Here is a 218,284-nt window from a genome sequence, read left to right as displayed (position 1 = left end):
GGCCCACGGAACGGCGGCGTTCGCCATCCTCGTCACCCTGGTCGTGTGGCAGTCGGTGCCGTTCGCCGCCATCACGCTGTACTCGGCGCTGACCACCGTGCCCAACGAGCTCTACGAGGCCGCGCGCATCGACGGTGCGTCCGGGTTCCGGATCTTCCACTCCGTCACCCTGCCGATCGTACGGCCGATCTTCATGCTCGTGCTCTCCCTCGAAGTCATCTGGACGTTCAAGGCGTTCGTGCAGATCTGGGTGATGACCCGCGGGGGCCCCGGCGACGCCACGACGATCCTGCCGGTCTACGCCGTGCAGACCGCACTGGCCCAGCAGCGCTACGACCTCGGATCGGCCGCGTCGATGCTGACCGTGCTGCTCATGTCCGGCGTCCTTGTCGCCTACTTCCGCCAGATGTTCCGACAGGAGAACGAGCTGTGACGACCTCGCACGTACGCGCACTGCGCCGCCTGCCGCTCAACATCGCCGCAACCGTGACGGTCGTCGTCTGCCTCTTCCCCGTCTACTGGATGGTCACCACCGCCTTCAAACCGTCACGTGACATCCAGTCCGACAACCCTCAACTGCTCCCGCAGAGCTGGACGTTCGACCACTTCCGGCGGGCCGTCGACGCGGACGGATTCGCCCTGTTCTGGCGCAACAGCGTGCTCGTCACCCTGGCTGCCGTCGCCCTCGCCCTGCTCGTCGCGCTCGGCGCCTCGTTCGCGGTGGCCCGGATGCGCTGGCGCGGACGCCGTCAGTTCATGCTCATGGTGTTCATCGCGCAGATGGCACCGTGGGAGTCCCTGATCATCCCCGTCTACATCATCTCCCGGGACACCGGGATGCTCGACCGGCTGCCGACACTGACCCTCGTCTACTTCATGATGACGCTTCCCTTCACCGTGGTCGTGCTGCGCGGATTCATCGCGACGATCCCGGCGGAGCTCGAGGAGTCGGCCCAGGTCGACGGCTGCACCCGGTTCGGCGCGTTCCGGCATGTGGCGTTCCCGCTGCTCGCGCCCGGTCTCATGGCGACGTCGCTGTTCGGCTACATCACGGCGTGGAACGAGTTCGCCTACGCCAACTTCCTGATCATCAAGCAGCAGGACCACCGGACGCTTCCGGTGTGGCTGTCCTCGTTCCACAACACGTTCGGCACCGACTGGGGCGCCACCATGGCCGCCTCGACCCTGTTCGCGCTGCCCGCGCTGGCGATCTTCCTGCTGCTGCAGCGACACGTGACATCCGGGTTCGCCGCCGGCGCCGTCAAGGGCTGACCCGCCACCGCGCCCGTCCCGCATCCCCACGCCCGCACCGGAGGTCCGCCGTGCCCGCGTCCCGCCCCGCACTCGTACCCGCTCCCACCCAACTGACTTGCCGCCCAGGCCACTTCACCCTCGACCGGGACACCTCGCTTCGCATCACACCGGGCGCCGAACCCGCCGCCGGCTTGCTGCGCAGCCTCATGGCACCCGCCACCGGACTCCCGCTCCCCGCCGCTCCCGACGGGCCGTTCGTCCTCGCGCACGACCCAGGTCTCAGCGGTCTCGGCACGGAAGGCTACGGCCTGACGATCTCGCCCGACGCCGTGCTGCTGCGAGCCGCCCACCCCACCGGCCTGCTGCGCGGCATCCAGACGATACGGCAGCTGCTCCCCGCCCAGGCCCTGGCGAACGGTCCGCGGCCGGGCGTGCCCTGGCAACTGCCCTGCGTCGAGATCACCGACGTACCGCGGCGCGCCTGGCGCGGCTTCATGCTCGACGTGGCACGCCACTTCCAGCCCGCGTCGTTCCTGCGCCGCTACGTCGATCTGCTGGCCCTGCACAAACTGAACGTGCTGCATCTGCACCTCACCGACGACCAGGGCTGGCGCCTGCCGGTCGCCGACTATCCGCTGCTGACCGAGGTGGGCGGACGGCGTGCACAGTCGATGGTGGGCCCCGCCGGGTCCGAGGTCTTCGACGGGATCCCGCACCAAGGGGCCTACACAGGCAGGGAATTGTGCGACCTGGTCACCTACGCCGCCGCCCGCGGCGTCACGATCGTGCCCGAAGTGGAGATGCCCGGCCACACCCGCGCGGCCCTGGCCGCCTACCCCGAACTCGGCACAGTCCCGGGCCGCCGGCTCGACGTGTGGACCCGCTGGGGCGTGTGCGACACGGTCCTCGGCGTCCACGAGCCCGTCCTCGACTTCTGCCGCACCGTACTCGACACCGTCCTGGACATCTTCCCCTCCCCGCATGTGCACGTCGGCGGTGACGAATGCCCCATGACCGAGTGGGCCACAAACCCTGCCGCCCGGCAGCGCATCGAGGCCGAAGGCCTTTCAGGACCAGGCGAGTTACGAGGCTGGTTCCTCGGCCGGATGGGCGCCCACCTTCTGGAGCGCGGCCGGATCCCGACCGCGTGGGCCGAGACGGGGGAGGGCCTGCCGCCCGAGTTCACCGTCATGACCTGGCGCGATCCCGAGCACACCCGCATCGCCCTCAAACGCGGCCACAACGTGGTCAGCAGCCACCACAGCGCCACGTACTTCGACTACGCCCAGTCCACATCCCCGGCTGAACCGCTCGCACAGCCCGGCACCGTGGTCGATCTGCGGACCGTCCACGACCACGACCCACCCGCGGGCTCCACCACCGAAGGCGGCGAACTCCTCGGCGTACAAGCCCAGTTGTGGACCGAGTTCGCCCCCACCGCCGGCCACGTCGACTACCTGGCCTTCCCGCGGCTCGCCGCGCTCGCCGACCGAGCGTGGCACGGCGCCTCGCCCTGGCCCCAGGCACGCGCACGCCTGATCGCACACGGCGCCAGGCTCGCCGCACTCGGCGTGCGGCACGGACCGTTCGACCCGTACGTCCCCGTCCCCCACCGTTTCGGAGAGGAATCGAGATGAGTCCTGCACGAAAGCACTCACGCACCGCGCTCACGAGATCGGCACGCTACGCTCTCGCCGCCCTGCTGGGCTGCACAAGTCTCGCCGCGCTGCCCGGCACCGAGGCAGGCGCCGCCTCGGGCTCTGCCGCGGGTGACGTGTCGGTGCAGTACCACACCGGATCCACCGGCAGCGACCAGGCCGAACCGTGGCTGAAGGTGAAGAACACCGGCACGTCCGCCGTGGCACTCAGCGGCGTGAAGCTGCGCTACTACTTCAAGGCCGACTCCGCGAGCGCCACCTATCGCTTCGCCTGTTCGTGGGCCGTGAAGGGCTGCGGCAACATCACCGGTACCTTCGGCACGCTCGCTCACCCGACCGCCACCGCCGACCGCTACCTGGAGATCGGCTTCACGTCGGGCGCCGGTTCTCTCGCCGCCGGGGCTGACAGCGGCGACCTCCAGCTCCGCTTCCACCGCTCCGACTGGCAGTCGCTGAACCAGAGCGATGACTACTCCTTCGGCGCCGCGCAGAACTCGTACGCGAACTGGACGAAGGTCACCGCCCAGCTGGACGGAGCGACGGTCTGGGGCACCGCCCCCGAAGGCAAAGACCCCACGGACCCGACGGATCCCACCGACCCGCCCGGCTCTGGGGCGAGCCTCTTCGACGACTTCAACTACACGAAGTACGACGACCCGGCCATCTCAGCCCACGGCTGGAACGTGCGCTCCAACTCCGGAGGCCCCGGGGTGCCGGGCGCGACCTGGGCGCCGCAGAACGTCACGTTCTCCGCCTCCGGCGGTAACTCCGTGATGAACCTGGAGACGTCGACGGCGGGCACGGGCGCTAGCACCAAGCAGACCGAAGTGCTCACCAAGGCAATGAAGTTCAAGAACGGGACGTACGCGGCGCGCGTGAAGTTCAGCGACGCGCCGAAGAGCGGTCCGGACGGGGACCACCTGGTGCAGACGTTCTTCACCATCAACGACCTCAAGGCGCCGATGGCGGACGACTACGCCGAGTACGACTTCGAGTACCTGCCCAACGGAGGCTGGGGCGAGCCGTCGAACATCCTGTACACGACGTCCTGGGAGACCTACAACCCTGACCCCTGGCAGGCAGTCAACCAGCACACCGAGAGCCGGCAGAGTTACGCGGGCTGGCACGACCTGGTCGTGACGATCGACAACAACTCCATCAAGTACTACGTCGACGGGCAGCCGTTCGGCACGCACGACGCCGCGTATCTGCCGGAGCGGCCCATGTCGATCAACTTCAACCAGTGGCTGATCGACCTTGCCGGACAGACCAGCACGAGTCCGCGCGCGTACGACCAGCAGGTGGACTACGTCCTGCACGTCAAGGATCAGGTCCTGACCCCCGCACAGGTGGCCGCCAAGGTGGCCGCGTACCGCAGCGCGGGTACCGCCTTCGAGGACACGGTGCCCTCCTCGTGAGGTGAAGGACCGGACGCGAACGGCCGGTGCCCCGCACACCCGTATCGGCGTGCGGGCACCGGCACGCGGCGCTGCACTTTGGCGACTTGACGTGGTGGGTCTATGAGGCAGAAGTCAGATCCGTCCATGCGTCAGCCGAGTCAGCGGTCCGCCCTGGATCTTCGCTGTCCGGCGCCCGGCGGTGAAGGAAAGACCGGCCACACTGACCATACCCGCGGCAGCACCTGCGGCGATGGCCTTGCGGTTCTTCACCAGGGTCCAGCCGGCGACTGCCGTTGAAGCGACCTTTCCGGTGGCCGATGCGACCGTCTTGCCGCCACTCTCGATGCCTGCGGCTGCCGCCTGCTTCGCGCGCTGTGTCGCGACACCGAAGGAACGCACACCACTACCGGCGGCGTCGGCTGCCTCCTCGGCGGATCCCTTGGCCTTGTCGGCAGCCTCAGCCGACTCCTGCTTGGCCTCAGCCGCTTCCTGCTTGGCCTTCTGTGCAGTGGTGTTCACCTTGTGCGCCCCTGTATTCGCAGTGGACCGCCCCTTGGCGGCTGCCGTCTTCGTGCTGTGCCGAGTCTTTCCGGCGCTGTCATCAGAGGTTCTTCTCTCGTCAGCCATGCAGTCCGTGTTGCCACACAACGCCATGTGAAACGCGTGGCGTTCAGCTGCCGACGTGAGACTGAAGCGGGCGCGCTGCCTCCTGCGCGCCCCCGGGCTCCCCTGAGGAGGACTGAAATGGCCGTGTGGACATCGCCAGGGCCTGTTAACGTCTCGCGCATGAAGCGCGCTGCTATGACGACGACGCCGGAGAGTGTCCCGGCGCGCTGACAGATGATCTGATCCGAAGCCCCGGGGCGAGTGCCCCGGGGCTTCGCCTTGCGGTCACTCGCCCGATGTCCGCGAGGAGACCGCCATGCATGACCACCGCAAGCTCGGCCGGGAACTGGGCCTGTTCGACACCGACCCGCTGATCGGCGCGGGTCTGCCGTACTGGCTGCCCGACGGCGCAGCCGTACGGCACACCCTGGAGGAGTACATCCGCGCCGCCGAGCGGCGAGCGGGATACCGCCACGTGTACTCACCGGTCCTCGGCAAGCGGGAGCTGTACGAGATCTCGGGGCACTGGGCGCACTACAGCGACGACATGTTCCCCCCGATGGACCTCGGAGGGGAGCAGGTCGTGCTGCGGCCGAGCCTGTGTCCTCATCACGCGGTGATCTACCGCTCCCGCTCCCACAGCTACCGCGAACTGCCCCTGCGTATGGCCGAGTTGGGAGGCATGTACCGCTCGGAACTCTCCGGAGTGCTCGGTGGGCTGACCCGGGTGCGGGCCATCCAGCTCAACGACGCGCACATCTTCTGCACCCTGGATCAGGTCGCCGATGAGGCGCAGGGCGCGCTGGAGATGATCCGCCGGGCGTACGAGGCGCTCGGCATCACCCCGACCCGCTACCGGCTCTCCCTCCCGGGCCCCGGGGGCAAGTACGTTGCCGACCCCGATAAGTGGCAACGGTCCACCGCCATGCTGACCGAGGTCCTCGACCGCTCCGGCCTGCCCTACGACGCGGCCGAGGGCGAAGCCGCGTTCTACGGCCCCAAGATCGACGTCCAGGTCACCGACGGCGCAGGCCGGGAGTCCACCCTGTCCACCGTCCAGGTCGACTTCCACCAGCCCGAGCAGTTCGACCTGCACTACATCGGCGCGGACGGCGCCAAACACCGCCCGGTCATGGTCCACCGCAGCATCATCGGCAGTGTGGAGCGAGCCGTAGCCCACCTCATCGAACAGCACGGCGGCGCCTTCCCCGCCTGGCTCGCCCCCACTCAACTGGTGATCCTCCCGATCTCCGACACCGAACTGCCGAACGCGTTGGCCCTCGCCCAACGCTGCGCCACCCTCGGTCTGCGAGCCGAGATCGCAGGACCCGACCGCGGCACTCTGGGCGCCCGCATCCGAGAGGCCCGCGTGGTTCCCTACCAGGCCGTCATCGGCGCCAAGGAAGCAGCTGACGACCATGTCGCACTACGCCTGCGAGACGGCCGCCGACTCGCCCCGCAGCCGGCCAGTGACGTACTCACCCACATCAGCGCACTCGTGGATGCCCATAGCACTGACTTGTGGGGCAGCGCTGCTGCATAGGCGGCGGTGCGATTAGCGCCTGACCGAGCTAGGGCGTCTGTCGGAAGTGCTCTAGGTTGGCTGGTGTGAGTGGGCGGGGGCGGGGTTACAAGTACGTCGGACCGGTTGAGCTGAAGGCTGCGGTCCGGCCTGGTGACGGCGGGTGTCGGATTGGCTCGGCGGCTGACTTCGGTGGCTGGATCGTAGAGCGATCGGCGGCGGAGCTGGCTGAACCGTTCACCTTCGTGATCGGTATGGATGGTGTGCTTCGGCTGGCGCCGCGGCGAAGCGAGCACGTCGCCTGTGCCGGCGGAGACATGGTTCTGAGTGCCGGAGAGATCAGCTTCATGCGCGAGGCAGACCGGTGGGCCGTGAGAGAGATCAGCAACCAGTCCACCGGGTACTGCCCGGACGTCAGCTCCTGGTCGGCAGTCGCCCGTGCCCTGGATGACGTAGCACTTGGGCGGCCCTCCGGCTTCACCCACGAGGTGGTGTTCCGGCGGTGCCCCGACTGCCAGGAGCACAACATCGTGCGCGAGGACGACTTCGTCTGCGTCTTCTGCGATAGCGATCTGCCCGCAGCGTGGAACGTGGATCCCACCGCGTGACGGCCGAGAGTCACAGCCACTCGTTGATGGCCGCTACGAGGACAGTCGCCTCGTAGCGAACGGCGAGCTTGTCGTAGCGGGTGGCCGACGCGGGAGCCAAGCTCTTGGCGGTTGCGCGCCTGGTCGGCCTTGTCAGGGATGGTGCAGCGGATCCCGCGTCGGCGCAGGTGGGCGCGGTTCTTGCGGGAGGCCAGGCCCTGTCCGCCCGCACGCGATCGGGGCGGACGCGTGGCCGGCCCACCCCGAGGCGGGGCACGCGCACCTTCTTCAGTACGGGTTCGAACTGCAGCGAGTCTCCGCGCTGTCCGGCCGTCACCACGATCGACATGGGCTTCTGACCCTGCTCGACGGGCAGGTGCAGGTTGGTGGTGAACCCGCCGCGCGATCTTCCCAGCCCGTGATCACCAGGCTCGGTGACCAGGCTTGAACAGGCCACCTGGTGGATCCGGTGCCAGGAGGCGTTCCGCTGCTACCGGCGGAACAGGTCGTAGACCCGGCCCCATGGCCCGTACTCGTCGGGCACGTCCCGCCACGGAACACCGGTTCGGACCCGGAACCGTATGCCGTCGATCAGCTGCCGAGGCCGCCGGTCCAAGGGCCCCCGAAGTCGCCTGCGGTGAGGGTGAGGCCAGTCAGGACGCGTATGGCGAGGATGAGGCAGCCTTCGGGCTCTTCGGTGGCGGCTTCGCCGGTGGGTTCACAGTCATCGGAGGCGTCGAAGCCGGCCGCGGTGAGGGAGCCGATGACGGGGTGGGTGGTGTCCACGCTGCCGGAGGGGCCGCCGAAGTAGCCGCCGGACAGTTCGAGGCGGCCGAGGATGGCGCCGTCGTGCGCGATGGTGGCCGTCTTCGTGTCGGGGTCGCGGTAGGCGCTGATGGCGGTGCGGCCGTCGGCGGTGAGGGTGCGCAGGACATCGTCGTCGAAGCCGATCCAGCTTTCGAATTCGATGGTGAGGGTCCAGCCGCCAGGCATTTCGCGGCCGAGGATGAAGGCGCCTTCACCCTGGCGCTCTTGGAGGAAGTCCGCGGCTTGGTCCAGGCCCTCGGGGCAGGGGAGGGGGCTGGTGACGCCCATGAGGTGGAGGGTTTCGATGAGTGGGTGCGGGGCGAGGGTTACGCACCAGCCTTCGCCGAACATCTCGTCCAAGTCCACGTGGGGGGCTTTCTTGTCGGGTCCGCGAGGTCCGCGAGGTCTGCGGGCCGCTGGGTTCGTGGTCATTGTGTCTAGGTGACTGAGCCCAAAGGGTAGGCGGCGCACATGAGATGAGGTGAGGAAGTTCAAGGATCGGTCGTGGCGCTCTCGCGCGCCCGCCCGGCGCAGCGCGCGTCCCTCGCTTACACACCCGTAAGTAACTACGCACTTTTTTGTGCTTACTTGAGAGATAGCAGTGCGGGCACGAAGGTGAGCGGCAGGGAGCATCTGATCACGCGAGCACGCCAACGGGAGCCCTTGTGGACAACACAGCAGTCACAGTCATCGGTCTCGGCGAGATGGGACGGGCACTCGCGGACGCCCTGATCACCTCGGGGCGCCCCACGACCGTATGGAACCGCAGCGCTGCCAAAGCCGATGACCTGGTGGCGCGGGGTGCTGTGCGAGCCGCGACGGTCGAGGCAGCCGTCCTCGCCAGTCCGCTGACGCTCGTCTGTCTGCTGGACTATGACGTCACGGACGCGATCCTTCGGCCCGTTGCCGGCGCTCTGCGCGGCCGGACTCTGGTCAACCTCACCAATGGCACGCCGACCCAGGCGCGAGAGGCGGAGGCCTGGGCAGTGGGCCATGGGGCGGCCTACCTGGACGGCGGGATCATGGCGATTCCGTCGACGGTCGCGACGTCGCAGGCGTTCGTCCTCTACAGCGGTCAGAAGGCGCACTTCGACGCGCACAAGGAGACCTTGGGGGCGTTGGGGGCAGCAAAGTACCTCGGCGCCGACGCGGGCATCGCCGCCCTGTATGACCTGGCGCTGCTCAGCGCGATGAGCGTGATGTTCGATGGCTTCTTTCACGCGGTCGCCATGGCCACCTCGCACAAGGAAGGCAACGCGGCTGGATTCACGGAGCTCCTTGTGCCCTGGCTGACGAACATGACCCAAGTGATGCCTGCGTTCGCCGCCGACGTGGACTCGGACGCGAAGCCAGTGCTTGCCCAGGGTCTCGATGTGGTGCTGGCCAGTGTGCGCAATATGGCGCAGGCGTCCCAGGACGCGGGAGTGCGCGCCGACTACTTCGAGCGCTCAGTCGCGACACTGGAGAGGCAGCTCGCCGATGGGTTGACCGTCTACACCGCTCCTGGGGTGGTGCAGCGCCTCAGGTCTTCAGGCTGAGCGTCTCCGGCCTGCGGCGCAAGCGTCACTGACCCTGCCGACCCTCCTCGGCGTAGCGGGCCAGCCCTTCCGCCATGCCCTGCATGAACTTCTGGAGGTAGCGCGGCATGACCCAGCGCAGCAGCCCGCTCGTCTCGTACTCTCCGGACCAGTGGATTACCGTCCCTGAACTGGCGGTCGGCTGCAGCTCGATGCGTGCGCGATAGTTGCGCATCGATGCGTTGAACGCGCCTTCGTAGGCCAAGAGGCGTGGCTCGACCTTCTCGGTCAGCCGCTCCCCGGTCACCGTGCGTCCCGTCCGGAAAGCCCGGACGGCACCGACACCGTCGTCCCCTCCGAGGTCCAGGTCGACCGACCGTGTCGTGTCCAGGCTGTCCACCTTGGACCACAGCGGCCAGCTCGCGGCGTCGACCAGTAGCTTCCAGACGACTTCCGGCGGGGCGCCAGTGGTCACTGTGACCTCGTATTTAGGCATGGTGTCAGGCTCCTGTGAGTGGTGATTGCCGGTGGGATCCGATCCCCGGCCCAGTAGACGCGGTTGATGCGGTAGCGGGTGGCCGGGGTTGTCCGGGCAGACGCTGATGCGGTGGCCTGATGTCCAGCCGGTCGTCACTGGGCGGCGGTGAACCTGAGGATCTCGCGCGCCACGGCGTCGGGGTTCTCTTCAGCGAGCCAGTGCCCCGACTTCGGAATCTCGACCGCGCGCGTGACATTGCGCAGCATCGGCGTCAGGGTCGGCCGGGTGGCGGCGAGTGAACCGGTCGCCGTGAGGAGGAGGGTGGGGGTGTCCGTGGGCGTGGCGGCGGCGTTGTCACGCTCGTCCTTGTCCAGGCTCCGGTAGAGCTCGAATCCCGCGTGCCGCGCGTCCGGTCGGCTGTAGGTGCGGACGTACTCGTCGGTCTCCGCCTCGGCGAAGGGGGGCTCGGTCCTCGTGCCGCCGAAAGCCGTTCCACCGTAGGCGACTTGGGTGGAGAACGCCGTGACGTACTCGCGCATGTCGTTGCGGTCGTCGACAAGCTTTTCGGGGATCGCCTGCTGGCTGTTGAAGGCCATGTGCCAGGAGAACGTCCGGTACTGGGCAGCGGGGAGCTTACGCCCGGGGAGCGGATAATCCATGTGTACGTAGGAGTTGACCTGCCGGGGGAACTGCGAGACGTACTGGGCCCCGACTCCGGCGCCCAGGTCGTGCGCCACCAGGTCGAAGTTGTCGAGGCCGATGCGATCACGCAGCAGTCCGTGGACGTAGCGGGCCAGCGTCTTCTTGTCGAAGCTCGCCGGGTTTCCCTTGCTGTCGCCGAGGCCGGGAAGGTCGAGCGCGTACACGGTGTGATGCCGGGCGAGCGCAGGCATGACCTTTCGCCACTCGTACCAGGTCTGCGGCCAGCCGTGCAGCAGCACCAGCGCCGGACCCTTGCCGCCCGTGACGTAGTGCATGCGCACGTCGCGAACCTTCGCGAACTTGTGCTTGAACGTCGCGTTGAACGCCGCGTCGTGCTTCGTCGCGGCGTCGTACGCCGTGGCCTTCCCGGTGGCGGGGGAAGACGCCGCGACGGCTCCGTCGAGCGCGTGCCACCCGACCGAGCTGCCCACGGCGAGTGAGAAGGCCAGTGCACCGGTTTGGAGGATCAGGCGTCGTCGGCCGGGACGCCTCGTGCTTCGAGTGAGTGTCATGGTGCGATCTTCAAAGACACACTTGCGGAACTGCACACCCTTTTGCAGACTTGCAAAAAGTGGTCAGCGGCCCGGAGTGGGGTCGCGAGGATCTGAGCGGACTTGTGTGAGCCCCGCCGCGGACTCGTATGAGCCCCGGCGCCTGGGCGCGGCGGGCCTGGTGAATCAGGGTGGAGGTGTCGGCCGGTGACGGAAGATCAGGCGGTACTGCAGAACGTCGGCCCGAGGCTGCGGGGCTTCCGCAAGGCCCTTGGCCTGACGCTCGCCACTCTGGCGGAGCGCACAGGGCTCACGCAGAGCACCATCTCGCGGCTCGAACGCGGACACATCCGCCCGACTCTGGAACAACTCCTGCCCCTTGCACGTGCCTACGCGGTGCCGCTCGACGAACTCGTGGCCGCGCCGTCCACCGGCGACCCGCGGGTCCACTTCCGCCCCTTCCACAAGGACGGGCTGACCTTCGTGCCGCTGGGCGTGAAGACGGGTGGCATGCGTGCGTACAAGGTGATCTACCCGCCGATGTCGAGACTCCCGGCACCGCGATTCCACATGCATCCTGGCCGGGAGTGGTTCTACGTGCTCCACGGGACGGTTCAACTCGTCCTGACCGACACCCGAACAGAACTGACGGAGGGTGAAGCCGCGGAGTTCGACACAGCCGCCCCGCACTGGATCGGCAACGCCCAGGACGACATACCGGCGGAGACCATCGCCATTTACGGGCAGCAAGGCGAGCGAGTGCACGTCACCGACGTCTGACACGCCCGCCCGGCGCGCAGTCCCGAATTCCGCAGGCTCAAGAGAGCAGAGCAACAACTACTTTGCTACTGATCCGGGGTTCTCGTTCTTATAGGCATTGAAGCGCGCCTTCTTATGGCGATTCCCGCACGTGTTCATTTCGCACCATTTGCGGGTGCGGCTTTGACTGGTGTCGAAGAAGGCTGCTTGGCAGGTCGGCGATGCACACAAGGCCAACTTTCCGTCTCGTTCGCCTGTGATGATGCTGATCGCGTCGGCGGCGATGACGCCTAGGGCGTCTTCCACGGGAGAAGCCGAGCTGAGTCGCCACTGCCGATTGCCCTCGGGCAGCGTCAAGATGGCCGCGGCCCGACCTTCAGTGCTGCAGTCATTGATGACCTGGACAGCGGAAGCAGGGAGAGGGTCTCGGCGCGCGGCCGCTGTCGCGGCGGCGTGAATTGATTCCCTCAGCTCCCGAGCGCGTTCGAGCTGGGCGGGGGTGCAGGACTCCACGGCGAGGCCGCTCACCGCTAGCCAGTCGACGAGTCGGTTCGGCGTGGGGATGCGCTCCACTGGGTCGCCCTGACGCTCCGACAGAGTCCCGGTGAAGCTGGTCGCCAGCACCTTGCCGAGACGGAATTCAGGGAATCGAGCACTCATGGAACCACCTTAGCTGGTTGCGCGCCAACATCGAAGCCTGCTAGAACCGTCTTAGCCGGTTCCAGTAGGTCCCGGGCCGGTTCCACCGATGACCAGGGGGTCTCATGACCACACACCGGTGCGTCACCGACGCTGCGACTGCCATCGATCGAGGCGTCGTCACCACGTCAGCTCACGTCGGCGGGGGCATCTCATGAACCGTCGAACCAGCGACGTGCAAGCAGAGGCGCAAGCAGGTGTGCATGCAGACGTGCATGCATTCGAAGCCCACGCAACCGACTCTGACCTCGACGACTTGCGCGCGCGACTGGCCGCAGCACGGCTGCCGGAAGCTGAGACGGTCTATCGCGCCGGGCCCGACCCGCGCCGATGGGATCAGGGTGTTCCTCTCGCCGACCTCGTCGATGTCGTGAACTACTGGCGCACCGGATACAACTGGCGGTCGTTCGAAGCGCGCCTCAGCCAGATCGGCCAGTTCCGCACCACCATTGACGATCTGGGAATCCACTTCCTGCACCGCCGATCCACCCGCGCGGACGCCACCCCTCTGATCTTGACGCACGGCTGGCCAGGCAGCATTGCTGAATTCGCCCACGTAGTAGACGAACTGGCAGATCCGAAAAACGCAGACGCGCCGGCGTTCCACGTCGTAGTCCCGTCGTTGCCAGGTTTTGGTTACAGCGACAAGCCGGCCACCACCGGGTGGGGAATCGAAAAGATCGCGGCCGCCTGGGTGGAACTGATGGGAAGGCTCGGCTACGGCAAGTTTGTAGCCCATGGCGGCGACTGGGGAGGTGTGATCACCACGGTCCTGGGCGGCAGGTTCCCGGAGCACGTTCTCGGTATCCACACAACGACCGCGCAGGCGCCGCCCGGATTGACGACGGACGGACTGACGGCGGCCGAGCGCAAATGGACCGAGGAAACCCGCGATTTCTGGAGCCACCACGCGGCGTACGCGAAGCAGCAGGCGACCCGACCGCAGACCATCGGGTACTCGCTCGTCGACTCACCAGTCGGGCTTCTCGCCTGGATCCTTGACAAGTTCGCTGAGTGGACGGACACCGAAGACAGCCCGTTCGAGAGGATCTCCAGAGACCGCGTTCTTGACGACGTCACCCTGTACTGGCTGACGCGGACCGGCGCATCGGCAGCCCGTATCTATTACGAAAGCCACGCCTCGCTCGACCCCGAACTTCGGGTCGACGTCCCGTCAGCAATCACTGTGTATCCGCGCGACGTCGAGAAGTGTCCGCGCGCCTGGGCACAGGAGCGGTTCCGGCGGATCGTCCGTTGGAACTCGCCCGAAACCGGGGGACATTTCCCGTCGCTGGAGGTTCCCGAGTATTTCGTCAAGGACCTACAAGAAGGCCTCGCGGCAGTGCTGGCCGCTAGCGGTAGCCGGTCATGACGCGGGGCGCGGCTATCCCTTGCTCGCCAGGGTTACAGCGGTCCTCCGAGGGGCCCGCCGGCTCCCGGCAGGCTCATCGAGCAGGGACCTGCGGCCCCCATCCACGGGGGTAAGTCCCCCACTCTCGCTGAATACCAACTGGCCTGTCGGTGGCTGCAGTTCATGGCCACGCTCGCCTGCGACGGGGGGCTCTGCGCCGCGAGGAGCTCGACCAACTCAACCTCACCGACGACGAGCGCGAAGCCCTCGCAGGAGACCGCGAAGCGGTCACCGCCCTTGCCGAACGCCTCGCGCACACTTCCACCCCCGCCGGCCCAACCCCGAGGGACCCCGGAACGACCAGCGCCTTCGTCCCTCGGGCTCAACTCATGAGCACCGTTTCTGTGAAGGCGCCGGGTCAGCACGACAAGCGAGATACCGAGCGAAAACCTCCTGGCTATCGGGAGTGAAGGTCCACTGCTGCAGAGTCCGCCGCAGCTCGGACTCGGTCATCCAGCCGTGCCAGGCCACCTCACCCGGGTCGGGGGCGACGACCTCCGGAAGCACGGCATCGCACACCCCAAGCCAGTGAGGACTGAGCCCGCCCCGGTTGAGGAACTTGAACCGAAGGCAGATTGTCGCCCGCGTTCCCAACTCCTCACTGAGCTCGCGGGCAGCTGCCTGCTCATAGGACTCGCCGACTCCTGCAGCGCCCCCGACCCCGAGTTCGTAATGACCGGGGAAACGGGACAGCTGATGGGCGCGTCGGTGGACGAGAAAGCGGCCTTGCTCATCACGGCACATCACCGAAGCGACTCGGTGCAGCCAGCCCTCCCGGACGGCCTCCCACCGACTGACTACCCCCAGCACACGGTCCTGAGTGTCAACGCGTTCCACGAGTTCATCCACGACGCACACGATCGCAGGCCCCACTGACACCCGCCCGGAATGCCCGGACCATCACGCAGGCAGCGGGCCCTCAGAGCAACGTCATCCCATCGAACGACGGACACAGCCCTGTCTCAATTCTCAATAACTTGCCGCCGACGTCGCCTGGCGCTATCTACCGCACGACATCCCGCGTTGGCCCACGACCTATCACTACTTCGCCTGCTGCTGACCCTGCTGGTCGCCGACGCGAGGGTGTCCGATACCGCGACCGGGGTCACCTTGCTGTTCGCGGACCGCCGCAGCCCATCCGCAGGTGCGTAAGGCCTGGGTGGAAACCGGCTACCGCACCATCGGCTGGCTCGTGCACCACCGCCGGCTCCCCCGCGACTACGAGACCCATCCGCACCGCCCACCGCACTTGGCGCGGAACCTGACCTGGGATCAGGTATCGGTCCCTAACGCCCGCCGTGCGGCGACCTGGAAGGCGGCCTCCAGCGGCTTCTTGGAAAGTTGCTTCGCGCAGGTGACAAAGCCTGTATAGGTCTCGCGGCGCACATCCGCGAGCCAACGTTTCTCCTCTGCGCGATGCTGAGCGTCGAGACTCCGGAGCTGCGTGCTGAGGGTCAGCAGCCCGCCGCCCACACCGCCGAAAGCACCGATCGCTGCGCCAAGTATCGCTGCAACGCTGGCGTCCACTCGGCGGCCCCCCTCGTTGGTTTTCAAACGTCCTACCCCTCATCCCGACCCCTCGGGCGGATGCGGCGGCAGATGAACCCTTTGGGTATCCGTAGACCCGCATCGTGCCGCGGCACACCGGTCGGTACTCCACGGAAGAACCGAGCTCTGCTCACCGCTCATCGAGGGGTGGCTGTCGGGCGAGGAATTCCTCGAACGCCGCCCTCTGCTTCGGATCCATGAAACCTTGGCGGACAGCGCGGGCCTGCTCTTCGAGCCAGTGCGCCTCGCCTGGGTCCAGGAGCTCAGCGACTACCACGCCGCCGCGGGCGACCGCCGTGCGCCCTCCCACGCGACGACGAAAGAGCGTGAACGCGCCGAATTCCACTGGGTGGGCCAGGTCCGGCACTTCCGCGTCAGCCTGGCTCTCGTCACTGGCGTCACCCTTAGGGCGGACAGTGGGCGCCCAGTGCTCCCAGAGCGCCAGCGTGGCTGCGGGCACGAGCACGGCGCGCTCCGGATCCTCACGCCCCTCCCACATGAACGTGACAGTGACGGGCTCGCCGACCGCCTCGGCCAGCCCGAGCACCCTCTCCATCTCATCGTTGATCGGGTAACCCGCCACCACATCTATCTGAATCCCCATGGTGCTTGAGGCTACTGGCTGCCTCCGACAAGCCAATTTCCACGCCTGGTACGAGCTCGCGGTTCGGCTCCGGGCCCGGGCGGTGGGCGGGAGGTGGTTCTGTGCGTACCCGAACCTTAGAAAATGGCGATGTGGGTAGCTGAGATGTGGGTAGCTGGACTGCATCGCGCAGCGCTGCTGGAAGCAAGGCGGACCGTATGGATCAGACGACAGGACGCAGTGCGCTGTTCAGCGGGTTGCTGTCGGTTTCCGAGGTGTTCGAGGGCAGTGAGGAGATCGCCGCGGCACGGTCTCTGGCCCGAACGTTCCTGACAGATGTGCAAACCGTTCATGGGCTTCCCGTGTCCGGCCGTGCGATGGGCATGGTCCAGCTGGTGGTCAGCGAGTTGGTGACCAACGTCATCAGATACGCGCCCGGGCCGTGTCTGCTGACGCTGGAGGTTCAGGGCGGCGCAGTCGAGGTCACCGTGTGGGACAGCAGCACCGCCCTCCCCGCGGTCCTGGCGCCGGATGCAGGCAGGATCGGCCAGCACGGGTTGGAGATCGTGATGGCTGTTTGCCAGAGCTTCCAGGTGCACCGGGAACCAGTGGGCAAGCGGATCACCGCGGCAATCGGTCTTGCCGACGACCCAGGCGGCGACAGGGCCGGCCGCCAGCTATGACCGGCGGCGCTCGGTCAGGCGCCGGGCTCCAACGGGCGTGAGGGTCACGAAGGGCCCGGCGCATCATGGCCCCGCCCCCCAGCCGCGGAAGGCGTCGATCGTCTGCCCTCGGGCCCTTGGGGGCGCAGCGGTTCAGCCGACAGTTGCCGCTGATCCACTTGTGTGAGGCGACCTTGTACGTGTTCTGCAGATAGCCGCTCTTCTGCTGACGGGTGCAGCCGACCCGGTTCTTGTAGTCGGCGTTGAGGTAGTAGGCGACCCCTGAGGCGTTGGACGTGCCGTTGTTCCACACGTAGTACACGTTGCGGGTCTTGGCCCAGGAGCACTGCAGGACGCCCGTGGACCAGTTGACGTCCGCCACTGGCCAACTGCAGTGCTTCCAGTCGCTGTTGTAGAAGCAGACGTCGCCCTTGTCGCAGGTGATGGCCCTGGGACTGCCGTCCCGGGTCTGGATGACCTTGCTGGTCGTTATGGAAGACGTCGTGTCGGCGGCGCCGGCCGAGGGCAGGAAGGCCACCCCGGTGAGGGCAGCTGCTGAGGTGATGACGGCGGCGCGTTTGGTGAGAGACATGCCGGTTCTCCATTCGGAGTTGGGGCTCGGAACTGGTGCTTTCAGCAGGGCCCTCGTCTCCACCCGAGGGTGTAGAGCACCGTCAACCCGCCACGGACGGACGCGGCCCGGTATGGCAGCGTCTGCCGAGGCCTGGGAGATCAAGCGGGCGCGTCGGGAACAGTTGGTCCGGTCGGCACTGTTGCATCGACCGGGGCACCGGCACCGCACGGCCGGGGAACGGAGACCACAAGGTCATCCGCCCCGCCAGGGTTCGAGCCTCAGGGTCGCGGTGCGCCCGCAGCCCGCTGGGACCAAGAGATATTTCTGCAGGAGGACTGATTCATGACTGACCGGCCTTTGACGCTCATGGCAGTACACGCCCACCCCGACGACGAGGCCACCGGAACCGGAGGGGTCCTCGCGCGGTACGCGGCGGAGGGCATCCGCACGGTTCTGGTGACGTGTACCGACGGCGGTTGCGGTGACGGACCGGGGGGTGTCAAGCCGGGCGATCCCGGACACGATCCGGCGGCCGTCGCCTTGATGCGTCGTCAAGAACTCGAGGCAAGCTGTGAGGTCCTGAAGATCAGCGATCTGGAGATGCTGGACTATGCCGACTCCGGGATGATGGGCTGGCCGAGCAACGACGCCCCCGGGTCCTTCTGGCAGACCTCCGTGGAGGAAGGCGCCGCCCGGCTCGCCGAACTCATGCGGCACTACCGGCCCGATGTGGTCGTCACCTACGACGAGAACGGCTTCTACGGCCACCCCGACCACATCCAGGCCCACCGCATCACGATGGCGGCGCTGGAGATGACGGCGCTGACACCGAAGGTGTACTGGACGACGATGCCCCGCTCGATGATGCAGCGGTTCGGGGAGATCATGCGCGAGTTCAATGAGGACATGCCGGAGCCGGATCCTGCCGAGGCCGCCGAGATGGCCAAGATCGGCCTCCCCGACGATGAGATCACCACGTGGGTGGACACCGTCGCGTTCAGCGGTCAGAAGTTCGATGCGCTGGCCGCGCACGCGAGTCAGGGCGAGAACATCTTCTTCCTCAGGATGGGCAAGGAGAGGTTCGGCGAGTTGATGGGCATGGAGACCTTCGTACGTGTCCAGGACGCCACCGGGGCGGCCGTACCCGAGAATGATCTCTTCTCCGGACTGCGCTAATCCGTCCGCCCGCTGTCCGACGGTGCGACCGACGACTGTGCCGCCCGGGAAAGCTCATCGGCCGCGCAGCGTGATTGACCTGCGACGTGCGCGAACTGTCGGGGCTGTACGTGGTCCGGTTTCCCGTGAAGCCGGGCCATCCGCACATCCCTGAGACGTGTCGTCAGTCCCTGCCAAAGTCCCTGCCAAGCGCGACTGTGGGTGCCGTGGTGGTACTGGCCGGTGGATGAGCGATGTTGGTGTCAGCCCCTGACTCCCAGGTGCGTACAACTGAGCGTCCTCAGCCGCGTAATTCATACGACATGGGGTGATGTCTCTGGAATCCTGCGGTCCCGACCTGCGGGCCTGGAGCGAAACACGGTCTGGAGCGAAACAATCTGTGCTGACAGTGGAGTGCGACGAATGAGTTTCACGCTTGAGGGGCCGGTTCTGGAGGGCACACTCGTCCGCTTGGAGCCGCTGGACCACTGCCATGCGGAGGGCTTGGCAGCGGCGGCGGATGAGGACCGTAGCTCGTACGGATTCACGTGGGTGCCTACGGCGGCCGAGGTAGAGGGGTACATCGACACTCAGCTCGCACGCGCCGCTGCCGGGAAGCTGGCTCCGTACGCGCAGGTGGAGCGTGCCTCGGGGAGGGTGCTCGGGGCCACGGCCTACTGGGATCCGCGGCCGTGGCCGACCGGAGAGGGCCTGTGCGCGGTCGAGGTCGGTTACACCTGGCTTGCGGCGTCGGCTCAGGGCACGGGGACGAACACCGAGGCCAAGTACTTGTTGTTCAGGCACGCGTTTGAGAACTGGGGGGTGGCACGCCTCGACTTGAAGACGGACGCACGTAACAGCCGTTGTCGGGCTGCGATTGAAGGGGTGGGCGCCCGTTTCGAAGGCGTACTGCGGAACTGGTCCCGGTCGTGGGCCCCCGGCGAGGAAGGTTCGCTCCGTGACTCTGCGATCTTTTCGATCACCGCAGCGGAGTGGCCGGACTGCCGGGCCAGGCTGGAAAAGCGAATCGCTCGGGACCTCGAACGCGGGTGACTGGGGCATGCCGTAGCGGATCCTCGTCGAGATCATCTGCTGACCTGCCGTTGGTCGCGCCCCCGGTTCTGGCCCTCTTTTCCCTCTTTGCGCTGACCGCCTAGCAGGGCACCTGACCGAGTAACGAACGGGGGTGGGCGGAGGAGACTCGATGGTTGCACTCCCACCTGCAACCGCTGCCATGTCCGGCAGATCCAGTCCACCCCGCTCCAGCAGGGACTCCGCGACGTGGACGGCCATCTGCGTGTCGTCAGTGGCCTCGCCGGGATCCCAGCCACCGCCTCCACACATCTCGCCACCGGCACCAGACGCGGAGAACCGCGCCGAGAAGACTCCCTGGGGGCCGAACTCGAAAGGGCGCCGCCCAAGGCGGCACCCACCGCTGAGCCGACGACCGCGCGGCCATATTCCTCCTTCGACTCCCCACCCTGGGTCTGAGACGCTCGCTACGGCTGATCGTCTTCATGGGGGCGGCCACCTGCGCCGCACCCACGCTCGGTGGTGGCGCCTGGCTTGCGCTCGCGGGTCTGCTGCAGCGGTGCTGAGGCGCGATCCGGATTCGTCGGAGTTCGGTCGTCGGAGTTCGGCGGGCTGAGAATGTCGAGAACGTGCAAGCAGTTTCGTCCCAGGCACATCAGCGGCCGCCGGCCGCACGAGGAAGAAGGAGAAGCCAGCATGGCGATTCAGCGGATGGACAACGTCGGCATCGTCGTCGAGGACATGGATGCCGCCATCGCGTTCTTCGTGGAACTCGGTATGGAGCTGGAGGGCAGGGCGGAGGTCGAGGGCCGCGTCGCCGACCAGTGCACCGGACTCGACGGCGTCCGCTGTGACATCGCGATGGTCCGGACCCCGGATGGACACAGTCGGCTCGAGCTGGCGAAGTACCGCAGCCCCACGGCGATCAGCGCCGGCCCGCGCAACCGGCCGCACAACGTTCTGGGCACGCACCGCGTCATGTTCGCCGTCGACGACCTCGAGGACACCGTTGCCCGCCTGCGCCCTCACGGCGCCGAACTCGTCGGCGAGATCGCCCGGTTCGAGGACAGCTATCTGCTCTGCTACGTCCGCGGCCCGGAGGGCATCATCGTCGGACTGGCCGAGCAACTGAGTTGAGAAGGAGGAACCCCAGGGGCTACCGCCGGAAGTCGCCGAGGAGATACTGCCGGACCTGTTCGACAAGACCGCGACCCGTCTGCTCACAGAGGCCGGAGGCACGTGGAGCCGATACGCCCTGACGATCAAGAACGGCGCCGATGACGGACAATGTCGAGATGACCCGACCTCGAATCCGTATCGCCGCATACGTGATCCGGCATCGAACAGGCCCCGAGCTGCTGGTGTTCGACCACGTCGGTAGGCCTGAGGCCGGCACCCAAGTCCCGGCTGGAGGAGCCAAATCGGGCGAAGGACTGGAAGAAGCAGCCCTTCGAGAAGTCGCCGAGGAAACCGGCCTGCTGACAGCCGCAGTGGCCCGGCAGATCGCTGTGGAGGACAAGCCTCACCCTGGCACGGGACAGCCACGACGAACCAGCTTCTTCTACCTCCAGGCACCCGCAGACACCGCCGATGCCTGGGAACACCACGTTCACGGCGACGGAGACGACGCCGGTCTAACCTTCGCCTGCCGGTTCCTCCAGCTTCCGCTGAAGCAACCATTGGCCGACGGTCAAGACGCATGGCTGGGCCGTATCGACCCGCACTGGGCCACCGATACCGGCAACGGTCGGTAATCAGCTGTCGTACCTGCATGCTGAATACGCGACACCTCAACATGCGAGCCCACCAGTCCCGGGGCCGGAGAATACCCATCCACGGGCGCGGCGCCCACCACAAGCAGGCAACAAAACCTCGGCGAGGCGGCTGGAGAGCTGGCATGCTCAGTCGCATGCATCGTTATCGAAAGGGCAATGCCGCGTAGGCCGCCGTCTCAGCTCCGCATCACCGGTCGCCGTGCATCGGGGGGTGTCAACGGAGCTTCAGAGCGTGGTCTCGCGCGTGGCTCCGGCAGGCTCGCGGCCGCCGTGGCCTGCCTGGAACGCGATCGCCTCTGGCCAGGTGCCGTGGCCAGTGCTCTCCGGGCATGGACTCGCACAGCCCACCAGCCGAAACGGCTCTCGGGCGGCTGCGGCTGCCCGCTGTGCAACCCCTTCTACACGACCGATGAGCGCGCGGTCCTCGAACTCGCTCTCCACGCCCTTCCGCCACGAGCTGCCCGCGAGCTGAGAAGTATGGTGCAGCCTCTCGATGACCTCTATGCCAGCCGCAGTTGGCCCGATCCATACGCTTCGCCGGACGACGCCTGGTGGGCGCGCCGTTGCTGGGGGTGAGCTCCGCAGACGTCAAGTGACTGGACCAGCCCGGCAGCTGAGCAACCAGGCCCGCGCGTGCCAGCTATAGGAGTCGTCCCCTCCAGTTGCGTCCTCGGCCGTCCGGGAAGTCTCTCCCATCCGGTGTCGCCCGGGGCGGTGGCCCACTTGTCCGTGGAGGGCAACGGGAACGCGTCGTTCAAGACCGGCAAGCACGACGAGGCTCACCCTGAGAACCTCGGCGTGAGGCTGCGGGCTTCGTCAGCGAGTGGGTGGGCCAGAGGGAGCAGAGCCTGACGGCGTTAAGGCCCGAGTTACGTGTCAGGACCCGGGCGTTTGCCGGTTTCCGCGAGCAGGATCGCGCACATGATCAAGGCGGCGCCGCCGAGGTTGAGGGCGGTGAAAGTGTCTCCCGAGAGCCAGTAGCCACAGATCCCGGCGAACACGGGTTCCATTGCCATGATCAGTGCGATGCGGCCGGGCGAAGAGGTGGTGAACGCCTTGGTCTTGATGAAGAACGCGAGGGCTGAGCCCGGGACCGCGGTCACGGCCAGAGCGAGCCAGACGCTCTGCGCGGCGGGGGCGGTGAGGGCGCCGGTGACGACGGTCCACAGGAGTCCCGACAGGCCCACCACTGACAGCTGTACGAAGGTGAGGAGCCCTGTGTGGGTGCCGGGGCCCACGCGCGCGAGGATCACGTTCTGCACCGTGAAAGAGAGGGCGCAGCCCAGCATCAGGATGTCGCCGCGGTTCACCGAAAGGCCGGTGAGGGTAAGCAGCGAAAGACCGATCAGGGCCAGTACGGCGCCCGCGGTTTGGCGCGGGCGGGGCGGTGTACGCAGCACGAGCGCCGCGAGCAGCGGGGTGAGGATCACGGCGAGACCGGTGATGAAGGCGGCGTTAGACACCGTGGTGTGTTCGAGACCAGCGGTCTGCAACGCGTATCCCGCGAAGAGCACGCCTCCGGCCACGGCGCCGCCCCGCACCTCGCACGCTGTCATGCGGCGCATCTCGCGGGCCTCGAGGAGGCCGACGATGGCTGCCGCGCCGAGGAAGCGGTAGGCGAGGAACGCCTGGACGGATATGAGGACGACGGCGTCCTGGACGACCACATACGTCCAGCCCCACAGCGCCGTGACTCCCAGCATGGCCAGCGCCCATCTGCCGGAGCCGCCGGCTTCCGGGCGGCGCGGAGGCCCGGAGGGAGTCGGGGTTCCGGCGGGCCGGACGGCGCCGAGGCCCATCTGAGAGCTTCTCCGGCAATTCCCATCGAAAGTTGACGAGTGAAATAGGGGGTGCTTATTTGGTAATTCTTCGTCTGTCACACTGGGCCTCATTTGTCACGCTGGACACCATGTGGTTGGCCGAAATGGCCGCCGAGAATTGCCGTACAAGGAAGCTACCATGGGCCGACGTGCCGGCCTCCGGACAGCTTTTGATTGGAATTACCGGACGCCGGAAGAGCATGCAGATATGTCATGGGAGGAAGGAAGTGAACCACGTAAGCAGTACAGATTTGGCCATACCGTCGGTTGATCTCTCATCGGTGAAATCTGTTGCTGAAATCAGTGAAGCATGCCGTCAGCATGGATTCTTCTTCGTGCGAAATCATGGAGTGCCGATCGACCTTGTTGCTTCGGCGTTCGAAGAAACTCGAAAGTTCTACCTCCAGCCACTCAGCGAGAAGATCAAATTCAACGCCAGTGTGGCTTCGCAGTTCCTGGGCTACCGGAGCCTGGGCCGGGAGAAGAGCACCTCGCACACGGGTGGCGAGGCCTGTGAGCAGTACCGGATCGGCAGGACGACCGGCGCTCTGGCATCGGGCCGGACGGCCGACTTCTACCATGAGCCCTTCAGGCAGTGCGCCGCTCTCTTCGAACGCATGACGGTTCTGGGCGACAGGATCTTCTCGGTCTGTGTCGAAGGACTTGCCCTGGGCGGCGATTCCTTCGCCCCCTACATGAAGTCGCCGATGCACCGGCTGGGCCTCAACTACTACAAGGTCGGATACGGCGCGGAGATCGCCAATACGGTCGACTATGCGATGTCACCGCACGTCGATCACGCCATCTTTACCGTTATCGCCCAGGACGAACCGGGCCTGGAAGTGCAGAGTTCCGGCGGTTCCTGGATTCACGTTCCGGTGACTCCGGACGCGCTATTCGTGTTCCTCGGCGATTACGCGCAGCGGTGGACGAACGGGGCGTACCGATCGGCATTACATCGCGTTGGATCTGTGCCCGTCGACAGAATATCCATTCAGTACAAACACCGGCCGTCCTACAGTACGGTGGTCGCGCCTCTGGATCCCTTCGTCGATGAGGAGAATCCGCCCCGCTACGACCCGTTCGACACGGGGAGTTTGTACGAGTCCCTGTTGGAATCCCTGCTCGGGGGGCCCGAGGCCGCACCCCGTTGATCTATCTCGATCTCGGAACAACTCAGTCCCGCCCGCCCCGGTCGAACTCGCCGTCAGCTCAGCACCATCCACGCCCACAGCCGCGAGCACGACACTGAGGGCCGTCTGCGCTGAGCGCGTCTCCGTCGGATTGGATGAACGCTGGTCGAACGTGCCCTGCTCGCGCGTTAGGACGTCGTTGGCTGCCGAACGCCTGTCATCCGGCCGGGCGTTTGGCAGGCGCCCCAGCCGTTTCGGCGGTCTATGAATCCGTGCGGTGCTTGTGTTGAACTGCGCAATACAATCCGTACGCGACGGTGGGTGGACACGATGCCTCTTGAGGGCGAGTACGAGCCGAGCCCGGCGCAGTGGATACGCGATCAGGTCGAGCTGTATGAGAATTCGGGTGGCACACAGGGGACGACGCTCTGGGACACGGGTCTGCCCGTGGTCATCGTCACGATGCGTGGCGCGAAGAGCGGCAAGATCCGCAAGATTCCTCTGATGCGCGTGGAGCACGAGGGGCGGTATGCGGCCGTGGCCTCGAAGGGCGGCTTCCCGCGTCACCCGGTCTGGTACTTCAACATCAAGCTAGACCCGCACGTGGTGCTCCAAGACGGGTCCGTACGCCGGGACATGACGGCCCGTGAGATCAGCGGGGCTGAGAAGGCCGAGTGGTGGAAGCGCGCGGTCGCCGCATATCCGCCGTACGCCGAGTACCAGGAGAAGACCGACCGTGTGATCCCCGTCTTCGTGCTCGAGCCCGCGCCTGTGGCGGAGTCGGCGGACGCCCCACCGTCATCTACGAAGAGCTGATCCGCGCGACCCGCGACATGCTGCGCAACCCGAAGGCGGGCGGTCGTAGCGTGGTGCGGGCGGGGGTGGCCCCGGCTCAGGCTTCGTCTAGGGACGCAGGGCACGAGCCTGTCACCCCCCGCCGTGCTGGGCGCCAGATAGTCCTCGTGCAAAGACTCCAGCAGAATCCGTGGCAGCGGCCGGGTGAGCCCGGCGCGGCGGCAGTCGCCCGCTGCCGCGATGAGGGCCGCTGTTCGTGTGTGGCCGAACTCCCTGCGTTCTCCCAGTCGTTGAGGAGTTCGGGGCCTGCAGCCAGGTGCTCGGCGAGGCCGTACTCGTCGGCGTGGCCGATCGCATCGGCAATCCGTTGGTCCCAGGCGCGGTGGGTGCTCGCTCGCCATGCTCCCCAGCCGTACGGCGGCGGTTGAGCCGCAACTGGGTGGGGGTTACATGTCCTTGAGACGCAGGTTCAGGGCTGCCGTGAGTCCCGCCATCGCCACAGCGGCCAAGGCGAAACAGCCACAGACGAGGCTCACGGTTTCAAGCCATGCGGGGGTCGTGCCAAACAGAGAGACGGAGAACTGGGACCCTGCACCGAGCGCACCGGACCCCGCGGCGAGCAACCATGTGCCAGGGGTGAACGCCGTCCAGGCATTACCCGCAGCCGCAGACCGCGCGATACGCAGGACGACTCGCCCGGCAAGGACCGCGCAGGCGATCGGCGAGATAGCGGCCGCGCCCACCAAGAACACCACGGGCAGAATCCAGAAACTGGCATCTTCGGATGAGAGGATCATGAGTGCATGACCGCCCGAGCAGTAGGAAAGTTGCCCTGCACAGGACGAGGCTCACGGGCAATGCAGCGAGTGATCACCGTAGGACGTCTCATTAACCCTCGATGATAGGACGGCAGGTGCCAGCCCACGCCTTGGGTGGGCGACCGATGTCCAGGCCCTTGCCTCTGGGACCGGCCCGCCACGTGATGAGGGCGGGTCCAAGCTGGGGTCGAAGATCCACGTCATCTGTGACCGTAACGGGCTGCCGGTCTCGGTGGGCATCTCCGGCGCCAGCCTGCACGAGAGTCAGGCCACTCATCCCGCTCAAGCGTGGTATCCCGCCGATCCTCTCCCCGCTACGGGCCCAGACGACGCCGACCGGCCAAGCTGCACGCGGACAAGGGCTACGCCTTCAGAGGTCGTTAAGTCCATTTGTGGTAGAGGCCACCTCGCGCCACCCGGTAGGGGCTTCTAGCGGAAACGGACTCAACGCCATACAAGAAGAGACTCGGTCACCGATCAGCGGTTCTGGGCGGTGATGTTGAACATCCAGCTGATCCCGAACTGGTCAACCAGCGAGCCCGCCTCGTCGCCCCACACCTGCTTTTCCAGAGGCAGCGTTACGGTGCCGCCGACGGACAGCTTCTCGAAGTAGTCGCGAAGCCCCCGGTCGTAGCCGTCGATGAAGATCGCGACATTGTTGCCTGGCTGGTAGGGCGGGTGGCCGGGCCTGTCATCGGGATAGTCCCATGCCATCAGCGTGTAGCCGGCGGGAGTGTCTAAACGAGAGTGCATGACCTTGTCGGCGTTGGGCGAGTCCGGTGAACCGAAACCCGCCACAGTTCCCAACTCCAACTCGCCACCGAACACATCCCGGTAAAACTCCATTGCCTGGCGCGCGTTGCCGTTGAACGTGATGCACGGGTTTACCTGCGACCCCACTCGTTGCTCCTTCGTGAACTGGCCGATCGGGATGTCCGATCACCGCGACGCCAAGGTACCGACGAACCATGACACCCCCTGTCGTGATTCTGTTCGCGGAACCTGGCAACTTAGCGGTGGGCATGCCGAGGAGTTCGTGTAGCTCGCGGGCTCGGAACTCCTGGTCGGGGTGCTGGTTGAAGGCGTTCACGATGGCCTGGTAGGCGGTGTCCGTGTCGGTTGGTTGGGGTTCGCCTCCAGTTGGTGCGAGTTCGGCGATGACCTGACAGGGACGGGTCCTCTAATCGGCGGGCCTTCCCCCGGTACTTGGCAGCGCAGGAGTTCCGGGATCCGCTGGTCGAGCCCGTCCTCGCGCCACAGCGTGAAGTAGTAGAACACCGCCGACCACGCCGGGAAGTCGTGAGGCAGGTAGCGCCACTGACATCCCGTCCGGTTCTGATAGAAGATCGCGTTCACAACTTCCGGAGGTCGCAGGACCCGGGTCACCGGACGCCGACCGTGCCATCCGGTCCTGCTTCCAGGCCGTGATCAACGGACGCGACGCGGTCTCCTTCGCGGATCCGTGGCGATGAATTTTCCGGCGGCGAGGTCATCGTTTCACTGTGTGCTGTGCTGGTGACGCGAGCGTGCCGAGTTTCCCGGATCCGGGTGGGGCGACTCGCCGGGTGCGAAGTAGGCACACAGGCAGACAGGCAGCCTCTCGCGACGTGCCAACCGCCAAGGTCTGGCCCCAGCCCTCGAGCAGGACGGATGGCGACGCTTCCGGCTTTCCAGCGAGTTGGAGGAGGGTAGGGGGGCTTAACGATCTTTTGATGCCGGTCGGGGGAACGGGAGTTGGGAAGGCTTCATCTGTCTCCGTGACCGGTAGGAGCTCACCGGAGATGTTGCGGTGAGCATGAATGAACGGGGAGCTGTCAATGCCTCAGAAGAGGCAGCACTCGCTGCTGATCTGTTCCGTGCTCGGAGCCTCTCTCCTCGCAGGAGGATCAATTCCCGCGCACGCGGCTGAGTCGCACCGCGAGACGAATGTGGGGGAGCTGATCAGCATTGCGGACGGTGAAGCTCCGGCTGCCACCTACGCGCGCGTCCAACAGCGTGCCGAGGAGATACATGCCCGCACCGCGGCGGACAAGAAGTGCACCGGGGTGTGGAAGCACAGCGTCGCCAACGTCGACTGGGACCGGACCTCCGCGGGTACTGTCCGCTGGAACTTCAAACTGACGGCGCGGACGCGTAGCAAGCTTGGCCCGGCCGTGACGGTGTCCATGCCCAACGCCTGGGTGAACAACCACGCCATCAATGCGCCGTACGGTCCTCATCCCCGGGCGAGCACGTACAACTTCCACGGCAGCATGAAGAAGTACAACCGCAAGGGGAGCAGCACGAAGCACACCATCCGCACCAAGAACAAGATCACTTTCTACTGGCTCATCAAGAGCCACAGCAACCCGCGAGCCGGCGCCACGCGTTACATCACCTGCCAGGTGCCGCCCAAGGGGTCGGGATGAGCCGTAGGCACCGGTGCACCGTTGGGAGTGGGCATGGGTATGGGCATGGGCAAAGGTAAGCGCAAGAGCGGAGGCGGGGCAGGCAGGACGTTCGCTGTCCTGGGCGGCCACCACGTACTGGAGGTACGGCGCCTCACCTGGACCTCTGAGCAGATCGAACTCTTCTACCGCATCACGCCTGCGCTTCCCGAGCGGTGGGCGGACGAGCCAGACGGTTCGATGACGGAGGCCGGGCCGCCGATCTTTCTGTCGTTGGAAGCGAAGGATGATCTTGGCGGGGAGTACACGGACGGTGGTGGTGCGTTCGGTACCGACCCCGAAGGCCGGTTCACCGAAGGCTCGGTCTCGCTGCAGCCCGGGCCGGCGCCCGGAGCAGGATCGCTTGCCCTCGCTCTCTCGCTGACGTGCGGCGAACAGCAAAGCACTCATCGGATCGACGTGCCGTTGTGAAGCCCAACGCCAGGCGCTTTCCATGAAGCGCCCCACCGATGTGAACGATCGCGCCGTTGTCTTCGGTGTGCCTCAGTTCACCCCGGAAATGTTGTCTGCCTGGAACATCCGTGCATGGCGCATCGTTCTTCTGGGTGTGGCTGCGGAGGGGACAGTGTCCCCGGGCCTCACCTATAGCCCATGGGGACGATCGTTCGGCTGAAGCCCCATGGAGCCTTCCGCCGAGAGGCGACCGCCCTCCGCCTGTCACGCTCTACGGCCCCGGCTGGTCTCCCCCGTCCAGTCGGGGCCTCTTGTATATCGCCAGGGCGGGGGCGCGCCCCCGCTCGTGTGGTCAGGAATCGTGGGCGGAGATGACGAGTTTCCAGCCGCTGCCGGTGCATCCCTCGTGCGGCGGGGGGAAGCGGTGGCCGCGTACGTCGGCGCTGTACCGGTGGTGCTGTCCGCACTCACACTCGTAGATCCCCGACTCAGGGACGATCTCGCCGGGGTGATGGACCTGCTTTTCACTCTCGCTCATATGTCCGGTCTAAGGCGCCGCGCGCTTTCGCGCGACTTGAGGGCTGAACTTGAGGGCTGAAGTGCTGCGTGCTGTCCGCGTCGCTGCGGTGCATACCAGCGACGGCTAGTACTCCAGTAATCGTGTCCGGAGTCAGGCGTCCATTCGTTCCTCCAGGCGAATGGTCACGGTGTCCCCTTCCTCCTTACCGATCGCCTTGCGCACGTCCGCCTTCACAGGCAGCTTGTGCGTGCCGTTCCCGAGAGCCATGAACGAACTTTGGAACGGATGACCGTCGATCGTGCCCCGGACCTTCACCAGGCCGCGGGTGCCGAAGAACTCCGCCGACCCGGGCCACACGACGTAGGTCCAGCCGCCCTTGTTCGGGCTTTTCTGCAGGGTTGCCGTGAACTGCTTGTTCATCATGGATACCACCTGTTCAGGAGTTTTCGATCAGAAAGAGGTTGTTGCCGTCCGGGTCACGCACAGCGAACATGGGCGGCGCTGCGGGCCCTACCCGCATGACTTCCGCATCCGCATCGATGCCGCGTGCGCGCAGGTCCGCGTGGTCGGCGTCGGCGTCCCGGGTCGTGAGGCGGATGCCGGCCGGGAGCCCTTCGGGAACGAGCGCGATCGTCGTCGTCGCCCCAGGCGGTGCCACCTCGATCCAGCGTCCGGCGCCGAAGGGCACGTCCCGGCGTACTTCGAAACCGAGCTCACCGACGTAGAACTCGATCGCTTTCTGCTGATCAGTGACGTGAATCCCGACTGTGGCGACCTGTGTGATGCGGGTGGTGGTCCTGTTCATGGCCTGCCTCCGCTTCTTTGGCGTTCACCAGGTCAGACGGAGGCAGGTGAGGAAACTCATCGCTGGTCACGAAAGACGTCGACGATGACCAGAACGTAGAGGACCCTCTTGCCGGGGTCGAGCAGGCCTTTCACACTGCGGATCACAGGCGTGGGGAGCGGGGGAGTGATGGCAGCACGACGACGGCGTCGGCGGATGAGGAAGCGTACGCGCAGGCAGTTACAGGGCTGGGGCGCGGTGGCGGCGGTTGTCGCCGCGGTGTGGGTGGCTGGGAACTGGGCGATGGTGTGGCCCGTCCTGGTGGCGGTGTTCGCCATCGCGGTGGTGGGCGGGGCCGGATGGGGTTTGTGGCGTGCGCACCGGCTCGCGGTCGGGCGGGACCGGCAGTGGCGGGCGCAGGAGGAGGCGAGGGCGCGGGAGTTGTCGATGACGGAGGTCGACGCGCTGTCCTGGCAGGAGTTCGAGACGTACGTCGCCGATCTGTGCCGACGGGATGGCTGCACGGAGGTCGTCGTGAGCGGCAAAAGCGGCGACCTGGGGGCCGATGTCATCGGCTATCTCCCCGACGGCCGGAAACTCGTGGTCCAGTGCAAGAAGTACGCGCCGGAGCGCAGCGTGTCCTCGCAAGACATGCAGAAGTTCGTCGGCACCGCCCGCCTCGAGCACGGCGCGGATGTCGCCCTGTTCGTCACCACCTGCCGCTCGTTCACGAGGGCCGCCCTCGGGTTGGCGCTGCGCCAGGACATCGTGGCCCTCCACCGCGACCTGCTGGGCTCATGGGTCAAGGGCGCTCACCTGGACACCCTGATCCCGCTGAACGGAAGCGGCGGCGGCACGACGCGGCGCCCGCCTGCCTGACGGGTAGCCGTGTGCAGAGCGGAACGGCGCCTGTGGCGTGGGGAGTTGGCCTGGCCGAGGGAGGTCAGGGCGAGTGAAGGGGGGCGCTGTCATCGTCCCAGTCACGGTTCATCGTCGCCTCTGGTTCGTGCTGTACGGGGCGGAGCACGGCTTCAAGGGTCTGACGAGCGCCGACTTCACCCCCACGACGGCCGGTTTCCTCGCCCTGGTCCCGATCCTTCTCTTCGCCTACGTCGGGTTCGAGGCGCCGAACGCGGCCGGCGAGGAGATGCACGACGCGCAGCGCGATGTCCCCGCCGCTCTCGGCCGCTCGGCGACGATCGCGGCCGCCTGCTACCTGCTGCCGATCCTCGCCCTCCTGGCCGTGGTCCCCGCCTCGAAGGTCACCGGCATCGGCGGCTTCATGGAGGGCGTCCGTCTGGTCTTCGGCGTCTACGGCAGCGCGGCAGGACCGCTCCTCACGCTCACCGCGGTGATGTTCGTCTTCGCGCTCCTCACCCAGGGCAGTGCCTGGATGATCGTCAGCGACCGTATGCAGGCGATGGCGGCCGCCGACGGCGGTTTCTTCAGCCGCGCTCTCGGCGCCTTCCATCCCAGGCTCGGCACGCCGGTCCGCACGAACCTGCTCTCCGGCGCGGTGGCCACGGTGTTCATGCTCGCGGCGATGCAACTGGTGCGCGGCGACACGGGCGCGATCTTCAGCGTCGTCCTGACGGTGGCGGTCACCACGCTGCTGCTGTCCTACCTGGCGGTCGTCCCGGCATTGATCGTGCTGCGCCTGCGCCGCCCGGAAGTCACCCGCCCCTACCAAGTCCCCTTCGGCGACCGGGGCTTCCTCGCGTGCGCGATCCTCGTCTACGCCTGGATCCTGATCGGCTCCTGGTCGGCGCTCTTCCCCGGCATCCTGGAGAACCTCTTCGGCATCGACTACGTCTTCCAGGACGTCTGGGGCGTCTCGCGCCTCACCTTCGAAACCTTCACCCTCGGCACGATCGCGGTACTGCTGCTCGTGGGGGCGTTGGGTCTGACGGTGGCCCGGCGCGAGGGGACGAAGGCGGACTGGGTGCGGGGCTGACACGGGGGCTCGACCGGATGCTGCACTGAGTTGACCGGCAGGCGCCCCTGGGCAGTAGTCCGGGAGCGCCCGCCGCCGTGTTCAGATGCCGCAGCTCGACGCAGACCAGAAGCGGCTGGCGCGGTGATCGAGGTGGGTGTGGTCGCTGTGACCTGGGTAGCCGGGGCCGAGGATTCCGTTGAAGCCGTGGTTACGGGCCTGCTGGGCGAGTCGGCACAGTGAGTGCGGGCCCGAGCCGAGGTCGGCCGCGTCGCCGTACAGGTGGCGGCTGCCGGCTGCTCCGCCGACCGCGTCGTTGCAGGCATGTGAGCGGAAGCCGCTGGTCACGCGAATGGGCTGGTCGCCGAGTGCGTGCCGCAACGCCTCGAGCTTCCACATGGTGCGCAACGCGTTCGACTTCGCGGTGCTCGCGCTCACCGCGCCGCCTGCCCAGGTGGAGTTGCAGGTGTTGAGTTCGGCGTAGGTGAAGTGGATCGGTGTGCAGTCGCTGTCCTGGAGGGCGTAGATCTTGCTGAATGTCGCCGAACCGGCAACGCCGTCGGCGGCCAGTCCATAAGCCGTCTGGAAGCGTTTGACCGCGGCAGTCGTCGCCGGTCCGTAGGCGCCGTCGATGGCGAGCACGCCACCGTTGCCGGCGTGACCCGCTATCCGGATCTGCAACTGCGTCACGTCGGCGCCCGATGCCCCTTGGGACAAGGTGCGCGACCACGTGTAGCAGCCGTCCGCCTGAGCAGTACCGGCGGTAGCGACGACACCGCCCAGAGTGGCGGCAATGAGCATGACAAGCGAGAGGACGAGTCGTGCGGTGCGTCTGGGCATCAGAGCACTCCATGAGGGGCGGGGGGAATGGGGGATGCGCACGTGCGTTCCGAGCCTGGCGGGCTGGACGGCGCACGTCAACGGGACGTGAACGTCCGTCATTTGTCGGCCCATTGGCAGTTAGGTCGAGCTCGGTGGCGGAGGCGACGCTGAAGCGGCACTGCGGGTGCAGGCGGCGCGCATTGCCGATCATGCGGGGGGAGAGAGGTCCACCCCGGATACGTCGAGTCCGCGTCGCGCCCTCATGGAGGTGGAACTCGCCCTCAGGCAAGTCATGTTCACCGGGCCGCTACCTTCGCACAACCCTTCGTACGCCTCGTGAGTCACATTCCCGCAAGCCCTTTCCCCGCATTTCCTCTTTGACCAACGGAGTTCCACCGTGCGTGTACGTACCCTGGCCGCCACCGCCGTCGTAGCGGCACTCACCGCCACTGGTCTGACCCTGCCGCTCGCCGGGAGCGCCGCGGCGGCTGTCGCGACCCCGCGGTTCGACTTCAACGGGGACGGATACGCGGACATCGCCGTCGGCATGCCCAATGCCACGGTGGATGGCAAGGCCAAGGCCGGCTACGTGAGCGTGATCTTTGGCGGGCCGCAGAGCCCGAGCCAGTCCACCGGCGTCATCAGCCAGGCGGAGGCCGGCATACCCGGCACGCCCGAGGCGGGCGACCGCTTCGGCTCCTCCGTGGCACCCGTCGACGTGAACGGCGACGGCGTCTTCGAGCTCGCCGTCGGGGCGAGCGGCGAGTCGCTCACCTCCGAGCAGCTCAGGGACGAGGGCACCATCACCGTCCTGGACAACTCGGAGTGGAACATCAAGGGCACCACCGTGGCCCGTGGGGCGGGCGAGTTCAGCAGCATCGGCGACTCCATCGCCACGGGCGACTACGACGGCGACGGCGACACCGACCTCGCGTACGGCCAGAACGGCGAGGAGCGCGGCTCGCTCCAGTTCCGCCCCGGCCCGCTCACCGCCGACCCGGTGACCACCACCACCCTGCGCAGCTACAGCATGGGCGGCCGCACCCACGACCTGGCCACCGGCGACTTCGACGGCGACGGCCGGGACGACCTCGCCACCACCTGGAAGGCCATGGAGGACTCCGGGACGTTCATCACGCGATGGGACGACCAGGCCAAGCCCGCCCAGTGGTGGGCCGACGCCGACCGCGGCAGCGCGCTCGCCGCCGCCGACTTCGACCGGGACGGCACGGACGACCTTGCGGTCGGCCTCGTGCAGCCCAACCCAGAGTCGGAGACCACGCATTGCGAGGACCGGCTCGGCGGTGCGGTGCTCCTGCTCAAGGGCTCGAAGACCGCGAACTTCGGCACGGAGAACGAGTGCATCACGCAGTCCAACCCGGAGGTCGGCGGCACCGCCGAGGAGGGCGACGACTTCGGCGCCGCGCTGTCCGCCGGTGACCTGAACGGCGACAGCCGTCCGGAACTGGTGGTCGGCGTGCCCGGCGAGGATGTGGGCACCGTGAAGGACGCGGGCGGGTACGTCACCATGAACGGCACGGAGCACGGCCTCTACGGCGGCCTGGCCCGCAGCCAGAGCACCACGAACATGCCCGGCACGGCCGAGGCCGGCGACCGCTTCGGCGCCCGGGTCGCCGTCGGCGACTACAACCGCGACGGACTGTGGGACACCGCGGTGAGCGCGCCCGGGGAGAACGCCGGTGAGCCCAGGTCGGGTGGCGTCTGGTTCGCGCCGAGCAGCACCGAGGAGACGTACCCGGTGGGCAAGTCGCTGACCCCGTTCGGCTTCGCGCTGCCCCACGGCGCCATCAAGTACGGCGAAGTGATGGGGTCTTGAGCCTTCGCTTGCCCTCCCTCATGTGAACTCATCCGGGGGGGGCTCGGAGGCTGGTCAGTAGGGCGAGCCGGCGCGATGCTCGGGGGCAGCAGCATCCCCACCAGGAGGGCCCATGAAGGCCATTGCACAGGACGCCTACGGCACTGCCGACGGTCTGGAACTACGCGACATCGACCGTCCCGTTCCCCGGGACAATGAAGTGCTGGTCCAGGTGCGTGCCGCTGGGGTGGACCCGAGCATCCTGCACCTCATGACGGGCAAGCCCTACATCGCCCGCCTCGCCTTGGGACTGCGCAAGCCCAAGAACCCGGTTCGCGGCTGGGACCTCGCCGGAGTCGTCGAGACGGTCGGTGCGAAGGTGACGCGTTTCAAGCCGGGGCAGGAGGTCTTCGGAGTCGGCGACGGCTCGCTGGCCCAATACGCCTGCGCCAGGGCCGACAAGCTCGCGCCCAAGCCCGCCAACCTCACCTTCGAACAAGCCGCGGTTCTCCCGGTCTCCGGCGTCACCGCCTGCCAGGCCCTCAGCGGCAAGGCGCGCCCGAAACCAGGGCAGAAGGTCCTGGTCATCGGCGCCTCCGGCGGCGTCGGGACCTATGCCATCCAGCTCGCCGTGTCCTGCGAAGCCGGCGTCACCGCTGTCTGCGGCCCTGGCAAGGCGGACTTCGTGCGGTCCCTGGGCGCCACCGACGTCATCGACTACACCAGCGCGGAAATCACCGACGCCGAGCAGCTGTTCGACATCATCCTCGACGCCGCCGGCAACCGCCCGCTGTCCCTGCTGCGCCGGGCCCTGGCTCCCACAGGCGTCCTGGTGATGGTCGGAGGCGAAGGCGGCGGCGACTGGATGGGCGGCATGGGCCGTCAGCTTGGCGGCTACGCGCTCTCACCGTTCCTCGGGCAGACACTGCACAGCCTCGTAGCGAGGGTGCGCCACAAGGACCTGCTGGCCCTCAAGGATCTCGCTGAGACCGGCACCATCGCACCGGCCATCGACCGCACCTACCCGCTCGTTGAAGCCGTCGCCGCGATCAAACACCTGGAGACGGGCCGTCCCCGGGGCAAGATCGTCGTGACCATTTGAGCTGAAGGGCCGGTGCCCCGGGCTGCGGGGCACCGGCAGGTGGTGTGGCGTCAGGCTGTCAGTCCCTGCGGTACTGCGCGGGCGAGTCCTTGGTGTCCTTGTCCTCGTAGGAGCCGGCCTTGCCCCGGTCCACGTGGAACGTCGTCAGCGTGCTGACGGGCGAGTGCGGGTCGCGGCGGTCACCGATGACCCGCATGTGCGCACTGAACCGCTCCGGTGTCACCTCGTACACGTCGTAGCCGTACCGGTTGCCCTCGAAGTACTTCAGGTGTGGATTGGCCTTGCCCATCAGAGGACCGTTGGCCGCGTTCCAGTCCGCGGAGTACGCGCCGGAGGTCACCGAGTGCGCGGTGAACTCCGTTCCCACCAGAGGGGATTGCGGCTCGTCGAAATCGGTGCGGATGTCGTCGACGAACGCCGAGTGCCAGTCGCCGGTGATGACGACCAGGTCCTCCAGGCCGCTCTTGTGCACATGCCCGAGGACCTCCTTGCGCTCGGCGAGGAAGCCGTCCCACTGGTCGGTGAACATGTACGAGCCGCCAGGACGGCCCCTCAGCTGGCTCAGCATGATCGAGTTGGCCCACACGTGCCAGGCGTCGGGGGCGCGGTCCACGGTCTTCTTCAGCCACGCCTTCTGCTCGGCGCCCAGGATCGTGCCGTCGGGGAGGTTCTGCGCCGAGCGGTACGAGCGCAGGTCGAGGACGGCCAGCTCAAGGAGGTCGCCCCAGCGCCGCACCCGGTGGATCTCCGGGTCGGGCAGCGCCGAACCGCCGAAGGAGTCACGGTGCGGCATGTGCTCGAACCACGCCTGGTACGCGGCCGCCCTTCGCCGCATGAACGGGGCGCCGCCGCCGGTACCGCTGTAGTCGTTGACGACCTCGTGGTCGTCCCACGTCAGGAACCACGGGTGGGCGGCGTGCGCCTCACGCAGTGATTTGTCGCCCTTGTAGAGGGCATGCCGCTTCCGGTAGTCGGCGAGGGTGAGGATCTCCGGCCCGTCGTGATCGCGTACGTGCGCCTCGGGTACGCCGCCGACCTGGCCGTGCTCGTAGATGTAGTCGCCGAGATGGACGACGAAGTCGACGTTCTCGCGGGCTATGCCGCGGTGGGCGGCGTAGAAACCGTCGTGAAACGCCTGGCAGTTGGCGGCCGCGAAGGTGACCTTGGAGACGCGGCCGCCCGGCGCCGTCTTCGTACGGCCCACGCGGGATGTCTTGCCGAGCGCCTTGAACGCGTACCAGTAGTGGCGGCCGGGGGCGAGGCCGCTCACCGGCACGTGCACGCTGTGGCCGAGCGTCGCCGAAGCCGGGGCGGTGCCGCGGGCGACGACGTGGCGCAGTCGGGCGTCCTCGGCGACGACCCACTCGACCTCGACGACCTCGGGAAGTCTCTGCTCGGCGGCGAGGGGTTCGGGCGCGAGTCTGGTCCACAGCACCACGGAGTGCTGCTGCGGATCGCCGGAGGCGACGCCGAGCGTGAAGGGCGCGCGGTCGTACTCGGCCCCCAGATTCTCGGCGGCCTCGCGGGCCTGCGCCGGGGTGAGGCCCGGGGCGAGCGGCCAGGCGAGGCTGAGCGCGCCGGCGGCCGCGGCGGACTTGAGCAGGTCACGGCGGTTGACGGTCATCGGCGTTCTCCGGTGGCGCTGAGGGTGAGGGAAAGGGCGTCCGCGTAGCCGTCGTTGGAGGTGCCGCTGCCGCTGCGCGTGAAGACGAGCAGGACCCGCGCCGAGCGGGCGGTGGGCGGCACGGCGGCTTCGGCCGTGCGCTCCAGGAGCCCGGTCTTGCTCTGCCGGTCGGCCGCGCTGACGGGGCCGAGGACGCTGAGGGCGATCGGGGTGCCCTTGGCGTCGCGGAACTCCACGGACAGGCGCGCGCCGTCCTCCTGTCCGGCGAAGCCGCCGAGCCAGCCGGCCAGCGTGTAGCGGACGTTGCCCGCGTCGACGGCGCGGCGTCCGGTGGAACCGCTCCTGGGCAGGTCGATGTCCTGCATCAGCACGGTGCGTGGGCTGTTGCCGCCCGAGTAGAAGCGGCTGCCGCGGCGGGCGGGGCCGGGGTCCGACGCGGTCGGGTAGCCGCCGCCCAGACGGTAGTCGATGAGCGCCGGGGCTCCCTGGGTGACTTTCCAGCCGTGGACCTTCGAGACGGGGTCGGCGGTGCCGCCGACCCCGCTCTCCGCGTCGCCGTTGACGACGAGATTCACGCGCGCCTCCTGTGATCGGTGAGTTGAGCGCGGTCATCCCACCAGCCCCGCATGAATCAGGAGAAGCATTCCGGCGAATTCTGTTACCACCACCTGCTTGTGGCCGTGCGCCGTGGTGGCGAGTCCCACCGCTCTGGCGTCCGGAGTGTGGTGTGCGTAGATCCGTGTCGGCCCGGCCCTCCCCGGTTGACGGGACCGAGAAGAAAGCCTGCGGACGGAGTACCGTCCACAGGCTTTCGGTGTGAGCTGCGTGTTGTCGCGTTGCGTCAGTTCTGGACTGCCTAGTAGGGCTTTCTTCTGCCGCGTCGGTTCTGCGCTTCGGCGTGACCACGTTGTTTTTCGTGTTCGCCTTCGGTGCGCAGGCGCTCATTGCGTAGCGCGATGCCGTCGGTCTCCTTCTTCCGCCCCAAAAGCTCCGTGAGCTTTGCCTTCAGCCAAGTCATCCTGCTTCACCTCTCGCGTCCTGGGCCGGGCGGATGGTCAGCGCGTCGTCATCGACGTCCACCAGGACCCGGCTGCCGGCGGGCAGTTGCCCGTCCAGGAGCAGTCGCGAGAGGCGGTTGTCCACCTCGCGCTGGATGGTGCGGCGCAGCGGACGGGCGCCGTACTCGGGCTGGTGACCGCGCTGTGCGAGCCAGTCCACCGCCGCGGGGGAGAAGTCGATGGTGATGTCCTGGGCGCGCAGCCGGCGCCGGGTCTCCTCCAGGAGCAGATCGGTGACCTGTCGCAACTGCTCCCCGCTGAGCCGCCGGAAGATGACGACCTCGTCGATGCGATTGAGGAACTCCGGCCTGAAATGCTCGCGCAGCGGCCGCATCACCTGCTCGCGCCGGGCCTCCTCGTCGGAGTCGGAGCCGTCCGCCCGGAAGCCGAGTGCCGCGCCTCGCCCGGTGATCGCCTCGGAGCCCAGGTTGCTGGTCATCACGATGACCGTGTTGGTGAAGTTCACCGTGCGGCCCTGGGCGTCGGTCAGCCGCCCGTCGTCCAGTACCTGCAGAAGGATGTTGAAGACGTCGGGGTGGGCCTTTTCCACCTCGTCGAGCAGCAGCAGCGAGTACGGGTGGCGTCGTACGGCCTCGGTGAGCTGGCCCGCCTCCTCGTGGCCCACGTAACCGGGAGGCGCTCCGACGAGGCGGCTGACCGTGTGCCGTTCCTGGAACTCGCTCATGTCGAGCCGGACCATTCGCTCCTCGCTGCCGAACAGTGCCTCGGCCAGGGCCCGTGCGAGCTCCGTCTTGCCCACCCCGGTGGGGCCGAGGAAGAGGAAGCTGCCGATGGGCCGGTCGGGGCTCGACAGACCGGAGCGTGAGCGGAGGACCGCCTCGGCCACGGCGCTGACGGCCTCGTCCTGTCCGACGACGCGCTCGTGCAGATGCTGTTCCAGGCCGAGCAGGCGTTCCTTCTCCTCCTGGGTCAGGGTGCTGACGGGGATGCCCGTCTGGCGGGACACCACCCCGGCGATGTCGTCGGGGGTCACCTCGACAATCTGGCCGTCGCCCGGTTCGCGGGTCTGCCCCGCCTCGATCTTGCGGGCCAACTCGCTGATGCGGTCCCGCAGTTCGGTGGCACGTTCGTAGTTCTCCGCCGCTACCGCCTGGTCCTTGTCGCGGACCGCCTGCTCCATCTCGCGTTCCAGCGCGCGTACGTCCGTGCCCTTCGTGCGGGAGCGCAGACGCACCCGCGCTCCGGCCTGGTCCATGAGGTCGATGGCCTTGTCCGGCAGGAATCGCTCGGTCAGGTAGCGGTCGGACAGTTCCACGGCGGCGAGGAGGGCCTGGTCGGAGTAGCGCACCTGGTGGTGCGCCTCGTAGCGGTCGCGAAGCCCGCGCAGGATCTCCACCGCGTCCGCGGCGGTCGGCTCCGAGACGAGGATCGGCTGGAAGCGGCGGGCGAGGGCGGCGTCCTTCTCGATGTACCGCCGGTACTCCTCCAGGGTGGTCGCGCCGATCACGTGCAGTTCGCCCCGGGCCAGCGCGGGTTTGAGCATGTTGCCCGCGTCCATGGATCCGCCTTCGGAACCGCCGCCGCCGGCTCCGACCACCGTGTGCAGTTCGTCGATGAAGACGATCACCTCGTCGGAGTGCGCGCGTACTTCGTTGATGATGCCGTTCAGCCGCTCCTCGAAGTCGCCGCGGTAGCGCGTGCCGGCCACGACGCCCGCCAGGTCGAGGGCGATGACACGGCGGTCGGCGAGGGTCTCCGGTACGTCACCGTCCGCGATCCGCTGGGCAAGGCCTTCCACCACGGCGGTCTTGCCCACGCCCGCGTCGCCGATGAGCACCGGATTGTTCTTGCCGCGGCGCGAGAGCACCTCGATGGTCTGCTCGATCTCTTCCTCGCGGCCGATGACCGGGTCCACTCGGCCCTCCCCGGCCAGTGCGGTCAGGTCCCGCCCGTACTGGTCAAGGGTGGGCGTGGCGCCGCCTGAACCCTGTTGCCGCGGCTCGGCGGTGCCCGGCTGCCCCTGCGGGGTCTGTGGCGTGGAGCCGGGGTCGAAGCGCGCCGCGTTGAGGATGTGTCCGGCGGCGCTGTCGGGATTGGCGGCGAGCGCCATGACGATGTGCTCGGGGCCGATGTAGCCGGCCCCGACGGCTCGCGCCACGTCATGTGCGTCGAGCAGTGCCCGCTTGACGGCGGGCGTGAGCGCCACCGCCTGCGGGGCCGTGACGCCCCCGGTCTCGCCGGCGTGCCGGTCGATCTCGTCGGCGATGGTCTCGGGGTCGGCTCCCGAGCGTTCGATCAGGCCGCGCGTCGGTTCGAGGGTGAGGGCTGCCCGCAGCAGGTGTTCGGTGTCGAGGTTGCTCTGGCCATGGTCGGCGGCGTACGAGGCTGCCGTGGTCACCAGCTGTCGGGCGGGCCCGCTCATGAGCCTGCCGATGTCGATCTGCCGTCGGCCGTTGCCGAAGAAGCGTGCGAAGAGCTCTCCGAAGGGATCCTGTCCAAATCCCTCGGGGCCCGGGAAACCGCTGCTCATGCTCGTCCATTCCGACGCCCCGGCCGGCCGGGACGCGCTCGTGCGTCGTCGTGTGGAGTGCCTGTTGCCGGACACCGTCAGTCCGGGTCGCCCCGGGCCGGTGGGAGGTCCTCGTCGGGCACGACGTGGACCGCCGCTTCCTCGGCACCGGCAGCGCCGCCGTCTATGCCCTCGTCCGTGGCAACGGTCTGCGCGGCGGTGTCGGCGTGAGCGCCTTCGTCGGGGGCCGCGTCGGGCATCTCCTGTCGGAGCCGCTCGTCGAGCGTCTCGCCCTCGTGCTGTTCCGTAGCGGTGGTGCCAGTTCTGGTGACGCCCAGCGGCTTCTCGGGCGGCGAGTAGCCTTCGTCGAGCATGTCGTCGTACGTACGCTCGTCCACCGCGTTGTCGAGGTCCAGCGGCGCCGCGTCCTCCTGCTCCTCGTTGTCACCGGTGGGCTGGTAGGCGTCGTCCGCCCTGTTCTGGTCGCTCATGACCACCTCGCGCTTCGGGGGGTGCGGAATGTCGCGCTTCGCCCTCTGATCGTCGCGCGTCGGTGCTCGAAGTGCCCGCGAAGCACAGCGCCAAACGCGCGGGTCTCAGGTGGCCGGTCGGGCTATCAGGACGTGGCCTTGTGCTGCCGCGTGCCGCGAAGAGACGCGAGAAGTTCCTCTCGGCTCATGGAGGAGCGGCCTTGGACCGAGGCGTCCGCGGCCCGCTGGTAGAGCTCGTCCTTGGTCAGTTCGTCGAGCGAGGCAGGCTTGTGGCTCGCTTTTCGCTTTCCGCCACCTGAGGTCCGGCGCTTGGCGGCGGCGTCGCGAATCTGACTCGGAGGCGAAGCCTTGTTGTCGGCGTTGTCGGCGCGCTTCTTGCTGCCGCCTTTCGTGGGCTTCTTCGCCCGGTCGACGCTCGCCTTCAAAGCGTCCATGAGGTCGATGACGTTGGTGGACTCCGCGGGCGGCTCCGCCTTCTCGACCGCCTCGCCCTTGCGCTTGGCCTCGATGAGGGCGGCCACCTGTTCCTGGTAGGTGTCGTGGAAGTCGTCGGGGTTCCAGTCGATGCGGAGCGTGTCCACGAGCTGGCGTGCCATCTTCAGCTCGCGGTCGGCGATCTTCGTCTTCCCGGGCAGATTGTCGATCTCTTCGCGGGAGTCACGGATCTCGTCGGACCAGTGGAGGGTGTGCAGCGTCAGGAGGCCACCCTCGGCCTTCACCGCGACCAGATACTGGTGATTGCGCATCACGAAGGTGGCGATCCCGGCGCTGTCCGCCTCGGCGAGCGCCTTTTCGAGCAGGGCGTAGACCTTGGTGTACTCCTTGCCCTTGGGGCCGAGGTAGTACGTCTTGTCGAAGAAGACCGGCTCGATCTCCTCCAGGTCCACGAAGCCGGTGATCTCCAGAGCTTTGGAGCGCCCCGGCGCGATGTCGTCCAGTTCGTCCGGCTCGATCAGCACGTACTCGTCACCGGCGTCGAAGGCCTTGACGATGTCGTCGAGAGGGACTTCCTCGCCGGTGCGTTCGTTCACCCGTTTGTTGCGCACCCGGTCGGAGGTGCCGCGCTGCAACTGGTGGAAGCGGATGGTGTGGCTGTCCGTGGCGGTGAACATCTGGACGGGCAGGGACACGAGACCAAAGGTCAACGTTCCGCTCCACACTGGACGTGCCATGTCGTGACGCCCCTTTCTGCCTCTCCCATGGCACCCCGGTGGAGGGCTCGTCGCATCCGGGGAGGAGCCGCTGCCGCATGTTTCTTCGGGCGCCCGCGCGGATACCCGGCGTGCGCACAGGGGCTGAGCGGCCGCGCGCCGGTGCCGCTGCCCAGCGGGGCGCGGGTGTGCTCGCCGAGTTCCGGTTGTCGGACCACGCGGCAAGGGAGTGAATGAATTCATGAAAACGTCGCCAGGTCCCGGCGCCGACGCGGGAGGCACAGGGTGAAGGATGCGTCCCTGGATGCCGCCGGTCTGGAGCGAGCGCTGCGGGAGCGGGTCGACGGCGAGGTGCGCTTCGACGCGGGGAGCCGTGGCGCGTATGTCACGGACGGTTCCAACTACCGGCAGGTGCCGATCGGGGTAGTGGTACCCGTTCGGTCGATGCCGGTGCCATCGCCGTCTGCGCCCGCTTCGGCGCTGCGGTCCTGTCCCGGGGCGGCACCAGCCTGGGCGGCCAGAGCGGTTCCACGACCATGTGCGCATCGAGCCTGACAGCCCCCAACTCGGGCCAGGACTTCGACCAACTCAGGCTCAGGACTCCGACCGGAGAGGACGCCACGTGATGTTCACGCCGGACACCGGCGACGCCGGCCCCGTTTTCGCTCCGCACGTGCTGCGGGAGTACGCGCTGCTGGCCGACGGCGAACGGGGCGCTCTGATCGGCCCGCACGGGGACATCGCGTGGATGTGCGCGCCCCGGTGGGACTCCGACGCCGTGTTCTCGGCGCTCGTGGGAGGCAGCGGCAGCTACGCCGTCACGCCGATCGACCCGCGGCACGTGTGGGGCGGCTTCTACGAGACGGGCAGCCTGATCTGGCACAGCCGCTTCATCACCGGCGAAGGGCCCGTCGAATGCCGGGAGGCTCTCGCCTTCCCCGGCGAGAGCGACCGCGCGGTGCTGCTGCGCCGCATCATGGCGACGGACTGCCCCGCACGGGTACGGATTGTGCTCGAGCCCCGCGGCGCGTTCGGCGGCGACAGCAGCCACGACGTCCGACAGCACCATGATCTGTGGAGCGGAAAGACCGGCCCGCTGAACTGGCGCTGGAGCGGTGCTGCGGAGGCGCGGGCGACTCACACCCCGGACGGCGGCGGCGAAATGCTCACCCTCGAACTGACCGTGCCTCCGGGCCGACACCACGACCTCGTCCTGGAGCTGTCGCCCAACGCGCTGCCCGACGAACCGGTGCAGCCCGACGCGGCATGGGCTGCCACCGAGGCCTCCTGGGCGCGGGACTGTTCCAAGCCCCCCGAGACGATCGCGACACGAGATGCCCACCATGCCCTCGCCGTCCTGCGCGGCCTGACCAGCAGGAGCGGCGGCATGGTCGCCGCCGCCACGATGTGCCTGCCCGAACGCGCGGGCGCGGGCCGCAACTACGACTACCGCTATGCGTGGATCCGCGACCAGTGCTACGCGGGCATCGCAGCCGCCGGCGTCGGTGCCCCCGGCCTTGTCGACTCAGCGGTCGGCTTCGTCTCGGCCAGACTTCTCCAGGACGGACCGGAGCTCAAACCCGCCTACACCGTCACCGGCCGTGCGGTGCCCTCCGAGCAGACTCTGGACCTGCCCGGCTACCCCGGAGGAACCGACAAGATCGGCAACTGGGTCAACCAGCAGTTCCAACTCGACACGTACGGCGAGGCCCTGCAACTGCTCGCCACCGCGGGCCATTCAGGCCGCCTGGATCCCGACGGCCGGCGCGCCGTGCAGATTGCCGTCGCCGCGGTCGAACAGCTGTGGAACCGGCCTGACGCCGGCATCTGGGAGATCGACGACCGGCACTGGACTCACTCCAAGCTGAGCTGTGTGGCCGGCCTGCGCGCGGTCGCCGCCCTCCCCGGCGCCGGCAGGGAAGTCGGTCGCCTCACGTCACTCGCCGACACGATCCTCGCCGACACGTCACGTACCAGCCTGCACCCCGACGGCCACTGGAAGCGGGCGCCGGACATGCCGGGTGTCGACGCGTCGCTTCTGATGCCGCCCGTCCGCGGCGCATTGCCGGGCGACGATCCCCGTACCCGTGCCACCTTGCGCGCCGTACGGCGGGAACTGGCCCGTGACGAGTACGTCTACCGCTTCCGCCATGACGACGGGCCGCTGGCCGAGGCCGAGGGCGCGTTCCTGCTGTGCGGTTTCCTGATGGCGCTGGCCGAGCACCAGCAAGGCAACTCGGCGCGTGCTCTGCGCTTCTTCGAACGCAATCGGGCGGCCTGCGGCCCGCCCGGTCTGTTCGCCGAGGAATACGACATCATCCAGCGCCAGCTGCGCGGCAACCTCCCGCAGGCCTTCGTGCACGCTCTGCTCCTGGAGTGCGCCGCGCGTCTCAGCGAGGACCCGCCGCCACCGGCACAGCGCGAGCGAGGGTAGCCCGAGGACCAGAAGGCAGGCGCCGCCCAGGATTTGCCCCCACCCCGTCGGCGGTATCAACGCATGCGCGCGTTATGTCCAAATGTCGGTGGGTACCGGAAGTGGGACGAAAACAGCGCTGACATGCGAGGAGACGAGAAGCACATGAAGATCGGCTACAAGCTGGCCGCCGAGGCGTTCGGCCCGTCGGAACTGGTGCGGCAGGCGGTTCTCGCAGAGCAGGCGGGGTTCGACTTCGTAGAGATCAGCGACCACTACCATCCCTGGCTCGACGTTCAGGGGCATTCACCGTTCGCCTGGACGGTCCTCGGCAGCATCGCGGCCAAGACCGAACGGATCGAGCTGGCGACCGGCGTGACGTGCCCGACGGTGCGCTACCACCCGGCGATCATCGCCCAGGCCGCCGCCACTCTCGCCCTGCTGTCGGAGGGGCGTTTCGTGCTCGGCCTGGGCTCGGGCGAACGGCTCAACGAGCACGTGACCGGTGTCGGTTTTCCGGACGCCGTCTCCACTCGGCACGAGATGCTCAAGGAGGCCCTGGAAATCATCCGGCTGCTGTGGAGCGGCGGATACCGCTCCTACGAGGGAAAGCACCTGCGGCTGGAGGACGCCCGGGTCTTCGACCTCCCCAATGAGCTGCCGCTGATCGCGGTCGCCGCCAGCGGCAAGCCGTCGACGCGGCTCGCCGCGGAGTTGGGTGACGGCCTGTTCGCCACGGAGGACAAGCCGGAGATCGTCCAGGGGTATCGGGACGCCGGCGGTGACGGTCCGCGGTACGCGGAGGTGCCGATGGCGTGGGCGCCCGATGCGCACACCGGAGCGAAGGCCGCCCTGGAGACGTCGCGTTGGGCCCTGACCGGCTGGAAGGTCATGAGCGAGCTGCCCAATCCGGTCAACTTCGACGCCGCGACCTCGACCGTGCGCGAGGAGGACATCCTGCAGAAGTTCGCCTGTGGGACGGATCCCGCACGGTACGTCGAGGTGGCGCAGAAGTTCGTGGACGCGGGCTTCGACAGGCTGGTCATGCAGAACGCCGGACCCGACCCCGACGGTTTCATCGATTTCTACCAGCGAGAACTCGACGCGCGCATGCGGCAGCTCCGGCCGAGCCACAGCCCGGGCTGACATCGGCCCCCGGGACCTACTGCTTCTCGCCGCGTGCTGCCGGAGACCGCGGGAAAGGATCAATGTGTGCGCACAGAGCAACAGCCCGGTCCTGGTGGCCGATGCGGGCTCGTCGAGCCTGCGCTTGACCGTGTTCGGTGCGGACGGCAAGGTGCTCGCTGAACACCACAGTGACTCTCCGCCCGGCGACGACGCTTCGGGCGCGTTGAGGGAGCTGTTGGACGCAGCGCCCGCCCCCACGGCCGTCGGACATCGCATCGTCCACGGTGGACCGGAACTGTGCGGCCACACCGTGGTCGACGCCGAGGTCCGCGCCGTCCTGGAGCAGGTGGCCGATCTCGCGCCGTTGCACGTCCCGCCCGCCCTCACGGTTCTGGACGCGGCCCGGGAGCTGTTGCCCGACGTCCCGCACGTCGCCTGCTTCGACACCGTCTTCCACAGCGGTCTGCCCGCTGCCGCGCGGGAATACGCGGTGCCCGCCACCTGGCGCGAGGACTACGGGCTGCGCCGCTACGGCTTCCACGGGCTTTCCTATGCCTGGGCGCTGGGTCAGGCTGCCGGTCTTCTGGGCCGTAGGCCCGAGCAGCTTCACCTGGTGATCGCTCACCTCGGCGGGGGCTGCTCCGCATGCGCGGTGCGCGATGGGCGCAGCGTCGACACGACGATGGGGTTCACCCCGCTGGAGGGGCTGGTGATGAGCCGTCGCAGTGGCAGCGTCGACCCCGGCGCCCTGACATGGCTGCAGACCCGGCACCACCTGCCCGCGCAGGACGTGGAGAACGCGCTGAACCACGAGTCCGGGCTGCTCGCCCTTTCCGGCACATCGGACGACACGCGAGACCTGGTACGCAGCCGAGCGGCGGGGGATGAGCGTGCCGCGCTCGCCCTGGACGTCTTCACTCATCACTGCCGTCGTGGCATCGCCGAAATGACCGCGTCCCTGGACCGGCTCGATGCCCTGGTCTTCACCGGGGAAATCGGCGAGGACCAGCCCGAGGTGCGTGAGGAGGTGTGCGCCCGGCTCGCCACGCTCGGCCTCAAGGGTGATCTGCGGGCGCTGGTCGCCGAACGCCCCGAGATCGTCAGCAAATCCGGGGTGCGGGTCCCGGTCATCGTCGTACCCACCGGAGAGGCTCAACAGGTCGACAGAGAGACCCGATCCCTGTTGGCCCGCCGCTGAGACGGAGCCGCCCTCACCCGCCGTGCGAAGAAGTACCTACTCGCCGCCCCGGCAGCCGTCGTACTCGACCTCGACTGGGACGACGTACGGCGTGGTCTGTGATCAGCCTGCGGTATCGGCCTGTGACAGCTGATGAAGCGCTTCGTCCCTGCCCGGTTCCTGAGTGAAGAGGTGTGCGGTTCCGGTGGCTTCCAACAGTTGCCGCACGGCAGGGTGCAGCGCGGCCAGGATCAGGTCCCCGCTCCGTTCGTGCAGTGTGGTGCGCAGGGCGAGGAGATGGTCGAGGCCGTGCGAGTCGCACGAGGCCAGGCGCCCGCAGTCCAGGATGACGTTGCGGTGACCGCTGCTCACGGCCGCGGTGACCGCGTCGCTGAGAACTTGCGCCGTAGCCACGTCGAGTTCGCCGCTCACGGCCAGCACCGCCGCGTCTCCGCGGCGGTGTGCGATCTGCCGCACCTGAAACTGTGCCGTCACATCCCCTCCCGCTCGGAGGGACCCCTCCGAAGTCGTCGACTGGCCAAGGAAAGCTACCACGGCCGCGATAGATATAAGCATTGTGGCCTGGTAGCTTTCCTGGTGCTGCCAGTGGCGGAACGGTGGGCGTTCCGCTTCTCCCTTACCGCTGGAGGAGCGTGCGAGCTGCCTGGGCGATGTGAGTGCGGGAGATGCCTGCCGCGTCGAGGAGTTCGGCGGTGGTGCCGGACCCTGGCAGGTTGGTGACGGCGAGGTGAGCGAAGGCGGGGCGGGCGGGGGTGGAGGCGAGGGCCGAGAGGACGGCTTCCCCGAGGCCGCCTTCGGGGTGATGGTCCTCGGCGACGACGAAGGCGCCGGTGTCCCGCGCGGCGTCTGCGAGGGTAGCGGCATCGATGGGCTTGACGGAGTACGCGTCAATGACGCGGGCCCGCACGCCCGCGGCGGCGAGGTCATCAGCGGCGGCGAGGCATTCGTGGAGGGTGACGCCCGCTCCGATGAGGGTGACTTGATCGTCATCGCCGCGGCGCAGGGTCTTCGAGCCCCCTACGGGAAAGCTCTCGTCGCCGGCGTACAGGACGGGGTAGGCGCCACGAGTGGTACGCAGATAGGAGATGCCGTCGAGATCTGCCATGGCCGCGGTCAGTGCCGTGGCGGAGGTGGCGTCGCTGGGGTACAGGACGGTGGACCCGCGCACGGCGCGCATCATGGCGAGGTCTTCGACGCCCATCTGGGAGGGGCCGTCGGCGCCGATCTCCACTCCGCAGTGAGTTCCGCACAGAGCCATGGTGATCTCTGAAACGGCGGCCATGCGGATGAAGTCGTGCGCACGCGTCAGGAACGCGGCGAAGGTGGTCGCGTAGGGGCGATATCCGCAGACCGCCATGCCCACGGCATCGGCGATCATCTGCTGCTCGGCGATAAAGGTCTGGAAGTAGCGCTCGGGGTGTGCCTTCTTGAAGTCCTCGACGTGCGTGGAGTTGCCGACCTCAGCGTCCAGGGCGACGACATCGGGATGGGCTCCAAGGGCGGCCAGCGCCTTGCCGAATGCGACACGGGTGGCCACCTCCTCGCCCACTTCGAAGCGGGGCAGCTCCACGGCGGCCGCTGCCGGAGCGGGAACGGGGGCGGCGTCAGGGGGCTGCGGGCCGCGTACCCGCAGATCACGGATCCCGCCCAGCTCCGCAATGGCGCGGTCGGCCAGATCCTCGGGCAGGGGCTTGCCGTGCCACCCTTCCTTGTCGGCGACTTCGCTCACGCCTTGGCCCTTGACGGTTTTGGCGACGATGACGGTGGGGGCCTGGCCGTCGGCGGCGGTGGTCAGGGCTCGGTCGATCGCGTCGAGGTCGTGGCCGTCGATGACCAGGGCGCGGCAGCCGAAGGCCTCGGCGCGGCGGGCGTAGGTGTCGGTGTCCCACTCGAGCTCGGTGGGGCCGCTCTGCCCCAGCCGATTGACGTCGATGACGGCGGTGAAGTTGGCGAGCTGATGATGCCCGGCCTTGTCCAGGGCTTCCCACACGGAGCCTTCGGCCATCTCACTGTCCCCGCACAACACCCAGACCCGGTAGGGCTGCTTTGCCAGGTCCCGTCCGGCCAACGCGATGCCGACGCCGTATCCGATGCCCTGGCCCAGCGAACCGGTGGCCACATCCACCCACGGCAGTTCCGGAGTGGGGTGTCCCTGCAAACGGTGCCCGAATCGGCGGTAGGTGGACATCAGCTCCTTGTCGCTGACGACGCCGGCTGCTTTGAACATGGCGTACAGCAGGGGCGAGGCATGCCCCTTGGAGAAGACCAGGTGGTCGCCGGCCCGGTGGCCCGGGCTCTGCCAGTCGTAGCGAAGGTGGCGCGTCATCAGTACGGCCATCAGATCGGCGGCGGAGAGGCTCGATGTGGGATGCCCGGAGCCGGCCGAAGTGCTGGCACGCACCGAGTCCACTCGCAGTTGCTGCGCGAGTTCGAAGACCTGGGACAGGTCGCTTTCGGCGTCGAGCGTGCTTTTCTGGTCGGTGCTCATGACGGGGCCTTTCCGGGGACGAGGCGGCGTATTAGTGGTTCCCGTTCCGGTTGCCGGGTCACGGCAGGACTGAACTTTGCCCTCATTCGGCGGGCCGCCCTGAGAGCAGGACCGCGTACGGCGTCGGCCTCGGCCTCTGTTCAGGAGCCCTGTCGGTTGCTCACATGCTCCTGCATTTCGGTGAAGGACCGCGCGTCGTGGGACGGGTAATTCAATCTGTCCGGTGCTGGGCCTACGTTTCCTCCGCAGTGCGGAGTTCCGGGCTTCGCTCGGGGCCCGACCGCCTCAAAGGAGAAGGAAATGATGGTTCGCAAGGCGATGAGCGGTTGCACGGCGGTAGTTCTCGTCTCCGCGGCGATGACCGGACTCGCTCATGCAGATGCTCCCACCGCGCCGGACCCTGGTGCGGCGGCAGCACCGCGGGTCACGGTCACCCCGACGACGGCCAAGCAGAAGACGACGGTCACGGTGAAGGTCGTGGGCGCTCCGAAAACGTGCCGTTCGGTGCAGGCGCGTTCGAATGCCTTCGTCAAGGCAGTGGCGCTGGCGAAGAAGGGCAACCCGCCGGTGTATTCGGGCAAAGCAGGGGTGAAGGCGAATGCCGCCCCCGGTGCTCACCAGGTCGTGGTCGGGGGAGTCGGCTGCGGAAAGTGGACGGCCAAGGCCAACCTCACTCTCCTCGCACCGGCCCCGAAGCGGGTGAAGGGCAAGGTCATCTCAAAGACCGGTGTCAACGTACGCCAGAAGCCCACCTCCAACTCGCGCATCACCGGGGCCTATCGCAGCGGACAGACCATCGACCTGATCTGCCGTAAGGCCGGTCAGCCCGTCGCCGGCAACCGCACCTGGTACCGGGTCAAGACGCCTCAGGGATGGGTCACCGCTCGCTACGTGAAGGCCATCGGCGCGGTACCGCTCTGCAAGTGAACGAACTGTCTTGATCCGTTCCCCGCTCCGCCCTGTGACGACCGCGGCATGGGGCGGAGCGGAACGCCGTTGGAACGGTGGCGGGCCTTCGCTCTAGTCGAGGCGGTGGGTGTCGAGGACCTGTTCAGCCGTGTGCAGCAGGGGCTGGCTGTGGCTGAACGCGTGGGCGCGGAGGCGGGCCAGGGCGTCGTCGGGGGTGAGTCCGTGTTTGGCGGCGAGGACTCCGGCGGCCATGTGGACGGTGGGCGGGTAGCCCTGCGGTCCGCGCTGGGTGGGGCGGGCTTGGTTGGTGAGCAGGTGAGGGTGCTCCTCCAGGGCGAGCAGGCCCAGGATGCGGGCGTAGGCACTGGCCCGCTCCCTCCGCGCGGGGGTGAAGGGGGCGGGCTCGCAGCGGTAGAGGTCCATGGCACCGATGGCGAGGTTGCCGATGGCCAGGGGCAGGGCCAGGACGCTGCGGGCTCCCTGTTCGCTCGCCAGGGGCGCGTAGGCGGGCCAGCGGTCGGCCGCGTGGTGCAGGTCCACGGCGTCGACCGTCGCGCCTTGGGTGAAGGCGTCGGTGCAGGGTCCCTCGCCGGTGACCAGCTGGGCGTCTTCCACGACGCGGGCGCGCTCGTCGGTGGCAGTGGCCAGCAGGCGCAGTTCTCCGGCGACGACGAGCGTGGCTCCGGCGAAGTCTGCGTCCACATCCTCGGCGCAGGCCCGGCAGGCGATGGTGAGCGTGACGCCGCCGGTGTGAGCCGCGGTGCTGATGCGTTGCCAGGCTGCGGCGTGGTGGTCGTGGTTCACGAGGTGTCCCTGTGACGGGGTGGCGGGAGGGACACGTCCTTCCGCCGGGGTCTGGGGCGGGTTCCTGGCCGGGGTGCGCGGTCAGGGGCGTTGTATGGCAGAGGAGTCGATGGAGCCGTCGATGAGTTGCTTGCAGAGTCCGGCCAGGGTCTGCCGGTGAGAGCGGGCGTGTTGGCGCAGGGCGTCAAATGCCTCGTCGAGAGTGGATTGCCAGCGTTCGGCGAGGATGCCCTTGGCCTGCTCGATGACGATGCGGCTGGAGAGGGCGGCCCGCAGTTGGGCGCGCTCGATGTTGCCGTGCACGACGGTGCGGTGCTGCAGGATGGCGATGGTCGCCACGTCGGCCAGCGCTTGCGCCACCCGCGCGTCACCGTCGCTGAGTTTCTGTTCACGGGAGTCGAAGAGGTTCATCGCGCCCACGACCTGCTGGCGCAAGCGCATCGGCAGAGCGTGGGTGGTGACGAACCCGGCCTGGCGGGCACGCTCGGCGAAGAGCGGGAACGCGGCGGTCTCCGCGGGGGACTTCAGGTTGATGTTGAGGTGCGTGTCGCCGCTGCGGTGGCACTCGACGCAGGGTCCCTGGTCGGTCTGGAGGGCGAAAAGTTCCAGCAGCCTGGTGTGCTCGTCCGATGCGGCGATCAGCTGCAGACCCCCCTTGGGGTCGGCGAGCATGACGCCCACGGCGGAGACGTCGAGCAGCTCGTTGCAGCGGTCGCACAACGCGTGCAGGAAGTCGATCAGGTCGAAGTCGTCGACGAGGGTGTCCACAGCTTCGACCATGGCTGCCAGCAGGTGTTCTTCGCGGTTCATGGCCCTTCAGTCCCTTCACCGGCAGGAATGTCCGGCCCGTTTTCATCATCGTGGAAGGCCAGTCGCCTGGCTACCACGTCCTTGGCTACCTCGAGCACGGGCCTCCCGTGCCGGTATGCGTGGGCGCGCAGCAGGAGCAGGGCCTGGGCGAGCGTGACCTCGGCCTGGACACTGACCATGCCACTGGCTTGGTGGACGGCGGCTCGGTAGAAGTCCGCGGAGTCGTCGGCGGTGGCGAATGCCTCTTGTTGCGGGCTGGTCTCCAGCAAGATGGGGATCAAGGCGTTGGCCACCAGCCAGGCGTCGGTCATCCCGGCGTCCGGGAGTGGGCCCGGTGCCCTGCGTTGCAGTGTCATCGTGCCCAGGCAGGCGGACCCGACGGTTAGCGGAAAGCAGAAGATCGCGCCGATGTCCAGCGCCGTGGCCTCGGGCAGCAGCGCGGGCCATCGATCAGCAGGCAGACGTGACAGGTCCGCCACCAGGACGGGTTTGCACGACGCTGCGGCCTCGAGTGCAGGCCCTTGCCCCAGGGTGAACTGCAGGTCCTCCAGCCACGCGCTGGTGCCTGCCGTGGACCACAGCAGTTCGCTCAGATCGCTGTCGGTGGTCGCTGAGACGGCGATGCCATCCACGCGCAGAGCCTGGGCGCACAGCTTCGGGTCGGCGCCGACCAGGCTCGCATCACCGGGGGAGGGCTGCAGGCTTTGCAGCACGTAAACCAGGTCACTGTCCGTGCCCACCGCTCTCACCTCCCGTTACAGCTACCTCAGGAAGGACCCCCGCGGGCGCAGAGGAAAGGCACTGAAGACGCCCTCCCCAGTCTACGGAGTTTTCTGCGGCGCAGAGCTCATCTCGCCGTCTGGCGTCGAGAAGGGCGAGGCTTCCGGCTGCCCTCGCAGACTCCCACCCCGGCTGAAGTGGGCCGCCGGATGTCTGCGGAGCCTGGTAGGTGCGGGGTGAGGCGTAGTGTGGACGTACAGGCTGCCCGCAGGCGACTGCGCTCGCCCACCACATACCTGACATTGGCTTCCGATCGGGGCAGCATCGGCGGTGAATGCCGGAGTTCGGACGCCACGATGAAGCCGCACCGCACGGTCGCTCGCCTGCCCGCTTCCGCCCCGAGTTCACGATGACGGGCGCCCGGGCGCAAGCCGTGGCCCTCGCCGCCTACTACACCGGCCAGACCCAACCCGGACTGCGCATCGGCGAGGCCTGCCGCACGGCCCTGCACAGCGCGTACTCCGTGGGACTCACCCTGGCCGCCGACGCCGCCCTGGCCCAACGCGTGTCGCTGTGCGCCGCCGGCCCGCTGGCCCCCAAGGGCGAGGAACTGCAGATCAGCCTCGGAGAAGGCCCCTGCGTACAAGCCCTCAGCCAGCGCGCCCCGGTCCTGGTCGCCGACATCGAGGACTCCGCCGCCACGCGGCACTGGCCCGTCTACGCCCAGCAGGCCAAGGCGCACCACATCCGCGCCGCCTTCGCCCTGCCCGTCCTCAACGGCACCGACCCGGCCCGGCAGGCCGGCCTCATCCTCACCCTCTACCGCCACACCCCCGGCCCCATCTCCGACACCGACCTGCAAACCGCACAGGACCACGCCGACGCCGCCGACCTCCTGCTCCTCGCCGCACCCGTATCAACCGAAGACGACCTCATCCACGCCTGGCTCCTGCCCGCGGACGCCGTCGTCCACCACGCCATCGGCATGATCAGCTACCGCCACTCCCTCACCACCGGCCAAGCCCTCGCCCTGCTGCGCGCCCACGCCCACAGCCAGGCAACACCCCTGACCGACCTCGCCCGCGCCATCGTCGACGACCACCTCACACTCCATGACCCGCCGCCCTCCGATGCCGCGGACAGCTGACAGAGCGCCAAATCGCGAGTACGAACGCGTACGTCGCTCCTTCGGCCGGCGCAAGGCAATGGCTGCGTGTCGTCGCGGAAGTCAGCAAGGCAGGCGGGTCACTTCGGTTGATGGTCCTCCGGCAGTGAGCGGGCGTGGCGGCTCATCCGGATACGGATCGTGGTGCCTTGACCGGTTGCCCTCATGTCGGCGGAGTCACTGAGCTGGCGGATGATCCACAGGCCGCGGCCGTCCAGGTGGGCGGTGTTCGGCGGCAGGTAACCGGCGAGAGCAGTGTTCAAGTTCCCTTTGGGGTCGTTGACTTCGCAGAGGACTTCGTTGGCGGTGGTCCAGATCCTGCAGCGGCCGGCGCCTCCTCCGTGGCGTATCGCGTTGGCCGCGGCCTCGTCGACGCAGACCAGCAGGCTGTCGATGCGGTCCGCCGCGAGCCCGGCCTGGCCGGCCAGGCGGGAGGTGAACTCCCGCATCTCGGCCATCTGTTGGGGCCCGTTGAACTGGAACTCCGGGCTCCCGGCAGGCGGGGCCGGCAGCGGCACCGTGTCACAGGCGGCGCTGAATTGCTCTGGGGCGACGTGCACCGGGTTGGTGCTGCGCTCGCCTTCCGTCATCAAGCCGGGGTGGGTGAGTTGCGCGGTGTGCAGGACCGACTCCGGGAGGCTGCGGGTGTCGTAGGGGCACAGGTGCCAGGCACCGGTGGAGGCCAACGCAAGGGTGAGCAATGCCTCGTAGCGGCTCCACTCCCGTACCTGCTCGCGCGACAGTCCCTCCCACGGCGTCTCGCCCAACACCCGCGAGCGGCCCAGCACGCTGCGTGCCTGGTCGTGGTAGGCGAGGAGCACCTGCGCAGGAGTCCGGTACCAGTGGGCCGGGGCGAAGGCGATCTCGTCGGCCCTCTTGCCCAGGTTGCGACGCAGCAGATCGGTGTTGTGTCGGCTGGTGGCGATGAAGACCGGCTCCCCTGCCGTCAGACCGTCGCGGGCAAAGGGGAGCGCGGAGGCAAGGAATTGTTCGTCGCCGCCGTAGAACAGCAGATGGTGCGCGTGGGGTGCCGGGCCGGCCCGGGACGGCGCGCGCGGCTCACTCATCGGAGATCTCCTCCAGGACAGTCAACGGGAGTTCCGGTCGGTCCCAGCCGCAGGCCGCGATGATCTCGAAAACCACCGGGCTCTTGGTGTGCAGGACCAGTCGGCGGCCCGGCTCCAACATCGAGGCGAAGGCGGCCAGCGCGTGCAGCGAGGCAAAGTTCAGGAACGTCACCCGGGTCAGGTCCACCGTCACGTCGGCGGGGTCGGTGGGGGGCCCGTTCACGGAGAGCAGGTGCCCCATGAAAGCGGCCTGGTTGGTCAGATCGACCTCACCGGCCAGCCGCAGCCCCGGGGGAGAATGGGTACGCCAGATGCGCAGCCGCGCATCTGCATAGTCAGCGGACACGAGGGACCTCTTCCCTGGCCAACGCAGGGCGCTCCGCCAGGCGGCCCGGCCGCTGCTGATGATCACCGGGTCGTGGAATCGGCCGTGTCGTGGGCCTGTCGGCCGGTCGCATGGGGCCGGGGGAATGTCCGTTGGCGGCATAACGCCTCCCCTCAACGGGGCCGCCGAATGCCGTCGTCAGACTCGCGCTCACGCCGGTGGTGGCATCCACGGATACCCTTCGACAGTACGCCCGTCGGCTGCCGCAAAGCGGACATGGGCACGGGCAGTTGGAGCGCGGACGTCACCGTGCTGCTGATCGCGGTGGCCGCGTTCACCACCCCGCTGGTGGCCCGCCGCACCGACACCTCCAGTGCGTCCTTGCACCACGGCTGGCCGTCCAGGCAGGCCACCCTCACGGAGCCGTGGCCGCCTCAACCCGGGCTGCTTGACCCCGGCTATGGAGATGCCCCGCGCCTGGTGAGGTACGGGGCTGGTGGGCGGGCGGTCACCGGAGGGGCGGCAAAGCCTTCGCTGCGTGATCGATGACGTTGCCGTTGGAGCAGTTGTTCGTGTGGTCAGAGACGTCATCGCCCAGGACCGGCACGACTGCCACCTCTTGCAGGCAGACAGCGGCATCGGTGAAGCCATCGAAATCTTCGTTGAGACCACCGTGCCGCGTGCGGCTGGGCGTATGCGCAGGGAGTGGTCGGTGACGTGGCGGCTCCTTGCGGACAATTCGCTGGTATGCCTTCTTCCGCCGCTGGTCTTCGCGCTCGGCGCCTGCTATCGGTCTGAGCTGCCACTCGCCGAGACGCTCTGGCACATGGGGCAGGTCGTCGTCCTGTTCGTGATCTACACCCTCCTCGGCTGGCAATTCGGCGTTCTGGAATGGGTTCTGCTGTGGCAGGCGGTCGTGCTGTTTCTCAATCTCGTGTCCAAGCCCGGGCACTATCTCTGGTGCAAGACGCCGTGCATGATTGTGGGCACCATGGCGGAGCTGGCCGCCGCCTGGCAGATTGTCCGTCCCCTCGACACGACGGCCGTGTTGTGGATCGCGGTGATTTCACCTTCTTCACTCTGGCGCTGGGTGCAAGGACGATCCGCATCTGGTTCGCCATGCTGACGGCTGTCATCCCCGTACTTCTGCACTTCGTGCTCTTCGCCCCTACCAGCGCCCCGCCCTGGCGGATCGCTGCGTGCGACATTGCCGTCGCCACGATGTGCTGGACCTGTGGAGTGCGCGCGCTCGCCCCTGCGTCATGCCACCGCGGACCGCTTCACCTACCAGTTGTTCATCGCGGCTTACGCGACTGCCCTGCTCGCAGGGCCCATCCTGTGGTTTTGACGACAGCGAGGGTGGTGCCGGGTGGGTGCGGTCATGCCGCCAGGCGGGTGCCGCGGCGCCAGATGGCACGGGTGTTGAGGGTGTCACTGATGTTGCTGATCGGGTCGCCGTCAACCAGCAGAAGGTCGGCGCGGAGCCCCTCGGCGATGCGGCCACGGTCGCTGAGGCGGAAGCGGCGGGCTGTGGTCGCTGTGGCGGCGCGCAGGGCCCGTGCGGGCGTGAGGCCGGCTGCCACGAGGTACTGCAGTTCGTGGTGCAGGCTCGCTCCGTGCGCCAGACCACCGAAGAACGTCTCGGGCATGGAGACGTCGGTGCCCGCCAGCACGTCGACGCCGGCGGCGTCCAGGGCGCGCACGGTGTCGTACACGTCGTCGAGCTTGCCCTGCGGGTAGCGGTTGTAGCTGGAGCGCAGGGTCTGGTCCCACTTGCTGTCGAGGCGTGCGGCGACCCGGGGGTCGTCGGCGAGTTCGCCGCCGGTGATCCCCATCATCGAGGCGTTGAGGGTGACGCAGGGAATGACGAACATGCCCGCGTCCTTGATGAGGGCGATGATTTCGGCGGTGTGCGGCTGGTCCATGAACACGTGGGTGACGCCGTCGACGCCGGCTTCGGCGGCCGTTCTGGTGGCCTCGACGGTCAGAGCGTGGGCCACGGTGAGGGCGCCGTACTTCTTGGCTTCGGCCACACCGGCGGTCACGGTGGCCTGGTCGAGCGCGGGCAGTCCAGGGTGTCCCTCCACGCTGCCGTCATCGATCATGAACTTGATGAAGTCGGAGCCCCGGGCGAGGAGTTGGGGCACGAAGGCGGCCGCTTCCTCGGGAGTGGTGGAGAACGGCATCAGGGGCATCACCGGGGGCAGATCCCACTTCGGCCGGAACCCTTCGGGCATCAGCTCGCTCGGATGCCCACCGGGCGGAGTGATGGCGAAGCCGGAAGAGCGCACGTCGGCCAGGGTGTCGTCGTCGGTGATGGGCCCCCGGTTCTCCCGTGTGTTCATCCCCTGCATCTCCAGCTCGGTCGTCACCCCGAACCGCAGGGCGAGCGCCAGGGAACCCGGGGCGGAGTGAACATGGGCGTCGATGAGTCCCGGCAGCAGTGTGGCGCCGCTGCCTTCGACGATCTCGCTGTCCTGAGGAGCGTCGCCACCGATGCGGGCGATCCTCCCGTCGTCGATGACCACGGTCCGTACGCCGACCGTCTTCTCCCCGTCGAAGACCTGCGCGTTGGTGATCGCGGTGAGCGCCATGGCAGTCCGCCTCATTTCCTCGCTCGTTCAAAATTTACATACCCGATGCTATGTACTTAGCCAGTGGTATGCAAATGTGTGGACCGGGCCTAGACTCGGTCGCATGAGCAGCGCGTCTTCCTCCGAGCAGTCTTCCGACGACCTGGCGCTGGACCAGATCGGTCCGGCGCTGTCACGTCTGCGACGACGCGCACCGGCATCGAGCAAGGACCTCTCCCGCAACCTCGTACTCAATGTGATCGCCGATGCGCCGGGCGAGACGACCGTCGGTGGCCTCGCTGCCGAGATGGGCGTCGCCCAGCCGGTGGCCAGCCGGACCGTCGCCGTCTGCATCGAGGAGGGGCTGCTGCGCCGGGCGGCGTCCCAGTCCGACGGACGCCGCACCGTGCTCGAACTCACCGAGCACGGCGAGGCCGAACGCAACCGCTTCGCCGCTGAACAGCGCAAAGCGTTCCAGGAGATCACCGCGGCCTGGTCGCAGGAGGAGCGAATCCAGTTCGCACACCTCTTGGCTCGATACGGAGCTGACGCCACCGCATGGTCCAGGAATCATGCCACCCGCCGCGACTGAACGAGCGGCGCCTCGACTTGGCGCCGCCATGGGCCGTGTACCCGCCGTCCACGGGGATCTTGGCGCCGGTGATGAACCACCATCCACCCCGGCTTCATCGAGACGAAGGCTGGCCGTGTACGCGATCGGGTAGTGCGCGGTCAGTGCGGCGGACGAGCCGATGTTGACGATCGAGGCGCCGGGCGGCATCAACGGGGCGAGATGCTGGATGCCGAGGAGCGGGCCGGTGACGTAGACGGCGTGGACGCGGGTGAAGTCTTCGGGGTGTACCTCGCCGAGCCGGGCACGCCAGGTGATGCCCGCGTTGTTGACCAGGCCGTGGACCTCCCCGTACGACTCCTGTAGTTCTTTGGCGAGTTGGGACCACTGTGCCGCGTCGGTGACGTCGAGGGGGCGGATGCCGAGGGCCTCGGCCTCGGCGGCGCCCTGCCCGCGGGCGGCGCCGGTGGCGACGACCACCTTGCCCAGCAGGCGTTTTGGATTCATGGACGCTCCCGGTCGCGGCGGCGGCCCGCCGGGAGCACGACCGGGTCCGCACCGGCGACGACGGTGTTGGAGAGCGTCCCGATGCCCTCGACGGTGAGGGTGACGGTGTCGCCGGGCTGGAGCGGCGGCAAGGTCTGTTCGCCCCGCAGGCCCCACAGCTCGGCGAGGCAGCCGCCGTTGCCGCAGGTTCCTGAGCCCAGGACGTCGCCGGGCACGACACGGGTGCCGCGCGACGCGTAGGCGGCCATCTCCTCGAAGGTCCAGCTCATGTTGGACAGCAGGTCTTCGCCGATCACTTGGCCGTTGACCTCGGCGGTGAGGGCGAGGCGCAGGAAGCCGTCGCCGTCGCGGTACGGGTCGAGTTCGTCGGCGGTGACCAGGTAGGGGCCGAGAGTGGTGGCGGTGTCCTTGCCCTTGCACGGGCCCAGGCCCACCTTCATCTCGGCGGACTGGAGGTCGCGGGCCGACCAGTCGTTGAAGATGGTGTAGCCGATGATGTGGTCGCGGGCCTGGTCAGGAGTGAGGTCGCTGCCCTCGCGGCCGATGACGGCGGCGACTTCGAGTTCGTAGTCGAGCCGGGCCGAACCGGGCGGCATCGGGATGTCGTCGCCCGGTCCGTAGATCGCGTGCGGGTTGGTGAAGTAGAAGGTGGGCGCCGCGTACCACTGTTCGGGGACGCCGCCGACGCCGTCCACCGAACGGCGCACGCCCTCGACGTGCTCCTCGAAGGTGACGAAGTCCCGTACGGAGGACGGCTGGAGCGGAGGCAGCAGCCGCACCTGCGAGACGTGCGGGCCGGGCGGCATGTCGAGCGCGGCGGCACCGGTATCAAGGAGGGCGGCCAGGCCGCCGCCGGAACGGATCAACTCGGTCAGCGACGCGGCGCCCGGCAGCGGGTAGAGAGTGCCGTCCTCCTCGACGACGGCTACGCGGGTACGGTGCTGGTGGTCGTAGGTGGCGAATCGCATAGGGTCTCCTGGCGCGAACAGGGGCCGGGGGTGGGGGAGATCAGACCGGCGGGGCGATGAACACGCCGCGGTCGGGGTCGTTGAACGACTCCTTGGCGACGAGCTCGTTCATCGCGTTGGCCGTGCCCCACTGGTCGGTGACCTCGGGCTGCGAGAAGTCGTAGACGTGCGGGTGCCAGGTGTCCTCGTCCAGGAGCTCCAACTCCGTGGTGTACTCGACCGTGTTGCCGTGCGGGTCGAGGAAGTACGTGAAGGTGTTGTCGCCCGCCATGTGCCGGCCCGGGCCCCAGATCTTCCGGAATCCGGCGCGCATGACACGGCCGGAGCCGCGCATGTACTCGTCGAGGCCTCGCATCTCGAAGGAGACGTGGTGCAGGGCGGTGTGCGGGCCCTGCGCGACGGCCATGGAGTGGTGCTGGTTGCTGATCCGCATGAAGTGCATGACCTCGCCCATGTGCGGCGAGCTGAGCGTGTCGGAGAGGGCGAAGCCGAGGTGGCGCTCGTACCACTCCCGAGTGCGGTTCAGGTCGGGGGAGTTGAGGACGACGTGGGAGAGCTTGACCGGGATGGCCTCTTTCTCCTCGATCTTGCGGTGCTGCCTCACCTCGACCTCGGCGGAGACCTCGATGGTGCGCCCGTCGACGTCGAAGAAGCGGAAGCCGTAGCCGCCGCCCGGGGTGTCGACGGTGCCGGGTTGCGAGATCAACTGCACGCCGTCCGTGAGGAGTTGCTCAGCCAAAGTGTCCACGTCCGCCGCGGAAGCCGCTCCGTAGGAGACGAGGTCGAGCCGCTTCTCTTCGGCCTTGCGCAGGCGTACGACGTACTGCTCGGGGGAGCCCTCGGCGGCGAGGAAGGAGATGCCGGAGTCCTCGGCGACCTGGGTCAGGCCCCAGACGCCCGAGTAGAAGTCGAGCTGCTTGTCGTAGTCGGGCACGGCCAGGTCGACGTGCCGCAGGTGGGTCAGCAGGCGGTTGCTCATGAGTCAGTCCTTCCGGAGGAGTGCGGCCGCGTTGCCGCCGCGCACCGCGTCGAAGTCGGCGTCGGGCAGGCGAGCGGCGCGCAGCGCGCCGAGCGGGTCCTCGGTGCCCATGTCGAAGGGGAAGTCGGAGCCCAGCAGTACTCGGTCCGCCCCGGCCACGCGCACCAACTCCCGCAGCACGTGCGGGTCGTGGACGAGCGAGTCGAAGTAGAGGCGCTTGAGGTAGCTGCTGGGCAGGTGGGCGCAACCGGACCCGGCGTCGGAGCGGGTCGTCCAGGCGTGGTCGGAGCGGCCGATGTGAGTGGGGAGGTAGCCGCCGCCGTGCGCCGCGATGATCTTCAGGCCGGGGTGGCGGTCCAGGACGCCGGAGAAGATCAGGTGGGAGAGGGCGACGGCGTTCTCGGTGGGCTGTCCCACGGTGTTGGACAGGTACCACTGGTCGAGGCGTTCGTCGAGCGTGCAGCCGAAGGGGTGCAGGAACACGATCGCGCCGGTCTCCTGCGCCCGGGCCCAGAACGGTTCGTAGGCCGGGTCGGACAGTTCACGCCCCGGGGCGTGGCTGGAGATCTCCACTCCGGACAGGCCCTGTTCGAGCGCGTGGTCGAGGGCGCGCACCGCCTGGCCCGGGTGCTGCAGAGGTACGAGTCCGAGCCCGCGCAGTCGGTCCGGCGCGGCCGAACAGTGCGCCGCAGTCGCCTCGTTGGCGAGCCGGTACACCTTCTCGGCCGTCTCCTCGTCCGTCCAGTAGTGGTAGTGCGAGGGGGAGGGGCTGACCACCTGGACGTCCACGCCCTGGGCGTCCATCGCGGCGAGCCGGACCGCAGGATCGGTGAGGCGGGGGATGCGTGCGCCGATCATCGGGCCGTTGGCCTTCAGCGCGTCCGGTCCGTTGCGCCGGGCGTCCAGGGCCTTCGCGTCGGCAAGGCCCGGTAGGCCCTCCACCAGCGCCTCGATCTCTGGGAGCAGGACGTGGGCGTGCACGTCGACGGTGGGCGGGATCGTCACGGCAGCTCCCGCAGTGCGGTCATGGTGCGGCCCATCAAGCCGGGCACGTCGGCGTCGCGTACTCCGTCGAGCTGCCACCGGCCGATCTGGACGGAGGCCTCCACGACGGGACGTACGCGGGCGACGCGTCGCTCGTAGTACGCCTGGAGGAGCGCGTCGTCCCAGATATCGGTGGCGGTCAGCATCTGGGTGAGCACCCAGGCGTCCTCCATCGACAGGGCGGCGCCCTGGGCGAGGGTGGGCGGGCAGCAGTGGGCCGCGTCACCGACGAGGACCACGCGCCCGCGGTGCCAGGAGCCCTCGACCAACATCCGGTCGAACCAGGTGTAGTTGACCTGGGACGCGTCGGTGATGTGCGCGGTGATCTCGGGCCAGTGGCCGCCGTAGTGCTGTGCCAGGAAGCGCATTTCGTCCGCGTACGAGGCGGGCGGTATGGAGGCCCGGTCACGCTTGGCCTCGACGACGAACGCGTAGAGCGTGCTCTCGCTGGTCGGGCAGTAACCGGCGATGTAGGCGGGACCACCGTAGGCGAGGTCGGCGCGGGTCATGCCGGCCGGACGGGGCGCCGCGACGCGCCAGATGGCCATGCCGGTGGGTTCGGGCCGGTCCGTGATGCCGATGGCCGCGCGGGTGGCGGAGCCGAGACCGTCGGCGGCGATCACCAGGTCGTAGCGGGACGTGGTGCCGTCGGTGAAGCGGACGGTGACGCCGGTCCCGTCGACGGACTGGTCCAGCGACGTGGCTCGGACGCCCAGCCGTACGGTGGCGCCGCTCGCGCGGACCGCGTCGATCAGAATGCTCTGGAGCTGCGGGCGCTGCATGCCGACGGTGGCGGGCAGGTCGTCGCCGCCCGTGCGCAGATCCTCGGCGACGTGCAGCACGGTGCCGTCGGGGGCGGTGATGCCGACCGCGCCGAATCCGAACCCGGACTTCTCCACCTGTTCCCACACACCCAGTTCGCGCAGGACGCGCAGGGCGTTGCCCTGGAGGGTGATGCCGGATCCCGCGGTGGCGTTCCAGTCGTCCTTCGCCTCGATCAGGTCGACCGCGATCCCGGCGCGGCGCAGCAGGATCGTCGCGGTGTTGCCGGCCGCGCCGCCGCCGATGACGAGGACCGCAGGGGGTGTGCTCATGGGGGAACTCCTTCGTTCCGCTGGTGTCGTGTGGTGCCGTCTCATGGCGTGGCGGACTACTTGACGGCGACCGGGTTGACCGGGGAGCCGACTGCGCCGGTGATGGGCAGGGGAGCGGCGGTGAGCCAGAACTCGTACACGCCGTCCGTCGCGCAGTCGGCGGCCAGCGACTCCAGGTCCCACATCTCGCCGATGAGCAGGCCCATGTTGGGGATGACGACTTGGTGCAGGGGTTGGAAGGCGTGCTCGAACTCGTTCGGGCGGACCTCGAAGCCCCAGGTGTCGGTGGCGATCGCGGCGATCTCGTTACGGTGCAGCCAGCCCGCGGTGGTGAACGAGAGGCCGGGAGCCGGGCCTCCGGCGTACTCGCCCCACCCCTCGCGCCGTGCCCGTGCGAGCTGTCCGGTGCGTACGAGCACGATGTCGCCCCGGCCGACGCTCACGCCGTGAGCCTGGGCGGTGGCGGTCAGGTGCTGCTCGGTGATGGCGAAACCGTCGGGCAGTTCACCGTCCTCGCCGCCCTCGCCGATCACGAGGCCCACGTCGAGCAGGACGCCGCGCCCGGCGACGTGCGGGGCCATGTGCTCGATGCCGGTGACGAGGTCGCCCTCGGAGGTCACGACCTGGTCCGCGGCTCGCCCGTTCCAGGCCTTGCCGTGGTCGAAGATGTGGCCGAGGCCGTCCCACTGCGTGGAGCACTGGAGCGGCATGGCTATCACGTCGTCGGCGCCGCCGAGTCCGTGCGGGAATCCCTGCCTGCCGAGCGCCGCGTCGGTGCCGGTGTCCAGCATGGTGTGCACCGGGTTGGTGCGGCGCCGCCAGCCCTTTTGCGGGCCGTCCATGTCGAAGCGCTGCGACAGCGAGAAACTGACGCCTCGTCGTACGAGTGCCGCGCCTTCCCGGCGCTTGGCCTCGTCGAGGAAGTTCAGGGTGCCGATGCGGTCGTCCTCACCCCAACGTCCCCAGTTCGAGTACGCCTTGGCGGCCTCGACGATCGCTCCCTCGGGGTCGTGCCGGTCCAGGGACGGGGTGGTCACGATGCAACCTCCGCCGTACAGCGGGTGCGCTGCGCGCCGAGTCCGGTGATCGAGGCGTCCATGACGTCGCCGTCGCGCAGCAGTCGCCCCCAGTGCATGCCGTTCCCGGCCGGGGAGCCGGTCAACACCAGGTCACCGGGCAGGAGTTGGGCGGACTGTGAGGCGTAGGACACCATGCGGGCCACGTTGAAGATCATGTCCTTGGTGGACTCGTCCTGCACGGTCTCGCCGTTCAGCTTCAGCACCAGCCGCAGGTCGTCGGGGTCGGTGATCGACTCGGTGGGCACGATCCACGGGCCGAGCGGGGTGAAGCCGGGGGCGTTCTTGCTGCGCAGCCAGTCCGTGCCGATCTGCGGCATGTCCCGGCGAAAGACGGTGGCGCGGTCGGTGAGGTCGTTGGCGATCGTGTACCCGGCGACGTACTCCAGCGCCTCCCCGACGGTGACGCGGTGCGCCGGGCGGCTGATCACGGCCACCAACTCCAGCTCCCAGTCCGGCTTTTCGGCCCAGCCCGGCAGTACGACATCGTCGTACGGGCCGGTGATCGCGCTCGGCAGCCCGATGAACACGTAGGGCAGGTCCTCCACGGCCCGCCGGTCCATGATCTCCGCCGCCTCGGCACGCCGCTCGTCCTCGGGCCGGTCGTCCCCCGGAGCCTTGTGGGCGACGTGCAGATCGATGACGTGCTGCCGGTAGTTGGCGCCGGACTGGAACACCTGGCGCGGCTCGACCGGCGCGTGCACCTGGAACTCCGCCAGCGGCCTGTGCCGCGCGGAACCGTCACCGGCCAGGGACCGCAACCGCGGTAGCACCGTCGGCCAGTTCTCCAGGAGACGGCGGACGGTCAGCCGCTCGTCGCCGAGGGCTTCGCGCAGATCGACGACGCGCTCATCGGGCGTGAGCAGGGCGGGGAACGCCGGGCCGTCCGGGGCCGAGAGCGTCGCGAGGGCGAAGGGGCCGGCGAACGGCGCGGATGCGGGAGCGGGATTCACTGACATGTCCTCCTGATTGCGGTGGGACTAATCTGGACCCGCTACCGGGGATCAGGGAAATAGATTGTGTGGATGGCAGTCATCTGCCAGACAGATTTCTCCTGGTCAGCGCCGCACGACGCCGCACGGCGCCGTAGAAGCAAGGGAAAGTCCGTGAATCTGGCCCGTCTGGACCTCAACCTCGTCGTAGCCCTGCGCGCCCTGCTCGAGGAGCGCAACGTCACCCGCGCCGGGCAGCGCGTCGGGCTCAGCCAGCCCGCCATGAGCGCCGCGCTGTCCCGGTTGCGCCGCCACTTCGACGACGACCTGCTCGCCCGTGTCGGCGGCCACTACGAACTCACCGCGCTCGGCCAGGTCCTGCTCGACCGCACCTCGACCGCGTACGACGTCCTCGAACGGCTCTTCTCCAGCCAGGCCGATTTCGACCCGGCCGCGGAGAGCCGCGAGTTCAAGCTGGTGGCCTCCGACTACGCCGTCTCCGTCTTCGGCACCGCACTCGCCCGCGTCGTGCACGAGGAGGCCCCCGGCATCCGGCTGCGCTTCGCGCAGACCCCGCCCACCGTGGTCGACGACACCGCCACCCTGCTCAGCGCCGTCGACGGACTGCTCATGCCGCACGGCGTCATCAGCGACTTCCCCGCCACCGACCTCTACGAGGACCGGTGGGTCTTCGTGGTCGCCGACGACCACCCCAGCGTCACGGGCGTCACGGACGGGCTCACCCTTCAGGACCTGGCGGACCTGCCGTGGGTCACCTACCAGCGGACCTACGACGCACCGGCCGTGCGGCAGCTCGGGATGCTCGGCGTGGAGCCGCGCGTGGAAGTGTCGGTCGACAGCTTCCAGCTGCTGCCGCTGCTGGTGGTCGGCACCCGGCGCATCGCCATGGTCCAGGCCCGGCTCGCCCGGCTGCTGGCGCCGATCGCCCCGGTGCGGGTCGTGGAACCTCCCTACGAGGCGGTTCCCTTGCAAGAGGCCCTGTGGTGGCATCCGGTGCACACGCACGACGCCGCCCACATCTGGCTGCGGGAGACGGCGGCGCGGGTCGGGGCGACGCTGTCTTCACCGCACGGGGTGTGACGCGGGCGCCTGACGGCGACGTTGGCCGGACGTTGGCCGGACGTAGGACGGACGTCTCCGAGAACCGGCGCGCGGCTGGCGGGCGCGGTGCCGATCATCGCCGTCGACAAATCGATGACCGCAAGCTGCGCACCGCCCGCGAGCTGGGGCGACCCGTACCGTCCATGCGCGCGTGAGCAGCCCGGTCGACGACCCGGTCGAGGCGATCCGTGAGGCGCCAGGGCCGCGGCGTTCACTCATCCTGATGGCACGGCGGCTGCCACCTCGCTCCGGGGTCAGCCGAGCTTGAGCAGCAATTCCGCGAGTTGGGCCGGCTCGGTGATCATGCAGTCGTGGCCGGTCTCCAACTCCCATACCAGGGACGGGGTTCCGTTGGGCTGCGTCGCGGGGACGGGCTTCCGGGCGAAGCCCTCGGGCAGACCGACGGTGCAGTGAATGTGCGCCTGCGGGATCGCGTTCATGGCGGGGTTGTCGAGGCGGACGCTCTGCTGGAGGCAGCGCACCGGTTGATCGGACAGCATCGTGCGCAGCCAGGCGAGGTCCGCCGGGTCGGTGACTCCGAACAGGCCCGCGGGGGGTGGCATCTCCGGAGGCGGCGGGATCCGCCAGCCGCTCTCGGACGCCAGGGCGCGGTCGATCAACTGCTGTGTCACCGGGAGCACATCGGTAGCGCTCTCGCCGTCCGCGGGGAACATGGCGTCGAGATACACCAGACCCGCGATGCGGTCCGGGAGCCGGTTGGCCACGCCCGAGACGACGAGCCCCGCATAGCTGTGGCCCACAAGGACGGCATCAGTGAGGTTCTCCGCGGTGATCACCTTGGCGATGTCGTCGATGTGTGTGTCGAGTCCGATCTCGGGACCGGCCAGCTGCGCCGTATCGCCGTAGCCGGTCAGCGTCGGCGTGACCACCCGGTGTCCGCCCGCGGCGAGTAGCGGAGCCACCCGCTCCCAGCATTCCCCACTGTGCCAAGCGCCGTGCACCAACAGATATGTCGCCATCGTTCGCCCACCCTCACTGAAACGGGACACTGTCCCACTTACGATATGGGACACTGTCCCGGTTAACAAGTTCACTGATGGAGGAGGCGTGGTGAACGACAACAACCGTCGGGGGGCGGGCGCGGGCGCGGGTTCGGGCCCGGTCGTCGTCCGGGCCAAGCGGGCTGACGCACGACGCAACGAGGAGGCGCTCCTCGACGCGGCCGCCACCGTCTTCGTCACGTCGGGAGTGGAGGCGCCGATCCGCGACATCGCGGCAGAGGCCGGCGTCGGGACGGCGACAATCTACCGCCACTTCCCCACCCGCGCGGATCTGATCGTCGCCGTCTACCGGCACCAGGTCGAGGCGCTCGCGCAGGCCGGTCCCGCGCTGCTCGCGGACAGCGCGACCGCATACGCCGCGCTGGAGCGCTGGATCGACCTCTTCGTCGACTTCGTGGTCACCAAGCAGGGACTCGCCGCCGTACTGCAGTCCGACGACCCCTGCTTCGATCCGCTGCACGACTACTTCGTCGAGCGGCTGGTGCCGGTGTGCACCGAACTGCTCGCCGCCGCGAGCGAATCGGGCGAGATCCGCTCCGGCCAGGACGCCCAGGAACTCATGCGAGGCATCGGTGGGCTTTGCGCGAGCGCGGGCACCCACGACCGAAGCGCGGGCACCCACCACCGATACGACGCGCGCCACATGGTCGCGCTGCTCGTCGCGGGGTTGCGCACCATCCGGTGACGCGACTTCCGGGGACCGTGTGCGGCCCGGTCGGGTTGGGTACGCGCTGGAGCCGCCGTCGGGCGGTGTGTTCGCTCATGCCCGTCGCGGCGCCCAAGTCGGTGTAGCCGAGGCGTCCGTCGCGGCCGAGGGCATCCAGGAGGGCCTGGTCCTCGGGCGGCGGCCCGTGGTGCATGTGTGCGCCGTACGCGCTCGGGCCTGAGGTGCGCGGAGCGGAGAGTTCCGCGTGGCCGGAGGGCTCCATGACCCGCATCCGCCAGTCGCCGCCTTCGCTGTACAGCGTGATGCCGAGGCGCGTACGCGTGGACGTACGGCCCTGCAGACCGCCTATCAGGCCGTGGACCGAGCGGCCGAGGGCGGGCAGGTCGGCCAGGGCGGCGCCGACGGATTCCACGGCCCGGGGGCCGGTTCGATGTGGGCGACGGTCGCCGACTTCGCGGAGTCGTACACGCTGATCCAGGCCAGGCCGTTGGCGCGCAGCCGTTCCCAGCGGTGGGCCGCCGTAGTCGCGTCCACGCCGAGTGCCCGGCCGATCCGGGACCACGGTGCCCGGGGAGCGGCCTGGAGCGCGTAGCGCACCGTGCACTGTCCGCATCTGCCCGAAGCCGTCCGGAGCTGATGAAACCGTTGGCCGCAATGTCACCGCGGCCAGGGACGGTTTTCAGGCAATCGAAATGTCCACTGAACGCACGACTGCACCCCGCCGTATGAACTCAGTGACACACCGCGGCCTCGATTCGGTCGCCCCCGCCGCGCGTCCTGGCACGTCGAGTGAAGGGAATCCGAGGACCCATGCCTCCTGAGATTGTCAGCCATCAAGGCGCCTTGACCGGAGAGCGGTTCGGCATCGGCACGAAGCCCCTGACGTTCGGCCGCAAGCCGGCCAACGACGTGGTGATCCGCGACGCGAGCATCTCGCGGTTCCATGCCGAGGTACGCCGTGAGGGGCACGGCTTCATGCTGTACGACCTGGGAAGCAGCAACGGCACGTACGTCAACGGAGAACGCGCGACCTCTCACGTGCTCCAGCCCGGCGACCTGATCACCATCGGCGAGGAGACATTCCGCTTCGAGGCGGCGGATCCGATGGAGACCATCATGGACCTCTCCGTGCTGCAGGCGCTCACACCTCCTCCCGTCGAGCAGCCGGTGCCGGTGCTCAAGGTCACGGTGTCGGGCGGCGGCCCCGTAGGGCTGGCCTTCGCCCTGCTGCTCGAATCCCTTCTCGGCCCCCGGGTCGCCATCACGGTCTACGACGGTCGCTGGACCCGGACCGGAGGCAGAGTCGTCTGGAAAGACGCGAAGCAGGGCAACGTCCGGCGGCAGCAGGTCGTCACGGTCCAGAGCCGCCAGTATCTGGGCCTGCCCCAGGAGGTACAGGCGAGGCTGTTCAGGGACGGCGCGTACAGCGAGATGTGGCCGGCGGGCCCGGACTCCATCGACGGTCACAACCCCCGGAACATTCGCATCGCCTACGTCGAGGACACCCTCCTTGAGATGGCCAACGAGAAGCCGGACCGCATCCGCCTGATACCGGAGCGGTTCGACGCGGTCCAGCACGAGAAGACCGCGGCCGCGGACCACGTGCTCGCCATCTGCGAGGGAGGCCGCTCCCGGACGCGTGAGCACTTCGCCGAGAAGTTCGGCCAGGCCGACAAGTCCATCTACTCCCTGGAAGGCGCGCATCTCCAGGACGTGGTGCTCGGCCTGAAGGTGAAGTCGCGGCTCCCGGACCCGATGTCCGTGCTGCTGACCGTGGCGCAGAACCGCTTCCTCCTCAACTCCCTGCGCGGTGAGGGCTTCCTCAACATGCGGCTGACCGACGAGGAGGCGAAGGAGGTCGTGGGCATCGACCCCGTACGGCAGGTGTTCGAGGAGTGCATCGCCTCACGCCCGTGCGTGATGAACCGGAGCGAGGACGGCGACTTCTGCTGCGACACCCACAGCACCCTCTTCCTGCCCGCCCTGATCAAGGGGTCGGCGCTGTGGAAGCGGGTCAAGGAGGGCCTGGCGCTGTTCGACGTGCCCGAGTCGGACCTGACTGCCGTCACCGCGTTCCGGCTCGACATGGTGCAGCGGCCGCGGTTCACCGCACGGCTGCATCCCAGGACGGCCGCAGGACCCGGCACGTACGGATTCCTGCTCGGGGACGCCGCCAACGCCATCCACTTCTGGCCGGGGCGCGGCCTCAACAGCGGCTGGGGCTCGGTCATCTCGCTCGCCCGGTCGCTCAGCGGCACCTGGCGGGGGCGGCCGTTCCGCGACGCGGACTTCGTCCGCCATGAGGCGGCCATGTCGATGCTCCAGTACCGGCACAAGAGCCGCGCCTGGAACTCCATGATCACCACGGATGAGCACGGGGTGACCCGGGCCATCAAGGACAAGATCCAGCAGAGCGTCTCGGAGTCCATGGAGCAGGGCCGGAACCTGGACCTGGGCCGCGAGTCCGACCTTGAATCACTCATGAAGCAACTCCGCACGATCCGCGGCCGCTTGGCGCCCCGGGTCCCCGGTATGCCGGACGACGCGACGCTCCTGAAGCACCTGGACACGCTGGACAGCCGGACCCTGTACACCTTGGTCCGCAGCGGTGCGTGGGACACGCAGATCGTCGGCGGCGAGGAGGTCGACATCGACATCTTCTATCCCGCGGAGCGATTGGACTCGCCTGCCGGGCGGTTGGACTCGTCTCCGGCGAGGTTGTCCTCGCCGCCGGAGGGATTGGACTCGTCTGCGGGGCGTTTGGACCTGTCGTACGACGGTCTCGCGCGAAACGCTGTCTGAGTTGCCGTATCGGGGGAAGCCGGGGGGCATGGCTGTTCTCAGGAAATTCGCACGCCCCTTGCTCGCCTCCGTCTTCGTGTCGGGAGGCCTCAGTACCCTCCGTGACCCCAAGCGCGTGGCTTCCGCCGCGGAGCCCGTCGCGGTTCCGCTGGGTTCCCGGATTCCCCTCCTCACGGAGGATCCCGAACGCCTGGTCCGCGTCAACGGTGCGGTGCAGGTGGGGGCCGGGGTGATGCTTGCCACCGGGCGGGTTCCGCGCTTCGCCGCGCTCGCGCTGGCCGGTTCCCTTGTGCCGACGACCCTGGCAGGCCACGCCTGGTGGAAGGAGGAGGACCCGGACCGCCGAGCCGCGCAGCGCACCCAGTTCATCAAGAATCTCTCGCTGTTCGGCGGCCTGCTCATCGCGGCGGCCGACACGCACGGCAAGCCGTCCCTGGCCTACCGCGGCCGCACCACCGCCACCCGCGGACGTGCCGCCGCCAAGTCCGGTGCCACTCGCGGTCGTTCCGCCGTGAAGTCCGGCGCTCACCGCGGTCGTAGTGCCGCGAAGTCCGGCGGCCGGGCAGCCCGCCTTGCGGGGCGTGACGCAGCGGGCGCACTGAGCAAAGCGGCAGGGTCGGTCCGGTAGCTGCGGGTCTCGGTGAGTCCACAGGGCCTGGTCGGCGCCGGGTCGGAACACGCGGCACCGCGCGGGTGCACGCCCACCGCGGAACGTCCGGAGAGCCGCTCGATGTAGCGGCGTCAGCGGACGACTTTGATGCCGAAGTGGGTGCCGAAGCCGAGGGCGAAGCCGATGGCGCCGTGCATGTGGGCGTACATCTCCATGCCGCGGGCGGCGACGATGTCGCCGAGGTCGAGGATGTCGTTCCAGCCGTAGGACTTCAGCAGGTTGGAGACGGTCTGCTTGGCGTCGGCGTCCTGTCCGGCGAGGAACATGGTGTGGTCGCCGCCGCCGATGGCCTTGGGGTCGACGACGGTGGCCTGTTCCTGGGTGACGAACGCCTTGACGACCTTGGTGGCGGGCAGGGCACGCTGGATCTGCTCGCCGAGGCTGTCGCTGTCGCAGGGGTCGAGGATCGGGTTGACGCCCCAGGGGGTGGGCCAGGGGCGCTCGATGTCCGGGTTGTAGATGTAGGGGCAGGCGTAGTCGACGAGGACCTTGCTTTTCAGCTGCTCGGCGATGGCGGTCAGGGCGGCGACGGCATTGTGGCCGTCGATGCCGCTGATGACGAGGTCGGCATCGGCCGCGGCCTCGCCGAAGGTGACCAGCGGGATGTCGGGGTGGTGCTCGGCGAGCCACTGGCCGTACGGCGGGTTCTGCATCATGTCGGGCTCGGTGCGGGCCAGGGTGGTTTTGGGGTCGCGGGTGCCGACGACCACCTCGTGGCCGAGTGCGGTGAGCTTGGCGATGTGGCAGCGGGCGCCGCCGCCGGTGCCGAGGACTGCGATCTTCATGACGTAACTCCTGTCGTTCTCAGGGTTGTTGGGGTGTGTGGGCCGGGGTCAGGCGTCAGCCTGGTCCCAGCCGGCGCTGATGCAGAACGGCTGGCCGGAGGGGTCCAGCAGGACGGTCCAGTGTTCGCCGCCGGGCTGGTGGGCGGGTTTGGTGGCGCCCAGTTCGAGCAGCCGCTGCTCGCCGGCCGCGACGTCGTCGAAGGCCAGGTCGAGGTGAAAGGGGAGTTCGTCCTCTGGCCAGTTGGGGGCCTTGAACTCCTTGGCCGTGTAGAAGACGTAGGTCGTCGAGCTGTCGGTGACGAGGAAGGCGGTGGGGATGCCGTTCTCGTCCGGGAATTCCTGGGTGAGTTGCCAGCCCAGGGCGGCGGCGTAGAACTTGGCGAGTTCCTTGCCGTCGTGGCCCCAGAAGGCGTACGAGGACACCTTGGCGACGGGGCGGGAGGACGTACCGGTCATGAGGATCACTCCTGGAGTGAGAGGGGGAGGCGGAGGGGGCTGTGAAGGTGTGTGGCGGTGACGTCTTGCCGCCGCTCAGCTGCAGGGCTGTGCAGAAGCCGGCCTTGACTGGCTCTCCTGCCGGGGGCAGGCCTGGGTGCGTCCCGGAGCTGGTGCCGGGGAAGTCGTATTCGACGGCGATGGGAAGTCCTGGTCGTTGTAGGCGTCCGCCCACCCCTGAACGAGCTTGATGCTGGTCATGACTGCTGGCCTTTCGCCTTTCGCGGCTGGGGAAGTGCTGAGGAGAGAGTGGCGCGGATATAGGCCAATCGAAGTCCTATATGTCACGGTCGCGCCACTTGGCGCGCGCCAGTGGTGCTGGGTGCCGGGGAGGACAGTTCCGCCCTCCCGGGCGCCGGGGGTGTGAGCTGCAGGTGCGCGCCCAGCGGGGACGGCCGGGGGTTCTGGCCTGTCGGCTCGTCGCGCTATTGGTGCGGCTGGAGGATCTCGTGGCAGGTGCCGGAGTCGTCGCGGAAGGTCGCGGAGATGCCCCACGGCTTGGGCTCCAGACGCGCCGCACCTGGACCGGCGACGAACTCGCCGACCGCCTCGGCGTCACCCTCCGCACCATCCGCCGCGACATCGACCGGCTGCGCACCCTGGGCTATCCGGTCGAGGGCACCACCGGCACCGCGGGCGGATACCGCCTGGCCGCCGGCGCCGATCTGCCACCCCTGCTCCTGGACGACGACGAGGCCGTGGCCATCGCGGTCCCTCTGCGCACCGCCGCCGCAGGCGTCGCCGGGATCGAGGAGACCGCGGTGCGCGCCCTGGCCAAGCCGGAACAGGTGCTGCCCATCCGGTTGCGCCACCAGGTCGCCACCATCCAGGCCGCTGCCTCACCGCTCCCGGTGCCCTGGAGCACCGGCCCGAGGGCCGATCCCTCCACCCTGGCCCTGCTGGCCGCTGCCTGCCGTGACCACGAGGTCGTCACCTTCACCTACCGCCGTGGCAGCGGCGAGACGGGACCGCGTCGCGTCGAACCGTGCGCGCTGGTCGCCGCCGGCAACGCCCAGCGCATCGCCGAACAGCTTCTTGGCATCGACCTGGGCCCCACCGACACGATCCACGGCACGCCCGGCCTCGCCCCCCCCCCATCTGGAGAAGGCGGCACAGCGCCTGCTGCGTGCCGCCCGAGCCCTCACTCGGCACGACGAGAGTCGCAGCAGCGACGGGGGCAACAGCAACAGCGCCGGGGACCGGTGAGCACTGGCCCCGGCGCCGCAGGCGGATGGGCAGGCCGGACTATTTCTTGGACTGCTTGGGCTTCTTGGGCGGAAGCTCCTCGGTGACCTCCATGGCCCACTTCAGCCAGCCGTCCAGGACCTCGTCATCCAGGGTCTCCTCCGCAAGGATCACCCAGCCGTTCTGCTCCTTGCCGCGGAAGACGAGCTGCTTGGTGCCAGGGCGGGACAGGGCCTCCTCCATCCCGTCCGACCCGACGCGCACCATCAAGCCCTCTTCGTACAGATTGGCCAGCGCATTGCCGTTCACGAGGAAGGTGATCCCGCCGAACATCTTCTTCGCACTTACGCCCTCCGGCTCAAGCCGTTCCTTGATCCGCTCCGCGAGCACTTCGTCGAAAGCCATAACCTCACGCTAATCACCCGCACCGACACCCGCGCACGGCTGTGGTCTCGACAGGCCCGCTACCGGAGCGCGTACATGCGAATGACGACCGCGTCCTCGCCATCGGGACGGGCGAGTCCCACGAAGACGGTCTCGGCGAGCCAGCGGTGGGCGGGGGCATCGGTGCGAAAGACGGGTGAAGTGCGGTAGTAGTGACCGGCGTGGGTGACCTGTACGCCGTCGTCGTACTGGTCGGGGCCCTCGGGGTCGGGGTGGTAGTAGCCGCGGTTGACGATGTCGATGACGGCGCCGTCGTCGGCCTGGAGCAGGTAGCGGGCGTCCAGTTGGCAGATGTCACCGCGCGTGCTGCTCCAGTCGCCTCCGCCCGCGAGGACCTTGCCGCGCAGCAGCGGGCCGTCCACGCTGCCTCCGGTGATCGGGGTGAACTCGGTGACCTCGCCGTCGCCGTGGCCGATGTGCAGGGACGGCGAGAGGTCGGCCCGGATCTCGAAGGCGTAGGTCAGGGCGGGGCATGGGGGCGTGGCGGGGTTGGTGGTGGTGGGCATGGCGGATCTCCGTTCTGTGTGCGTGGTGCGTGGTGCGTGGGGTTCAGGGACGTTCGGCAAGGCCCGAGCCGGACCGGCCGCCGCCCGGGGCGGCCGTAGACCGGCCGTCCGGTGCAGCCGTAGACCGGCCGCCCGGAGCAGCCGTGGACCGGCGGCGCGGGGTCCAGCCTCTGCGGGGCACGGATTCGAGCAGCTCGATGGTGTAGGGGTGCTGGGGCGTTTCGAGTACGGCAGTGGTGGTGCCGCGCTCGACGACCCGCCCCCGGCGCATGACCACGATGTCGTCGCATAGGTGGTGCACGATGCCCAGGTCGTGGGTGATGAACAGGTAGGAGATGGCGGTCTGTTCGCGGATCTCGCGCAGCAGGTTGATGATCTGTGCCTGTACGGAGACGTCGAGGGCGGCCACCGCCTCGTCGAGGATCAGGACGCGGGGCCGTACGGCCAGCGCCCGTGCGATGGCCACCCGTTGGCGTTGTCCGCCCGACAGGGCGCGCGGCAGGGATCGTGCCTGCTGGGCACCGAGCCCGACCTGGTCGAGCAGTTCGCTGACGCGCTCGGCGAGTGCGGGCCCCCGCAGGCCGGTGTGCAGGGTGAGGACCTCGCCGACACAGTCGCCCACGCGTTGGTGCGGGTCGAGTGAGGCATAGGGGTCCTGGAAGACCATCTGGACGTGACGGGCGAACTTGCGGCGCCCGGCCGCCCGCGCGCGCCGCCCCGCCCCGGGCCGACCCTGGCCCGCCCAGCGGATCGTGCCGCCGGTGGGTGTCTCAAGGCCGGCGAGCATACGGGCGGTGGTGGTCTTGCCCGATCCGGACTCGCCGACCACCGCCAGACAGGCGCCGGGGGCGAGCGTCAGGCTGACGTCATCGACCGCCACGAAGTCGGCGAAGGACTTGCACAGGCCGACCGCTTCCAGAGCGGGTGGGGCGGAGGTGTCAGCCATGAGGGGTGCTCCTGTCCGGGCTGTGCGTCACCGGGTCGAGAGTGTGCGGGTAGTGGCAGGCGACGGAGCCGTCGCCGAGTCGTTCCAGATGCGGCCGTTCGCTCTCACAGCGGGCCCGGGCGGCCGGGCAGCGCGGCGCGAAGGCGCAGCCGGGCCCGGCCTCGTACGCCGTCAGGGGGTTGCCTCCGATCGCCCGCAGGGGCCGGGCACCGTCTTTCGGGGTGGGCCGGGACGCCAGCAGGGCGCGTGTGTAGGGGTGGCGGGCGTCGTCGTACAGCCGGGCCGCCGGGAGCTGTTCGGCCACCGACCCGGCGTACAGGACGGCGATCTGGTCGCAGACGGCCGCGGCCAGGGCGAGGTCGTGGGTGATGAACAGCATCGCCAGACCCCGCTGGGTGCGGGCCTCGTCGATGAGGGCCATCACCTCGGCCTGGGTGGTGACGTCCAGGGCGGTGGTGGGTTCGTCGGCGAGCAGGAGCCTGGGTCCGCCGAGCAGAGCCGCCGCGATCATCACCCGTTGCAGCAGCCCGCCGGAGAGTTCGGCCGGGCGCTGGCGCAGTCTGCGTGCCGCGTCGGCGATGCCCACCTCGCGCAGCAGTGCCGCGGCCTTGTCCCCGGCGGCCGCGCGGCGCTCGCCGCGCGTGGTGACGAGGCCTTCGGTGAGGAAGTCCCCGATGGTCCGCAGGGGGTTGATGTGGGCCCGCGGGTCCTGGAAGATCATGGCCGCCTCGCGGCTGCGCAGCGTGCGCAGGGCGGCCGGGCCCATGGCGGGGACGGACACCCCGTCGTAGCGGACGTCGCCGCTGACGCGGGCGCCCGGGGGCAGCAGGCGCAGCACCGTCCGGGCGGTGAGTGATTTGCCGGAACCGGACTCGCCCACGAGCCCGACGGCGCCGCCGGCCGCGATGGACAAGTCGACGCGGTGGACGAGTGTCCGGTGCTCGCCCTTGACCGGCAGGTCGATGCGCAACTGGTCGAACTCCAGCAGAGGAGCGCTGTCGAACTCCAGCAGAGGAGTGCTCTCGTGTGGTGGGGGAGTGGGAGTGGCGCTCATCGGTCTTCTCCCAACAGGCGGCGGGACAGGCCGCTGCCGAGCAGATTGCAGGCGATGACGAAGACGACGATGACCAGCCCGGCGTAGAGCGACTGTTCGGGCCGTCCGGAGAGGATGCCGGGGGCGCCGTTGGCCACCATCAATCCCCACTCGGCGGTGGGTGGTTGGGCGCCGAGGCCGATGAAGGAGAAGGCCGCCACGTCGAGGAGCGCGTAGCCGAAGGAGGTGGTCGTCTGCACCACGACGAGGGGCAGCAGATTGGGCAGCAGATGACGCAGGCAGATCCGCCGCCCCGACATGCCGAGCATGCCGAGTGCGACGACGTAGGGCAGCGAGCGCTCCCGCAGAGCCGCGGCGCGCACGGCGCGGGCCGTGTAGGGAAGGAAGGCGAGCGAGAGGGTGGCGACCGCGATGTGCAGTCCGGCGCCGAAGACCGCCGCACCGACCACGGCGAGGACGAGGCCCGGAAACCCGAAGATCAGGTCGAGGGCGCCGGAGATCAGCCGGTCCCACCAGCCGCCGAGCCACGCGGCCGTGACCGCGAGGCCGGTGCCGAGAATCCCGGCGATCAACGTGACGAGCGCCGGGGCGAGGAGACTGAGCCGTGCCCCGTGCAGGAGGCGGGAGAGGATGTCCCGGCCGGTGTCGTCGGTGCCCAGCCAGTGTGCCGCCGAGCTGCCCTGGGAGACGGCGAGCGGGTCCACGGCGTTCGGGTCGTACGGTGCGATCAGCGGGGCCAGCACAGCGGCGAGGACCACCAGGGCGACGACGCAGCCGGCGGCGATCGACACCTTCTGACCGCGGATGAGGCGGCGGGTCCGGCCGATCGGGGCCTGACGGGGCGTCAGGGCGGCGGGCTGGTAGGTGCTCATGGGCGTCCTCCCAGCGGAACGCGGTGGTCGAGGGCGGCGGTGAGCAGATCCACGGCGGTGTTGATCAGGGCGAAGGCCACCACCGTGATCAGGGCGACGGCCTGGACCACGGCCAGGTCCTGCTTGGCGGCGCTCTGGATGAGCAGGGCGCCGACGCCGTTGAGCCCGAAGGCCTGTTCCACGATCGAGGAACCGGCGATCAGGCCCGCGACGGCCACACCGGAGATGGAGGTGATCGGCGCGGAGGCATTGCGCAGGATGTGCTTGCGGATGATGAAGCGTTGCCCGATGCCGCGGCTGCGGGCCGTCTGGACGTGCTCGGACAGCAGCTCGGCCCGGACCGCCGAGCGGGTCACCTGTGCCACATAGGCGAGCCAGGAAGCGGCGAGGGCCACGGCGGGCAGGGTGAGGTGTTCGAGCCTGCCGGTGAAACCGTCGCCGCTGCCGTAGGCGGGCAGCCACTCCAGGCGGACCGCGAGGAACCAGGTAAGCACCACGGACATGACGAACACGGGTACGGCCATCAGCGTGGTGGCCACCACGGTCACCGCGGTGTCGATCCAGCCGCCGCGCAGTCCGGCCAGCGTCCCCAGGGTGATCCCGGCGGTCACGATGAGCAGGGCCGCGTAGGCGATGAGGAACAGGGTGTTGCCCGCGCGGTCGGCCAGCAGACCGGTGACGGAGTCCTGGTAGCTGAGGGACTGCCCGGCGTCCCCGCGCAGCATGTGGGTGAGCCAGCGCCAGTAGCCCTCCAGGAACGGGTCGTCGAGGTGGTACTCGCGGTGGATCTGCGCCAGGACGCCGGGGCTGGGTTCCTTGCCCCCGCCGACGAGCAGCGTCGCGGGATCGCCGGGGGCCAGGAACAGTGCCCCGTAGATCGCGATGCTGGCGGCGAGCAGGGTCATGGCCAGCGTCGCCGCGCGGCGGGCGACGAAGCGGCCGATCACGAGGCGCCCTTGCCGGTGCCGCCGAGGTGGGCCGCCCACGGCATGTGGATGTAGGCGAACGACGCGGGCGCGCCGCTCAGACGCTTGTTGAGGAACATGCGCTCGTACGGGGAGACCAGCGGCACCACCGGGAGGTCCTTGGTGTAGAGCGCCTGGGCCCGGTTGAACAGCCGCGCCGACTTCTTGGGCTCCAGGGTGGCCTGGGCGCGGGCGAGCAGGGAGGTGACCTCGGGGTTGCGGTAGTCGGTCCAGTTGAACAGGGCCTTGGGCGTGGTCATGAGCTGGGCGTAGGAGCCGGGGTCGGGGAGTTCGACGTAGCCGAGGACCATGGTCGCGTCCAGGCCCTTGCGCAGGGAGGGGTCGTAGAACAGGCCGGACATCTGGGTGGGTTGCAGCTGTTTGATGCGGACGTCGAGGCCGATCTTCTTGGCGCCCGCCTGGAGGAACGTGAGGATCTGCTGGGACTGCTGGTCGCCCGCGGCCATGGCGACGGTGAGTGTGCGTTGCGGGGAATCGGCCTGCTGGACGAGCTTCTTGGCGCGTTCCAGGTCGGGCTCGGGAACGGCGGGCAGGCTCTCGTAGGCCTTGGTGTAGAGGTCCGCGGCTTCGCTGTTGCGCCAGACCAGGGGCGGGACGAACGTCTTGAGCTTCTGCGCCGCGCCGTCGTAGACGTTCTTGATCAGTACGTCGCGGTCCACCACCAGGGAGAGAGCTCGGGCGATCTTGGGGTCGGTGAGCGGGGATACGGGGCTGGTGGCGGTGATGAAGTTGGTCTGCGCCGAGGGGCCGTAGTAGACGGTGCCGGCGTCGGAGGAGCCAAGGGCCCGTGCGGTGGCGGAGCTGATCTCGTAGCTGCCGTCGACCTGGCCGGACAGCAGGGCGCTGGTGAGGGTGGAGCTGTCGGTGATGAACTTGAACGTCAGCTTCTTGACCTTGGGCCGCAACGAGGTGTCCCAGTAAGCGGGGTTGCGCCGCGCGGTGAGGGAATCGCCGGGCTTCCAGCGGTCCAGCTCGAAGGGGCCTGTGCACATCAGGCCGCCCTTGGCGCTGCCGTAGGAGCGTCCCGCCTTCTTCACGTACGCGGCTTCGTTGACCGCGCCGAAGCCTCCCGTAAGACCTTTCAGGAACAGCGCGTCGGGCTTCTTGAACCGCACCGTCACCTGGTGCGGTCCGGTCGCGGTGATCGTCTTGACGTGGGCGAGCAGGCTGGCGTTGACACTGCGTGTGGCGGGACGGCCCTGGCGCCGCAGGCCGGCGACCACGTCGTCCGCGGTCATGGGGTGGCCGTTCCAGAACTTCACGCGCTTGCGGAGGTTCAGGATCAGGGTGGTGTCGTCCGGCTGGTCCCACGAGGTGGCGAGGCCAGGGCCGACGGAGTAGTCGGCCTTCTGCCGCAGCAGCGGATCACAGAGGTTGGCCGCCACGGTGCTCGGCGCGTAGTCGCCGACCCTGGCGGGATCGAGGGTGGTGGGCTCGCCCGTGGGCAGGTTCCAGGTGACGTGGTCCAGGGGGCCGTGGGCCGCGGGGGTGGTCGTGGTGAGCTTCGGGGCGTGCGGCGCTTCTTCTTCGGTGCCGCCGCCCGCCGAACAGGCGCCGGCGGTGAGCAGCACGCACAGGGCGCCGGCGGTGGTGGCGGTGGTTCTGGGAGCCTGCATGAGGAGCTCCTCGGGGGAGGGGTCGCGGTGGTGGGTTCCTTGGGCTGTGGTGCTGTGCGTGGGGCTGTGGTGCTGCGCGTGCTGCTCGGTGGGGCCTGGGCACGCGGGAGCGGGCCGGGGCGGCGCGGGGCCGGGGCCGGCTCAGTGGTGGTCGTGCGGGGCGACCGTGATGGTCAGGCGTGACGGGTGTGCGCCGCCGGTGCGCAGGCTCTGGGTGCTGGGCTTGGCCGTCAGCGCCGTCCAGGGGTTCTCCCCGGTGCCGGGGGCGGGCAGGAACAGGGGGAAGTCGCTGCTGGTGAGCAGGAGCGCGAGCCGGTGCCCGGGGCGTAGCCGGTAGCCGGTGTGGCCGAGATCGAGGTGGGTCACGCTCGACGTGTCGTCGGCGAGGACCGTGACCTGGCTCCGCAGGATCAGGTGGGCCCGGCCGTCCGGGGCGAGGTCCATGACCTTGGCGAAGATGTCGAACTCCGGTGCGGTACTGGTGACATGGAGGTCGAGGCCGACGGGGCCTGCCAGGTCCAGGGCCTCGGTGAGCGAGGGTCCGGAGAACACCAGAGCGTCGTTCCGCCCGGCGACCGGTGCCAGGTCGGGGTAGGAGTGGAGCAGGGCGAAGGAATCGCCGGCCAGGGACGGCACCGGGGTGTCCGGGTCGTGGGTCCACCGCGTGGTCGCCTCGTCGTCGGCGGGGGAGTCGGCGAGCTCCGCGCCGGGCAGCGGACCGACGGCCGCCGTGCCCTTGGGGTCGGTGAGCCAGAAGGTCCTGGCGCAGCTGCCGCGCGGTGGCCAGACGTCGGAGGTTCGCCTGTCGCCGTGGCTCAGCTCCCAGGTCACCTTGGGCAGGGTGGAGGCGGGGCGGACGCCTTTGAGGAAGACGTCGAAGAAGTCGAGCGCGGGGTTCACGTAGTCCGGCAGCATGCGGGCGAGAGCGTCGTCGTTGGTGTTGTGGTCGTCGTGTTCGCCGATGGGCGCCCGCGCGAGGTGGTAGTTCTCGTGGTCGACCGCGCCCGCCCACAGATACTGCACGGCGTCCCAGCCCGGCCGTGCGGCGAGTTCCGCGTAGTCGCGCATGTGCGCGCCGACGATGTTGTCGAACCAGCCGACGCAGTGCAGCACCGGGACAGGCCGCGCGTCGAAGGGATGCAGGCCCGTCTGGGTCGGCAGTCCCGCGAGCCGGGGGGCCAGCAGGTCGAACCACAGGGAGCGGGCGCCGATGGCCGCGAAGGCCTGCTCGAACTGCTCGATGGCGGGCCGGTGGGAGGCGTCGACGTCGTACTCGTACAGGTCGTGGTCGACCCAGTGGTGCGCGAAGTACTTGATGCCTTCCAGCCACACGGGCTGTCGCTGCCCTTCGGGCTGCCAGATCGTGTTGAAGTCCGCGGCCGTCATGCGCGGCACGATGGCCCGCAGTGCGGGGTGCTGGGTGGCGACGGCCGCCCACTGGGTGAAGCCGTAGTAGGAGTCGCCGAACATGCCCACGCGCCCGTCCGACCAACTCTGGTGCACGACCCAGTCGATGGTGTCGTAGCCGTCCTGCGATTCGCGCAGGAACGGGAGGGTGCTGCCGCCGGAGCGGAACTTGCCGCGTACGTCCTGCACGACCACGGCGTAGCCACGGTCGGTGAACAGGCGGGCGAAGCGGTCGCAGTACACGTAGCGGCTGTTCTTGTCGTAGGGCAGGCGCACGAGCACCGCGGGGAACGCTGTGTCGGTGTCCGTCTCGGCTGCGGGGAGGTAGACGTCGGTGGCGAGGTGAACACCGTCGCGCATGCGGGCCGTGCACTGCCGGGCGTTCCCGGCTACCGGAGCCGCGGTGACTCGCTCGAAGGCGAAGGGCATGGGTGATCTCCAGCCAGATGTCATACAACGAGGTTGTGTAACGGCATTGTATGACAACATTGCAGCTGCCCGTCACCCCCGTCAACACCCTGAAGAGGATGCCGAGATGCCCATCGAGGTAGACGCAGCCCACCGGCTCGACGAGATCGCCGCCGCCACCATCGAGGTCGCCCGCGAGCGGGGGGTGCGCGCCGTGACCATCCGCGCCGTCGCCGAACGGCTCGGCGGCTCGACCGCCGTGGTCACCAACTACGTTCCGAGCCGCGCCGACCTCATGGTCAACGCGCTGCGCCACGCCGAGCGGGAGTGGGCGCGCGAGGCGGACGGCGTGCTGAGCGGCGTGCAAGGCATCGAGCGGCTGTCGGCGCTCGCGCGCTGGATGTGCTCCACCGTCGATGACGACGAGGTCATGCGCCGGCTGCTGATGGAGATCATCGCCGCGGGCCCGGCCGCGGGGCGTGAGGCGGAGCAGGTCAGGGAGCTCGCGCGGGACCAGCGTGAGGAGTTGCGGGGTGTGGTCACCGAGGCGGACGTCCCCGGCCCGGACCTTGCCGCCGACGTCCTGCACCTGCTGTTCCGTGGCTACTGGCTGTCCGCCCTCGAAGATCCCGAGGGGTGGCCGGCGGAGCGCGGGGAACGGGCCGCCCAGGCGGTGGTCGGGATGCTCCGGGATGGCGCATCCGCGAAGGGCACGAGCGGCGGGGCGTCCGGGTCTTGACAGGCCGCGCGCGGACGGTGAGGCTGTGCGGCACATAAAACGACGTTGTATTACGTCGTTGCTTTTCCGTAGCTTTCCCGTAGCGGAGCGGCTCTCCGACGCCCTCGCCGCATGCCCGAGCCGCTGCTCGGCGCTGTCGGCCTCCCCTCATCGAGGCGAAGATGGAACCCCAGAATCCGCCTGCCGCGCTGTGGCAGCGCACCGCGAGTGACCTGGCCGCCGCCATCCGGACACGCGAGATCTCGTCCGCCGATGTCGTACGGTCCTGTCTCGCGCGGATCGAAGAGACCAACCCCCGCTTGGCGGCGCTGACCGACGTCCGCCCCGACGAGGCGCTGGCTGCCGCCCGCCGCGCCGACCAGGCCGTCATCGCGGGCGAAGAGCTCGGCCCGCTCCACGGCGTACCCGTATCAACCAAGATCAATACGGACCAGGAGGGTTACGCCACCAGCCACGGCGTGGCCGCCCTCGCCGCCGCACAGGCCCAGGGCGACGCGGCCTGTGTCACGGCACTGCGCGAATCCGGCGCCGTACTGCTGGGCCGGAGCAACGCGCCCGCCTTCTCCTACCGCTGGTTCTCGACCAACGACCTGCACGGCCGCACCCTCAACCCCTGGGACCCCGCCCGCACCCCCGGCGGCTCCAGCGGCGGTGCGTCCAGCAGCCTGGCCGCCGGGATGACCCCGATCGCGCAGGGCAACGACATCGGCGGCTCCATCCGCTATCCCGCGGCCTGCTGCGGGGTGGTCGGCATCCGCCCCACCGTCGGCCGGATCTCGAACTGGACGCCGCCCGCCTACGTCGACGCACCCGACGGCAAGGCCCGGCTCGAACTGCCGCCCACCGTGCAGGCCTGCGCGGTCGAGGGACCGCTGGCCCGCACCGTGGCCGACGCCAGACTCGCCCTGCGGGTCATGACCACCCCGGACCTGCGCGACCCCTACGGCATCCCTGCCGAGCCCGGCCCCCTGCCGTGGGGCACGGCGCGGCGCGTGAGCATCGTCCGCGGCATCGGCACCGTCAAGAACCAGCCCGCCGTCGACCTGGCCGTCGACGCCGCCGCCGCGCACCTGGCCGACGCCGGGTACGAGGTCGAGGAACTTGACGACCTGCCCTTGATCGCCGAGGCCGCGCGCCTGTGGTCGCTGCTGATCTACGAGGACTTCCGCCCCACACTCCCCGTGGTGGACCGGATCGGGGACGAGGGCATCCGCACCTCCCTGAAGTACTCCTTCGCCGCCGCCGCGGCCGTGTGGGGTGAGCAGCCCTCACTGGAGACCTACATCAACGGCTGGTCCCGCCGTGCCTCCCTCATCACCGATCTGCAACAACTCCTGGGAAGCGCAAGGATGTTGCTCACCCCGGTCTGCGTGGAACTGCCCTTCGAGCAGGACGCCGACATCTCCTCCCCGCAGCGCGCCGCCGAACTCGTCGCCGCCATGTGGCCGATGACCGCCGTGCCCATCCTGGGCTTCCCCGCCGTCACCGTGCCGTCGCTCCTCGCGGAAGGGCTGCCGGTCAGTGTGCAGATCATCGGGGGACGTTTCACCGAGGAACGCATCCTCGACGCCGCCCAGACCATCGAGGACCGCACTCCCGGCTATTGGCCCCCGCTCGGCCACCTCTAGGACCAGCCACGCGGGTCGGCCACTGGCCGCGGCAGTGCGGTGGAGGCATAGTTCGGTTCGGGGCTCGATCGCCGATGCGACCGAGCCCCGAACGTCCATCCTTGCCGGTATCGACGCTGATTGACCTGGGGGTAGTGGTCCCCGCGCGGTGCCAGCGGAGTTACGGGGTCGCCGCGGCCGACCCGTAGCGGTACTCGGATGCGATGTTGCCGTCGGTGTCACGCAGCTTGGCGGCATCACCACGGTCGTTCCAGATCGGCCGTCCGCTGCCGTAGGTGTAGCCGCCCCACTCGGCGTGGATCTGGTTGGTGTAGATCCGTATGCGTTGGCCGGGCAGGAGCACGGTGCCCGGCGGGAAGGTGAAGTTCTGCCCCGCGTCGTCGGCGCCGAGGACCCAGCCGGAGATGTCGGCCGGGGCGGTCCCCCGGTTGACGACCTCCACGAACTCGTCGGCCTGTGTGCGCTTGACGTCACCTTTGAAACGCACCGTGGTGATGTGCACATCAGGCTGACCGGTGCGCGCGAGTACCGCGACCAGGTCGGCGTTGTTGGCGGCGTTCTCCGGGCTGAGGAAGCGGGTGACGATCTGGCCGCCCTGCTTGAACCCGGTGATCACCACGGCGTATTCGGTGTTGTCGATCGTGACCGTCTCGGGCGAGACCCGTGTGGGCAGATCGACGATGTCCTCGGGGTTCGGCCCGACATTCGGTGTCTCGTTGTGCTGGAAGCGGAAGCTGAAGTCGTGTGACACCTGGTCTTCGAACACGACGTGGGCCGCGAGGTCGACCCAGAACTGGCTTTGCGGCATGGCCTGGATCGGGAAGTTCTGATGAGTGATCGTCCCGAGGGTGAACTCGGTGCCGTCGAGCAGCACGTCGACCGTGCCCCCGGAGAACATGTACCCGCTCTTGCCCGACCCCGCGGGGACACCCCACTTGACGTTGTCGGTGGTGAGACCTTCGAGTCCGGGCGGGCTGACGCTGATGGCCGTCCAGACGCCCGATGTATCGACTTTGGACATGATCCCATCCCCTCTTCTCCGTCTGCTTCGGCCTGACTGGGGGTCAGGCAGCATGAAGTTAGCCGCCGCAACGACCCGATGTAAGAGAGATTCCTTGTCTATCTGAGGAGTTATCGGAAATGGCCAAATTGTGCTTCGGCGGGAAGGCGACGTGACCTGACGGCTGTGCGTGACCTGACGGCTGTGCGTGGCCGGGCAGATGGATCCGGACAGCGGAAACTGCCCCGTTGCGGCGTCCGCGCCGCGGACTTCGCGTACGGCGTGGCGGGCCACTGAGGTGGGCAGTCTCGGGCTGCCTTGAACACCCCCACCACCGCAAGGAGATGCCCGTGCGGGTAGCCCTGCTGATCGGCACGCTGACGGAACTCGACACCTGCCACGCCCTGTACGCCAACGCTCTGACCGCGGCCGGTCACGAGGTGTGGTGCGGCTCGGTCAACAGCCTCAGCTCCCACGACGCCGAGGTGCGCACCTCGGCGTGCCGGGTGGAGAGCGTCCTGAAGGCGCACGCTCCCGTCCCCGGACGGCCCGTACCGCGTGGCCTGGCGGACATGGACGCCGTCTGGGTTCTCAACTACCCGCAGCCCTCCGTGCAGACGGAAGCCTGGCAGCTGCTGTGGCGGCTCAACCGGCAGGTGCCGTTCGTAAATGACGTCACCGGCATCCTGATGCTGGGCAACAAGACCAACCTCCCGGTGATCGTGGACCCGCAGCACCTGCCGCACACCGTCATCACCAGCAACTACGAGGAACTGTCCACCATCTGCGGCACGGACGCCGATGCCACCTGGCTGGTCAAGCCGACCGACGACGACGCGGGCGCCGACGTGTACGTACTGGAGCCGGGCTCGACGAACAACCAGGTGCTGCTGCAGTCCATGACCGGCAACGCGGCGGTGACCGAACTGCTCACCAAGGGCAGCCTGGCCGGTTTCCGCGGCCGCTACTGCGCGCTGCAGGAGTTCGTGCGGCACGCCGAGGAGAAGCGGGTGATCATCGCCGCGGGTCGGCCGGTGGCCCAGCAGGCGCATCACCTGGCACCCGGCGAGCACCGCGGCAACACCGCCCACCGGGCCCGCTGCGCCGAAACCGAACTCACCGCGGACGAGCACGAGTTGTGCACGCGCATCGGGGCCCGGCTGCGCGAGCACGGCATCCGCTTCGCCGGGATCGACCTGGCCTACCCCTACGTCTTCGAGTTCAACGTCGTCAACCCGGGCGGCCTGGACGAACGTATCGACGCCCTCGGCCTGGACGACATCACCGGCGACGTCACCCAGGCGCTGCTTGCCGACACGGTGGCGAGTCGGTCGGCGGCTCGGCCATAGACCTTCTCGTCGGGATCAGGAGGGAGCCCCTGCCGAGATTGTTCCGCACCTGTCGGTATGAGGCAGAGGAGCCGCGCGTGCATGGGCGGCGGGGAGCAGGGCACTCGGAGGCGGCACGACAGGATCCCCCCGTCGTGCATCACGCGACGTGCCGGGATTTCACCGGGCCGGGATTACGCAGAGGGTGCTGTGTGCCTGACGAGGTGAGGACCGCACGCACCGAAGAGACTTGAGGATCGGAACCCACATGATTGTTCTTGGCGTCATTCTGCTCATCATCGGCCTGCTGGCCGGCATCTCATTGCTGACGACCGTCGGAGGTGTACTTGTCGTGGTCGGTGCGGTCTTGTGGGTGTTCGGCGCGACCGGGCGCAAGGTCGCCGGGCGCAAGCACTACTTCTGACGAGCTGTCCCAGGACATGACGTGCTGTCCCAGGACATGCGCGCAGTCAGTGGCGGGACGCGCCGTGTTGGCGGGAGACAGCTTGTCTCAATGCGGTACGGATCTCGCTCGACGGCGGGCCCGCAAATCGGCATGAGCTGACGCCAGGAACCGGACAACGTCCGGACAGTGGTGCATCCGGCGTGATGAAGCCGCCGGATGCACCGTGCCACCCACATGTCATGGGCTCAAGCGGTGGTTTGCGTTCCGTGAATGCCCGGGCCTGAGCGTGATCTCGGCTGCCGTCCGCGGCAGGCAAGAGGGACGCCCATGGCTTGTTCACTCGCCGTTCGCACAGTCCCTTACGCCAGTCTGACAGGCAGCGGTTAGGATCACGGCGTGATTACGGCCTGGTCCACTTCCGGCGCACTTCGGAGTCGCTCAACTGCGATTCCGCTGCGTCTGCTGGGCCTTGGCCTGATCCTCTTCGCCCTTCTTTATGCGCACGCGGCCAGCCCCGAGAGCACTGCGGGTCACCTCGCATCGGGCAGCGCGACCCCGACTGCGAACGCCGGCCAGGTTGAATCCGGGCCGGGGCAACCTGTTGCGACCGCCACGCACGACCCGGCCGAAGCGCCGGTCGATCACCATGGCGGCGACAGCCACGGCCAGCAGCACACCCTCGATGAATGCGCGCTGGGCCAGCCGTCACAGGCCCCCGCCCTCGGGCTGCCGTGCCTCACTTCGCTGAGTTCGGCGGCGGAAGCCGCGGTGCCGCCGCTCGCGCACGTCCGCCCATCAGCCGTGCGGGGCTTCGTGGTTCCGATACCGCATGCGGCGGAGTCTCCAGTTCTACGTATCTAGGTCAGCGCCCGTACTCCATCGGTCGACGCCTCGCTGAGGCCTGCCGACACGGCCCGCGGCCGTTGTCGTGCCGCCTCCCGTCGGCCGGTGCCCGGCGTCTGGCCTTCCCTTGCCTGCCCTCCTGCGGGTGTTCGGGGATGGTTCGACGGCTCGTCACCCCCCCCACCCATCGCTGCCCTGCCGTGGACGACCCGGCAGGAGCAGCCGCCGCACGGAGGATCTGTGCCGCCCTGCTCTGCTGAGCTGATGCCCCCTGCCGCGTGGGCGAGTTCGCCCCCGGGGCGTTGGGCCCTGCCGCGCGCCCAGGCGCTGTGGAAGCGCCGACTCGTATGGACCGCCTTGACCGTTCTCCTGCTCACACTGGTGCCGTGCGCCGCCGGGACGGCGCACGGCGGTGAGCAGCCGACGGGCCCCATCGGTGCGGTGTCGCGCACACTGCCCCCGCCCGAGGAACGGCCCACGACGGAGGTGCTCGACGGATCCGATTCGCCGGCACACTGCTCCGTCTCCGATCCCGGGCCCGCCGGAACCTCTCCCGCATCCGTACGCGGGCTGCCGTCCGCGAGCGCGGTCACGGACCCGACGACCCCCGTCACACCCCTCACCGCTGACCACCTCGGAGCTGCGCGCAGCCGGATACCGGACGACGACAGCCGTACCGCGCCGGCCCTCCTGTGCAGGTGGCTGATCTAGGAGCCGCCTTCGCGGTCGGCCGCAGTCGATCCGCCGCGCCGCTCGCCTGACAGGCGTGCCGCGCGAGACGAGCACCCGCGCAGCTTCTACAGCGAATGAGAGCGAATCAGAAATGCACTCTCTGACCACGAGTGACTTCACTCCTGCCGGATCCAGCCTTCCAGGGCTTGTCGGCAACACACCCGTCCTTCGGGTGGCCCAGCCGTTCACCCCGCCCGACCGCGGCTTCTGGGCCAAGCTGGAGGGCTTCAACCCGGGTGGCATCAAAGACCGTCCGGCCCTGCACATGGTCGAACGGGCCCGTGCGCGCGGCGAGTTGCTGCCGGGCAGCACGATCGTCGAGTCGACCAGTGGCACCTTGGGGCTCGGCCTCGCCCTGGCCGGGATGGTCTACGGGCATCCCGTCACCCTTGTCACCGATCCGGGTCTGGAACCGTCCATGACCCGTCTCCTTGCGGCGTACGGCGCCACGGTCGACATGGTGCCCCAAGCGCACCCCAGTGGAGGCTGGCAGCAGGCTCGCCGGGACCGGGTCGTCGAGCTGCTCGCCCGGGAGCCAGGGGCTTGGTGCCCCGACCAGTACGGCAACCCCGACAACGTCTCCGCCTACACTCCGCTCGGCCTCGAACTCGCCTCCCAGATCGGCCACATCGACGTGCTCGTCTGCAGTGTCGGCACCGGGGGCCACTCCGCGGGCATCTCCAGGGCGCTGCGTCAGCTCTACCCGGACCTGTGCCTTGTGGGTGTGGACACCGTCGGCTCGACCATCTTCGGGCAGCCCGCCCGGCCCAGGCTCATGCGGGGGCTCGGGTCCAGCATCTACCCGCGCAATGTCGCGTACGAGAACTTCAGCGAGGTGCACTGGGTGGCGCCGGCTGAATCCGTCTGGGCCTGTCGGCAGTTGGCGACGTCCCACTACGCCACCGGCGGCTGGAGTGTCGGCGCGGTCGCGCTCGTGGCCGGGTGGCTGGCTCGTACGCAGTCTCGGGATACGCGCATCGTCGCGATCTTCCCTGACGGGCCTCAGCGCTATCTGGAAACTGTCTACGACGATCATTACTGCGCCGAGAAAGGGCTGTTGGGAGTGGTCCCAGCGTCCGAACCGGAGGTGGTGGGCCGCCCCGACGAGAAGGAAGTGACCCGCTGGACCCGCTGCACCGAGGTCGCGGATCCGCTCTCCCTGTCGGCCAGGACCGACGAGCTCGAAGGAGGAGACCGGTGAAGGGCACCATCGCGCAGGTGCGCTCCTACGACCGGAGCGTGCAGCTCCTGTTCGCCAACCAGTTCACGATCAATCTCGGCTTCTACATGCTGATGCCGTACCTGGCGCAGCACCTGTCGGGCTCGCTCGGCCTCGCGGGCTGGATGGTCGGGCTCGTGCTGGGGGTGCGCAACTTCAGCCAGCAGGGCATGTTCCTCGTCGGAGGCACCCTCGCCGACCGGTTCGGCTACAAGCCGCTGATCGTCGCCGGTTGTGTCCTGCGTACGGTCGGTTTCGCGACGCTCGGTCTGGTCGATTCGGTCGCGGCGTTGATCGCGGCTTCGGCTGCGACCGGCTTCGCGGGCGCGCTGTTCAACCCCGCCGTGCGGGCCTACCTCGCGGCGGACGCGGGTGAGCGCAGGGTCGAGGCGTTCGCCCTGTTCAACGTCTTCTACCAGGCGGGCATCCTGCTCGGCCCGCTCGTCGGGATGCTGCTCACCGGAGTCGACTTCCGCGTCACCTGCCTGACTTCGGCGGCGATCTTCGGCTTGCTGAGCGTGGTGCAGATCCGCGCGCTGCCCGCTCGCAGGGGCGATGGTCCCGCAGGTGGCGGCGACGGTGACGGCGCCGGTGAGCGGGGGAGTGTGCTGGCGCAGTGGCGCGGCGTGATCGCCAACCGGGCGTTCCTGCTCTTCTCCACCGCGATGATCGGCTCGTACGTCCTCTCCTTCCAGGTCTATCTCGCGCTGCCGCTCGAAGTGCGGCGCCTGGGCGGCGACGGCGAGTTCGGCACCGTGGCCGTGGCGCTGCTCTTCGCGGCTTCCGGTCTGACCACGATCCTCTGTCAGACCCGGGTGACGGCCTGGTGCAAGGAGCATCTGGAATCCGGCCGCGCCTTGGCCTGGGGCCTGCTGATCATGGGGGCGGCGTTCATTCCGCTCCTGGCCGCAACCGCCGTGCCGGTGCCGGACGAAGGCATCGGCCTGTGGCTGCTCGCCGCCGTACCGCCCATGCTGGCCGCACTCATGCTGGCGCTGGGCACGATGATCGCGTACCCCTTCGAGATGGACACCATCGTCCGGCTCTCGGGTGACCGCCTCGTCGCCACCCACTACGGCCTCTACAACACCATCTGCGGCATCGGCATCACCCTCGGCAACCTGCTCACCGGAGCAGCCCTCGACGCCGCCCGGGCCGCCGGAATGTCCGCGCTGCCCTGGCTCGCGCTGCTCGGCCTCGGCCTGGCCTGCTCAGCGTCGCTCTATGGCCTGCACCGGACGGGACGCCTGACACGCCCCGAGCCCGAGCCCGCGCCCACGACGGCCTGAGCGACCCCGGGTGCGACCTGGTGGGGGGGGTGGGGACGGGCGGCAACGAGCCGCCCGTCCCCACCTCGAGTGCGCGGCGTAGCTCGACGGCCTCCTGCGCGTCGTCCGTTCACGCCTTCGTGCATGCCTCTGTGTACGCCTCCGGGCAAGGCCTGGACGCGCCCCTCGGGCAACTCGTCGAGCGCGCCCAGCAGTTGATGACCTTGATGACCGCCAAGGCGAGCGTCTTCACTGCGGCGCGTCCTGCCGTCCGCCGTCCTGAGGTGACGGTTGTGCAGGAGTTCTTCAGCTGCCGTCGCACGGGTCGTCGTCCGCGGGTATCGGCTTCGTGTCCGCCGCCAGGCAGGAGGAGTACACCCGCGGGGGCGTGGGTTGTGGCTCTGGTTCCGACGTGGCGTACTCGGTGATGACCGCCCCGGCAGCGACGAGGGCGAGGGATAGCCCTGCCATCGCCGCGAGCCAGGTTCCGCGGCTCACTGATCGCCGCCGAAGTGGTCGCGGAGTTCGTCGCCGCAGTCGTCCTTGGTACCGACCCGGACTCGCGAGAAGCCCAGCACTCCGTCTTCCTTGCCTTCCTGCTTGGCCTGGGCCAGCTGCCTCTCGATGTCCGCGATGTACTCGCCGCACTCGGCGCTGACGGGCTTCTTGGGCTGCGGGCCGCGGGCCGAGGAGGAGTTCAGTTCGGCGGTGGCGGCGATGCCGGCCGCGCACAGGGCCGCCCACGCGGCAACCCACATGCGGCGGCTCATCGGTATCGGCTTAAGCATCCCGGCATCCTACGAGCGCAGACGCGGGCACTCACAGGCGACTCTTGAAACACTTGCCGATATAGGCATATGTTTGTCTCATGGCACGAGCAGCGACGACGTCAGACGTCTTCAACGCCATCGCCGAGCCACAGCGCCGGGACATCCTGGCACTGCTGCGGGCAGGCGAACGGCCGGTGACGGAGGTCGCCGAGGAGCTGGGAATGACGCAGCCCGGAGCGTCCAAGCACCTGCGGGTGCTCCGCGAAGTCGGTCTGGTGCGGGACCGCAAGGCGGGCAAGCAGCGCCTGTACGACCTGGATGCACGTGGGCTGCGAGCGGTTCACGAGTGGACCGGTGGGTTCGAACAATTCTGGAACGAGAGCTTCGACCGGCTGGACGCATACGTACAAGAACTCAAGCAGGAAGAGCCACAGGAGTAGCTGATGAATTCGACTGGGCGAGAAGCGCCGACGCAGTCCGCGACGGCCGACCGCGAGATCGTCATTTCCCGGGACATCGACGCCCCACCGGAACTGGTGTTCAAAGCGTTCACCGAGGTGCGGCACCTGTCGCGCTGGTGGGGGCCAGAGGGGTTCACCACCACTACGCGAGCCTTCGAGTTCCGCGTCGGCGGGGTGTGGCAATTCGTGATGCACGGGCCGGACGGGACCGATTACAGCGAGTGGATCACCTGGACCGAGATCGTCCCGCCGGAGCGGATCGCGATGCTCCATGGCGAGTACCGCGACGACCCGAATGCGTTCGAGTCGGTCCTCACGTTCACGCCCGACGGGGAGAAGACCCGGATCGAGATGCTCACGGTGTTCCCCACCAAGGAGTTGCGCGACGAGGCGGTCAAGAAGCACGGCGCGATCGAGGGTGGTCAGCAGACGCTCGGAAACCTGGCTGCCTACGTCGCGGAGATCGCTCGGAAGGGAGTTGAGGACTGATGGCCGGCAAAGTGTTCTTCAGCGTGTCGATGTCGCTCGACGGGTTCATCGCGCCCGAGTCCCCCGAAGAACTGATGGGGCAGCAGTGGATGGAATTGCAGCGGTGGGTCTTCCCGCAGCGGTTCTTCCGAGAGAACCTGAAGCTCGGGAAGGGTGGTGAGGAAGGGCGCGACAACGACATCGTGCGGGAGACGTTCGAGCGCACCGGCGCAAGCGTGATGGGCAAGCGGATGTTCGATGCCGGTGAGCATGCGTGGCCCGAGGATCCACCGTTCCACACGCCGGTGTTCGTCGTGACGCACGAGAAGCGTGACCCCTGGGTGCGGCGGGGCGGGACCACCTTCTACTTCGTCAACGACGGCATCGAGTCCGCACTCGATCAGGCCCGCAAGGCCGCCGACGACCGAGACGTACGCATCGCGGGCGGCGGCGCGACGATCCTGGAGTACTTGAACGCCGGCCTGATCGACGAGTTCACGATCGCACTCTCGCCCGTGCTGTTCGGCTCCGGAATCCGCCTGTTCGAGGGCGTCGACGCGGGGCGCCTGGCTCTTGACCTGGTTCGTGCGGAGCCTTCGCCGAGGACGACGCATCTCAGCTACACCGTGCGTGCGCGGTAGGGGCGGAGGGCTCGCTCGCGCCCAGCGGTCAGGATGCGTGCTGCAATGCATTGGCGTACTGCTCGTCGGTGACAGGTTCGAGCCAGGTGGTGCCGTCGCCCTCGCCGTCGCCGACGACCATGGCGATGTGCGCCATGAGCGTGGTGTCGGTGCCGCCGTGCCAGTGCTCCTCACCGGCCGGGCACTTGACGATCTGTCCGGCGCTGACCCGCACGACGCCGCCGTCGCGGGTGCCGACCAGTCCGATGCCGTCGGTGATGTAGAGGCTCTGGCCGTTGGCGTGGCTGTGCCAGTTGGTGCGGGCGCCGGGGGTGAAGCGGACCAGGGCGCTGGCGAGGCGGGCAGGTTCGGTCGGGGGCTCGATCATGTTGAGGTAGACGTCGCCGGTGAACCGCTCGGCGGGTGCCTTGGACGTCGGGGTCGAGGTGATGTGCTCCATGGTCTTCATCCTTGTCAGGTGGGGGAGTTGGGGCGCTGCGGGGAGAGGGGGCAGGTTCAGGATGAGTCGCGCTCGTCGGCGATCCTCTTGAGCCGGTAGAGGGCGGCCAGTGTGCTCACGGTGACCAGGCTCCGGTCGCGGGGCGAGAGACCGGGGCGGTTCCAGATGCCACCGAAGAGGACGTTGTTGGTGACCTCGACGAGCTTGGGAGCGATGTCCCTCAGTTCCTCGGGGGCGGACTGCTCGGGCATGGCAGGTCTCCCTTGTTCTGCGTTCTGCAACGGTCTGTGTTCTGCAACGGTCTGATGGTGTGGTGGAATCCGAACGGCTACTGGGCGGTGTAGCCGCCGTCGACGGGCAGGGCAATTCCGGTGACGTAACCGGCGCCGGGGCTGGACAGCCACAGGACGGCCTGGGCGACTTCCTCAGCGGTGCCGAGCCGGTGGATGGCCTGGCCGGTCTCGGCTTGGGTGCGGTCGAGTTCTCCGCCGTCGACCATGGCGTCGACCATGGGGGTGCTGATGGTGCCGGGGCACACCGCGTTGATACGGACGCCGCGCGCGCCGTATTCGAGGGCAGCGCTCTTGGTCAGGCCGATGACGCCATGCTTGGAGGCGTGGTAGGCGGCGCGACCCGGGTTGCCGACGAGGCCGCCGAGGCTGGAGCAGTTGACGACTGAGCCGCTTCCCTGGGTGCGCATGTGGCGCAGTTCGTGCTTCATGGCTGCCCAGACGCCGCGCAGGTTGATGTCCTGGACGCGGTCGAACTGGTCGGCGCTTTCGTCGGCGGCGTCGGTGGGCGGAGGCATGATGCCGGCGTTGTTGTAGGCCATGTCGAGCCGTCCGAAGGTGTCCACGGTGCGGTCGACGGCGGCGGCCACCTGGCCCTCGTCGGTGACGTCGCAGACCAGAGCGATGGCCTGGAGCCCGGCGTCGGTGAGTTCCTCCACGGCGGCGTTGACGGCCTTCTCGTCGATGTCGGCGAGAGCGACGGCGGCGCCGGAGGCGGCGAACGCCCGCGCGGCGGCCAGGCCCATGCCGGAGCTGGCGCCGGTGATGAAGGCGACCTGCCCGGTGAAGTCGTAGGTGGGGTTCCTGGGGTTCTCAGGGATCTTGGGGTTCATGGGGGGGGTGCTCCAGGGAGGTGGTGGGGTGCGGGACGGTCGCGGACCGGTTCAGCTCCGCGCCGACTCCGCTTCAGCTGCCTTGCGCGCTGCCGGGACAGGCAGTCGGACCGCCGACGATCATGCCGACGGCGAAGGCGGTGATCAGCAGTCCGGCGTGGGAGACGCTGGCGCCGAGGTCGGGGGCGATGTCCGGGAGGATGCCGGCGATGACGAACTCGGTGGTGCCCATCAGGAAGGTGCCGGCGGCGAGCACCCACACGACGAAGGGCAGCTTGCCCGAGTGCAGGGCTTGCTGCATGGCCTCGCCGGTGCCGACGCACTCCAGCACGCTGTCGGCGCCGATCCCGCCGGTCAGCTCCTTGATCCGCTCGACGCCTTCGTCGCCGCGCTCGGTGACGATGTCGGTGGCGCCGTACTCGCGGGCGAGCTTCTGACGGGAGGCGTGGCGGGACATGGCGATGATGCGCTCCGCGCCCATCTCCTTGGCGGCGATGACCGCGCACAGGCCGACCGCACCGTCACCGACCACCACGGCGGTCGCCCCGGACTTCACCTCGGCGGCGTCCGCGGCCCACCAGCCGGTGCCCATGACGTCAGAGACGGCCAGCAGGCTCGGCCACAGCTCCTCGCCCGGGATGCCGTCGGTGGCGACCAGGGTGCCCTGGGCGTTGGGGATGCGCACGTAGTCGGCCTGGCAGGTGGACATGAACTCGCGGTGCAGGCAACTGGACTGGAAGCCGTTACGGCAGTTCGCGCAGGTGTTGTCCGAGGTGGCGAACGAGCCGATCACGAACTGGCCCGGCTTGACCGAGGTGACCTCGGAGCCGACCTCCTCGACGAAGCCGACGTACTCGTGGCCCATCGGATGCGGCTCGTCCGTCGGCTCCAGGCCGCGGTAGGGCCACAGGTCCGAGCCGCACACGCAGGTCACCGCGGTGCGGATGATCGCGTCGGTCGGATGGAGGATTTTCGGGTCGTCCAGTGTCTCGAAGCGGATGTCGCCGGGAGCGTGGATCATTGCGCCGCGCATGAGAGGGGTTCCTTCGCGTGCCGAGGCGACGTACCGGGGGAGTGGCCGTCGCCGAGTGCAGGGCCCGTGGCTGTCGCCCGCCCGGTCCACGACCCGGCGACAAGCACCACGTCACCCAGGTAACCCGCTCTTGGCGCGCGCAGCGAGGCACGGTCAAGGGGTGTACTGCCAGTACATCGCTGTGACCGCCGGCGGGACGTACCGTCGAAGGCGTGGACAACCAAGCAGAGGTCCGCGAGTTCCTGACCTCGCGGCGAGCCAAGATCAGCCCCGAGCAGGCGGGGCTGCCCTCCGGCAGCCGGCGCCGGGTGCCCGGTCTGCGCAGGAGCGAGGTCGCCGCCTTGGCGGACATGAGCGTGGAGTACTACTCCAAACTGGAGCGCGGCAACCTCGCCGGCGCTTCCCCGGCTGTCCTGGAGGCCCTTGCCCGCGCCCTGCAGCTCGACGACGCGGAACGCGCCCACCTGCTGAACCTCGCGCACGCGGCGGACGGCTCCGACGCCCTCACCCGCCCCCGGCGGCGTACCCCGCAGTGGAAGGCGCACCGCAGCCTGCAATGGGTCCTGGACGCCGTGACCGCAGGCCCGGCCTTCGTCCGCAACGGCCGCATGGACATCCTCGCCACCAACCAGCTCGCCCGCGCCTTCTACGACGACATCTACGCCGCGCCCCACAACCAGGCCAACCTGGCCCGCTTCAACTTCCTGGACCCCGCTTCCCGGCGCTTCTACCCCGACTGGGAGCAGGCCGCCGACGTCGCTGTGTCGATCCTGCGCACCGAAGCCGGCCGAAACCCCCATGACAAGGGCCTGCACGACCTCGTCGGCGAACTCTCCACCCGAAGCGACGACTTCCGTACCCGCTGGGGCGCCCACAACGTCCGCCACCACGGCACCGGCACCAAACGCTTCCACCACCAGGCCGTGGGCGAGCTGACCCTCGCCTACGAAGGACTGGAGATGGCCGCCGAACCCGGCCTCACCCTCACCATCTACACAGCCGAACCCGGCTCACCCTCCGAAGAGGGCCTACGCCTGCTCGCATCCTGGGCCGCCACCCAAGACGTCGACGCGACGGAACCCTCTACGACGAGCTGACCAGCGCTTAGGGGCTAGGAAAGCGCGGTTGCACCTCTGGGGGGAGGGGCTGGGCTTATCTGGCCCTGAGTCGGTGGTCAACGCAGCCTTAAAGATCACGGTCTGGGGCCTGCAGCGAGTGATGGACGGCGCGTCGACGCCTAGGTTCGGTCTCGTGAGTTCCGAAGCACCCGCCCCAGACCCGTCCACCTACCCCGCGTTTTCTTCCTACCTGACGCAGACATCAAGTCGGCGTCCGCATAAGGCGGTCGGGGTGTCGCGCCCGGTGGACGGCCCGACGTACACCACGCCCTCAAGCCTCGCGCCCTCTCACCCCAGGCAGGGGCGCCATCGTGCGACTGCCGGTATGCCTCGACAACGCCGCTCTCCCACTCGTCCCCGCCCGGTCGCGGCCGGGCCCCGACGGGGCACCCCGCGCTCCTTCTACGGATACGCCTCCGCAGCCCTGCTAGCCCTCACCGCCGCGCTCCTGGCGCAGGCCCACGATCCTGTCAGTCCGCATGCCGGGCCCGCGCAGCAACCGGATGCTCCCAGTCGGCCGTCTCCCCCTGTGCACGATGAGGCAGCCTCCAGGCCTGATCCGCCAGGCACGAGCACGCCACAGCCGAGTTCCCCGGCGAACACCGACGCCCCTCCCCGGTCGAGGCCCTCAGCCGGAAGCGCATCGAGCGTGCTCCGCTTTGGCAGCACGGGCAGCTCAGTTCGGCAGTTGCAGGAGCGGCTACGACAACTACGGCTCTACACGGGCCCGCTGGACGGCTACTACAGTCACGACGTCGCAGCCGCGGTAGCGCGCATGCAACAGGCACGCGCCATCCCTGAACCGCTCGGCGTCTACGGCCCGGACACCCGCACCGCCATCAGGACCGCAGCCACAAATCCTGACATCACCCGTCATAGCCTTTAGACCGGCGCGAGAGCGGTTCGGTAGCAGTTCGGTCGCGGCGATGTCGCGGGTGATGCTTACGCCCTCGACGAGGACGTCCGGGTCCGCCGCCGGGTCGGTGAGGCAGGCGGGGCCGATCAGTGGATGGGTCAGGGCGGGGGAGGCCAACGTGAGCCTGCCGCGGCTGCGCGGGCGGGTGACACCCGGGCCGATGGTGAATCAGTGGCCGAGCCGCGAGGCGCTGTTGAGGTCCTTCATCGCGCCGCTGCTGTTCATCGCCGGCGAGAGAACGACCACCTGATGCCACCGAAGATCCAGCGGTCCAGCGCCAAGCACTACAAGTCGAACACCCTGACCGAGATCGTCGAATATCCAGGACGCTCCCACCTGATGCCGGCACAGGACGGCTGGGAAGAAGTCGCCGACTACGCCCTCGACTGGGCGCTCAGCCACTCCTGACCCACCACCTGCCAGTCGTGGGCCCGGGACACAACCGCCCGTCCCGGGCCCCTGATCGCCTCGACCGCGCTCAGCACCCGGCTGCGCGCTGCGCGCCGCGCCGACCGCGCCCCGTTCGACAACGTCGTAGTACACCAGCCAGCCGCGAATCCCGAGCAACTCCTCTGATCCGCCTATGCATCGGAGGGTTCTGGTTCTCGCGCCCGCATGGCACCATCCGTTGGCGTGGAGTGGTCGAGTCTGGTCGGGACGGGGCTTGGAGCCGTACTGGGAGTGGGAGCTACCTTGGCCGGCGAGCATGTGCGCTGGCGGCGTACCGCCAGGGACAACAGGCTGCAGGATCGCCGGAACATGTACGCGGACTGTCTTGTCTCCTTTCGGAGGGCACACGAAGCCATGCGGCTGGCCGCCGACGAAGAGCATGCGAGTCCGCAGGCCAGAGCGGCCAGGATTCGTCAGGTACACCAGGAGTCGGGATGCGATGAGGCACGGGAACGGCTGATCCTCACAGCACCCCAGGAGGTGGTGACGGCGATCGACGCGTCGTACACCTCGCTGCGAAAGATCCGCGAGGTACTCGCCTCCGGTGCCACCGTGCCGACACGGGACTATCAAGCAGCCAGGCAAGCACACAGAGAGGCGACCGAAGCGGCTCGCAACGTCCTACGTCGCGATCTGAGCTCCCTGGACATCTGAGCAACTGTGTCCCCTGGACGGCTGCTCCGAAGGCCGCCGGTGAACCCCCACCCCGGGGCGAAGGTCTTTGTCTCTGCGCGCCATCACTGTTCGGGCCCGATTACCTCACTGTCGAACACGCGGAAATCTGTGATGGCGGGAGTAGACATTGGGTGGTGGTGTGGTTATGGTTTCTCTCGTAGCCGAGATCGGCAGGGCCCGGCAGAAATGAACTGCCGGGCAGCGGTACCCGCAAGTGCAGTTCGCAGTACTAGCAGTACGCAGTCCCCTTCGGTAAGCAGTTGATCAAGAGGGAAGTACGGAGGAGCTTCGCGCCATCAGGATCGCCCGGGCCGAGTCACGGAGTCCGGGTACCGCAGGACATCGATAGTGAGGTGGTCTCCGGTCACGCAACCGCGATCCCCGCATCTCCACTCACCCCCGGGCGGGCGTGCGGACACAGAAGGCCGGTGCAGCATCAGGGCCGGCAGATGGTGTAGCAGTTCGTTCGGGGCTCGGGTGCCCGTGCGGCACCCGGGCCCCTCAACATGCGTCACAGACAGGCGCGATGGCAGCAGACGACCCCTTCGGCCGTCTCGATGATGATGACTATCCCGCCTGATCACCCTGTTGTGTTCCGCGGGCGGCCACCGCCGCTACTCCGGCTACCAGCTGCGCATCGCTTCTCGCGCCCGGGAAGTCGTCGACTCACCGCCGTGCCGCCGGATCGACCAACTCGACGACCGTGCCGTTGGAACGGTCGTCGCGGCGGTGACGTCGATTTGGTGAGAGTGAGGCTCTACTGCCGCAGATGGCATGGCATGGAGAATACGCCGCATTTGCGGACAGGTCGTGTGCCTGGTGGGAGGCTAGGAGTGTCCGGCCGCCGCCGCGCGGGTGCGGCGGCGGCCGGGGCGCGAGGGACCGGGGCTCCCCTCGATCGGTCCTCGCGCGAGGTGCCCTCCGGGGTGACCAGGGGCTGCGGGAATAGCCCTGTTGGCCGCCACGCCCGGGCGGGCGGCGGCTGGAGCTGTGTCGTCGGCGATGTGGCTCCAGCCGGTCTCGTGAAAAACGTGTGAGTTTGTCACGGCTCGGGGACTGGGAGCCTGCGGTGTGGGCCAGAGCCCAACTGCACCTGGTCTGAGAGTAGAAGGAAGCCGGGGCAATCGGAAGCGGGCGTCCATCACGCTGTTTGCGTGCCTGTGCTCGGCCGGGTCTGACATATCGGTCGGAGTTCGGTCATTCGGCCCCGCTGACCGGACCCTCATTCCTCCTGCGGCTCTTTGACAAGCTGGCCGTTGGGACGCACGCGACCGGCTCGGCGACCACGCGCCGCTCGGCGCATGCGCGTCCGGCCGACCCGTTCGGGGAAGTACCGGCCGTTGCGCCGGACGAGTTGATGCAGATCGACTCCAGTCCGCTGGATGTCCTGGTGCGGCGGCTGACGACGAAGGCGGCCGACGTCTCTGCCCGCGCGTCTCTGCCGTTGATCATTCCGGAGGCGATCGTCTGCGACTACGGAAAGGTGTTCATCTCGCACAACTTCCGCGCCTCCTGCCGCTTCTTGGGCGTCTCGCTGCAGCCGACACGCAAGGCGGCGCCCTCCGAGAAGGGAGTGACCGAGAAGACCCTACCGCCGAGGCCGGCGCCAGGAGGATGGGCCGTTGTGGTCGCTGCCCGAGCTGCCCCAGCCGCAGGAACTGCTGGACGAGTGGATCGTCGCCGTCTGGCAGAACCGGCCTCACGATGCCCTGCGAGATCCAAACGCACCGAAGCGGGCCTTCGCGCCGAACGAGAAGTACACGATGCTGCTGAAGTCGAGCGGCTACGTTCCAGCCCTACTGAGCGGTGAGGACTACGTCGAGTTGCTGCCGGAACGGTGGCAGGCGATCAACGCCCACGGCATCAAGGTCCGCACGCTCGCGAAGCGCCACAACCTCCGCTGCTGGGCCGTCCGCTTCGCCCTGGAGGCCCCACGCCTGACCACCGCAGAGACGAGTCAGCTGACCGACCCCATCACGGGGGAACTCGCCGACCTGGTCGAGGGCCTGATCGACAGTAAGCTCAACGCTCAACGGAAGGCAGATCTGGCCAGAACTCATGGACCACCACGACTACTTGGTCACCTACGACAGCATCCGCCATTACATCCGGCACACACGAACCGAACAGCGTCAGCACGAGCAGAATCGCTGACATCCAACCAAGTCGTGCGGGGTGAGTACACCGGCGTGGGGTGAAAGACGCCGTGTGGCTGGTTCGCGCTCCGGCCGGGGAGTAGCGTGTCTGCGGTCAGCCCTTGTCCGGGTGGTATTCCACCCAATCCCAGTAGTGTGCTTCCGGCCCCGGTAGCTGACCCTTCATCGACCGGAGGCCACCATGCCGAGTCCGCCTTTTCCCCCGCCGGAACCGCCATCGCCGAACGGGCCGCCCAGGCTACCGCGCGAGGCCCGGATCACCGCCGCGCTGATCGACCTGGCCGACACCCTGGTCGACGACTTCGACCCCGCCGAGTTCTTCTACCGCGTCGCCGAACACTGCATGGACCTGCTCGACATCGGTGACGCCGGCGTCATGCTTGCCCTGCCCGACGGTCCCCTGCGCCTGGTCGCCGCCTCTTCCGAACGCGTCCGCCTGGTCGAACTCTTCGAACTAGACGCCAGCGAAGGCCCCTGCTGCAGCGCCTTCCACAAGGCTGCTCCTGTCGACCACGCCATCGACGACATGACCTCACCGCGCTGGCCACGCTTCACCTCACGCGCTCACCACGCCGGCTACACCTCCGTCCACGCCACCCCGATCCGGTTGCGCAGGGAAACCATCGGCGTACTGAACCTCTTCCGCCGCATCCCCGGCACACTTCTGGAAGCCGACCGGCACCTGGCCCGGGCCCTGGCCGACAGCACCGCCATCTCCCTGCTCCAGCAGACCATCCTCGACCAACACCGCACCGTACGCGCCCAGCTCGAAACGGCCCTGGTCACCCGCACCATCATCGAACAGGCCAAAGGCTTCCTCACTGCCCGCCACGGAAGCGACCCCGACACCGCCTTCCGCCGACTGCGCGCCTACGCCCGGCACCACCACCTACGCCTGGCCGACCTTGCCCGCGACATCGTCGACGGCACCATCAGCCTGCCCCCCCCGGACACCGACAAGGCTTCCACTTTCTGAAACCTGGGTGTCGGCATGGGTCCCGGCCGCACGAGTCCGGGCTGCCCGCACCGGTCACAACGGATCGCCGCATACAGCTCGGTCCCGCTCGCCGATATGCGCATTCAGAACCCCAACTGCCTGCGGGAGCCGCCCACGGAGCCGCGGGGGGTTGGTCCTCGCCACCGCCATCCTCAGCCGCCTTCTCCATCACTGCGAAGTGATCTCCATCAACGGCTCCAGCTACCGGGGCTCAAGAACCACCTCAAGGCGATCGAGCGGGACAACCACGTGGCCTGACGCCTCACGTCGTTTCCGGCCGCCGAGCGCTTGATCATTTGTTGCTCACCCGCTGAAAGATCTCGGAGAACTCGCCGGTCTCGATCAGTCCGGCGATCACCTCGGCCATGTTGTCGATGCCGGGATCCCTGACGATCAGGCTGTCCGAGACCCAGAAGTACCGGCCCCCGAACGCCTCGTCGGTCCCTGCCCAGAGTTTCATCAGGCGCTCGACTTCGGCGACGGTGAACACCGTCGCGGTCCAACGTGATCCATCCTCCAGAGCCACGACGACATCGACGTTGCAGACTTCGTCCAAGTCCTCGCCGTCGCTGGGCAGGAACGACGCCTCGAAGCCGTCCATGCGGATCCGATACCAGGGCTCGTCCCACCCTCGCTCGATCGGTTCAGACGATGCGCTGTGGCTCATCGCGCGAGTGTCCCTGGTCGGGGCATCGATCTCAACCAAGATCCCCTGCCGTGCTGCCGCTGCCCGCGGTCAGGCTGGGGACGTTGGTGGTACGTACATAACTGGGGAGAAAAGTCCGTACGCCGACATGGGTGTTTGCCTAGTCGAGAGAATGGTGTGCCGTGGTCACTGGATCAGAGGCAGGCGCTGTAGTCCGAGCCAGCAGCCTCGTTGTTCGCGGAGTGAAGGGCACCAAGGATCAGGCGAGCGCGGTTCCCGCCTGGCCCAACATGCATGAGGCGTTGATGGAACTTCACCACCTCTTGGATGAGTGGTGGACCCTCGCCGGCGCGACCCGGTCCAGCGCGGCAACGCTGCGGCACCGCCGGGCGCTTGTGAGGGAAGGCCGCAGGCGATATTTCACTGAGGACGAATATCGGGACCTGATGCGCAACTCGGGGTTGCAAATGTCCTCGAAGCCGGACTGGCTCGGCAGCTTCCAGAAGGACGTTGACGACCTGATGGCTCCGCCCGCCCCGTTGATGCAGAGGTGGAGCGGGACCAGGCGACGTCAAGCAGCCCGGCGGACGCTGCGCAGCATGATGAGGATCTACTGCCCAGATGTCTTGGCTGTCGTAGAGACGGCGATGGAAGAACGCGGCACTTGGATCATCGAACACCGAGCGGCCTTCAAACAGGCATTTGAGGACGAGAAGACAGATGACGAGATCACCGAAATGATTCGCGAGATGCACCGGACAGAGCACGCACTGCGAGACGCCTCCAAAGAACTGGCGGCTCTGATCCGGGAGAAGTTCCCTCTAGGAGAGGAACCGGGGCCTGGCGTCCGCTGATGCCTCGACCCGCGCAGGAGGCGATCGCGCTGTGGCATTATCCGCCCCGGTGACGGCTCGCTCCGGTGCCTGGAGTCGAAGGTGAGTTCCCCCAGAACCTGTACCCCTGCCTGCGTATGTGGCCGCTATGGGGGTAGGCGGCGGTCATCAGACCGGGTGTCGGGCCAAAGGTGCGGGGTGACGCGGTGGTGCCTGGAGGCGTAGTTCAGCTGCTCTTTGGCCGGCCGATCCTGTCTACCGTGGCGTTCCAGGGATGGGAGCCGGTGTCGGTTGCCCGCGATGCCGCCCGCGAGTTCCTGACCGAGGTACAGGCCGTGCACGGCATCCCGGTCTCCGCGCGCGTGATGGGCACGGTGCAGCTCGTGGTGAGTGAGCTGGTCATCAATGCCTACAAGTACGCGCCCGGGCCGTGTCTGATGGACCTGGAGGTCAGCGGCGGTGGTGTGGAAATCCGTGTGTGGGATGCCGATCCGGTCCTGCCGACGGTCTATCCCGCAGATGCTGAGCGCGTGGGTCAGCACGGTCTGGAGATCGTGACGGGGGTGTGCCGGAGTCTGGAGATGCGTCGTGAGCCGGTGGGCAAACGGGTCACAGCCGTAGTCATGCTCGCCGACGGCCAGGGTGGATATCTGGGCAGTGGCTCGGTGTAACCCGCTTGTGCGATGGTCCCCTTTGCCCCGGTGCAGGAAGCTGTCACCTACGACGGTGCTGGGTGCTGACATCACCGACTGTCCCGGCGCCGTCAGTAGCCGGAAAACCGACGTGCCGCACTCGCCCGTGCTGCTGGCGATGCCCGCTCGGTCAAGGCGTGCGGGGTTTCGGAGGCGGCCAACTGGCCTCAAACGTGGATGGCCGCCGACATGCGGCCGTCACGTGACGGCGGGGTGCGTGCCCGCCGACCTGGCACAGGGTGAGCCGATCGACGGGCCGTGCGGTGGGGTGCGGTGCGTTGTGCGGTAGCTGCGCGCGATACGGCTTGGCGCGTTCGGTCAGCCCGCGGCGGCCAGTTTGATCAGGTAGGAGACGGCGACGGCGGCGGGCTGTGAGACGTAGACGGCGTGTCTGGCGGGCACCTCGACCGTCTTGGCGCCGATCCGTTCGGCCATCGCGCGCTGGGCGGGCGGCGGGATCATCTTGTCGTCGTTCGCCACGAGGGACCACAACACGAGGGCTTGGCCCGCCAGGCGGGGGCGAAGCCGCGCCGCCTGCCGCGTCCAGGCTCCAGGGGACCTGCGAGTCGGCCAGGAACCCGGCCTGGGCAAGCGAGAGGTCGCCAGCGAACTGGTCGCGGTCCAGGAGCAGGTAGCCATCGACCGGCGGCAGGACCGGTGGCACCGCCGCTCCCGGCGGCGGGGCGGCGATCAACGTGTTCACCGACTCGCCCTTGTCGGGCGCGAACGCGGCGATGTACACCAGCGCCGTGACCTTCTCGTGGTTGCCGGCCTCGGTGACCACCACCCCGCCGTAGGAGTGGCCGACCAGGGTGACCGGGGCCCCGGCTGGGCGTCGATGACCTTCCGGGTGGCGGCCACGTCGACGTCCAGCGAGAGCGTGGGGTTCTGCACGACGGCCACCGTGTAGCCGTCGTCCTTGAGGGCCTCGTAGACCCCCGGCCAGCCGGAGCCGTCCACGAATCCGCCGTGGACGAGCACGACAGTCCCGCGCGGAGCGTTCTCGCTCATCATTCCTCCAGGGTTCGTCGGTCCCGTAGATGCGGCCCTTGGTCCGAACCGTAGGAATGACGCCGCCTCGACCGCCCCCGTCAGATGACTCAATTCCGGGGGATGTTCGGTTGCGCGGGCAGACCCGATAGACGTGAGCGCTTGGGACGTGATGGAGGCGGCGAACGGGTCAGATGACTTGCTTCGGCAGGCCGGGCGGACTCGCGACGTGCCGGGGTGGATGTGGGGCAGACGACTCGTAGGGCGTGCGCGCGAGTTGGGCATACTGCACGGCTTCGCCGATGGTTGCCTTGCCGTTGCCGTCATTCCGTATCCGCGGACAAGGACCGTGACGGCGTCGACGTTCACGTCGGCATGCTCGGCGATCCACTTGAACGTGCGGCAGACGCCATGGCAGGTCAGGTCATTGTTCCAGGCAAGTTGAAGCGACCGCACATCAAATGCCAGCGGGCTGCGCTGCGTTGAGCATCCTCGCAGGCGCTTCTGAGTACGCGTACTCAGGGCTCGGCAGTTACCCGGCACTCAAGATGGAGAGCAGACCAGACGACTGGAGACAATCGTGACCATGCCTCGCAGGACAAGCCGAACCGCCGTCGCCTTTCTGCCCGGAAGGACCCGTGTCGGTGCTGCGGCGCTCGCGAGCGCGGCGGTAATCGTGGCACTCACCGGATGCGCCGGCCTCGAATACCAGGAGGACATCTGCAACAGCGGCGAGTACCCGGTCATGACCGTGGGCGATACCGGCTCCGCATGTGTCTCGGACGGGAAAGAGCCACCGGCAGGCTTTGTACGCTATCCGGAAGGCAAGGTGCCACAGGAGGTCGACGACAAGTGGGACGTGTACTGGCGTACTCACTCGCTCGACAAGGATGGCAACATCATCGATGCACCGGACGCAGGCTGACGGACAGCCCGCATCCGGTGGCGTCCTACTACGTGGCGTAGAAGTTTTGATGCGGCTGCAATCTCTGCTTGTACCACCTCAGCGGACCGTTCCTTTGGGCAACAACGGCTCCAGCACTGCCCACCGTGAAGCTAGGAGCCCGCTGATGAAGTCAGCATGCCAACTGTCGGGGCAGCCGGACCGGTCCGGCCTCGCGTGGGCGGAAGATTTGTCGAGCGACGGACTGTGTGCCGAGATCGCCCCGTCGGAGGCGTTGTTGGCAGTTGCTGGGGGCGGTCGCGGGGCGGGGCTAGTGGTGCTTCGTTAGGGCCCGCCACCTTCTTCGAGCTGACGGACGACGAACTGCGCCCGCCGGGCGCTGCGGCGACCTGCCGCCGGGTCGATCAAATGTCGCGGGTACAGGTACGAACCGCCGCGCATCACGCGATTCTTCGGCAGCTCCGGGGACCAAAGGTCGGCACACCACTCCCACATGTTGCCGGAGACGTTATAGAGCCCGTGGCCTCTGCCGCAGCCGCGGCGGACAGCGGCGGCTGCGGGAGCTCTCCTGGGGGTGCGGTTACGCGGCGCCCGCCGCGGCCAGCGCCGCGACCGGCAGGAGCAGGATCCACTGCGGCAGGCGGAGTAGGGGTCTGGGCCAGCCGACGGAGAGGGTGACGACCAGGAAGGCTGCCGCGTACGCGATGAAGTGCGCGGCCACGAACCACGCCACCAGACCGGTCCCCGGCGTACGGTCCGTCAGGGAGAGGTAGAGCAGAGCGAGTCCGGAGAGCACCAGGTCGACGCTCACCATGTGCCACACGGCGTGCAGGACCCGCTTGGGTTCGTCCGCGAGCCCGCCGGACAGCAGCGGCCGCACCACATCGCGATGCCCGCCGACGACGTGCACTGCTGCCACGCCGACAGCGGTGATCCCTGCCGCCAGAAGCCAGCCGTTCACCGGACTTCGATTCCTTTGGCCACGACACTGGCCAGCTGTGCGGCCAACTGCTGGTCAGGCTGCTCCCCGATCAGCCCTACGTGAAAGAACACGGCTCCTGCAAGCGTGTCCAGGACCAGGTCCACGGGCGTTTCGGCCGCGATCTCGCCGCGCAGCATGGCGCGTTCGAAGACAACCAGCAGTCGTTCCTTCGACGGGGCCAGGAAGTCGCCGCGGATGCGCGCCTTCAGTTCCGGATCGGCGGCGAAGTCGGCGAGCAGCCCCGGGAGTGCCGCCGCGGCGGCGGGCGCGCGGAACTCGTCGACCAGGCCCTGCAGCAGTACGGCCAGATCCCCGGCCAGCGTTCCGGTGTCCGGGGGCGGAGTGTCATCGGTCGTCGTGAAGACGGCCTCGAAGACCAACTCCGGCTTGCCCGACCACCGCCGGTAGATCGTGTCCTTGCCGACACCGGCCCGCGCGGCCACCGCCCCGATCGATGTCGCGGGGTAGCCGACCTCGACGACCAGCTCTGCCGCCGCGCCGATGATCGCCTCGTGCGATCGGGGATCCCTGGGACGCCCCCTGGAGGGCGGAGAGGAACTCATGTCATTTACCGTACGGGTCGACCCGTAAGGTAAACAAGAGGCTGTTGGCGTCAGGTGCGGCGGGAGCCGGTGAGGCAAGCGGCGAGTCAGTAGATGATGGACACGATCTGGCACGCGGCTTCGGCGAGCTGACGATCTCCTTGCACATGAGCATGGGCTAGGGCATCCGCAGGATCGATGTTCCGGGTGGCCAAGCGCCACAGGGTGTCTGCATCCAGCAGCACTGCTGCGGTCGGTCGGCCGCTCGGTGCTTCGGCCAACGACCATCGGTCCGCAGTGGCAGTGGCAGTCGCCGTCCAAGTGCCGCCGGCGGGGCCCTCGGCGATCACCTGGACCTGCGCCCCTACTGGTGCTGACGTGCGTCGGAGTGTGTGAGGCAGGGCCCGCATGAAGGTATCGAGGACCATGGCCAGGGCACGCGGCTCAGGGTCGGTGTCGCGGCCGATGGCGTGGCGGATCTGCTGGCGGTGAGTCCAGTGCTCGGTGAACTCCCGGGCGATGTCCAGCCAGGCCGGCGCAGGGTCGACACCTGCCCACGACACGCCCAGGGCGGCCGCGTCAAGGTCGGCTGTGGCGAATCGCTGGGCCAGCTGGGTGCCTGCCGCTTCCAGGGCGTCGATGAGCGAAGCAGGGGTGTCGTGCGCGTGCAGGTCGACCCATTCCTGGTTCGTGCGGTGGATGAACGCCTCGAGCGTTTCGCCGTCGGCGAGGTTGTTCCGGAAGTTGTGGCCGAGGCGGCCGTAGTAGTCGCCGAGGAGATGGGCGGCAACGTCGTGCACCGTCCAGTGCCCGGCTGCCGTCCTGGTCCAGTCGGCGGGTGTCAGGCCACGCAGGGTATCGAGCAGCGACCTGAGCTCCTGACCGAACAGCGCACGTGCGTCGATCGGGTTGCCCAGCCAAGAAATGCCGGAAACGCCGTTGGACTCGGGACTCATGGCCACAGCCTGGCAGTTGGGGGCCGTGGCCTGCCATCGAATACTCCTTGTCGTAGCTCCTCCGTGGATGCTGGCGGTCGTGATCTGTTGGTAGTGGTGGGGCGGATCATTTTCCGTACGCGCGCAGGAAGACGTCCACGGTGGGGTCCGCGGCGGTGTCCAGGGTGGCGGCGGAGCGGTACTCCAGCGAGCCGGTGATCAGGGAGAGGAAGTGGTCGGCGGCGAGCTCCGGGTCGCATCTGCTCAGGCGGCGGCCATCGAGGGCCAGGCGGGCCAGGCGGTCACCGAGGGCGGAGCGCACCCGCAGGGTTGTGCGCTCGCGTACGTTCGCCGCCAGGTCGGGGAATTGCGCCGCCTGCGCACAGGCCAACTGCCGTACGGCGATGGCGTCTTCGTCACCAAACGCTTTCAGTGGGCCGTGGGGCCACGGCCGTGAGCGCGGTGCGCGGATCGGCGTCTGTGGCGGTTTCGCGCAGTTGGTCGACGGCAGCGAGGCTGCGTGCGCTGACCCGGTCAGCGGCGGCCTCGACGGCCTCGCGGTAGAGGCTCTCCTTGTCGTTCAGATGGCTGTCGACGGTCGGTTTGGCCACGCCCGCCTCCTGGGCGATCTCCTTCACGCGTGCCTGGGCGCAGCCGCGCCGTGCGAACACCGCGAACGTTCCGTCCAGGATCGCCTGCCGCCGCCCGCTCAGCCCACGAGCCGTACGCCTGCCGTCGGTTGACACTTCCTCGGTCGCGGTCTCCTTGAACGCAAAAGGAGCGCGAGCGTGTGCTCGCGGTGATGCGGCGGACGGCCTCTGTCGAGTCGGTGTCGTTCCCGACGGTGGGTCAGGTACTCGGCGATCCCGACGGCTTCACCCATGCCTGCTGCGTCGGCATCGCCGAACTGCCGGTTCTGCGGCGGTACAGGCATGATCCGGTCCATCTGGCCGGCGACCCGCAGATCATGCCCTATCTGGCCAGGATCGCCATTGGCCCGGACCTGTCCGACGGCATGACGCCCACCCTGGCCCGGGACCCCTTGCCCTGCACGAGGAGAAGGTCGCGCTCTACCCGCAGTGGGCCGCCGAACTCGGCCCACTGTTGGCATCCTCGTGACGTGAACTGGTAGTTCGTGTCGCATGACAGTTCCGGACCGGTGGGCGGTGGCGGAATGCGCCGACTGAGATCGGCGCCTGGTCGGGACCGGTCCAGCCTGTCCTTCGAGCGCAGCTTCTCCAGCAGCAGCACATGAAGGTGGTCCCAGACGTCGGCCTCGTCGCAATGACCGATGCGATGCCCGGGTGGCCCCAGGCGTTGGGCCGGGTGGGTCGCAGATGTGGTCCGTTGTGCCGAACCGGGGGCGTGGGGGGATTTCCTGAGTCTGTGTCGGCAAGGTCTAGGTTCCGACGTCTTTCTGTCTCCACCCCGCCGAACTGGATCTTCCGAGGACGAGGAATCACTCATGGTCGACAGACATGCCGCCCGACCCGGCCGCCACCCCCTCCTGCCTGCCCGACTTCCCTGGTTCGTGGTGAGCGTGCTGGGTGCGTTCGTACTGACGGGGTTGCCGGTGGCTGCGGCTGTCGTGCCGCCCGCGCCGACTCCGCCTGTGCCGGCCCCGCAGTCCTCCGCGGTGCCGGCGCCCCCGTCGGCTGCGCAGACGCTGGCCGCTGACAAGCCGTCAGGGGGTTTGCTGCGGGCACTGCAGCGTGACCTGGGGCTGTCGGACGTGCAGGCGCGGGCCCGGTTGGTGAACGAGGCTGAGGCGGGGACGCGGGCGGGTCGGCTTCAGAACACGCTGGGCAAGAACTTCGCCGGCGCCTGGGTGCAGGGCACGACCTCCGCCCGCCTCGTGGTAGCCACCACGAACGCCGCGAATGTGGCCGCGATCAAGGCGGAGGGGGCGCAGGCCAGGGTCGTCAAGCACGGTCTGGGTGAGTTGGCGGCGCTCACGGCGAAGCTGAATTCCGCCGCCGCGGCGGGTGCGGGTCTGGATACGCCGGTGCGGTATGTCGATGTGCGGGCCAACAAGGCGACGGTGCAGGCGACGAGCAGCGCGTCAGCCGACAAGCTGATCGCGGCGGCCGGAGTCGACCGGCGGCTCCTGGACGTCAAGGTGTCGGCCGACCGCCCGCGCGCGCTGCACGACGTCCGCGGGGGCGACGCGTACTACATCGACGAGAAGGCTCGATGTTCGGTCGGGTTCTCGGTGACCAAGGGCACCCAGCAGGGGTTCGCCAGCGCCGGGCACTGCGGCAAGCCGGGCGCGAAGACCACCGGCTTCAACAAGGTCTCCCAGGGTGCCTTCGAGGCGTCGGTCTTTCCGCAGAAGGACATGTCCTGGGTGGGCGTGAACAGCCAGTGGGTTGCCACGCCGCGGGTGAAGAGTCAGGGGGCGGCGGACGTGCAGGTCACCGGCTCCGTGCAGGCGCTGGTGGGCGCGGCGGTCTGCCGGTCCGGTTCCACCACCGGCTGGCACTGCGGGACCATCGAGCAGCACGGCGCCAGCGTGGACTACGCGGAGGGCTCCATCCAGGGGGTGACCCGCACCACGGTGTGTGCGGAGCCGGGGGACTCGGGTGGCTCCTACATCTCCGGCAGCCAGGCCCAGGGTGTGACGTCCGGGGGCAGCGGTGACTGCAAGAGCGGCGGGATCACTTTCCATCAGCCGTTGAACCCGCTGCTCAATGAGTTCGGACTCACGTTGAAGACCGCCCTCGCCCAGCGGGATCCCAGTACGCAGGGGACCTCGGGTAGTTGGGGTGCGGGCAAGGTCTATCAGACCGGGTCACGCGTGACCTCCGACGGCGTCACCTACGTGTGCCTGCAGCCGCATCAGGCGCAGGGCGGGTGGCAGCCTGCCCGCACACCGGCCCTGTGGCAGCGCGTCTGACGGGCAGTTCGTTCACCCACAACCCTTGCCACATCCCTTGCCGAACCAGCGACGACAGGGGGCTGGTGTCTCAGGGGTTGGTGTCTCAGGTCTCCGCGAGCAGTGCGTAGGCCGTCGTCACGAAAGTCTCGCGGGCGCGGTAGCGGCGGGTGCAGACGGCGGCCAGCGCAGTTGCGGTGTCGGGCCTGTAGCCCAGGAAGGCCTGTTGGCCGAGGGTGGCTCCGCAGTGGAAGTAGAGCGGTCCGTACTGGGCGGGGTGCTGGAACCAGGACATGGTGTGCGTGTGCCGGTGCCCCAAGCCCCGCCGCAGGACCGGGCGGCCTGCTGCCCGCAGGGCCGCGGCCAGGGGGTGGCCCGTGGGGTCGATGTGGGCTTCGAGGAAGGTCAGCAGGTCGTGCGGGGTAGCACGGATCGCGCCGGCTGCCTTGAATCCGCCGATGGTCAGCGGGGGCGTGGGCGTGCTGCCGTCCTTGCGGTGACCGGTGGCGTCGGTGGCGTCGCTCTCCGGGCCCGCGGGGTGCAGGGCCGTGCCACCCAGTCGCAGTGGCCGCAGCACCTGTTCGGTGAGCAGGTCGTCCCAGGGGGTGGCGGTGGCGGCGGCCAAGGCGTGACCGAGCACGGAGACACCGAAGTTGGAGTAGTGCCACCGGGAGCCGGGCTGCCGATGCGGTCGTCGGCGTACGAAGGCGTCGATGACGTGCCGGTCCTCGTAGCCGGCGTAGGGGTTGGTGCGCCAGGTGGGCAGGGCCCGGGGGTAGAAGTCGGGGGGCAGGCCGGGCAGTCCGGAGGTGTGGGTGATCAGGTGGGCGAGGGTGATGGGGTGCGCGCCGATGCGCCGCGTGGGGGCGAGGAAGGACAGGGCCGGCTCGCCCCCGGAGAGAGTTCCGGACTGCGTCAGGTGGGCCAGCAGCAGTGCGGTGAACGTCTTGGAGGCCGAGCCGATCTCGTAACGCAGCTGGTCACGGGGGACGGGCGGCGGCGGTCCGGTCCCGCCGCTGCGCACCGTGCGCCGGCCGTCGCGGGACAGTGCGAAGACGACATCGGGCGCCTCCACCGCGGCGATGGCCTCATCCAGCCGCCGGTACGTCGTCTCGTCGTCCGGGCGGTCCTGCGCCGGGGGGAGGCGGGGCGGAGGCTCGTCCTCGGTGGCGTCGTGCGGTTCGCCGCCTGGCCAGGGTGTGCGCGGGGGCGTCATCAGGATGTGGTGTGGGTGAGTTGTGTCAGGGCGCGAGAGGTGGCCATGACGGAGGCGAACGCGGCGACGAGCGTGGGGTGGTAGATGAGGTCGAAGAGTTCCTCGGGATCGCCCTCGGGGATGGTGCGTACGGCGGGCATGGCCCCGTCGTCCTGTTGGGCGGCGGCGAAACCATCCCAGGCGCGTTCGTCCAGCGTGGGACGGGGCAGGCAGGCGTCTACGACGAGGAGTTCGCCGAGGAGGTCCCAGCGCTCCAGGTCCAGCCAGTCGTCCAGCCAGGCGGGCAGCCAGGTGGCCAGGTAGTCGGCGAGCGGGGGCGGGATGCCGTCGGGGTTCTTGCCCCAGTCGGTGAGGTGGAAGACGGTGTGGGTGATGTCGTAGGCGGTGTGCCCTTCCACCGTCCAGGGTTCGGGGGTGCGTCCCAGCCATGTCCGGCCGATGACCTCGGCCTCCGGCGGCCGGGGCTCAAGGCCGCAGCGGCGTTGGAACGCGGAGAGCCCGAGGCGGCGTACGGGCGGCATCTCGTGGGCGGCGAAACTCTCCAGGCGCTGGTTGAGCCGGAAGATCTGCTCGAACGCGGGATGGCTGTAGCCCAGCTCCTTGAAGGGGAGGTAGACCTCGAAGGGAATGGGGGAGATGGGTTCGATGCGCTGGCCGCGCACCAGCATCTGACCGCCGTCCAGCGTGTTGCGCCAGGCGTGGTCGAGCAGTTGCCGTGCCAGCTGCGCCTGCCGGGAGCCGGCCACCCCTTCGCGGAACAACACTGAGCAGATGAGGGCCAGTTCGCCGATGGGTTTGAAGCGCTCCAGAAAGCCCACTTCGGGGTCGACGTCCGGTTCCAGGCGGAACCCGTCGCGGTGGGAGTGCAGCCATTCGAGCGCCTGGCTGCCGACGGTGTGCATGAGGCGGGTATTGGTCATCTCGACGCTCCTCGTCCCCGCTGTCCAGCCTGCCTCTGCCCCTGCCGCGCGGCTCCCGGATGCGCGGCTCCCGGATGTGCCGGCTGCGCGAAGGCGGCTGCCTTCCCGGTCGCCGCAGCGGCGGTATCGGTGTCCTCGTGCAGTGCGTCGGTGGTCAGTGCGTCGGCAGCCAGCGCGGGGGCGGTCAGCGCTGCGGCGAAGACCGTCATCAGCGTCGAGTGATAGCAGCCGGTGAAATCGTCCGCGGGCGCCCTCCCGTCCCGCTTGGAGCCGATCTCCGGAACGGCTCCGGACGCGCCCTGTGCTCCGGCGAGTCGCGTCCAGGCGTCTTGCAGCATCGTGCGGTCGGGCGCGCCGGGCAGGCTGCCTGCCACGGCCAGCAGCTCACAGCTCAGGTCCCACCGCTCATCCTCCAGGCAGGTGTCCAGCCACGGCGGGAGCCACTGCGCGAGGTAGTCGGCGACCTGCGGAGGAACGCGGTGCGGTGCCGCGCCCCAGTCGGCGAGGTGGAAGATCACATGGGTGAGTGTGTAGCCGGCGTCCCCTTCGAACATCCAGGGTTCCGGCAGGCCGCCCAGCCAGGTGCGCTCCAGCGCCCGCTCCATGTCCTCGTGCGGCGGCATGCCGCTGTGGTGTTCGGAGTTGAGGATGCCGAGGCGCCGGTTGGGCTGCTGCTCGGTCACCTGCCACGAGCGGGTGCGGGTCACCGTCGCAGCGGCCTTCTCGAAGCCGTGGTGGCGCAGCCCGGCCGAGGCGAACGCCGCGTAGATCTCCAACGGGTACGTCGCGAAGGGCTCCAGGCGCTGCAACTGGCACAGGAGGTCGCCCTGCCCGGTCTGCTGCCAGGCGAAGTCCAGCAGGTCACATGCCCTTTGGTGCAGCGGCGCGGTCGATTCGGTGTGGCGGCGTACGGTGACGCACACATGCGCCAGTTCTCCCAGCGGCTTCCAGGTGAAGTTCACGTCGCCGTACTCGGCCAGCGCATCATCCCCGAGTACGAAGTCGTCACGGTGTTCGGACACCCAGGTCAGCGCCACCTCGGCGACCCCCCGGACATCGCGCGCCCTCACCCCGGCACTCCGGCCCGCATCAGCTGTGCCGCCTCCACCTGCAGCAGCACACGGGGATCTTCGGACCCCATCTGCGCCACGAACTCCAGTCCGGCCTCCAGGCCAAGGGTGTGTGGCACGCCGTCCAGCAGGACCAGCCAGCGGCCGGCCCCGGCGGCTTGGAGCCAGTCGCGTCGGCGGACCGCACGCACGAAGCCGCGGGCGACATCCACGGGTCGGCTGCGTGCCACCCGGGCCACCGCGCAGTCGGCGCCGGGCAGCGCGAGGGGGGCCAGCACGGCGAGTTGATGGGTCAGCACCTGCCACGAGGTGTCCTCAAGCCAGGCCGCCGGCGGCTCTGTTCCTTGCGGCGCGCCGTTGAAGGACGCGTCAAGATCCGCCAGAGTTCGTTGCATCGCCCAGTGGCTCCATACCGACGCGGGCGAGGCATCGGCGGGGGGCGGATACGCCTGCACGGCTTTGCTGAACACGGCGAGGTCGTCGGGTTCGAGCGGTGTGCGGCGCAGGACCCCCGGCAGGACGGCGTCGGCACCCACCACACGCACGGCGGCGAGGGCGAGGCCGTCCACGGCCGCCGCGTCGGATCCGGTCACGCTGCCGGCCAACCGAAACCGGCCCCCGTTCCGAAGAGCGGAGACCAGTTCCGACGTGAGGCCCTGCACCGCGCCCGCCAAAGGCGACGTAGTGCCTGACTCCTCCATGCCGGCGCCCGTCAACCCTTCTTCGGGCGCGGGGTCGGAGGCGACAACAGCAGGGAGATCGCCCCGCCAGTCAGGGCCAGCGCCGCACATTCGCGGCTGTCGCGGTAGGAACCGTCGGCCTCAACCGGGTCGAGAGCCGCCTCAACGTCCAGCGTTTCGGCTACGTCCTGATCCGTGAATTCGGTGGAAGCCATACCTCTGCCTCTTCCGTCATATCACGCTGAGTTTCACGTAATGCCAGCACGATTCCTGCACACTCCTGTACGTACTGTCATCAGCGAAATTCAGCGCATGGGTTTCCTTTACCTCACGCGCATTAGAGAATTACGCGACCGAGGTCAGGCGGTACATGCTGCACGCCTCTAAATCGTTCTCTTCGAGGCGCCCTTATAAGCCTAGACGAACCCAGCCGGTGCAGCATCCGCAGGCAATATTCCATATTCGAACTATTGCAACCTGTAAGGGGTTTGGTCGCGCGGCGCCACCGGGCGAGGAGGCCGTCTCCGACGAGGACGAGCGCGCCCGCCAGCTGTGTCATAGCCCAGCCGCCTCGGGCAGTGGAATCGGCGGTCGCTAGGGTCTGCCTATGTCCAGTCCTGGAGATGTGCCGCCGGAGATCCTGTATCGGTTGCGGTCGTTCTGTCGGCAGCTGCCCGAGTCGTACGAGGAGCCGGCCTGGATCGGCGTGCGCTGGCGGATCCGTACGCGGACGTTCGCCCACGTCTACACGCCGGACGTGGATCGCTACCCGGTCTACGCCTCGCACGTAACCGCAGATCAGGAACCCGTCGTGATGACTTTTCGGGTGCCCGTCGACGATCTGCTCGGCCTGACCGCCGGTGGGTTCCCGTTCCTCCGTGCCGACTGGGGGCATAACGTCGTCGCCGCCGTTCTCGGCGACCACACCGACTGGACCGAACTTGCCGAACTGATCACCGACAGCTACCGCGAAATGGCCCCGAAGTTCCTCGCCGCTCAGGTCCCCCTCCTGCCACCGATCAGCTGACCGGCGGCGGGCCCCGCGCCCGGCCCTGCCTCGGGTGATGGCCATCGCCTCGGGCAGCATTGACGCCGTACCTCCACGCGGAGTCGTGCAGGAGAGCGACTGCGGAGGGCAGGTTGTGTACGACCCAGGTGGTAGTGCACCGCCACGGCGTGGCTCTGCTCAGGCTCCCTGATGTGGGCGCCTGGTCTCAGCCGCCCGCGCCTGCGCCCATGCCCACCACGCGCCGCGCCAGTTCGTCGATCAACTTGTCGACGGAATGCGGCGCGAGCAGGTCCGGCACGGTCAGGTCATCCACGATCAGGCCGGTCATGGCGAGATACATCAGGACGACGCCCGTCCGGTCGCCCGGCAGGCCGCCGTCCAGATGGAATCTGATGTTGGCATCGAGCTGGGCGGTGAAGAACCGGGTGAGCTCGGCGTGCAGTTCGGGCCGACGGGTTGCCTCCAGACGCAGCTCCATCAGGGCGAGCCAGCTGCTGCGATCCTCGCGCATGCGGCCGAGGAGCTGCTTGAGAAGGGTGACGACCAGTTCGACGGAGGGCTTTTCGCTCATGGTGTCGGCGAGTTGGGACTCCTCGGGCGTCAGACGCTCCTGGATGCGCGTCATGACCTGGGCCAGCAACTCGGCGCGGTTGGCGAAGTAGTTGGTGGTGGTGCCCTTGGGGACCTCGGCCTGGGTGTCGACCGCGCGCAGGGTGAGGCCGCGCGAGCCCTCGCGGGCCAGGACCTCGATCGCGCCATCGAGCAGGGCGGCCCGCCGTGCGGGGTTCTGACGCATGGCATGTTCCTTCCGGAAATCTGTTGACACCACTGCGGGTGCAGTACTACGGTCTAACCACTTCACTCAGAGTACATCACTCGACGTGCCAATGACGCTGTCAGAGGAGCGAGATGCGAAACCAGCTGAAGTCCCTGAAGTCCCAGCAGAGCACCCGATTCCCGGTGCCCGCCAAGCCACGCTCACTGCCCCGCCCCCGCCCGCTGCCCAAGCCGGGCACCCGCCGCTGAAAGGCCAAATGACAGACCCCATCGCGCACTTCACCGAAGATCACCGCGTCGAAGCGGACCACGGCCCCGGATCCGACCACGAGGAGACCCCCATGCGAAAGCTCACCTACTTCATCGCTGTCAGCCTCGACGGATACATCTCGGGCCCCGACGGCTCCGACCCCACCTCGGGACCGGACGCCTTCTGGCCGATCGGGCAGGACTACATCGAGCACCTCGTCACCGAGTACCCCGAGACACTGCCGGGCCCGGCGCGGGACGCGTTCGGGATCAGCGGGGACGGTGCGCACTTCGACACCGTCATCGAGGGCCGCAGGACGTATCAGAACGGCGTGGACGCCGGAATCACCAACGCCTGGCCCCACCTGAGACACCTCGTCTTCTCCCGCTCCCTCACCGAGTCTCCCGACCCGGGCGTCGAGCTCGTCGCCGGCGACCCCGTGGCCAAGGTGCGCGAGCTCAAGCAGGAGGACGGCAAGGACATCTGGCTGTGCGGGGGCGGCGAGCTGGCCGGGGTGCTCTTCTCGGAGATCGACCAACTGGTCATCAAGCTGGCACCGATGACGATCGGCTCGGGGACGCCACTGTTCGGGCAGAAGAGGCCGTTCGACCCGACGTTCTTCGCCCTGGCCGACAGCAAGATCATGGAGAGCGGCACCATCTTCCTCACGTACGCGAAGAAATGAGTACGCACGCGTGAGCGGGGTCGGCGGCCGGGCGGCAGAGCACCGTGCGCGCTCGGCTTGGAGCCGTTCCTCGTCCGTGATCCAGGCCCGGGTGCGTGCCAGGTCGCGGAGCTGCACCGTGGTCGGCGATGTGGACGCGTATGCAGGCCAGGACGGACCGCTGCCGGCCGGTGGCCTCCCACGGGCGGGGGCTCATGGCGAGCCCCCGGCGCGGCGCCGCAAGTCGGCGAGCTCGGTGCGCGGCACGTCCTGCACCAGGCGGCGGGACAGCTCGATGAGCCGCCGCCTCAGCGCGGTGTTGCCGGCGGCTGGGCCCGCAGCCAGAGCTTTGTAGGTGCGGTTCCAGTCGCGCTGGGTCTGCACGAGCTCGGGGGAGTGTTGTGTCTGCACCATGACGCCAGTAGAGCACATGTTCGAATTTCTAAGCGAGCGCCGCTGGCGTGACTGTTGCCCCGGCCCCGGCCGCGGCCACGCTCGCGAAAGCCCGGCTGCACCAGTGGCCGCGGAAGTTCCGCCGATGAGTTTGTGGCGGTTGCACGGTCCACCCCTCGAGGAAGGGAGCACACCATGCGCAAGATCATCGTTTGTACGTTCCTGACGCTCGACGGCGTCATGCAGGCGCCGGGCGGTCCGGACGAGGACGCGGAGGACGGCTTCCAGCACGGCGGCTGGCAGAAACCGGTGGATGACGACGAGGTCGGGGCGGCCATCGCCGGTTGGTACGAGCGCTCGGACGCGATGCTGCTCGGCCGCAAGACGTATGAGATTTTCGCGTCGTACTGGCCAACCGCCGATCCCGGAAACCCGTTCACCGATCGGATGAACAGCATGCGCAAGTACGTGGCGTCTCGGACCCTGACGTCCGTCGAGTGGCAGAACTCCACACTGCTGGAGGGCGACGTCTCCGATGCCGTACGCAAGCTGAAGGCGTCCGACGGTGGCAACATCAACGTCGTCGGCAGCGGCGACCTCGCCCAGACCCTCATGCGGCACGACCTCGTCGACGAGTACCGGCTGACCATCCACCCGGTGATCGTCGGCACCGGCAAGCGGCTGTTCGCCGACGGGGCGATCCCCACCGCACTGGAGCCGGTCAGCGTCTCGACGACGAAGGGCGGCACCGTCGTCGGCGTCTACCGGCCGAACGGTAAGCCCAGCTACGACAGTTACTAGTGTGACGTGCGCCGCGGAAGTTCCGCGGCGCAGCACAGCGAACACCACGGTCAGTCAGCAATTGCGTGTCACCGGCTCGACCGCGCCCCCGGACCACAGGTAGCCAGCGCCCGCACGCCGCGGTGTCCTCCCGGATCGCCGCAGCCACGCCCACCCGCAGCGCATACGCCACTGACGCTGGTAGCCGCGAGGCGGGCTGCTCCAGTCGACCCAGCCCCGCAACGGGCGGACCCTGGAGGTATGAACGGCATACGCACATCCGCGGTCGCCCGCCTCACGGTCGCCGCGATGGCCGCGTGCCTCCTGGGAGCTGGAAGCAGCATGGCCGCGGCAGCACCCTCGCTGCCAGTAGCTGAAGAAGCTGGCAAATGGGGAGACACCAAGAAGTGGGACGACCTGGCCGTCACCACGTCGAAGCCCACCAAGTTCACGCCGTCGAGCACGGCTGCCGGACACGAGACGAAGAACCAGGCGGTGAAGTGGCGCATCAAGGTCCAGAACAACACAGACGAGACCTTCGAACCCGCGCTGATGACGGTGCACGTGAAGTCCGGTGAGGACGGCGAGTCATGTACTCAGATCTTCGACGTGGAGAAGAAGATCAGCCTCGGGATACAGGGCAGCGTGTCACCGGGCTCATCCGGCACTGCTGAGTGGGGCTTCGATATCCCGCGTGATCAGCTGAACAAGGTTGACCTGGAAGTCCGCCCCTACTTCGACGAAGACGGGAAGCACTGGGTTGGCGAGGTGAAGTAGACGAGCTGAGTGATGCCAAGCATGGGGACATGGGGAACCGGGCCGTTCGACAGCGATCTCGCCGGCGACTTCGTTGACGGACTCGAAGGAATCGCACCCGACCAGGTCGTCATAGTGCTGCAGACGGCTCTGCAGCGGGTCGTTGCTTCTGGCGCCAGGGTGGAAGGCGAGGAAGGCGGGGACGGCGCGGAGCACTTGCTGCGGCTGCTCTGATCGCCGCCGATCGCCGCCCTGGTTCCTGGCAGCGCATTTGTGCTCGATCCGGAGGACGTACCGCTGAACTGCTGGTTGGATTCGCCGCATTGTTCGATGAGGCATCTCCGAGACCGAGTAAGTGGCGGCCCGCGGTGGGAGACTTGTGGCATGCCAGTCGGTGAGGCTGGGATTGGGGTTCGCCGTCAGTGCGTGACGGCGAACCCCAAGGGGTGAGGATGCGGGGCTCCCCGCCGTATCCCCACCGGGGCCCTACCGGAGCCGGGGGCGCGGGAGTACCCCCGCTTGCCGGGAGGGCGGAGGCTGGAGCCGTCTTGTCGGTGATACGGCTCCAGCCGGGCCTTCGTGTCGTTCTGGCTCGGGGGCTGGGAGCCTGATGGAGTCACGCGCATAGTGATGGCACGTGAACTCTTCGTCCGAGGTCAGGGTATGGCTCCATGGGCATCCGCGATAGAGCCGCGATAGAGGGCTCTCAAGCAGCACGTCAGCAGGCATGCCAGTTGATTGAAGCCGCTACTTACCCATCTTGACCAGAAGAACGCCTGAGTAACTCGGCATGTCAAGCCTCTCTCAGGTCAATCACCCGAACAGGTTGCCTGTCGGGCGCATGGACGTTTCTGCACCGCCTTTTCTCCGTACGGTAGTGGGGCGTTGCCCCAGCCCCTGGTGACGGTCCGCAGGCCGCCCACCCCCGTTCTCTAGGGGTCTCACTTTCAGGAAGTGTCATGGGCATCAACGACGCACGCTCGAGCTCAAATCTGCGCGGGAATGACAGGCCGCCGGATCTACCGGATCCGTGTCGGTGCGCACGCAGTTATCGTCAGAGCGGGGTCACCGTGGTCGAGTTCTGCGGGGCGATCGACGTGAGTAGCGCCCCGGGTGTTCAGGTCCATATCGACGCCGCCACCGCCCCCAGGTACGCCCAAGTGGTCGTGGACCTGCGGCCGGTGGAATTCTTCGACTGTTCCGCCCTCTCCCTGCTCTGCCGGGCACGACGCAGGGCCTTCGAACATGATGGTCACCTGGCACTGGTCTGCACCCGGCTGTGGCACCTGCGGATCCTCAAGGCAGCCGGGCTCAACGCGCGCTTCGAACCCTTCTCCACGATGCAGGACGCGCTCGACTCCGGATGATTGGCCTGTCAGCTGTCCGCGGCATCGGAGGGCGGCGGGTCATGGAGTGTGAGGTGGTCGTCGACGATGGCGCGGGCGAGGTCGGTCAGGGGTGTTGCCTGGCTGTGGGCGTGGGCGCGCAGCAGGGCGAGGGCTTGGCCGGTGGTGAGGGAGTGGCGGTAGCTGATCATGCCGATGGCGTGGTGGACGACGGCGTCCGCGGGCAGGAGCCAGGCGTGGATGAGGTCGTCTTCGGTTGATACGGGTGCGGCGAGGAGCAGGAGGTCGGCGGCGTCGGCGTGGTCCTGTGCGGTTTGCAGGTCGGTGTCGGAGATGGGGCCGGGGGTGTGGCGGTAGAGGGTGAGGATGAGGCCGGCCTGCTGGGCCGGGTCGGTGCCGTTGAGGACGGGCAGGGCGAAGGCGGCGCGGATGTGGTGCGCCTTGGCCTGCTGGGCGTAGACGGGCCAGTGCCGCGTGGCGGCGGAGTCCTCGATGTCGGCGACCAGGACCGGGGCGCGCTGGCTGAGGGCTTGTACGCAGGGGCCTTCTCCGAGGCTGATCTGCAGTTCCTCGCCCCTGGGGGCCAGCGGGCCGGCGGCGCACAGCGACACCCGTTGGGCCAGGGCGGCGTCGGCGGCCAGGGTGAGTCCCACAGAGTACGCGCTGTGCAGGGCCGTGCGGCAGGCCTCGCCGATGCGCAGTCCGGGTTGGGTCTGGCCGGTGTAGTAGGCGGCGAGGGCCACGGCTTGTGCCCGGGCGCCCGTCATCGTGAACTCGGGGCGAAAGCGGGCAGGCGAGCGACCGTGCGGTGCGGCTTCATCGTGGCGTCCGAACTCCGGCATTCACCGCCGATGCTGCCCCTGATCGGAAGCCAATGTCAGGTATGTGGTGGGCGAGCGGCGTCGCCTGCGGGCAGCCTGTACGTCCACACTACGCCTCACCCCGCACTAACCGGCGTCGTACCGCGAGGTGAGCTCTGCACCGTAGAAAACTCACTACTGGGGGGCGTCTTCAGTGTGTCCTTTGCGCCGCGGAGGTCCCTCCTGGGGCAGCTGTAACGGGAGGTGAGAGCAGTGGGCATGGACGTGGGCATGGACAGTGACCTGGTTTACGTGCTGCAGAGCCTGCGCCCCTCCTATGGGGATACGGGACTCTGCACCGCACGGCGCCGGGTCCGCTCCCGGGCATGGCGGTGACCGAAGCCTGGCTGGTGGGCAACGCTTGGCTCGCCGTCGTGCTGGATTGCAGCCCGCAGCAAGAGGCCTTCGCCGCCGCCGACGACTCGCGCCAGCGGCCGGCGAGCAGGGCGTCAACCGTCAACCCCGCAGCGTCCTCGGCTGGTCGACGGTCCAGGTCCGCCCACACCAGCTCCGTCGGCACGCCGCGACTACGTCGGATGACGGATATGCATCCGGCGGCGACAGAGAGACCGTTGCTCTCGACGTTCCTCAAGCCGGGAGGGCCGTAAAGCCCGTAAAGACCATCAAGCAGGCCGGCCGCGGGTGATCCCCCGGGTGGGAGGGCAGTGCCGGGCCCTGCGTCTTCCGCGATGGACTGTCCAATGCTCCACTGCACCGCCACTCAACTCGGTCCGCACAGCCACCCGATGGGAGTCACGCAATGGCGCACCACGTCTCCGGCCTGGGCATCAGCCCCACGAGCCTGGATCCCAGGAGCCACATCACCGACCTCTACGTATTCCAGAAGCCAGGCGATGCGAGCAAGACGATCCTGGTGCTCAACATCAATCCGACCTCGCCGATCACCGACGACGCCGTCGACCATGAATCGGTCTACGAACTCGGCGTGGACACCGACGCCGACGCGGTCACCGACATCGCCTTCCGCATACGCTTCTCACCGGTGCGGGACAACGCGCAGAGCGCAAGCCTGCAGCTGGCGACCGGCCGGGAGGCCGCGGCCGCCCCCGACGCGGGGGACACGGTCCTTCGCGCCGCGCCAGTGACCTTCGGCTCCGAGCCGCAGATCACCGAGGCTGGTGACTTCAGGCTCTTCGCAGGGCTCCGCAGTGACCCGTTCTTCGCCGACCCGGTCGGCGCGAGCGACAAATTCCAGTGGACCGGCAAGGACTTCTTCGCTGACAAGAACGTGTTCGGCATCGTGCTGGAAGTCCCCAACAGTGCGCTCGGCCCGAACCCTCAGGTGGGTGTCTGGGCCAGAGTCCTGGTTCCGCACGAGGGCCGACTGGTCCAGGGCGACCGGGCCGGGCGCCCGGGGATCGACGCCAACTTCAACCAGGACGACGACGACAAGCGAGTCTGGAATCAGCAGGGGCCGTCTGACGACCGTGAGGGCTTCCTCGACAAGTTCGTGCACGTCTTCGAGCACGCGGGCCACCCCAAGGACCGGGCTACCGCTCTCGCGGAAAGCTTGCTCCCCGACCTTTTGACGTACGACTACGCAAGCGCTGAAGGATTCCCCAACGGCCGCAACCTCACCGACGATGTCATCAACATGGGGATCGCCCAACTGAGCAACGGCGCTGTACCCCATGACGGGCTGCGGCCTCACACTGACCTTCGCACCGACTTCCCATTCCTGGGGAACCCGCACGAGCGTGGCTGACACGTACAAAGCTGGCCCCTGCTCTGCGAGCGGGGGCCGTCGCGTCGCCTCTGCGCCGGCCATCCGAGTCGTTCACTCGACGTTGTGCAGCTCGCCCGGGTCGCTCTCCAGGTCGTAGAGCTCGTCGTCGGACAGGAGATTGACGGCGAGTTTGTGCCGACTGTCGAAGATGCCGCGCATCGGCTGGAAGCCGCCGCCGAAGCCGTCGTGGTCGACTTCGTGGCAGCCGTGCGCTGCGTGGCGGCATCAGCCCGGAAGCTCTCACCGGCCACGGCGAAAGATTGAACTGCGGCGGGGATTGCGGCGGGCGTGCCCCAGCCGACCGTGAAGTCCTGGATACGTTCTCGGCGACTTTCGGCGACGCCTGGACCGGTACTGCCGCTCCTACAGCTCGGCACAGATGGCGTTCAGAAGGCGTCGCTCCCGTTCCTCCTCATGGTCCTTCCCGCCCAGCATGTAGCCGCCGAACTTCATATGGCTTCCTTGCTTGCCGAGGGTGATGACGCCTCGCCCGACCTCGGCGATGGCTGCCTCCACGTCGGCGAGCTCCACCTCGGTATTCAGGTGCACGTACCGCTCTGTCAGCCGTCGCGCGGGGATGATCTCACCGTGCGCGGCGCGCACCGCCGGGTCCGATCGGTAGGAGTCGTAGTACATCCGCGAGCCGGGGATCACGCCGGGGGAGGAGACGGAGATGGTCGTGATGCAGTCGCGGTACGTCTCGGCCAGCGCGAGCCAGTGGTCGACCTCGGTGCGCAACATCTTCAGTGTGGTGCCGGGCAGGCCCATGATGCCGGAGATGTAGAGCCTGTAGTCCAGCCGCTGTGCCAGGTCCAAAGCCTCCGTCACGCGCTCCGGTCCCTTGTTGATGCCTTTGGAGTCGCCGCGCAGCAGCTTGGGGTCGAAGGCTTCCAGGCCGACATTCCAGGTGCGGATGAAGCCTTGGCACAGCTCGGCGGACTGCAGGAACTCGTAGACGAGCCCGTAGGCGAGCATGAACCGGCGGCCGCGAAGCACCGGCGAGCCGGCGCACGCCTCGGCCAGTTCGTCGAGGTAACTGATCTCGCCCGACCATTGTTCGCGGGAGAAGCCGAAGGTGGAATCGCCGGCCGCGTAGACGTTGGCGCCGAGGCGGCCCACGACGGTCTCCAGCACAGGGATGATGTTCTGTGGATTGGTGGTCTTGGGGGTGAGTCCCTGGATGGAACAGTGCCTGCAGCGCCGGCTGGCTCTGCTGCCCCAGGTGCAGCCACCGTCCAGCGGCATCGTGACCATTCGCTTCAGCTCGTAATGCTGGGCGTACCAGACCTCGAAGGCCTGGTCGTAATGCGTTGCCAGCTGATCCTCGATCAGCCGGTAGTCGGGCAGCTCGCGGCGGTCGAGGGGGTAGCTGGAGGCGCTCTGGTTTATCACCTGCCCCCTGTTGTCGCGGTAGGCGAGAGACGGCACTCGACTCAGATCCAACTGTCCTTGCAGGGAATACAGCAGACCCATCATGGTGAACGGGCCGTTGTTGCCGGTACAGATGTAGTCGACGATACGGCTGCCGTAGGTGCCGGTGAGGATTTCCCGGTGCAGGATTCCCGCATGGTCGTTGCCGAACACCACGACGGCGTCCGGGTTCACCCGCTTGACCTCGGCGGCCACGATGAACGCCCACAGCGCGGTGGCCGTGTAAGCGGTGAACGCGGCGACCTCCGGCGGATCCGCCGCAATCATGGCTTGAACTTCGGGCCACTGGACGTGACTCATATCGATGTAGCGTGCGCTGAGGCCGGGAAAGCAGCGATGTTGGTACGTCATCATCTCCACAAGGGCCGCATGCGGGTAGACACAGCCCTCATTGCGGTACCGCTCCTGCCCGTCCACCCCCTCAATTTCGGCACCGCCGCCGGAAGCGCCCCCGCGGTGCGCCGAAGTCAAAGGCAGAGCGAAGTACCAGACCGAGCGCAACCGCCGCGCAGGCCGAGGCGCTGAAGGCAGCGGCAGCGCCCACTGGTACCGTCCGTCGATCCCCACGGTTTCCTCGGAGGGATGCAGACTCATCTCCACAGCCTCGACCTCCCGATGGCGCGAACCGATCCCGGATCTTCAACCCTGCGACACCGACACCGACACAGCCCAGCTCGACGTGTTCAGCCCATCACCGCATGCTGGGCTTCCGATTCCCGTCACGCCAGGTGGCGTGGCCGAATCCGGCCACGGCCAGCCGAGTTCAGCCCGCTGAGGGGGTGGCAGGTGTTCGACGCTCGGCGCTGCAGTTACCGGTCAGCTACCGCCGATCAAGCTCATCGTTGTGTCTGCGCGAGAGGGCGAGAGGTCAGGCCCGAGTGCGCAGTCCCGCCAGGAGTCGGTCGAGCGCCTGCTCCCCGGCCTGCGGGTCTCCGCCTCGCGCGATCCAGAGCGCGGCCTCGTTCATCGCTCCCGAGAGCAGCCGGGCCAGGGGCTCCACCGGCTGTTCGTCGATGATCCCGGCTGCGGCGAGCGCTGTCAGGGCCTCTTCGAGGTGCCGCGCGGATGACTCTTCGTCCAGGGCCCGCCACTCATCCCAGCCCAGTACGGTCGGGGCGTCGACCAGCAGGATCAGCCGCACCGCCGGGTCGGTCCCCGCGGCCAGGAAGGCCCGGCAGCCGGCCCGGAGTTGCTCCCAGAGATCCTGATGCCGCTCGGCTGCGGCCGCGACCCGCTCACCCAGTTCCTGTTGGACCTCGGAGACGACAGCCCTGAAGAGCCCCGCTTTGCTGTCGAAGTGGTGGTAGGCGGCTCCCTTGGTGACCCCGGCTGCCCGCGCCACCTCCGCCAGCACCACGTGGTGGTACCCGTCAGCGGCGAACTGCCGCCGTCCTTCGGCCAGCAGCGCCTGCCGCGTGGCCGCCCGCTGCTCCGCCCGGTTGACCGCCATCGTGCGCACCGCCCTTTCCATTTCGCGTACCCGAGGTATGCTAACTCCACGGTTCGCATACCCAGGGTATGCGAAATGGAAGTGAAAGGACTTCTGCCATGACGAACGTGCCCACGGCCAAACTCGGCGGCTTCTACCCGGTGCTCGCCACCCAAGACGTGGCGGCCTCCCGCGACTTCTACACCCGCCACTTCGGGTTCGAGGTGACCTTCGAGGCGGCCTGGTACGTCAGTCTGCGCCGCCCCGACGCCCCGCAGTACGAGCTGGCCCTCCTGGACCACGCCCACCCGACCGTCCCCGATGGCCACCGGGGCGCGCTCCAGGGAGGCTTGCTGCTGAACTTCGAGGTGGACGACGTGGACTCCGAACACCAGCGGCTCGTGGTGAAGGCCGGTCTGGACGAGCTACTGCCGCTGCGTACGGAGGAGTTCGGCCAGCGCCACTTCATCGTCGCCGCCCCTGACGGTGTCCTGATCGATGTCATCACCGTCGTCCCGCCCAGTCAGGAGTACGCCGCCCAGTACACCGGCGCCTGATCCTGCCGTTTCTCCCCGCTGGTCCCCCGGGGCATCCGAGGCGCGCCAACGAGAAGTTAGATACTTGGTCTAGAGCTAGAAAAGTAGTCTAATGTGGGGGTGGCGGGGTGTCCACCGGGCCGCGCCCCCCCCAGCGGCAGCACGTCGAGCGAGGAGAAGCCGGAACCGTCCATGAATGCCGAACAGCACTCAGCCGTCACTGCTCCGTACCTGTACGACCGGTCGGGAAAGCGCTACTCCCTGGACGACCCCCGCTGGCGGGGCGAGGACGGCAGCCCCCTCGCCGTCAGTGCGCTGCCGGGTCTGCGTCCCGATCAGATCGACACCGCCGAACGGTCCCTGTGGCGCTACCGCGCGGCTCTGCCCGTCCCGGCCGCCCGCAAGGTGAGCCTGGGCGAAGGATGTACGCCGATGGTCCCGGTCGACTGGGCCGGTCGGCGCGTCCACTTCAAGCTGGAGTGGTTCAACCCGACCTCCAGCTTCAAGGACCGGGGCGTATCGGTGATGATGTCCCACCTCGCGGCACACGGCGCCGACCGGGTGCTCGAGGACAGTTCGGGCAACGGCGGTTCTGCGGTGGCCGCTTACGCCGCTGCCGCAGGCATCCGCGCCAAGATCATCGTTCCCGCCGCCACTTCGGCGGCCAAGATCCTCCAGGCCCGCGCCTACGGAGCCGAGATCGAGCTCGTGGGCGGCACCCGCGAGGAGGTCTCGGACGAGGCGATCCGCCAGTCTGAGCAGATCCAATACGCCAGCCACAACTGGCACCCCATGTTCATCCAGGGCACCAAGACCATCGCCTACGAGATGTGGGAGTCGCTCGGCTTCACCGCGCCCGACAACGTCGTCCTGGTGGCCGGGGCGGGCAGCAACATCATCGGGTGCGACCTCGCCTTCGGCGAGCTGCTCGATGCCGGTCAGATCGACAGGCGCCCGCGCCTGTTCGTCGGGCAGCCCGAGCACTGGGCGACCATCGCCGACACGTTCAACGGCATCGCCCCGGCCCGCCGTGGCGAGCGAATACCGACGATCGCTGAGGGCGCTTCCATCGCCCACCCGGTCCGGCTGCCCGAGGCGGTGGAGGCCATTCGCCGCTCCGGCGGCGCCGCCTGCGCCGTCCCCGAGGCGAAGATCCGCGCCGCGGTCCGCGCACTGAGCGCGCGAGGCTTGTACGCCGAGCCGACCAGCAGCGTCGCCGCGGCGACCCTCGACCACTTCATCGCGACGAGGGACATCGCTCCGGGCGAGACGACCGTGGTCGTGCTCACCGGTGCGGGGTTGAAGTCCGCCGAGAAGATGGCCTCGGTGTTCGCCGGGGCATCCGACTGAGACCGTACGAGGAAAGGAGAGCGCGATGGCACACCCCTCCGAAGACGATCTCACCGACGAACACCCCGTACGGGAGGACGAACACCCCGTAGGGGAGGACGAGCACGGCGCACTGGAGGACGAACACCTCGTACGGGAAGCCGAGCGCATCGCCATTGCCATCGGGCGCATGTTCCCGGGCCTGTGTGAAGTCGTCCTGCACGATCTGCGCCGGCCCGACAGCGCCATCCGCGCCATCGAGAACAACCTGTCCGGGCGGCAGGTCGGCGACTCCGCCACCGAGCTGGGGCTGCGCCGCATCGCGGACCCCGAGTACCCCAGCGTCATCCAGAACTACAGCAACCAGTTCCCCGACGGACGCCCGGCCAAGAGCACCTCGATCGGCATCAAGAACGCCGACGGGCGTTACGTCGCGGCCCTCTGCCTGAACCTGGACGTCAGCACGCTGTCCCCGCTGGCACTGACCCTGGCCAACCTCGTCGCCACGGACGTCGACCACCGGGGCGAGGCCCTGGAGACGCTGCGTGACCGCACCGGACGCGAACTCCGGTCGCTCATCGATTCCTTCGCCGCCGAACGCTCCAGCTCCCCCCGCGGCCTCAACCGCGATCAGAAGCGCGAACTGGTCCAGCAGCTGCATCGCGAGGGATTCTTCGAGACCCGGAGTTCCGCACAGCTCATTGCCGACCAGCTCGGCGTCTCCCGGGCGACTGTCTACAACTACACGAAGTAGCCACCCCGCTCACCCGCAAGAACACCCCTGTCGCGACCGAGGAAGTAAGGCCACGACCAACTCTCCGACCCAATGGACGACCGGCTCCAGCAGCATCCGCCTGGCCAACAGCACCGCGACGTGCGGGTAGCAGCCGAGAGGGGCGCGCCGTTCGCGACCCAGGCGCAGAAGGTCCTGCGCAACTTGCGGATCGGGTCTCAATGCCGCGCGTGGCGGATCTTCAGCCGTCCATACTCCATGACGCCGGAGATCCGGATCCTCGGCCCTCCCAGGCAGGAGCTGCGCGGGGGCTTATAGCGCGTGTCCTTCCATACGGTGCGCAGATCCTCGAACTCGACGACGGCGTCACGGGGCACGGTGATCCTGGCCCTGCCAAAGGGGAGTTGCAACTCGATGTCGACGACAGGGTGCTCGAAGACCGCCCGCGACAGGTCCAGATTCACCTTTCCGTATGCGGACTCGACCTTGAGGATCCGCGGTACCTGCCACGCGCCGCGTCGCCGGATCCATCCGCTGGCAGCTCCGATCGTGGACGTGGTGGCCGGTTTCTCCGCCGGGAGCAAGGCCATGGCCGATACGAGCTCGCCGCGCGTCTTGACGGTGAGTGCCTGGTGGAGGCCGTCGTCCATCTCCTCGTGCGAGATGTGCCCTTCGGCGTACGCCTCCTGCAAGCGCTGCACGGCCGTGTCACGGTCGTCTTCGCTGATCAGCGACGGCGGGTCTTCCGGCAGAGAGGTCACCGTCTCACTGTAGTGCCGTGTCGACAATGCGCACACGCCAACGTCCCTAGCGGGCCGCGTAGTTGAGGGGGAGGCCGATCGCTCGTCTTCATGACTTCGAGCGGAAGTCATTTCGCGATGCCAGCGGGAGCCGCTTCCGTTCCTGAGACAACGACCTGCGTGCGCTGTCTCCCGGACCTTGGAGAGGAAGGCGTCGGGGAGCACTTCGGTCAGGCGAGGTTCTCGGTGGAGAACTGTCGAGCGTGTCGAAGGGGATTCAGGACCTTGCGGTCTGCCCGCCGAACCGTCCAGCTGGGTCGCGGGCCGGAACCGCTCCCTGGCAGATCTCTTCGACGGCCGCGCGAACGCGCAGGTCAGACGCTGTGCGTGTGCGGCGTCGAGTGGCGCAATACTCCGGCAACACCATCACCGCGGCCACGTCGGTATGGTCCCTCGCATGCCAGCCGAACGTATCCGCGAGCACACTGTGCCGGTCGCCGCCGCACGACGGCGTCGGCTGCGCGCGGACCAGGCGCGGCAGCTCGCCGATCTCCTGCGCCACCAGGTGCGCACAGGGGGCTTTCCCAGTGGTGTCCTGCCGCTGGAGGGCACGATCGGCAGTGATTACCACGTCTCCCGGAACACCGTCCGGCAGGCGTTGGATCTGCTCCGTACAGAAGGGTTGCTGGAACGGCAGCCCGGAGTCGGCACCGTCGTGTTGTCCGAGAAGTATTCGCACGGCCTGGACCGGCTGCAGGGTCTCGCCGAGACCCTGCACGAACACGGCGACGTCACCAACGAAGTCCGTACGGTCGGTCCCGTCCCCGCGCCCGCACCCGTGGCGCGGCGGCTAGGCCTCGTGGAGCACGCCGACGTGCTCTACATCGAGCGGCTGCGTCGGCTCAACGGCCTGCCGCTCTCCCTCGATCTCACCTATATCCCGATGGACATCGGCGCCGGTCTCATCGGCTGCGACCTGGAGAACACGGACGTGTTCCGGCTGCTCGAGACCCTGACCGGTCAACGGCTCGGCACGGCCGAGATCACCCTGGAGGCCGTCAACGCCGACGTGCACTCCGCCGCCGTTCTCGAGGCCCCGCGCGGCGTCGCCGTACTCATGCTCGAACGTCTCACCTCACTGTCCGACGGGCGCCCTGTGGACCTGGAGTTCATCCGCTTCCGCGGTGACCGCATCGCCATGAGCGGGTTGCTCCACCGCGCGCTCTGACCACCGGCCCTTCCGGCCCTTCCGGCCCCTCCGGGCCATTGGACCCGTCGGCCCGCCTGCCCGCCGGTTCTTCTGACTTCTCATCCCTCCACCTCTCTCCGGGAGAAAGCCATGCCTCTGGCCACCCAGCGTGCCGACGTGCCCGTGACCATCGACGAGTCGAAGTGCATCGACGGCTGCACGCTCTGTGTCGACATGTGCCCGCTCGACTCGCTCGCGATCAACCCGGACAGCGGCAAGGCCTTCATGCACGTCGACGAGTGCTGGTACTGCGGGCCGTGCGCCGCCCGCTGCCCCACGGGCGCGGTCACGGTCAACATGCCCTATCTGCTCCGGTGAAGGCGGCGAAGGAAGGCTTCGAAGGTCGAGAGGCTCCCACTCCCATGAAACGCACAGCTCCCATGGAGCGCATAACTCCTGTGAAACGTATAACTCCCGTGACACGTACGGCTCTTGCCGCTGCTTCGGCCGCCCTGCTGGCCTTCCCCCTGGCGGGCTGCGGCGGGGCGAGCGCGGACGACTCCGGTACCGTCACCGTGACCATCGGCTACCAGTCCAAGACCATCAACACCGTCACCGCAGGCACGCTGCTGCGGTCGCTCGGCTACTTCGAGCGCGAACTCGCCGCGCGCGGCAAGCGCGAGGGCGTCACCTACAAGGTCAAGTGGCAGGACTACGCCACCGGCGCCCCGATCACCGCGCAGATGACGGCCGGGAAGATCGACATCGGGTCGATGGGCGACTTCCCCCTCTTGATCAACGCCGCCCGTGGCACCCAGTTGAACCGGCCGACGAAGCTCGTCTCCGTCACCGGCTACAACCTCCGCGGCGGCCTCAACACCATTGTCACCGGCACCGATTCGAAGCTCTCGGCGCTGAAGGATCTGCGCGGCAAGAAGATCTCGACGAGCGTTGGCTCGGCTGCCGACGGCACGCTGATACGGGCGCTGCGGCAGGCGGACATCGACCCCGAGAACGACATCCGCAAGCTCAACCAGCAGCCCGCGGTGGGTGCTTCGGCCCTCCAGGCGGGCAGCGCTGACGCGCTCTCGCAGTTCGTGGCGTGGCCCGGGCTGCTCGCCTTCCAGGATCGGGCCCGAGCACTGTACGACGGCGCGGAACTGGACCTGCCTACCTTCCACGGGGTGACCGCGCGGGAGGACTTCGCGAAGAAGCGGCCTGGAGTCCTGGAGGACTTTCTGCGCGCCCAGGCCAAGGCGACCGACCATCTCAACAAGCGACCGGTCGCGGCCGCCGAGTCGGTGGCGAAGGCCACCGGTCTTCCGCCCGAAGTTGTCTACCTCTACAACGGCGCGCACGGCATCGCCACCTTCGACACCACGATCAAACCCGCGCTGGTGGCCGCGTTGAAGAAGGACGTGCCTGTCCTGAAGTCGGCGAAACTGGTGGGCGATGTCGATGTCGACGCCTTCGTCGACGAGCGGTACGTGAAGAAGGCGTACGGAGACGGATACGCCAGCGCCCTGACAACTACTCCGAAGCCCCCGCGAAGTGAGCTGTGGCTGAAGGGCGAGAACAAGACCCGGTCCTTCGCCGAACCGGCCGAAATGCTGCGCCAAGCAGCCGCGCACCGGGGCGAGGTGCGTGCCGCGTACGTCCCCGACGCCACGACCGGGACGCCGTGGTTCGCCGACAAGGCGGTGTGGGTGGCGGACGGCGAGAAGTTGCTGCCCTTCGTCACACCCTCCACCGCCACCGCCTACACCAAGGCGCATCCGGGCGCGCGCACCATCTCGTACAAGCAGGCCCTTAAGTACAACCAGTCTCAGAAGCAGGCGTCATGACAGGGCGTCATTTCCTGCGCGCCTTGTCGCTCGCCGCCGCGCTCGGCCTGTGGCAGCTCCTGACCGCGCTCGACGTCGAACTGTGGCTGCGCTTCGAGCAGTTCCCCACGGTCGTCGACGTCACGCGGGAGTTCGGGCAGCGCATCGGCAGCGAAGCGTACTGGCAGGACCTCACCGACAGCCTCAGCCGCATCCTGACCGGCTTCGCCCTCGCCGCGGTCGCGGGCGTGGCAGTCGGCACGGCGATCGCCCGTTCGCGCCTGGCCGCCGACCTGCTCGGTCCCGTCCTCGAAGTGCTGCGGCCCATACCGGCGATCGCCTTGGTGCCGGTGGCGATCCTGCTCTTCCCCAGCAACGAGCAGGGCATCGTCTTCATCACCTTCGCCGCGGCGTTCTTCCCCGTCATGGTCTCCACCCGGCACGCGGTGCGCGCCTTGACCCCGGTCTGGGAGGAAGCGGTCCTCACGATGGGCGGCGGCCGGTGGCGCGTCCTCGGCTCGGTGGTCCTGCCGGGAGCGTTGCCCGGCATCCTCGGCGGGCTCTCCGTGGGCATCGGCGTCTCGTGGATCTGTGTGATCTCGGCGGAGATGATCTCCGGTGAGTACGGGGTGGGCTACCGCACTTGGCAGGACTACACGGTGGTCGACTACCCCGGCGTCTTCGTCGGCATGGTGACGATCGGAGCGCTCGGGTGGATGACATCGACGGCGGTGGAGGTGCTGGGCCGCAGGGTGACGCGGTGGCTGCCACGGGCGGAGTCCCGCATGGAGGCGCCGGTGCTGCCGCGCCGGTCCCGGCCGAGGACCCCGCGACCGGAACCCCGCATCTCTACGGGAGACGATGCGGGGCTGCGTGCCTCCGTACATGCGCCGGACCACCTGCCCAAGGAGAGGCAAGGAAACCCGGACGACCTGCCCAAGGAGACGCAAGGACACAAGGAGACGCAAGGAGGCCTGACCCCGTGAGCACACCCCCCGAGACCACCCTCGCTCCCGTCCTCGCCCCGCCCCGAGGAACCCGGCTCACCCTGGGCGGCGCTTCGATCGGACGGGCGGGGGCCGCCGTCCTCGACGGGCTCGACCTGGACATCGCGCCCGGCGAGGTCCTCACCGTCGTCGGCCCTTCCGGATGCGGAAAGTCCACCCTGCTTCGCACCCTCGCCGGGCTGCTGCCTCCCCTCGGCGGGCAGGTCACCCAGGACGGGAACCCCATCACCGCACCCCACGCCGAGCGGGCACTGATCTTCCAGGACGACGCGCTGCTGCCGTGGCGCACTCTGCGGGCCAATGTCGAACTGCCTCTGGCCATCCAGGGGTTGAGGCGCTCCGGGCGCCGCGCACAGGCAGAGGAATGGCTGCAGCGTGTCGGCCTCGGCGGGCATGGCGCCAAACTCCCGCACCGCGTCTCGGGCGGCCAGCGGCAGCGTGTCCAGCTCGCCCGCGCACTCGCGGGAGAGCCGCGGGCCGTCCTCATGGACGAGCCGTTCGGCGCGCTCGACGCGCAGACGAGGGCCGGGATGCAGCAGCTCCTGGCCGAGGTGTTGCGCGGCACGGGCGCGACCGTCGTCTTCGTCACCCATGACGTGGACGAGGCGCTCTTCCTCGGCGACCGCGTCGCGCTCCTCGGCAGCGGCCGCACCTCGGGGTCCCTCGCCGTTCTCGACGTGCCGCGCCCCCGCGACCGCAGGGCCCACGGCGACCCCGCCACCGTCGAGCTGCGCCGCACCGTTCTGACGTCGCTCGGCTCCTGACTCCTCGGCTCCTGACTCCTCGGCACCAGACTCCTCGGCACCTGAGAGGCCCTTTTCCCATGCAGATCCCCGCAGTCACCGACGCCCAGGAGCTCTCCTGTGACGTCCTCGTCATCGGCGGCGGCACGGCCGGCACGATGGCGGCGCTCACCGCGGCCGAGCAGGGCCGCAGCGTCCTCCTCCTGGAGAAGGCGCACGTCCGCCACTCCGGCGCCCTCGCCATGGGGATGGACGGCGTCAACAACGCGGTGATCCCCGGCCGCGCCGAACCCGACGACTACGTCGCCGAGATCACCCGCGCCAACGACGGCATCGTCGACCAGTCCACCGTCCGCCAGACCGCGACCCGCGGCTTCTCGATGGTGCAGCGCCTGGAGTCGTACGGGGTGAAGTTCGAGAAGGACGAGCACGGCGAGTACGCGGTGCGCCAGGTGCACCGCTCCGGCTCGTACGTCCTGCCCATGCCCGAGGGCAAGGACGTCAAGAAGGTCCTCTACCGGCAGTTGCGGCGTCGCGAGATGCGGGAGCGCATTCGCATCGAGAACCGCGTGATGCCGGTCCGGGTGCTCACGGCGGAGGGCAGGGCCGTCGGCGCGGCCGGATTCAACACGCGTACAGGCGAGTTCGTGACCGTGCGCGCCGGCGCCGTGATCCTCGCGACCGGCCCGTGCGGCCGCCTCGGCCTGCCCGCGAGCGGCTACCTCTACGGCACGTACGAGAACCCCACCAACGCGGGCGACGGTTACTCCATGGCCTACCACGCCGGTGCCGAGCTCACCGGCATCGAGTGCTTCCAGATCAACCCGCTGATGAAGGACTACAACGGCCCCGCCTGCGCCTACGTCGCCAACCCCTTCGGCGGCTACCAGGTCAACCGGCACGGTGAGCGCTTCGTCGACTCCGACTACTGGTCGGGCCAGATGATGTCGGAGTTCGCGGCCGAACTCGCCTCCGACCGCGGGCCGGTGTATCTCAAGCTCAGCCATCTGCCGGAAGAGTCGATCAGCGCCCTCGAGAACATTCTGCACTCCACGGAGCGGCCGACACGGGGCACCTTCCACGCGAACCGCGGCCACGATTACCGCACCCACGACGTCGAGATGCACATCTCCGAGATCGGCCTGTGCGGCGGTCACTCGGCTTCGGGTGTCCGGGTGGACGACCATGCCCGCACCACGGTGCCCGGTCTGTACGCCGCGGGGGACCTCGCCTGCGTGCCGCACAACTACATGATCGGCGCGTTCGTCTTCGGCGACCTGGCGGGCGCGGACGCCGCTCAATTCCGCGCGTACGAGGGCGAGTTGCCGACCGACCAGGTGAGGGACGCCCACGAACTGATCTACCGCCCGCTGCGCAACCCGGACGGTCCTCCGCAACCGCAGGTCGAGTACAAACTGCGCCGCTTCGTGAACGACTACGTCGCACCGCCCAAGTCGGGCGCGCGCCTGTCGCTGGCCGTGGACCACTTCGAGCGGATGCGCGGCGAGATCGACGAGATGGGCGCGCAGACGCCGCACGAGCTGATGCGCTGCGCCGAGGTGCACTTCATCCGGGACTGCGCGGAGATGGCGGCACGTTCCTCCCTGGCCCGGACGGAATCCCGCTGGGGCCTCTACCACGAGCGTACGGACCACCCCAAGCGCGACGACGACCGCTGGCTGCACCACCTGGACCTCCGCAAGTCCCCCGCCGGAGCAATGGAGTTCACCGCACGCCCAGTCGAGCCGTACCTGATCCCGGTCGAGGAATTCACGCCGACCGGCGGCGCGTCACACCATCTGGGCGAGGTGCACCCGGAGCAGGTCGCCACGGCGGGACAACGCGACCTGGCCCCGGTCGGCTCGGGCACCCGAACGAGCACCACGGAGTCGCGAGAGACGACTACCGCTTCCACCCACTCGCCACGCATCCTGGAACTACTCACCCTCACCGAGGAGGAGCCCGAACTCCCCCTCCTGCGGCCCTTCTTGACCGACCCGGACCCCGCCGTACGCCGCGCGGCCGTGGCCGCGCTCACCGAGACCGTCCCCACGGGTACGGGCCCGGCGCTGGCCGGGGCACTCGCGGACCCGGATCCGGGCGTCCGCCACGCCGCTGCGGCTTCCCTGCGTGAACTGGTCGAAGTCCTGCCCCCAGAGCCAGAGTTGGGCAGGGAGCTGCACGACGCCCTCGCCCATGGGGACGCCCTGGTCCGGTCGACAGCACTGGACGTCCTGCGCGCCCTGCGCCTGGGCGACGCCGCCGCCTACGCCCCTGCCCTCACCGACCCGGACATCGAGGTCCGTATCGCATCGGTCCGCGCCCTGGTCTCCGTCGGCGCCCTCGACGCCGTCGCCCGCGCCGTAGCCGACCCGGCCCGCGAGGTCCGCGTCACGGTGGCCCGCGCCCTGGACACCCCGCAGGCGCTGGCGCCCCTGCTCGACGACGCGGACATCCTGGTCCGCGCGGCAGCCTTCGCCACCCTGGCCTCCGTGGGCTGCCCCACCCCGTACGACCTCACGGCGGTGGACGCGCTGGCCGCCCCGTCCTGGCAGGTACGCACAGGTGCGGCCACAGCCCTGGGCGCTGCCGACCCCCGCCGCGCCGTACCTGCCCTGTCCAAGGCACTCGCCGACCCCAACGCCGACGTCCGCAAGGCCGCGGTCCTGGCTCTGCTCCAGCACCCGGCGAACGGGGAGGCCCGCACGGCACTCGCCACGGCAGTCCTTGACCCGGACGCGGACGTCCGCGCCTACGCGGCTCGGGCGGCTGCGCCTGCCTGAGGCCTCGGCTGATCAGCGGTGGGACCGAGGGGTGGGCTCGCGGCGGGTGGCGTGGATGGAACCGAGCAGACTGAGGGCCTGGGCACTGGGGCTGCCTGGTTCGGCGTGGTAGATGACGAGCTGCTGGCCGGGGGAGTCGCGTACGTCGAAAGCCTGGTATGTGAGGGTGAGGCGGCCGACGTCCGGGTGGAGGAACTGTTTGGCGTCCTGGGTCTTGCCACGCACGGTGTGGGCGTTCCAGAGACGGTTGAAGTCCGCGTCGTCCTCGGTGAGGGTGCGGACGAGTTCGCGCAGCCGCGGGTTGTCCGGGTCGAATCCGGTTGCCTCGCGAAGGTTGGCGACGGTGGCCTGCGCTGCCCGGTCCCAGTCCGTGTAGAAGGTGCGGCCTGCGGGGTCGAGGAAGGTCATGCGAGCCAAGTTGTCCGCCGGATCGAACGGGGCGTAGAGGGCATCGGCCATGGCGTTGGCGGCGAGGAGGTCCAGGGTCCGGTTCATGACGAACGCTGGAGTGTTCGGGTAGCCGTCCATCAGCTGTCGCAGCGCTGGGCTCACCTGCTCGGTGGCATGGGCGAAGGGCCGGTCGTTCGGCGTGGCCCCGGCCAGCCGGTACAAGTGCGCGCGGGCCTCTGTGTCGAGGTGCAGTGCGCGGCTGAGTGCGTCGATCACCTGGGGTGAGGGGTTGCGCTCGCGGCCTTGTTCCAGGCGGGTGTAGTAGTCGGCGTTGACTCCGGCCAGGACGGCGACCTCTTCACGGCGCAGTCCGGCAACTCTGCGGGGCCCGTAACTCGCCATGCCGACGTCCTGCGGCCGCAGGTCGGCGCGGCGTGCGCGCAGGAAGTCTCCCAGGTGGTTGTCGTCCATGTGTTCAGGCTAGGCGGCGGCCCGCTGTGCTGCCTGGGTGTGGCACGTCCAGGCAGCAGGCGTCCTGGTTGATGGCCGCTGACCTGCCCAGACTCGGTGGAGCGGGGAGGACCGCACCGTTTGAGGAGAGGAGTCCGCCATGACCGGGACCGTTGAGGGCGACCAGGGCGACCAGGCCGACGTGGTCGGGGTGTGGGTGACCGCGGATGGTCACATCCGGCAGGAGCTGCTGCCGGACGGCCGGTACGACGAAGCCCGCGGCGAGCGGGCCGGCGCGTACACCGGCCGGTACACGGTGACCGGCAGCCACCTGGACTACGTCGACGACACCGGCTTTACCGCCACGGGCGACATCCGGGAGGGAGTGCTCCATCACGAGCACCTCGTGCTCTACCGGGAGCAGAAGCAGTCGTAGAGAAGGCCGGGCTCGTGACTGCCCTGGTACCGGGGGGCGACTCCGCCGTCGGCGGGGCGGACCAGGAAATCCCGAAACCACAGTCAGTCAACATCAACCAGAATCAAGGACCACATCCATGACAGGACAACGACTTGACGGCAAGGTCGCGCTGATCACAGGCGCGACTGGCGGCCTCGGCACAGCGACCGCCGAGCTCTTCGCCAACGAAGGCGCCCGGCTGGTGATCACCGATGTCGCCGAAGGCCCCCTGCGGGAGCTGTCCCACCGGATCGAGGCACGCGGTGCGGAGGTCGTCGCTGCACGCCTCGATGTCTCCTCCGCGCGGGAGTGGGACGAAGTGATCACCGTCGTACGCGACCGGTTCGGAACGCTGGACGTTCTCGTGAACATCGCCGGCATCCTGGACTGGCCAGGTATCGAGGACACACGGGAAGAGGCGTGGGACCGCGTCATTGACGTGAACCAGAAAGGCACCTGGCTCGGCATGAAGGCGGCGATGCCGCTCCTGCGTGCGAGCGGCAACGCCTCGGTGATCAATACGTCGTCAGTGCTCGGCCTGGTGGGAAGCGGTGCGGCTGCGGCCTACCAGGCGTCCAAGGGGGCCGTGCGCCTGCTGAGCAAGACCGCCGCGGTCGAGTACGCCCGGCAGGGAGTACGGATCAACTCGGTGCATCCCGGGGTGATCGCCACGCCGATGATCCAGGACCTCCTGGACGACCAAGGCGACCAGCAGCCGGACATCCAACGCACCCCCATGCGCCGAGCCGGCCGCGCCGACGAAATCGCCCCCGCGATCCTGTTCCTCGCTTGCGACGACTCCTCGTTCGTCACCGGCTCGGAGCTGGTGGTCGACGGCGGGCTCACCGCGCACTGAACAACCCAGCCGTACGACGTACACGTGGGCCTGCCGTGGATGCGTCAACGGCGCGGCTCACCCGGCCCACACGGTCACCGCGCCACACCACTGCACAGCACCTCAGGTGTCCCGCACCGGCGCCCGCACTCACACTCACTTTCTCCATCACCTTCTCCAGGGACCGCACCATGACACCTGCAACCGCAACCGCCGCAACATCCGAATCCACCGAGTTCGCTGGGAAGATCGCCCTCGTCACTGGAGCCGCGCGAGGAGTGGGCCGGGAGACCGTGGCGCTCCTCCACGCCCGCGGCGCCCAGGTCGTCGCCCTCGACCTCCGCCCCGACGTCACGAACCTGGCGGAGGAGTTTCCCGGCGTCGTCACGACGCACGGTGACATCACCCAGGAGGAGACCGCCCACCGCGCGGTGGCAAGGGCCCTGGACACCTTCGGCGGCCTTGACATCCTCGTGAACAACGCCGGGCGCACCCAGAACAAGCCCGTCACCGAAACCACGGCCGAGGACTGGGACACCGTGATGGGGGTCAACGCCCGCGGCTCCTTCTTCATGGCCCGCGAGGCATTCCGGGCCATGAAGAGGCGTGCAGGCGGCGCCATCGTGAGCACCGGCTCGTACGCCTCCACCGTCGCCCTGCCCGAGGGTGTCGCCTACAGTGCGTCGAAGGGCGCCCTGGCCCAACTGACCAAGGTGCTCGCCGTCGAGGGCGGCCCGCTGGGCATCCGCGCCAACCTCGTGGCCGCGGGCGTCATCGAGACGGACTTCCTCGACACGATCCGCCCCGACAGCCGCGCCTACCTGAAGTCCTTCGCCGCCGCGCAGCCACTGGGACGTGTGGCGCAGCCTGAGGAGATCGCCGAGGTCCTGTGCTTCCTCGTCTCGCCCCGCTCCAGTTTCGTCACGGGATCCGTGGTCGCCGCTGACGGCGGTTTCACCGCGATCTAACGATGCATCAGGCAGCACTCATCCGGCGACCACGGCCCGCAGGCCTGCTAGCGGTAACGCCATGAGCATGCATGAGGGTCAAGCCCCCTTTCTGAAGACGAGCACCTCAGTGGAGGCGACGCCCATGGGAGCCAGGAAGCTGGCTTCCAGGCTGCAGCCCAGCGTCGCGAAGAGGTCCACGCAGGTCTGGTGAGGCATGGCGGCTGGATAGGAGTCGTGCCCCTCACCGCCCTGCGTCGCCCAGGCGCGCACCGTGGCCGGGTCCAGGCAGGTCTCTGTCATCACGTCGAAGACGATCCGACCCCCGGGGCGCGTGACACGGGCCATCTCGAAGAAGTAGCGGGAGGTGGCGAGGAAGGTCAGGGTGTTGAAGACCTTGTGGGCCTGAACGAGGTCGATGCTGGCGTCGGGTGTCGGGGTGAGGCTGCATCCTGCGGTCGGCTGGGCGATCACGTCGTAGGTGTCCACCAGGTAGTTGGCCCAGGGTGCTGCCGTCTCGTAGATCTCGTAGCGGCCTGGTGAGCACTCCTTCAGCGTCTTCTCCAGGTACCGTCCGGACCCGGGGCCGATCTCCAGCACGGTGTCCGGGTTGGCGGCGAAGACGCCGTGAGCGCGTAGTTCATCGATGGTGGACTGGGTGGCGCCAGGCGTCCCGTTCATTACCTCGTCGATGTAGTCACCGACGGACAGGCCGGCTGACCGCGCAGCCCGCATCGCTGCCTCGAACGGGATGAAGTCGTCCACGCCGCCCCGGTTGTTGGTGCTGCGCACGATGTCGAATCCAGCGCGCCCCATGAGCCGCTTGACACCCGATTTCAACTTGACCCCCGATTGCAACACTGATGTTCCCCTCCCTGCTGCCCGCATCGGGCGAACCGCAATGAATGGAATGAGTCGGAATGAGTCGATGAACCAGACGTCATCGACGGGTTGGGTCGGCACAGACACAGCACACTTCGGTATCGGTGTGAGCCCGCCGACGTCACAGGCGTGCGTGATGGCGTGGTGTGGCGGAGTGCCCGGGACCTACGGGGCGCAGGGCTGCGCGCGGTGCAGCAGGATCACGAGCGCATGGGGCCGCGGCAGCGCGGCGGTCGGTCTGGGCGCCCGTTGAGGTTTCGGCAGGGGCTTGTCCGTGCGGTGCAGTACGGGGCTGATGACGTACTGCAGGTGCGTCCACCAGCGGCGGGCGGTTCCGGCTGCTGCGTACGCCAGGAGCGCGGGCAAATTGGCCGTGCTGCGGAAGAGGCGGACCAGGGCGAGACCGGCGATGAGGTGCAACGCGGCCATGGCCAGGGGTTCGTGGTGCCAGGCGGCCGGGAGCCGCAGGTGCTCGTCCAGCCGGGCTGCGGGGACACCCGTGCCGGTCAGCTCCAGCCAGCCGGGCAGAAGTGCTTGCACGGCGGTGACGGCGAGGGCGCTTGCGCGGGATGCCTCGCAGCGCATTGCCGGGTAGGCGCATGCGGCGAGGACCGCTGCCGCGGTGAGCAGGGCGGGCCAGGAGACGGTGGAATCCGTCGTCGCGTGGTGCAGTCCTGCAGCGAGTGCGGTACCGGTCAGGGCAAGGGTGATCGCACGGACAGCAGCGCCCCTCGCGGGAGGGAGCTGGGCCGAGCGGTGGCGATCGAGAGTGCGGAATGCCGACATAGCTGGACCAGCATGGCCTACGCGCGCCCGTATTTCAGTATGAATACGGCATTCCGGCGGCCAGGGTGGGGAGTTGCGACGTCGGCCTCCGGATGCGAGGTCGGCCTCCGGTGCCGGTCTCGCCGCGAGCGGCCGTCGATCTCGGCTCGGGCACGTGCGGTTGCAGAGGGCTGCCGCGGTGGCTGCGGGATCCAGGAGCCAAGGCGTACGCGAGTACCGAAGCGCTGGCCAGGACGGTGAAGAGTGCGGGATATCCGCCGAGTTCTGCCGCGCGGCGTCGGGGTGGGCGGCGGCTCGGATGCCGGCAAGGGTGTCGGCCACAGCGGGGACCTGCCCGGCTACAGCGGGGACCTGCCCGGTCTTGCCGGTGTCACCGGGCAGGTCCCGCACGGCCTGGTCGCGGCCTGGTCCCCTCTCGGCTTTTGTTCGGACTCTTCGGGCCCCTGTTGAAAGGGCTCCGGTTCGGGTCCTGTTCAAAGCTCACCGCGGCGCCGGGCCGATGGCACGGTGGCCTACCTCCAACCCCACCTGCTGGACAAGAGGGGGGAGGGGAGGGGTTTTGCGGTTGGCAGGTTCACCTCGCCCAGGCGTCGGCCGCGTCGGCCTCCCCGGGCGCGGTTGCCGGGCAGTTGCGAGGCGGTTGGTCAGCGCCGCTGGAGGGGGCGAGTGCAGAGCAGGTCTTTGAGATTGCCGTCGTCGAGGCAGACGCGTACGTATGCGGCTCCGCCGACGACATCGGCCGGCACGGTGAAGCGGTAGCTCTTGGTGTTGCCGCACGCCGTGTCGGAAGAGTCGGAGCCGGCTGAGCCGATCTTGTTGTGGTGGGTGTCGTAGGTGTACGCCCAGGTGCGCCGGCAGTATGCCTCACCGGCCGTGCTCACCGACTTGTGCGTCCCCTCCACCTCGACCGATCGGTTGTACCAGGTGACCGTGCCATCGGTCCATGTGTTCCCGACCGGGACGTGGAAAGGGGTGGGCAGGCTGGCGGCGGTCGGTGCGTCAGCCGCGGTCTGTGCGCCGGCGGCGGGAGCGCCCAGCAAGGTGCCCGCGGTGAGCACGGCGGAGCCGAGGGCGGCGGCGAGATGAGTCCTCATGCGATCTCCAGGTTGGGGTGAGCCGGTTGCGGCTTCACATCCTGGGCGGGTCGGCCGCCTGTGGCCTACCTCTTAAGCCACGGCTTAAAAGGGGGGCCCGGGTTGCAGGCGCGGCGCATGGCGCAGCTGGCACCAGTGCCAGTTCCCGGTGGCGTCCGGGCAGGGCGGCGCCGCGCCCGATCCTCTGATGCCACGGCCCCCTTGGATCTCATGGTTCTGTCAGGGCACCGGTGCGCAGCAGGGCCAGCCCGAGGGGGGTGATGAAGTGCAGTACGGACCCGCCTCGGCGGCTGGTGGTGATGAGGTCGGTGTTTCGCAGCACTCTCGCGTGCTGACTGGCCGCTGCGGCCGTGACGTTGAGGCGGCGGGCCAGTTCGCTCGTCGTGCAGCCTTCCGCTGTCACATGCAGGGCGGCGGCTCGTGTGCGGCCGAGCAAAGACTCCAGGTTCCGCACGGCGGAGCCGTCGGCTTCAGCCGGTTCGCTACCGGTCAGAGACCGGCGCAGAGCCGGCACGGTCAGTCGGGGAGGCTGGGCGGGATCGAGCGGGTCCCACAGAAAGCTCACCGGGTGCTTCGAGAAGACGGTGGGCGTAATGATCAGTCCCCGTCCCTGGAGACGCACCTCAACTCGGCGCGGGTAGGGAGCTTCGAGCACCGGTGGACGCCAGCGGACCAGCGGCGCGCAGACCGAACGCAGCAGCAGATCGATGCCTCCCTCCAGCATCAGGTTCGCGCAACGGGTGGTCAGCGCGACGAGTTCGGACCGCCCTCGGTGCCAGTAGGGCTCCACGGTCAGCCGATGGCAGGCGCGCACGGCCTCGGCGAGCTGCTGCCGCGCGTTGCGGTCGCCCTCGGACACTTGTCTGGCCCACGGAAGATGTCCGGGGTGGAAGTCGAGACCCTCGAGCTCGCGTCGCAGCCGGGACACCGGAGCGTGCAGCAGGTTGTCCACGGCGTGGTCCATCGAGGGCGCGTCACCCATCAGGGCCAGTAGATCAAGCCCGGGACCGCGTACCGGGACCAGGGACGTCAGGGGCCGCGTGTCCGCTCCCATCCGTCCCGCGACAGCCGACCGCCACGAGCGGAGGTGAGGAAGTTCCCGGTTCTCCCTCAGCAGCTCCAGGCTGTAGTAGACCTCCGCCGCGACGCCGATCGTTGCGGCCACCCGGGTTCGGGTGAGGTCTTCGGCCGTGAAGTGAATGCGTAACACCGGCAGGCCCCTTGCCATCGAAGTGGAGCGCGTGAGCGCACCCCCAGCATGCCCCAACCTGGCCTGTCTCATGGGGAGTTCAGGAGTCGGCTGCTTCGTCGCCGGGCCAGACCGGACAGAGCACCGGGCGGACAAGTCAGGCGGCGCAGCCCGTCGGCGCTACCCGCCGTGACCCGCCCTTCGCCAACTTGCTGACGTTGGACGTCGGCCAGGAAGCCGCATACGCCATCGCTGCCCGTGCCGGTACGCGGATTCGCAGCTTCCGTCGCGGCGGGCCTGCAGATCCTGGGCCAGATGTCCGGCGGCCGCTCCCGGACCGAACGGCCCTGAGACAACCTCCACGTACTCCAGCGGCCCAGCAGCGCGGTGAGTTCACTGCTGCGCACCGGCAGGTCGACGAGCGGGGCGAGGCCGACTGAATCGGCCAGCGCCACCTGCTCGTCCGGCGCGGGGTCATCGACGGACGTCACCACGAGGTTCGTGAACTCGTGCTCGTAGGCGGTTTCGGGGTGGGCTCGGCGTGATCTCAGGAGGTCCAGGCTGATGCGGCCGACCACGGTGGTCAGCCACCCAGCCACTTTGCCGATGGTCGCCTCGCCCTGGCGGGCGAGGCGCATCCAGGTTTCCTGGACCACGTCATCGGCATGGGCGTGCGAGCCCAGCGCGCGGTAGGCGATGGCGCGCAGCCGGTTGCTGGGCTTCGTACGCCTTGGTCACGAGGCCGGAGGGGTGGGTGGCGGTCAGGGTTTGCGCTGCTGGCGGAGCGAGATCCGGTTGCCGTCCGGGTCCACCGCCTCGATGCGGACCCCGAACGGGTAGTCCACGGGTTCGGGCTCCTCGAAGGTGACGCCGCGCCGGCGCATGGTCTCGAAATCCTTTCGCAAGTCCTCGGATTCGAGGATCAGCGGACCGGGCGCGCCCGTGCCGCCCGGCTGCCCCGCGGCCGGCGCGTGCGACCACAGGATGATCTGTACCGGGCTGCCGGGCACGCCGACGGTGAGGAAACGTCCGTCGGGTCCCGGGAAGTCGAGCTGCTTTTCCAGGCCGAGTCCCCCGGCGTAGAACTCCAGCGCACGGTCCTGATCGGTCACGTAGACCGTCACGTACATGATGTTGCTCAGCATCCATCTCTCGATTCACTCGTCGGTACGACAACCGTTCGTATCCGGCCGTCACACCCATGACGAATGCCGACGAGGGAAGGTAACAACACCAGCCCACCGTGAGAGGGGACAGCACTTCGACAGCGGGCCGGGAGGTGTTTGGCCGTCGGTGCCGCCGCCGGAAGGTTCACGGGTTCGGGGTTCGGGCAGCACCGGGCCTTCCTCGCGGCCGAGTGTGGCGGGGCCTCCGTTCACTAAGCGCGCTGAGCGAGATCCGCCGGATCGATGTCCTCCGCTACCTCTGGCCGGTGCACATTGAAGGGCTGCGGCGAGCCTGCCGACGGGCGGTGCGATCCGCTCTTGCCACTGACGATCAGGACCCACCGGCAAGGTCATCGGAGTGTCCGGCGTCCAGTCGCGGCCACTGGGCAATGGGACGTCCGCCTGGCTCATCCGACACTGGTGCCCATGTGGGTGGGCCGCTGTCGCTCCTCATGGAGCAGTGTTGCGGCCAGCCCGGGGGTGAGTCCTCCCAAGGCTCCTGGCGCCCGTAGACGGCGAAGTCCATGAGCGCGTAGCTGTAGTCCATCGCCTCCACGCCGCGGCGGTTGGTCCAGTAGGTCTCGAAGACACGGTCGCCGTGCCGGAGGTAGCACACGAGGTGGAACAACCCGATCTCACGACCGACAAGGAGGGCGTCTAGGGAGGGCTGCGCCGAGTACCACGGCATGGTCCAGCCCATGAAGTCGCGGTAGCGGAGACTCTCTTCGTAGGACACCTGTGGGTCGGCGGGGCCGAACGTGACGTTGCGGCCCTGGCTGAAGACCGCGTAGGTGATGTCACGGGAGTGCAGGTAGGACAGCTCGGTGGCCTGGCTGAGGAACAACGTGCAGCCTTCGCACTGCTCGGGCGCGGGCCGGGCGGGCCACCACATGAAGTAGTAGGCGATGAGCTGTCGGCGGCCTTCGAACGCGTCGCGCAGGGTGAGCGGCCCGTTTGGCCCGATCAACTCAAGGTCCGGGTCGACCTCGACCATGGGCAGCCGCCGACGGGCCGCGGCGATCGCGTCGCCTTCCCGGGTGTGTGCCTTCTCCCGGGTGCGCAGATGGTCGAGTTCGGCCAGGAAGGTGGCCCGGTCGACGACCGGCGGCTCGCCGAGGATTGTTGGTTCGTCCTTCATGGCTGGTTTCTCCCCTTGTTCCGGTGGCGCTGGCTGAAGCTTCCTTTCACTACCCGCAGAAGGCGGGTGCCTCGCTGGCGGTCAGATCCTGGCGTGGATGCTGGACTCCTACTGGGTGCCGGTATCTGCCGGCGCCCGGCCCAGTGACCGGCTCGGCGATGGTGACCGGGGTGCCGCCAGGGCGGATCAGCTTGGTGGAGTGTTCCAGCATCTCGTCGCCGATCGCGTCGAACACCACGTCGACTCGCCGAGCAGGCCGAGGGTGGCGGCGAGGACCCACCGGCGGGTGAGACGGCGGCCATCCACGAGTTTGCGGCCTGGTGGCTGCCGCCGTTCCCAGCGGTCAGGCAAGGCAGACCGGCCCGCTCCTCGGTCCCTGGGTATCGGTGCACCTTTCGCCTCGCCTGCGGCGAACGCCCGTGGTGCGATGAAACAGGGGATCCGGAAGGAGAGAGCGATGATCCCACCGGCAGGGGAGCACAAGAGTGGCACGGGCCCTGTGTCGATCCGCCCGCTGGATGAGGCGGACCTGGACCGGGCCGACGAGATCTTCAGGGTCGCCTTCGGGACGTTCCTCGGGGCCCCCGAGCCGAGGACGTTCTTCGGGACCGCCGACTACGTCCGCACTCGCTGGGCGGCCGATCCACAGGCGGCCTTCGCAGCGACCGTCGAGGGCGAAGTCGCCGGATCGAACTTCGCCGCCAACTGGGGCAGCGTCGGGTACTTCGGCCCGCTGAGCGTACGTCCGGACCTGTGGGACCAGGGCGTCGGCAGGCGCCTCATGGAGCCGGTCATGGACTGCTTCGACACCTGGGAGAACCGGCACCTGGGCCTGTTCACCTTCTCGCACAGTCCGAAGCACCTTGAGCTCTACCGCCGGTACGGTTTCTGGCCCCGATTCCTCACGGCCATCATGAAGAAGCAGGTCGCAGGCGGTGGCGCGGTCCCCGGTCGAGTGCTGTACGGCGAGCTTCCCGCCGCCGAGCAGCCCGACGCCCTGAGTCTTTGCCGCACACTGACCGGGGCCGTGTACGAGGGCCTGAGCCTGGAACGCGAGATCGTGGCCACGCACGCGCAGGGACTCGGTGACACGATCCTGCTCCAGGGGGCTGGCTCCGAGCTTGATGGCCTGGCCGTCTGTCACTGCGGAGCCGGGTCGGAGGCCGGAGAGGACGTGTGCTTCGTGAAATTCGGCGCCGTGCGTCCTGGCCCCGAGGCCGCCGACCGCTTCGAACGACTACTCACCGCGTGCGAGCAACTGGCCGCCGAGCGTGGCCTGGGGCAACTGGACGCCGGAATGAACCTGGGCCGCCCGGATGCCTACCGTCGCATGGTCGACCGTGGTTTCCGCACCTGGTTGCAGGGCGTGACCATGCACAGGCCCAACGAGCCCGGCTACAGCCACCCCGACGCCTACGTGATCGACGACTGGCGCTGAGACCCCGCCACACTCGGCCGCGAGGAAGTCCCGGTGCTGCCCGAACCCCGAACCTCGAACCCGTGAACCTGCCGGCGGCGGCGCCGACGGCCAGTCACCACCGGGACACTGCGATCGTGGCCGTGGGGGACGTTCTGGATCCCACGGCCGGCAAGGAAGGCCGATTCCGCTGGTCAGTCGTTACGACCCGCACTTCAAGGTCTGGAGGGTGCACGCCGATGCCGTTCCTCTTCCAGCACCAGAACGGAGCGGTCGGATCGGATCGAAGATCTTCAACCCCGGCACCATCCAGAAGATGATCAGCCGACACCAATCACGACCCCGCACAAGCCCTAGTCCTTGGGAACGTCGTGACGTGAGACCTGCCCGAACTCATCCTCCAGGCGGCGGAGCAGGCTACTCAGCAACACGTTGAGCTCCTCCAGCTCTTCGGGGTTCAACGCCTCGGCGAACAGCCGCCGCTCCTGGGATGTGCGCTCCTGGGTGGCCGAGCGCCAGCGGGCCTGCCCCTGTTCGGTCAGGCGCACCGGCTTGCTGCGCCCGTCGGCCGCCGCCACGGACTCGATCAGCCCGGCACGCGAGAGGCGGCTCAGGCGCACGCTCATCGTGCCCGAGGTGATTCCGAGCTGCTGCGACAGCGCGGTGGGGGAGACCTGGTGGGGGGCGCCTGAGCGCTGCAGGGCGGACAGGGCCGCCCAGTCCCCGGCCGTCAGCTCATGGTCGGCGGCCACCCGCGACAGCAGGCGCTCGAAGAGGCGGGCCATGCGGCCGATGCGCTGGCGGGCCGCTTCGGTGTCCGGGTCGACATCGGGCATGTCGGCGATCCATGAGGTCAGTTCGGCTGCGACGGAGTCACGCGGCTCCGTCGGCGACGGCTCGGATGCGGGCACCTTTGACACTCCCTTGAGTCTCAAGATAATTTACCTTGGCATTCAAGGTAACTATAAGAGATAAGAGGAGGCCCGTGACAGACTCGTCCACCCCACAAGGACACGGCCCACTGCCCTGGGCCGGGTTACTGGCCCTGGCGGTCTCCGGGTTCGTCACCGTGCTCACCGAGACCATCCCCGCCGGCCTGCTGCCGCAGATCAGCGACGGCCTCGACGTCTCCCCATCGACCGCCGGACAACTGGTGACCGTCTACGCCGCGGGCTCGATGGCCGCGGCCATCCCGCTGACCGCGCTGACCCGACGCTGGCCACGCCGCCCGGTCCTGCTGGTCACCCTCCTCGCCGTGGTCGCCGCCAACATCGCCACGGCTGTCTCCCCCTGGTACGCCCTGACCTTCACCGGCCGCCTCATCGCAGGACTCGGCGCAGGACTGCAGTGGGCCATGCTGGCCGGATACGCCATGCGGCTGGTCCCCGAATCCAGCAAGGGCAAGGCCCTGGCCGTCTCCATGGGCGGCGTCCCCGTCGCCCTGGCGCTGGGAGTCCCACTGGGCACAGCCCTCGGCACCGGCATCGGCTGGCGCTCCACGTTCGCCGTGATGGCCGTCCTGGGGCTTCTCACGACCGTCTGGGTACGGGCGGCCGTCCCGCCCCTCGAAGCGGAACCCGCCCACGAGCGCATCCCGGTCAGCCGGGTCCTGCTGCGCCCGGGCGTCGCGGTCCTGATGCTGATCGCGTTCGCCTTCGAGGTCGCCCACATGAACCTCTACACCTACATCGCCTCCTTCCTGTCCTCCTCGGGCCTGCAGGACCACGTCGATGTCGTCCTTCTCGTCTTCGGCATCGCCTCCATCGTCGGCCTCTGGCTGACCGGAGCCCTGATCGACCGCAACCTGCGTGCCGTCGTCATGACCGCCCTGGCCGGCTTCACCGGCGCGATGGCCCTGCTCGCCATCCTTGGAACCAACGCCGTAGCCACCCTCGCGGCCATCGCCGTATGGGGCCTTGCCCTGGGCGCCGCACCGACCATGCTGCAGGCCTCCTCCGCCCGGGTAGCGGGTGCCTCGGTGGAAGTCGCCCAGTCGATGCTGGTCACGATGCTCAACGCCGGCATGGCCGTCGGCCCCCTCCTGGGAGGCGTCATCTATTCGGCCGGCAAGACAACTCCCTTGCCCTGGGCGAGCCTTGGCGTCTTCGCCGTCGTCCTCCTCATCGCCGCATCGATCGGACGCCGCGCCTTCCCCCCGTCCACGCAGGCACCGACTGCTGCCCCGCGCGACCAGACCATGGACCTGATCGAGCAGACACAGGACTACGACAACACGCTGCAGCCCACGCGGACTTCCCGCTAGTTCCTGCCCGACGACCCCATCCGGCCGACCCCGCCCGGCCGACCCCGCCCGGCCGACCCCGCCCGGACAGCAGACGAAGACTGACCTGACCCATAACGTCCCCGCCTCCTCGCTCCAGCCGCCACCCGGCATGGATCGGCACGCCACTGAAAGGACGCGCCCCCGATGACCTCGCAGCCCTCCACTCCCGAAACCGGCAAGGTCTGGTTCATCACCGGCACGAGCACCGGCCTGGGCCGCGCCCTGGCCCACGAGGTCATCGCCGCCGGCGAACGCCTGGTCGCCACCGCCCGTGACACGTCGACCCTCGACGACCTGATTTCCGCCGCACCCGACCGCGTACGCGCCGTCCCTCTCGACGTCACCGATCCCGCCGCCGTCGACGACGCCGTGGCCACGGCGCTCAAGGAGTTCGGCCGCATCGACGTCCTCGTCAACAACGCCGGCTACGCGATGCGCGGCGCCGTCGAAGAACTGTCGGACGCCGAGCTGCGCCACCAGTTCGACACCAATGTCTTCGGCGCCATGGACGTAACCCGCAAGGTTCTGCCCACCATGCGCGCTCAGCGCTCGGGCTGCATCGTGCAGATGTCGTCGGTCGGCGGCGTCATGGCCACCCTGGGCGGCACCGCCTACGCGGGCACCAAGTTCGCCCTCGAAGGTCTCTCCGAGGGCCTGGCCGCCGAAGTCGCCCACCTCGGCATCCACGTCGTCATCGTGGAACCCGGTCCCTTCCGCACGGACTTCGGTGGACGCTCCGTACGCTTCGCCGACCCCATCGAGGACTACCGTTCCGTCCTGGACCCGGCCAAGAAGCAGTTCCTGGCGATGCACGGGACCCAGCCGGGCGACCCCGCCCGCGCGGCCCGCGCCATCATCACCGCCACACGCATGGAAAAGCCTCCGCTGCGGCTGCCGCTGGGCGCCAACGCGGTCGATCGTATCCGCGAGCGGCTCCAGCTCCGCCTCGACGAAGTCGACGCCACCGAGCCCCTGGGCCGCCCGACCGACTTTGCCTGACACACAACAAGCACCACCGGGGCATCTGATCGCTCCTACCCAAGGCCCCTGCCGACTACGTGACGGGGGCCTTGGTGTGGTTCGGTCGGGCTCCGTCGACCTAGAGGGGTGAATCGCCCCAGAGGAGCCTCAGCGGAACGCGGCGACATTGCGGGCGGCCCAGTCGGCGAAGGGGCGCGGGGCGCGGCCGAGGACCTGCTGAACGTCCGGGCTGACGCGAAGCTCAGCCGGGCTCGGGGAGCCGAGGATGTCCAGAGTGTCGTCGGCGAGCTCCGCCGGCATGCTCTGGGCCATGGCGGTCTTGGCCTCGTCGCGGGTGAGCTCGTGAAACCTCACGGGCGAGCCCAGCGCGGCGGCGATGGCCTCCGCCTGCTGGCGCGGAGTGATCACCTCCGGGCCGGTCAGCTCGTAGGTGCCGCCGGTGTGCCGGTCATCCAGCAGGCAGGCTGCCGCGACCGCGGCGATGTCCGCCGGGTCGATGATCGGCACCCCGACGTCGCCGAAGGGCGCGGCGACGACCTGTCGCGCGCGGACGGACTCGGCCCACCACAGGGCGTTGGAGGCGAAGCCGCCCGGCCGCAGGATGGCCCACTCCAGGCCGGACTCCCGCAGCATGTCCTCCAGTGCGCGCATCGCGATCCGCGTTTGGCCGGAGGGCCTGGTCACCACGCCCAGTGTGGAGAGCAGGACGACCCGGCGGACCCCGCCGGCCGCGGCTTCGCTGATGACGTCCGCAGGGTTGGCTCCAGTGGCGTGCAGGTCGCCGGACAGCAGCAGGAACAGCGCCTTCGCCCCGGCCAGCGCGGGCTTCAGGCCGGCCGGCTTGGCCAGGTCGGCCGCCATGTGGCGGACGCCGTTCGGCATCGTCGCCGTGTGCCGTGACACTGCCATCACTTGCTGGCCCGCCTCGGACAGCGCCTGCGTCAACGGTCGGCCGATATTGCCGGTAGCCCCGGTCACTACGATCATGATCAGCTCCTTGTCGGATGTTCTCTGTGGCTTCACGCTAGGAGCGGGGGCTAACTTTTGGTAAGGACATACCTTGAGGTAAGCTCATGAAATGACGGGAAGCGTGCAGCGCAGGCAGGCCGAGGTGGGGAAGCGGTATGACGTGTTTCACACCGACTGCCCTGCGCGCGATGTGGTCGACCATGTGACCAGCAGGTGGGGCGTCTGGGTGCTGATCTCGTTGCGGAGCGATGACCTCCGGTTCTACGAGTTGCGCGAGAGCATCCAGGGCATCAGCGAGAAGATGCTCGCCCAGACCCTGCGCGCGCTGGTCCAGGACGGCCTGGTCTGGCGGGAGGTCGAGCCGACGACGCCGCCCCAGGTCACCTACGGACTGACCGAGTTCGGCCGGGACATCGGCGAGCCGCTGACGGAGCTGTTCGACCGGATCACACGACGGCTGTCGCCGCGCGGCGCGGGATAGCGGGGTACGCGCTGCGTGACCTCCAGGCGGAAGATCACCGTGACCCGTGACCCGTGACCCGTGACCCGTGACCCGGCACAACGCCGCCGTCCTGCTGCTCGGCCTCGTTCTCGTATAGGCCGGGCGCAGCCCTGCGCCCCCGCATGGATGCCGAGTTCGGTCTCCTTTGCCGTTTCGGCCGGACGGCTGTCCGGTTTCCGGGCAGTGGAATGCCCCGCTCCCCCCTGGGTGGGGCCTGTGGGTGTCCTGAGGCGACGGCTTGCCGACGTGCGGACAGCATTGGTCAGGTTCGAAAGAGCGCATGGCATGGGCGAGGGGCATGTGCCGTACCCGGCCCACTGGTGCTCGGGCTTCCCGGCGCGGGCGTCCGCTGACCGGCACCCGGACTGGGCTGGGTTGGCCGGTAGCGGCCCTGGGGGAATGAGTGCCTCGGTGTTGTGGTGAGGACCCAGCGTCGCGTGTGTGAAACCGCGACCATTCCTCAGAGAGGGGACGCTCATGGCGTTCCTCCGGCACAAGTCCACGGGGTTCCGCTGCGCGGTGGCATGCCCCACCGGCCAGGGATGGTCGGCGATGTTCCTGCGGCCCAACTGGGCCGCAGGCATCAGCGACACGGCCCTGCTTTTCGAGACGCCGACCACCGACGCGTACGGGGGGCAGTTCACCGAGCTGCGGCAGCCGGCGTACCAGGACTTCAAGGCGAACCCGCACGCCGTGCTGCAACTGCCCGCGCACACGGACGGAGCGGCGCAGTACCTGTTCATCATCGGTACGGACAGCCTGCAGTACCGGGTGGGCACCGGCGTGGTGAAGCGCGAACAGCTGGTGATGCACTCCTACTTACCCGCCGACTGGCAGAACAACGTCGACGCCCTGCTCCAGGCGCCCAACTCCCCGGCCGGCGCGTGGCGCACGTATGTGTTCAAGGGCAGCCGTGTGATCACGTACAACTGGGGCAAGGACGTCGACGTCGAACGCAATGCGCTGCTCACCGAAGGCCCGGACGCGGACGCACCGGGCTGGGCCCAGCTCCCGGCCGACTTCCGCTCCGACCTCGACCACGTCGTCGCCCTGCCGCCCGCCTCCGGCGACGTACGCCGCTCGCTGCTGATCAAGGCAGACAAGGGGCTCATCCTCAACTGGCGCACCGGCGTGGAGAAATCGGGCACGCTCACCTCGCTGACCGCGGGCCTGGGCAAACTCCCTGCGAACTACGCGACGCCGTACCTCCCGCTGTCGGGGACCTACCGGGCCACCAATGCCGGTCAGAGCGTCGAAGCACGGATCGACGTCGACGGCATCGGCACGCTGTCCACGCTCAGTGGTGATCTCTTCACGGTGTCGGGACAGACCACCACCTACGCCAACTCCTTCCGCTCCACCAGCGTGGAGGTGGGATGGACCGACAACTACGTGGTGATCACGGGCAAAGGACTCCTGTGGGCCACCGCGCAGCCCGAGATCACTCAGGTGCGGACCCTGATCTACCTCACCGCGGCCGGTCAGTCCCCGAGCCCGGCCGCATGGCTGACCCTGGAGGACGCGAACGGCTATTACCGCTCCCTGTGGAGCGACCTGCCCAAGGCGTCCACGTACTTCCGCACGGTGGACTACGAGGTCGACACGGTGGCGGGGGAGGCCGAGCTCGTCAGTTATGACACGTCGAAGGCCGCCGTCCCGCCCGGATACGCGAACCGGGTGCTCACCGTGCCCGCCTCGTTCGCCGAGGCGGGCGTGGAGCTGCGCACCGTCGGTACCCGTAACGTCATCGCCACCACCGAGGCCGGCAGCGACCTGATGTGGTCCAACGCCGAGCTGCACGCGGCGATGGTCGCGCACTTCAGCGGGTACCGCGAGGTGCCGCAGTGGAAGCTGTGGACCCTGGTCGCGACAGAGAACGAACGGGGCTCGGCCGGGGTCATGTTCGACTCCACGGGACTGCAACGGCAGGGCATGGTGGTGTTCACCAAGGCCAATGTGGCCGGCACCAACGACGAGTTGCACACCTACGTCCACGAGATAGGCCACGCCTTCAACCTGATGCACTCGTTCGCCAAGGGGACGGCGGTCCCGCCCGCACCGGCGGGTCCCCGCAACGGTTACGGCGACCTGTCATGGATGAATTATCCGCAGTACTACCAGGGCGGCAGTGAAGCGACGTCCGGCTTCGCCGCGTTCTTCAAGGCCTTCCCGTTCAGCTTCACCGACGACGAACTCCGGCACCTGCGGCACGGCTTCTACCGCAACGTGATCATGGGCGGCAACGACTTCATGTCCGGGGCGGCGAAGGAGCAGCCCTCCGTGGAGTTGTTCGCCCAGCCACTGACCGACGAGTCCGGCCTCGCACTGGAGATAGAGGGGCAGGCGGCCTTCGCGTACGGCGAACCGGTCATCGCGCAGCTCAAGCTGGGGCGCACCGGCAGCCACGGTGACGTCACCGTCACACCCCACTTGGACCCCTCGACCGGGCACGTCATCGTCGCGATCACCGACCCCTACGGCCGCTCCCGCCGCTTCCAGCCCCTCACGCGCGAGTGCGCGGCACACACCACGACCACGCTCACCGCTGGCGCACCGGCCGTGTACGCGAGCGTGTACCTCGGGTACGGCGCCGATGGCCTGTACTTCAGCGAGCCCGGCCTGTACACGGTTGCCGCCGCCTACCAGGGCCCCGACGGATCCCGCGTGGTCTCCGCCCCGCACACGATCCGGGTCCGCCCGCCGCTGGCCGCCGCCGACCAGCACATCGGCGAGCTGCTGCTGGGCGAGGACCAGGGGCAACTGCTGACGTTCCTCGGCTCGGACGCGCCGCAGCTCCAGAGCGGCAACGACGCCTTGCAGGAGGTCATCGAGCGGTACGGCGACCATCCGCTGGCCGCGCACGCCCGCCTGGCCCGCGGCGCCAACGCGGGCCGCCACTTCCAGCACATCCAAGGCGGCCGGCTCACCGTCCGCGAACCCGACATCAAGGAGAGCGTCCAGCAGCTCAGCGCGGCCATCAACGCCTCCACCGGCGACGAGGGCCTGGACAACATCACCCTCAACAAGGCGATGCGCCGCCTCGCCAAGGTCCACGCCAAGGACGGCAACCTCGCCGAAGCCGACGCCGTGCTCAACAAGATGGTCGCCACGTTCCGCGGCAAACACCTGCCCGCGCCGGTGCAGAAGACCATCCAGGCCCAGGCCGAGGAGACGCGCGCCAGCATCCACGGCGGCAAGGGCAAGACAGCCTCCCGCAAGAAGAAGTAACCCCGCGCGCAGGGCCGGGATCGAGGACCTTCCGGCTCCGGAGGAACGCGGCGCGCGCAGTCAAAGGGCATCCACTGCCCGGCAGATGAGCCGGCCGCGGGAGGGCGGACCACTCCCCGGCCGGCGATCGTCTCCTGCATGAGCTGGCTGACGATCACGCCCGCGCGATGTCACACCAGGCTCCTCCGGTTCCCCGTCCGACCGGTACGAGCGCGGCCTGCGGATTTCCCTGGCCGGCACCTGGACCCGGCGCATCACCGTGCGCACGAGTGACATCGGCCAGGTCACCGTCACCAAGACCATGACCGTCAAACCGTCACTGCTCTGACCGGCCCGAGCGTCGTTCAGTCGTGCGCTCGGGCGGCGATTCCCCCGACGAAGATGTCCAGGGAGAACTCGAAAAGCGTGTCGGGAGCGTCGGGTTGCAGAGCGCTGACCCGCTTCAGGTGGGGCAGTTCCGCCTCTGCTTCGGAGTGCAGCCACGGCGGCGGCAGTTGCTCCAGGTCGCCCGGTTCCAGGTGGGCGGGTGGCCGGTCGTACAGCATGTCCTGGAGTTCTACGAATCCCACGACGAAGCGGATCGTCTCCATGCACGCGCGGTAGGCGTCCCGCAGGGACAGCCCCACGCTTTCGAAGAATCCGATCAGAGCGTCCACGTTGCGCAGCATCGCCGGATGCCGGGCCATCGTGATGTTCTCGCTCAACGCGAGGGTGGTCATGCCGGGATGGCGCCGGTAGTGCGCGCGCAGGTCCCGGCCGTATGACCGCAGACTGTCTCGCCATTGCTCCGCCTTCAGCTCCGGCGGCTGCCATTCGGACTCGAAGATCTCGGCGGCCACGGTGAGCAGATCACGCCGGTCCTCGACGTAGTTGTACAGAGCGCGGGGCGAGACGCCCAGGTCGGCCGCGAGCGAGCGCATGGTCAGCTCGGCCGGACCGTGGTGGTCCAGGAAGGTCAGCGCGGCTCGGCCCACCGATTCGCGGGTGAGGGTGGGGCGGCCCTTGCGGTGGGTCGGCCGCCGCCTGGCCGCAGGGTGACTGCTCATCAGGGCACCGAGGCTACCAACCCTGTGAAGTTCACACCTGTTGACTTTAAGGAGGGTGATCGACACAGTAGTCCCGATAAGGCTTACCTAACCTCCCTTGGAGCCGCCTCATGCGCCGTCCGGCCGGTCTCGCCATGGACCTCACCCCGCTGCGCGTGAGCCGAGACTTCCGCCTGCTGTACGTCGGGTTCCTCGGCGCGATGTTCGGCACGCTCATGACGAGCGTCGCGGTGGCGGTGCAGGTGTACGAGGTGACCCGGTCTCCGTTGCATATCGGCTTGGTCAGCCTCGCGCGGGCCCTGCCCTTGGTGGTCGGCGTGCTCGTCGGCGGAGTCCTGGCCGACCGCCACGACCGCCGCCTGTTGATGCTGCTCACCCGGCTTCCGCTCACAGTCGTAGCGGCGGCTCTGGCAGTCAACGCGCTGATGCCGGACCCGCGGTTGTGGCTCATCTACGTCGCCACCGCTGTGACCGGACTTCTCGCTGGGCTTGGCGGCCCGGCCATGCTGGCGGCCATCCCGGCCTTGGTCGGCACCGAACGCCTGGCAGCGGCAGGCGCACTCACCTCTGCCTCCACCCAACTCGCGGCGCTGGTGGGGCCTGCCGTCGGTGGCATGCTCATCGCGGGCCCCGGTCTCGCGGCCTGCTTCGCCGTGGACGCGGCCGGCTTCCTGGTCTTCTCGGCGACCCTGTTCTTCGTGCGGCCGCTTCCTCCGACGGCGGCGCGCGCAGGCAAGGGCGTGCGGCAGGCGTTCGCGGCGGTGGCGGACGGTGTGCGCTTCGTGCGGGGCCACAGGCTCATCGTGGGCCTGCTGCTCATCGACGCCGCGGCGATGGTCTTCACGATGCCGCAAGCGCTCTATCCCGTCCTGGCCGACCAGCAGTTCGGCGGCGGCCCGGGCGTGGTGGGCCTGCTCTATGCCGCGCCCGCCCTCGGAGCGCTGATCGGCGCGGCTACCAGCGGCTGGACAGGCCGAGCCGGCGGTCACGCCCTGGTCGGCGCCGTCCTGCTGTGGGGGCTGTCACTGACAGGCTTCGGCGCCACCTCGTACCTTCCGGTCGCTCTCGCGCTGCTGGCCTTCGCCGGGCTCGGCGACCTCATCTCCGAGACCCTGCGCTCGGCGCTTCTCCAGCACGGCACACCGGACGAACTGCGTGGCCGGGTCAGCAGTCTGTGGATGGTCCAGGCGACCGTCTCGCCTGCCCTGGGCAACGCGGCCGTCGGTTTCCTGGCCGAACTGACCACGGCGCGAACCGCCGTGGTCACGGGCGGCCTGGTCTGCGTCACGGCCACGGTCGTGGTAGCCGCAGCCTTCCCGGCACTGCGCCGCGCCCGCCTCACCGCGCCGCACGCCGAGGTTCCGCGCAAGGGGTCCGATGCCGAACCCGCCGATACGGCGGCGCCCACGGACGGCTCGAAGCAGTACTAGCCGCCCGGCGCTTCGTAGGCGCTGATGACGTACAGGGCTTCGTCGTCGATCGCGTTCTTCTCCCCGTCCAGCGAGATCCGCACCGGGCGCCCGTCGGCCGTGTACTTCGCCTCCGCCTTGTCCGCCCCGTCCCGCCGGGCCTGCTCCATTTCCTCCAACAGTTCGCCGATGGTGGGGACTTCACCGGGCATCTGCTTCACCACGCGCCGAGCGCTTGCGTCGAGACCGGCCGACTCGGCCACCTTGCCGTCCCGCACTGTCACCCGGAATGTCCCGAGCAGGGAGCGTTCGCCCTCACTCGACTTCAGCGTGTAGGCGTACGAGGGGGGCTCCTCCCAGGCAACCTCGCTCCGCGTTGCGGCGCTGTCCGGATCAGCGCAAGCGGCGGTCGCGCACATCAGCCCCGCGATCAGCGTGACAGCGGACATGGCATGGAGACCGGGGCGTACGGCGGTCATGGCAGCTCCCTTGGAGGCGGTTACCCCTACGACGCTGATCGGCCCCATAGCGTTCAGGCGGACTCGTCTGAGGAGGGAGCGGACCCCCCCAGACGCCACCACCAGTTCCGCGGGGCGGGGCGTGAGTCTGCGGATGCCGAATGGCCCGCCGGTAAGCGTGGACCGGTGTCGGCCGTAGGAATGCGTGAGGGCCTGGAAGATGCTGGCCTCGTCGCGGGCCTGGCCGACCGTGGCCGTGGGGATTAGGTTTTCGTGGTCTGCGAGTTCGGCCAGCTCAGCTGCCGCGGTCTATGCGGATGAGCTCCGCATCGGGCAGATCGGTGACCTCTTCGCCGCGGGTGGGATGCACGGGTCGGTGTCGTGGACGGATCCCGCCGGGTAGGTGCGGCAACTGCCGGACCAACCGCCCGCGTCGTACAGGCTCGCGTGCGCCGGGTCCGCGAGGATTTGCGCGGCGACGCGCAGGGCGTGCTCGGCGCCTTGCACGAGAACGGGGTCTGGCTTCACCGCCTTCGCCAGTTCCCCGGGGCGCAACCGGCTGCCGCCAGCCCCTTGTTGGCTGCAGCCACTAAGGCGTGTCCGTCAAATGCGAGCCCAGACCAGCACTGCGGCGAGGACCGCGGCCGAGCGGTAGACGATCGCGAGCTTGTCGAATCTCGTGGCCAGGCCCCGCCACTGCTCGAGCAGGGCGAAGGACCGCTCGACCACGTTGCGGTTCTTGTAGGACACCGGATCGAACTTCAGCGGACGCCCGCCTCCTGAACCGCGGTGGCGACGGTGCTCCTGCTGGTCGCGCCTTTCAGCGATGACCGCGGTGATCCCGCGGGCCTTGAGCGCCACTCGGATCGCGCGGGAGGAGTAGGCCTTGTTCCCGAGCAGCATGGTCGGGGTTGTGCGCGGGCGGCCTGCTCCGATTCTCGGGACTCGCAGGTCGCCCAGCAGCAATGGCAGGCACTGGCCGTCGTGCGCCTGCCCGGGCGTCACGACGGCGGCCAGCGGTCGGCCCTGACCGTCCACGGCGTGGTGGATCTTCGTTGTCAGCCCGCCGCGGGAACGGCCGATAGCGTGCCCGGCAGGCTCTCGGTGAGCGTCAAGGCCCTGCCCTCGTGCTGCGGCCCGGCACTTTTCGGGGCGGCCGGTGTTGGTGGCGTGCTGGTGAGCCCGGGTGGTGGTGGAGTCCACCGCCACCCGCCAGTCAATCCTCATCGTCGTCCGTGCGGGCGAGCAGGACGCCGAGCACGCGATCCCAGGTCCCGTCGGCGGCCCTGCGACGGTGGCGGGCCCACACGGTCTTCCAGGATCCGAACCCGGATGGGAGGTCTCGCCACGATCGCCTCCACAATGCGGCGGTGATCGGCCCACGGCCTGCCACGACAACCGGTACTGGAGGGCAGCCGAGGTTGGATGCGGTCCCACTGCCGGTCAGTCAGCCGGGCGTGACGGGGCATCAGGATCAGACCACAGAGGAGCTGCGCACCTGGGCCAGCAGCCCGGCCGGGTTCATTCGATCTTCTTGATCACCCGGGCGGGAGCCCCCGCGACCACAGCGCCGGCAGGGACATCACGAGTGACCACCGCACCGGCAGCGACAACTGCACCAGCACCGATGGTCACCCCTTGCGTGATCACGGCAGCCGTCCCGATCCAGACGTCGTCCTCGATGACGATCGGGGCGAAGGAGAGGTACTCGCGGCGCTCGGCCAGGGGCAGTGGATGGCCTCCGGTGACGAGGCTGACCTTCGGGGCGATCATGACGCCGTTGCCGATACGGATGCCTCCCTTGTCCATGAAGGTGCATCCCTGGTTGACGAAGACGTTCTCCCCGAACGTCGTGTTCAGCCCGCACTCGGTAAAGAACGGCGGGTAGATCGTCACCGAGTCCGGCAGTGGGCCACCGAACACAACAGAAAGTAGTTCCGTGCGGCCTTCGCTGTCGCTGAACGGAAGCACGTTCAGTCGAGACGTCGCATCAGTCACCTCCACGATCCGCTCCGCATGACGCGCGAACTCAGGTGTCTGGACATACATAACCTGCTCTGTGCGGGTAGACATGCGCTCATCCCACCACCGCGCAGAACAATCGATCAAACAACCCTGCACCACACTAGACACAACCAAAAGTTGTGAAGGTAGGCTGGCAAACGTGGATGTTGAAGCGCTGCGGACGTTCGTGGCCGTCGCCGAGACCGGCCAGTTCCAGGCGGCGGCCGACGAGCTGGGGATCAGCCAGCAGGCGGTCTCCAAGCGGATCGCGGCCCTGGAGAGGCACCTCGAGGTCATGCTCCTGGTGCGGACCTCCCGAGGCTCCCGGCTGAGCGTGGACGGGCAGGTCTTCCTGCCGCATGCCAAGAAGGTCTTGGCGGGCATCGAGCAGGCCGAGCAGGCCGTGCGCCCCGGAAGCCGTCCCTTGCGCGTCGATGTCCTCAACCGGCGCATCGCCCCGGCCCAGGCCGTCTACCAGTTCTACCGTTCCCACCCCGGGACGGACCTGGACGCGGTCACGCTGAGCAAGGAGAACGCCGCCCAGGCCGCCCAGGCGGTGCTCGAAGGGACCATCGACGCGTCCTTCCGTGCCCTGTCGGCAGGCCATGTTCCGGCCGGGATCAGCGCCGAACGACTCCTGGACGCACCCCTGGAGCTCTTGGTCGGACCCGGCCACCCGCTGGCTGACGCGCCCTGGGCCCGTCCTGCGGACCTGGCCGGCCACCGCATCTGGATCCCCGGCATCAGGCCGGGCACGGAATGGGCGGCGTTCTACCAGGCACTGTCGGAGGCCTTCGGCCTGAGCATCGACGCGCTCGGCCCCAACTTCGGCGACGAGGCCCTAATGGACGCGCTGGCCGACTCGGCCTCGCTGGCCACCCTTGTCGGCAGCGGGGACCGGTACCTCTGGCCCCAAACCCACGACCTGCGGCGCATCCCGTTGCACGACCCGACCCCGGTCTACCCGCACGTGCTGCTGTTCCGCAGCGGAGACCAGCACCCCGTGCTGACCGCGCTACGCGACCATCTGCGCACAGCGAGCCCGCGAGCCCCGCGCGACGTGTGGGCACCGGACTGGGTAGACCGCTGACCAGTTGACCGAATTAACAGACACGCCCTAGTGGGGTGGCCACCGCGTCAGAGCCTCCGAGGCTCGCTGACGGCGGGTTGAGGCTCGTGGAGTGAGGCCGACGCTTGTCGCCAGCGATGAGAGAGCCAACGCCCGCCATCCTGAGCGAGCGAGCGAGTGGGTGGGTGCAGACGTCGAGACGGACATCCGCCGCTGCGCCGCGTGCAGCAGACGTACGTACACTCCTGTCTGACCATGGGGCAGCAGCAGCCGATGAGGAGGAGCCGGTGAGGCATCTACGGCTGCTGGGATGCGTCGCGGCTCTGGTCATCACGGCGGGGTGCAGCAGCGAGGCCTCGTCGTCGCCTCCCGAAGCTCGCACCTCCCGCGCGCCGGTCAGCCTCGGTTTGAACCGGATCGGCTCCTGGTTCAAGAACAAGCCGAACATCCTGGATGTGGGCTTCACCAACCGACAGCGCGCCCGTCCAGAGGTGACTGTCGAGCTGCGCATCGGTCTGGGGAAGCACCGGGACCAGGTGCCGTCGGCCGCATACGGCGACGACCGTCCAGAGAACGACAACTGGAAGAAGCTGACGCTCTCCACGCCTCGCGCAGGCCGGATCGGCGGCAAGAAGAACATCGTGACGAGCGGCTCGTTTCGCCTGCCGCTACAGGCCGGGCCGAGCCGGACGCGGTTCAGGATCACCCCACCCTTCGGCCCGCGGACCGAGGGCGACCGTCTGCCCGTGGAGGTGGCGTTCAAGGATCATGGCCGCCTCCTCGGACGCGAGTACCTGGGCGTCGAGTTGGAGGCGCTCTCCGCCACAGTGCTTCCCCGGCGCGGCGCCACGCTGCGCAAGGACGGCCGCTGGACGCCGTTTGAAGCCGCGGTCACCAACGACTCGCAGAGGCCTTACCCGAAGGTCCGGGCCCAGCCCGAGTTCAGCACGTGTGAGGAGAGCGACGACCCTGTCGAGGAGTGTTCCTCCTTCGGCGAGAGCATGACGTCGCAGGTGCGTGCTCAGTGGTACGACGGCAAGGCCTGGACGGATGTGCCCAGACAGGAGGCCGATCAGGGTGACACCCTGCTCGTCCCGGTTGGTGCCGTGCCTGCGGACAGCACGAAGAAGGTCAAACTCCGGTTTGCCGCCTCGCGAGGAGGCTTTGAGAACACCGACCGTCTCCAGTTGACCTTCGGTGTAGCCGGTCTCGCCGACGGAGCCAGGGAACGCTCCGTCTACTACGACGTCGCCATCCGCCTCACCCTCCGCTGAACGAAAGCGGCGTCGGTACCGCAGTTGGGTCCAGAGAGCAGGAGTTCGCCGTCCCCGCAGGTCTGCGGGGACGGCCCGCGGCCCGAACGTGCCGATCAAGGTGCAGCTTGCGCGATAGGCACAGGGCTCGACCGACTTCGTCCATCACCGCGCCCGCCTGGGCATCGACGTCCAGCCCGTCCAACGCCTGCCGGGCACCCGCGGGTTCACGTTCACTCCGCGCCGCCGGACCACCGAACGCAGCATCGGCTGGCTCATGCACCACCGCAGACTCGCCCGTGACTACGAGTGACACCCGCACCGATCCGAACCCATGATCCACCTCGCGATGATCGCCCTCATGGCCCGCCGCCTCACCGGCGAAGCCACCCCAAACTGGCGCGAAGCCTGACTCCACGGACCAAACGCGAAACCCAGGGCGCAACATACTGTCAGACACCCACTAACAAAGTCCTCTTAGCCCTCGATCAGGGTCCCCGGCGGGACCTCCGCGTCCTTCGCCTTGTCACCCGGCTGCAACTGGCGGTCGTAGCAGCCCTGACGCCAGACCAGTTTCTTGAACTGCTCCGGAGTGAGTACGCCCTGCCAAGGGGTGCCGCCCGGGCAGAACACGCCCTCGCAGCCGTAGCAGTAGTGCGCCGGCAGCCAGAACTCGTTGGCCAGTGTCTCGCCGGACGTCTCGGCGTCCTTCTCCCGGCCGTCCTGGCGCACCACCGCGAGGGTGGCGGCGAGGATGAGCAGCCCGAGGACCACGCCACCGACCGTGTACAGCTGGTTGTTCTCCACGTCGCCCTGGTAGACGAGAGCGCCGCCGATCCCGAGGCTCAGGACGAGCCCCTCGAGGAAGTGGAGGCAGCCCTCGCCGCTCTTCTCCGGGCCCTTCGCCAGGCGGGTACCGAGGTTCTTGGTCAGGGAGCCCTTGCCGGCGTGCGCCTGTTCGACCGTCCGCACCTCGGCTCCGCCGCAGCGCGGGCATATCGGCGTCGGCGGTTGCGGCGTTCCGTCCTTTGTCATGAGCAGAACGCTATCTGGTGCGGGTGTCGGTGCTGACGGCGGAGTGCGGTGCGGCCGGCGGCGCTGACGCGTGATGCAACCTGCTCCAGTGACCCTCCGCGACCGCTTTCCAAACCCCCACCCCGGGGTTCGGCCTCGGCCTGCCTCCAGCTTCATCCGATCCCGGCGAGGACCGGCAGGGGCCTCTCATTCAGCGAGATCCATCAACGCCTCGTGTCGCACAGCCCAGCTCGTCGACGCAGAAGGGATCGACGCTGTCGCACCGCTGCTACTGACCCTCCTCGCCGCTGCGTACCCTGTCGTGGCTACGCTGCCCCTGTCCCGCCGCCGCTGATTCGGAACGCTCCTCGTGCCTCCTTCTCTCGAACTCTGGTTGCTCCCGACGGTCTTCATGCTGCTCGGCGCTGTCACGAGCGCAATCGCGTGTCGTGCCCTCCTCCGGGACCGGAGACTGCGCCGGAAGGGCGCGAAGGCGGAGGGTGTGGTGACCCGCTTGCACCCCACCAGGATGAGTTCCAACCGCTCGAGCCCCTCGACCATCGTGTACTGCCCGGTCATCGCCTGGACCACGGCTGACGGCCGCCCCATGGAAACCGAAGGCCACATAGCCCGCGCGCTCCACCGCAACGCGCCACCCGGCACCCCGGTCACGGTCTACTACGACCCGGCAGACCCCTCCCGCTGGACGTTCCCGTCCGCGGCCACCCGCATCTACTGGCTCGTCGGCGCAACGGGGGCGATCTTTGCGCTAATTGGGGTAGGAATCGCACTGGTAATGGTGTTCTGGGGATCTTCATTTGAAAAGTGCGATTGGGGTACGAGCGACTACAGCACCTCGTGCCCCTAGGGACCGACGGGCGCGGGTTGCGCAAGGGAACCGGTCCTCCACCGGGAGGACTTCATTATTCGCGCGATTGCGCGACTTTCCATCTCGCGTCGAAGCGACGTCCCAGCACAGGCCCTGGTCCACCTCGTGTGGAGCGGTCACTTTCCGTGACGCCAATAGGGCTCGTGTGCGCAGGAGTTCGAACCCTGCGCGGCAGGATAGGCGTCGATAGGGTCAGCGCATGGGGCGCTTGAGGCCGATCGAACCGTTGTCGGAGCCGCTCGCGGACGGGGTGGTCGCTGTGAGGTTCCGGCGTGAGTCGGATCTGCATGCGATCGGGGCGGCAAGCCATGACTCCGATACGCGTCGATGGCTCAACGACACCCCCATGGATGAGGCTGCTCGCAGCACGAGCATGTCCCGGGTCGAGGAAGCCTGGCGAACCGGACAGGCGGCACCACTGGTGATCGCCGACGCCACGACAGAAGAACCCACCGGGATCGTCAACCTGCAGTTCCGGGCCGATGACGTGGCAACCATCGCTTACAGCGTGTTCCCTGCCCATCGCGGCCGGGGCATCGCCCCACGGGCCGTGCAATTGGTCGTGACATGGGCCCTGCATGACCTTGGGTTGACGCAGATCCTGCTTGAGGCCGCCGCGGAGAACACGGCCTCGAGCAGGGTGGCCGAGAAGTGTCAATTCCAGAGGATCGACAGCCGGGTTGAGGCAACCGCAGAAGGGCACCACACGATGATCGTGTTCGCTTGCACGAAGAACTGATCCTGGATGCAGGCCTCTGGTCGACTTCCCGTAATCGCGTACGCAGCGTGACTGGCGATCTGCGTTTGCGGCGGTTGAGTTCGCCCGGAAATCGCTCGGCTGGACTGCGGTGTGGTCGACAGTCCTATGCCGTCAACGAAGTGCTGCCGCAGCTGGATGAGCTGCTGTTTCCCTCGGTTGAGGTTGTTCTGGTGGAGTCGGTCGAGGTGAGCGGCGCGGTCGTGCGGGTCGCGGCTCGGGCGAAAGCCAAGCGGGCGGCCTGCACGGGGTGCGGATGTTGGTCACGCCGAATACACGGCTCCTACCTGCGATTTCCTCGTGACCTGCCAACAGCGGGCAAGTTCGTCGTGGTGTCGTTACGGGTGCAGCGATACGTCTGCACGGAGGACTCCTGCTCACGGGAGACCTTCGCCGAGCAAGTACCCGGACTCACTCGCCGGTTCGGGCGACGGACCGAGCGGCTGCGATCGACACTGGTATCGGTCGGTCTTGCGCTCGCAGGCCGGGCGGGCGTCCGCATGACGGATGCTTCCAAGATCCCGGTCGGCAGGAACACTGGTTGGAGCGCATCGTGCCGTACTCGGCGCCGACCGGCGTACTGCTGACGGGCGTCGAACGGTTCTCGACCCACACCATGCGACATCTGTGTCTGACGGATCTGGCGAGGATGGGCTGGGAGTTGCATACCATCGCCTCGTTCGCCGCCAGGCCGCCCTTGTCCCCAGACCTGATGCGGCGGTTCACCGGGGGCACGAGTTACCGCCCCTGTGCCCAGCCCGCGAACTGTCGCGCAGCAGCCACCACAAGAAGGGCAGCAAGCCCGGGTGATCACGGCTTAGGCACGCTCAGCTCACTCCAGTGTGATGACAAGTACGGTCCAGAGATGGACATAGTCAGTGGCGTTGTCGGCATCGAGTACTCGCACTTCTACATCCACGAGGACATCGGGACCGATGTGGAGGGTGACGACAGGACACCCGACTTCCGCACTGACGAGCCTGTGATCACTACCCCCGGTCAGCTCACTGTCGTCAGCTGCGTCCAGTCACACGACGCCTGGGTAACCCTTATGCTCACCCAGGCCGAGCCTGTCCAACAGCCGGAACAATGGCAGTTACTCGGTATGTGGCCCTACACGCCGATTTCCAGCGGGCGGATGAGCCTGTCCGGCCCCACCACAGGCCCTGCAACACCAGCTGCAGCCTGGCTTCCAGGTCCCAAGGGATACGCCCCAGCCCTACAGCTCGACCCAGCCACGGCCTACACCGTCCACGTCTACGCCAGGGGCCGCCAAGACTCCCGAGCCAGGTACGAAGCTGCCATGGCCCGCGAAGAATGGGGCCTTCATGAAGGGTTCGAGGACTACGTGGTCGCCTTCATCCCCGCCGGACACCCACCGACTCCAGACGGGAGCTGACTCCCATGCCCTGCATGCAGCGGGGAACACCGCGCAGCTGGATTACGTGACGGGAGCCAGCAATTCGGGACGACCTCACGTCCGCCGACGTACCGCCCTACCGCGACAACGCTCTCAGGGGATCGCGGGACACATCCTGAGCTGGTTCGCAAACGCGGGAAGCGGCGCGACCGTACCGTCGGTCTACGAGGCCAGCTTCTCAGGCGGCTGCTTGGAGCTCGGCCTTCTCGCGTGCTTCCTCGCGGACCCGGGCGCAGCTTTCCCGGTTGAGCTGGGAGACGTGCATCGGGGAGATTTCGAGCTCTCCAGCCTCAGGGCACCGAGGTCCGCCTTCGGAGCCGCTGGGGGCGACAGCTCGGTCATGGTGCCCTTCCGCAAATACTGCCGACGCAAGCGCGTGGCCTCTATGCCATCAAGTCGAGGACGGCCCACACCTGGCGGCCCTCGGCGGTCATCTCAGCACTGCAGGACACCGCGCCCAGCTCCAGCATGCGGGGCAGTACGTCTTCCCCGGCGGGCTTGTCTGTGGGCTGGTGGCTGAGCGCCAGGATGAGCACCTGATGGTTCTGTTCGGCCATGTGCACGCTGACATGGCGACCGCCGTCGGCGACGACGATGGTGACCATGTGCCGCAGCAGACTTTCGAGGTGTTCCGGTACGTGGACTCCCCACTTGGTGAGCCTGCCGCTGACCTCCTTGAACGCCTTGGCGCCCGCCCAGGGTTGGGCCTCGAGGTTCCATGCGGCACCTTGCCGGTTCTTCATCACCGGGCGGCCGGTGCGCGATCCGCGCTGCGGGAGCGGGAAGGTCGCCGGATCGATTCGGGTCTGGGGCGGCGGAGGCGACGGCGGCTTCTTCGGCGGTGGGGGAGTCTTGGGCGGGTAGTCCGGGCGCGGCTTGGTGGCCTCTGGCTCGGCGTGCGGTTCCATGAGGGCCTCCCGGCGCAGCGTGCATCCATCGTAGAAGCTGCCCCTCGCGCCCGGCCGGTGAACAACGGATCCCCGTACGCCCGTTGTGGCCGACCCGCGTGCCAATGGCTTCACGGATGAGCGATGTCCCCGTTGGGGAGCGGGTTTTGGCCCCACTTGGGCCTCGGAATGGCCTTGGTCACCGGTGAGATTTGGCCCCACCGGGCGGTGATTCTGGGAGGCAGACCGGCCGGTGCCAGGCGTGGGCCAAGTCGTGGTGCAGGTGGCCGGCACCTCGTACAACGACGCGGACTCCGGCCTGCGCGCGGGATTGCGGCAGGACCTGCTCCCACTGGCCCTCCCGCACATTCCCGGCCTCGACCTGGCCGGAGTCATCACCGAGGTCGGCGAGGGCGTGCCCAACTGGCGTGTGGGGGACGCGGTGGTCGCGCTTCTGCCGGCGGACGCGCCCGGCGCGGCCGCCGATTACGTCGCCGTATCCGCCAAGGCGCTGGCCACCGCCCCCCGCACCGTCGAGTTGGCCGACGCCGTGGCCCTGCCCCTCGTCGGGCTGACGGCATGGCAGGCGCTGTTCGAACACGCCGACCTCAAGTCCGGGCAGAACATCCTGATCAACGGCGCAGGCAGCGCGGTGGGCGGGTACGCCGTCCAGTTCGCCGCGCAGGCCGGTGTCACTGTGACCGCGACCGGCGGTGCGCGCAGCCGCGATCGTGTCCGCTCCTACGGCGCGGACCGCATCGTCGATTACGCCGTGACTCCCGTTGTGCAGGCGCTGGCCGGGCAGCATTTCGACGTGGTGCTGCAGCTGGCTTCCGCCGACCCCGAGGAGAACGCGCAGTTGGTGGGCCCGGTCGCCGACGGCGGAGCCTTCGTCAGCGTCACCACTCCCGGCCCGCATGATGCCGGGCGCGGGGTGCGCACGGTGCACGTGTTCGTGCGCAGCGACGTCAGCCAGCTCGCCGAGCTGGTCGCCCGCGTCGCTGCCGGAGAGCTGGCGATCGAGGTGGCTCAGCGGCTAGCACTGGCCGACCTGGCCACGGTCCACGCCCGTGCCGCCGGCCGGTTCGCCCGGATCGCCGAGCTGACCGCCCGGGCCGAGGGCGGAGACCTGGCCGAGCGACTGTGTGCCTACCAGGCGACGGTCCGCGCCCCGGCTGCCGCCGGGGACCTGATCGGCAGGACCGTCCTGACTCCCTGACCCGAGCGACGCCGGCACCGGCCCGGCGACCGTGATGGCGCCCTTGAAATCGGGCCAAGTGATGCTCGCAATCGCATCCTGCCCAGACATGTTCAGTGGAGCGGGCCATCGGAAAACTGAAGCAGTTCAGAGCCGTGGCCATCCGCTATGACCAGCGCGGATACGTCTACTCGACATTGTCACCGCCGCCGCAGTCGATATCTGGCTCCGCTCATGATCGGCCCACACGGATGGGGCCGACCATAAGGTGTTCGAACCGGGGCCGCACCGCAGAGTTCGCCCGCCGCTCTATGTCAGGAGGACCTGTGCAACGTGGAGAAGTCTGGTGGGCGGATATCGACGAGCGGCGGCCGGTCGTACTGCTCTGGGAGGAAGAAGCGTCCGAGTTCCGGGCGATGCAGGTCGTCGCTCCCGCCGGCATCGAGCTCAGCGGGGTGGCCGCTGAGCTGCCAGTAGGTGCCTCCGAAGGACTACCTTTTGAAGGCGTCCTGCGAGTCGCATTGCCCCGCCCCGGCCTCATCCCCTGCACGTGGCTGGTCACCTTGACCCGGAAAGACCTGGTCGAGCGGGCGGGAGTCCTGTCGTCCGCGAAGCTCGGCGATCTCCAGGAACTCCTTCGCCTCGGTGGACTTGAGCAGGAGCCTGCACCGTGACCGCCAACGCACTCCCCGTCAGGCTCCGATCATGATCGAAGAGACAGGTCCGCTGATGGACTGCGTGCCGGTCAGGTTCGAGGATGCTCGTCCGGTACGGCTGTTTCGGTGGCCGCCTGGTGGGCGCCGTCATGGCTACAGGGTGGGCAGGCCGTAGAGGGAGAACCTTCGTCCGCCGGAGGGGCCCGAGGCGAAGCCCATGCACAGCTGCGGTTCCCTCGACTGGGGCCCGCGCAGCACGGCAAGGCCTTCGGGCTCGCGGTGCGTGAGCCGGCGGCCGACCTGGGAGTTGTGTCTCTGCACTACCGCCCCCGTGCGCAGGTCGATGCAGTGCAGCAGCACCGTGTTGTCCGGCCCTGAGGACCTTTTGGCGCCGCGGCCGGAGCCCATCAACTGGTACGCGTAATCGCCGTCCAGTGCCATGCCTTGAAAGGGCAGACCGAGGTCCAGGCCCGGCTGAGCGAAGTCGATCAGCGGCCTGAAGATCCCGGCAGTGAAGGCGTCCAGGTTGTAGAGCGCGTAGCGACGGCGGTCGGGGAGCGCGTAGCGCAGCAGCAGACGGCGGTTGTCCAGGTCGAGGGCGGCGCAGTTGGCGCTCGAGCCGGGGCGCGGGCGGTAGACGGTCACACGGCGGTCAGCGCTGCGCAGCACGGTGTTCTCGGCGTACGGGAAGCGGCCGATCGCGCGCCCGTACCCGGAGGCCGGGTTGGCGTTGCACTCGACCCACAGCCTGACGGCTCCGCCCACGATGCTGCGGGAGCTGTCCACGCTGATCGCGGTGCCGTGGCCGAAGCCCTTGAGGTACATCCGGCCCAGCACCTTGCCGCGCATCGACAGCCGGTTCAGGCACAGGTCACCGGCATCGTGCCGCTCAGCATGGCTGTAGGCGCGCGATTCGCCCGGGAGCCGGACCCCGCCCGGGATCAACTGGAGCGCGTAGACGTGCCCGTGGAGCTCGTCGAAGGCGAAGGACTGCATCACCGTCGCGTGATGCAGCGTCTTCTCGTGGATCAGGCGGGCGCCGGGGCCGGCCAGGTTGAAGCGATCACTCAGAACGTCCGGGGCGCTGTCCCGGCCAAGGGCAAGGGCCTTTGGGCCGCTGAGCGCTGCTGTCGCAAGCACCACACCGCTGAGACCGAGCACCGTTCTGCGGCTTGGCGACGTGAGGCCAGGCGCTGTCGATGAATCGGTATCCTGTCGAAGTCGCATTTGAGCACTATCAACACCCGTACACCTGCATGGGGAACGGGCGCGCGGCGGTGCCGTGAAGTTCAGCCATTCGCTGCGCCCGGTGGCTACGGCCGACCTCCGGGGAAACGAGGATCCTGACCGTGCGCCCGCTCGTACAGCGTGCGACCCGTACTGGCGCCGAGGATGCGCTGAAGGGTCGCCAATGAGGCATCGGCGAGAGCGCCAATGGTCGTCAGACCGATCCCCCCAGCGTCTGTGCCGTGGACGGGCCCACGCCCAACAACGCGGACACCGACTTCGGCCGCAAAATGCGGCCACCGCCTCGGGCTCGGGTCCCACCACGGTCACGCCTCCACGCGAGGTAACCGCCGCAGCCATGCCTACGGCCATCCGGTTGCCGGCGCTGGAGCGCCCCAATGAGCCAAAGACGCCATTGCCCTGGTCACCGGGGTGGTCGAAGGCCGCCTGGGCATCGGCGAGGTCGCCGCGGCGCTGAAGACCTGGACCTGGCCGGCGGAGATCAGGCGGGATGAGCTGAGTGCTGACCCGCATGCGTTCCATGGGTAGTGTGCTGCGCGGCGAGCGCATGCGCGGACCGGCGCCAAAGAGCGTGTATGGGGCGGGAGTCGTCGGGTGACGGGGATGGTTGTGGTCGGCTTTGCGCTGGCTGGCGTACTGGTTGCCATGGGGTGCGTCACGAAGGACCGGATCCGTGCGGTACGGCACGCCCTGAACCCTGCGGCGCCTGAGCTTCCCGATGCCGCCTTCGCTGTCGGCCGCGTGGTGCTGTTCAGCCTGGCTGCGGTCGGGGTGTTCACCATGTTCCGGTTGATGGGTGCCTCGGATCGTACCGAGTGGAGCGATGACGAACTGGCGGGTGCGGCGGAGCAGGCCGTGGCAGCTCTGAACGGCAGTTCGCGCTTCGGCGACATCTTCGGTGACGACAGCGGTTTCGACGATGAGTACGCGACGATGATCGAAGATGAGGTCGTCGAGCACGGCGGCGGCGACGCCCCGCCGAACGGGGTGGATGCCGCTGCGGCATCCACCAATGAGGCATCCGACGCGAGTTACACCGTGGCCGCCTCCGGGGCGCGAGCGACCGTGTGCGTGCATGTTGAGCGCACGAGGTCGAAGGGCGACGACTACGAGCCCCCGGGCGTGGCCGGCGGCCCCGGTGTGGTGACCGTTCCGAGCTACCGGTTCGCGGTGACCAGCAGCGCCGGAGACTGTTGAACGACGCCGCGCGGCGGGAGATCGAGCCGCGCGGCCCAGATGGCCTGGGGGAGACCAGCGGCAGCACGATTGCCGAGCGTTCTCCCATACCCGGCCAGACCACCAACCGCGATCCAGCGGGTTACCGCGCGAGTTGCAACCAGAACTGGCGTGCCGCCGGCTCGCCACCAACAAGGAGGCCCCTTTCCGTGACGGTGCGCATCGACCGGCATGCACTGCCGACAGGGCCGGAGGCCGAAGCGTACGCGCAACGGCTCGGCCAGTACTGCAGCGAGAGGATCGAACAGCTGGAGGAGTCGACGGCTGTCATCGACGGGGACTTCGACACGGCGCGCTTGGTTCTGCGAGCGCGTTGTGTCCTTGACCCGCGGGCGGCAGCGGTAGAGACGTGGGAAGCCGCTGTCACGGCGATGCAAGTGGGGACGGCGCTGTTTGCCGTCACCAGCGTCAGCGAAGGCACCGTGGAATGCGTCATACACCGCAAGGTGCGCGGCCTGCGAGCCATCGGCCCGATGCCTACCGCGGATGCGGGCACCTGGTTGCAGGCATTCTGGCTGGCTGTCATCTGCCGCGAGCAGGAACGGATGACGCAGCTGTGTGAGATCCCGCTGGAACGCTTGCGCGCTCCGGACGGGAAGTACGACGAGTACATCTACCACTGGGTCGACACCCTGCAGACCTACTGGCTGCGCCGGCCCGGCCTGGTGGAAAAGCTCACGGCCACGTTCGAAGCGTCCGACCCGTCGACGGCACGGATCGCCCCGCGAGACCTGCTGGACGGCATCCTCTATCCGCCGATCCACCTCTTCTACCGCTTCGTCACCAAGGACGACGAGGGCTTTGGCCCAGCGTTGGCCGAGGCGCTCAAGTTGCACCAGGTGTACTGGACCTTGAACGAGGACCGGGTGAGCGACATCGACGGCAGCATCGCTCTGGGCCCGCTGGCCATCGCCTGCCTGGCCTACGACGGGAAGATTCCCATCGAGGTCGAGTCGCCCTACCTGCCCCACCACCTCCTGCAGCACAGCTGGCTGGGCGAGTTTCCCACCTGAGAGGACCTCTCCCGGCCGAGGCCACCGTTGGCGAGCTGTGACTGCGCACGGCCGCAAGGGCCGTTGAACCGGTCGTGCACGCGGGCCCGGGGTGAGAACGCTCCTCCGGGCCCGCAACGGGTTCTGCGCTGCCGTCCCGCCAAGCTCACCGTCCTGGACGCCGAGGGTCGCCCACTGGTCACCTATGCAGCCCAGCCCCTCGCGCCCCAGTCGAGGCAAGCAGACCAGGTCATCCTCGTCAGGCCCCCAAGCTATAACTGACCCGAGTGTGGCGGGGCTCGCCTGCGCCCCGGACACCGCCAACACCCCGGCGGCGCTACCGCCGGACATCTCGCGCCGCACCACAGCAGCTGAGCCAGAACCCGAAGACCTCAACACAGCCATTGACCCGCCCCCGGGCGATTCCAGCCAGCGCTTACTCGCTGAATGCGGCCGCCAGCCAGGTCCGCCAGACGTGACGCGTATTCGGCACCTCAGGGCGGTCCAGGAGCCAGAGCACATACCCGGCATGGCACCGCGCCCAGGGGTTGTCCGAACGGGCGGCCGTTTCAAGCCTGCCGCGCAGGTCGTCACAGTCCACAGCCCGGGCCACGCGCACGTACTCGCGGTCCTTGCAGCGGTATGGCCGCTGGACAACGATCTCGATCAGGTCCACAAGCTTGGTTCTGGCTGTCTCATCGTGGTGAGTGACAGCCACATCTCGGATGAGGCTCTGCTTGGCACCCCATGCCTTGGCGTGCCGTGTCCACTCCTGCGGATATCTCGCCTCCCACTCCAGGAAGAGCAGTGCGTAGGGGAGGCCCGGCCACGCGACGATGTCTGAACCGGCCGGCCGGTCCCACAATCCGTCGGGCAGCGAATACCCCCGGACCTTCTGGTAGTTCCTGCTCGCCGCCATCAGCCCCAGCGAAAACCTCCGTCGCCACGACCTGGCGAGCCGATCCCAAGCGTCCTGGGTCTTCCTGTCTGCGTCAGCCAGATGAACAAGGGCCGCAGCACGTTCAGCCGGATCGCTTGCTATCAGCCCGTACGCCCAACCCAGCCGCTCGTGCCACACATCGGCACCATCGATGCTCACGTCCGCTTCCTCATCACCCGGTAGATCATGCTCTACGTCAAACCGAAACCGGCCCTCATTTACCCCGGTGAAGCACCGCACCTCGTCAGCCGTTGGAAGCACAGTGACAAGAATCCTGCCGTTGAACGCGTAACACGATCTTGTTGAGGCTTCCTGGTTGGGCGTGACCAGTGTGAGGATTCGGCTGTTCGTGATGCCGTAACGCTGCGCTGTGATGATTTAGGGGGCGCCTGACCTGGGTTTCGGCGCCGTCGTGTCGAAGCGTGGCGGCCTCGGCATAGGCGAAGGCGCCCTCCAGAGTGTGCAGCCGCACTCCGGTTCGGTCGGGCACGGCAAGCCGACCGCGAGCGGACCTGCCGGATGGCCGCCGAGACGGTGGAAAGGGTCACGTCGAACAGCGCGGCCAGGACTGTCGTGCCGCCTCCCGGGGGGCGGCTATGCCCGCTTACGACCATCGGCCCGGGAAAGGGCCGACCCTGGTGTTCCTGCACTATTGGGGTGGTTCCGCCCGCACCTGGGACCTTGTCGTCGACCGCCTCGCGGATCGTGACACGCTCACAGTCGACTTCCGCGGGTGGAGCCGGTCGAGCGGTCTGCCCGGCCCCTACACGCTCGGTCAGCTCGCCGACGACACGCTCGCCGTGCTGGCCGACGTGGGGGTCACCGACTATGTCCTGGTGGGGCACTCGATGGGCGGCAAGGTCGCACAGATGGCCTCGGCCACCAGGCCCGCCGGCCTGCGCGGCATCGTTCTGGTCGGCTCCGGCCCGGCGAAGCCCGCCGCACAGATCACTGACGAGTACCGGGAAGCTCTTTCCCACACCTACGACTCCGCCGAGTCCGTCGCCGGAGCGCGGGACCACATCCTCACAGCGACCGAGTTGCCCGCGTCGGTCAAGGCACAGATCATGACCGACTCGCGGACCGTCGCCGAAGCCGCCTGCACCGAGTGGCCGCTGCGTGGCATCGCGCAGGACATCACCGAGCACACGCGCATGGTCAGCGCTCCCGCCCTCGTGGTCGCCGGAGAGAAGGATCAGGTCGAGCCTGTCGATGTGCTCCGCTGCAACCTGATGCCTTGCCTATCCCAGGCCGACTTCATGGTGATCCCGCACACCGGTCACCTGATCCCGCTGGAAGCCCCGGCCGACCTCGTCGACGCCATCACGGCTTTCGCACCAGCAGCCTGCCGATCCGCGTGGCCCGACGACGGGCTTCGTCACTGATCACCCGCCCGACTCCCCATATGACAGGCCATGCCCTCATCCCGTCGTGGGAGTTGCACTACGTGGACATGTCCACAAAGAGCGTCGGACGCGGATACGGCGTGTCAGAGGCGGCGGCTACGGATAACGCGATCTGCGTCCACCGGGTATCGCCACCACCCCCACCATGTGCCGCTCGGTTCCGGCGTACGCAGGCAACTCCTCGGTCTCGTCCGGCCCGATGGCTTCCGGCTCCGCATCCATCGCGACAGATGCGTCCGTCGACATCTCGGCCATCACGTCGGATACCGTCTCCCGAGCGATCCGTGACCGATCCTGAATCTCCCGTGCTTCTCCCGACCGGCCCGATGCTCCCGCCCACCCCACTCTGCAATCAGGGGATCGCTGGGCGCTGTCGTACAACGTCACGGTGCACCGCACCATCGCCGACGTCGCGACCGGAGAACTGACCCGGTTCATCGAGCAGTTCACCGTCAGGAACGGAAAGATCGTCGAGAACGGGGGCACGGAGATGTCTTCCATTGCCTCAACCCAGTCACCGCGCATATATGGATCAAACAGACCTCACAGGGCGAAACGCTCAGTGAGAGCCCATCTTTGAACCTTTGGCGATCTCGTACACGCGCCACGGTGGAGAACTCCGTACGCACAGAGCCCAATTCGCAGCCGCAGGTTGACGAGTCAGCCCCGTGAGGTGTCTCGGCTCACAGCGGCATGTCTGTGGGCTACTCATGACGACCTGAGTACTCGCGCCCAAGCGGAGCGCGGTTCATGCTGTCTAGCATCCTGAGCATGACCGTTGAGCAGAGGGCCGGATCGAATGAGCAGGTGGCGGCGCGGCAGCAGTCGGAGGGTACGGCGTCGCTTGTGCTGAGTGCTGTAGCCGTCGCGATGATGGTCTGCCCCTTGCTGCCCGCCCCGGTCCCGAAGTGGATCCTTTTTCTTCCCGTGTACTTCACCGTGCCCGTGGGGATCTCTGCGGTTGTCTCAGGCATCGGCTCTCTGCGCAGGATGCGGGGCCAGGAGGGAGCCGATCGCTTCCGGGCGCGGGCTGGTGTCGCGCTCGGCACCGCGGTCGTCGTGATTCCGCTGACGGTGATCGTCTGGACGATCTGGGCGCTGAGCAGGACCAGACTTACGAGTAGACGGCGATCAGCTCTGAGGTTCAGAGATGGGCTCTAGGCGTCACCCGCACCTGCGGCGCCCCCTGGCGACGTAGGCCACACGGATCCGGTGCCCGGCCTGCCGTCAGAACCCCACGCGAATCCGGTGCCCCGGCCAGCGGTCAGAACTCCACGGTGACAAAGCCGTCCTCGTCGGCCGGTGCGGGTTTCAACACGCGGTAGCCGAACTCCTCCTTCAGGCTGCCGAGGTTCCAGTTCGACGCCCGTTCCCGGTAGTTGAAGACGAGGTCCTTGGTCGCCCCGCCGTTCTTCAGGATCCGGGCGATGGCGATTTCGTCCGGATGGCCGTGGATCTTTCCGTTGGTGGAGATGAGGTAGCGCCCGCAGTCGAGTAGGCCGAGAAGCTCGTTCGAGAGGTTCTTGGAGCTGCCGTGGTGGGAGACCTTCAGGGCGTCGATTCGCAGGCGCCCGCCCTCGTCCTCGGCGCGCGGCCGGATCGAGGTCACCAGACGCGGGTCGTCGGCGTCGCCCGTGAAGACGATCCGGGTGCCCTCGAACTCGAACAGCAGGCCGATGCTGGTCGGGTTCGTCGGGGAGTTGTCCCGCTTGAACGGTGCGGCGGCCAGCTCGTCGACGTCGATCACGCCGAAGTGTTCGATGCCGGGCATCTCCTCCCTCTCCATGGGGTCCACGCCCGGGATCAGCCCGGCCTGTCGGCACTTCGTCTTCCACGTGGGAATCAGCGACTCCAGCAGAAGGCGGTCCGGCGCGAGCACCTGCATCGTGGATCCGTCGTCGAACCAGGTCAGCGGATGGCCCACTTCGATGCTGCGGCCCTCGAAGGCCTTGTTCCAGGGGAGGTGTTGGGTGATGAGCGCGGTGGTGAGCTTCTCCCCGTCCACCGCGCCGAAAATCTCGCGGTCGTGAAGATGGTCGAAGCCGTTGAACCACACGTCGCCGAACTCGACCGGTCGGTCGGGGTCTTCGAGCAGCGCCAGTACGCCGAGGATGTGGTCCTGGTCGACATGGGTCACCACGAGCACGTCGATCCGGCCGTCCAGTTCGGCGAGCAGCGGCTTGATCCGCTCGTAGGTGCCGCGCCGTCCGCCGTCGAAGAGGATCCTCCGGACGAAGTCGTCGTCACCGTATTCGAGGAGCAGGCAGTCGCCGTCCTCCGCGGGCAGCATCCTGAGCCGTATCATCACGCACTCCCTTGCCGCAGGTCGAGAATCAGGAACGGCTCGCGCATGTCGGCCAGCCAGGACAGCCGGCGCGCCTGGTCGAGGCGTTCCACGCACTCGGGGTCGTCGGGGAAGGCGGAGAGCCCTTCGACGAGCCAGACGAGACCGAGCGTGTAGAACGGGATGCCGCGGTCGAAGGCCTCGATCAGCCCCTTGCGGGCCCCCTCCCTGTCCGGTGAGGCGCGACGCAGCAGCCGCACCGCCCGCAGGATCGCCCCGTCGCTGAGCCAGGGGAAGGAGTCGGCGAGCCGCACCAGCCACGGGTCCCAGTACGTCTCGCCCGTCGAGTGGTCGGTACCGATGAGGACGTAGGCGCCGGCCGCCGCCGCGAGCGGGTTCTGGAACTTGGAGTAGAGCATCGCCTCGACATCGGTGAAGAGCTGGGCCGCCATGTCCAGGGCTCCCTGGGCCATGTACGCGAGCCCCGCGCCGACCGCCGGGTCGCGGACGGCCACGGAGGCCGCGCTGCCGGTCGGGCTCTGCCGCAGATTGACCAGGACCTCGACCTCGCTCGTGCCCCAGGGCAGAGGGAGGGTGACAAGGCGTACGGATCCGGCGGCCTCCACGACCAGGAACTGCCGCGCGCCGGGGGGCTCGCCGTGGGCCCCGACAGGCCCGTCCGGACCGAAGCGGTAGAGCGGTGTGACCGCCTCTCCGCGCACGTCGCGCGCCCGCAGGACGCGGGGCTTACCTCGGGCGATCAGCCGGGCGACTGGGCGATCCGTCGGGTTCTCCGCCAGCGCAAGGATCGACGCGAAGGTACAGCTCGTGGGCGCGGCGTCACCGACCCAGGTGGCGAGCCCGGTCAGCGCCACGGCCGCCCGGGGAGTGGCATCGTCCGGCACGGTGGGGGCGGGGGAGGGGGAGGGGGCGACCATGGACCGTGAGGCGACCGACTCGGCGAGCGGGGCCTCGGAGGAACCGTGGTAGACCCGGCCCGGCTCGATGTTGCCCATGAGGTACTGCCAGGAGTGCGTCTCGTACGGCGAGTCCGTCATGTGGAACTCCACCGAAGTCTCCTCGCCCTCCACCGCCACGGCGTTCTCCGTCAGCACGAGACCGGACGGCAGGGTCGCCGACACGAGATAGCGGCCGGGTGCCACCGAGTACTGCCTGGGCTGGGGCGGACTCCCGCAGGGGATCAGGATGTTGCGCCGGTTCCTGACTTCGAGGTCGGCCGAGTAGATGTCACCGACGATCAACGTGTCGTTGGACTCTCCCGCGGAGGAGAGGAAGAGCCTGACGGCGAGTACGGCGCTCATGGCTTGGCCAATCCGATGCGGAACAACGGTGGGCGGGCATCGAGTTGGTCCTCGCGTACGTCTCCGAGTCCGAGGTCGGCCTCGACCTCGTAACGGCCGAACGGCAAGAACAGGGCCCACTCACGGACGTCGGGCTCCTCGCCGGATTCGGGCGGTGGGCGTCGCCGCTCCTCGTGCCCATCGCGCCGGCAGATGAATTCGGCGAGTGCGTTGTCCTCCTTGGGACGGCACCCGATGTACACGGGGACGACCGGGTCGCGCCTCAGCTCGTGGAAGTCGAAGTCGAACGACTCGGCGCTGACCGGTGTCGCGGCGCTCGTGAGGGTGCCCGCGAAGGAAGGCTCTTTCATGAAGCGGGTGATCGCGTGTTTCAGAGTGTCGATGGTCACCCGCCACACGCGGTCTTCGGTGTTCTCGCTCCCTGCGCCGTCGAAGCTCCGCAGCAGCGCGCTGGTGAACAGGCTGACGTCGTCGGCGCGTGCGAAGGATTCCTCACCGTGCACGGTCGCGTAGATGGCGGCGTGCTCTCGTGGCAGGAACCCGTCAGGCCGAAGGTTCCCGGAGATCGGGACCTGTCCGAGGTTGTCCGTGCCCACCACTCCGACGAGTCTGTCGGAGCCGGCCCGGCAGGCGTCGACGAAGAAGACCTGCTGGGCGGCTTTGCAGCTGCCGAGCCCCCGCCGCAGCGCCTCGAAGTGCAAAGCGCCGTTCAGCGGGCTGTTCAGGTCTGCGAATATGTCCGCTGCCAGAAGGGATGTGTCGACTCCCAGCGAGACACCGTGGCCACAGAAGTAGAAGACCAGCCGGGCCTGGTCGTGGTCGCCCCGGATCTTCCACTCCTTGACGGCGGCCACGATGTTGTCGATGGTTGCCGTTTCCACGACGTGCGGCTTTCCGGTCCGCGAGTTGAAGAATGGGGCGGGATCCGCCTCGCTCAGCAGGAGTGCCAGGCTCCCCAGCGGCCTCCCCGTGTCGTGGTACTCGTCGATCATCCACGTGGCGAACTTGCGCGCCGAGAGGGGTGGTGAGGACAGCTGCCGCATCCCCAGAGCACCCGGGTGGTCCGTCGGCGAAGGGCCGCCGTCCAGATGCGTGTACGCCCCGACTCCGACGACGAGCGCGTGCGTGGACGCGGGCCCCGCGTTCTCGTCCAGGTGGACGGTGAAAGCGGCCATGGGACCTCCTGTGACGCACCGGCAGGCCCGGTGGGAGGTATTGCTCCTATTATAGAAATGAATGGGGGCAACTGTCCCTCGGAGGCCGTGAGAGGCCGTGATGGGCCGTGACAGGTAAGAACATCGTGGTGTGCCTGGACGGTACGGGCAATCAGTTCAAGGCTCGCGGTAACACCAATGTCGTCAAGCTCTACGAGATGCTCGACCTCCGCGACCCCACCGCGCAGATCGCCTACTACGACCCCGGTGTCGGCACCTTCTCCGCCGCCGGTGCCTGGTCGCTCCCGGCCCGCAAGCTCTCCAAGCTCTTCGGGCTCGCTTTCGGCTCCGGACTCAAGGCCAACCTCGCCGAGGCCTATACGTATCTGATGCACCATTACGAACCCGGCGACCGGATCCTCCTCTTCGGCTTCAGCCGCGGCGCGTACACCGCCCGCGCCCTCGCGGGGCTGCTCAAGTCCGTCGGCCTGCTCCGCCCCGGCTCGGAGAACCTCGTCCCGTACGCCATCGCCGTCTACGCCAAGAACCGGACCTTCAGCAAAGACGACTGGAAGCAACTGCACCAATTCGCCGACGCGTTCAGCAGGAAAGTGGACGAACGGACGGGCATCCCCGTCCATTTCATGGGGCTGTGGGACTCGGTGAAGGCCGCCGGACTGCTGCGCTGGAACCTGCGCTGGCTTTTCACCCGGCGGATCCCCAACGTCGGCAGGGTCCGCCACGCCGTCTCCATCGACGAGAAGCGCCGACCGTACGAGGAGTACCTCGTCTTCCCCCCGGAGGAACCGGGGGCACCGGGCCCGCTGATCGAGGAGGTGTGGTTCGCCGGGGTCCACTCCGACGTGGGCGGCACCTTCGAGGACGACGACCCGAAGCAGCCGGAAGACGACGCGAAGCTGTCCACGGTCACGCTCAAGTGGATCGTGGACGGTGCCCTCGACTCCGGCCTGCTGCTCAAGGACAGGGCGTACGCGAAGCACGTCACGCTCGGCCCCGCTCACGCGCTCGGCAGACGGCACCGCATGGGCGCCGTCTGGGCCCTGCTCACCTACCGGCACCGCCGCGTCCCTGACGGCGCCCAGGTACACGAGAGCGTACGGCTGCGCATCGAATCCGATGACACCTACGGGAAGCGGATCCCGTCCGGTGTCGGCTGGGCGGACAAGGAGTGGCTGTCCCCGCACCCGGGCGCCGGCTGATGGGATCAAACCGCCTGGAGGGCAAGGCAGTTCGAGTTGCCGCCATCCCCGCGCGGAGGGACGATGGAAGGGAGTTGCGGCCCACGGCCGGGCCCTGCGTCCTGCTCGGTTCCCGTCCTGCTCGGTTCCCAAGGGCGGTCCGCACGCGGCCCCAGGGCTCCGAGCCCGTGATTCCGCATCCGCACGCCTGCGATGTCCCACCTGGGGGCCGGATGGCGAGAGTCCCGCGCGGCGTGGTCGATGCGCGCGGTCGACAAGCCGTCGTACACGATCACGAAGGCGCTCTGATGGCACTGGACCTGGAAAGCGGCGTGCTGCTGTGGCGCCACGGGCCGAGTCTGCGGCCGTGTGCCCTGCTCGCCGGGTCGGTCGTGGCTCTGCGGATCAGTCCGTCGCCGACACTGGTGGTCGTGATGCTCGACGCCGCGACCGGTGGGGACCGCTGGACGTCGGAGCCGGTCGACCTGCCGCCATGGGCTCGTTGCACCCTCGACGACACCCGCGATTTCACTCTGCGCACCCAGACGGACGAAGACGCCGTGATGATCCACTGGGCGGCCCACGCCCGGTACGGCGGTGGCGCCGCACCGAGTCAACGGGTCCTGAAGGAATCGACGCGCGAGGCGCACGGCGCCCTGCGGGTCGATCCGGCGGGTCCTTCGGTGGAGGTGCTGCCGGCGGCGGAACCGCCGGAGCCCGCCGACGCCGATGTGCCCCCCGTACCGCAGGCGGCCCGCCCACCACAGCCGGCCGCCGATGTGCTGGACCAGAGTCAAGTCGGCGACATGCGCGTGGAACTCGCCCTTCGCCCCGACTCCGGTGCCATCGTCCTGAGGGCAGTGAATCCCCCCACCGCCGCGGTCAAGTGGGAGGTGGAACTGGACCACGGGACCAGGAGGCGGGCGCCCAGGCTTCCGCCCTAGCCACACCCCGCACGTTCTCATCTCAGACAGGGGCGCATCATGTCCATCTCGGACGAACAGCTGGCCCAGTCGAAGCACATCAGCGTCGAGCAGGTGCAGTTGCTGTGTGCGGCCCGCGGTACGACGAACGAGACCCTTGAGACCCTGCCCGAAGCCGCAGTTCGGCGGGCGCTTCTCCGTCTCGACTATCCCGACCTGCCCACGGCCCGTGGGCTCTTCCGCCTCAAGCAGGAGCAGAGCGACGACGGAAGTGTCCAACCGAACGCCCTGGGCACGGCCTACGAGCAGGGGCGGGCTCTGCTGACCGGCGAGGCCCCACCATTGACCGCGGGCATACCGACCGGACCCAACGGTCAAAGGCCCGGGGGAGGGCCGGCCCCGACGGCCGGGGTGCAGCCGGCCCACTGGGTGTGGCTCGGCCCCGGAAACATCGGCGGGCGCACGCGCGGCATCGTGATCCACCCCGTCCAGCCGGACAGGATGTGGGCCGTGAGCGCCGGGGGCGGCGTGTGGCACACCGAGGACGGCGGTGCCCAGTGGGATCCCGTCGACGACTTCCTGGAGAATCTCGCTTGCGCCTGCATCGCGATGGACCCCTCCGACACGTCCACGATGTACGTGGGGACCGGTGAGGCGTTCCACAATCTCGACGCCATCCGGGGCAACGGCATCTTCGGCACGACCGACGCGGTCAGCTGGAATCCGATCGCGGCCACCCAGACGCCGGACTTCCAGTTCGTGAGCCGGATCGCGGTGTCGCAGTCCGGGAAGGTCGTCCTCGCGGCCACCTCCACCGGCCTCTTCCGCAGTGCGGATCCGGCGCGGGCGACCTGGACCAGGGTCCTGGACAACCCTCTCGGTGACGTCAGATTCGATCCGCAGGACAGCAGCAAGGCGGTCGCCGGGGCGCTGCGGGACGGTGCGGCCTGGTTCAGCCGGGACGGCGGTCTCACCTGGGACCTCGCGGCCAACGGCCAGTGGAGCGGGCGGGTCGAGCTCGCCTACGCCGCGATGGACCCGGACATCGTCTACGCGTCGGTTCAGATGACCACCGGCCAGATCTGGAGGTCGCAGGACGGCGGCGCGACCTACCAGAGCAGGACGATCCTGACCCCGGGCGGACTCCTGGCGGACTACCTGGGCGAGCAGGGCTGGTACGACAACACGATCTGGGCCGGGGACCCGACCGACGCGGACCTGGTCCTGGTCGGCGGCATCAATCTGTGGCGCAGCACGGACGGCGGTGACCACCTCTCCGAGATCAGCACCTGGTCGGATCCCGGTTCGGCCCACGCCGACCAGCACGCCATCGTCTCGCACCCTTCCTACGACGGGGTCACCAACCGAACGGTGTTCTTCGGCAATGACGGTGGGGTGTTCAAGGCGGAGGATCTGGCGGATGTCGGAAGCGAGCCGCAGCCTCCGTTCGTGAACGGCTGGACCGAGCTGGTGAACAACTACGGTGTCACCCAGTTCTACAGCGGCGCGGGCCACGTCGGCAGCGGAAAGATCATCGGCGGAGCGCAGGACAACGGCTCGCTCATCTTCGACCCGGCGCTCGGCACCGAGGACTGGCGGACATTCTTCGGCGGTGACGGCGGCTGGTGCGCCTGTGACCCCACCGACCCCGACGTCTTCTACGGCGAATACGTCTTCCTGAACATTCACCGCAACACCGATGGCGCCACCACCGAGGACACACAGGGCGATCGCTACATCAGCGGCCAGTTCTTCAACTTTGCGACAGGCGACTGGGACTGGAAGCAGGTGCCGTTCCGCATCACGGACGCGAAGAACGAGAAGGCGCTCTTCATCGCACCGTTCGTGCTCGATCCGAACAACGAGAACCGGATCCTCGCGGGCGGTCTTTCACTGTGGCAGACGAACAACGCCAAGCAGCCCAACACCTTCACCACCGGCCCGACCTGGAAGGCGATCAAGCCCAACGCCGGCACGAAGATCAGCGCGATCGCGGTGGCACGCGGTGACTCCGGTGTGGTGTGGGTGGGCCACGAGGACGGCATGGTCTTCCGCACCGCCAACGGCACTGCGACGACGCCCACTTGGGCGCGGGTCGGCGTGACGGGTCCGAAGCCGCTGACGCCACGGCGCTTCTGTACCTGCATCACCGTCCACCCGACGGACTCCGACACCGTCTACGTCGCGTTCGGCGGATACGAGAGCGGCAACCTGTGGGTGACCACGGACGGCGGCGCGCGGTGGACCAACCTCGCCACCGCGCTGCCCCTCGCCCCGATACGGGCCCTGGCGGTGCATCCGCGACGGACAAAGCTGCTCTACTGCGGCACCGAGGTCGGTCTTTTCGCCAGCGAGAACGCCGGCGCGAGCTGGTCGCCCACGAACGAAGGCCCGGCCAACTGCTCGGTCGACGACCTGTTCTGGATGGACGAGACGCTGGTCTGTGTGACGCACGGCCGCGGGATGTTCCGGATCGACCTGTCGGCGGTCCCGTAGAGCGGCCCGGTCGGCGTGGAGCGGTTCGATGCAGGGTCGAAGGAGATCGTCGGGGCGGGGGAGGATCTGGCGCGGACTGGACACGCAAGGTCACGGCCCTTGGGGCTGCCGTACGACGGCCTGCCGCACGGATCAGGTGTCATGCCCTGACCCCGCGCGATGCCCCGACCTCGCGCGCCCGTTCACAGGAACCGGGTGGCGGGTGGTGGCCCACTACCTCATGGTGGAAGATGCGGGCAACGCTGCTGACTTCGCGGTCCGACAGACTGAGGAGCACTGATGGAGCCATTTCTGCTTCCAGTTGTGTTCTTGGCTGTGGCTGCCGCATTCACACTGTCCGCTTCGGCCGGGTTCGGTGGCAGCCTGATTCTTGTTCCCACGCTGGCGCTCGTGCTTGGTACCAAGTCCGGGGTGGCGTTGGCGGCGCTTCTTCTTGGCGCCAACAACCTGGTCAAGGTTTTCGCGTACCGAAAGACGCTCCCCTTCCGCAAGGCGGCCGTCGTCATCACCCTGGTCGCCGCAGGATCATTCCTGGGAGCCAAGTTGCTGGATTCCGCGCCCGAACGGGCTGTGACCCTCGCGGTCATCGTCAGCTTCGCTGCCGCGTTTCTGGTCGAATCGCTTGACCTCACACGCTGGCGGCGGTTCGGTTCCCCAGTGATGGCGTTCGCCGCGGGTGCGACATCCGGATTCAGCGGCACGTCCGGACCCCTCAAAGGGCTTGCGGTCCGCGGACTGGCCCTGGATCGCCTCCACCTTGTCGGCGCGCTTTCCATGGCCTCACTCGTCGGGGATGCCACGAAGACCGCCGTCTGGACGGATGCCGCGCTGCTCACGGGCGGGGACTATCTCGTCGCTTTGGCGTGTCTGCCGTTGATGTTCGTCGCGACGTTTCTCGGCCGGCGCTTCAACACCCGAATCGGCGAGCGTGGATATACAGGCCTGTTCTGGACCGTTATGGCGGGCTACACGGGGCGCCTGCTAACCGGCCTGTAAGGAACACAGATCCCGTCCAATCGACTCGATCGGACGGGATCTCAGAAACACCCTGATCTCGAGGTCGGTAGCCCGCAGCGGTGCTGCGGGCGCGGTGGCTCGCGGCTATGCCTGCGTGGGCAGGGTGAGGATTTCGGCTCCGTCGTCGGTGATGGCGATGGTGTGCTCGCTGTGTGCCGTCCGGCAGCCCGTTGCGCTGCGCAGCGTCCAGCCGTCGGCGTCGGTGACGAGCGTGGCGGTGTCGGCCATGACCCAGGGCTCCAGGGCCAGGAGCAGTCCGGGGCGCAGCTTGTAGCCCCGGCCGGGCCGTCCGTTGTTCGCGACGTGCGGGTCCTGATGCATGGTCGAGCCGATGCCGTGACCGCCGAACTCAAGGTTGATCGGGTAGCCGGCCTCGCTGAGGACCGTACCGATGGCGTGGGAGAGGTCGCCGATGCGTGCCCCCGGCTTGGCGGCGGCGATGCCTGCGGCCAGTGCGCGCTCGGTCGTCTCGATCATCGCGACGCTCTCCGCGGGCCGGGCCTCGCCGACGAGGAAGCTGATCGCGGCGTCCGCGGCCACTCCGCGCGTGGAGACAGCCAGGTCGAGGGTGAGCAGGTCGCCGTCGGCCAGCGTGTAGTTGTGGGGCCGGCCGTGGAGCACGGCGTCGTTGACGGCCGTGCAGATGTAGTGGCCGAAGGGGCCGCGACCGAAGGACGGCGCGTAGTCGACGTAGCAGGACTGGGCGCCCGCCTCAGTGATCATTTCCTTGGCCCACTGGTCGATGTCCAGAAGGTTCGTGCCGGCCGTGGTGCGCTGCTTCAGGGTGTGCAGGATGTCGCCGACCAACGCTCCGGTGTCCTTCGCCCGCTCGAGCCGGGTGGAGTTCAGGATCTCAATCATGGGGGCCTCTCAAACGCGCTTCCTATAACTATACCGGTCTAACTGTACCGGTATTAGAATGGTGGCATGGTCAGGTTGCCGCTCACTCCCGCCGAGGTCGAACGTGGACAGCGCCTCGGCGCCCTGCTCCGCCAGGCCCGAGGCTGCCGCTCGATGCTCGACATCGCGCTCGCCGCGGGCATCTCACCGGAGACGCTCCGCAAGATCGAATCCGGCCGCGTGGCCACCCCCGCCTTTCCGACCATCGCCGCGATCGCCGACATCCTCGGGTTGTCCCTTGACGCGGTCTGGGCCGAGATCAGCCGGCCGGAGCGCGCTGGCGAGGACCGGGCGGTCGGCCCTGTCGCCCGGCCCGCGCTGTTCGCCTCGTAGGTTTTTCGCCTCGTAACCCGCCGTGTGGCTCCCGTGCGGCGCTGCGCCGCGGTCGCCTTTGAGTACCTGCTGCTGGAGCACTTCGTCGCCGTGCCGGAACTGCCGCACGATCCGCACGGCGGCGCCTCTCGCCAGGCGCCTGCGGTGAGTTGTGAGGCGACGGATAGCGTGCGGGCATGGCGATGACGGGGAAGCGGCGGGTCCTGTACCGGCAAGGCGGCGGGTTCTGGCGGATGACGGCGAAGTGGGTTCTGGTCTTCGGGGTCCTGTACCTGCTGGACGGCGGACTGGTCCGGTCATGGGGCGACGCCCTGGTCTGGCCGATGATCGGGATCCTGCTGTGGGCGCCGTTCGGGGTCGGCATCGTCTGGTACTCGAAGAAGGACCAGCGGTTCGTGCTGACGGAGCGTGAAATGCGGCTGCGGCGCAAGCGGCTGCCGATGGAGAAGGTGAACCTGCTGCACGTGGCGCGGTTGTGGCTGGAGGGGCGGTCGACCGCGGACGATCAGCCGGTGCTGGAATGGCCACGGTTCGACCGGGTGGTGTGGGTGCCGCTGCGGGACGGCCGGGCGATCGGTGTGGAGTTCCGCGACCCGGCCGCGTTCGCCAAGATTTTCGGCGCATTCGCGGTCGCGGCGTGCGGCGGGCCGGACATCGTCCGCGCGAGGGCCGCAGCGGAGACCTACCCGGATCCGCGGCCGTTGCGGCACCGCCCCACCGCGAATGGCTCCAGGCTGGATATCTTGGACATCTTCAACTGAGAGCCGACAGTGCATGGCACGCCTGGAGCGCAGAGTCGCACGGCGCCGGAAGCCCTTGCCGGAGACCGTCCCACTTCGGCACGCCTGCTCACACCCAGGCGTGCATGGACGAACCCTCGATATCTGTCTGAGTGCTCAGCCCCGCCACCAGTCCCCGGAGTCCTCCAGGGCTCGACGCAGATAGTCGTCCAGTCCGTTCGCCGCCCATGAACGCCCGTCCGTCTCGTGATCCCAGACGAACACGTCGTCGCGCAGCGGGACCCTGATGAAGGCGAACTGATCCCCACCACTGTTGTCACCGAAGAACATCAGGGGTTCAAAGGGCATGTAGAGCGTGGTGAAGTCCGCCGAGGCGCGGAAGGTCGCGTTCTCCTTGGTGATCCGCTCGGCACTCCACACCACGTCCGTGTCGTAGTGCCCGCGCACTCCATTGCACTCGCGGAGCAGGGACGCGAGATCCTCGGGAAGCGGCTGCCCCAGTACGCGTTCGACCTCGGCCAAGGCCTCGCTGGTCGCCGGCTCGGCGAGCTCCACGTCTGCCATGCCTGCCATCACTTCGAGCATCCGTTCGCGCCACATGCGGCGAGCATCTCAAGGCCTTGATGATCACGACAACCCGCTCATGTCTTCAAGTCACACTCACCGCGGAGTGACATCGAAACTCGGCTCTGGCGCAGATCTGGGGGAGTGGCCGCGACCGTGGTGGTGCTACGCAGGCCCCCGGCTTGACCCAACAGAGCGCCATGGAGACGTGCTTCACGGCGCCTGGCCAGGGGGGGGGCAGACGCCGCCTGATTTCGTCGACGTCTTCACCAACCCGGCGATCATCGGAACCGACCAGACCGAGACTCGCTGAGCAGCTCAGGATGGCCAGTTGAGGTCTGGGAACGCGTCACGCACCTCCGCCAGGAGGTCGGGGTAGGCACTGCTGTACGTGGCGGCGGCCGCATACAAGGCGTCCAGTGCGGCACGCAGCGGTTCCCTCTGCACCGCGGCGAACAGAGCGGGCATCGCCATGGCCTGCTGCCACAGGTCGTCTTCAGGACCGTGCAGAGAGCGCACGAAGGTGTGCGGAAGGTTTTTCTGGGTGAAGAACCACTCCCAAGCCCTCTTCGGGTCGTCGAAGGGGGCGGGCAGCTCCTCTCCGGTATGCAGCGCCCTGATGGCGCGGGCGAACTCATAGAACGTATGGAGTTCAGCTCTGACGAGGGCGTGGCGAACAGCCCACTGGGCGATGGCTCGCTGAGTGGCCGAGTCGGCGGTATCCACGGCGTCCATCAGGTCGCGGTCCAGGGGGATGAGGCCCAGTTTGCTGCCGCCGACCTCGCGCAGCGTCGGGCTCGGCGCCCGCTCACCCCAATCGCCTGCTTCGGCTTGCCACTCCGCCTCGCGGACGATCTTTTCTTCCGCCTCACGGCGACGGCGCTCGGCCTCGGCGCGTTCCTCGGGCGTGGGCGGGGCCTGCAGAGTGCGCGCGTGGTCATGCCAGTACGCGGCACTTTGCGTGGTCTGCCTGATCACGCGGTCAGGAGCGGGCTTGGCCGGCCAGAACTGCAGCAGGTAGTGATCGACCAGCGGGCCGTCCTCCAGTACGGAGAGCTCGTCGTCCGGCGTCACGTCCATGCCTCGTCCGCAGTAGCGGACCCGGTAGTCGGCGATCGGCAGATCGAGCCGGCAGATCGGGCCCTCGCCCCATGGCACGACGGCGCTCTCCGTGGAGCCGGGGCGGAAGGAGACTTCGACGATCTCCTCCCACTGCTCATCGAGCGGCGGTTCGACCTCGCGGACCTCCACAGTCAGGCCCACACGTCCGGTATGCAGTCCCGTCGTCAGGAACAGGTGGCCTGGATTCGCGGCACCGCACAGCCCGTTGCTCTGGCCCGCGCAATGCGCGACTTGCTCCTCGTCAGCAAAGCCGAGGCGGCTTTCCACGTAGAACTGTCGGTAACTGACGCTCATCGCACCGTCGTAGACCGTCCGCACAACTCCCCCTTGGCCCAGCATCCGCTTGTGGGCAGTATGCAGCCAGCCGATCACCCCGAGCAGGAGGGCCTCCGTCGCGCCCGTGATCGGTGAGGGCCCTGCCGATGACGTCGCGGGCCTCTACCAGGCCATGAGCATGCTTGCCGACCGCTCGATCACCCCCCGCGAACTCCGCCCAGAAGCTCCTCATGCGCAAGCCTGGCTGTGGCGGGGAGAGGGCCGGCGTGTCGTGCCGGTCCGGTGATGCGTCCTCGTCAGTCCATCGGGGTGCGGCGCGCGTAGGCGCGGGCGGCGCGGGCGCGGTCGCCGCAGCGGGTGGAGCACCACTGGCGGCGCCCGTGCTTGAGCAGGAAGCGGTTGCAGGGCGGGGAGGCGCAGGCGGTCAGGCGGGCGGCCTCGGGGGAGGTGAGCAGGTCGGCGGCGTCGGCGGCGATGGCCGCGAGGGCGTGCTCGACGATCGCGGTGGTGGGGTGGGGTACGGCGCGGTAGGGGCCGGTCTTCTCGTCCCACAGCAGCAGAGACGCCGTGGGGACCCGGGTCATCGCGTCATTGATCGCCGTGACGGCGGCGGGCAGGGCGGGCTGCCCGGCGACTCGGGAGGCCAGTAGCGACCTGATCTGTTCGCGCAGGGAGCGCAGCTGCGTGGCGCATACCTCTGCCAGGCCGGCACCGTCCGGGGCGAGGTCGCGCTGCGCCAGCCACTGCTCGGCCTGGGCCGGGGTGCCCAGGAGGTCGGCCGTGTGCCCGCCGGGCAGCGCGAGGGCGCTGTTGGCCAGGGCCAGGGAGGGGTGCTCCTTCTCGCCCGGTGCCGACGGCAGGGCAGGTTCTTCCGTCACGAACTCTTCCATGGTTCTCATGGTACGGGTTGCCTCCATCCGTGATGTATGCGTACAGTCGCATCACGGTTAACAAGCATTCTATCCGTGAGGAAATCTTTTCGTGTCTTCCCCGACCCTGCAGACCGCTCCGTTCCCCGTCCGTGTCTTCGGCGGCCCGACTGCCCTCTTCGAGTACGGTGGCCTGCGCTTTCTCACCGACCCGACCTTCGACGATCCGGGCGATCACCAGGCGCCTGCCGTTGTGCTGACCAAGACGGCGGCGGCTGACGGCAGCCCGGCCGATGTCGGCAGCGTCGACGTGGTCCTGCTCTCGCACGACGAGCACGCCGACAACCTCGACACCTCCGGCCGCGCCCTGCTTGCCACTGTCCCGCTGACGCTCACCACCCCCGGTGGCGGGGAGCGTCTCGGCCAGGCGGCCACCGGCCTCGCCGACTGGCAGTCAATCGAGCTCGAGCGCCGGGACGGCGGACCCGGCACGGTCACCGTGACCGGCGTGCCCGCCATCCACGGCCCCGGCCGGCGCGAGGAGGTCGAGCCGATCTGCGGCGAGGTCGTCGGATTCATCCTCACCGGTGAGGGCCTGCCCACCGTGTACGTCAGCGGCGACAACGCCTCCCTCGACGCGGTCAAGGAGATCGCCGAGCGCTTCGCCCCGGTGGACACCGCCCTCCTGTTCGCCGGCGCGCCGCGCTTCGCGGAGGTTTTCGACGGCGAGGTGATCGTCCTGGACAGCGCCCAGGCCGCCCAGGCCGCGAAGATCCTCGACGCCGGCCGTGTGGTGCCCGTCCACTACGACAGCTGGGCCCACTTCACTGAGGGCCGCGACGAGCTCGTCACCGCCTTTGCCACCGCCGGCCTCGCCGACCGCGTCGACTTCGGCGTCCGCGGCTGACCTCGTACGCCGATCACGGCCGGGCGCCGGCCGACAGAGACCCGCCGCCCCTGTCGGCCGGCGCCCCCGCGCGCCGCACACCTCGAAACCGAAGGACCGCACGACCATGACCGACCTCATCCGCGGCACCCGCCACGGCTCCGCCCCCGCCGCCCTGTCCGTACTGGACTCCGCCATGACCGGCACCGGCCAGAGCGCCGCGGAGGCACTGGCGGGCAGCATCGAACTCGCCCGGCTCGCCGACCGGCGCGGCTTCACCCGCTACTGGATGAACGAGCACCACGCCATGCCCGGCGTCTCCACCTCCAGCCCGCCCGTCCTGCTGTCCCGGCTCACCGCAGAGACCAGCAGGCTGCGCCTCGGCGCGGGCGGGATCATGCTGCCCAACCATCCGCCGCTGGTCGTCGCCGAACAGTTCGGCATGCTGGACGCCCTCGCCCCCGGCCGCATCGACCTGGGCCTGGGCCGCGCCCCAGGCACCGATCACGCCACGGCCGCCGCCCTGCGCCGCGGCGCGAGCGACGCCGAGGACTTCCCCCAGCAGGTCCTCGAACTGTTGCACTTCCTCGGCGACGATTTCCCCGCCGAGCACCCCTACGCCGACCGCGTGTACGCCGTGCCGGGCCCCGCGCAGGACCGGCTCAACGGAGTCACCGCTCCCGCCGGCCGCCTGCCGGTGTGGCTGCTCGGCTCGTCCGGCTACTCGGCGCAGCTCGCCGCCCGGCTCGGCCTGCCGTTCGCCTTCGCCGCGCACTTCAACCCGCGCGACGCCGTGGCCGCCCTGCGCCTGTACCGCGAGCGGTTCACTGCGTCCAAGACCCTCGCCGAGCCGTACGCGATGGTCAGCTTCACCGTCGCGGCATCCGACGACGAGCGTGAGGCCCGCCGCCAGGCCGGCACCCTCGCACACGCCATGCTCCGCATGTTCCAGCGCAAGTCCTACTTGCTGCCCTCCCCCGAGGAAGTGGACGCCTACCCCTACGACGCCCAGGAACGCCAGGCCGTCGACAGCTGGCTGGGCCACGTCCCGCACGGCAACCCCCAGCAGGTCACCGCCCACCTGAACCAGGTCCAGCGGGACTCCGGCGCCGACGAGCTCATGATCGGCAGCGTCGGCCACTCCGTCCAGGCCCGGCTGCGCTCCACCGAGCTGATCGCTGACGCCTACGGCATGCCCGACAGCCCGCGCTGACGCGGGACGGAGGAACCTCCGCCCACCAACGCATAGTGCCCTTCACCTCAAGCCCCCCTGACTACCCAGGAGTTCCCAAGGAGTTCCCGTGGCCACCATCCTCGCCCTGTCCGGCAGCTCGTCCCCTACCTCCCGTACCTCCCGTACCGCCCTCCTGGCCGATCACACCGCCACGCACCTGCGGGCCCGCGGCCACCGCACCCACGTCCTCGCCCTGCGCGACCTGCCCGCGACACCGCTGCTCAGCGCGGACACTCACGACGCGTCCCTCGCCCGCGCCGTGAGCCTGGTCGCCGAGGCCGACGCTCTCGTCGTGGCCACCCCCATCTACCAGGCCGCCTACTCCGGCCTGCTCAAGACCTTCCTCGACCTGCTGCCCCAGCTCGCGTTCGCCGGGAAACCGGTGCTGCCCCTGGCGACCGGCGGCAGCCCGGCCCACGTCCTGGCCCTCGACTACACGCTGCGCCCGGTCCTCACCGCCCTCGGCGCCGAGGGTGGCCAGGGCCGGTTCGTCCTGGACCGGCACATCACGACCGCCCCGGACGGCGCGACGGCCCTCGACCACGACGACGAGCGGCAACTGGCCCGCGTCATCGACCAGTTCGCCCGCGCTCTCCCGTCCTGCGCGCCCCTGACCGCCGCCTGACGATCACCGGATCGCCCCGCCCGGTAGCCGCCACCCCGGCCTTCCGGCGTCCCGGCAACCCGAAAGTACGGACCCCATGGCACACCTGTCCCGCACTCCCATCCGCACCCCGCCCACCTCCGCTCTCGCCCCCGCCATATCCGCGGTGCAGAAGCGCACCCTGACCGTGCTGCTCGTCTCCCAGATCCTCAGCGGTGTCGGCCTCGCCGCCGGTGTCACCGTCGCAGGGCTGCTGGCCGGGCAGATGCTCCACAACACCTCGCTGTCCGGACTGCCCATCGCCCTGCTCACCGCGGGCTCCGCCGGCGCCGCCGTCGTCATCGGACGCCTCTCCCAGCGCCTCGGCCGCCGCCCCGGACTGGCCGCCGGATATCTCACCGGCGCCATCGGCGGTGCCGGCGTCGTCGTCGCGGCCGCGCTCGACAGCCCCGCACTGCTGTTCGTCTCCCTGTTCCTCTACGGCGCCGGCACCACGTCCAACCTCCAGGCCCGCTACGCGGGAGCCGACCTCGCCGCACCCCACCAGCGCGCCCGCGCCACCTCCACCGTCATCGTCGCCACCACCGCCGGCGGCATCGCCGGCCCCCTGCTCGCCACCCCCGCCGGACTCCTCGCGACCGCGCTCCACCTCCCCGAGCTGACCGGCCTGTTCCTCCTCTCCACGGTCGCGTTCACGCTGGCCGCACTCACCCTCCTCGTATGGCTGCGCCCCGACCCGCTGGTACTCGCCCGCACCCTGCCCGCGGCTCTGGACGACGGGGCGCCGGCGGATTCCCCCGCCCGGTCCGGCCCCGGCCTGCTGGTCGGCGTCGTGGTCCTCGTCCTCAGCCAGCTCGTCATGGTCGCCGTGATGACCATGACTCCGATCCACATGCACGCCCACGGCTTCGGCACTGCCGCATCCGGTCTGGTCATCGCCCTGCACACCGGTTCCATGTACCTGCCGTCACCACTGGCCGGCCGCCTCGTCGACCGGTTCGGCACCACGGCGATGAGCGTGGTGACGGCCGGCACGCTGCTCACCGCTGGAGCCGTCGCCGCCCTCGCGCCCGGCCACTCCTTCCCTCTGATCGCCCTCGCCCTCGTCCTGCTCGGCGTCGGCTGGAGCTTCGGCCTGGTCACCGGCACCACGATCGTCACCAACAGCACCCCCCTGGCCAGCCGCGCCAAGGTCCAGGGGCTGGCCGACGTGGCCCTCGCCGTCGCGGGCGCCGTCGGCGGCCTGGCCTCCGGCATCGTCGTCGCCGTCACGAGCTATCCGACGCTCGCCGCCCTATGTGGCGCCCTCGCCCTCGTGGCTGCACCTACGGCCGTCGTCGCGGTCCGCAAGCGCTCCACGCGCGCCTGACCTACGCAGTCGGGGCAAGTCCGGTCGCGGCCATGCGTGCACATCAACGCCTCCGGCGTGGAGCTGGCCGACGACCTGCTGAGGGCCGTCGATGGCTCTTGGCGACTCTCCCGCCACCGAACCGACCCTCGCCCCCGCCGCTGAGGCCAGCGTCAAGCAGCGCTGACCTTCGGCGCTGAGGGGGCACTCTGTTGGCGGACCGGATGCGGATTAAGGCGGCGACTTGGCCCGTGCGCCGCGCACCCGCCTACTGCTTCAGTGCGAGGTTTCCGTCGTAGAGGTTCGCGGTCACTGTGGCGAGTGCGTCGAGTTGCTCTTCCAGTGTGCTGATCCGGACGTTCGCTGTACGCAGCCGACTGCGCAGGTCCGCGAGTTAGGCATCGTGTGCGGTCGGGGCAGGCCGTCGGACGGACGGGGCATGCGGCGGGGGTCTCGGCGAGCTGTCCGACTGCACCCTTGGGCGTTGCCTTCGTAGTGCCTGCCCGCAGCTGGGGGGGCTGTACGCGGGGTGCCCAGCCCGGCGGCGTGCGTCCGGTGCCCGCTGCGGTGGGCTGGTGTTGTTACCTTCCCTCGTCGGCATTCGTCATGGGTGTGACGGCCGGATACGAACGGTTGTCGTACCGACGAGTGAATCGAGAGATGGATGCTGACCAACATCATGTACGTGACGGTCTACGTGACCGATCAGGACCGTGCGCTGGAGTTCTACGCCGGGGGACTCGGCCTGGAAAAGCAGCTCGACTTCCCGGGACCCGACGGACGTTTCCTCACCGTCGGCGTGCCCGGCAGCCCGGTACAGATCATCCTGTGGTCGCACGCGCCGGCCGCGGGACAGCCGGGCGGCACGGGCGCGCCCGGTCCGCTGATCCTCGAATCCGAGGACTTGCGAAAGGATTTCGAGACCATGCGCCGGCGCGGCGTCACCTTCGAGGAGCCCGAACCCGTGGACTACCCGTTCGGGGTCCGCATCGAGGCGGTGGACCCGGACGGCAACCGGATCTCGCTCCGCCAGCAGCGCAAACCCTGACCGCCACCCACCCCTCCGGCCTCGTGACCAAGGCGTACGAAGCCCAGCAACCGGCTGCGCGCCGTCGCCCACCGCGCGCTGGGCTCGCACGCCGATGCCGAGGACATGGTCCAGGAGCGAACCTCGGGTGATCTCGTGCGCCGCGAGGTGGGGGGCGGGGGCATGCAGGGACCGGTACGGCTGGGCGTGCGGGTCGTTGATCTCGTTGTGGCTACGAGTGAGGGGCTCCGAGCCGGGTCATTGTGCCGACACCCTCACCCTGGCCGGAGGCCCCGGCGGCAACGGTGAAGAAGGGCCCGGTGGCGGCACGGGCGCGGTCGGCGCCGTGGTCCTCGGTGGCCTCAGCAACACCACATCACCACCAAAGCCGGCCCCGGCAGCGCCCCGGACCACAGGGGCGGATCCGGCAACACCAGCGGCAAGATCGACGCCGGCCTCGGCAACGACCAATGCACCGGGGTCGCCCCCACCCCGCCCCCGCAACTGCGAACGCTGACCCACCGCCTCTCACGTCTCTCTCCACGCGCCCAACGGTCTATCCGCCCACAGATTCGAGGCGTGGGGAGAGACGCCCCACCACGGCCTGGCGCACACGACGACCGCGCAACTCCCGACAGCCCCAGACCACCACCCATCGACCGATCCGCCCATCCCGCCCGACGGTCGGCAACAGCGCTTGGCCCGGCGGTCGGCGTGTTTGAGCTGGATGGCCGCCCGATTCAGTGCGTCAGGTGTTCGGAGCGTTCGCCGAGTCCAACCGGGGTGCAAGACCGGTCCGGTCCCTGCGGAGCGGGCCGGAGGTCAGCCCCAGTAGCCCGGCGCCGACGAGCAGGGTGGCGCAGGCGGCAGTGACGACTGTCGGACCTGCAAGGTCGGCGAGTGTGCCGAGCAGGTTGTTCATGAGCAGAAGGGCGAGACTCTGTACGAGTACGAGTACGGCCTGCACACGGGACAGGTGGCTTGCGGGAGTTGCTGTGAGGATCAGTGGCGCGATGTGGGCAGAAAACATCCCGTTTCCCACGCCGATGACCAGGGCGGCGGTCGTCGCTGCCGCCATGCCGGGCGCGAGTGCGAGTGCGAGTACTCCCAGCCCGGCCAGCGCCAGCGCGCTTGCCGACAGGAGCCCCGGCCGGCCCATCGGCCCGCGCTTCACGACAACCGCGGTGACGGCCACCATGCCTACCCCTTGCGCTCCGATCACGAGTCCTGTGGCTCCCGCGCCCCACTGCTCCTGGCGTGCTAGTAGGGGGAGGAGCAGTGGGAGGACGGGCAGTAGAAGGCCCGCAGCGGCTCCGGTGAGACACAGTCCCGGGCGCAGCACGGGGTGGGAGAACGCCACGCGCACACCGTCCATGGCGTCCTTGAGGAGACTGGACGGTCTCGCGGGCGGCACGTGGTGTCGTGGCCGGACGGCCACCAGCACGAGCAGGGTGAGGGCGAAAGTAAAGGCGTTGACCAGAGCGGCGCCTGCCAGGCCGGCGAGGCCGACGAGTACACCGCCGAGCGGGCCGCCTCCCATGTTGACGACCTGACCACCGATCTGTCGGAGAGACAGAGCGCGAGGAAGCTGCTCCTCTTTCACTAAACGGCGAGGCATGGATCCGGAAGCCGGCAGGTAGAAGGCGTCGACGACACCGACGGTTATGCCCGTTGCGATGAGCAGGAGTGGTGGAGCCCCCAGGTGAAAGGCGACCGCGGCCAAGACGAGTGAGAAGACCAGCATCGCCGCGTCGCCCGTGATCAGTACGCGACGCGGGCTGAATCGATCGCTGACCGCACCCCCGATGAGCAGCAGAAGGACGCGAGGAAGCGTGATGGCGCTCAGGGTCAATCCTGCGACCGTGCCGCCGTGCTCACTCGCGGCCCAGCCGAGGGCGAAGTAGAAGACCGAGTTGCCTGCCAGGGACACCAGGATTCCGGCCAGCCACAGCATGTAGAAGCGGGGCAGCCGGTCCTGGTCCCGCACCCCGTGAGCTGACGGGTGGGAGACGGCTTCGCGGGGCTTGATGGAGGGGCGCGAGAGGTTGTCGTCAGGTGCTGACATTGAGCACCCCCGGCTTGGTCCAAGTGGGGATTGAGATCACGGACCGCACGGTCTCAGACGGCACTGACATTGCAGCTGTTGCTTCTGCAGCCAGTGCTCTTGGGAGGGCTGACTCCCACCCGCCCTGCCGACAAGGTTGGCTGCTGACCGCGCACCTTCAACGATCATCGTTCGCCGTCCCCAAAGGCCCCGGGGCAGGTTCTATGGGCGGCGGGCCAGCAAGTGGGTGTCGAGGAAGCCCCGTTCGGAGGCCGGGTCATGGAGCAGCCGGGCGAACGTGACGAGCCCGGCGTTGGCCAGCAAGTCGGCGAACCGGTCCACCGGCCAGCTATAGGCGGGAGTCACCTTGTGGTCGAAGCCCACCGGCTCCGGTCCCTCGGTCCCGAAGAACGACACCAGGAGCAGCCCTCCTGGTGCCAGGACACGTACCTGCTCGGCAAGCAGCGCGGGCAATTCCCCAGGCGGGGTATGGATCATCGAATAGTGGGCCAGCACTCCGCCGAGGGATCCGTCCTCGACCGGCAGGGCCTCCATTCGCGCCTCGTCGAACCGCAGTGCCGGATGGGCCCGCCGGGCGTGGTCCACCATGGCCGGGGAGAGGTCGAGCCCGAAGGCGTCAAGCCCCAAGTCGTGCAGCATGGCCGTCAGATGTCCCGGCCCGCACCCGACATCGGCCGCCCGCAGGTTCCCCGTCTCGCGCACCAACTCGGCGAAGGTGCCGATCATGTTCCGTGCGAACGGCTGCGTCTCCAGCTGATTAGCGAACAGTGACGCATACAGCTCGACGACCCCGTCGTAGGCCGCCCTGGTCTCGTCCTGGTACTTCATCACGGGTAAGGAAGCTAGCATCCGCGCACGATTGCAGCTTCTCCGGCCCTGTTCCCCCTTCACTGCCTGGCCGCTGACGGACCGTCATGTGATCACGGGTCGACCCTGGACAGCCGTCGTCCTTGCAGCGAGGAGGAGAAGGCGATGGTGCCATCGAAACGGCGTGGGTGGCCGCTCCCGGCTGGAGCGCGGCGGCAGCAGGTGGAAGCGGGCTTCCAGTGGCAGACCGGACGGGTGTGGTGGCGGACTCCGTGGTCCGGCAGGGCGGGGTGGTCACGTTTCGTACGCCGTGCGGGACTGTTGAGGTGTCGCGTATTCCTCGTTGAGGCCGTGCCTGGTGTCACCCTGTGTGGTCGTCGAAGGCGTATCGGCTCCAGGTTCCATCGGCTTCAGTGACCAGGTGGGTGGGACGAGTTGGCGGATCGCGGAGGTTCTGCCGTGCTGTGGCGGGACGCCGATCTCCCGCAAGTGGGCTTGGGGACTGCCCGGATCCCCGGGGGCGGAATCGGCGATTGTGCTCCCCTGCCGTCCCCATCGCGGTCATTGACGTTCCGTCGCTGCTGGAGGCGCTGGCTGAACTCGCGGCTGCCCGCGCGGAGCGGCACCTTCACCCCGATGCTCCTGGCCCGCTCCTGCCACATCTTCGTCCCCTCCCTGGAGCAGAACGCCCGCCCCGGCGTCGACGCGGTCGCCCGGCAAGTCGCCCAGCCCGACCCCGCCGCCCGACGGAAGCGCTGAGGCCTCAAGATCATTACATTGCCGGGCGTGTCTGTGCCCGTCACAGCGTTATTCACCGGACCGGTGCAGGGCTCGATGCGCCGCGAGTCGCCCTGACACAGATCGTCAACTGATTGATTCTCACGGGTCTGGTCGCTGTCCCGGTCCTGCGTAGGGTTTCAAGAAGACGGCAGTGCGGCATTTGCGCACTCGATCTGCTGCAGCGCCGAGTGTTCAGGCGCACCCACGAGAGAAGGAAACACACCGCTTATGCGCGCCCTTGTGGTCGATCACAGTGAGGCCGGACCTGTCCGGTTCGCCGATGTCGATGAGCCCGCACCGTCCGCCGGTGAGACGTTGGTGGAGATACGGCACATCGGTCTCAATTTCGGAGAGCTGAATTACGTGGACCAGTGGCCGGCCGGCGCTGTGCACGGTCACGACGCGGCCGGCGTCGTGGTGCGCGCCGCATCCGACGGCTCGGGGCCGCCCGAAGGTACGCGCGTCGCAGTGGGAATGGCTCCCCACGCGTGGGCGGAGCGGGTGGCAGTCAGCCCCGCCTCGCTCGGCACCGTCCCCGAGGGCGTGGACCTGGCCGACGCCGCCGCGCTGGGGATCGCCGGAGTCACCCCATTCCGGGTGCTGCGCAAGCGTTCCCTGCTGGCGCGCAACGTTCTGATCACCGGCGCCAGCGGGGGCGTGGGGCACTTCGCCGTCCAGCTGGCGGCGCTGGCGGGCGCCCGGGTGACGGCGCTCGTCGGTTCGCCGGAGCGGGCCGCCGGACTCCATGGACTCGGCGCCGACAAGGTCCTGACCGACTTGGCCGAGACCGGGGACCGGTTCGACCTCGTCCTGGACACGGTCGGCGGACCACTGGTGGCCCAGGCCTGGAGTTCCCTCGCCGAGGGCGGCACCATCCACCTGGTCGGTTACTCCTCGGGGCAGGAAACCACGTTCCCGTCAGGGACCTTGTTCGGCTTCGGCGAACCCCGCAGCATCACCACCTACGGCGACATGACGCCAACCAGCGGGGAGCTGACGGACCTGCTGGGCCTCATGGCCGCCGGGAGGCTCTGGGCACCGGTCGGACTGCGAGGCGACTGGCAGGACGTGGACGACGCCGTCCAGGCGCTGTTCGCGCGGAAGGTGCACGGAAAGGCCGTTCTTGACGTGGCCTGACGCTGTGGACGAGGACACATGCGCCTCGCCCGCCGGTGGGCGGTTCGCCGTGGTGGACGAGAATGGACCCATGGATGTGCTGGCGGAGGTCTTGCGTATTTCGGGTGCGCGTGGGGCGCTCGGGGTCATGCTGAAGGCCGGAGGAACCTGGGGCCTGTGGCTGGACTCCTATCCAGGAGCGGCACTGCACGTGGTGTCCCGCGGCACTATGTGGCTCCACGTCACAGGCGAGAAACCTCTTCAGGTGCAGGCCGGAGACGCCGTCCTGGTGTCGCCGGGCACCGCACACGGGATAGCCGGCGGCGCCAGCGTGACGATGGGTTCCTGCGACCGTGAGGCGGCGGCCCGGGCTTTTGGCGATGGCCGGGCCCTACGGCTGGGCTCGGCGCCGGTGCAGACGGAAGTGATCGTCCTGCACTATGAGCAAGACCCGGAGGTGCGCACACCGGTGCTTACCTCCCTCGCCCGGCCGATGCACGTCACAGCCCGCCAGAACGCGCAGTTCGGAAGGACCGTCGAACTTCTCGCTGCTGAGCTCGCACAGCCGCAGATCGGCACCACCGCCGCCATCAACAGCATCGTCGACCTTCTGCTCGTCCAGTTCGTACGCGCCTGGCTGGCCCGCCACCCGCAGGAGCAGTCCGGCTCATGGCTGGGAGCGATGCGTGATCCGGTCGTGCGCGACGCCCTGGCATGTGTCCACGCCCAACCGCAACACCCCTGGACCACGGAGGCCCTGGCCGCCGCGACGAGTGTCTCCCGGGCGACGCTGTCCAGGCGTTTCCGGTCCGCCCTCGGACAGACGCCGGGCGCGTACGTGACGCAGTGGCGCATCGACCTGGCGTCCGTCCGGCTCCGCGACACCGATGAACCGGTCGAGTCGATCTCCGGCGCGGTCGGCTACGCCTCTCCGCACGCCTTCAGCCGTGCCTTCAGACGTGCCCGAGGCACGGCCCCGGGCGAGTACCGTTCTCGACTTCGCAAGTGATCCGGCCTCGGAGCAAGGGAACAGTGGTTGGCGTTAAGCATTGACCGACGTCATGGACGCCGTTGGCGGCGGGCGTTCCCGCCGGATATCCGTGCTTGTCCGGTTCGGCGTCGGCGAAGGCGCGGTATCCGCCGAGGTCTCGGGGTGGGTGAGGACGTCGCCGCGGTGTACGACTCGGATCGGCCCCGAGGCCATTCATCGGATGCTGATCCGCCGGCGTAGCGAGGTCGTGTCGGACATTCAGCAAGACCGCCGTCGTTATCACCGCGAAGTCCGCCGGGCTCCAGGTCTTCGGCCTCGCCACTGCAGGCGTCCGTCTCGCTTGACCTCTTGCGGGTCAGTCCGGCAGCCAGTGCAGCTCGTGCGCCAGGGTTTTGGCGACGGCGCGGATGCGGCGGTGCAGCGGCGACTGCTCGCGTGGGAGGACCAGGTGGATCGTCAGGCCGGGCGCGCCTCGCAGCGGTCGCCAGGTGAGACCGGCCGGTTGTGCCGTGGCCGCGGCTTCTCCGGCCGGGGCGAGGGTGGCCCCGTCGCGCAGGTCGCGCTGAGACATGTCGAAAGAGACTGCGGGCGTGTGGAATTGGGGGTGTGGTCGGGTGTCTCGGAACAGTGCGGACAGCTGATCGTGGATCACGGGGTTGGCCGCACGATCCGGGAGTCGCAGCGGGTACGCGGCCGCGTCGGCGATCTCGATCTCCGGGTGTTCGGCCAGCGGATGGTGCTGCGCCAGCTGGACCCCGACGCGCATACGCCGCAGCAGGTACCGGCGCACGCCACGGCCCGGCTGCTCGCCGCGGGTGATCCCGGCATCGATGCGGCCGTCGGCGACCGCGGGGGAGATCTCCGGTGTCGCCATCGGGACCGCGCCGACCTCAAGTCCGCTGTTGCCGCGAATCAGCCTGTCCACCAGGGCCGGTGCCGTCTCGGCCCCGGCGCTGAGGCTGTGTCCGATGCGCAGCGTGCCCAGTTCACCGGCCGCCGCGCTCCGGGCGGTGTCCCATGCCCGGTCCAGCGCCGCCAGCGCGGGCGGCGCGGATTCCGCCAAAGCCGCACCGGCCGTGGTCAATACGACGCTACGCGTGTTGCGGACCAGCAGGGCCGTACCGAGTTCCGCCTCCAGTCGGCGCATCCGGGCGCTGAGTGCGGGCTGTGCGATTCCGATTTGTGTGGCCGCGCGGGTGAAGTTCAACTCCTGCGCCAGTACCAGGAAGTACCGCAGGCTCACCGTATCCGGCGCCACGTGCCCTCCCTGCCGATTGATAACGATCCGTTCTGAGTCTATCCCGTACCGGTCTTTCCCTTGACCGCACATCAAGCCCTAGCCTGCGCATATGACGATCCAATTGACCGCAGTACTCGTCGCCGGGATCGATCGATCTGAGTGTCAATTCGCAGTCGGACGTGTCCGGCCCAACACAGGAGGTTTCCATGGCTAAGGGCTACTGGGTCAGTGTCTACCCCGCCATTTCCGATCCTGAGAGGCTGACTGCCTACGACAAGCTGGCCGGTCCGGCTGTCCAGGCTGGGGGCGGGCGCGTCCTGTCCCGGATCCCGTCCCATGGCGGTCGAGTCGTCGCCCACGAGGCCGGAATCACGCAACGCGTCGTTCTGATCGAGTTCAACAGCTTTGAACAGGCCGTCGCGGCATACGAGAGCGAGGCATACCAGAAGGCGCTGATGGCACTCCCCGACGGCGTCGAACGCGACTTCCGCATCATCGACGCCATCGACTGACCGGCGGGCCCAGCCATCGCTGAGCATCCGTAAGCCGGCCGCCTGGTGTGGCTCAGCTTGGTGGGGTGCAGGCGGGTCACCACCCCCTGCGTCCTCGCGCCCTTCCGGCGCAGTCTCCCGTTCCGGTTCCGCAGGAGGGCACGACGCGCAAGTGCGCTCGTGAGAGAGCCGGTCAGGATGAAGCCCGTGGGGAGCAAGCAGAGTTCGAGAGAAACGGGCACGAGGATTGTTCCGGATCGGCGACGGCGGAACAGGGGCAGCGTAGCCACGACAGGGTGTGCAGCGGCGCGGAGGGCCAGTAGCGGTGCGACAGCGTCGATCTCTTGGGCATCGACGAGCTGGTCTGTGCGCCAACAGGCCCTGAGATCTCGCGGGATGAGATGTCCGCCGCCGCTCCGCGCAGGGACAGACGGTCGGAGAAGGACATCTTCCGCCCCGGCCGCGCGCGCACCTGCCCCGGCGGCGGCGCCCGCCGTCCTGGTGCCCTTGGTGCTGCTCCCGGCTTCAGGCTGCTGACCTGTGAGGCAGCTCGTCGCACCGAGCCGCCGACGGCCCGACCCGGACCAGCGCGCGCAAGCCGCCTGATCTGCCAGATCAGGAAACACCCTGGGAAGTCGGCAGCAGGTGCCCGTCGTCTCCGGCTTGTGGCGCATAGCCATTCATTGGGATTGTCTGCGGATGTTCGAGTTTCTCCCCGAAGTGGGTCTTAGACTCCCTGGCTGTGCCGGGACCCTCCGCTTCGGCATGGACGAGCGCGCCGCCCAGTGGGCCGTCGCCACTGTCGCGGATGTTCGCGACGGGTGGGTCTGTGGCGCCCGCTGGGCCTTCAGCGCGCAGTACCAGGGCCTGACGCTGGATGCATACGGCGACACCACGGACCGCCGCGGCCGGCACCAGGACGCCCCCGGCCTGGCGGGCGTCGGCCTCACCCGCGACCTCTTCACGGTCGCTGGGCCCTCTGCCTGCCCCGTTGTCCTTCGTGGCGTCGACCTCTTCGGCTACCCGATCGCCGAGGTTTCCGATGCCCTCGGTGGCAACCTGCCCCCGACGCTGCGGCTCAGCGGCGATGGTCTCTACCTCACCGCTGTGTCTGTCCACGCGGAGCCCGTTCCTGCCGAGAGCTGATCACGACGGCGGGCTGGGCCGAGGAGACCGAGCACACCGCCGGTGTCCTCGCCCGAATCTGGCCATGGTCCGCGAGCACAGCCAGCAGACCGAACCCGGCCCGGCGCGCGGCCGCGGCTAGGTCCCCGCCCTCCTGGTCGGGCAGCTGTGCCAGAGGGTCGCCGCCGTCCCCGAGGCCCTGCTGGGGCCGCGTACTCGGGCGATCGGCACGATGGCGTGCGCGCTGATGGCCCGCGAGCACACGGTGGCCTTCCTGTGGCTGGGCGGCATCACCGGCCACGAGAACGGCCTGCTGGTCGACGTGTGGGTGTCCACGACCAAGCTTCGCCTGGCGCGCCGGAGGCAACTCGTCGGGCACCGAGGGCCAGTGTGCGCAGCGCGCGCCCTACGGGGGAGGGAGCGGCTGCTTGGCGCCGTCCGCGAAGAGGTACTGGTGCATCTGGTGCAGGTAGCCGTACAGGGCGTCCTCGTCATCGAAGACGACGTCGGTCAGCTGTTCGTAGTCGCCGACGGAAAGCTCCCGGGTGCGCAGCACGCCCTCGAGGCCGGCCCTGACGGCGTCGACGTAGGTGCGATTGAACGCGTGCAGCGTCGGGCGCAGGAATCCCCGGACATCGGGGGCTTGCTCCTCATTCAGGTAGATCCGGATGAAGCGCTCAAGCTCGCTGGTCACGACGACTCACCTCCGTAGGTGGGACATTCGTATGGCAGGTGACTTCGCCGCCCGGGGAGGGCCGGTGAAACGGTCTGCCAGCCGGCATAGCGTGGCAGGCTAGGCCGGCCTGTGCCCAACTCGCCGCGCTCACCCCGCGCGAGCCCCAGGTACTGCGGCTGGTCGCCGAAGGCTCTCCAACCCGGAGAGCGCCGGCCGACTGCATGTAGCCGAGGAGACGGTGAAGACCTGTGCCAGCCGGGTGCTCACCAAATTAGGCCTGCGTGACCGAACACAGGCGGGGGTCGTCGCGTACGAGTCGGGGCTCGTCGTGCCGGGCGCTACGGGGACATAACCTCTCTGCGTCTCCGGCCGCCCTTCGCCGTCAATTCGGAAGCTGACGCAGAGTAAGCCCCTGATGGCAGAGGGGAATTGATGCAGTGGAGATCGAGTGTGTTACCCATACGCAATCCCGAGAGCGGGACAAGAGCCCTGGCCGATGGCAGTATGCACCGCAACTTGCGCAGCACACAGCGCTGTTGATCTCGCTCGCGCCCTGGTTCCAGCCTGCCCTGGAGGTCCTGTGTCCGCTCGTCCCCCGAAGTCCGTTCGTTCCCCGGTGGGTGCCATAGCCCTGACCGCAGTCGCCGGCCTGCTGATGACGGGCTGCACCAGCACCAAGTCCGACAGCGACGGCGACAAGGGCGCCTCGGGGATCAAGCTCGTCTCCTCCGGCAAGATCAAGACCTGCACGCATCTGCCCTATCCGCCGTTCCAGTCGAAGAAGGACGGCAAGATCGTCGGCTTCGACGTGGATCTGGTCGACCTGGTCGCCAAGGAACTGGGGGTCGAGCAGGAGATCGTCAACACACCCTTCGAGGGCATCGAAACCGGCCAGGACTTCAACATCCGCAAGTGCGACCTGGCCGCCGCAGGCATGACGATCACCGACGAGCGCGACAAGGTCATGGACTTCTCGGACCCCTACTTCAACGCCACCCAGGCGCTGATCACCAAGAAGGGGCAGCCCTACAAGACCTTCGAGGATCTCAAGGGCAAGAAGCTCGGCTACCAGAAGGCCACCACCGGCGGCATCTACGCCAAGAAGGAGAGCAAGGGGCTCGACGTCGAACTCGTGGAGTACGAGGACGTCGGCTTGCTGCTCACGGCGGTCAAGGCCGGCAAAGTCGACGCGGGTATCAATGACAACGGCGTGCTCTTCGAATACATCAAGGACAACCCGGACACCGAGGTGACCGCGGAGTTCGACACCGGTGAGAAGTACGGAATCGGCTTCCGCACGGGCAACGACTCACTGCGCACGAAGGTCAACGAAGTCCTCAAGGAGGCCCGGACCGACGGCAGTTACGACAAGATCTACAAGAAGTGGTTCGGCACCACTCCGCAGAGCTGACCTCGAGGATTCAAGCGGCTGACCAGAGGAGTTCTGCACGTATGTCCATGTCCCGACGGCGGCGGGCACGGCTGTTCCGCGGCGTCCAGTACGCCGTGCTGCTCATCGCCATAGCCGTGTTCGCGCTGGTGGCCGACTGGGGGACACTGCGCCAGGCGTTCTTCGACGTGGAGATCGCCAAGGCGCTGTTCCCCGAGGTGATCACCACCGCGCTGGTCAACACCGCCTACTACACGCTGCTCGGCTTCGGCTTCGGCCTGGGGCTCGGCATCGTCCTTGCGCTGATGCGGCTGTCCACGGTGCCTCCCTACCGCTGGATCGCGATCGCCTATATCGAGTTCTTCCGCGGCGTTCCCTCCCTGCTTGTGTTCATCGCGCTCGGCTTCGGGGTGCCGCTGGCCTTCGAGGTCGCGCTCGACATGGACATCACGGTGATGCTGTCTCTGGGCCTGGTGGGCGCCGCCTATATGGCCGAGACGATCCGCGCGGGCATTCTGGCGGTGCCCAAGGGGCAGACGGAGGCGGCCCGTTCGCTGGGCATGTCACCGGGGCGTGCGATGGTGTCGATCGTGATGCCGCAGGCGTTCCGGATCGTGCTGCCGCCGCTGACCAACGAGCTGATCCTGCTCACCAAGGACTCCTCACTGGTGTATCTGCTCGGCCTCTCGCTCGGCCAGTTCGAGCTGGCCAACTTCGGCCGGGACGCGCTGAACGAGCACAAGAGCCTGACCCCGATCCTGATCGCCGGACTGCTGTATCTCGTCATCACCCTCCCGCTCGGCCATCTGGTGCGGCGGCTCGAGGCCCGTACGGCGAAAGCCAGGTGAGCACCATGAAGTTGGACAAGGCACCCGACGCGCCCACACCTTCGGGCCAGTCGATCGAAGTGCGCGAGCTACGCAAGTCGTTCGGCGATCTGGAGGTGCTCAAGGGCATCGACCTCACGGTCGGGCGCGGTGACGTGGTCTGTGTCATCGGCCCTTCGGGCTCCGGCAAGTCGACCCTGCTGCGCTGCGTCAATCTTCTGGAAGAGCCCACGTCGGGCACGGTGACGGTGGCCGGCACGGAGGTCACCGACCCCGATGTGGACATCGATCGCGTACGCCGCCGGATCGGCATGGTCTTCCAGTCCTTCAACCTCTTCCCGCACCTCACGGCACTGGAGAACCTGACCATCGCGCAGCGCCGCGTGCTGCGGCGCAACAAGGAGGAGGCGGAGCGCATCGCGCGCGCCAACCTCGCGCGGGTGGGCCTCGTCGACAAGGAGCAGTCCTATCCGGCGCAGCTCTCCGGCGGCCAGCAGCAGCGGGTCGCGATCGCTCGGGCGCTGTCCATGGACCCCGAGCTGATGCTCTTCGACGAGCCGACCTCCGCGCTCGACCCCGAACTGGTCGGGGACGTACTCGCGGTGATGCGCTCGCTCGCCCAGGAGGGGATGACGATGCTGGTCGTCACCCATGAGATGAGCTTCGCGCGCGAGGTCGCCGACCGGGTGGTCTTCATGGACGACGGAGTGATCGTCGAGGAGGGCACGCCCGAACGTGTGGTGGGCGACCCGCAGCACGAGCGGACCCGGATTTTCCTGGCGCGCGTACTCGATCCTGCGGCGGCGGAAGTGGGCGAGGTCCCGGACACAGGACCGCACGAGAAGCGCGTGGACCGCTGAGTGCACCTCGGGACCGAGTATCCCGGCGTGCGGGCAGGCGGGAGGGGTGCCCCGCAGGGACGCGACGCCGCGCCCTCTTGGCTATGTGCGGCCCCACCGCCCTGCCTTGGCCGTCGGTGGCCTGCTGGGCCTGGTCGCCGGAGCCATGGGCCTGGTCCTGCCGTTGGCGGCGAAGCGTCTGCTGGACAACCTCGCGCAGGACCGGGCCGTGGACGGGGCCCTGCTGGCCATGACTGGCCCATCTACCGGGGCATCTGCCTGCAATGTGACCAGAAGCTCACCGATCTCGTGCCCGCCTAAGGGTTGTCCCATAACTGATCTTTGGCAGCACGCGAGTGGCTGGCCGGGATCGCTTCCCAAGTCTCCCCTTCTTGGGGAGGCACCGACCTCGGTTCACCCCCGCCGCACTACACAGCAGCGGATAATCGGGGCCCTTCGCCCAGCAACGTGCGAACCTTCCCACCTGGGGAGATGAGCAGGGACCCTGTTATCGTGCGCCGATGTCAACGATCAAGCAGCTCCAAGTGACCATCGACTGCGCGGAACCCACGCGCCTCGCCGCATTCTGGTGCGAAGCCCTTGGGTACGTCGTACCTCCGGTCCCGGAGGGGTTCGCCACCTGGGAGGAGTACGACCGTTCGCTGCCGACGGAGGAGCAGATCGTCTACTTCGCGTGCAGCGATCCCTCGGGTGCCGGGCCCCGCGTGCTCTTCCAGCGCGTTCCCGAGGGGAAGGTGGTCAAGAACCGCGTGCATCTCGACGTGCGGGCCGGCCTGGGACTCGTGGGGGAGGAGCGCCTGTCCACGCTCGAGGCCGAATGCGCACGGCTTGTCGCGCTCGGCGCGACACATGTGCGCACGATGCGTGCCGACGGAGAGAACGAGTCCTGCATTGTGATGCAGGACATCGAGGGCAACGAGTTCTGCCTCGACTGAATCTCCTCCGAGACTGCGACGCGGCGAGCCCTCTCCCCTGAACCTCTCAGGTCCCGCATGCGGCGGGAGCTATCCCGTGAGAGTGAGGTTGTGTAGGCGTGCAATGCCGTGCATCGCGTGGCGCACACCGTCTCCTCTCAGGCGGCAGTCGCGCAGGATCTTCCAGGTCTTCATACGGGCGAAGGCGTGCTCGACGCGGGCGCGGACCCGTTTGGGCCTGCTTCCAGTCGGGCAGTTCCTCGCCCTTGCGTCGGCGGTGCGGCATGATCAGCCCGGTGCCCAGGTGGCCACCGTCCGCGATCGTTGTAGTGCCGCCGACTGCCTGCTTGGCACCGGACTCGGCCCATGCCCGGCAGTCGTTGCGGTTCCCCGGCAGAGCCCGGCCGACCACCACAACCAAACGTGTGCCGGCGTCGAGGACCACCTGGTGGTTGGTCGAGTAGCGATAGTTCTTCGACTGCTCGGCGACCTTGTGGTCGCGTGTGGGTGCCAGTGTCCCGTCCACAATCAGCACCGCCTCCTTAGCAAAGCGCCTGCGCGGAGCCGGCGCGAGCTTGGGGCCGAGGTGGGCGACGACACGATTGGCGGTGGACTTCGACACCCCGAAGAGCGGGGCGAGTTGGCGCAGGGTCAAAGTCTTCCTGGGGTGCGTCCGCAGATGTGACACGTTCCGGCTGGGTGAGAGGCTGCATGCCTTGGTGGTCCCAGGTGAGGGTGACCTGGTGCTGTGGCTCGGTGGAGGTGGTGGTCTGCTCGCAGAGTGTGCTGCCGTCCCAGGTGAAGTCGACCAGTTCGACGACGCTCGCCCCGTCTTTCGCAAGGTGCTGCTTGGCGCTGCGCGACACCGTCGCCGAGGCGGCTAATGCCACCACGGTCCTCGTGATGGCGCACAGGCTGTCCACCGTGACCATGGCCGACCGCATCGTGGTGATGGACACCGTCCGCGTCCAAGCTGTGGGCACGCACGCCGAACTTCTCGTCTCCGACCCGTTGTACGGGGAGCTGGCCGCCACCCAGTTTCTGGCCACCGACTGACCGCTGCGTCCAGGAGGGCCAGCGCCCGCGGTACCCCCCAAGGCTGCAGGAAGGATGCCGTCCGGACAGGGCCCCAGCTGCATCACCTGCCAGATGCGTGTGCTTCCAGAAGGCCGCCCAGGGCCTGATCCGGCCTATCGCGTGGCTGCCCGGGGCGGGACTGTGGAGGTCGGACACACCCACATGCGACGAACGAGGGGATGGCCATGGAACATGACACGGGCAAGGAAACGATCACGAGGCAGGCCTATGTGGAGCCCGAGGTCGAGGTACTGGGCACGGTCGAGGAGCTGACGGCCATGGGTGGCATTCTCCTCCACGACAACCCGGCCCACCGCGTGCTGCTGTGAAGCCGTTTCCCTCCCCGGGCAGGCGTCTTGGCCCGGGGAGGGAGCCGCAGCAGGACCACGCACTTCGCGCGCACGGAGGGGAGGGCCGGTGACTGGCCCGGGGTCTGTTCTGGTCGGGGACTACACGGGCTGCTGGGGGCAGGTTGATTTCGGCGAGGCCGACTCCCGCATCGCCTACGAGGTTGCCCTCTTCGGGCAACGCCCGGTACCTGCTCGGACAGCGGGCCGCCGCGCCGTGCAGTGGCAGGCACCGGATGCTCCTGAGCTCCCAGCCCCGGCGGACCGGGAGCGGCTGCTGCTGTCCGGACCTGTCATGGGGCCGGTGACGGCGGACCGAGCACGGCAGATAGCCTCCGCTCTCAAAGACGCCCGCTACGCCGAACTGGCGCGGCTGCCCGGAGAGCTGGCCGGCTGCCTGGTGACCGAGCACAGGGTCTTTCTCTTCCGAAGCGCCACCAGCCGGGAGGGTCTCCTCTACCGCAAAGACGGTGCACTGCTGCGGTGGTCCACGGATCCCACCGATCTGCTCGACGGCCCGGAGGAGTTCGACCAAGAGGCGATCTGGCGCTCATGCCGCGGCGACGAGGTGTTCATCTATCGCAACCTCACTCCTGTGCTGCCCGGGCAGGTAGTGGTCGTCGACCGCGACCGCGTGATCGTCGTGGAGTACGACCCCATCGTGCCGCTGGAACTGCCCCGGCACACCACGATGCCGGAATACGCCGAGATCGCCTACGACCTGATCCTGCGGGCGGTGCACCCGTACACCGGCCGCGGCCGGATCGGCATCCTGCTCAGCGGCGGTCTTGACTCCGGGGCGGTGCTCACGGCCCTGGTGGACTCCGGAGCCGACGTGGTCGCCTACCACCAGGCAACTGATGACCCGCTCGCCGACGAGTCCGGCTACGCGCGGGAGGTCTGTGATCACCTGGACGTACCCTTCGTGCCGGTCATGATGGACCATGGCGAAGGCTATCTGTCCGAGAAATGGCAGTTCCCCCATCCCTACAACAACATAGCCTTCCGGTGGCAGGAGCAGATCGCCGACCGCATTGAGCGCGACGGAATCACGTTCCTGACCTGGGGCCGTGAAGGTGACATGGTCTTCGGCCCGACACGCTACGGGCTGCACGCGGTACTGCGAGGCGATCTCCCCCTGCGAGAGAAGGTGGCGCTGTGCCGCGGGCTGCTGGGCTCGCGCTTCGAGCTCTCGCGCATCCTCCGAAGCGCCACCGCGTCCGCATCCGTCCTGGGCGACCTGGTGCCGACCGGGGACAATACGCGAGCCACCGACTTCCTCACCCCGCTTCCCGGGGTGCCCGATGACCAGTTCAACGATGAGTACTCGGCCCGGGATCACTGCGTGGACCTCAGTATCTGGCGACCTCGAGGAATCCAGCTGTGCAATCCATTGGGCCACAAGGACATCCGCCGCCTCGCGGCCCGTATGCCGGACGCCTACCGGCTCCTGCCTTACCAGGGAAGGCTGATCACCAAGCCGGTGCTTAGGCTGCTCCTGTCCACCCGGCTCCCCGAAAGGATCTGGCGTCGCTACGGACGGCTGTGGCTGGATTCGCCGCACAAGAACTATGCCCTCAACCACAGCCGCGTACTGGCAGACCTGATCGGGCGCCCGGATGCGCACCTCATGCGGATGGGCCTGGTGGATCCGCAGCAGCTCGCCCGTGTGCTGGCCGAGCCGGCGAGTCTGCGCCGCAATGCCGAACAGCTGATCTGCGCGGCCATGACCGAGCTGTTCCTGCGCGGCGACGCGCGGCGGGCCTCCGTTACGCAGAAGGGTGTTCGCAATGTCTCTCATACGGCTGGCTGAGCACGCGGTCTTCGACGACACCGACGGCGCGGGCGTCATTCTCGATACCCGCCGCGGTATCTACCTGACTCTGAACTCGACCGCCACCCTCATGCTGCGGGCTGCCCTGGGCAGCGACACGGAGGCCTCCGTGGTCGGCCGCCTTCGCGAACAAATCGACGCTACGGACCAGACTCTCCAATCCGGTCTTGCCAAGCTCACCGTCCAGCTCCGCGACCGAGCACTGTTGGCAGCATCGCAGGAGGACCCGCGATGAACAGAGCCGCCACCAAGCCGGATTGGGAGTTCTTCCTGTGCGACCTCGACCCAGCCACCGCCCCGCCACGCATCCCTCTCCCGTTGCGCACGTATGCTGCGGCACGCACCTTCCGCGCGCTGTGGATCTACCGTCGGCACGGCTGGACAGCAGCGCACCCGTATCTGCGGCGTCTGCGCCCGGGCCCGGGATCGGCGGCACTGGCCGCTCTCCCCGCCGGTACCGCTCTCCGGCTGGCGCGCCGGGAGATCTTCATCTCCCAACTGGTGCATCGCACAGTGATCCCTGACGGTCTCTGTCTGCCGCGATCCCTCGCCCTGGCCACATATTTGTCAGCACTCGGACTGCCCGCTCAAGTGACCATCGCCCGCCTGCGAACCGTGGCCATGCCGAAGAACAGCTTCCACTCCTGGACCGAGCTGTACGGCACCGTCCTCAACGACAATCCCGACGTCCAACTCGGCTACGCCGTTCTGCAGCGCGTCGCCGCATCCCAGGCACCCGCGGCGCTCCGCGCGCGGATACCGTCGACGACCGAGGGGAAATCGTGACCGAGGCGAATCCTCACGCGCGGTGGTACGAGGACCACGCGCACCATTACGAGGAGTTGGCCACCTACGCGGCTGACTTCGGGCAGCGGCTCATCGACTTCGCGGATCCCGCACCGGCGACCCGGCTGCTGGACGTGGGCGCCGGGCGCGGCGCGGCCACCAGGGCCGCCGTGGCCCGCGGCTGCGCCGTCACCGCTATCGACGTGACGCCCGCAATGGTGCGTCGGCTTGCCGCGGACCTACCCGAGATCACAGTCCGGCAAATGGACGTGGCACGGCTCGATTTTCCCCGCGGCTCCTTCGACACGGTTGTCGCTGCTGGTGTGGTGGAAATTCTTGAGGACCCCGCGGCAGCGGTGGCCCAAATGCGCCGGGTGCTAGCACCGGGCGGGACGGTCGCCTTGTCGGTACACGGAGTTCGCGGCGGATGGGAGTGGCTCGCCCGGCTGGCTCAGGAGTTCTGGCCCGCCCCTGAGCCATCCGCACACGCTGAGCCATCCGCGGATCCGGCCGCCCTGCTGGCCGGAGCCGGATTCACCGAGATGACGCAGCGGTCGGTCGCGGCGCCCGTACTGGTGCCCAGTCCTTCGGCGCTCTGGGAGCTGCTGGAGTCCCAGATGTCCATGGCCGCAGTCGAGTCACTGCCGGCTGGACGTGCCGCCGAGTTCCGTCGCCGTTTCTGGGCCGGCGCCGAACACATGCACGCGCACGGCGGCATCGTCCTCGACCACAACGCGATCCTTCACCGCGCGGTCGCCCCGGCATGAACCGGTCGGGCTTCTGGGGGGCTCTCGTGCCCCGCACCCTGGTGGGATGGTGCAGATCATGCGCTCCGTTCACGTCGGGTGACGGAGACAGCCACGCCAGCCGAGCACACAGGCCGACGCCCCACCCATGACCGATCAAAATGCTCATCCTCCTCAGTTTGGTGGTTCCTGAGGGGTGTGTGAGGGACGGGGAGCGTGGGGCGTGCGGCGGTTGGCCTGGCAGGACCGGGCGTCATGAGTTCTCATCTCTGGAGCACCCACACGATTGTGGTGGGCCCCCGCAGTGTGACCAAGCGGTTTCGTGGCAGGGATCGCGAGCGTGGCCTGCGTGAGTGGCGTGCGCTCAGGTTGCTTGCTCGGTATGCGCCGGAACTGGCATCCCCCTCGCTCATCTATGCCAAGATTCAAGGGTGGAGATGACCGACGTCACGCGTGCGATCGCGGCTGCGACTTCGATCGCCGCATCGCTCGACCTGCCAGCAAACGACGCAATCGTTCTCCACAACTCGAACAAGCTGGCACTGCGGCTGACGCCATACGACGTCCTTGCCCGGGTCGCCCTCGTGGGACAAGAGGTTGCACAGTTCGAAGTCGAGCTCGCTCAGCGGCTCGCCGAGGCCGGATGCCCGGTGTGCCCCTTGGAGCCTCGGGTGGACCCGCGTGTGTACAGGCGCGATGGTTTCGCAGTGACGCTGTGGACCTACTACGAGCCCGTGGCGCCTCCCACATCACCAGGCGACTACGCCAAGGCGCTGGAGCAGCTGCACGTAGGCATGCGCAAGGTCGATGTGCCGAGCCCGAGGTTCACGGACCGGATCACGGAGGCGGAAGAAGTGGTCGCCGACCCGGACCGCTCGCCCGAACTCGCCCATGCAGACCGCGTGTTCCTCAGCGGCAGGCTGGCCAGCCTGCGACGAGCGATCGACGACCGCGGCGCCATGGAGCAGCTGCTGCACGGCGAGCCCCATCCGGGCAATGTGCTCAGCACGAAGAACGGCCCGTTGTTCATCGACCTTGAGACATGCTGCCGTGGACCCGTGGAATTCGATCTCGCCCATGTTCCCGAGGCGGTCTGCGAGCACTACCCGAACGTTGACCAAGGGCTGCTGGACGAGTGCCGGCAGCTCGTTATCGCGATGGTCGCCGCGTGGCGTTGGGAGCGTGGCGACCAGTTTCCGAATGGGAGGCGATTCGGAAAGGAATTCCTGCGCTTGCTGCGCGAGGGTCCTCCTTGGCCGACACTCGACACGGTGACCAGGTGACTGAATGGTCTGTAGAAATCGCCGAAGGTCACGTGAAAGCGGCAAGGAACCAAGCAATAGGACTGGCGCCGTTACGACCCCATGGGCGCCGGCCTCGCTGCCGCGCTGATCCGTGGCGCCTGTGCTAACAAACGTGACAATTCATTATAGGTGCCAAGAATCCTGGCCAGGCCGTGCCAACTATCGCGGCCCGGTACAGCAGGGCGGCGGGTACGAGGGGCTCCCGGCCGAGGTTGTTCGCGGTGCCGGGCGGCGGTGGATCGGCCATTCAAGTACGCCGTGCGCACGGCGCCGGTCTTGTCGGCCAGGATGGCCGGGCGGCGCCCGCCCTTGTTGCCCTTGGCCTCGGCGGCCCGCAGCCCATCGAAGGTCAGCTCTCTTGGAGATCGCGCTGGAGTCCGCCGGCGGCAGCGAGGCTTTGCATCATGAACATCACCGTGGACAGCACCCTTTTCTTGCGCCGCCGCACAACGACGAGGGCACGCCGGTGATGTTCGCCCGCTGGTACACCGGCTGGCTGCAGAAGGCAGAACTCGCTGCGCTGTAGTCACCCGAGACTGTCGCCTCGCCCGCTGAGCGTTGCAGTTGGCCCTTCGGGCCAAGTAGCGCGGGCAGTCACAGTTGGTGTGACTGGGTGCTTCGTCCGGCGGATGTGCAGCCGAGTTGGCGGGACGGAGCATTCTGGCTGGCGGACGTCAGTTGAGGGCGGGGGCCCCGCCGTCGGTGTGGACGCCCCCGGTTACGGTTGCCGGGTGAATGGATCGAATACGCCGACAGGTCCCGGTCCATCTGCCCGCGCCGATGCGTTGCTGCCTCTCCTGGGCGCCGATGAGGAGGTCGTCGCGTTCTTCGCCGGGGTCGCGGACCTCGACGCGACGGATCCGGCCGACCATGAGTTGGTGGAGGGAGTTCGCCTCGCCTCCGGCGGGCGGCTGGAGCAGTTCGCGCGGGCGGGCTCAGGGGACGCGTTCTGTTTCGTCGGCGAGGGCGGAGAGGAACGCCCGGTGGTGTACGTCAGCCTCGACGGCGAAGCCGGGCTGCTGGCTCTGGGACTGCCGGAATTGGTCAGGTTGTGTCTCGTGGCACCGTGGTGGCGCGAGGCCCCCGGGCGCACAGCCGAAGAACTCCAGTTGGTCGCTGACGAGTACCGAGCGGATGTGCCGGACCTCGACCTGCGGCGTGACCGTGCAGCCCGCGCGCTCGGCCTTGATCCGGCCGGGCTGCCGTCCGAGGCAGTGGCCCTCGCCCGGCTCGTTGACCTCTCTCAGGGGCCGGTCGCTGCTGCCTGCCTCATTGTCGGATACGAGGGTGATCCGCTCGACCCTCTGTTCAGCGCCGCCCTCAGCGGTCCTGACTGAAAGGCCAACTGGGCACGGACCGGTCTCGGGTCCGCTGGTCGACCGCAGCACCGACTGCAGGCATCTGGAGTGGAGGTGCGAACGGATGCCGTTTCGCGACAACTTCGGATGTCGGTCGGTACCTCGCACGCCTCACCAATGTCGGTGACTTCGGGCTCTGGTCCACTTCTTGTGGTGCTGGTCTGGTGTGCTGACGGATGGTCCCGGGGAGAGCCTGACCTGCGAGTACCGGGGTGGCCGCAGCCGGGACGATCACGGTTTCGGTCAAGTCCACAAGCAGTGGGCCAGAGCCTGAGTTGGGGAGTCGTTTCGCGATGAGTGCGGGTGTCGCGTTGTGGACCGGCATTGCGATGTCGGCTTGTTTTGACGTCGGTCGGGGGCTTGTGACGGGACTGTGGTGTGTGCTTCTGCCGCTGAGGGCCTGATGGGTAAATCGCAGTCGAAGGTCGAGTTCTACACGGCAATCCGCAAAGGTCATCTGCTGGGGATGTCGATGCGTTC

At 68.5% G+C, this 218,284-nt stretch carries 227 protein-coding genes and 17 pseudogenes (1 of these 244 running past the window's edge); 130 read left to right on the top strand and 114 right to left on the bottom strand.

All coding sequences use genetic code 11. The features are described 5' to 3' along the window. The 4 genes in view from ACWGI2_RS32330 to ACWGI2_RS32315 are tightly spaced (at most 50 nt apart) and all read left to right on the top strand, a layout consistent with a single transcriptional unit that may run on beyond the window. Positions 1-433, top strand: partial view of a carbohydrate ABC transporter permease gene (locus ACWGI2_RS32330; protein WP_453699236.1) — the 3' end only. It extends 524 nt beyond the left edge of the window; only the last 433 of its 957 coding nucleotides appear in the window; its start codon lies off the left edge, out of view; its stop codon occupies positions 431-433. Then, positions 430-1,272: a carbohydrate ABC transporter permease gene (locus ACWGI2_RS32325; RefSeq protein ID WP_453699235.1), complete on the top strand. Its 843-nt coding sequence runs from the start codon at positions 430-432 to the stop codon at positions 1,270-1,272. The genes ACWGI2_RS32330 and ACWGI2_RS32325 overlap by 4 nt, the downstream gene beginning before the upstream one ends. A gap of 50 nt (positions 1,273-1,322) precedes the next feature. After that, positions 1,323-2,891, top strand: a complete 1,569-nt coding sequence (locus ACWGI2_RS32320) for a beta-N-acetylhexosaminidase (protein WP_453699233.1) — start codon at positions 1,323-1,325, stop codon at positions 2,889-2,891. After that, the gene (locus ACWGI2_RS32315) at positions 2,888-4,330 is read left to right on the top strand and encodes a cellulose binding domain-containing protein (protein ID WP_453699231.1); all 1,443 of its coding nucleotides are present in this window, start codon (positions 2,888-2,890) and stop codon (positions 4,328-4,330) included. The genes ACWGI2_RS32320 and ACWGI2_RS32315 overlap by 4 nt, the downstream gene beginning before the upstream one ends. Positions 4,331-4,444: 114 nt before the next feature. Here ACWGI2_RS32315 and ACWGI2_RS32310 read toward each other — a convergent pair whose 3' ends face one another. Continuing rightward, on the bottom strand, positions 4,445-4,939 hold the full coding sequence (locus tag ACWGI2_RS32310) for a hypothetical protein (protein ID WP_453699229.1): 495 nt from the start codon (positions 4,937-4,939) through the stop codon (positions 4,445-4,447). Positions 4,940-5,228: 289 nt separating this feature from the next. Between ACWGI2_RS32310 and thrS the strand changes: the two are divergent. Both thrS and ACWGI2_RS32300 read left to right on the top strand, forming a co-directional pair. After that, a pseudogene (thrS, locus tag ACWGI2_RS32305) lies at positions 5,229-6,461 on the top strand (threonine--tRNA ligase); the annotation flags it as partial. A 65-nt stretch (positions 6,462-6,526) separates the two neighbouring features. Continuing rightward, the gene (locus ACWGI2_RS32300) at positions 6,527-7,048 is read left to right on the top strand and encodes a hypothetical protein (protein ID WP_453699228.1); all 522 of its coding nucleotides are present in this window, start codon (positions 6,527-6,529) and stop codon (positions 7,046-7,048) included. 10 nt (positions 7,049-7,058) lie between these two features. On the opposite strand, the pseudogene ACWGI2_RS32295 reads toward ACWGI2_RS32300, so the two are convergent. Then, positions 7,059-7,643 (bottom strand): annotated as a pseudogene (locus ACWGI2_RS32295) (transposase). Beyond that, complete coding sequence (locus tag ACWGI2_RS32290; protein ID WP_453699226.1) at positions 7,619-8,200, bottom strand: DUF6461 domain-containing protein; 582 nt, start codon at positions 8,198-8,200, stop codon at positions 7,619-7,621. The pseudogene ACWGI2_RS32295 and the gene ACWGI2_RS32290 overlap by 25 nt, the downstream one beginning before the upstream one ends. 299 nt (positions 8,201-8,499) lie before the next feature. Between ACWGI2_RS32290 and ACWGI2_RS32285 the strand changes: the two genes are divergently transcribed. Continuing rightward, a complete protein-coding gene (locus ACWGI2_RS32285) occupies positions 8,500-9,372 on the top strand; it encodes an NAD(P)-dependent oxidoreductase (RefSeq protein ID WP_453699225.1) in 873 nt (290 codons plus the stop codon). A gap of 25 nt (positions 9,373-9,397) precedes the next feature. On the opposite strand, the gene ACWGI2_RS32280 is transcribed toward ACWGI2_RS32285, so the two are convergent. Together ACWGI2_RS32280 and ACWGI2_RS32275 are read right to left on the bottom strand one after the other, a co-directional pair. Beyond that, positions 9,398-9,847 carry an SRPBCC family protein gene (locus tag ACWGI2_RS32280; protein ID WP_453699223.1) on the bottom strand — a complete coding sequence of 150 codons (450 nt, stop codon included), beginning with the start codon at positions 9,845-9,847 and terminating at the stop codon, positions 9,398-9,400. 134 nt (positions 9,848-9,981) lie between these two features. Next, the gene (locus ACWGI2_RS32275; RefSeq protein ID WP_453699221.1) at positions 9,982-11,043 is read right to left on the bottom strand and encodes an alpha/beta fold hydrolase; all 1,062 of its coding nucleotides are present in this window, start codon (positions 11,041-11,043) and stop codon (positions 9,982-9,984) included. A gap of 186 nt (positions 11,044-11,229) precedes the next feature. On the opposite strand from ACWGI2_RS32275, the gene ACWGI2_RS32270 reads away from it, so the two are divergent. Then, complete coding sequence (locus ACWGI2_RS32270) at positions 11,230-11,802, top strand: helix-turn-helix domain-containing protein (protein WP_453699219.1); 573 nt, start codon at positions 11,230-11,232, stop codon at positions 11,800-11,802. 57 nt (positions 11,803-11,859) lie between these two features. On the opposite strand, the gene ACWGI2_RS32265 is transcribed toward ACWGI2_RS32270, so the two are convergent. Continuing rightward, a complete protein-coding gene (locus ACWGI2_RS32265) occupies positions 11,860-12,441 on the bottom strand; it encodes a CGNR zinc finger domain-containing protein (RefSeq protein WP_453699218.1) in 582 nt (193 codons plus the stop codon). 193 nt (positions 12,442-12,634) lie between these two features. On the opposite strand from ACWGI2_RS32265, the gene ACWGI2_RS32260 reads away from it, so the two are divergent. After that, on the top strand, positions 12,635-13,852 hold the full coding sequence (locus tag ACWGI2_RS32260) for an epoxide hydrolase family protein (protein WP_453699216.1): 1,218 nt from the start codon (positions 12,635-12,637) through the stop codon (positions 13,850-13,852). Positions 13,853-14,218: 366 nt separating this feature from the next. Here the strand turns inward: ACWGI2_RS32260 and ACWGI2_RS32255 are convergent, their stop codons facing one another. The 3 genes from ACWGI2_RS32255 to ACWGI2_RS32245 all read right to left on the bottom strand — a co-directional run bounded on the left by ACWGI2_RS32255 (position 14,219) and on the right by ACWGI2_RS32245 (position 16,043). Then, positions 14,219-14,728 (bottom strand): NUDIX domain-containing protein, encoded by a 510-nt coding sequence (locus ACWGI2_RS32255; protein WP_453699456.1) that lies wholly within the window; start codon positions 14,726-14,728, stop codon positions 14,219-14,221. Between the two features lie 435 nt (positions 14,729-15,163). Then, positions 15,164-15,418: a hypothetical protein gene (locus tag ACWGI2_RS32250; protein ID WP_453699214.1), complete on the bottom strand. Its 255-nt coding sequence runs from the start codon at positions 15,416-15,418 to the stop codon at positions 15,164-15,166. Positions 15,419-15,569: 151 nt separating this feature from the next. Next, positions 15,570-16,043 carry a hypothetical protein gene (locus ACWGI2_RS32245; RefSeq protein WP_453699213.1) on the bottom strand — a complete coding sequence of 158 codons (474 nt, stop codon included), beginning with the start codon at positions 16,041-16,043 and terminating at the stop codon, positions 15,570-15,572. A 197-nt stretch (positions 16,044-16,240) separates the two neighbouring features. Here ACWGI2_RS32245 and ACWGI2_RS32240 point away from each other — a divergent pair, with 197 nt between their 5' ends. Next, on the top strand, positions 16,241-16,705 hold the full coding sequence (locus ACWGI2_RS32240; RefSeq protein ID WP_453699211.1) for an ATP-binding protein: 465 nt from the start codon (positions 16,241-16,243) through the stop codon (positions 16,703-16,705). On the opposite strand, the gene ACWGI2_RS32235 is transcribed toward ACWGI2_RS32240, so the two are convergent. Continuing rightward, positions 16,644-17,276, bottom strand: coding sequence for a hypothetical protein (locus ACWGI2_RS32235; protein ID WP_453699209.1), 633 nt, complete (start codon positions 17,274-17,276; stop codon positions 16,644-16,646). The genes ACWGI2_RS32240 and ACWGI2_RS32235 overlap by 62 nt on opposite strands. A gap of 324 nt (positions 17,277-17,600) precedes the next feature. Between ACWGI2_RS32235 and ACWGI2_RS32230 the strand changes: the two genes are divergently transcribed. Both ACWGI2_RS32230 and ACWGI2_RS32225 read left to right on the top strand, forming a co-directional pair. Beyond that, on the top strand, positions 17,601-18,434 hold the full coding sequence (locus tag ACWGI2_RS32230; RefSeq protein WP_453699207.1) for a PIG-L family deacetylase: 834 nt from the start codon (positions 17,601-17,603) through the stop codon (positions 18,432-18,434). 402 nt (positions 18,435-18,836) lie between these two features. Next, positions 18,837-19,466: a GNAT family N-acetyltransferase gene (locus ACWGI2_RS32225; RefSeq protein ID WP_453699206.1), complete on the top strand. Its 630-nt coding sequence runs from the start codon at positions 18,837-18,839 to the stop codon at positions 19,464-19,466. A gap of 180 nt (positions 19,467-19,646) precedes the next feature. On the opposite strand, the pseudogene ACWGI2_RS32220 reads toward ACWGI2_RS32225, so the two are convergent. Further along, positions 19,647-19,846, bottom strand: a pseudogene (locus tag ACWGI2_RS32220) (ADP-ribosylglycohydrolase family protein); the annotation flags it as partial. A 295-nt stretch (positions 19,847-20,141) separates the two neighbouring features. Here ACWGI2_RS32220 and ACWGI2_RS32215 point away from each other — a divergent pair. Both ACWGI2_RS32215 and ACWGI2_RS32210 read left to right on the top strand, forming a co-directional pair. After that, on the top strand, positions 20,142-20,582 hold the full coding sequence (locus ACWGI2_RS32215) for a VOC family protein (protein WP_453699205.1): 441 nt from the start codon (positions 20,142-20,144) through the stop codon (positions 20,580-20,582). A 158-nt stretch (positions 20,583-20,740) separates the two neighbouring features. Continuing rightward, positions 20,741-21,199, top strand: coding sequence for an NUDIX hydrolase (locus ACWGI2_RS32210; RefSeq protein WP_453699455.1), 459 nt, complete (start codon positions 20,741-20,743; stop codon positions 21,197-21,199). 890 nt (positions 21,200-22,089) lie between these two features. Here the strand turns inward: ACWGI2_RS32210 and ACWGI2_RS32205 are convergent. Further along, a complete protein-coding gene (locus tag ACWGI2_RS32205) occupies positions 22,090-23,019 on the bottom strand; it encodes a DMT family transporter (RefSeq protein ID WP_453699203.1) in 930 nt (309 codons plus the stop codon). 248 nt (positions 23,020-23,267) lie between these two features. On the opposite strand from ACWGI2_RS32205, the gene ACWGI2_RS32200 reads away from it, so the two are divergent. Together ACWGI2_RS32200 and ACWGI2_RS32195 are read left to right on the top strand one after the other, a co-directional pair. Next, positions 23,268-24,194 (top strand): 2OG-Fe(II) oxygenase family protein, encoded by a 927-nt coding sequence (locus ACWGI2_RS32200; protein WP_453401500.1) that lies wholly within the window; start codon positions 23,268-23,270, stop codon positions 24,192-24,194. A 309-nt stretch (positions 24,195-24,503) separates the two neighbouring features. After that, entirely contained in the window at positions 24,504-24,989 is a 486-nt protein-coding gene (locus ACWGI2_RS32195) for a nitroreductase family deazaflavin-dependent oxidoreductase (protein WP_453699453.1), read from the top strand. A 425-nt stretch (positions 24,990-25,414) separates the two neighbouring features. On the opposite strand, the gene ACWGI2_RS32190 is transcribed toward ACWGI2_RS32195, so the two are convergent. The 3 genes and pseudogenes from ACWGI2_RS32190 to ACWGI2_RS32180 all read right to left on the bottom strand — a co-directional run. Next, positions 25,415-25,765 (bottom strand): hypothetical protein, encoded by a 351-nt coding sequence (locus tag ACWGI2_RS32190; RefSeq protein ID WP_453699201.1) that lies wholly within the window; start codon positions 25,763-25,765, stop codon positions 25,415-25,417. A gap of 498 nt (positions 25,766-26,263) precedes the next feature. Then, the gene (locus ACWGI2_RS32185) at positions 26,264-26,686 is read right to left on the bottom strand and encodes a VOC family protein (RefSeq protein ID WP_453699200.1); all 423 of its coding nucleotides are present in this window, start codon (positions 26,684-26,686) and stop codon (positions 26,264-26,266) included. A 266-nt stretch (positions 26,687-26,952) separates the two neighbouring features. Further along, positions 26,953-27,260: pseudogene (locus ACWGI2_RS32180) on the bottom strand (transposase); the annotation flags it as partial. Positions 27,261-27,603: 343 nt separating this feature from the next. Between ACWGI2_RS32180 and ACWGI2_RS32175 the strand changes: the two are divergent. After that, on the top strand, positions 27,604-28,194 hold the full coding sequence (locus ACWGI2_RS32175) for a hypothetical protein (RefSeq protein WP_453699199.1): 591 nt from the start codon (positions 27,604-27,606) through the stop codon (positions 28,192-28,194). A gap of 33 nt (positions 28,195-28,227) precedes the next feature. Next, a complete protein-coding gene (locus ACWGI2_RS32170) occupies positions 28,228-28,644 on the top strand; it encodes a hypothetical protein (protein WP_453699198.1) in 417 nt (138 codons plus the stop codon). Between the two features lie 334 nt (positions 28,645-28,978). Here the strand turns inward: ACWGI2_RS32170 and ACWGI2_RS32165 are convergent, their stop codons facing one another. The 3 genes from ACWGI2_RS32165 to ACWGI2_RS32155 form a co-directional block, all read right to left on the bottom strand. Beyond that, positions 28,979-29,164: a hypothetical protein gene (locus ACWGI2_RS32165; protein ID WP_453401493.1), complete on the bottom strand. Its 186-nt coding sequence runs from the start codon at positions 29,162-29,164 to the stop codon at positions 28,979-28,981. A 132-nt stretch (positions 29,165-29,296) separates the two neighbouring features. Next, positions 29,297-29,566: a DUF1905 domain-containing protein gene (locus ACWGI2_RS32160; RefSeq protein ID WP_453401580.1), complete on the bottom strand. Its 270-nt coding sequence runs from the start codon at positions 29,564-29,566 to the stop codon at positions 29,297-29,299. A gap of 16 nt (positions 29,567-29,582) precedes the next feature. After that, a complete protein-coding gene (locus tag ACWGI2_RS32155) occupies positions 29,583-29,951 on the bottom strand; it encodes a VOC family protein (RefSeq protein ID WP_453401492.1) in 369 nt (122 codons plus the stop codon). Between the two features lie 195 nt (positions 29,952-30,146). Between ACWGI2_RS32155 and ACWGI2_RS32150 the strand changes: the two genes are divergently transcribed. Next, the gene (locus tag ACWGI2_RS32150) at positions 30,147-30,809 is read left to right on the top strand and encodes a restriction endonuclease (protein ID WP_453699197.1); all 663 of its coding nucleotides are present in this window, start codon (positions 30,147-30,149) and stop codon (positions 30,807-30,809) included. Positions 30,810-30,936: 127 nt separating this feature from the next. Then, entirely contained in the window at positions 30,937-31,884 is a 948-nt protein-coding gene (locus tag ACWGI2_RS32145; RefSeq protein WP_453699195.1) for an APC family permease, read from the top strand. A gap of 81 nt (positions 31,885-31,965) precedes the next feature. Here ACWGI2_RS32145 and ACWGI2_RS32140 read toward each other — a convergent pair whose 3' ends face one another. Continuing rightward, positions 31,966-32,703, bottom strand: coding sequence for a D-Ala-D-Ala carboxypeptidase family metallohydrolase (locus ACWGI2_RS32140; protein ID WP_453699193.1), 738 nt, complete (start codon positions 32,701-32,703; stop codon positions 31,966-31,968). 379 nt (positions 32,704-33,082) lie between these two features. Here ACWGI2_RS32140 and ACWGI2_RS32135 point away from each other — a divergent pair, with 379 nt between their 5' ends. Next, on the top strand, positions 33,083-34,522 hold the full coding sequence (locus ACWGI2_RS32135; protein ID WP_453401484.1) for an FG-GAP repeat protein: 1,440 nt from the start codon (positions 33,083-33,085) through the stop codon (positions 34,520-34,522). A 112-nt stretch (positions 34,523-34,634) separates the two neighbouring features. Further along, a complete protein-coding gene (locus ACWGI2_RS32130; RefSeq protein WP_453699192.1) occupies positions 34,635-35,603 on the top strand; it encodes an NAD(P)-dependent alcohol dehydrogenase in 969 nt (322 codons plus the stop codon). Between the two features lie 58 nt (positions 35,604-35,661). On the opposite strand, the gene ACWGI2_RS32125 is transcribed toward ACWGI2_RS32130, so the two are convergent. The 6 genes from ACWGI2_RS32125 to ku form a co-directional block, all read right to left on the bottom strand. Continuing rightward, positions 35,662-37,227: an alkaline phosphatase D family protein gene (locus ACWGI2_RS32125; protein ID WP_453699190.1), complete on the bottom strand. Its 1,566-nt coding sequence runs from the start codon at positions 37,225-37,227 to the stop codon at positions 35,662-35,664. Continuing rightward, a complete protein-coding gene (locus ACWGI2_RS32120) occupies positions 37,224-37,802 on the bottom strand; it encodes a phosphoesterase (RefSeq protein ID WP_453699189.1) in 579 nt (192 codons plus the stop codon). The genes ACWGI2_RS32125 and ACWGI2_RS32120 overlap by 4 nt, the downstream gene beginning before the upstream one ends. A 281-nt stretch (positions 37,803-38,083) precedes the next feature. Continuing rightward, the gene (locus ACWGI2_RS32115; protein ID WP_453699188.1) at positions 38,084-38,245 is read right to left on the bottom strand and encodes a hypothetical protein; all 162 of its coding nucleotides are present in this window, start codon (positions 38,243-38,245) and stop codon (positions 38,084-38,086) included. After that, a complete protein-coding gene (locus tag ACWGI2_RS32110) occupies positions 38,242-40,776 on the bottom strand; it encodes an ATP-dependent Clp protease ATP-binding subunit (RefSeq protein WP_453699187.1) in 2,535 nt (844 codons plus the stop codon). The genes ACWGI2_RS32115 and ACWGI2_RS32110 overlap by 4 nt, the downstream gene beginning before the upstream one ends. A gap of 77 nt (positions 40,777-40,853) precedes the next feature. Next, positions 40,854-41,246, bottom strand: coding sequence for a DUF5709 domain-containing protein (locus ACWGI2_RS32105; protein WP_453699185.1), 393 nt, complete (start codon positions 41,244-41,246; stop codon positions 40,854-40,856). Between the two features lie 125 nt (positions 41,247-41,371). Then, positions 41,372-42,418: a non-homologous end joining protein Ku gene (gene ku / locus ACWGI2_RS32100; protein ID WP_453699183.1), complete on the bottom strand. Its 1,047-nt coding sequence runs from the start codon at positions 42,416-42,418 to the stop codon at positions 41,372-41,374. Positions 42,419-42,495: 77 nt separating this feature from the next. Here ku and ACWGI2_RS32095 point away from each other — a divergent pair, with 77 nt between their 5' ends. The 5 genes and pseudogenes from ACWGI2_RS32095 (at position 42,496) to ACWGI2_RS32075 (ending at position 47,136) form a co-directional block, all read left to right on the top strand. Further along, positions 42,496-42,630 carry a hypothetical protein gene (locus ACWGI2_RS32095; protein ID WP_453699182.1) on the top strand — a complete coding sequence of 45 codons (135 nt, stop codon included), beginning with the start codon at positions 42,496-42,498 and terminating at the stop codon, positions 42,628-42,630. Positions 42,631-42,682: 52 nt separating this feature from the next. Next, a pseudogene (locus ACWGI2_RS32090) lies at positions 42,683-42,936 on the top strand (hypothetical protein); the annotation flags it as partial. A gap of 86 nt (positions 42,937-43,022) precedes the next feature. Further along, positions 43,023-44,831 (top strand): glycoside hydrolase family 15 protein, encoded by a 1,809-nt coding sequence (locus ACWGI2_RS32085; RefSeq protein ID WP_453699180.1) that lies wholly within the window; start codon positions 43,023-43,025, stop codon positions 44,829-44,831. 144 nt (positions 44,832-44,975) lie between these two features. After that, entirely contained in the window at positions 44,976-45,956 is a 981-nt protein-coding gene (locus ACWGI2_RS32080; RefSeq protein ID WP_453699452.1) for a TIGR03557 family F420-dependent LLM class oxidoreductase, read from the top strand. A gap of 64 nt (positions 45,957-46,020) precedes the next feature. Further along, on the top strand, positions 46,021-47,136 hold the full coding sequence (locus ACWGI2_RS32075) for an acetate/propionate family kinase (RefSeq protein WP_453699178.1): 1,116 nt from the start codon (positions 46,021-46,023) through the stop codon (positions 47,134-47,136). 102 nt (positions 47,137-47,238) lie between these two features. Here ACWGI2_RS32075 and ACWGI2_RS32070 read toward each other — a convergent pair whose 3' ends face one another. Then, a complete protein-coding gene (locus tag ACWGI2_RS32070) occupies positions 47,239-47,610 on the bottom strand; it encodes an STAS domain-containing protein (protein WP_453699176.1) in 372 nt (123 codons plus the stop codon). 142 nt (positions 47,611-47,752) lie between these two features. Beyond that, a complete protein-coding gene (locus ACWGI2_RS32065) occupies positions 47,753-49,624 on the bottom strand; it encodes a transketolase (RefSeq protein ID WP_453699174.1) in 1,872 nt (623 codons plus the stop codon). 300 nt (positions 49,625-49,924) lie between these two features. Here ACWGI2_RS32065 and ACWGI2_RS32060 point away from each other — a divergent pair, with 300 nt between their 5' ends. Continuing rightward, positions 49,925-50,551 (top strand): SH3 domain-containing protein, encoded by a 627-nt coding sequence (locus ACWGI2_RS32060; RefSeq protein WP_453401472.1) that lies wholly within the window; start codon positions 49,925-49,927, stop codon positions 50,549-50,551. Positions 50,552-50,644: 93 nt separating this feature from the next. Here ACWGI2_RS32060 and ACWGI2_RS32055 read toward each other — a convergent pair whose 3' ends face one another. From ACWGI2_RS32055 to ACWGI2_RS32045, 3 genes are all read right to left on the bottom strand, one after another. Continuing rightward, positions 50,645-51,337, bottom strand: coding sequence for a GAF and ANTAR domain-containing protein (locus ACWGI2_RS32055; protein WP_453699173.1), 693 nt, complete (start codon positions 51,335-51,337; stop codon positions 50,645-50,647). Between the two features lie 81 nt (positions 51,338-51,418). Further along, entirely contained in the window at positions 51,419-52,147 is a 729-nt protein-coding gene (locus ACWGI2_RS32050; protein WP_453699171.1) for a GAF and ANTAR domain-containing protein, read from the bottom strand. Then, positions 52,144-52,887: a GAF domain-containing protein gene (locus tag ACWGI2_RS32045; protein ID WP_453699169.1), complete on the bottom strand. Its 744-nt coding sequence runs from the start codon at positions 52,885-52,887 to the stop codon at positions 52,144-52,146. The genes ACWGI2_RS32050 and ACWGI2_RS32045 overlap by 4 nt, the downstream gene beginning before the upstream one ends. A 314-nt stretch (positions 52,888-53,201) precedes the next feature. Between ACWGI2_RS32045 and ACWGI2_RS32040 the strand changes: the two genes are divergently transcribed. After that, entirely contained in the window at positions 53,202-54,014 is an 813-nt protein-coding gene (locus ACWGI2_RS32040) for a GAF and ANTAR domain-containing protein (protein ID WP_453699168.1), read from the top strand. 98 nt (positions 54,015-54,112) lie between these two features. Here the strand turns inward: ACWGI2_RS32040 and ACWGI2_RS32035 are convergent, their stop codons facing one another. Further along, entirely contained in the window at positions 54,113-55,099 is a 987-nt protein-coding gene (locus ACWGI2_RS32035; protein WP_453699167.1) for an anti-sigma factor RsbA family regulatory protein, read from the bottom strand. Beyond that, on the bottom strand, positions 55,092-55,445 hold the full coding sequence (locus ACWGI2_RS32030; RefSeq protein WP_453699165.1) for an STAS domain-containing protein: 354 nt from the start codon (positions 55,443-55,445) through the stop codon (positions 55,092-55,094). The genes ACWGI2_RS32035 and ACWGI2_RS32030 overlap by 8 nt, the downstream gene beginning before the upstream one ends. Before the next feature lie 255 nt (positions 55,446-55,700). On the opposite strand from ACWGI2_RS32030, the gene ACWGI2_RS32025 reads away from it, so the two are divergent. Beyond that, the gene (locus ACWGI2_RS32025) at positions 55,701-55,973 is read left to right on the top strand and encodes a hypothetical protein (protein WP_453699163.1); all 273 of its coding nucleotides are present in this window, start codon (positions 55,701-55,703) and stop codon (positions 55,971-55,973) included. After that, positions 55,963-56,550 (top strand): hypothetical protein, encoded by a 588-nt coding sequence (locus ACWGI2_RS32020; RefSeq protein WP_453699162.1) that lies wholly within the window; start codon positions 55,963-55,965, stop codon positions 56,548-56,550. The genes ACWGI2_RS32025 and ACWGI2_RS32020 overlap by 11 nt, the downstream gene beginning before the upstream one ends. 253 nt (positions 56,551-56,803) lie before the next feature. Here the strand turns inward: ACWGI2_RS32020 and ACWGI2_RS32015 are convergent, their stop codons facing one another. After that, complete coding sequence (locus ACWGI2_RS32015; RefSeq protein ID WP_453699160.1) at positions 56,804-58,018, bottom strand: amidohydrolase family protein; 1,215 nt, start codon at positions 58,016-58,018, stop codon at positions 56,804-56,806. A 103-nt stretch (positions 58,019-58,121) separates the two neighbouring features. Between ACWGI2_RS32015 and ACWGI2_RS32010 the strand changes: the two genes are divergently transcribed. Beyond that, positions 58,122-58,589, top strand: coding sequence for a MarR family winged helix-turn-helix transcriptional regulator (locus ACWGI2_RS32010; protein ID WP_453699159.1), 468 nt, complete (start codon positions 58,122-58,124; stop codon positions 58,587-58,589). Here ACWGI2_RS32010 and ACWGI2_RS32005 read toward each other — a convergent pair. The 7 genes and pseudogenes from ACWGI2_RS32005 to ACWGI2_RS31975 all read right to left on the bottom strand — a co-directional run bounded on the left by ACWGI2_RS32005 (position 58,480) and on the right by ACWGI2_RS31975 (position 65,195). Continuing rightward, positions 58,480-59,075 (bottom strand): annotated as a pseudogene (locus tag ACWGI2_RS32005) (SDR family NAD(P)-dependent oxidoreductase). The gene ACWGI2_RS32010 and the pseudogene ACWGI2_RS32005 sit on opposite strands and share 110 nt — an antisense overlap. Next, positions 59,072-60,043: a fumarylacetoacetate hydrolase family protein gene (locus tag ACWGI2_RS32000; RefSeq protein ID WP_453699157.1), complete on the bottom strand. Its 972-nt coding sequence runs from the start codon at positions 60,041-60,043 to the stop codon at positions 59,072-59,074. Before ACWGI2_RS32000 ends, ACWGI2_RS32005 begins: the two are co-directional and overlap by 4 nt. 40 nt (positions 60,044-60,083) lie before the next feature. Further along, the gene (locus tag ACWGI2_RS31995) at positions 60,084-61,022 is read right to left on the bottom strand and encodes a VOC family protein (RefSeq protein ID WP_453699156.1); all 939 of its coding nucleotides are present in this window, start codon (positions 61,020-61,022) and stop codon (positions 60,084-60,086) included. Between the two features lie 3 nt (positions 61,023-61,025). Next, entirely contained in the window at positions 61,026-62,027 is a 1,002-nt protein-coding gene (locus ACWGI2_RS31990) for an amidohydrolase family protein (protein ID WP_453699154.1), read from the bottom strand. Continuing rightward, positions 62,024-63,160, bottom strand: a complete 1,137-nt coding sequence (locus ACWGI2_RS31985; protein WP_453699152.1) for an FAD-dependent oxidoreductase — start codon at positions 63,158-63,160, stop codon at positions 62,024-62,026. Before ACWGI2_RS31985 ends, ACWGI2_RS31990 begins: the two co-directional genes overlap by 4 nt. Positions 63,161-63,216: 56 nt before the next feature. Beyond that, positions 63,217-64,182: a cyclase family protein gene (locus ACWGI2_RS31980; RefSeq protein WP_453699450.1), complete on the bottom strand. Its 966-nt coding sequence runs from the start codon at positions 64,180-64,182 to the stop codon at positions 63,217-63,219. Between the two features lie 11 nt (positions 64,183-64,193). Beyond that, positions 64,194-65,195 carry a fumarylacetoacetate hydrolase family protein gene (locus ACWGI2_RS31975; RefSeq protein WP_453699150.1) on the bottom strand — a complete coding sequence of 334 codons (1,002 nt, stop codon included), beginning with the start codon at positions 65,193-65,195 and terminating at the stop codon, positions 64,194-64,196. A gap of 147 nt (positions 65,196-65,342) precedes the next feature. Here ACWGI2_RS31975 and ACWGI2_RS31970 point away from each other — a divergent pair, with 147 nt between their 5' ends. After that, positions 65,343-66,269, top strand: coding sequence for a LysR family transcriptional regulator (locus tag ACWGI2_RS31970; RefSeq protein WP_453699149.1), 927 nt, complete (start codon positions 65,343-65,345; stop codon positions 66,267-66,269). A 275-nt stretch (positions 66,270-66,544) separates the two neighbouring features. Here the strand turns inward: ACWGI2_RS31970 and ACWGI2_RS31965 are convergent, their stop codons facing one another. After that, positions 66,545-67,270: an alpha/beta fold hydrolase gene (locus ACWGI2_RS31965; protein ID WP_453699147.1), complete on the bottom strand. Its 726-nt coding sequence runs from the start codon at positions 67,268-67,270 to the stop codon at positions 66,545-66,547. Positions 67,271-67,361: 91 nt separating this feature from the next. On the opposite strand from ACWGI2_RS31965, the gene ACWGI2_RS31960 reads away from it, so the two are divergent. Then, on the top strand, positions 67,362-67,997 hold the full coding sequence (locus ACWGI2_RS31960) for a TetR/AcrR family transcriptional regulator (RefSeq protein ID WP_453699145.1): 636 nt from the start codon (positions 67,362-67,364) through the stop codon (positions 67,995-67,997). Positions 67,998-68,091: 94 nt separating this feature from the next. Here ACWGI2_RS31960 and ACWGI2_RS31955 read toward each other — a convergent pair. Together ACWGI2_RS31955 and ACWGI2_RS31950 are read right to left on the bottom strand one after the other, a co-directional pair. Continuing rightward, positions 68,092-68,172, bottom strand: a pseudogene (locus ACWGI2_RS31955) (hypothetical protein); the annotation flags it as partial. A 155-nt stretch (positions 68,173-68,327) separates the two neighbouring features. Then, positions 68,328-68,576 (bottom strand): AsnC family protein, encoded by a 249-nt coding sequence (locus tag ACWGI2_RS31950; protein ID WP_453699143.1) that lies wholly within the window; start codon positions 68,574-68,576, stop codon positions 68,328-68,330. A 213-nt stretch (positions 68,577-68,789) separates the two neighbouring features. On the opposite strand from ACWGI2_RS31950, the gene ACWGI2_RS31945 reads away from it, so the two are divergent. Next, positions 68,790-70,781 (top strand): FHA domain-containing protein, encoded by a 1,992-nt coding sequence (locus ACWGI2_RS31945; RefSeq protein WP_453699141.1) that lies wholly within the window; start codon positions 68,790-68,792, stop codon positions 70,779-70,781. Between the two features lie 28 nt (positions 70,782-70,809). Further along, positions 70,810-71,409 (top strand): DoxX family protein, encoded by a 600-nt coding sequence (locus ACWGI2_RS31940; protein WP_453699139.1) that lies wholly within the window; start codon positions 70,810-70,812, stop codon positions 71,407-71,409. 113 nt (positions 71,410-71,522) lie between these two features. Here ACWGI2_RS31940 and ACWGI2_RS31935 read toward each other — a convergent pair whose 3' ends face one another. Next, on the bottom strand, positions 71,523-72,236 hold the full coding sequence (locus ACWGI2_RS31935) for an NADPH-dependent F420 reductase (RefSeq protein ID WP_453699138.1): 714 nt from the start codon (positions 72,234-72,236) through the stop codon (positions 71,523-71,525). Between the two features lie 48 nt (positions 72,237-72,284). Beyond that, positions 72,285-72,692 carry a VOC family protein gene (locus ACWGI2_RS31930; RefSeq protein ID WP_453401759.1) on the bottom strand — a complete coding sequence of 136 codons (408 nt, stop codon included), beginning with the start codon at positions 72,690-72,692 and terminating at the stop codon, positions 72,285-72,287. Positions 72,693-73,180: 488 nt separating this feature from the next. Here ACWGI2_RS31930 and ACWGI2_RS31925 point away from each other — a divergent pair, with 488 nt between their 5' ends. Continuing rightward, the gene (locus tag ACWGI2_RS31925) at positions 73,181-74,023 is read left to right on the top strand and encodes a helix-turn-helix transcriptional regulator (protein WP_453699136.1); all 843 of its coding nucleotides are present in this window, start codon (positions 73,181-73,183) and stop codon (positions 74,021-74,023) included. On the opposite strand, the gene ACWGI2_RS31920 is transcribed toward ACWGI2_RS31925, so the two are convergent. The 8 genes from ACWGI2_RS31920 to ACWGI2_RS31885 form a co-directional block, all read right to left on the bottom strand. Next, the gene (locus tag ACWGI2_RS31920; protein WP_453401757.1) at positions 73,977-74,321 is read right to left on the bottom strand and encodes a TfoX/Sxy family protein; all 345 of its coding nucleotides are present in this window, start codon (positions 74,319-74,321) and stop codon (positions 73,977-73,979) included. The genes ACWGI2_RS31925 and ACWGI2_RS31920 overlap by 47 nt on opposite strands. A 59-nt stretch (positions 74,322-74,380) precedes the next feature. Beyond that, entirely contained in the window at positions 74,381-74,866 is a 486-nt protein-coding gene (locus tag ACWGI2_RS31915; protein ID WP_453699134.1) for a DUF3237 domain-containing protein, read from the bottom strand. 43 nt (positions 74,867-74,909) lie between these two features. Further along, positions 74,910-75,812, bottom strand: coding sequence for an ABC transporter ATP-binding protein (locus ACWGI2_RS31910; RefSeq protein WP_453699133.1), 903 nt, complete (start codon positions 75,810-75,812; stop codon positions 74,910-74,912). Next, entirely contained in the window at positions 75,805-76,866 is a 1,062-nt protein-coding gene (locus tag ACWGI2_RS31905) for an ABC transporter ATP-binding protein (RefSeq protein ID WP_453699131.1), read from the bottom strand. The genes ACWGI2_RS31910 and ACWGI2_RS31905 overlap by 8 nt, the downstream gene beginning before the upstream one ends. Next, positions 76,863-77,738, bottom strand: a complete 876-nt coding sequence (locus ACWGI2_RS31900; RefSeq protein ID WP_453699130.1) for an ABC transporter permease — start codon at positions 77,736-77,738, stop codon at positions 76,863-76,865. Before ACWGI2_RS31900 ends, ACWGI2_RS31905 begins: the two co-directional genes overlap by 4 nt. Continuing rightward, on the bottom strand, positions 77,735-78,685 hold the full coding sequence (locus ACWGI2_RS31895) for an ABC transporter permease (RefSeq protein WP_453699129.1): 951 nt from the start codon (positions 78,683-78,685) through the stop codon (positions 77,735-77,737). The genes ACWGI2_RS31900 and ACWGI2_RS31895 overlap by 4 nt, the downstream gene beginning before the upstream one ends. Continuing rightward, positions 78,682-80,340 (bottom strand): ABC transporter substrate-binding protein, encoded by a 1,659-nt coding sequence (locus ACWGI2_RS31890; protein WP_453699127.1) that lies wholly within the window; start codon positions 80,338-80,340, stop codon positions 78,682-78,684. The genes ACWGI2_RS31895 and ACWGI2_RS31890 overlap by 4 nt, the downstream gene beginning before the upstream one ends. Positions 80,341-80,481: 141 nt before the next feature. Further along, positions 80,482-82,176: a CocE/NonD family hydrolase gene (locus ACWGI2_RS31885; RefSeq protein ID WP_453699126.1), complete on the bottom strand. Its 1,695-nt coding sequence runs from the start codon at positions 82,174-82,176 to the stop codon at positions 80,482-80,484. 106 nt (positions 82,177-82,282) lie between these two features. Here ACWGI2_RS31885 and ACWGI2_RS31880 point away from each other — a divergent pair, with 106 nt between their 5' ends. Together ACWGI2_RS31880 and ACWGI2_RS31875 are read left to right on the top strand one after the other, a co-directional pair. Further along, a complete protein-coding gene (locus ACWGI2_RS31880; protein WP_453699125.1) occupies positions 82,283-82,894 on the top strand; it encodes a TetR/AcrR family transcriptional regulator in 612 nt (203 codons plus the stop codon). A gap of 161 nt (positions 82,895-83,055) precedes the next feature. After that, complete coding sequence (locus tag ACWGI2_RS31875; RefSeq protein ID WP_453699124.1) at positions 83,056-84,522, top strand: amidase; 1,467 nt, start codon at positions 83,056-83,058, stop codon at positions 84,520-84,522. 160 nt (positions 84,523-84,682) lie between these two features. Here the strand turns inward: ACWGI2_RS31875 and ACWGI2_RS31870 are convergent, their stop codons facing one another. Beyond that, positions 84,683-85,543: a choice-of-anchor K domain-containing protein gene (locus ACWGI2_RS31870; protein WP_453699122.1), complete on the bottom strand. Its 861-nt coding sequence runs from the start codon at positions 85,541-85,543 to the stop codon at positions 84,683-84,685. Between the two features lie 329 nt (positions 85,544-85,872). On the opposite strand from ACWGI2_RS31870, the gene ACWGI2_RS31865 reads away from it, so the two are divergent. From ACWGI2_RS31865 to ACWGI2_RS31840, 6 genes are all read left to right on the top strand, one after another. Then, the gene (locus tag ACWGI2_RS31865) at positions 85,873-86,871 is read left to right on the top strand and encodes an ATP-grasp domain-containing protein (RefSeq protein ID WP_453699120.1); all 999 of its coding nucleotides are present in this window, start codon (positions 85,873-85,875) and stop codon (positions 86,869-86,871) included. A 247-nt stretch (positions 86,872-87,118) separates the two neighbouring features. After that, positions 87,119-87,274: a hypothetical protein gene (locus tag ACWGI2_RS31860; RefSeq protein ID WP_453699118.1), complete on the top strand. Its 156-nt coding sequence runs from the start codon at positions 87,119-87,121 to the stop codon at positions 87,272-87,274. A gap of 378 nt (positions 87,275-87,652) precedes the next feature. Then, the gene (locus tag ACWGI2_RS31855) at positions 87,653-88,117 is read left to right on the top strand and encodes a hypothetical protein (protein ID WP_453699117.1); all 465 of its coding nucleotides are present in this window, start codon (positions 87,653-87,655) and stop codon (positions 88,115-88,117) included. Positions 88,118-88,363: 246 nt separating this feature from the next. Further along, the gene (locus tag ACWGI2_RS31850) at positions 88,364-88,810 is read left to right on the top strand and encodes a hypothetical protein (RefSeq protein WP_453699115.1); all 447 of its coding nucleotides are present in this window, start codon (positions 88,364-88,366) and stop codon (positions 88,808-88,810) included. A gap of 112 nt (positions 88,811-88,922) precedes the next feature. After that, positions 88,923-90,032: a PLP-dependent cysteine synthase family protein gene (locus ACWGI2_RS31845; protein ID WP_453699113.1), complete on the top strand. Its 1,110-nt coding sequence runs from the start codon at positions 88,923-88,925 to the stop codon at positions 90,030-90,032. Next, positions 90,029-91,339, top strand: a complete 1,311-nt coding sequence (locus ACWGI2_RS31840; protein ID WP_453699112.1) for an MFS transporter — start codon at positions 90,029-90,031, stop codon at positions 91,337-91,339. Before ACWGI2_RS31845 ends, ACWGI2_RS31840 begins: the two co-directional genes overlap by 4 nt. Positions 91,340-91,624: 285 nt before the next feature. Here the strand turns inward: ACWGI2_RS31840 and ACWGI2_RS31835 are convergent, their stop codons facing one another. Next, complete coding sequence (locus ACWGI2_RS31835) at positions 91,625-91,789, bottom strand: hypothetical protein (RefSeq protein WP_453699111.1); 165 nt, start codon at positions 91,787-91,789, stop codon at positions 91,625-91,627. Between the two features lie 23 nt (positions 91,790-91,812). Further along, positions 91,813-92,106 carry a hypothetical protein gene (locus ACWGI2_RS31830; protein WP_453699109.1) on the bottom strand — a complete coding sequence of 98 codons (294 nt, stop codon included), beginning with the start codon at positions 92,104-92,106 and terminating at the stop codon, positions 91,813-91,815. Between the two features lie 80 nt (positions 92,107-92,186). Between ACWGI2_RS31830 and ACWGI2_RS31825 the strand changes: the two genes are divergently transcribed. From ACWGI2_RS31825 to ACWGI2_RS31815, 3 genes are read left to right on the top strand one after another with little or no spacing between them, the layout of a single operon-like run. Continuing rightward, positions 92,187-92,528, top strand: a complete 342-nt coding sequence (locus ACWGI2_RS31825) for an ArsR/SmtB family transcription factor (RefSeq protein WP_453401739.1) — start codon at positions 92,187-92,189, stop codon at positions 92,526-92,528. A 3-nt stretch (positions 92,529-92,531) separates the two neighbouring features. Further along, complete coding sequence (locus ACWGI2_RS31820; RefSeq protein ID WP_453699108.1) at positions 92,532-93,038, top strand: SRPBCC family protein; 507 nt, start codon at positions 92,532-92,534, stop codon at positions 93,036-93,038. Then, the gene (locus tag ACWGI2_RS31815) at positions 93,038-93,658 is read left to right on the top strand and encodes a dihydrofolate reductase family protein (RefSeq protein WP_453699106.1); all 621 of its coding nucleotides are present in this window, start codon (positions 93,038-93,040) and stop codon (positions 93,656-93,658) included. Before ACWGI2_RS31820 ends, ACWGI2_RS31815 begins: the two co-directional genes overlap by 1 nt. Before the next feature lie 28 nt (positions 93,659-93,686). Here ACWGI2_RS31815 and ACWGI2_RS31810 read toward each other — a convergent pair whose 3' ends face one another. The 4 genes and pseudogenes from ACWGI2_RS31810 to ACWGI2_RS31795 form a co-directional block, all read right to left on the bottom strand. Beyond that, positions 93,687-94,097 carry a (R)-mandelonitrile lyase gene (locus tag ACWGI2_RS31810; protein ID WP_453699105.1) on the bottom strand — a complete coding sequence of 137 codons (411 nt, stop codon included), beginning with the start codon at positions 94,095-94,097 and terminating at the stop codon, positions 93,687-93,689. Between the two features lie 80 nt (positions 94,098-94,177). After that, positions 94,178-94,348: pseudogene (locus ACWGI2_RS31805) on the bottom strand (carboxymuconolactone decarboxylase family protein); the annotation flags it as partial. Positions 94,349-94,425: 77 nt separating this feature from the next. Beyond that, positions 94,426-95,220 carry an SDR family oxidoreductase gene (locus ACWGI2_RS31800; protein WP_453699104.1) on the bottom strand — a complete coding sequence of 265 codons (795 nt, stop codon included), beginning with the start codon at positions 95,218-95,220 and terminating at the stop codon, positions 94,426-94,428. Positions 95,221-95,293: 73 nt separating this feature from the next. Further along, the gene (locus tag ACWGI2_RS31795; protein WP_453699103.1) at positions 95,294-96,253 is read right to left on the bottom strand and encodes a zinc-binding dehydrogenase; all 960 of its coding nucleotides are present in this window, start codon (positions 96,251-96,253) and stop codon (positions 95,294-95,296) included. A 212-nt stretch (positions 96,254-96,465) separates the two neighbouring features. Between ACWGI2_RS31795 and ACWGI2_RS31790 the strand changes: the two genes are divergently transcribed. The 9 genes and pseudogenes from ACWGI2_RS31790 to ACWGI2_RS31750 all read left to right on the top strand — a co-directional run. Beyond that, positions 96,466-97,350, top strand: coding sequence for a helix-turn-helix transcriptional regulator (locus tag ACWGI2_RS31790; RefSeq protein WP_453699102.1), 885 nt, complete (start codon positions 96,466-96,468; stop codon positions 97,348-97,350). Between the two features lie 121 nt (positions 97,351-97,471). After that, a complete protein-coding gene (locus ACWGI2_RS31785) occupies positions 97,472-98,257 on the top strand; it encodes a peptidoglycan-binding protein (RefSeq protein ID WP_453699448.1) in 786 nt (261 codons plus the stop codon). A 148-nt stretch (positions 98,258-98,405) separates the two neighbouring features. Then, positions 98,406-98,537 carry a hypothetical protein gene (locus tag ACWGI2_RS31780; protein WP_453699100.1) on the top strand — a complete coding sequence of 44 codons (132 nt, stop codon included), beginning with the start codon at positions 98,406-98,408 and terminating at the stop codon, positions 98,535-98,537. After that, complete coding sequence (locus ACWGI2_RS31775; protein ID WP_453699099.1) at positions 98,537-98,695, top strand: hypothetical protein; 159 nt, start codon at positions 98,537-98,539, stop codon at positions 98,693-98,695. The genes ACWGI2_RS31780 and ACWGI2_RS31775 overlap by 1 nt, the downstream gene beginning before the upstream one ends. Positions 98,696-98,980: 285 nt before the next feature. After that, positions 98,981-99,391 (top strand): hypothetical protein, encoded by a 411-nt coding sequence (locus tag ACWGI2_RS31770; RefSeq protein WP_453401730.1) that lies wholly within the window; start codon positions 98,981-98,983, stop codon positions 99,389-99,391. 547 nt (positions 99,392-99,938) lie between these two features. Continuing rightward, positions 99,939-100,159: pseudogene (locus ACWGI2_RS31765) on the top strand (hypothetical protein). A gap of 875 nt (positions 100,160-101,034) precedes the next feature. Then, the gene (locus ACWGI2_RS31760) at positions 101,035-101,610 is read left to right on the top strand and encodes a hypothetical protein (protein ID WP_453401729.1); all 576 of its coding nucleotides are present in this window, start codon (positions 101,035-101,037) and stop codon (positions 101,608-101,610) included. Between the two features lie 139 nt (positions 101,611-101,749). Then, positions 101,750-102,544, top strand: coding sequence for a GAF and ANTAR domain-containing protein (locus ACWGI2_RS31755; RefSeq protein ID WP_453699098.1), 795 nt, complete (start codon positions 101,750-101,752; stop codon positions 102,542-102,544). 145 nt (positions 102,545-102,689) lie between these two features. Beyond that, a pseudogene (locus tag ACWGI2_RS31750) lies at positions 102,690-102,823 on the top strand (ATP-binding protein); the annotation flags it as partial. A gap of 34 nt (positions 102,824-102,857) precedes the next feature. On the opposite strand, the gene ACWGI2_RS31745 reads toward ACWGI2_RS31750, so the two are convergent. Next, positions 102,858-103,232 (bottom strand): hypothetical protein, encoded by a 375-nt coding sequence (locus tag ACWGI2_RS31745; protein WP_453699447.1) that lies wholly within the window; start codon positions 103,230-103,232, stop codon positions 102,858-102,860. A 221-nt stretch (positions 103,233-103,453) separates the two neighbouring features. Between ACWGI2_RS31745 and ACWGI2_RS31740 the strand changes: the two genes are divergently transcribed. Both ACWGI2_RS31740 and ACWGI2_RS31735 read left to right on the top strand, forming a co-directional pair. Further along, on the top strand, positions 103,454-104,065 hold the full coding sequence (locus tag ACWGI2_RS31740; RefSeq protein ID WP_453699097.1) for a hypothetical protein: 612 nt from the start codon (positions 103,454-103,456) through the stop codon (positions 104,063-104,065). 239 nt (positions 104,066-104,304) lie between these two features. Further along, a complete protein-coding gene (locus ACWGI2_RS31735) occupies positions 104,305-104,715 on the top strand; it encodes an ATP-binding protein (RefSeq protein WP_453699095.1) in 411 nt (136 codons plus the stop codon). Between the two features lie 339 nt (positions 104,716-105,054). Here the strand turns inward: ACWGI2_RS31735 and ACWGI2_RS31730 are convergent, their stop codons facing one another. Further along, the gene (locus ACWGI2_RS31730; RefSeq protein ID WP_453699094.1) at positions 105,055-105,216 is read right to left on the bottom strand and encodes a hypothetical protein; all 162 of its coding nucleotides are present in this window, start codon (positions 105,214-105,216) and stop codon (positions 105,055-105,057) included. 16 nt (positions 105,217-105,232) lie between these two features. After that, positions 105,233-105,682, bottom strand: a pseudogene (locus ACWGI2_RS31725) (alpha/beta fold hydrolase); the annotation flags it as partial. 630 nt (positions 105,683-106,312) lie between these two features. Here ACWGI2_RS31725 and ACWGI2_RS31720 point away from each other — a divergent pair. After that, positions 106,313-106,651 carry an SCO0607 family lipoprotein gene (locus ACWGI2_RS31720; protein ID WP_453401779.1) on the top strand — a complete coding sequence of 113 codons (339 nt, stop codon included), beginning with the start codon at positions 106,313-106,315 and terminating at the stop codon, positions 106,649-106,651. A gap of 303 nt (positions 106,652-106,954) precedes the next feature. On the opposite strand, the pseudogene ACWGI2_RS31715 reads toward ACWGI2_RS31720, so the two are convergent. The 6 genes and pseudogenes from ACWGI2_RS31715 to ACWGI2_RS31690 form a co-directional block, all read right to left on the bottom strand. Continuing rightward, positions 106,955-107,146: pseudogene (locus ACWGI2_RS31715) on the bottom strand (SUMF1/EgtB/PvdO family nonheme iron enzyme); the annotation flags it as partial. Positions 107,147-107,210: 64 nt separating this feature from the next. Further along, entirely contained in the window at positions 107,211-107,591 is a 381-nt protein-coding gene (locus ACWGI2_RS31710; RefSeq protein ID WP_453401724.1) for a hypothetical protein, read from the bottom strand. Beyond that, positions 107,588-108,175 carry a TetR/AcrR family transcriptional regulator gene (locus ACWGI2_RS31705; protein ID WP_453401723.1) on the bottom strand — a complete coding sequence of 196 codons (588 nt, stop codon included), beginning with the start codon at positions 108,173-108,175 and terminating at the stop codon, positions 107,588-107,590. The genes ACWGI2_RS31710 and ACWGI2_RS31705 overlap by 4 nt, the downstream gene beginning before the upstream one ends. Before the next feature lie 86 nt (positions 108,176-108,261). Beyond that, positions 108,262-109,110, bottom strand: coding sequence for a maleylpyruvate isomerase family mycothiol-dependent enzyme (locus ACWGI2_RS31700; protein ID WP_453401722.1), 849 nt, complete (start codon positions 109,108-109,110; stop codon positions 108,262-108,264). A 106-nt stretch (positions 109,111-109,216) separates the two neighbouring features. Beyond that, entirely contained in the window at positions 109,217-109,480 is a 264-nt protein-coding gene (locus ACWGI2_RS31695) for a TetR/AcrR family transcriptional regulator C-terminal domain-containing protein (RefSeq protein ID WP_453699093.1), read from the bottom strand. A 25-nt stretch (positions 109,481-109,505) separates the two neighbouring features. Then, positions 109,506-109,835: a TetR/AcrR family transcriptional regulator gene (locus tag ACWGI2_RS31690; RefSeq protein ID WP_453699091.1), complete on the bottom strand. Its 330-nt coding sequence runs from the start codon at positions 109,833-109,835 to the stop codon at positions 109,506-109,508. A 44-nt stretch (positions 109,836-109,879) separates the two neighbouring features. On the opposite strand from ACWGI2_RS31690, the gene ACWGI2_RS31685 reads away from it, so the two are divergent. Together ACWGI2_RS31685 and ACWGI2_RS31680 are read left to right on the top strand one after the other, a co-directional pair. Further along, entirely contained in the window at positions 109,880-110,221 is a 342-nt protein-coding gene (locus tag ACWGI2_RS31685; RefSeq protein WP_453699090.1) for a hypothetical protein, read from the top strand. Positions 110,222-110,554: 333 nt separating this feature from the next. Beyond that, complete coding sequence (locus ACWGI2_RS31680; RefSeq protein WP_453699089.1) at positions 110,555-111,985, top strand: carbohydrate-binding protein; 1,431 nt, start codon at positions 110,555-110,557, stop codon at positions 111,983-111,985. Positions 111,986-112,070: 85 nt separating this feature from the next. Here ACWGI2_RS31680 and ACWGI2_RS31675 read toward each other — a convergent pair whose 3' ends face one another. From ACWGI2_RS31675 to ACWGI2_RS31655, 5 genes are read right to left on the bottom strand one after another with little or no spacing between them, the layout of a single operon-like run. Then, on the bottom strand, positions 112,071-113,180 hold the full coding sequence (locus tag ACWGI2_RS31675; protein ID WP_453699087.1) for a serine hydrolase domain-containing protein: 1,110 nt from the start codon (positions 113,178-113,180) through the stop codon (positions 112,071-112,073). Beyond that, positions 113,180-114,100, bottom strand: coding sequence for a DUF6895 family protein (locus tag ACWGI2_RS31670; RefSeq protein ID WP_453699086.1), 921 nt, complete (start codon positions 114,098-114,100; stop codon positions 113,180-113,182). The genes ACWGI2_RS31675 and ACWGI2_RS31670 overlap by 1 nt, the downstream gene beginning before the upstream one ends. Beyond that, positions 114,097-115,170 (bottom strand): DUF6895 family protein, encoded by a 1,074-nt coding sequence (locus ACWGI2_RS31665; RefSeq protein ID WP_453699085.1) that lies wholly within the window; start codon positions 115,168-115,170, stop codon positions 114,097-114,099. Before ACWGI2_RS31665 ends, ACWGI2_RS31670 begins: the two co-directional genes overlap by 4 nt. Continuing rightward, entirely contained in the window at positions 115,167-115,871 is a 705-nt protein-coding gene (locus tag ACWGI2_RS31660; protein WP_453699083.1) for a hypothetical protein, read from the bottom strand. The genes ACWGI2_RS31665 and ACWGI2_RS31660 overlap by 4 nt, the downstream gene beginning before the upstream one ends. A gap of 11 nt (positions 115,872-115,882) precedes the next feature. Beyond that, positions 115,883-116,065 (bottom strand): hypothetical protein, encoded by a 183-nt coding sequence (locus tag ACWGI2_RS31655; protein ID WP_453401714.1) that lies wholly within the window; start codon positions 116,063-116,065, stop codon positions 115,883-115,885. A 392-nt stretch (positions 116,066-116,457) separates the two neighbouring features. Here ACWGI2_RS31655 and ACWGI2_RS31650 point away from each other — a divergent pair, with 392 nt between their 5' ends. Beyond that, a complete protein-coding gene (locus ACWGI2_RS31650) occupies positions 116,458-116,877 on the top strand; it encodes an MmcQ/YjbR family DNA-binding protein (protein ID WP_453699081.1) in 420 nt (139 codons plus the stop codon). Positions 116,878-117,064: 187 nt separating this feature from the next. On the opposite strand, the gene ACWGI2_RS31645 is transcribed toward ACWGI2_RS31650, so the two are convergent. Further along, positions 117,065-117,655: a TetR/AcrR family transcriptional regulator gene (locus ACWGI2_RS31645; RefSeq protein ID WP_453401712.1), complete on the bottom strand. Its 591-nt coding sequence runs from the start codon at positions 117,653-117,655 to the stop codon at positions 117,065-117,067. Positions 117,656-117,977: 322 nt separating this feature from the next. On the opposite strand from ACWGI2_RS31645, the gene ACWGI2_RS31640 reads away from it, so the two are divergent. After that, on the top strand, positions 117,978-118,571 hold the full coding sequence (locus tag ACWGI2_RS31640) for a dihydrofolate reductase family protein (RefSeq protein WP_453699445.1): 594 nt from the start codon (positions 117,978-117,980) through the stop codon (positions 118,569-118,571). Between the two features lie 192 nt (positions 118,572-118,763). On the opposite strand, the gene ACWGI2_RS31635 is transcribed toward ACWGI2_RS31640, so the two are convergent. Next, positions 118,764-118,964 (bottom strand): hypothetical protein, encoded by a 201-nt coding sequence (locus tag ACWGI2_RS31635; RefSeq protein WP_453699080.1) that lies wholly within the window; start codon positions 118,962-118,964, stop codon positions 118,764-118,766. A 174-nt stretch (positions 118,965-119,138) separates the two neighbouring features. On the opposite strand from ACWGI2_RS31635, the gene ACWGI2_RS31630 reads away from it, so the two are divergent. The 4 genes from ACWGI2_RS31630 to ACWGI2_RS31615 all read left to right on the top strand — a co-directional run bounded on the left by ACWGI2_RS31630 (position 119,139) and on the right by ACWGI2_RS31615 (position 121,846). Continuing rightward, positions 119,139-119,744 carry a dihydrofolate reductase family protein gene (locus ACWGI2_RS31630; protein WP_453699079.1) on the top strand — a complete coding sequence of 202 codons (606 nt, stop codon included), beginning with the start codon at positions 119,139-119,141 and terminating at the stop codon, positions 119,742-119,744. A gap of 321 nt (positions 119,745-120,065) precedes the next feature. Beyond that, on the top strand, positions 120,066-120,500 hold the full coding sequence (locus ACWGI2_RS31625; RefSeq protein ID WP_453699078.1) for a DUF4352 domain-containing protein: 435 nt from the start codon (positions 120,066-120,068) through the stop codon (positions 120,498-120,500). A 21-nt stretch (positions 120,501-120,521) separates the two neighbouring features. Next, entirely contained in the window at positions 120,522-120,713 is a 192-nt protein-coding gene (locus tag ACWGI2_RS31620) for a DUF4259 domain-containing protein (protein ID WP_453699076.1), read from the top strand. A 725-nt stretch (positions 120,714-121,438) separates the two neighbouring features. Further along, positions 121,439-121,846 carry an STAS domain-containing protein gene (locus ACWGI2_RS31615; protein WP_453699074.1) on the top strand — a complete coding sequence of 136 codons (408 nt, stop codon included), beginning with the start codon at positions 121,439-121,441 and terminating at the stop codon, positions 121,844-121,846. An 8-nt stretch (positions 121,847-121,854) separates the two neighbouring features. Here ACWGI2_RS31615 and ACWGI2_RS31610 read toward each other — a convergent pair whose 3' ends face one another. Continuing rightward, positions 121,855-122,592: a GAF and ANTAR domain-containing protein gene (locus ACWGI2_RS31610; RefSeq protein WP_453699072.1), complete on the bottom strand. Its 738-nt coding sequence runs from the start codon at positions 122,590-122,592 to the stop codon at positions 121,855-121,857. Positions 122,593-123,445: 853 nt separating this feature from the next. Here ACWGI2_RS31610 and ACWGI2_RS31605 point away from each other — a divergent pair. Continuing rightward, positions 123,446-124,411 carry a DUF4331 family protein gene (locus ACWGI2_RS31605; RefSeq protein ID WP_453699070.1) on the top strand — a complete coding sequence of 322 codons (966 nt, stop codon included), beginning with the start codon at positions 123,446-123,448 and terminating at the stop codon, positions 124,409-124,411. Between the two features lie 384 nt (positions 124,412-124,795). Here the strand turns inward: ACWGI2_RS31605 and ACWGI2_RS31600 are convergent, their stop codons facing one another. Both ACWGI2_RS31600 and ACWGI2_RS31595 read right to left on the bottom strand, forming a co-directional pair. Further along, positions 124,796-126,457: a hypothetical protein gene (locus tag ACWGI2_RS31600; RefSeq protein ID WP_453699069.1), complete on the bottom strand. Its 1,662-nt coding sequence runs from the start codon at positions 126,455-126,457 to the stop codon at positions 124,796-124,798. 274 nt (positions 126,458-126,731) lie between these two features. Beyond that, entirely contained in the window at positions 126,732-127,313 is a 582-nt protein-coding gene (locus ACWGI2_RS31595) for a TetR/AcrR family transcriptional regulator (RefSeq protein WP_453699444.1), read from the bottom strand. Between the two features lie 98 nt (positions 127,314-127,411). Here ACWGI2_RS31595 and ACWGI2_RS31590 point away from each other — a divergent pair, with 98 nt between their 5' ends. The 3 genes from ACWGI2_RS31590 (at position 127,412) to ACWGI2_RS31580 (ending at position 129,911) form a co-directional block, all read left to right on the top strand. Continuing rightward, entirely contained in the window at positions 127,412-127,849 is a 438-nt protein-coding gene (locus ACWGI2_RS31590) for a VOC family protein (RefSeq protein ID WP_453699067.1), read from the top strand. A 171-nt stretch (positions 127,850-128,020) separates the two neighbouring features. Continuing rightward, a complete protein-coding gene (locus ACWGI2_RS31585) occupies positions 128,021-129,178 on the top strand; it encodes a threonine synthase (protein WP_453699065.1) in 1,158 nt (385 codons plus the stop codon). Positions 129,179-129,203: 25 nt separating this feature from the next. Then, positions 129,204-129,911 (top strand): helix-turn-helix transcriptional regulator, encoded by a 708-nt coding sequence (locus ACWGI2_RS31580; protein WP_453699064.1) that lies wholly within the window; start codon positions 129,204-129,206, stop codon positions 129,909-129,911. Positions 129,912-130,108: 197 nt separating this feature from the next. Here the strand turns inward: ACWGI2_RS31580 and ACWGI2_RS31575 are convergent, their stop codons facing one another. After that, the gene (locus tag ACWGI2_RS31575; RefSeq protein ID WP_453699063.1) at positions 130,109-130,651 is read right to left on the bottom strand and encodes a DUF1707 SHOCT-like domain-containing protein; all 543 of its coding nucleotides are present in this window, start codon (positions 130,649-130,651) and stop codon (positions 130,109-130,111) included. A gap of 436 nt (positions 130,652-131,087) precedes the next feature. Here ACWGI2_RS31575 and ACWGI2_RS31570 point away from each other — a divergent pair, with 436 nt between their 5' ends. From ACWGI2_RS31570 to ACWGI2_RS31545, 6 genes are all read left to right on the top strand, one after another. Continuing rightward, the gene (locus ACWGI2_RS31570; RefSeq protein WP_453699061.1) at positions 131,088-131,858 is read left to right on the top strand and encodes a GntR family transcriptional regulator; all 771 of its coding nucleotides are present in this window, start codon (positions 131,088-131,090) and stop codon (positions 131,856-131,858) included. Positions 131,859-131,969: 111 nt separating this feature from the next. Then, entirely contained in the window at positions 131,970-132,197 is a 228-nt protein-coding gene (locus tag ACWGI2_RS31565; protein ID WP_453699060.1) for a 4Fe-4S dicluster domain-containing protein, read from the top strand. Between the two features lie 98 nt (positions 132,198-132,295). Then, positions 132,296-133,663: an ABC transporter substrate-binding protein gene (locus ACWGI2_RS31560; RefSeq protein WP_453699058.1), complete on the top strand. Its 1,368-nt coding sequence runs from the start codon at positions 132,296-132,298 to the stop codon at positions 133,661-133,663. Next, positions 133,660-134,628 (top strand): ABC transporter permease, encoded by a 969-nt coding sequence (locus ACWGI2_RS31555; RefSeq protein WP_453699057.1) that lies wholly within the window; start codon positions 133,660-133,662, stop codon positions 134,626-134,628. The genes ACWGI2_RS31560 and ACWGI2_RS31555 overlap by 4 nt, the downstream gene beginning before the upstream one ends. Continuing rightward, complete coding sequence (locus ACWGI2_RS31550) at positions 134,625-135,413, top strand: ABC transporter ATP-binding protein (RefSeq protein WP_453699056.1); 789 nt, start codon at positions 134,625-134,627, stop codon at positions 135,411-135,413. Before ACWGI2_RS31555 ends, ACWGI2_RS31550 begins: the two co-directional genes overlap by 4 nt. Positions 135,414-135,472: 59 nt before the next feature. Next, positions 135,473-138,175, top strand: coding sequence for a fumarate reductase/succinate dehydrogenase flavoprotein subunit (locus ACWGI2_RS31545; protein WP_453699054.1), 2,703 nt, complete (start codon positions 135,473-135,475; stop codon positions 138,173-138,175). Positions 138,176-138,187: 12 nt separating this feature from the next. Here ACWGI2_RS31545 and ACWGI2_RS31540 read toward each other — a convergent pair whose 3' ends face one another. Then, positions 138,188-139,036, bottom strand: coding sequence for a helix-turn-helix transcriptional regulator (locus ACWGI2_RS31540; protein ID WP_453699053.1), 849 nt, complete (start codon positions 139,034-139,036; stop codon positions 138,188-138,190). A 139-nt stretch (positions 139,037-139,175) separates the two neighbouring features. Between ACWGI2_RS31540 and ACWGI2_RS31535 the strand changes: the two genes are divergently transcribed. The 3 genes from ACWGI2_RS31535 to ACWGI2_RS31525 all read left to right on the top strand — a co-directional run bounded on the left by ACWGI2_RS31535 (position 139,176) and on the right by ACWGI2_RS31525 (position 141,275). Continuing rightward, complete coding sequence (locus tag ACWGI2_RS31535) at positions 139,176-139,451, top strand: Atu4866 domain-containing protein (protein WP_453699052.1); 276 nt, start codon at positions 139,176-139,178, stop codon at positions 139,449-139,451. A gap of 118 nt (positions 139,452-139,569) precedes the next feature. After that, positions 139,570-140,328 (top strand): SDR family NAD(P)-dependent oxidoreductase, encoded by a 759-nt coding sequence (locus tag ACWGI2_RS31530; RefSeq protein ID WP_453400345.1) that lies wholly within the window; start codon positions 139,570-139,572, stop codon positions 140,326-140,328. A gap of 170 nt (positions 140,329-140,498) precedes the next feature. Further along, a complete protein-coding gene (locus tag ACWGI2_RS31525; RefSeq protein ID WP_453699050.1) occupies positions 140,499-141,275 on the top strand; it encodes an SDR family NAD(P)-dependent oxidoreductase in 777 nt (258 codons plus the stop codon). Positions 141,276-141,353: 78 nt separating this feature from the next. On the opposite strand, the gene ACWGI2_RS31520 is transcribed toward ACWGI2_RS31525, so the two are convergent. From ACWGI2_RS31520 to ACWGI2_RS31485, 8 genes are all read right to left on the bottom strand, one after another. Continuing rightward, on the bottom strand, positions 141,354-142,070 hold the full coding sequence (locus ACWGI2_RS31520) for a methyltransferase domain-containing protein (protein WP_453699049.1): 717 nt from the start codon (positions 142,068-142,070) through the stop codon (positions 141,354-141,356). Positions 142,071-142,301: 231 nt separating this feature from the next. Then, complete coding sequence (locus ACWGI2_RS31515) at positions 142,302-142,922, bottom strand: hypothetical protein (protein WP_453699048.1); 621 nt, start codon at positions 142,920-142,922, stop codon at positions 142,302-142,304. Between the two features lie 644 nt (positions 142,923-143,566). Continuing rightward, positions 143,567-144,016 (bottom strand): hypothetical protein, encoded by a 450-nt coding sequence (locus ACWGI2_RS31510; protein ID WP_453699047.1) that lies wholly within the window; start codon positions 144,014-144,016, stop codon positions 143,567-143,569. Between the two features lie 208 nt (positions 144,017-144,224). After that, positions 144,225-145,226 (bottom strand): ArsR/SmtB family transcription factor, encoded by a 1,002-nt coding sequence (locus tag ACWGI2_RS31505; RefSeq protein ID WP_453699046.1) that lies wholly within the window; start codon positions 145,224-145,226, stop codon positions 144,225-144,227. 68 nt (positions 145,227-145,294) lie between these two features. Next, the gene (locus ACWGI2_RS31500; RefSeq protein ID WP_453699045.1) at positions 145,295-145,861 is read right to left on the bottom strand and encodes a hypothetical protein; all 567 of its coding nucleotides are present in this window, start codon (positions 145,859-145,861) and stop codon (positions 145,295-145,297) included. 105 nt (positions 145,862-145,966) lie between these two features. Continuing rightward, positions 145,967-146,350 carry a VOC family protein gene (locus ACWGI2_RS31495; RefSeq protein ID WP_453699044.1) on the bottom strand — a complete coding sequence of 128 codons (384 nt, stop codon included), beginning with the start codon at positions 146,348-146,350 and terminating at the stop codon, positions 145,967-145,969. A 352-nt stretch (positions 146,351-146,702) separates the two neighbouring features. Next, on the bottom strand, positions 146,703-147,509 hold the full coding sequence (locus ACWGI2_RS31490; RefSeq protein ID WP_453699042.1) for a DUF899 family protein: 807 nt from the start codon (positions 147,507-147,509) through the stop codon (positions 146,703-146,705). Positions 147,510-147,558: 49 nt separating this feature from the next. Then, positions 147,559-147,747, bottom strand: a complete 189-nt coding sequence (locus tag ACWGI2_RS31485) for a hypothetical protein (RefSeq protein ID WP_453699041.1) — start codon at positions 147,745-147,747, stop codon at positions 147,559-147,561. A 219-nt stretch (positions 147,748-147,966) separates the two neighbouring features. On the opposite strand from ACWGI2_RS31485, the gene ACWGI2_RS31480 reads away from it, so the two are divergent. After that, on the top strand, positions 147,967-148,947 hold the full coding sequence (locus ACWGI2_RS31480; protein ID WP_453699040.1) for a GNAT family N-acetyltransferase: 981 nt from the start codon (positions 147,967-147,969) through the stop codon (positions 148,945-148,947). A gap of 332 nt (positions 148,948-149,279) precedes the next feature. On the opposite strand, the gene ACWGI2_RS31475 is transcribed toward ACWGI2_RS31480, so the two are convergent. Continuing rightward, positions 149,280-149,837 carry a MarR family winged helix-turn-helix transcriptional regulator gene (locus tag ACWGI2_RS31475; protein WP_453699039.1) on the bottom strand — a complete coding sequence of 186 codons (558 nt, stop codon included), beginning with the start codon at positions 149,835-149,837 and terminating at the stop codon, positions 149,280-149,282. Positions 149,838-149,911: 74 nt separating this feature from the next. Here ACWGI2_RS31475 and ACWGI2_RS31470 point away from each other — a divergent pair, with 74 nt between their 5' ends. Then, positions 149,912-151,189: an MFS transporter gene (locus tag ACWGI2_RS31470; RefSeq protein WP_453699037.1), complete on the top strand. Its 1,278-nt coding sequence runs from the start codon at positions 149,912-149,914 to the stop codon at positions 151,187-151,189. Positions 151,190-151,354: 165 nt separating this feature from the next. Beyond that, the gene (locus ACWGI2_RS31465) at positions 151,355-152,209 is read left to right on the top strand and encodes an oxidoreductase (protein WP_453699036.1); all 855 of its coding nucleotides are present in this window, start codon (positions 151,355-151,357) and stop codon (positions 152,207-152,209) included. Positions 152,210-152,338: 129 nt separating this feature from the next. Here ACWGI2_RS31465 and ACWGI2_RS31460 read toward each other — a convergent pair whose 3' ends face one another. Next, positions 152,339-153,178, bottom strand: a complete 840-nt coding sequence (locus ACWGI2_RS31460) for an SDR family oxidoreductase (protein ID WP_453699035.1) — start codon at positions 153,176-153,178, stop codon at positions 152,339-152,341. A 91-nt stretch (positions 153,179-153,269) separates the two neighbouring features. On the opposite strand from ACWGI2_RS31460, the gene ACWGI2_RS31455 reads away from it, so the two are divergent. Further along, complete coding sequence (locus ACWGI2_RS31455; RefSeq protein WP_453699034.1) at positions 153,270-153,641, top strand: winged helix-turn-helix transcriptional regulator; 372 nt, start codon at positions 153,270-153,272, stop codon at positions 153,639-153,641. A 498-nt stretch (positions 153,642-154,139) separates the two neighbouring features. Continuing rightward, positions 154,140-156,890: a reprolysin-like metallopeptidase gene (locus tag ACWGI2_RS31450; protein WP_453699032.1), complete on the top strand. Its 2,751-nt coding sequence runs from the start codon at positions 154,140-154,142 to the stop codon at positions 156,888-156,890. Positions 156,891-157,234: 344 nt separating this feature from the next. On the opposite strand, the gene ACWGI2_RS31445 is transcribed toward ACWGI2_RS31450, so the two are convergent. Continuing rightward, positions 157,235-157,936, bottom strand: a complete 702-nt coding sequence (locus ACWGI2_RS31445) for a TetR/AcrR family transcriptional regulator (RefSeq protein ID WP_453699031.1) — start codon at positions 157,934-157,936, stop codon at positions 157,235-157,237. 110 nt (positions 157,937-158,046) lie between these two features. Here ACWGI2_RS31445 and ACWGI2_RS31440 point away from each other — a divergent pair, with 110 nt between their 5' ends. Continuing rightward, positions 158,047-159,366 (top strand): MFS transporter, encoded by a 1,320-nt coding sequence (locus ACWGI2_RS31440; protein WP_453699029.1) that lies wholly within the window; start codon positions 158,047-158,049, stop codon positions 159,364-159,366. Here ACWGI2_RS31440 and ACWGI2_RS31435 read toward each other — a convergent pair. The 4 genes and pseudogenes from ACWGI2_RS31435 to ACWGI2_RS31420 form a co-directional block, all read right to left on the bottom strand. Further along, entirely contained in the window at positions 159,363-159,824 is a 462-nt protein-coding gene (locus tag ACWGI2_RS31435; RefSeq protein WP_453699028.1) for a DUF6174 domain-containing protein, read from the bottom strand. The two genes, ACWGI2_RS31440 and ACWGI2_RS31435, sit on opposite strands and share 4 nt — an antisense overlap. A gap of 288 nt (positions 159,825-160,112) precedes the next feature. Continuing rightward, positions 160,113-160,331 carry a hypothetical protein gene (locus ACWGI2_RS31430; protein WP_453699026.1) on the bottom strand — a complete coding sequence of 73 codons (219 nt, stop codon included), beginning with the start codon at positions 160,329-160,331 and terminating at the stop codon, positions 160,113-160,115. A gap of 75 nt (positions 160,332-160,406) precedes the next feature. Further along, a pseudogene (locus tag ACWGI2_RS31425) lies at positions 160,407-161,272 on the bottom strand (IS5 family transposase). A 52-nt stretch (positions 161,273-161,324) separates the two neighbouring features. After that, complete coding sequence (locus tag ACWGI2_RS31420) at positions 161,325-161,852, bottom strand: DapH/DapD/GlmU-related protein (RefSeq protein WP_453400568.1); 528 nt, start codon at positions 161,850-161,852, stop codon at positions 161,325-161,327. Between the two features lie 115 nt (positions 161,853-161,967). Here ACWGI2_RS31420 and ACWGI2_RS31415 point away from each other — a divergent pair, with 115 nt between their 5' ends. From ACWGI2_RS31415 to ACWGI2_RS31405, 3 genes and pseudogenes are all read left to right on the top strand, one after another. Further along, positions 161,968-162,897, top strand: coding sequence for a LysR family transcriptional regulator (locus ACWGI2_RS31415; RefSeq protein WP_453699024.1), 930 nt, complete (start codon positions 161,968-161,970; stop codon positions 162,895-162,897). Between the two features lie 266 nt (positions 162,898-163,163). Then, a complete protein-coding gene (locus ACWGI2_RS31410; protein WP_453699022.1) occupies positions 163,164-164,150 on the top strand; it encodes a hypothetical protein in 987 nt (328 codons plus the stop codon). A gap of 139 nt (positions 164,151-164,289) precedes the next feature. Then, positions 164,290-164,541: pseudogene (locus ACWGI2_RS31405) on the top strand (IS5 family transposase); the annotation flags it as partial. Between the two features lie 65 nt (positions 164,542-164,606). On the opposite strand, the gene ACWGI2_RS31400 reads toward ACWGI2_RS31405, so the two are convergent. Beyond that, positions 164,607-165,164, bottom strand: a complete 558-nt coding sequence (locus ACWGI2_RS31400) for a hypothetical protein (protein WP_453699021.1) — start codon at positions 165,162-165,164, stop codon at positions 164,607-164,609. Between the two features lie 391 nt (positions 165,165-165,555). Here ACWGI2_RS31400 and ACWGI2_RS31395 point away from each other — a divergent pair, with 391 nt between their 5' ends. From ACWGI2_RS31395 to ACWGI2_RS31380, 4 genes are all read left to right on the top strand, one after another. Beyond that, positions 165,556-166,011, top strand: coding sequence for a DUF3592 domain-containing protein (locus ACWGI2_RS31395; RefSeq protein WP_453699019.1), 456 nt, complete (start codon positions 165,556-165,558; stop codon positions 166,009-166,011). Positions 166,012-166,231: 220 nt separating this feature from the next. Then, positions 166,232-166,771: a GNAT family N-acetyltransferase gene (locus ACWGI2_RS31390; protein WP_453699018.1), complete on the top strand. Its 540-nt coding sequence runs from the start codon at positions 166,232-166,234 to the stop codon at positions 166,769-166,771. Between the two features lie 47 nt (positions 166,772-166,818). Then, positions 166,819-167,376 carry a transposase family protein gene (locus tag ACWGI2_RS31385; protein WP_453699442.1) on the top strand — a complete coding sequence of 186 codons (558 nt, stop codon included), beginning with the start codon at positions 166,819-166,821 and terminating at the stop codon, positions 167,374-167,376. Then, on the top strand, positions 167,331-168,188 hold the full coding sequence (locus ACWGI2_RS31380) for a hypothetical protein (protein WP_453699016.1): 858 nt from the start codon (positions 167,331-167,333) through the stop codon (positions 168,186-168,188). The genes ACWGI2_RS31385 and ACWGI2_RS31380 overlap by 46 nt, the downstream gene beginning before the upstream one ends. Positions 168,189-168,592: 404 nt before the next feature. Here ACWGI2_RS31380 and ACWGI2_RS31375 read toward each other — a convergent pair whose 3' ends face one another. After that, positions 168,593-169,117 carry a hypothetical protein gene (locus ACWGI2_RS31375; RefSeq protein ID WP_453699015.1) on the bottom strand — a complete coding sequence of 175 codons (525 nt, stop codon included), beginning with the start codon at positions 169,115-169,117 and terminating at the stop codon, positions 168,593-168,595. Between the two features lie 241 nt (positions 169,118-169,358). Here ACWGI2_RS31375 and ACWGI2_RS31370 point away from each other — a divergent pair, with 241 nt between their 5' ends. Both ACWGI2_RS31370 and ACWGI2_RS31365 read left to right on the top strand, forming a co-directional pair. Then, on the top strand, positions 169,359-170,315 hold the full coding sequence (locus ACWGI2_RS31370) for an NADP-dependent oxidoreductase (protein WP_453699013.1): 957 nt from the start codon (positions 169,359-169,361) through the stop codon (positions 170,313-170,315). 305 nt (positions 170,316-170,620) lie between these two features. After that, positions 170,621-170,968 (top strand): type II toxin-antitoxin system PemK/MazF family toxin, encoded by a 348-nt coding sequence (locus ACWGI2_RS31365; RefSeq protein ID WP_453699012.1) that lies wholly within the window; start codon positions 170,621-170,623, stop codon positions 170,966-170,968. A 135-nt stretch (positions 170,969-171,103) separates the two neighbouring features. Here ACWGI2_RS31365 and ACWGI2_RS31360 read toward each other — a convergent pair whose 3' ends face one another. Together ACWGI2_RS31360 and ACWGI2_RS31355 are read right to left on the bottom strand one after the other, a co-directional pair. Next, the gene (locus tag ACWGI2_RS31360) at positions 171,104-172,090 is read right to left on the bottom strand and encodes a phage baseplate protein (RefSeq protein WP_453699010.1); all 987 of its coding nucleotides are present in this window, start codon (positions 172,088-172,090) and stop codon (positions 171,104-171,106) included. A gap of 173 nt (positions 172,091-172,263) precedes the next feature. Next, positions 172,264-172,395 carry a DNA polymerase thumb domain-containing protein gene (locus ACWGI2_RS31355; RefSeq protein WP_453699441.1) on the bottom strand — a complete coding sequence of 44 codons (132 nt, stop codon included), beginning with the start codon at positions 172,393-172,395 and terminating at the stop codon, positions 172,264-172,266. Positions 172,396-172,801: 406 nt separating this feature from the next. Between ACWGI2_RS31355 and ACWGI2_RS31350 the strand changes: the two genes are divergently transcribed. Both ACWGI2_RS31350 and ACWGI2_RS31345 read left to right on the top strand, forming a co-directional pair. Further along, positions 172,802-173,395, top strand: a complete 594-nt coding sequence (locus tag ACWGI2_RS31350; RefSeq protein ID WP_453699008.1) for a hypothetical protein — start codon at positions 172,802-172,804, stop codon at positions 173,393-173,395. Next, positions 173,392-174,447, top strand: coding sequence for an immunity 49 family protein (locus tag ACWGI2_RS31345; RefSeq protein WP_453699007.1), 1,056 nt, complete (start codon positions 173,392-173,394; stop codon positions 174,445-174,447). Before ACWGI2_RS31350 ends, ACWGI2_RS31345 begins: the two co-directional genes overlap by 4 nt. 415 nt (positions 174,448-174,862) lie before the next feature. On the opposite strand, the gene ACWGI2_RS31340 is transcribed toward ACWGI2_RS31345, so the two are convergent. Continuing rightward, a complete protein-coding gene (locus ACWGI2_RS31340) occupies positions 174,863-175,525 on the bottom strand; it encodes a hypothetical protein (protein WP_453699005.1) in 663 nt (220 codons plus the stop codon). Positions 175,526-175,962: 437 nt separating this feature from the next. On the opposite strand from ACWGI2_RS31340, the gene ACWGI2_RS31335 reads away from it, so the two are divergent. Further along, positions 175,963-176,751 carry an alpha/beta fold hydrolase gene (locus tag ACWGI2_RS31335; RefSeq protein WP_453699003.1) on the top strand — a complete coding sequence of 263 codons (789 nt, stop codon included), beginning with the start codon at positions 175,963-175,965 and terminating at the stop codon, positions 176,749-176,751. A 117-nt stretch (positions 176,752-176,868) separates the two neighbouring features. Here the strand turns inward: ACWGI2_RS31335 and ACWGI2_RS31330 are convergent, their stop codons facing one another. Next, a complete protein-coding gene (locus tag ACWGI2_RS31330; protein WP_453699002.1) occupies positions 176,869-177,273 on the bottom strand; it encodes a hypothetical protein in 405 nt (134 codons plus the stop codon). A 270-nt stretch (positions 177,274-177,543) separates the two neighbouring features. On the opposite strand from ACWGI2_RS31330, the gene ACWGI2_RS31325 reads away from it, so the two are divergent. Further along, positions 177,544-177,933, top strand: a complete 390-nt coding sequence (locus tag ACWGI2_RS31325) for a hypothetical protein (RefSeq protein WP_453699001.1) — start codon at positions 177,544-177,546, stop codon at positions 177,931-177,933. A 103-nt stretch (positions 177,934-178,036) separates the two neighbouring features. Here ACWGI2_RS31325 and ACWGI2_RS31320 read toward each other — a convergent pair whose 3' ends face one another. Genes ACWGI2_RS31320 through ACWGI2_RS31310 form a run of 3 tightly spaced genes read right to left on the bottom strand, consistent with a single transcriptional unit; the run spans position 178,037 to position 181,553 of the window. Next, positions 178,037-179,077: a ComEC/Rec2 family competence protein gene (locus tag ACWGI2_RS31320; RefSeq protein WP_453698999.1), complete on the bottom strand. Its 1,041-nt coding sequence runs from the start codon at positions 179,075-179,077 to the stop codon at positions 178,037-178,039. Then, positions 179,077-180,378, bottom strand: a complete 1,302-nt coding sequence (locus ACWGI2_RS31315; protein ID WP_453698998.1) for a hypothetical protein — start codon at positions 180,376-180,378, stop codon at positions 179,077-179,079. The genes ACWGI2_RS31320 and ACWGI2_RS31315 overlap by 1 nt, the downstream gene beginning before the upstream one ends. Then, positions 180,375-181,553 carry a caspase family protein gene (locus tag ACWGI2_RS31310; RefSeq protein ID WP_453698997.1) on the bottom strand — a complete coding sequence of 393 codons (1,179 nt, stop codon included), beginning with the start codon at positions 181,551-181,553 and terminating at the stop codon, positions 180,375-180,377. Before ACWGI2_RS31310 ends, ACWGI2_RS31315 begins: the two co-directional genes overlap by 4 nt. 107 nt (positions 181,554-181,660) lie before the next feature. Between ACWGI2_RS31310 and ACWGI2_RS31305 the strand changes: the two genes are divergently transcribed. The 4 genes from ACWGI2_RS31305 (at position 181,661) to ACWGI2_RS31290 (ending at position 187,146) form a co-directional block, all read left to right on the top strand. Then, the gene (locus tag ACWGI2_RS31305) at positions 181,661-182,752 is read left to right on the top strand and encodes a T6SS phospholipase effector Tle1-like catalytic domain-containing protein (protein WP_453698996.1); all 1,092 of its coding nucleotides are present in this window, start codon (positions 181,661-181,663) and stop codon (positions 182,750-182,752) included. A 287-nt stretch (positions 182,753-183,039) separates the two neighbouring features. Next, positions 183,040-183,675, top strand: coding sequence for a hypothetical protein (locus ACWGI2_RS31300; RefSeq protein ID WP_453698995.1), 636 nt, complete (start codon positions 183,040-183,042; stop codon positions 183,673-183,675). Positions 183,676-183,714: 39 nt separating this feature from the next. After that, positions 183,715-186,150, top strand: a complete 2,436-nt coding sequence (locus ACWGI2_RS31295; protein WP_453698994.1) for a WD40/YVTN/BNR-like repeat-containing protein — start codon at positions 183,715-183,717, stop codon at positions 186,148-186,150. A gap of 279 nt (positions 186,151-186,429) precedes the next feature. After that, entirely contained in the window at positions 186,430-187,146 is a 717-nt protein-coding gene (locus ACWGI2_RS31290) for a TSUP family transporter (RefSeq protein WP_453400400.1), read from the top strand. Positions 187,147-187,251: 105 nt separating this feature from the next. Here the strand turns inward: ACWGI2_RS31290 and map are convergent, their stop codons facing one another. Next, positions 187,252-188,028 carry a type I methionyl aminopeptidase gene (map, locus tag ACWGI2_RS31285; protein WP_453698993.1) on the bottom strand — a complete coding sequence of 259 codons (777 nt, stop codon included), beginning with the start codon at positions 188,026-188,028 and terminating at the stop codon, positions 187,252-187,254. A gap of 66 nt (positions 188,029-188,094) precedes the next feature. Between map and ACWGI2_RS31280 the strand changes: the two genes are divergently transcribed. Together ACWGI2_RS31280 and ACWGI2_RS31275 are read left to right on the top strand one after the other, a co-directional pair. Next, positions 188,095-188,400: a helix-turn-helix transcriptional regulator gene (locus ACWGI2_RS31280; protein ID WP_453698991.1), complete on the top strand. Its 306-nt coding sequence runs from the start codon at positions 188,095-188,097 to the stop codon at positions 188,398-188,400. Positions 188,401-188,576: 176 nt separating this feature from the next. Further along, positions 188,577-189,161 (top strand): hypothetical protein, encoded by a 585-nt coding sequence (locus tag ACWGI2_RS31275; protein WP_453698990.1) that lies wholly within the window; start codon positions 188,577-188,579, stop codon positions 189,159-189,161. A gap of 135 nt (positions 189,162-189,296) precedes the next feature. Here ACWGI2_RS31275 and ACWGI2_RS31270 read toward each other — a convergent pair whose 3' ends face one another. The 3 genes from ACWGI2_RS31270 to ACWGI2_RS31260 all read right to left on the bottom strand — a co-directional run bounded on the left by ACWGI2_RS31270 (position 189,297) and on the right by ACWGI2_RS31260 (position 191,992). Continuing rightward, positions 189,297-189,713 carry an SMI1/KNR4 family protein gene (locus ACWGI2_RS31270; RefSeq protein WP_453698989.1) on the bottom strand — a complete coding sequence of 139 codons (417 nt, stop codon included), beginning with the start codon at positions 189,711-189,713 and terminating at the stop codon, positions 189,297-189,299. 309 nt (positions 189,714-190,022) lie between these two features. Further along, positions 190,023-191,120, bottom strand: a complete 1,098-nt coding sequence (locus ACWGI2_RS31265; protein WP_453698988.1) for a hypothetical protein — start codon at positions 191,118-191,120, stop codon at positions 190,023-190,025. Between the two features lie 278 nt (positions 191,121-191,398). Continuing rightward, positions 191,399-191,992 carry a CGNR zinc finger domain-containing protein gene (locus ACWGI2_RS31260; protein WP_453698987.1) on the bottom strand — a complete coding sequence of 198 codons (594 nt, stop codon included), beginning with the start codon at positions 191,990-191,992 and terminating at the stop codon, positions 191,399-191,401. 91 nt (positions 191,993-192,083) lie between these two features. Here ACWGI2_RS31260 and ACWGI2_RS31255 point away from each other — a divergent pair, with 91 nt between their 5' ends. The 5 genes from ACWGI2_RS31255 (at position 192,084) to ACWGI2_RS31235 (ending at position 197,091) form a co-directional block, all read left to right on the top strand. Further along, a complete protein-coding gene (locus ACWGI2_RS31255; protein WP_453698986.1) occupies positions 192,084-192,878 on the top strand; it encodes an MBL fold metallo-hydrolase in 795 nt (264 codons plus the stop codon). Between the two features lie 106 nt (positions 192,879-192,984). Continuing rightward, a complete protein-coding gene (locus ACWGI2_RS31250) occupies positions 192,985-194,070 on the top strand; it encodes an LLM class flavin-dependent oxidoreductase (RefSeq protein ID WP_453698985.1) in 1,086 nt (361 codons plus the stop codon). A gap of 88 nt (positions 194,071-194,158) precedes the next feature. Next, positions 194,159-194,716: an NADPH-dependent FMN reductase gene (gene ssuE, locus ACWGI2_RS31245; protein ID WP_453698983.1), complete on the top strand. Its 558-nt coding sequence runs from the start codon at positions 194,159-194,161 to the stop codon at positions 194,714-194,716. A gap of 76 nt (positions 194,717-194,792) precedes the next feature. After that, positions 194,793-196,064 (top strand): MFS transporter, encoded by a 1,272-nt coding sequence (locus tag ACWGI2_RS31240; RefSeq protein WP_453698982.1) that lies wholly within the window; start codon positions 194,793-194,795, stop codon positions 196,062-196,064. Between the two features lie 643 nt (positions 196,065-196,707). After that, complete coding sequence (locus tag ACWGI2_RS31235) at positions 196,708-197,091, top strand: VOC family protein (protein WP_453400410.1); 384 nt, start codon at positions 196,708-196,710, stop codon at positions 197,089-197,091. Between the two features lie 727 nt (positions 197,092-197,818). On the opposite strand, the gene ACWGI2_RS31230 is transcribed toward ACWGI2_RS31235, so the two are convergent. Continuing rightward, positions 197,819-199,135: an MFS transporter gene (locus tag ACWGI2_RS31230; RefSeq protein ID WP_453698980.1), complete on the bottom strand. Its 1,317-nt coding sequence runs from the start codon at positions 199,133-199,135 to the stop codon at positions 197,819-197,821. Between the two features lie 201 nt (positions 199,136-199,336). Next, positions 199,337-199,966: a class I SAM-dependent methyltransferase gene (locus ACWGI2_RS31225; RefSeq protein WP_453698979.1), complete on the bottom strand. Its 630-nt coding sequence runs from the start codon at positions 199,964-199,966 to the stop codon at positions 199,337-199,339. 612 nt (positions 199,967-200,578) lie between these two features. On the opposite strand from ACWGI2_RS31225, the gene ACWGI2_RS31220 reads away from it, so the two are divergent. From ACWGI2_RS31220 to ACWGI2_RS31210, 3 genes are all read left to right on the top strand, one after another. Beyond that, complete coding sequence (locus ACWGI2_RS31220; protein ID WP_453698977.1) at positions 200,579-200,701, top strand: PmrA; 123 nt, start codon at positions 200,579-200,581, stop codon at positions 200,699-200,701. Positions 200,702-200,950: 249 nt separating this feature from the next. Beyond that, the gene (locus ACWGI2_RS31215; RefSeq protein WP_453698975.1) at positions 200,951-201,859 is read left to right on the top strand and encodes a zinc-binding dehydrogenase; all 909 of its coding nucleotides are present in this window, start codon (positions 200,951-200,953) and stop codon (positions 201,857-201,859) included. A 70-nt stretch (positions 201,860-201,929) separates the two neighbouring features. Further along, positions 201,930-202,847: a cupin domain-containing protein gene (locus ACWGI2_RS31210; RefSeq protein ID WP_453699439.1), complete on the top strand. Its 918-nt coding sequence runs from the start codon at positions 201,930-201,932 to the stop codon at positions 202,845-202,847. A gap of 337 nt (positions 202,848-203,184) precedes the next feature. Here the strand turns inward: ACWGI2_RS31210 and ACWGI2_RS31205 are convergent, their stop codons facing one another. Continuing rightward, on the bottom strand, positions 203,185-204,087 hold the full coding sequence (locus tag ACWGI2_RS31205) for a LysR family transcriptional regulator (RefSeq protein WP_453698973.1): 903 nt from the start codon (positions 204,085-204,087) through the stop codon (positions 203,185-203,187). A 188-nt stretch (positions 204,088-204,275) separates the two neighbouring features. Between ACWGI2_RS31205 and ACWGI2_RS31200 the strand changes: the two genes are divergently transcribed. After that, positions 204,276-204,581 (top strand): DUF1330 domain-containing protein, encoded by a 306-nt coding sequence (locus ACWGI2_RS31200; RefSeq protein WP_453698972.1) that lies wholly within the window; start codon positions 204,276-204,278, stop codon positions 204,579-204,581. Between the two features lie 744 nt (positions 204,582-205,325). Then, positions 205,326-205,706 carry a hypothetical protein gene (locus tag ACWGI2_RS31195; RefSeq protein ID WP_453698970.1) on the top strand — a complete coding sequence of 127 codons (381 nt, stop codon included), beginning with the start codon at positions 205,326-205,328 and terminating at the stop codon, positions 205,704-205,706. A gap of 385 nt (positions 205,707-206,091) precedes the next feature. Here the strand turns inward: ACWGI2_RS31195 and ACWGI2_RS31190 are convergent, their stop codons facing one another. Beyond that, a complete protein-coding gene (locus ACWGI2_RS31190) occupies positions 206,092-206,379 on the bottom strand; it encodes a hypothetical protein (protein WP_453698969.1) in 288 nt (95 codons plus the stop codon). Between the two features lie 116 nt (positions 206,380-206,495). Between ACWGI2_RS31190 and ACWGI2_RS31185 the strand changes: the two are divergent. The 5 genes and pseudogenes from ACWGI2_RS31185 to ACWGI2_RS31165 all read left to right on the top strand — a co-directional run. Next, positions 206,496-206,713 (top strand): annotated as a pseudogene (locus ACWGI2_RS31185) (response regulator transcription factor); the annotation flags it as partial. A gap of 303 nt (positions 206,714-207,016) precedes the next feature. After that, a complete protein-coding gene (locus ACWGI2_RS31180; protein WP_453699437.1) occupies positions 207,017-207,772 on the top strand; it encodes an ABC transporter substrate-binding protein in 756 nt (251 codons plus the stop codon). 41 nt (positions 207,773-207,813) lie between these two features. After that, complete coding sequence (locus tag ACWGI2_RS31175) at positions 207,814-208,599, top strand: amino acid ABC transporter permease (protein WP_453698967.1); 786 nt, start codon at positions 207,814-207,816, stop codon at positions 208,597-208,599. 5 nt (positions 208,600-208,604) lie between these two features. Beyond that, positions 208,605-209,438: an amino acid ABC transporter ATP-binding protein gene (locus ACWGI2_RS31170; RefSeq protein ID WP_453698965.1), complete on the top strand. Its 834-nt coding sequence runs from the start codon at positions 208,605-208,607 to the stop codon at positions 209,436-209,438. A 500-nt stretch (positions 209,439-209,938) separates the two neighbouring features. Then, complete coding sequence (locus ACWGI2_RS31165) at positions 209,939-210,373, top strand: VOC family protein (RefSeq protein ID WP_453698963.1); 435 nt, start codon at positions 209,939-209,941, stop codon at positions 210,371-210,373. Between the two features lie 69 nt (positions 210,374-210,442). Here ACWGI2_RS31165 and ACWGI2_RS31160 read toward each other — a convergent pair. Then, positions 210,443-211,016: pseudogene (locus ACWGI2_RS31160) on the bottom strand (transposase); the annotation flags it as partial. Between the two features lie 188 nt (positions 211,017-211,204). Between ACWGI2_RS31160 and ACWGI2_RS31155 the strand changes: the two are divergent. The 9 genes and pseudogenes from ACWGI2_RS31155 to ACWGI2_RS31115 all read left to right on the top strand — a co-directional run. After that, positions 211,205-211,408 (top strand): annotated as a pseudogene (locus ACWGI2_RS31155) (ABC transporter ATP-binding protein); the annotation flags it as partial. A 206-nt stretch (positions 211,409-211,614) separates the two neighbouring features. After that, positions 211,615-211,758: a hypothetical protein gene (locus tag ACWGI2_RS31150; RefSeq protein ID WP_453400422.1), complete on the top strand. Its 144-nt coding sequence runs from the start codon at positions 211,615-211,617 to the stop codon at positions 211,756-211,758. A gap of 88 nt (positions 211,759-211,846) precedes the next feature. Then, positions 211,847-213,589 carry an asparagine synthase-related protein gene (locus tag ACWGI2_RS31145; RefSeq protein WP_453698962.1) on the top strand — a complete coding sequence of 581 codons (1,743 nt, stop codon included), beginning with the start codon at positions 211,847-211,849 and terminating at the stop codon, positions 213,587-213,589. Further along, complete coding sequence (locus tag ACWGI2_RS31140; protein ID WP_453698961.1) at positions 213,567-213,845, top strand: PqqD family protein; 279 nt, start codon at positions 213,567-213,569, stop codon at positions 213,843-213,845. The genes ACWGI2_RS31145 and ACWGI2_RS31140 overlap by 23 nt, the downstream gene beginning before the upstream one ends. After that, entirely contained in the window at positions 213,842-214,396 is a 555-nt protein-coding gene (locus ACWGI2_RS31135) for a lasso peptide biosynthesis protein (protein WP_453698960.1), read from the top strand. The genes ACWGI2_RS31140 and ACWGI2_RS31135 overlap by 4 nt, the downstream gene beginning before the upstream one ends. Continuing rightward, positions 214,393-215,163: a class I SAM-dependent methyltransferase gene (locus ACWGI2_RS31130; protein WP_453698958.1), complete on the top strand. Its 771-nt coding sequence runs from the start codon at positions 214,393-214,395 to the stop codon at positions 215,161-215,163. The genes ACWGI2_RS31135 and ACWGI2_RS31130 overlap by 4 nt, the downstream gene beginning before the upstream one ends. A gap of 416 nt (positions 215,164-215,579) precedes the next feature. Next, a complete protein-coding gene (locus ACWGI2_RS31125) occupies positions 215,580-216,425 on the top strand; it encodes a phosphotransferase (protein ID WP_453699436.1) in 846 nt (281 codons plus the stop codon). A 379-nt stretch (positions 216,426-216,804) separates the two neighbouring features. After that, positions 216,805-216,972 (top strand): hypothetical protein, encoded by a 168-nt coding sequence (locus ACWGI2_RS31120; RefSeq protein WP_453698956.1) that lies wholly within the window; start codon positions 216,805-216,807, stop codon positions 216,970-216,972. Between the two features lie 205 nt (positions 216,973-217,177). Then, positions 217,178-217,783 carry a hypothetical protein gene (locus tag ACWGI2_RS31115; RefSeq protein WP_453698955.1) on the top strand — a complete coding sequence of 202 codons (606 nt, stop codon included), beginning with the start codon at positions 217,178-217,180 and terminating at the stop codon, positions 217,781-217,783. Positions 217,784-218,284 lie beyond the last annotated feature (501 nt).

This window comes from Streptomyces sp. NPDC054866, from assembly GCF_053610745.1.
This window is presented reverse-complemented; position numbering and strand designations above follow the sequence as displayed.

Excerpts from the sequence above, each read along its gene's own strand:
- ACWGI2_RS32170 (WP_453699198.1), top strand. The coding sequence starts at position 28,228 with ATGGGTATGGGCATGGGCAAAGGTAAGCGCAAGAGCGGAGGCGGGGCA.
- ACWGI2_RS31860 (WP_453699118.1), top strand. The coding sequence starts at position 87,119 with ATGATTGTTCTTGGCGTCATTCTGCTCATCATCGGCCTGCTGGCCGGC.
- ACWGI2_RS31920 (WP_453401757.1), bottom strand. The coding sequence starts at position 74,321 with ATGGCTTTCGACGAAGTGCTCGCGGAGCGGATCAAGGAACGGCTTGAG.
- ACWGI2_RS31630 (WP_453699079.1), top strand. The coding sequence starts at position 119,139 with ATGCGCAAGATCATCGTTTGTACGTTCCTGACGCTCGACGGCGTCATG.
- ACWGI2_RS31135 (WP_453698960.1), top strand. The coding sequence starts at position 213,842 with ATGAACAGAGCCGCCACCAAGCCGGATTGGGAGTTCTTCCTGTGCGAC.
- ACWGI2_RS31180 (WP_453699437.1), top strand. The coding sequence starts at position 207,017 with ATGACGGGCTGCACCAGCACCAAGTCCGACAGCGACGGCGACAAGGGC.
- ACWGI2_RS31910 (WP_453699133.1), bottom strand. The coding sequence starts at position 75,812 with ATGGCTGACACCTCCGCCCCACCCGCTCTGGAAGCGGTCGGCCTGTGC.
- ACWGI2_RS31680 (WP_453699089.1), top strand. The coding sequence starts at position 110,555 with ATGGTCGACAGACATGCCGCCCGACCCGGCCGCCACCCCCTCCTGCCT.
- ACWGI2_RS31940 (WP_453699139.1), top strand. The coding sequence starts at position 70,810 with ATGGCTGTTCTCAGGAAATTCGCACGCCCCTTGCTCGCCTCCGTCTTC.
- ACWGI2_RS31540 (WP_453699053.1), bottom strand. The coding sequence starts at position 139,036 with ATGGACGACAACCACCTGGGAGACTTCCTGCGCGCACGCCGCGCCGAC.
- ACWGI2_RS32150 (WP_453699197.1), top strand. The coding sequence starts at position 30,147 with ATGAGGAAGCGTACGCGCAGGCAGTTACAGGGCTGGGGCGCGGTGGCG.
- ACWGI2_RS31835 (WP_453699111.1), bottom strand. The coding sequence starts at position 91,789 with ATGGCAGGGCTATCCCTCGCCCTCGTCGCTGCCGGGGCGGTCATCACC.
- ACWGI2_RS31350 (WP_453699008.1), top strand. The coding sequence starts at position 172,802 with ATGGTTGTGGTCGGCTTTGCGCTGGCTGGCGTACTGGTTGCCATGGGG.
- ACWGI2_RS31720 (WP_453401779.1), top strand. The coding sequence starts at position 106,313 with ATGCCTCGCAGGACAAGCCGAACCGCCGTCGCCTTTCTGCCCGGAAGG.
- ACWGI2_RS31165 (WP_453698963.1), top strand. The coding sequence starts at position 209,939 with ATGTCAACGATCAAGCAGCTCCAAGTGACCATCGACTGCGCGGAACCC.
- ACWGI2_RS32190 (WP_453699201.1), bottom strand. The coding sequence starts at position 25,765 with ATGATCCTCTCATCCGAAGATGCCAGTTTCTGGATTCTGCCCGTGGTG.
- ACWGI2_RS31870 (WP_453699122.1), bottom strand. The coding sequence starts at position 85,543 with ATGTCCAAAGTCGATACATCGGGCGTCTGGACGGCCATCAGCGTCAGC.
- ACWGI2_RS31240 (WP_453698982.1), top strand. The coding sequence starts at position 194,793 with ATGGCACACCTGTCCCGCACTCCCATCCGCACCCCGCCCACCTCCGCT.
- ACWGI2_RS31260 (WP_453698987.1), bottom strand. The coding sequence starts at position 191,992 with ATGGAAGAGTTCGTGACGGAAGAACCTGCCCTGCCGTCGGCACCGGGC.
- ACWGI2_RS31530 (WP_453400345.1), top strand. The coding sequence starts at position 139,570 with ATGACAGGACAACGACTTGACGGCAAGGTCGCGCTGATCACAGGCGCG.
- ACWGI2_RS32085 (WP_453699180.1), top strand. The coding sequence starts at position 43,023 with ATGTTCACGCCGGACACCGGCGACGCCGGCCCCGTTTTCGCTCCGCAC.
- ACWGI2_RS31675 (WP_453699087.1), bottom strand. The coding sequence starts at position 113,180 with ATGACGCCCCCGCGCACACCCTGGCCAGGCGGCGAACCGCACGACGCC.
- ACWGI2_RS32280 (WP_453699223.1), bottom strand. The coding sequence starts at position 9,847 with ATGCCTAAATACGAGGTCACAGTGACCACTGGCGCCCCGCCGGAAGTC.
- ACWGI2_RS31315 (WP_453698998.1), bottom strand. The coding sequence starts at position 180,378 with ATGAGCGCCGTACTCGCCGTCAGGCTCTTCCTCTCCTCCGCGGGAGAG.
- ACWGI2_RS31460 (WP_453699035.1), bottom strand. The coding sequence starts at position 153,178 with ATGATCGTAGTGACCGGGGCTACCGGCAATATCGGCCGACCGTTGACG.
- ACWGI2_RS32115 (WP_453699188.1), bottom strand. The coding sequence starts at position 38,245 with ATGACTTGGCTGAAGGCAAAGCTCACGGAGCTTTTGGGGCGGAAGAAG.
- ACWGI2_RS31705 (WP_453401723.1), bottom strand. The coding sequence starts at position 108,175 with ATGAGTTCCTCTCCGCCCTCCAGGGGGCGTCCCAGGGATCCCCGATCG.
- ACWGI2_RS31585 (WP_453699065.1), top strand. The coding sequence starts at position 128,021 with ATGAATGCCGAACAGCACTCAGCCGTCACTGCTCCGTACCTGTACGAC.
- ACWGI2_RS31595 (WP_453699444.1), bottom strand. The coding sequence starts at position 127,313 with ATGGCGGTCAACCGGGCGGAGCAGCGGGCGGCCACGCGGCAGGCGCTG.
- ACWGI2_RS31455 (WP_453699034.1), top strand. The coding sequence starts at position 153,270 with ATGACGGGAAGCGTGCAGCGCAGGCAGGCCGAGGTGGGGAAGCGGTAT.
- ACWGI2_RS31825 (WP_453401739.1), top strand. The coding sequence starts at position 92,187 with ATGGCACGAGCAGCGACGACGTCAGACGTCTTCAACGCCATCGCCGAG.
- ACWGI2_RS31915 (WP_453699134.1), bottom strand. The coding sequence starts at position 74,866 with ATGCCCACCACCACCAACCCCGCCACGCCCCCATGCCCCGCCCTGACC.
- ACWGI2_RS31320 (WP_453698999.1), bottom strand. The coding sequence starts at position 179,077 with ATGATACGGCTCAGGATGCTGCCCGCGGAGGACGGCGACTGCCTGCTC.
- ACWGI2_RS32230 (WP_453699207.1), top strand. The coding sequence starts at position 17,601 with ATGACTGACCGGCCTTTGACGCTCATGGCAGTACACGCCCACCCCGAC.
- ACWGI2_RS31510 (WP_453699047.1), bottom strand. The coding sequence starts at position 144,016 with ATGAGGACTCATCTCGCCGCCGCCCTCGGCTCCGCCGTGCTCACCGCG.
- ACWGI2_RS31965 (WP_453699147.1), bottom strand. The coding sequence starts at position 67,270 with ATGGCGACATATCTGTTGGTGCACGGCGCTTGGCACAGTGGGGAATGC.
- ACWGI2_RS31435 (WP_453699028.1), bottom strand. The coding sequence starts at position 159,824 with ATGACCGCCGTACGCCCCGGTCTCCATGCCATGTCCGCTGTCACGCTG.
- ACWGI2_RS32025 (WP_453699163.1), top strand. The coding sequence starts at position 55,701 with ATGGGCACGGGCAGTTGGAGCGCGGACGTCACCGTGCTGCTGATCGCG.
- ACWGI2_RS32155 (WP_453401492.1), bottom strand. The coding sequence starts at position 29,951 with ATGAACAGGACCACCACCCGCATCACACAGGTCGCCACAGTCGGGATT.
- ACWGI2_RS31700 (WP_453401722.1), bottom strand. The coding sequence starts at position 109,110 with ATGAGTCCCGAGTCCAACGGCGTTTCCGGCATTTCTTGGCTGGGCAAC.
- ACWGI2_RS31210 (WP_453699439.1), top strand. The coding sequence starts at position 201,930 with ATGGATGTGCTGGCGGAGGTCTTGCGTATTTCGGGTGCGCGTGGGGCG.
- ACWGI2_RS31400 (WP_453699021.1), bottom strand. The coding sequence starts at position 165,164 with ATGACAAAGGACGGAACGCCGCAACCGCCGACGCCGATATGCCCGCGC.
- ACWGI2_RS31660 (WP_453699083.1), bottom strand. The coding sequence starts at position 115,871 with ATGGAGGAGTCAGGCACTACGTCGCCTTTGGCGGGCGCGGTGCAGGGC.
- ACWGI2_RS31250 (WP_453698985.1), top strand. The coding sequence starts at position 192,985 with ATGACCGACCTCATCCGCGGCACCCGCCACGGCTCCGCCCCCGCCGCC.
- ACWGI2_RS31850 (WP_453699115.1), top strand. The coding sequence starts at position 88,364 with ATGCCCCCTGCCGCGTGGGCGAGTTCGCCCCCGGGGCGTTGGGCCCTG.
- ACWGI2_RS31200 (WP_453698972.1), top strand. The coding sequence starts at position 204,276 with ATGGCTAAGGGCTACTGGGTCAGTGTCTACCCCGCCATTTCCGATCCT.
- ACWGI2_RS32010 (WP_453699159.1), top strand. The coding sequence starts at position 58,122 with ATGAGCAGCGCGTCTTCCTCCGAGCAGTCTTCCGACGACCTGGCGCTG.
- ACWGI2_RS31515 (WP_453699048.1), bottom strand. The coding sequence starts at position 142,922 with ATGTCGGCATTCCGCACTCTCGATCGCCACCGCTCGGCCCAGCTCCCT.
- ACWGI2_RS31275 (WP_453698990.1), top strand. The coding sequence starts at position 188,577 with ATGGCGATGACGGGGAAGCGGCGGGTCCTGTACCGGCAAGGCGGCGGG.
- ACWGI2_RS31645 (WP_453401712.1), bottom strand. The coding sequence starts at position 117,655 with ATGCGTCAGAACCCCGCACGGCGGGCCGCCCTGCTCGATGGCGCGATC.
- ACWGI2_RS32210 (WP_453699455.1), top strand. The coding sequence starts at position 20,741 with ATGACCCGACCTCGAATCCGTATCGCCGCATACGTGATCCGGCATCGA.
- ACWGI2_RS31535 (WP_453699052.1), top strand. The coding sequence starts at position 139,176 with ATGACCGGGACCGTTGAGGGCGACCAGGGCGACCAGGCCGACGTGGTC.
- ACWGI2_RS32205 (WP_453699203.1), bottom strand. The coding sequence starts at position 23,019 with ATGGGCCTCGGCGCCGTCCGGCCCGCCGGAACCCCGACTCCCTCCGGG.
- ACWGI2_RS31985 (WP_453699152.1), bottom strand. The coding sequence starts at position 63,160 with ATGAGCACACCCCCTGCGGTCCTCGTCATCGGCGGCGGCGCGGCCGGC.
- ACWGI2_RS31170 (WP_453698965.1), top strand. The coding sequence starts at position 208,605 with ATGAAGTTGGACAAGGCACCCGACGCGCCCACACCTTCGGGCCAGTCG.
- ACWGI2_RS31815 (WP_453699106.1), top strand. The coding sequence starts at position 93,038 with ATGGCCGGCAAAGTGTTCTTCAGCGTGTCGATGTCGCTCGACGGGTTC.
- ACWGI2_RS31125 (WP_453699436.1), top strand. The coding sequence starts at position 215,580 with ATGACCGACGTCACGCGTGCGATCGCGGCTGCGACTTCGATCGCCGCA.
- ACWGI2_RS31900 (WP_453699130.1), bottom strand. The coding sequence starts at position 77,738 with ATGAGCACCTACCAGCCCGCCGCCCTGACGCCCCGTCAGGCCCCGATC.
- ACWGI2_RS32105 (WP_453699185.1), bottom strand. The coding sequence starts at position 41,246 with ATGAGCGACCAGAACAGGGCGGACGACGCCTACCAGCCCACCGGTGAC.
- ACWGI2_RS32160 (WP_453401580.1), bottom strand. The coding sequence starts at position 29,566 with ATGAACAAGCAGTTCACGGCAACCCTGCAGAAAAGCCCGAACAAGGGC.
- ACWGI2_RS31880 (WP_453699125.1), top strand. The coding sequence starts at position 82,283 with ATGCCCATCGAGGTAGACGCAGCCCACCGGCTCGACGAGATCGCCGCC.
- ACWGI2_RS31930 (WP_453401759.1), bottom strand. The coding sequence starts at position 72,692 with ATGACCGGTACGTCCTCCCGCCCCGTCGCCAAGGTGTCCTCGTACGCC.
- ACWGI2_RS31810 (WP_453699105.1), bottom strand. The coding sequence starts at position 94,097 with ATGGAGCACATCACCTCGACCCCGACGTCCAAGGCACCCGCCGAGCGG.
- ACWGI2_RS32040 (WP_453699168.1), top strand. The coding sequence starts at position 53,202 with ATGCCGGAGTTCGGACGCCACGATGAAGCCGCACCGCACGGTCGCTCG.
- ACWGI2_RS32035 (WP_453699167.1), bottom strand. The coding sequence starts at position 55,099 with ATGAGTGAGCCGCGCGCGCCGTCCCGGGCCGGCCCGGCACCCCACGCG.
- ACWGI2_RS32060 (WP_453401472.1), top strand. The coding sequence starts at position 49,925 with ATGATGGTTCGCAAGGCGATGAGCGGTTGCACGGCGGTAGTTCTCGTC.
- map (WP_453698993.1), bottom strand. The coding sequence starts at position 188,028 with ATGATTGAGATCCTGAACTCCACCCGGCTCGAGCGGGCGAAGGACACC.
- ACWGI2_RS31845 (WP_453699113.1), top strand. The coding sequence starts at position 88,923 with ATGCACTCTCTGACCACGAGTGACTTCACTCCTGCCGGATCCAGCCTT.
- ACWGI2_RS31755 (WP_453699098.1), top strand. The coding sequence starts at position 101,750 with ATGCCGAGTCCGCCTTTTCCCCCGCCGGAACCGCCATCGCCGAACGGG.
- ACWGI2_RS31545 (WP_453699054.1), top strand. The coding sequence starts at position 135,473 with ATGCAGATCCCCGCAGTCACCGACGCCCAGGAGCTCTCCTGTGACGTC.
- ACWGI2_RS32265 (WP_453699218.1), bottom strand. The coding sequence starts at position 12,441 with ATGAGTGCTCGATTCCCTGAATTCCGTCTCGGCAAGGTGCTGGCGACC.
- ACWGI2_RS31795 (WP_453699103.1), bottom strand. The coding sequence starts at position 96,253 with ATGCGCGGCGCAATGATCCACGCTCCCGGCGACATCCGCTTCGAGACA.
- ACWGI2_RS31280 (WP_453698991.1), top strand. The coding sequence starts at position 188,095 with ATGGTCAGGTTGCCGCTCACTCCCGCCGAGGTCGAACGTGGACAGCGC.
- ACWGI2_RS31150 (WP_453400422.1), top strand. The coding sequence starts at position 211,615 with ATGGAACATGACACGGGCAAGGAAACGATCACGAGGCAGGCCTATGTG.
- ACWGI2_RS31995 (WP_453699156.1), bottom strand. The coding sequence starts at position 61,022 with ATGAGCAACCGCCTGCTGACCCACCTGCGGCACGTCGACCTGGCCGTG.
- ACWGI2_RS31555 (WP_453699057.1), top strand. The coding sequence starts at position 133,660 with ATGACAGGGCGTCATTTCCTGCGCGCCTTGTCGCTCGCCGCCGCGCTC.
- ACWGI2_RS31235 (WP_453400410.1), top strand. The coding sequence starts at position 196,708 with ATGCTGACCAACATCATGTACGTGACGGTCTACGTGACCGATCAGGAC.
- ku (WP_453699183.1), bottom strand. The coding sequence starts at position 42,418 with ATGGCACGTCCAGTGTGGAGCGGAACGTTGACCTTTGGTCTCGTGTCC.
- ACWGI2_RS32165 (WP_453401493.1), bottom strand. The coding sequence starts at position 29,164 with ATGAGCGAGAGTGAAAAGCAGGTCCATCACCCCGGCGAGATCGTCCCT.
- ACWGI2_RS31440 (WP_453699029.1), top strand. The coding sequence starts at position 158,047 with ATGCGCCGTCCGGCCGGTCTCGCCATGGACCTCACCCCGCTGCGCGTG.
- ACWGI2_RS32050 (WP_453699171.1), bottom strand. The coding sequence starts at position 52,147 with ATGAACCGCGAAGAACACCTGCTGGCAGCCATGGTCGAAGCTGTGGAC.
- ACWGI2_RS31935 (WP_453699138.1), bottom strand. The coding sequence starts at position 72,236 with ATGAAGATCGCAGTCCTCGGCACCGGCGGCGGCGCCCGCTGCCACATC.
- ACWGI2_RS31220 (WP_453698977.1), top strand. The coding sequence starts at position 200,579 with ATGCTCCTGGCCCGCTCCTGCCACATCTTCGTCCCCTCCCTGGAGCAG.
- ACWGI2_RS32110 (WP_453699187.1), bottom strand. The coding sequence starts at position 40,776 with ATGAGCAGCGGTTTCCCGGGCCCCGAGGGATTTGGACAGGATCCCTTC.
- ACWGI2_RS31625 (WP_453699078.1), top strand. The coding sequence starts at position 120,066 with ATGGCCGCGGCAGCACCCTCGCTGCCAGTAGCTGAAGAAGCTGGCAAA.
- ACWGI2_RS31890 (WP_453699127.1), bottom strand. The coding sequence starts at position 80,340 with ATGCAGGCTCCCAGAACCACCGCCACCACCGCCGGCGCCCTGTGCGTG.
- ACWGI2_RS31375 (WP_453699015.1), bottom strand. The coding sequence starts at position 169,117 with ATGGAACCGCACGCCGAGCCAGAGGCCACCAAGCCGCGCCCGGACTAC.
- ACWGI2_RS32215 (WP_453699205.1), top strand. The coding sequence starts at position 20,142 with ATGGCGATTCAGCGGATGGACAACGTCGGCATCGTCGTCGAGGACATG.
- ACWGI2_RS31310 (WP_453698997.1), bottom strand. The coding sequence starts at position 181,553 with ATGGCCGCTTTCACCGTCCACCTGGACGAGAACGCGGGGCCCGCGTCC.
- ACWGI2_RS31605 (WP_453699070.1), top strand. The coding sequence starts at position 123,446 with ATGGCGCACCACGTCTCCGGCCTGGGCATCAGCCCCACGAGCCTGGAT.
- ACWGI2_RS31650 (WP_453699081.1), top strand. The coding sequence starts at position 116,458 with ATGTCCAGTCCTGGAGATGTGCCGCCGGAGATCCTGTATCGGTTGCGG.
- ACWGI2_RS31975 (WP_453699150.1), bottom strand. The coding sequence starts at position 65,195 with ATGTCAGTGAATCCCGCTCCCGCATCCGCGCCGTTCGCCGGCCCCTTC.
- ACWGI2_RS31290 (WP_453400400.1), top strand. The coding sequence starts at position 186,430 with ATGGAGCCATTTCTGCTTCCAGTTGTGTTCTTGGCTGTGGCTGCCGCA.
- ACWGI2_RS32245 (WP_453699213.1), bottom strand. The coding sequence starts at position 16,043 with ATGGGGATTCAGATAGATGTGGTGGCGGGTTACCCGATCAACGATGAG.
- ACWGI2_RS31615 (WP_453699074.1), top strand. The coding sequence starts at position 121,439 with ATGGGCATCAACGACGCACGCTCGAGCTCAAATCTGCGCGGGAATGAC.
- ACWGI2_RS31215 (WP_453698975.1), top strand. The coding sequence starts at position 200,951 with ATGCGCGCCCTTGTGGTCGATCACAGTGAGGCCGGACCTGTCCGGTTC.
- ACWGI2_RS32195 (WP_453699453.1), top strand. The coding sequence starts at position 24,504 with ATGCCTCTTGAGGGCGAGTACGAGCCGAGCCCGGCGCAGTGGATACGC.
- ACWGI2_RS32235 (WP_453699209.1), bottom strand. The coding sequence starts at position 17,276 with ATGTCTCTCACCAAACGCGCCGCCGTCATCACCTCAGCAGCTGCCCTC.
- ACWGI2_RS31525 (WP_453699050.1), top strand. The coding sequence starts at position 140,499 with ATGACACCTGCAACCGCAACCGCCGCAACATCCGAATCCACCGAGTTC.
- ACWGI2_RS31270 (WP_453698989.1), bottom strand. The coding sequence starts at position 189,713 with ATGGCAGGCATGGCAGACGTGGAGCTCGCCGAGCCGGCGACCAGCGAG.
- ACWGI2_RS32095 (WP_453699182.1), top strand. The coding sequence starts at position 42,496 with ATGTTTCTTCGGGCGCCCGCGCGGATACCCGGCGTGCGCACAGGGGCT.
- ACWGI2_RS31445 (WP_453699031.1), bottom strand. The coding sequence starts at position 157,936 with ATGAGCAGTCACCCTGCGGCCAGGCGGCGGCCGACCCACCGCAAGGGC.
- ACWGI2_RS32140 (WP_453699193.1), bottom strand. The coding sequence starts at position 32,703 with ATGCCCAGACGCACCGCACGACTCGTCCTCTCGCTTGTCATGCTCATT.
- ACWGI2_RS31175 (WP_453698967.1), top strand. The coding sequence starts at position 207,814 with ATGTCCATGTCCCGACGGCGGCGGGCACGGCTGTTCCGCGGCGTCCAG.
- ACWGI2_RS31330 (WP_453699002.1), bottom strand. The coding sequence starts at position 177,273 with ATGGAAGACATCTCCGTGCCCCCGTTCTCGACGATCTTTCCGTTCCTG.
- ACWGI2_RS31600 (WP_453699069.1), bottom strand. The coding sequence starts at position 126,457 with ATGAGTCTGCATCCCTCCGAGGAAACCGTGGGGATCGACGGACGGTAC.
- ACWGI2_RS31820 (WP_453699108.1), top strand. The coding sequence starts at position 92,532 with ATGAATTCGACTGGGCGAGAAGCGCCGACGCAGTCCGCGACGGCCGAC.
- ACWGI2_RS31395 (WP_453699019.1), top strand. The coding sequence starts at position 165,556 with ATGCTGCTCGGCGCTGTCACGAGCGCAATCGCGTGTCGTGCCCTCCTC.
- ACWGI2_RS31390 (WP_453699018.1), top strand. The coding sequence starts at position 166,232 with ATGGGGCGCTTGAGGCCGATCGAACCGTTGTCGGAGCCGCTCGCGGAC.
- ACWGI2_RS31875 (WP_453699124.1), top strand. The coding sequence starts at position 83,056 with ATGGAACCCCAGAATCCGCCTGCCGCGCTGTGGCAGCGCACCGCGAGT.
- ACWGI2_RS31295 (WP_453698994.1), top strand. The coding sequence starts at position 183,715 with ATGTCCATCTCGGACGAACAGCTGGCCCAGTCGAAGCACATCAGCGTC.
- ACWGI2_RS31465 (WP_453699036.1), top strand. The coding sequence starts at position 151,355 with ATGACCTCGCAGCCCTCCACTCCCGAAACCGGCAAGGTCTGGTTCATC.
- ACWGI2_RS31495 (WP_453699044.1), bottom strand. The coding sequence starts at position 146,350 with ATGCTGAGCAACATCATGTACGTGACGGTCTACGTGACCGATCAGGAC.
- ACWGI2_RS31480 (WP_453699040.1), top strand. The coding sequence starts at position 147,967 with ATGATCCCACCGGCAGGGGAGCACAAGAGTGGCACGGGCCCTGTGTCG.
- ACWGI2_RS31195 (WP_453698970.1), top strand. The coding sequence starts at position 205,326 with ATGGACGAGCGCGCCGCCCAGTGGGCCGTCGCCACTGTCGCGGATGTT.
- ACWGI2_RS31670 (WP_453699086.1), bottom strand. The coding sequence starts at position 114,100 with ATGACCAATACCCGCCTCATGCACACCGTCGGCAGCCAGGCGCTCGAA.
- ACWGI2_RS32080 (WP_453699452.1), top strand. The coding sequence starts at position 44,976 with ATGAAGATCGGCTACAAGCTGGCCGCCGAGGCGTTCGGCCCGTCGGAA.
- ACWGI2_RS31785 (WP_453699448.1), top strand. The coding sequence starts at position 97,472 with ATGGACGGCGCGTCGACGCCTAGGTTCGGTCTCGTGAGTTCCGAAGCA.
- ACWGI2_RS32065 (WP_453699174.1), bottom strand. The coding sequence starts at position 49,624 with ATGAGCACCGACCAGAAAAGCACGCTCGACGCCGAAAGCGACCTGTCC.
- ACWGI2_RS32000 (WP_453699157.1), bottom strand. The coding sequence starts at position 60,043 with ATGCGATTCGCCACCTACGACCACCAGCACCGTACCCGCGTAGCCGTC.
- ACWGI2_RS31570 (WP_453699061.1), top strand. The coding sequence starts at position 131,088 with ATGCCAGCCGAACGTATCCGCGAGCACACTGTGCCGGTCGCCGCCGCA.
- ACWGI2_RS31945 (WP_453699141.1), top strand. The coding sequence starts at position 68,790 with ATGCCTCCTGAGATTGTCAGCCATCAAGGCGCCTTGACCGGAGAGCGG.
- ACWGI2_RS31745 (WP_453699447.1), bottom strand. The coding sequence starts at position 103,232 with ATGAGCCACAGCGCATCGTCTGAACCGATCGAGCGAGGGTGGGACGAG.
- ACWGI2_RS32225 (WP_453699206.1), top strand. The coding sequence starts at position 18,837 with ATGAGTTTCACGCTTGAGGGGCCGGTTCTGGAGGGCACACTCGTCCGC.
- ACWGI2_RS31520 (WP_453699049.1), bottom strand. The coding sequence starts at position 142,070 with ATGGGGCGCGCTGGATTCGACATCGTGCGCAGCACCAACAACCGGGGC.
- ACWGI2_RS32125 (WP_453699190.1), bottom strand. The coding sequence starts at position 37,227 with ATGACCGTCAACCGCCGTGACCTGCTCAAGTCCGCCGCGGCCGCCGGC.
- ACWGI2_RS31140 (WP_453698961.1), top strand. The coding sequence starts at position 213,567 with ATGTCTCTCATACGGCTGGCTGAGCACGCGGTCTTCGACGACACCGAC.
- ACWGI2_RS31325 (WP_453699001.1), top strand. The coding sequence starts at position 177,544 with ATGACCGTTGAGCAGAGGGCCGGATCGAATGAGCAGGTGGCGGCGCGG.
- ACWGI2_RS31490 (WP_453699042.1), bottom strand. The coding sequence starts at position 147,509 with ATGAAGGACGAACCAACAATCCTCGGCGAGCCGCCGGTCGTCGACCGG.
- ACWGI2_RS32130 (WP_453699192.1), top strand. The coding sequence starts at position 34,635 with ATGAAGGCCATTGCACAGGACGCCTACGGCACTGCCGACGGTCTGGAA.
- ACWGI2_RS32240 (WP_453699211.1), top strand. The coding sequence starts at position 16,241 with ATGGATCAGACGACAGGACGCAGTGCGCTGTTCAGCGGGTTGCTGTCG.
- ACWGI2_RS31905 (WP_453699131.1), bottom strand. The coding sequence starts at position 76,866 with ATGAGCGCCACTCCCACTCCCCCACCACACGAGAGCACTCCTCTGCTG.
- ACWGI2_RS32315 (WP_453699231.1), top strand. The coding sequence starts at position 2,888 with ATGAGTCCTGCACGAAAGCACTCACGCACCGCGCTCACGAGATCGGCA.
- ACWGI2_RS31800 (WP_453699104.1), bottom strand. The coding sequence starts at position 95,220 with ATGAACCCCAAGATCCCTGAGAACCCCAGGAACCCCACCTACGACTTC.
- ACWGI2_RS32310 (WP_453699229.1), bottom strand. The coding sequence starts at position 4,939 with ATGGCTGACGAGAGAAGAACCTCTGATGACAGCGCCGGAAAGACTCGG.
- ACWGI2_RS31335 (WP_453699003.1), top strand. The coding sequence starts at position 175,963 with ATGCCCGCTTACGACCATCGGCCCGGGAAAGGGCCGACCCTGGTGTTC.
- ACWGI2_RS31230 (WP_453698980.1), bottom strand. The coding sequence starts at position 199,135 with ATGTCAGCACCTGACGACAACCTCTCGCGCCCCTCCATCAAGCCCCGC.
- ACWGI2_RS31580 (WP_453699064.1), top strand. The coding sequence starts at position 129,204 with ATGGCACACCCCTCCGAAGACGATCTCACCGACGAACACCCCGTACGG.
- ACWGI2_RS31450 (WP_453699032.1), top strand. The coding sequence starts at position 154,140 with ATGGCGTTCCTCCGGCACAAGTCCACGGGGTTCCGCTGCGCGGTGGCA.
- ACWGI2_RS31640 (WP_453699445.1), top strand. The coding sequence starts at position 117,978 with ATGCGAAAGCTCACCTACTTCATCGCTGTCAGCCTCGACGGATACATC.
- ACWGI2_RS31655 (WP_453401714.1), bottom strand. The coding sequence starts at position 116,065 with ATGGCTTCCACCGAATTCACGGATCAGGACGTAGCCGAAACGCTGGAC.
- ACWGI2_RS31420 (WP_453400568.1), bottom strand. The coding sequence starts at position 161,852 with ATGTATGTCCAGACACCTGAGTTCGCGCGTCATGCGGAGCGGATCGTG.
- ACWGI2_RS31775 (WP_453699099.1), top strand. The coding sequence starts at position 98,537 with ATGCCACCGAAGATCCAGCGGTCCAGCGCCAAGCACTACAAGTCGAAC.
- ACWGI2_RS31620 (WP_453699076.1), top strand. The coding sequence starts at position 120,522 with ATGGGGACATGGGGAACCGGGCCGTTCGACAGCGATCTCGCCGGCGAC.
- ACWGI2_RS31300 (WP_453698995.1), top strand. The coding sequence starts at position 183,040 with ATGGCACTGGACCTGGAAAGCGGCGTGCTGCTGTGGCGCCACGGGCCG.
- ACWGI2_RS32015 (WP_453699160.1), bottom strand. The coding sequence starts at position 58,018 with ATGGCGCTCACCGCGATCACCAACGCGCAGGTCTTCGACGGGGAGAAG.
- ACWGI2_RS32175 (WP_453699199.1), top strand. The coding sequence starts at position 27,604 with ATGCCTCAGAAGAGGCAGCACTCGCTGCTGATCTGTTCCGTGCTCGGA.
- ACWGI2_RS31265 (WP_453698988.1), bottom strand. The coding sequence starts at position 191,120 with ATGAGCGTCAGTTACCGACAGTTCTACGTGGAAAGCCGCCTCGGCTTT.
- ACWGI2_RS31830 (WP_453699109.1), bottom strand. The coding sequence starts at position 92,106 with ATGCTTAAGCCGATACCGATGAGCCGCCGCATGTGGGTTGCCGCGTGG.
- ACWGI2_RS31635 (WP_453699080.1), bottom strand. The coding sequence starts at position 118,964 with ATGGTGCAGACACAACACTCCCCCGAGCTCGTGCAGACCCAGCGCGAC.
- ACWGI2_RS31565 (WP_453699060.1), top strand. The coding sequence starts at position 131,970 with ATGCCTCTGGCCACCCAGCGTGCCGACGTGCCCGTGACCATCGACGAG.
- ACWGI2_RS32260 (WP_453699216.1), top strand. The coding sequence starts at position 12,635 with ATGAACCGTCGAACCAGCGACGTGCAAGCAGAGGCGCAAGCAGGTGTG.
- ACWGI2_RS31590 (WP_453699067.1), top strand. The coding sequence starts at position 127,412 with ATGACGAACGTGCCCACGGCCAAACTCGGCGGCTTCTACCCGGTGCTC.
- ACWGI2_RS31610 (WP_453699072.1), bottom strand. The coding sequence starts at position 122,592 with ATGACGGGCGCCCGGGCACAAGCCGTGGCCCTCGCCGCCTACTACACC.
- ACWGI2_RS31885 (WP_453699126.1), bottom strand. The coding sequence starts at position 82,176 with ATGCCCTTCGCCTTCGAGCGAGTCACCGCGGCTCCGGTAGCCGGGAAC.
- ACWGI2_RS32275 (WP_453699221.1), bottom strand. The coding sequence starts at position 11,043 with ATGACACTCACTCGAAGCACGAGGCGTCCCGGCCGACGACGCCTGATC.